We start from the raw sequence: 165607 nt of genomic DNA, 5'->3' as shown, positions 1-165607 counted from the left end.
TGAACTCCTGCGGCATGTTGCCGTGAGCAAGCTCTAAGAGCGGGCGAGACACTTTTTCGGACTGGTCAGAAGATGAATTTCGTTGTCCCGGACTTCTACCCCGCAACGGCCGAGATATTCGTCGCCGTGATGGCGCTCGTGGTCATGCTGAGCGCGACGTTTGCGCGTCGGATCGCGAGCGATCTTGCTTACGGCCTGACGCAACTCACGCTGTTGTTTGCCGCCGCCTTGACGATTTTGGTGAGCCCGAATCTGCTCGCGGCCGTCGCGGCCGTGATTGCAGAAGTGCCGCTGTTCGGCAATCAGCTTGCCGAAGGCGTGATGGGACTCGCTCAAGGTTATGCGGCCAACGAGGTCGTTGCGACGTTCAACGGCATGTTTATCGGTGACATGCTCGGCGGGCTGTTGAAGGTGTTCTCGCTGCTGGCCGTTGCGGTTTCGCTGTTGTATGGCCGCGGATATATGGCTGACCGCAAGATCGAACGCGCGGAGTATTACCTGTTGTCGCTGCTCATGAGCCTCGGCATGATGGTCATGATCAGCGCCAACCATCTGCTGTCGCTCTACATGGGCCTCGAAATGATGTCCCTGTCGCTCTACGGCATGGTGGCGTTCGATCGGGATTCGGCCCGCTCGACCGAAGCAGCGATGAAGTACTTCGCCCTGGGCGCGCTGGCGTCCGGTCTGCTGCTGTACGGCATTTCGATGATCTACGGCGCGACGGGAAGCCTGGAACTGTCGGCGATCGCACAGTCGATCTACCAGCAGGCGGCCAACAAGACCGTTCTAGTGTTTGGTCTGGTGTTCGTCCTCGCCGGTCTGGCATTCAAGCTCGGTGTCGTTCCATTCCATATGTGGGTGCCGGACGTCTATCAGGGCGCGCCGACCGCAGTGACGCTGATGATCTCGACCGCGCCGAAGCTGGCTGCCTTCGCGATGACGATGCGTGTCCTGGTGTATGGCCTGTTCGAACTCGCCGACCAGTGGCAGTCGATGCTGATGTTCCTGGCGGTGCTGTCGATCATCCTGGGCAACTTCGCGGCGATCGCACAGACCAACATCAAGCGAATGCTGGCCTATTCGGGCATCTCGCACATGGGTTTCGTGCTGCTTGGCATGCTGGCGGGCGTGGTCGATGGCGATCGGAACTTCGCGCTGAATGCATATAGCTCAGCGATGTTTTACGCTGTTTCCTACGTCATCATGAGTCTGGCGTCGTTCGGCATGGTGATCCTGCTGTCGCGTGCCGGTTTTGAAGCCGAAACCATCGATGACTTCAAGGGACTGAACAAGCGCAGCTCCTGGTTCGCCGCCGTAATGATGATGGTGATGTTCTCGATGGCGGGAATCCCGTTCTTCATCGGCTTCTTCGCCAAGCTGTCGGTCCTCCAGGCCGTCGTCGCGGCCGGCTATGTGTGGCTCGCAGTCCTGGCGGTCGTGATGTCAGTGATCGGGGCATACTACTACCTGCGCGTCGTGAAGGTGATGTACTTCGACGAGCCACAGGATCCGGCGCCTATCAGTGCACCGGGCGAACTGCGTGTGCTGCTGACGGCCAATGGTCTTGCGATCGCGGTTCTGGGGCTGCTGCCGCAAGGGCTCATGTCGCTTTGCGCCTATGCGCTCCTCGCCTCACTCTGAGCGTGACCCGCTCGAGGAAGTCGAGCTCGAATCCCGCTCGGTCTACGATGGCGTACTGCTGAAGGTACGTCAGGACCGGGTGGTCCTTCCCGACGGCGCGGAGAGCGTCCGTGAGTATGTTTGCCATCCCGGGGCGGTCGTTGTGATCGCCGTCCTGCCGGATGGCTCCCTGCTTTTCGAGCGGCAGTTCCGATATCCGCTCCGGCGTGCGTTTCTCGAGCTACCCGCAGGCAAGATCGACGCGGGGGAGGAGTTGCTCGGGTGTGCGCAGCGTGAGTTGCGGGAGGAGACCGGGTACGAAGCGGGTGCCTGGCTGTACGTCGGCGTAATGCACCCGTGTATCGGTTACTCCGACGAGCGAATCGAGGTCTTTTTCGCGCGCGATCTCATCCATGTCGGCGATGCGCTCGACGATGGAGAATTCCTCGAGGTCCTGAGCCTGCAGCCTCAGGACGCGATAGCGGCGATATTCGACGGGCGGATTACCGACGCGAAGACGATCACCGCGCTGTTCCGGGCCATGCCCTTGCTGGGCTGGAATATCGTGCCGGCCGAAACGGTCCCCGGGGTTTGATCGTTCCAGCTGGCGTCTGCAATGCACTGACGCCTTGGCCTAGGCCTGCAGTCCGTACTTGCGGATCTTGTCGTGCAGCGTCGTTTTCGGAATTCGCAAGGCTTCGCTGCTTCGTGCGAGATTCCCGTTCTGACGGCGCAATTCTGCGGCGATCAGGGACCGCTCAAAGTCTTCTACTGCTTCAGCAAGCGATAGCTCGCGTGGTTCGGCCGTCGATCCCTTGCCGAAATCCCGTCTGAGACCCAGAACGAGGCATTCCGCCGCATTCCGGAGTTCCCGCACGTTACCGGGCCAGTCATGGGCCATGAGCTGCTGCAATTGTTCGCGGCTGACTTCCGGGAGCGGGCGCCCATGCTGTTGCGCCGCGTGGAGCATGAAGTGTTCGAGCAGCAGCGGGATGTCTTCCCTGCGATCGCGTAGTGCCGGCAGGTCGATCGTGACGACGTTGAGCCGGTAGTAAAGATCCGCGCGAAATCTTTGCTTGTCGGAAAGATCCTTCAGGTTTTCCTTCGTGGCGGCGACGACCCGGCAAGCGACCGGAATGAGCTGATTGGAGCCGAGGCGCTCGATGACTCTCTCTTGCAGCACGCGCAGCAGCTTGATCTGAACTGCCATCGGCATGCTCTCGACCTCGTCGAGGAAGAGCGTGCCCCCGTTCGCGTGTTCGATCTTGCCGATACGACGCTTCTGCGCGCCGGTGAAGGCTCCCGCTTCGTGGCCGAACAACTCGCTGTCGATCAGGTTGTCGGGGAGTCCGCCGCAATTGAGTGCAACGTAGTTCGCTGCGTGGCGACTGCTCAGGTCGTGGAGGCAGCGGGCGACCATTTCCTTGCCGGAGCCGGTTTCTCCAAGGATAAGGACGTCGACGGCAGTATTTGCGACGTCGAGCAGGAGTCTGCGGACCTTTTCAATCTGGGGCGAGCGGCCGATGAGGCGAGCTTCGATGGCGTCGCGGTGGGCCAGCCGGCGGCGAAGGCTTTCGACCTCAAGCGTCAGGCTGCGCTTTTCGAGTGCCCTGCGGACGACTTCGACGAGATGTTCAGGCGAGAACGGTTTTGGGATGAAATCGTACGCGCCGGCACGCATCGCCTCGACGGCAAGCGATACATCGCCGTGGCCGGTGATCATGATGACCGGTAGGGCGGGGTCGTTGAGCACGACCTTCTTGAGCAGTTCGAGTCCGTTCATGCCCGGAAGACGCATGTCGGTGATTAGGATGCCAGGGAAATCCTGGCCGATCACAGGGATGGCCGCTTCCGCCGAAGCAACGCCGTCCACCGGGATTCCGGCGAGCTGAATGGCTTGTTCGCAGCCCAGTCGGACGTTCGGATCGTCTTCGACGATCAGGACTTTGAGGTCTGGAGTCTGGGAGGAAATGGGCGTCATGTGTTCGGGAGTACTGGCGTTGGCAGGTCGAGTGTGAAGACAGCACCCCCGGCAGGATGATTGGCCGCGGTGAGGTCGCCGCCGAAATCGCGAACAATGTCTTGCGAAATCGCGAGGCCCAGGCCGAGGCCGACGCCTGCTGGCTTGGTCGTGAAGAACGGTTCGAAGATGTGCGACAGGGCATCATCCGAAATTCCGGCGCCGCTGTCGATCACCCTTACGAGGAGGCGTCCGAGGTCGCCCAGCCCTGCCTCCAGGCGCAGTTGCCTTCGTGGAGCATCTGCCATGGCATCGACGGCGTTGCCGATCAGATTGACCAGCACTTGCTCGAGACGGTTCTGATCGCACCAGGCGAGCGCTGAACCCTTCGTGCAGCGGTTATCGACGACGACGCCGGCACGTCGCAATTTCTGGTCGAGGAGAAAGAGTGCATTGCCGAGGGCGTGGGCGACGTCGACGGTCTGGGGGTGGGGAGGGGATTTGCGCGCGTAGGTCTTGAGCGGCCCGATGATTTCGCCCATGCGGTCGACAAGTTCGCCGATGATCTGCAGGTTCTTCTGGGCGGTTCTGTCGTCGCCGCGGCGCATGAATTCGATCGCGTTGCCTGAAAGGGTGCGAAGGGCGCCCAGCGGCTGAGTGAGCTCGTGGGTGATGCCGGTGGCGAGTTGTCCGAGCACCGCGAGCTTCGCTGCCTGCACGAGTTCGTCCTGAGCAGATCGTAGGGTTTGCTCGGCGCGTTGGCGCTCGCTGACTTCGGCACGGAGGCGGTCGTTGGCCGCGACGAGGTCCGCGGTCCGGGCGGCGACGTTTTGTTCCAGTTCGGCGTTCGCCCGTTCGAGGAGGAATTGTGCTTCGGCCCTGCTTCTGAGCGTCCGACGCCGCTGGATGAGAAACAGCGCGAGCAGGATGACACAACCTGTCGCGGCCGCGGCCAAGGCCCCGTGCGTGGCGGCATCGGCACGTGCGGGTCGTAGGTCGGCGAATGTCAGCAACTGCCAGCCCGTGCCGGGGAGGCGCCGCGATTCGAGCAGGAAATCGCGGACTTTCAGATGACGTCCGCCGCTCAAGGTCGGCGCATCGGGGAAGGAGGCAAGCCGCGGCCGATCGTCGTCGTCGAGGATGTTGATCGGGAATGGATGTATCGCGTGGCCCGCGAACTGTTTGGTGTCTTGGATTTCTGCTGCGACTTCGCCGCTCAAGGGCTTGATCGTGGTGTATTTCCAGTCGGGCACCGACGACAGGATCACGACGCCGTTGGCGTCGGCGAGCAGCACAGGTTCCTCTTTCTGCATCCACCCGCGTTCGAGCTCCGCGAGGCCGACCTTGACGACAGCGACGCCGACGATCTTCCAGTCGCGCGTTTCGTCGCGAATCGGCTGGGCGAAGAAGTAGCCGGCTTCGTCGCGCGGTTCATCGACTGCGTAGTAGCGATCCGGGGCGCCGCGGGACGCGGCCAAGTAATAGGAACGTTTGCGCTGGTCTTGCCCGAGGAGGTTGTCAGAGTAGATCCAGTCACTGGAAGCGACGACCTGTCCCCGCATGTCGACAACGAAGATTGCGAGTCCGCCGAGAAAGGCGTTGAGTTGCTCCAGGTAACGGTTGGCCGATTCCTGGTGCGGCGTGTGTTGCTTGTCGTCGGTTCGGAGGAGGGCAAGGACCTCGGTATTGAGGCCGACGGCGCTGGGTACGTGCGAATAGCGGGTGACGGTGGCGTCGACGGAGGAGGCGAGGAGTTCCAGATCGTGCAGGGTGTCGGAGCGAAGGGTTGCCAGTCCCGCCCGGGAGCTGAAGTGATAGCCGGCGGCAGCTGCCGTCAGGAGGCAGCCCAGGAAAAGCGCGAGACGGAGAACGAGCAGCAGGCGTGATCGCACAGGGGAGAGCGGCTGGGGTGTCGGAATGCGGTGGGGTATGGAGTCCCGGAATGATTTTAGGGGCAGAGTGCTGCGGTTTCCAATGGGGATTTGAGCGGTGCCACTTGCGATTGCCGAACCGGATGCGGGACGGCCGGGGGTAACCGCGGAACACGCAGGGTCGGTGTGCGCTCCGCGGCTTTCGATGCTCAGTGCTGAAGAATCTTGGCGAGGAATTGCTGAGCGCGTTCGGAACGCGGGTTGGCGAAGAAGGCTTCCTTGCGGTCGTCTTCGACGATCTTGCCATGGTCCATGAAGATCACGCGGTGTGCGACGCGCTTGGCGAAGCCCATTTCGTGCGTGACGCACATCATAGTCATGCCTTCTTGCGCAAGCTCGGTCATGACGTCCAGGACTTCGTTGATCATCTCGGGGTCCAGTGCCGAGGTGGGTTCGTCGAACAGCATGCAGATCGGATCCATCGCGAGCGCACGTGCAATTGCAACCCGTTGCTGCTGGCCGCCGGAGAGTTGGCCGGGGAACTTGTGGGCATGCGCTTTGAGGCCGACGCGGTCGAGGAAGTAGAGACCTTTCTCCATCGCTTCGTCGCGGCTGCGCTTGAGGACCTTGACCTGCGCGAGGGCGAGGTTCTCGGTGATGCTCATGTGCGGGAAGAGCTCGAAGTGCTGGAAGACCATGCCGACGTGCGAGCGCAGCTTCGAGAGGTTGGTTTTCGGGTCACCGACGGAGGTGCCGTTGACGCTGATGTCGCCTTGCTGGAAGGGCTCGAGGCCGTTGACGCACTTGATGAGGGTCGATTTGCCCGAGCCCGAGGGGCCGCAGACCACGACCACTTCGCCCTTGTTGACGTGGGTGGAGCAGTCGGTAAGGACCTGGAAGTTGCCGTAATGCTTGCTGACCTTGTCGATGGTGATCATGAAGATGCCTTTGTCGATGAGGTGTTGTCTGGGAGTCCGTCGCTCAGGCGCTCTGCAGGCGCTTCTGGAAGTGGCGCACGGCTTGGGAGGCGGTGAAGCAGACGACGAAGTAGACGGCGCCGGCGAAGAGCACGAGCTCGACGAGACGGCCGTCGCGGTCGCCGACCTTGTAGGCGGCGCCGAAGAAGTCGGCGAGGGCCGAGACGTAGACCAGCGAGGTGTCCTGGAACAGGATGATCGCCTGCGTGAGCAGCAGCGGCACCATGTTGCGGAAGGCCTGCGGCAGGATCACGTAGCGCATCGCCTGCGAGTAGGTCATGCCCAATGCGCTGGCGGCGCCGAGCTGTCCCTTCGGCACGGACTGGATGCCGGCACGGATGATTTCGGCGTAGTAGGCCGATTCGAACAGCGCGAAGCCGACCATTGCGGAGGCGAGGCGCACGTCCGAGCCGGAGGGCAGGCCGAGGAAACTTTCGAGCAGCTTCGGCACGATCAGGAAGAACCACAGCAGGACCATGACCAGCGGCACGGCGCGGAAGAGGTTCACGTAGCCCGCGGCGGCCCAGGAGAGGGCCCGCACCGACGACAGTCGCGCCATCGCAAGCAGGGTGCCCCAAACGATGCCGGAGACGATTGCGAGGCCGGTGATCTGCAGCGAGGTCGTCATCCCTTGCCAAAGGAAGGGGACGGCGCCGGGGATCGAGGTCCAGTCGAATTCGTAGGAACCGAACATTTATTTGCCTCCGAGGTAGCCGGGGACGCGCACGAGGACTTCGACCTTGCGCATTGCCAGCATGACGACGACGTTGATCATGAGGTAGGCGACCGTCACCGCGACGAAGGACTCATAGGGCTGAGCCGTGTAGTCGACGAGTTGCCGTCCCTGTGCGGCCAACTCGAGCAGGCCGATGGTCGAGCACACTGCGGAGTTCTTGAAGATGTTCAGGAACTCGGAAGTCAGCGGGGGGACGACCAGGCGGAAGGCCATCGGCAGCATGACGTGACGATAGGTCTGGGCAAGCGTCAGACCGAGCGCGAGACCGGCGTTCTTCTGGCCGCGCGGCAGCGCGTTGATGCCGGAACGGACCTGTTCGGCAACACGAGCGCTGGTGAAGAAGCCGAGGCAGATCATCGCTGCGATGAACTGCTGGACGATGGGGTTCATGGCCTTGAACGCGTCACCGATGCTCAGCGGCAGCAGTTCGGGAAGCACGAAATACCAGAAGAACAGCTGCACGAGCAGCGGCACGTTCCGGAACATTTCGACGTAGGTGGTCGCGGCGAACGATAGTCCGCGGTGAGGCACCGTGCGGAGCACACCGACGACGGCGCCAAACAGCAGGGCGATCAGCCAGGCTGTCAGGGACAGGGCCAGGGTCGTCTTCAGGCCCGCGAACATCCAGTCGAGGTAAGTCCCGTCGCCGGTGGTCGTGGGCAGCAGAAAGACGCCCCAATTCCATTGGTATTCCATGCGTGAGCTCCGAGGTTATCGAGGCTGCGGCCGCTCCGGCAGGGCGATGGTGCCGCCCTGCCGGTGCCGCAGTGGTACCGACGTGTGGTCAGTATTCCCAGAAGATGCGCTGCAGTTCCTTGCTGTCCTGCGTCTTGGTCAGGGCGACGGCGGCGAGGATGCGGGCTTTTTGCGGGTTCAGGTCGTGGGAGACGACCCAGTCGTACTTGTCGTCCGGCTGCTCGGCATTGCGAATCACGAAACCTCCGCCGGTGACGCGGGCCGAACGGATGATCTGGACGCCCTGGCCGCGCAGTTCCTGCAACACCGGAACGATCTGCTTGCCGACCGAGCCGTTACCGGTGCCGGCGTGGATGATCGCCTTGACGCCGTCCTTGGCGAACGCGCGATAGGCCGAATCGTTCATGTTGCCGTAGCCGTACACGACTTCGACCGGAGCGAGCTTCTCGATGCCGTCGATATCGAACTCGGAGTCGGCAGTGTGGCGCTTGACCGGCGCACGGAACCAGTAGGTCTTGCCTTCAACGACCATGCCCAAGGAGCCCCACGGGCTCTTGAAGGCTTCGGTACGGATGTTGATGGCTTTCGTCACGTCACGCCCGCTCTGGATCTCGTCGTTCATTGCAACCAGCACGCCTTTGCCGCGGGCGTCCTTTGCGGCAGCCACCGCGACGGCGTCGTACAGGTTCAGCGTACCGTCGGCCGAAAGCGCCGTGCCGGGACGCATCGAGCCGACGACAACGATCGGCTTGTCGGTGTGCACGACGAGGTTCAGGAAGAAGGCGGTCTCCTCGAGCGTGTCGGTGCCGTGGGTGACGACGATGCCATCGACGTCGTTTTGCTTCGCGAGCGCCGAGACGCGTTTGCCGAGGGCCAGCAGGTGCTCGTTGGTGAAGCTCTCGGAGGCAATCTGGAACACTTGTTCGCCGCGCACGTTCGCGACGTCCTTGAGTTCGGGGATGCCTGCGATGAGCTTGTCGACCGGCACCTTCGCGGCTTGGTAGGTGGCGCTGTTGGCCGCGGACGCGCCCGCGCCGGCGATGGTGCCGCCAGTGGCGAGGATCACGACGTTGCTGTGGGCGTCGGCCAAGGCGCCGCCGCTGAAGGCCAGCGCGGCCAGCAGGGGCAGGGTGCGGCAGGCGAGCCAGCTCGTGAGGGAACGGGATTGCATTGGGAGGTCTCCTGGTTTGTCTTGCGGGTTGTTCCCGCTTGTTGATCTGATCGAATTGGGGCGAAGCCAGGCGGTGCTTGGGCCCGACTTCGCTCTACTGCCTGTTTATTCGAACGGGCGGTCGTTCGGCTCTTTGACAAGCTTCTTCATCGCGTCCGACATTGGGAAGTTCAGGTTGATGCTCTTCGGCGGGATCGCGGCGAGGAACCACTTGTTGTAGATGGCCTCCGCCTGACCTGAGCTCATGGTCTTGGCGATCGCGCTATCGACGATCTTCTTGAACGCCGGGTCGTCCTTGGCCATCATGCAACCGTAGGCTTCATAGGATTGAGCCGTGCCGGTGACGACCCAATCCGCCGGCCGCTTGGCCTTGGCGAGTTCGCCATAGAGCAGCGCGTCGTCCATCATGAAGGCGACCGCGCGACCGGTTTCCAGCGTCAGGAAGGATTCGCCGTGATCCTTGGCGCTGATGATGTTCATGCCGAGCTGCTTTTCTTCGTTCATCTTGCGCAGCAAGCGCTCGGAGGTCGTACCGGCAGTGGTTACGACGTTCTTGCCGGCGAGCTGGGCGAAGTCCTGGACACCCGACTCCTTCTTGGTCATCAGGCGGGTGCCGACAACGAAGATGGAGTTCGAGAAGGCGACTTGCTTGGCGCGCTCGCTGTTGTTGGTGGTCGAGCCGCATTCGATGGCGACGGTGCCGTTCTGGACGAGCGGAATGCGGTTCTGCGAGGTCACCGGCATCAGCTTGACTTGCAGGTTCGGCATCTTCAGTTCAGCTTTGATCGCGTCGACGACCTTCAGCATCATCTCCTGTGAATAGCCGACGACCTGCTGGTTCTGGTCATAGTAGGAGAAGGGGATCGACGATTCGCGGTGACCCAGCGTGATGCTGCCGGATTCCTTGATCTTGTCGAGGGTGCCGGCTTGTGCAGCAGCGGGCACGACGGAAATGGCACCGGCGATCGCGAGGGCAGCGACGGAGGCCTTCAGGGTCTTTTGCAGCTTCATCTTCTCTCCTTTGGTACGCGGAAAACGGTGTTCCGACACCGTTCTATTGCACTACGCGTGCCAGCAGGGGTAAGACGATTGCGGTAAATTAAGTAATTGATTGACTGAAGAAAATAAATTGATGTTTCGCCGAAGTGTTCGGAAAATCGAACAAATGGCGATTTTTTTGTTCGGAAAGCCGAACGGGCGGTGTCGTGATGCTCGGGCGCTTCGTAGGTTTGAGACTAAAGAAAAAAGCCCACGACGCCAAAGCGTGTGGGCTTTCATTACCGCTCCGAACGAAGCGGCTTCGATCGGGCTTCCCTGTGGAGGCCCGGAGCGGGTATCAGCCGCAGGTACCGACGGCGCCGCAGGCGGTGCAGAAGTCGCAGCCGTCCTTGCGGATCACCGAGTGGTTGCCGCACTCGGTGCACAGGCCGCCCTGCATCACCTTGGGATCGCTGTTCTCGCGCGGGGCTTCGAGCATGCCCATCTCACGCACCGGATAGCCTTCCTCGTCGAGCACCCCCAGCATCGCGTAGCGATGGATGATCAGGCGCGCGATGTAGGCAACCGTGCTTGGGTAGTTCTGCTGGCGCTTGGTGCCGGGCACGAAGGCCATGAAATCGCCCAGCGGTTCCGGGTAGTTCAGCAGCTTGCGCAACTTCATGCCGATCCAGGCCGGATCCATGACGCGCATGTCAAGCGACAGGATGCGGGTCAGGCCATCCAGGGCGCGCGGGTAGTTGCCCGACAGCCACACCGAGTAGGGGCGGGTGACGCCGATGGCGTGGCCGTCCTGCGCAGGCAGCGTGATTTCCTTCAGGCCGAGAACGAAATCTTCACCGGTGGCCGGGTTCTGGATATCGACGGTCCAGGACAGCGTGCCGTCGGTGCCAGTCTTCGGCTCCTGCAGGCTGAACAGGGAGTCGAGCACCGGCGTCGCGCCTTCGACTTCGAGTGCGCCGAGCTTCTCGCAACGGTAGCGGACCACTTGGGAGAACGCGGAGACAACACCCGGGAAGAGCTTCTTCTCGCCGTGCGGCGGGAAGGGCATTTCGAAGGACTTCTCACCGATCGTCTTGGCCAGGGTCTCAAGCTTGAGCTTGAGCCAGCCGTGGTCGTTAGCGCGCATGTCCATCGACAGCGTCTTGGCGACGGCACCGAGGCCGCGCGGCTGGTCGGCGCCGTTAACCCACACTTCGAAGGGGAAGCCCTTCAGGCCGTTGGTCTCGATGTGGCCGACGAAGAGCGCGAACTCACCCTGCGGCGTGGCCAGCATGTAGGTCCAAGCCGGGTTGCCGTCCGGCAGGTCCGGGCGACCGGGCCAACGCAGGCTGGACAGCACCGGGGCCGGCAGGCTGTGGATCGACAGCCGCTTGTTCGGGCCCGACAGTTCGACGTCCTGCGGTTGCTTCTGCTCGTTGGTCGGGGTGACCGACAGCACGGCACCCAGCACGGAATTGGGACGGTAGGTGGCGAGGCCCTTCAGGCCGGCCTTCCACGCGGACAGGTACAGGTCTTCGAACTCGGTGTAGGGGTAGTCCTCGGGGACGTTCACCGTCTTCGAGATCGAGGTGTCGACGTAGGGGGCGACGGCCGCGACCATGTCCTTGTGCGCCTGGGCGGAGATCTCCAGCGCGGTCACGAAGTAGGGCGGAAGCTGCTCGACGTTACCGCCGAGGTGCTTGTACAGGCGCCACGCGTAGTCTTCGACCGAGTACTCCTTGTACGTGCCGTCGGCCATGCGCTTGCGGCGCGTGTAAGTGTAGGAGAACGGGGGTTCGATACCGTTCGACGCGTTGTCGGCGAAGGCGAGCGAGATCGTGCCGGTCGGGGCGATCGACAGCAAGTGTGAGTTGCGCAGGCCGTGCTTGCGGATCTTTTCCTTAATGTCGGCCGGCAGGCGCGACGCGAAGTTGCCGCCCGAAAGGTACATGTCGGCGTTGAACAGCGGGAAAGCGCCGCGTTCCTTGGCGAGCTCGACCGAGGCGAGGTAGGCGCGGTTGCGCTGGTATTCGGAGATCTTCGCGGCGACTTCACGCGCTTCGGCGCTGTCGTAGCGCTTGCCGAGCATGATCAGGGCGTCGCCGAGGCCGGTGAAGCCGAGTCCGACGCGGCGCTTGGACTGCGCTTCGTTGGCTTGCTGCTCGAGCGGCCAGTGGGTCACGTCGAGCACGTTGTCGAGCATGCGGATGGCGGTGTCGACGATCTTGCCGAAGGCCGGGTAGTCGAACTCGGCCTTGTCCGTGAAGGGATTCTTGACGAAGGGCGTCAGGTTGATCGAGCCCAGGTCGCAGCAGCCATAGGGCGGCAGCGGCTGCTCGGCGCAGGGGTTCGTCGCCTCGATGGTTTCGCAGTAATACAGGTTGTTGTCCTGATTCATGCGGTCGAGGAAGAGGATGCCCGGCTCGGCGTGATCGTACGTCGAGCGCATGATCTGGTCCCACAGCTCGCGCGCGCGGACCTTCTGGTAGACCCACATGCCGTCGTCGCGCTGGTAGGCGCCGGCGACTTTCAGCTCTTCGATCGGCTCGGCCTTGTGCGCGAGCTCGACGTCGGTGTCGGTGTCGACGGCCTTCATGAAGGCGTCGGTCACGCCGACAGAGATGTTGAAGTTGGTGAGGTCGCCTTCGTCCTTGGCGTGGATGAATTCCTCGATGTCCGGATGGTCGCAGCGCAGCACGCCCATCTGGGCGCCGCGGCGGGCGCCGGCGGATTCAACGGTTTCGCACGAGCGGTCGAACACGCGCATGTAGGAGACGGGGCCGGAGGCGTTCGACAGGGTGCCACGCACCAGCGCGCCCTTCGGACGGATGCTCGAGAAATCGTAGCCGACACCGCCGCCGCGACGCATCGTTTCGGCGGCCTGCGCGAGCGCGGTGTAGATGCCGGGACGGCCGTCGACGGCTTCCGATACGGAGTCACCGACCGGCTGCACGAAGCAGTTGATCAGCGTTGCCTGAAGATTGGTGCCGGCAGCGCTATTGATGCGGCCGGCCGGGACGAAGCCCTTTTCCTGCGCTTCGAGGAACTTGGCTTCCCAGTGCGCGCGCTTGTCTTCGGCTTCAACGGCGGCGAGTGCGCGCGCGACGCGTGCGCGAACCTCGTGGACCGACTGTTCGTCGCCCTTGGCATATTTCTCGATGAGAACTTCGCCGGAAATCTCCTGCGGCGCGAGCGTCGAAGCGTCGGCCTTGCCCTTTGGCTGGTGCTGGATTGTCGTGCTCATGGTCTTCTTGTTGGCCCTTTGGTGGTCATTCGGTTCGGTGTGAAGAATAGCTCGCGAAGCGTGTTTTTGCAAAAAAATAAATTCCATATAAAACATCTAGTTAACGTTTTTTACGGTATGTCAACGCCGTTTCTATGACTAGATATAGTAGGCTTGAAAGTGACGCGATTTTCCCGAAAGGCGCGTCGCGCAAGGCTCTTCCTGCGGGTGGCAAAGACGCGCGACTAAGAAGCGAAGCGCAGCGGTGCGAAAATAAATTCGTGTCGCGCGAAAACGGTGCACAGACCTTTGTTGATAGAATTACGGCATATGATTTTTGCTTGAGCGCAGCCATGGATGATGCGGAACGAATCGCCCTGCAGATCGTGGATCGCCACCGTCGCGAGCCATCGCAACTGCTTCAGATTCTCATCGAGACACAGGAGGCACTCGGCCATCTTTCGCCGCGGAGCCTGACTCATATTGCTGCACTGCTGGATCTTCCGCGCGCGCGTGTCGAAGGCGTGGCAGGCTTCTACAGCTTCTTGTATGACCACCCGGTCGGGCGCTACCGCATTCTGTTCTCCGACAACATCACGGACCGGATGCTCGGCAGCCAGGACCTGTTGGCGGGTTTGTGTGCTTCCCTCTGCGTCGCGCCGGGGGCCATGTCCCCGGATGGCTTGGTGAGTGTCGATACGACATCCTGCACCGGCATGTGCGATCAGGGGCCGGCCGCGCTGGTGAATGGGATCGCCGTTACCCGGCTCGATAGGCCGCGCGTTGCAGAGATCGCCGAACTGGTCCGGCAGCAGGTGCCGGTTCCGGAATGGCCGTCGGAGTATTTCCGCGTCGACGACAACATCCGTCGGCGCGACGCCTTGCTCGGCGGACGATTCCTGCCGGGGGAGGCCTTGACCGCGGCGATGCGTCGCGGGCGCGATGGCTGGTTGCAGGAGATGCGCATCTCCAATCTCCGAGGTCGGGGCGGCGCGGGCTTCACGACGGCCGTGAAATGGATGTCGTGCCGCGACGCGCAGGGCGCCGACAAGGTGGTTGTGTGCAATGCGGACGAGGGGGAGCCCGGTACCTTTAAGGACCGGGTGCTGCTGACGAGCTACGCCGACCAAGTGTTCGAAGGGATGACCCTCGCCGCGTGGGCGACCGGGGCGCGACAGGGGCTGATGTACCTGCGGGGCGAATACCGTTATCTGCTGCGGCATCTGAAGGACGTGTTGGCTGTACGGCGTGCGGCCGGCCTGCTTGGCGGGACGATCCTGGGCGAGCCGGGGTTCGATTTCGACATCGAGATTCACCTTGGGGCCGGTGCTTACGTCTGCGGCGAGGAAACGGCGTTGCTCGAATCGCTGGAGGGAAAACGCGGCACGCCGCGCATTCGTCCTCCGTTCCCTGCCACGCGCGGCTACCTGGGGCGCCCGACCGTCGTGAATAACGTCGAGACGCTCGCCAAGGCGACGCTCATCGCCCTTCAGGGGGGACAAGCATTCGCGGCGACAGGGACTGCCCAGTCTACCGGCACCAAGTTGTTGTCCGTGTCGGGCGACTGTGCCGCAGCGGGCGTCTATGAATACCCCTTCGGCGTCACGGTCGCGCAGGTGCTCGAGGATTGCGGTGCTCCCGACGCCGAGATGGTTCAGGTGGGTGGGGCGTCGGGCGTGACGCTGGCGAGCTATGAATTTCACCGCAGGATCGCGTTCGAGGACGTGCCGAGCGCCGGGGCCTTCATGGTCTTCAATTCGCGTCGGGATCCGTTTGAGGTGGCGCGCAACTTCGTCCATTTCTTCGCCCACGAGAGCTGCGGATTTTGCACGCCATGCCGTGTCGGCACCTCTTTGCTGAAGGGCTACATGGACAAGCTTGCGAGCGGGCAGGGGGCGAAGATGGATCTTGCCGACATCGAGTGGATCGACCGGTTGTTGAAGAATGCGAGCCACTGCGGTCTCGGGTCGAGTGCGCCGAACGCGGTGATCGACACGCTGGTGAAGTTTCGGCCAGCGTATGAGCGGCGTCTGCAGTCGTTGGAGTTCCAGCCGGCCTTCGATCTCGACGCGTCGCTCGCGACCGCCCGGCGTCTGACCGGGCGGGACGACGCGAATGCGCATTTCGATGGCAGCGGAGAGGTGGGGCGATGAGTGGAAAATTTCTGTTCGATGGCCAGTCGATTCCGTTCGAGGATGGACAGACGATCCTGCAAGCCGCCCGGGCCGCGGGGCATTACATTCCTCACCTGTGCTGGCATCCGGATTTTCCGGCGCACGGATCATGCAAGCTGTGCATCGTCAAGGTCGGAGGCCGGCACGTATCATCCTGTGCCCTGCCGGCACGCGACGGTATGGAGGTCGAGAGCAATACGCCCGAGATCAACGGCGAACGGCGCGCGCTGCTGCAGATGCTCTTTGTCGAAGGCAATCATTTCTGCCCGTCCTGCGAGAAGAGCGGCAACTGCCAGTTGCAGGCGCTGGCCTACGAACTCGAGATGAACAGCGCGCGCTTCGCCCATTTCTATCCTGATCGTCCCGTCGATGCGTCTCATCCCGACGTCTTGCTCGATTTCAACCGCTGCATCTTCTGCGAGCTATGTGTCCGGGCGTCCCGCGACGTTGACCACAAGGCGGTGTTCGCCCTCACCGGACGGGGAATCCACAAACATCTGGTCGTCAACGCGGAGTCGGGGCGGCTCGGTGATACCGACTTCTCGCTGGACGACCGTGCGGCGAACATCTGTCCGGTCGGTGTGATCCTCAAGAAGCGAGTCGGTTTCGCCGCTCCGATCGGGCAACGCAAGTACGACCTCGCGCCGATCAGCAAGGTGGCGATGGAGCGTGACGAATGACTGACAAGAGCCCTTTGCCGAAACTGCGTGTCGCGACGACGTCGCTCGCCGGTTGCTTCGGATGTCACATGTCCTTCCTGGACATCGACGAGCACCTGTTGGAGCTGGTCGAGATCATCCAATTCGACCGCTCGCCGCTGACGGATATCAAGCATTGTGGCCCCTGTGACATCGGGCTGATCGAAGGCGGCGTCTGCAATGCCGAGAACGTCCATGTGCTGCGGGAATTCCGCGCGAACTGCAGGACGCTGATCGCCGTGGGAGCGTGCGCGATCAATGGTGGTTTGCCTGCGCAGCGCAATCATCTCGATCTGGGCGAGTGCCTGCAGCAAGTCTATGTTGGGCGCGAGGGTCTCGAAGACGGGCGAGTGCCGGACGATCCGGAGCTGCCGCTGTTGCTCGACAAGGTGCATCCCATCCACGAAATTGTACGAGTGGATTACTTCATTCCGGGCTGCCCGCCGTCTGGCCAGGCGATCTGGAAATTTCTGACCGATCTAATCGGGGGGCGCACGCCACGGCTGGTGCACCCCTTGCTGCGTTTTGACTGAGGTGGATATGTCTTCGTCGCTTGAAACCGCAGAAAACCGAGGCGACTTGCGCCGGGTAGTGATCGACCCGGTGTCGCGAGTCGAGGGACATGGCAAGGTCACCCTGCTGCTCGACGAGTCGGGGCATATTCGCGAGGCGCGCCTGCATATCGTCGAGTTTCGGGGTTTTGAGGTCTTCATCCAGGGACGTCCCTACTGGGAGGTGCCGGTCATGGTGCAGCGGCTGTGTGGCATCTGCCCGGTGAGTCACCATTTGGCGGCATCGAAGGCGCTCGATCATGTCGTGGGGGCCGCGGCCATCACGCCGACTGCCGAAAAGCTGCGTCGCCTGATGCATTACGGGCAGATCCTGCAGTCGCATGCCTTGCATTTCTTCCATCTCTCGTCGCCGGACCTGCTTTTCGGTTTCGAATCGGAGGTGGGGCGGCGTAATGTGGTCGGGGTGGCCGAAGCCTACCCGGAGGTGGCGCGCCAAGGCGTGCTGTTGCGACGTTTCGGTCAGGAGGTAATCCGGGCGACCGCGGGCAAGCGAATTCACGGCACCGGGTCCGTGCCGGGCGGCATGAACAGGCACTTGGCGGCCGAGGATCGGGACGCGCTGCGAGGCGAGATCGGGCAGGTTATCGAATGGAGCCGCACCGCCGTCGAGCTCGTGAAGCGCTTGCATCGATCGAACCCCGGTCTCTATGACCAGTTCGGCGCGTTTCACGCGAACATGATGAGCCTCGTTCGCGATGATGGTGCGATGGATCTGTATGACGGCACGCTGCGTTTCCGGGACGGCGACGGCGACATCCTGCTCGACGGCGTCCCGGATGCCATGTATCGCAGCGTGATCCGCGAACAGGTCAAGCCCTGGAGCTACATGAAGTTTCCCTACCTGCAGCAGCTCGGCCCGGACGATGGCTGGTATCGGGTCGGACCGCTTGCACGGGTGCAGAACTGCGACTTCATTCCGAGTCCGCTGGCGGAGGCCGAACGACGCGAGTTCATCGATCATGGCAAAGGGGGGCCAGTTCACGCGACGCTCGCCTATCACTGGGCGCGCATGATCGAGATGCTGCATGCGGCCGAAGTCATACGGGATCTGCTCGACGACGGCGAACTCCTTGCCGGGCCGCTGCTGGCGGGCGGGGAGCGGCGGCGCGAAGGGATCGGGATCATCGAGGCCCCGCGCGGCACGCTGATCCATCACTACGAGGTCGGCGACGATGACCTGGTGACGATGTGCAACCTGATCGTGTCGACGACGCACAACAACCAGGCAATGAACACCGCAGTGCGCGAAGTGGCGCGTCGCTACCTCGATGGCCGCGAGCTGACCGAAGGCTTGCTCAATCACATCGAAGTCGCGATCCGGGCCTATGACCCCTGCCTGTCGTGCGCAACGCACGCCTTGGGAAAGATGCCGCTCGCGCTCGAACTGATCGAATCCGACGGCAGCGTTGCCGACAGGCTTGTGCGTGACTGATCGGCCCCTGGTCGTGTTCGCGATCGGCAACGAGTCGCGTGGAGACGATGCGCTTGGGCCGATGCTCGCATCGCGGATTGAATCCTTTCTTCCGCAGGAAACGAGACTGATCGTCGATTTTCAGCTGCAGGTCGAGCACGCGCTCGAACTTGAAGGGGCGCGGCTCGCCTTGTTCATCGACGCAAGCTGCATCACCGAGTCCCCATTCACGTTCCGCGAGGAGAGCCCGAGCGGATCGAGTCCGACTTTCTCGCATGCGCTGGAGCCAGATGCGGTTCTTGCTGTCTCGCAGCGGCTGGCCGGCAGGTCGCCGCCTGCGTTCGTGCTCGGCATCCGGGCTCAATCCTTCGAGCTCGGAGAGGGGTTGTCCAAGCAGGCGCGCAGCGACATCGAAGAGGCTGTGATCTTTGTTTGCGACCTGCTGTGTGAACCTGAGGTGGATCGTTGGCGCGCTATCGCCCGTGGGCGAACCGGTCAGTGACCGTGCCGCGTTCTGCCGGCGTCCGGAATGAGCAGCGTTACATAATTGGCAAGGTCGAGTTCGGCGCACTCGCGGATGTCACGGAAGCTGGGGGGCTGCATGTCGAGGGTCGTCCAGATTACCGGCGAGACACGTTCGGCGGCGGCGGTGCTGGATTCGTTGTTCTGATCGGCCTCCGCGATACGCGTTGCGAGGTGTACGATCGCCGCCTCGTAGGCGCTCTCTGCAGCGAGACGGGGAAGGAGCTGCGCGCCGATGATCTTTGCGAAGCAGGCAGGCAGTTTCCAATGCGACATGAGCGTCGCGCCGACCTCCACGTAGTCGCAGCCCACGACTCGCCGTTCGGCCTCGTTGAGCGGTTCACTGTTGCGCTTCGAAGCGTCGGCTGCGTCGCGGGCGAGTTCCGGGACGGACTGGTGCATGACCAGATGGCCGATGTCGGCCAGCAGCGCGATCACGAACAGGCGTTCGGCCCCGAGAATCCCGTGGCTGCGACCGATTTCGCGCGCCGCGAGACCGCGCATGACGCTGCTGCGCCAGAAGGCAGGCATGTCGAAATGCTGCGGCTTGAGGGCTGAGAAAGCGGCGCTGACGGAGAGCGCCAGTACGAGGTCGTGGACTTGCTGCATCCCAAGAATGGTGACGGCACGGGTGATTGTTTCAATCTTTCCGCCGTAGCCGTAGAACGCACTATTGACGAGGCGAAGCAGACTCGCCGTCAGGGCGGGATCCGCGCTGATCGCGTGGGCGATCTCGGTACACGATCCCGTCGGTTTGTCCATCTCGTCCCTGACCTCTGTGTAAACGGTGGGCAGGGGCGCGAGGGATGCGACAGTCGTGACAAGTTCGGCGGCGGAGTGCATGGTGGTTTCAGAGGGAGGCGGACGCGGGCGGCGAGTCCGCCGGGGCGACCAGGTCGCGGTAGGCATGCCATGTGGCATGGCCGACGATCGGCATCAGGATCACCAGTCCGAGGTGGAAGCTCGCAAAGCCGAGCAGGGTGAGCGTGACGATCAACGCAGCCCAGACCGCCATCGCCCCAGGATTGCGCGCGAGTGCACCGACGCTGGCGAGCATCGACGAGATGGCGTCCTGGTCGCGGTCGAGCATCAAAGGGACGGAGATCACGCTGGCAGCGAACACGATCGTCGCGAACAGCAGGCCGACGCCGAAGTAGACGAGCAGGAACTCGATGTTTTCCATTGCCAGCACCTCCGTGAGGAAGCCGGACAGGTTGGGCATCTCGTTAGTATAGAAAAGCGCGAAGACGACGAGCGAGGCTCGTGCCCAGACGAGAAACACGATGCCGAGCACGACCGCGAAGATGCCGATATTGCCCGCGTTGCGGGTCCACACGGTGAGCGTCGGACTCAGCGCGCATTGCCGGCCCTGCTCGCGGCGCCGGCTGATTTCATAAAGCCCCATTGCGAGGAAGGGGCCGAGCAGCAGGAAGCCGGAGGTCAGTGCCGCAGTGTACTCATAGGCGTGTTCGAATACGGCGGTCACGAGCAGGCCCATCGCCGCAAAGCAGAAACCGTAGAACAGGCTTGGTAGAGGGCAGGCCTTGAAGTCGCCGATCCCCTGGCGCATCCATCGAAGGGGCGCCATGGCGTCCACTTCGCGAATGGTTGGAAAGACCTGTTCATCCGTCGCCGCCTCGCTGTCGAGTTGTTCCGACATGGCTCTCTCCTGTTGTGGTGACTGCCATCGGTCGAGCGACGGGGTAGGCCCCGTTTAATTATGTCACGCGCGTTCGAGGAAGCTGCGCATCGCGTCGCTCACCGCATCCGGCGCTTCGGCCATCATTGCGTGGCCGGCGCTTTTGATATTAATCATATGCACGCCGGAGGGCGTGTCAATTAATGCCTCTCGCAAAGGTGTTACTGCCTTGCGCGGGGTCATCTGATCGCGCTCCGCGCAGATCAGCGCGGTCGGAACGCGAATGCTGCGTGCGGCTTCCAGTCCGTTCCGGTAGGCATTGCAGGCGGCGAGATCGGTCGCCAGCACCCCTTCGCGCTGACGCTCCATCAGGCGTGTATTCAGTCCCGTCAGCGACATGCCGGGAATCGGGCTTTCGCCGAGCTGCGACGCTGGAGTGTAGGACCACTGGTTGATCATCAGGTGCGCAGTCTTCCGATCGTGGCGTGCCGCTTCGAGGAGCGGTGCGGCGACCGGCATCGGCGCGACGCTGCCGATCAGGAGTAGTCTCGTCACGCGGGACTGCAATTGCGTGGCGGCTTGCAGCGCCACGAGGGAGCCCATGCTGTGGCCGGCGAGGGCGGCCTGGGGGACACCGACTGCGTCGAGCAGGGTTTCGATCCAGCTCGCGAGCGCTTCGATGCTGCTCAACGGTTCGCCGCCGGAACGTCCATGTCCCGGCAGGTCCGGGGCGAGCACGGCATAGCCGTGATGGGCGAGCTTGCGAGCTTGATAGTTCCACACGCTGTGGTCGTGGCCGGCGCCGTGGATCAGGACGACGACGGGCAGGCAGCGATCGAAGGACTTGCCGCCGGTGTAGGCGAAGATCGGGATGTTGTCGAGCGTCAGTTCCATCTCATCACCCCTGAACGGCACGGCCGGCGGCATAAAGGCCCCGGTTGAGGTCTTCGATCAGGTCGGCGTCGTTTTCAAGGCCGACCGACAGCCGAACGGTGCCTTCGCCGATGCCCGCCGCACGCAGATCTTCCGCAGACATGCGGAAGTGGGTGGTGCTGGCGGGGTGGATCACGAGCGACTTCGCGTCGCCGACGTTCGCAAGGTGGGAGAACACGCGCAGCGCTTCGATGAAGGCACGTCCTGCGGCGCGGCCCCCCTTCAGCTCGAAGGACAGCACGGAGCCTGCCCCGTGCGGAAGCAGGCGGGTGGCGAGTTCGTGGTCGGCGTGGTTGGGCAGCCCCGGGTAGGCGACGCGCTCGACGAGCGGGTGTTGCGCGAGGTGTTCCGCGACCGCTCGCGCGTTGGCGACATGTGCGCGCATCCGCAGCGGCAGGGTTTCGATGCCCTGCAGGATCTGAAAGGCATTCATCGGCGACAGGCAGGCGCCGAAGTCGCGCAGGCCTTCGCGGCGGGCGCGCAGCAGGAAGGCGGCGATCGGCGATTCTTCGGCGAAGTCCATGCCGTGGAAGCCGGCGTAGGGCTCGGTCAGCGTCGGGAAGAGGCCCGACGCCTCCCAGTCGAAACGGCCGCCGTCGACGAGCAGGCCACCGACGGCGACGCCGTGTCCGCCGAGGAATTTCGTCGCGGAATGGATGACGAGATCGGCGCCGAGGTCGAAGGGGCGCTGCAGGCAGGGTGTGACGAGGGTGGCGTCGACGAGCAGCGGCACGCGGTGCTCATGCGCGATGTCGGCGACCGCGGGGATGTCGAGCACGTCGAGGCCGGGGTTGCCGAGCGATTCGCCGAAGAAGAGGCGCGTTTCGGGTCGGATGGCGGCACGCCAGGCGTCGATGTCATGCGGATCGACGAAGGTCGTGTGGATATCGAACCGCGGCAGTGTGTAGGCGAGGAGATTGTGCGAGCCGCCGTACAGGGCGCGCGACGCGACAATGTGACCGCCGGCGCCCATCAATGTCGTGATCGCAAGGTGCAGCGCCGCCTGTCCGCTCGCGACTGCAATCGCACCGACGCCGCCCTCTAGCGCGGCGATGCGCTCTTCGAGCATCGCGTTGGTCGGGTTCGAGATGCGCGTGTAGACGTGACCGGGCCGCTCCTGGTTGAAGAGCGCTGCGGCCTGGTCGGCGTCGGGGAAGACGTAGCTCGTCGTGAAGTAGATCGGGGCCGCGCGGGCGCCGAATTGAGGGTCGGGGGATTGTCCTGCGTGCAGGGCGAGCGTCTCGGGGCCGGCGGTCCTGGGCTGGGTCATCGGATCGTTGTCGGGTGGTCGGTTTCAGGCGAATTCGTCGGGTTCGAGCATGTGCTCGATGACCGTGATGCGGTCCTTGAGCGCGAGCTTGCGCTTCTTCAGGCGGCGCAGGAGGAGTTCGTCTTCCTGCGGGGAGCCTTGGAGCCGGGAAATGGCATCGTCAAGATCGCGATGCTCGGTCCGCAGCTCGGTGAGCCGGATCTGCAGGCTGGTGACGTCGTCGAAGGAGTCCTCGCTCATCGCTTACCTAAGGGAGTTTGAGGTGGGCACCGATTCGGTGCTGAACGGCAGTATGTTATGCGCGGGCGCCGCGAAATGACAACTTGTTGCAGCTCGGGACGCGGGAAGCGCGCGGATAGCGACGTCGTTTCAATTGCTGATCGCGCTCAGGATCACCTGGTGAGCGCTGCGCGCGGTATCGAGCAGGGCGCTCAGCTCCTCCTTGGCGATGCCGTCGGGCGCGGTGTCGGTGACGGCGAAGCGACGGTCGGTGCCGAGCAGCTTGTCGAAGGGGTTGGGAATTTCCGCCGACAGGGAGGCGACGAAGAGCACGTCCGACAGATCCTTTGGTGGCCACGAACCGCCGTAGGGGTCATCGTAGTTGAAGGCGTCGATGATCGATTCGGGAAGTTCGAAGGTCTCGAGGATCGCGCGGCCGACCGGTTCGTTCCAGGCCGATACGAATTCGGCGAATCGCGTTGTGTCGTGTTCGAGTGCCGGGTAGTCCGCAGCCCGCGCCACGAGGAGGAATTCGCCGATGTCGACCATCATGCCGGCGAACATTGCGGTATCCGGGCTGCCGACTTTGAGTTCGCGCGAGAAGGCATAGGCCCACGAGGCGACGTCCACGGAATGCATCCACAGTCCGGAGGCGATCGCACGCATCTTTGAAGAGCGGTGGTCCTGGGCAAGTTGCTCGGCGGCGACCGCGAAGGCGAGGCAGCGCAGGGACGCGAGCCCGATGCGTTGAACTGCATCGGCGACGTTGGTGATCGGCGTGCCGTAGGGGTTGAGTGCGACTGCGTTGGCCAGGCGGACCACTTTAGCGCTCAGGACGGGCTCGGTCCTGACGACGGCGGCAATCTGGTCGAGCGACGAGTCTGGGTTATCGGCGAGTCGCTTGATGCGCAGGGAGATGTCGAGCGAGGTCGGAAAGCTGAGTTGCCCGTCGTTGAGTTCAGCTTCGATCCGGTCAGCGAATGCCTGGGCCTGGGATTCGAATTCCTGCATGTCGATCTCCGCTGGATGTCACTGTCGCAGTTTAGCGCGCATCCGCCCAGGCGGGGGGCCGACTAGCTTGGCGCGGTGCCGTCGAGGGCGCCAATGAGCGAGGAAAGGTGCGGCAGGCAGTTCTTGTCGTCGTGGGCTTCGGCTCGCAGGTGCAGGTTGCGCGCGAGGTTGCGCATCCGCCAGTCGACCTCGCGGACCACGAGGTTGATCTCGGCGACGACTTCGGCATCGAGGACGTCGGCGCCGAGCGTGGCGGCTTCGACGACGCCGGTGGAGCGCAGCGACTTGTCGAGGTTGTAGAGAAGCTGCAGCGCGGTTTCCGCGGTCTGGCGCAGGAAGGGGGTGGCAGCTGCGCCGCGAAGCGATTCGGCGCGGCGGATCGTGGTGACGACGCGTTCCATGCTGGCCTTGACGCCGGTCGCGAAGCTGCCGTCGGCCGGCGTGCCGAAGCTGTCGTCACCGTGGCGCAGCGCCTGGGTGACGACGGCAACGGCGTCGTGGTCGAATTCCTCGGGCACGATGCGCATCGCGAGCGCCGCACGCAGGGGCGCACCCGCGTCTCCGCGAGACAGGATCGCTGCGACGGAGTCAGCGACGGCAAGCCAGCTGCCGAGGCGCTGGTGCTTGCTGCGCTCGAGCTGGTTGGGGTAGCCGCTGCCGTCGAGTCGTTCGTGATGCTGGGCGACGCACTGGCCGACGATCGCGGGCAGGGTGGTGAGTTCCGCGATCAGCAGCTGCCCGATGCGCGGGTGGCTGGCGACATGCTTCCATTCTGCCGGCGGCAGGCGGTAGCTGTCGCGCAGGTAATCGGGGTTGATGTACATCTCGCCGAGGTCATGTAGCAGCGCGGCCATCAGCAGATGCTGGGCATCGTGTTCGCTCACCGAGAGGCGTGCTGCGATGCCCGCGCTCACCAGGATCGTCCCGACGGCGTGCTTGAAGGCGTTGCTGCCTTTGGCGTGCGCCGAGGTGAGCAGCAGGCGCAGCGGCTGCGGCAGCGCCGTGTTGCGCATGCCGTTGATGAGCGAGATGGCATCGCGATTCACGATGCGGCGGAACAGCGGGTTTTCGTCCAGTCGAGTCCGGCACGCACCGACGACGTCGCCGAACGCGACGGCGCCGTCGACCGCGAGGGTCGCCTCGAGCGGTTTCGCCAGCTTGCGGCGCAGCAGCTTTTCCTGGAGCTCGGCCGAAACGGGCTTGCCCTTCGCCCAGAGCTTCATGCCGCGCTCGTCGTAGATGTCTTCCGAGGCCTCGACGGTGTGGGTCTCGGAGAGCTCTACGATGCTGTTGAGGCAGTGCTCGTTGACGGAATTGAAGAGCATGTTTTCGGTGTGTCGGGGCGGGGCAAGTGCGGAAGGTTGATGTGCAATATGGCGCAGCGGGAATACTAGCACCTCGGGAACCGCACATGGGGCGCTGGGGTCGTGGACCGGGTCCCCTCAGCGGTTTCTTGATTTATCTCATGGGAATAAGTTTCAAAAGCCTTTGTACTATTCTAGGTATAGGGTGCTATGGAGCGGCTGACGCCGGAGATTGTTTCGGCCATCATTCCTCCCCCCAAAAAAACACAGAGAGAGGCGGCCCATGGAGGCTCTTATGAAAGGATTGTTTCTGCCGGCGGTGGCGATAATGAATCGCCTGTCCTACCGGGCAAAATTTGCACTGATCGGCTCGTTCGTCTTTGCTGCCTTCGCAGTCTTGCTGGTGGCGCTGGCGAACCAGCTCAACGCCACCATCGAGCATTCGCGCAGCGAGTTGGTCGCATCGGGCCTCGCGCGCCCGTTGCTCAAGACGGTGGAACTCGTGCAGCAGCACCGCGGGATGTCCGCCGCCCTGCTGGGTGGGCTCACGGCAATGTCCGACCGGCGCAAGGAGACCGAAAAGGCGGCCGATGAGGCGTTCGCGGCGCTCGACCGGGCCTTGCCCGAGGCGGACCGTGCGGATCCCGCCTGGAAGGATCTGCGGGGGCAGTGGGCAGCGCTACAGCGCGACGGACTGGGGTGGAGTCAGCCTGAGAATACGAGCGCTCACACACGCTTGGTCGATGCGCTCCTGAGCTACCAGATCGTCCTGTCGGACAGGTATGGCCTGACTTTCGATCCCGAAGCGGAGAGCTATTACCTGATGGCGACGGCGGTGGTGCGTACGCCCTTCGTCCTGGAGCGGCTCGGGCGCTTGCGCGCAAAGGGGGCAGCGGCGCTCGCGCGCGGCAGCATGGACGACGCGGCGCGTACCGAACTGTCCGTGCTGACGAACGAGGTGCGGGCGGCTTTGCGTGACCTGAAGGTCAATGTAGCCAAGATCTCGGCCCAGCGCCCGGATCTGAAGGATCGGCTGGAGACGTCGCTGAACGGCTTCGAAACGCGGCTTGAGGAAGTGCTGCGTGTGGTGCAGGAAATCCTTGGCGGGGACTTCTTCGTCACCTTATCGAGCTCGTATTTCGACCTTGCGACCGGCGCGATGACCGTGGGCTACGAACAGGCTTACGAGATCATGCTGCCGACGCTGGATGAAGTGTTGAAGGATCGTATCGATCACGCGTCGCGCATCCTGTATTTCAACATCGGGATGTTGCTCGTCATGCTGGGGGTGATCGGCTACTTGTCGGTCGGAAGCTACGTCTCGATCATCGGTGGAGTTAGCAGGCTCTCCAGTGAGAGCGCGCGGCTCGCGGCCGGGGATCTGACCGCCCGTATCGACGTTCAGGCGCGTGACGAGTTGGGCATGGTGAGCAAGAGTTTCAACGAGATGGCGGCGACGATGGGACGGCTCATCGCTTCGATTCAGCGGGAATCCGGCGAACTGGCCGAGGCTGCGCGGGGCATGCTGGATTCGGCACGGCAAGTCGATACGGCCTCGCAAAGGCAGAGCGAAGCGGCGTCCAGCATGGCGGCGGCGGTGGAAGAGATGACGGTCGGCATCGATCACATTGCGACCAATGCCGGCAACGCGAACGAACTGGCGCGCAAGTCGGGCCGCTTGTCGGGCGAAGGCGGGGAGATCGTGGAATCGGTGATTCGCGAGATCGGCGAGATCGCGGAGTCGGTTTCCGGGTCGGCCCGTACGATCGAGCAGCTTGGGCAGAGCTCGGAGCAGATATCCGCAATTGTCGGCGTGATCAAGGAAATTGCGGATCAGACCAATCTGCTTGCGCTCAATGCGGCCATCGAGGCGGCGCGCGCAGGCGAACAGGGGCGGGGATTTGCGGTGGTGGCCGATGAGGTGCGGAAGCTCGCCGAGCGGACCACGCATTCGACGCAGGAGATCGCGGGGATGGTCGGGGCTATTCAACAGGGCGCCCGCGCTGCCGTGGAAAGCATGAACCATGGCGTCGTGCGCGTGAGCGAGGGGGTCGAGAGGGCGCAGCAGGCGGGTAAGGCGATGGCGCTGATCCGGGAGGAGGCAGGGCGGGTGGTGGATACCGTGGCGGAGATCTCGGAGGCTTTGCGTGAGCAGAGTTCCGCGTCGACCGAGATCGCGCGGAACGTGGAAACAATCGCCAGGATGGCCGAGGAGAATTCTTCGTCGGCCGCAGGCAGTCTTCATACGGCAAATCGCCTGGAAGAGCTGGCCGAGAGTCTGCAGGGCGACGTGGCGCGATTCAGGGTTTCCTGAACCGCAAGCCGGCGTGCCCGTCAGACGGTGACCGGGAAGCCCGACGCCGGATGAATGCGGGTGGACTGCCGCAGGGTGTCCGATGGGAGCTCGCCGAACATCGCCTTGTAGTCGGCCGCGAAGTGCGACAGGTGCCAGAAACCCCAGCGCGCTGCGATGTCCGCGACGTGGCTCGTCGTCGGATCGGCACGCTTGAGTTCGCGCCGCACGCCATTGAGGCGCATGGCGCGCAGGAAGCTGACGGGGTTGAGGTTGAGGATGTCCTGGAAGCTGTACTGCAGCGTGCGGCGCGACACCTGCAGTTCGGTGCACAGGTCGGCGACGGTGATCGGTTCGTCGATATGCGCGCTCATGTATTCGCGCGCGCGTTCGACAATGAGCTGTCGCGCCGGGGAATGCTGCATGCCGCGCGCGGCATCGTCGGTCGATGTGAAGGCGCCGATCAGGCTGCCGAAAATGGCTTGTTCGAGGCCCTTGCGGATCTGATGGTGGCGCAGCAGTTCGGGGGTCGCTTCGAGGCTCGTGAGGACCGTAAGGAGGAAGCCGCGCAGGCTCGCGGCCTGTTCCGAAGTCGCGTCGATGACCCGCTGCTTGCCGATTTCGGCTGAGAGATCGCGGTGTTCGACACGCATCGCGTAATCCAGGAAGACCTGGCAGTCGGTCGTGACCGCGACGATGTCGTGCAGGCGCGGCGTGCGATAGTCGAGTTCGTCGTCCGAGGTCAGGGTGACGATCGAATCCTGGCCGCAGGGGGTGCCGCAGAACGAGCCGGTTCCATCGACTTCGACCGGCACGCCTACAGTGAGCGAGCCTTGCCACGATGAGCCGACTTCGTGGATGACCTGGTTTGTCCGTTCGCGGAACACCTGGATGTCGCCGAACCAGTATTCGTCGAAGCGGCCGTTGAAACTGCCGGCCGACAGCTGATCGTAGCGCTGTTTCCAGTGCTGCAGGCAGGACGCGTGATCGTCCGCGTCGCGCGTGTCGAGGCGCACGACCGAATAGGCATCATCGCCAGCAGGCGGCACAAGGGTTTCGTGCGCGGGGCCGGATGAGATGTTCATTTCCGATGGTGTCTCCTGACCGGAATGAGCGACAAATTATTGTGGTTTTGGGCCTTTTTCTTTTTTAACACTAATACAAAAGTCAGTTCGGTGACAGGGGGGGGTGTGTATCGGGTCCGCGTTGCCGATTTCGGATAACGGTCAGCAGCGGAGCGTTCCTAGAATCCGACTCATGCGATGAAAGGACACACAGAGGTCCGCACGCATCACTACACAGGAGTGTGTGGCAGCGGCTGCAGCGGCATTGGCAGCTACTACGTGAGTTAGGAGACTGGGAATATGAGCGTAAGGACAAGGAATTTGCCGCGCGTCGGGCTGATCTGTCTGGCGGTGGCGGCGGTACTCGCCAGCGCGACGGCGAGGGCGGCAGTATCCGAGGGCGAAGCGGCAGCGCTGGGCAAGGCCCTGACGCCGATCGGGGCCGAGGCCGAAGGAAGCAAGGATGGTGCGATTCCCGCGTGGAAGGGCGGGATGACGCAGACGCCGGCGGGCTGGAAACCGGGCCGGCTCGACCCATTCAAGGACGACAAGCCGCTCTTCTCGATCGACGCGTCAAACGTCGATAAGTACGCGGACAAGCTTTCCGCGGGGCAGCTCGCGCTGATCAAGGCCTACAAGGGCTATCGGATGGACGTGTATCCGACGCATCGCAGCTGTCCGGTGCCGGATTTCGTCGCGACGCAGACGAAGAAGAACGCCACGGCCGCGAAGCTCGGCGGGGATGGCTGGCAGCTCGAGCAGGTGTTCGGCGCGGGTATTCCGTTCCCGATCCCGAAGAGTGGCGCCGAGGTGATGTGGAACTACAAGCTGCGCTACACGGGCCTCGGCCGCCGGGCGCAGATCTCGGCGCTGATGCCGGAGAAGGACGGTTCCTACGTCGAGAACAAGCAGTGGTCGTACGAGCTGTATCCGTTCAACGATCCGAAGGTGACGGGGCCGGCCGACGTCGGCGGCGTGGAGTCGAAGCTGCTTTATGACGTGCTGACGCCGCCGTCGCGCGCAGGCGAGGGCTACCTGATCCACGCCTACATCGACAAGCCGCAGGATGCGTGGATCTACTTCCCGGGCCAGCGCCGCGTGCGCCGTTCGCCGACTTTCGCGTACGACAACCCGATCGCCGGTTTCGACAATCTGTACTTCGTCGACCAGATCAACATGTTTACCGGCGCGCTCGACCGCTACGACTACAAGCTGATCGGCAAGAAGGAGATGTACGTGTCGTACAACTCCTACAAGCTGATCGACAAAAAGAACAAGTTCAAGGACATGCTCGGGCCCGAGTATGTCAATCGCGACCTGATGCGTTATGAGCCGCATCGCGTGTGGGTCGTCGAGGCAACCGTGAAGGCGGACAAGCGTCATTCGTTCGCGAAGCGGGTGTTCCACTTCGATGAGGATTCCTGGGCACTGCTGCAGGTGGACATGTACGACGCCAAGGGCAACCTGTGGCGCGTGCAGGAGGGCAGCCTGTGGGCGGCACCTGACGTTGGGGCGTGCATGGCGTACGAGACGCAGATGTACGACCTGGTGGCGCGCCGCTATGTGGTCGACAACTGGACGGCCGAGGGTGAGGTGCTGGATCTGACGGCGGGCAAGGAAGGCCGTGTGACGGCAGCCAACTTCACGCCGGATGAGATGCGTCGCCGCGGCGAGCGCTGACCCTACCACCTCCAGGAGACTTCCCCATGAAGACCAGGACGATTTCGCATCGTCGGGGCGCGCTCGCCCTTGCTCCGACCACGCTGTCGCTGGCGATTGCCGCGGCGCTGTGGTCCCCGGCCAGCCAGGCCGTGCGTTTCGGCTCGGAGGACGGGCTGTCGGGCAGCTTCGACAGCACGATTTCCTACGGTGTGGTGAGCCGCTTGCAGTCGCGTGATTGCAAGATCATCAGCAACGACAGCGGCGGCTGCAACAACGGCACCAACAATGAGCTGTCGAAGACCTACAATCTCGCCAACGGGACGGGCTACGCTAACGCCGATTTCAACTTCACGAACTTCGACGACGGCGACCTGAACTACAAGAAGGGCGACATCGTGTCGGCGGTGCTCAAGGGCACGCACGACCTCTCGCTGAAGTATCCGGGCGGCTGGAGCGCGCTGGCGCGCTTCAACTGGTTCGCCGACTCGAAGGCCAACGACACGCGGCGTACCGATGTCGCCAACGAGGCCTCGGGCGACGTCACGATGCTGGACCTGTGGGTCGCGAAGGAGGTGTCGGTCGGCGATCATCGCGGCAAGGTGAAGCTCGGCAACCAGGTGATCTCCTGGGGCGAGGATATCTTCATCATCGGCGGCGTGAACCAGATCAACGCGATCGATCTGCAGAAATTCCACGTGCCGGGCACGCAGCTGAAGGAGATCTTCGTGCCGGCGCCGATGCTCTCGGGGTCGATGGAGCTCGCCGAGAACCTGGGCATGGAGGCCTATTACCAGTTCGCGTGGAACGGCTTCAAGTTCGATCCGTCGGGGACCTTCTTCTCGTCGGCGGACGTGCTCGGCAAGGGGCGGCGCGTGGCTTATGTGCCGACGAGCATCGTGGAGGATTTCTTCGGGCCGGGGGCGTGCGCAGGCCTGCCGAACGGCCGCTGCGGCGACAACTCGGGTCTTTCGGATTCGGATGCGGTTGCTGCGGGAGTTGCCGTTCCGTTCCTCGGCATCAACAAGCCGAGGCATAACGCCCAATATGGGGTGAACTTCCGCTACACCGCCGAGCCGATCGACACCGAGTTCGCTTTCACCTATCAGCGTTACCACGACAAGCTGCCCTTCCTCGGCTTTACGGGCAACACCTCGGGTGCGGTTACGGGCTACTTCCTCGCGTACGGCGAGGAGAAGGACCTGTACGCGGTTTCGGCGAACACCAAGATCGCCAACATCGCGGTGGGTGCCGAGCTGTCTTACCGCCCGAGGGACAGCGTCGGCATCGACCCGACTGTGCCTTTCGGCAACATTTTCGGCGGGCCGTCGAACAAGTACAGCGTGTATGAGCACGGCAGCAATCCGGGCTTCGTCGAGGAAGAGAAGTATCAGTTGCATCTGACGGGCTTCTACACCTTCTCGCACAACGATCCGCTGGGCGGGATCGCGAAGGCAGCGGGGGCGAGCGATGGCTTCATCCTCGCGGAGGCAGCGGTTGCGCATTATCCGAGCCTCGACCGGAGCGGGCGCACCCCGTACTTCCTGCCGGACTACTCGCTGCCGGACAAGACCTCGTGGGGCTACGTCGTCGAGGCCGCGCTGAACTACCCGAACGTGTGGGGCTCGGGGGTGACGCTGACGCCGCAGATCGACTGGTATCACGACGTCCACGGCACGACGCCGAACGCGCTGCCCTTCGTCGAGGGGCGCAAGGCGCTGACGCTGTCGCTGTTCGCGAACTACCGCGACGCGTGGAAAGGCGCGATCCAGTGGGTGACTTTCGAGGGCGGCGGTCGCAACAACCTGATGCGCGACCGCGACTTCCTGTCAGCCAGCGTCTCCTATTCGTTCTGATTCGTCCAGAGAGAAGAACGCCGGCCGCGGCGGGAGTGCGTTCGCGCGGCGGCCGGCCAACCGGATACCCAACATGATCGAGAAACTGGTGCTGACCCTGCAGCGGGTGTGCTTCCGGCATCGCCTGCTGATCCTGCTCGCGTTGCTGAGCTTCACTGCCGTGATGGCGGTGTTCGCCTCGCGCCTGCACATGAGTGCGGGCTTCGATAAACAATTGCCGCAGAACCACGAGTACGTCCAGACCTTCAACCAGTACCGCGAGGTGCTGTTCGGCGCGAACCGCATCATCGTGACGGTCGAGGCGAAGAACGGCGACATCTGGAACGAGAAGGCGCTGACGAAGCTGTACGACGTGACGCAGGCGCTGTTCTTCATGAAGGGCGTCGATCGGCGCACGGTGACGTCGCTGTGGACGCCGAACACGCGCGCCGTGCAGATCACCGAAGAAGGCATGAAGGCCGAGGACGTGATCGGCGGTGACGTGACGGTGAAGGCGCTGACGCCGGAGAACATCACGGCGATCCGCGAGCGCACGATCGTCGGCGGCTTCATCGGCAGCCTGGTCGCGAACGATTCGTCGTCGGCGATGGTGGTCGCGGAACTGGCCGACCCGGACCCGCAGACGGGCGAACGGCTGGATTACTCGGAGTTCAGCCAGCGGCTCGAGCGTGAGATCCGCGGTGCGTTCAGCGATGCCGACACGCGGGTGCGCATCATCGGCTTCGCGAAGCAGATGGGCGACATCTCGGAAGGTGCGACGAGCGTGATCGAGTTCTTCGCGCTGGCCTTCGTGCTGACGGCCGGGGCGGTGTACTGGTACACGCGTTCGATCGTGCTGACGCTGCTGCCGTTGTCGTGCTCGCTGGTGTCGGTGGTGTGGCAGTTCGGCACGATCACGCTGCTGGGCTTCGGTCTCGACCCGCTGGCGATCCTGGTGCCCTTCCTGGTGTTCGCGATCGGGGTGTCGCACGGCATCCAGCAGGTCAATTACATCGCGAAGGAAGTCATCAACGGCGCGGACGGCTATACGGCGGCGAGCCGTAGCTTCACCGGCCTGCTGGTACCGGGCACGCTCGCGCTGATCACGGCCTTCGTCGGCTTTGCGACGCTGGTGCTGGTGCCGATCCCGATGATCCGCGAGTTGGCGATCACGGCTTCGGTGGGTGTCGCGTACAAGATCGTGACGAACCTGATCATGCTGCCGGTGATGGCGAGCTACTTCCGCTTCGATGACCGCTTTGTCGAGCGGGCGAGCAAGGTCGAGGCGCTGAGGAATCGCATGATGGCGTCGCTCGGCGTGCATGTGGCAAGCCCGCGGAATGCGGCGATCGGGACGATCCTGTGCTTCGTGCTGCTGGCGCTGGCGGTATGGCAGAGCCAGGGGCGCCACGTCGGGCACGTGCTGCCGGGGGCACCTGAGCTGCACAACGATTCGCGCTACAACCAGGACGTCGAGGCGGTGGTTGCGCGCTACGCGCTGGGGCTGGACATGCTGACGGTGGTGGTCGAGTCGCCGGCGGATGGCTGCTATCGCCACGACATCATGACGCACGTCGATCGGCTGACCTGGTATCTCGCGAACGTACCGGGTGTGCTGTCGGCGCAGTCGCTGCCGAGCATGACGAAGCTCGCGGCCTCCGGCGTCAATGAAGGCAATCCGAAGTGGGCTGCGCTGCCTGCGGAGGAGCTGACGCTGGGTGAAGCCGTACGCCAGGTGCCGGAAGGGATGCGGCTCTTCAATGCGGACTGCACGGTGCTGCCGGTGAATCTGTATCTCGCCGACCACAAGGCTTCGACGATCAAGGAGGTCGTCGCCGCGGTGAAGCACTTCCGCGAGACTCAGCCCTTCGAGGGCGTGACGGTTCGACTCGCGAGCGGCAACGCGGGCGTACAGGCGGCGACGAACGAGGTGGTCGAGCATTCGGAGCTGCCGATGATGCTCTACGTGTATGCAACGATCCTCGTGCTGGTGTTCGCGGTGTATCGCGACTGGCGCGCGATGGTCGCGTGCTGCCTGCCGCTGACGCTGGCGACCTTCCTGGGCTACTGGTTCATGAAGGCGCTGGATATCGGCCTGACGGTCGCGACGCTGCCGGTGATGGTGCTGGCGGTCGGGATCGGCGTCGATTACGCCTTCTACATCTACAACCGGCTGCAAATGCACCTCGCGCACGGCGAGGACATCGTGACCGCCTTCAAGCAGGCGCTGCGCGAGATCGGTGTGGCGACCGTCTTCACTGCGGTGACGCTGTCGGTGGGGGTGGCGACCTGGTCGTTCTCGGCGCTGAAGTTCCAGGCCGACATGGGGATGCTGCTGACCTTCATGTTCATGGTGAACATGATCATGGCGATCACGCTGCTGCCGGCGCTCGCGATCACGATCGACATGCTGATCCCGCGCCGCGGCCCGGTCCGCGTGCCGCTGATGGCGCATTGAGAGGAGAGGGCGATGAAAGGGAAAACTTGTATCCGCCCGCTGATACTCGGCGCAGTGATGTGCGGCGCGGTGCTCGCGATGGCGGCGACGAGCGAGGCCTCGCGCCAGCCCCTCCCGGCCATGACGGCACGACTCGCGGCGAAGGTGCCGGTGACGGGGGTGGCGCGCGCCGGCAATGCGCTGGTGGCGGTGGGCGACTACGGCACGATCGTGCGCTCGACTGACGACGGCAAGACCTGGAAGCAGGCGGCGGTGCCCGTGAGCACGCTGCTGACGGCCGTGCATTTCGTCGATGACACGCACGGCTGGGCGGTCGGCCATGGCGGTGTGGTGCTGGCGAGCAGTGATGGCGGTGCCAACTGGCAGCAGCAGGGGACGGTCGACGGCAACCCGGTGCTGCTGTCGGTGTTCTTCAGCGACGTCCAGCGGGGCTACGTCACCGGCGCCTACGGGGCCGCGATGGTGACCACCGACGGTGGCCAGAGCTGGCGGCCGATGAAGGTCGGCAGCGGCCATGACGGCGACCTGCACCTCAACCAGATCTTCGGCACGCGCGACGGGAAGCTCTTCGTCGCGGCCGAATCCGGGGGTGCCTTCCGCTCCACCGACCGCGGCGCGACCTGGACGAAGCTCGAGACGGGCGTGTCGGGTTCGCTGTGGAGTGGTCTCGAAGGCAAGGATGGCGAGGTGCTGCTGTTGGGAATGAGCGGCAGGGTGATTGTGAGCCGAGACGGCGGGCAGAGCTGGCATCCGCTCGCGACCGGGACAGAGCAGTCGCTGACCTCGGCGGTGGCGCAACCCGATGGCGGTTTGGTCATCGTCGGTGCGGGTGGGGTGGTGTTGCGAGGCAAGAGCGGATCGCCGCTCGCGCTGGAGATCCGGCAGGACCGGCAGAACCTGGCGGCGGTCGCGACGAGCGCCGCGGGGGCGACCGTAGTGGCCGGGCAACTGGGTGTCGAGCGCCTGGACGGCGCGCATTGAGCGGGGAGACCGACGCATGCTGAAGAAACTCGTGGCGCTGCTGGCAGGGGAGATGCACGCCGAGGCGATGGAGACGGGCCCGTTCGAACGGCGCCAGATCGCAGTCGCGGCCTTGTTGCTGGAGGCGATGTACGTCGATCACCGCGCGACCGACGCGGAACACGCGGCGGTGATCCGGCTGTTGCGCGAGCACTTCCGTCTGCCCGAGCAGATGGCGCAGGAACTCGTCGCCGTGGCCGAGGAACGCTTCGCGGAGGTGCTCGACGACTGGGAATTCGCCGAAGCCGTGCGCGCGGGCTTCGATGCAGAAGAACGCCAGGAGGTGCTGGCGATGCTGTGGGAAGTGGCCTACGTCGATGGCGACCTCGCCCGGCTCGAGGACAGGCTGATAAACCGCCTCACGGAACAGCTGGAGCTGACGGCCGACGCCGCCGATGCGGCGCGGGCCGAGGCGGTCGCGCGCGTGGATCTGTTGCGCGACAGCGCGCGGGTCGGCGAATGAGCGGCCGATTCAACAAACAAGACCAACCAACAACGGAGACAGATTGATGGAACGTTACAACGGACGACTGCTGAGCGAAGGAACGCGTCGCTTCCTCGCGCGGCAGCAGCGCATGCTGATCGGCGGCGAGTGGGTCGAGGCGGCGAGCGGCGAGACACTTGCCGTGATCGATCCGGCCTGTGGCGAGAAATTCGCTTCGGTGCCGGCGGGCGGAGCGGCGGATATTGACCGCGCCGTTGCTGCCGCGCGCCGCGCCTTCGAGTCCGGCGACTGGGCGAAGATGCGCCCGGTGGATCGCGAGCGCCTGCTGCTGAAGTTCGCCGACCTTGTCGAGGCGAACGCGCAGGAGCTGGCCGAGATCGAGTCGCTCGACAACGGCAAGCCGGTGACGATGGCGCGTCACGTCGATGTCGCGCTGGTGATCGACTTCCTGCGCTACATGGCGGGCTGGGCGACCAAGATCGAAGGCTCGACGATGGACGTGTCGGTGCCGATCATCCGCGACCGCGAGTTCTTCGGCTTCACGCGGCGTGAGCCGGTCGGCGTGGTCGGCGCAATCATCCCGTGGAACTTCCCGCTGCTGATGGCCGCGTGGAAGGTTGCGCCAGCGCTCGCGACGGGCTGCACGATGGTGCTGAAGCCGGCCGAGGAGACGCCACTCTCGGCGCTGCGTTTTGCGGAACTCGCGTTGGAAGCGGGTTATCCGGCGGGCGTGCTGAACGTCGTGACCGGCCTCGGCCATACGGCGGGCGCAGCGCTCGCGTCCCACAAGGGCATCGAGAAGGTCGCCTTCACGGGCTCGACCGAGATCGGGAAGCTCGTCGGCAAGGCGGCGCTCGACAACATGACGCGCGTGTCGCTGGAGCTTGGCGGCAAGAGTCCGGTGATCGTGCTCGACGACGCGGATGTCACTGCTGCCGCGGCCGGCGCCGCCCAGGCGATCTTCTTCAACCAGGGCCAGGTGTGCACCGCCGGTTCGCGCCTCTTCGTGCATAAGAGCCGCTTCGACGAGGTGGTCGAGGGGCTGGCGGGGATCGCTGCGAGCATGAAACTCGGTGCAGGCATCGACCCCACGACGCAGATCGGGCCGCTGGTGTCGGCGACGCAGCAGAAGCGCGTGCTCGGCTATATCGAGAGCGGCTTCGCCGAAGGTGCGCGCGCGGCGACCGGGGGCGCAGCGGGCGTGGGCGCCGGTTACTTCGTGAAGCCGACCGTGCTCGTCGATACGACCGACGACATGAAGGTCGTGCGCGAGGAGATCTTCGGCCCGGTCGTCGTCGCGATGCCCTACGACGATCTCGACGAGGTTGCTCGCCGCGCGAACGACACGCCTTACGGTCTGGCCGCGAGCATCTGGTCGAACGACCTGTCGCGCGTGCATCGTCTGATCCCAAAGATCCAGGCCGGAACGGTGTGGGTGAACTGCCACAACATCCTCGACAACGCGATGCCTTTCGGCGGCTTCAAACAGTCCGGCATCGGTCGCGAGATGGGACGCGCGGTGCTCGATCTGTACACCGAATCCAAGTCCGTAATCATGGCTCTGTGAGGCTCCTGCGCCGCCCAGTGGCAATCGACGAGGCGGCGCAACTGGAAAGTGGAGACAGAAGTGAAGGCTGAGACCAAGAACAAGCATTTGCCCATCGTCCGTGCCGTGGCAATGGCCGTCGGGATGGCCGGTGGAATGGCTGCGCACGCGGCCGCTGATCCGGGGCGCGAGGTTATCGACAAGAAGTGCGCGAGCTGTCACCTCGAAGCGGGCAAGCTGACGCGCATCCCCGAGATTCGCAAGTCGCCCGAGGGCTGGGACATGACGGTCGCGCGGATGGGCATCTGGCACAAGGTGGACCTGACTCCCGACGAGCGGCGCGCGGTTGTGAAGTACCTTGCGGATCGCCAAGGGCTGGCACCGTCGGAGAGTGCCGCATTCCGTTTCCTGATGGAGCGCCGGCCGAACATGCAGGACACGCCTCCGAGCGAGGAATTCGCGCAGATGTGCGGGCGCTGCCACAGCTTCGGCCGTGTCGCCCTGCAGCGGCGCGATGAAGGCGAATGGCTCAAGCTCATGCACACCCATCTTGGCCAGTTCCCGAGCGCTGAATATTCTGCGCTGGGACGCGACCGTAACTGGTGGGAGATTGCGCGCGACCAGCTCCCGTCCAAGCTCGCGGCCCTTTATCCGAAGAACACCGATGCATGGCGGACGTGGAGCGGGGCGAAGCATCGCCCGGCCGATGGACGCTGGGTCGTCGCGGGCGAGCGTCCCGGCTGGGGCGCCTACACCGGCACGATGACCGCGGTGCCGAAGGGCAATGACAAGTACGAAGTCAGCTACGAGCTGCACTTCGGGCCGGGCAACACGGTGCGCGGCCATGGCGATGCGGTGATCTACACCGGCTACGAATGGCGCGGTTCGGCCAAGCTTGGCAACGAAGACACGCGCTCGGTGTTCGCGATGAGCGAGGATGGTTCCCGCATCTCCGGCCGCTGGTTCCTGAAGAATGCCGAGGAGATGGGTGCGACCTTCGACGCGGTCCGGTCCGAGAAGGCGGCGAAGAACGCCGTCGTCGCGGTGAGCCCGAAGATGCTGCGGGCGGGCGAGACGGCAACCGTGACGGTCGCCGGCGCGGGGCTAGATCCCAAGGTCGATCTCGGGCCGGGCGTCGAAGTCGTCGAGTGGCTCGGCAAATCGGCCGACGCGCTGAAGCTGCGCGTGAAGGTCGCGGCCGACGCGCCGCAGGGCCTGCACAAGGTCGTGGTCGGGGGGCGCGAGTCGGGGCAAACGCTGGCGGTGTATCGCCAGATCGACTCGGTACGCGTCGAACCCGCCTTCGGCATCGCTCGTCTCGGCGGCGGCACGAATCCGCCGGTGTCCGCGCAGTTCGATGCCGTCGCCTTCCTCAACGGAGCGGACGGCAAGCCCGGCACCGATGACGACGTGCGCCTCGGCAGCGTGCCCGCCGCGTGGTCGGCCGAACCGTTCGATGAGCGCGCGAAGCACGACGAGGACCTCAGGCACGCCGGCCACCTTGAGCCGCACGGCCAGTTCGTCCCGGCCTTCGCGGGCCCGAACCCGAATCGCCGTGGCCTCAATAACGTCGGCAACCTGTCGATCATGGCGAGCGTTGCGGACGGCGATCGCACGCTCGATGCGAAAGGCCAACTGGTCGTGACTGTCCAGCGCTGGAACCCGACGCCGCTGCGCTGAGGAGAGACAAAATGGCAACGCTGCAAATCCAACCCCACAACTACCGCGCGATCCGCCGCGGCGATCGGCAGGTGCTGTTGCACGTGCCGACGACCTCGATCTTCGAGCTCGACCCGGCAGCGGCCGACCTGCTCGGGCTGTTCGAGACGAGCCCGGCGGTCAGCCCGGACGACATCCAGAGCCGCTTCGACGGCCGCTACACCCCCGCCGAGCTGTGCGACAGCCTCAGCGACTTCATCGACCTCGGCATCGTCGCGCCGCAACCGAAGCACTACGAGATCCCGGCGCGCGTCGTCGAGCGCTCGCCGCTGAAGACGCTGGTGCTGACGCTGACGACCGGCTGCAATCTCGGCTGCAGCTACTGCTACCGCGAGGACCTCACGTCGCCGAAGAACTCCTCGGTGATGGACTTCCAGACCGGCTCGCGCTCGATCGACCTCTTGATGGAAGAGGCGAGCGAGAACGAGCGCGTCGGCATCGTCTTCTTCGGCGGTGAGCCGCTGACGCGCATCGCCGTGATCCGAGACCTCGTCGAGTACGCCGAGGAGAAGGCCGCCGCGGTCGGCAAGGACGTCGAGTTCTCGCTGACCACGAACGCGACGCTGCTCACCGACGAGGTCATCGACTTCCTCGATGCGCATCGCTTTGGCATCACAGTCAGCATCGACGGCGACCAGGCGCAGCACGACCGCCATCGCCGCACGATCGCCGGCGGCGGCACCTACAAGACGGTGGCGATGCGTGTGAAGCGGCTGCTGGAAAAGTACAAGTCGAAGCCCGTCGGTGCGCGCGTCACGCTGGCGAGCGGCAACCTCGACGTCGCCGGCATCTACAAGCACCTGCACGACGAGCTGGGCTTCTTCGAAGTCGGTTTCGCGCCCGCGACGGCCGGCCCGGATTCGCCGGTCGGCTTGAGCCGCGAGGAACTCGACATCGTCTTCGAGGCCTTCAAGGCGCTCGGCCGCGAGTACATCAGCGAAGCCAAGCGCGGCCGCCGCCACGGCTTCGGCAACATGCAGCAGCTGATGACGGACCTGTGGATGGGTACGCGCAAGGTCCTGCCCTGTGGCGCGGGCGTCGGCCTGCTGGCGGTCGGCACGAGCGGCAAGATTTCGCTGTGCCACCGCTTCACGGGTTCCGAGCTGGAAACCTTCGGCGATGTCGAAAACGGCATCGCGCGCGAGTCGCTATCGCAGTTCATGACTCGCGCCCAGGCGCCGCATGGTGCCTGCCAAGTCTGCCCCGCACGCAGCCTGTGCGCTGGCGGGTGCTACCACGAATCCTATTCGCGGAGCGGCGATCCCTTCCAGCCGACCTTCGAATACTGCGACCAGATCCGCGAATGGACGGCCTTCGGCCTCGAAGCCTTCGGCGAGATCGCGCTGGCCAATCCGGCGTTCTTCAACGCCGCCCTCGAACAAAGGAGTGCCCTGCAATGAAACGACTGCGAGCCCTGAACCACAAGGCGCACCTGATCGAACAGGCGGCCACCGACGGCCACCGCGAGGAAGTGCAACTGATGAGCAGCGTCGTCGGCTGCACGACCACTTTCGACCCCGGCTGGGAAGTCGACGCCTTCGGCGGCCTGGCGAGCCTGTGCCAGCCGATGGAGGCGGATCTCTACGGTTGCACCGACCCGTGCTGGTGGCCCGCGCAACTCGCCGACAGCCTCAACTCGGCGCGCGATTGGACCGACGGCAAGAACTCGGCCCTGCGCGACTGGCGCGAGCTGCAGACGCTTTTCCCGGGAGACTGAGCGATGAGGAAGCTGCCCATCAAGAAGACGCTCGTTGCCCTGTGCTGCGTGGCTGCGTCGCTGCCTGCGTTCGCCAAGGAATACCTCCTGACGGTCACGCGCCCGAACAACCTGCACGTCATCGATCCCGAAAAACGCGAAGTGATCCGCACGATCGTGCTGCCCGGCGACGGCATTCCCGGTGCGATCAACGTGCCGAAGGACGGCAAGATCGCCTACGTGCTCACGAACCGCATGGAAAGCGTCGTCGGCGTCGACCTCGACACCGGCAAGCCGGTGTTCCGGGCCGATTTCTCGACGCCGCAACGGCGCGTGAAAGGTTTCTTTGCCGTGGCGGTCAGCGAGGACGGCAAGGAGCTCTACGTGCATCAGGCGCCGGTCCAGCTCGGGCGCTCCGAGTACAAGGTCGAGGACACGTACATCGCGGTGTTCGACACCGCCGATGGCATGCATGCGAAGCCTCACCGCACTTTCCCGGCGCCGCGCCGCATCAGCCTGCTGGCGCCGACGGGGAATCCGGACCATCTGATTGCCCTCGGTTGGGACATGTACCTCTTTAACACGAAGACCGGCAAGATCGAGAAGACTTTCCCTATCCGCCATTGGGAACGTCCCGGCATCGGCGAACCGGACGTGCTCGCGATGTGGGGGACCTACGAGCAGGCGCGGATGTTGTCGACGCCGTACTTCGTGGCGAAGACCGACGTCGCGCCCGATTCACCCGAAGCCTTCAAGGCGGGTATCGCAGTCTTCGATCTCGACGCCGAGACGCTGAAGGTCAAGGAGTTCGAGAACGCACAGACGGTGATGTTCTCGTCGGTGATCAATCCGGCGGCGCGCAACGAGGCCTTCCTCGTGATGAACCAGCTGAGCAAGGTCGACACCGACTCGGGCAAGCTGCTGAAGCGCGTCGATCTCGAGCAGACCTTCTATGCGGTCAATATCTCCGGGGACGGCAAGGACGTGTACATCGGCGGTGCGCTCGATAAGGTCGCGATCCACGATGCGGCGACGCTGGAGAAGAAGGGCGAGATTCGCCTGCCTGGCGGTGCAGACCAGTCGATAGGCTGGATGCGGGTCGTCAACCGTTGAGGCGCTTGCGGGATCGACATGCACCGTTTGTGCCTTGAACCCGCCCCCGTCGGGAGGTGTTCCGCGCCTCGTCGGCGTGGGGCGGACTCCTCGGCGCGAAACACCTCCCGCCGGGGGCTGTGGCGTTCAGGGCTGACAGCGCGTGCCGAGGGCGACGGATGTAGGGCGGAAAAGCGAGGCGTCTTCCGTTCATCCTTCCCACGGGCCTTACACTAGGGAGACACGGACAATGATCAGGCTGGACGAGAAGCGTTCGCTGCCTTGGCAGGCTCTCGCCTGGGCTTTGCCGATCGTGCGCGAACGCGCGGCAACGGTCATTGGCGTCGTCTTCCTGTCCTGCATCGGCTCCGCGGCGGCGCTGCTGCCGCCCTACCTGACGCAGCGTCTCGTCGACGAGGGCATTGTTGGCGGCAAGGTCGATCTGGTCCTGCAACTCTGTGTGGCCTTCCTCGCCCTGATGCTCGCAGGCGTCGTTGTCGAGACGGTATCGCGTCTTGCGTATCTGAAGCTCTCCGCCCACGTGCTCTTCGGCCTGCGCGAGGAGGTCTATCGCCACCTGCAGACCTTGGCGCCGACTTACTACGCCCGCACGCGCGGTGGCGAGATCCTGTCGCGGCTCGACGGCGATGTCGCCGAGGTACAGCGCTTCGCGATCGATGCTCCGATGGCGCTGCTCAACGGGGCGTTCTCGCTCGTCGTCGCGATGGCGCTGATGCTGTCCCTCAGTCCGATGCTGACGGCAGTCGTGTTTGCGCTCGTGCCGCTTCAGGTTGCGGCGCTGATGTTCACGCGGCCTTGGCTGGAAAGGAGTACGCAGGACCTGCGCCGGCAGAGCGCCGCGATGTCGAGCTTCTTTGTCGAATCGCTGCGCGCGATGAAGTTCATCCAGGCCACCAATGCCGCGAAGCGTCAGGAAGCGGGCCTGCGCGCCCATCATGGCGACTACTTTGCAGCGCTGCGCCGTTCGCAACTCGCGTCGCTCGGCGCCGGCGGCATGCAGCGCATCCTATCAGGGTTCGGCGTACTGCTCGTGTTCGCGGTTGGCGGCTCGATGGCGGCCGAAGGCGGAATGTCGGTCGGCGTCGTCGTCGCCTTCATTGCCTACACGACGCGCGCCGCCGGTCCCCTGCAGACGCTCGCCGGGGTTTTCATGGGATGGCAGCGCGCGAAGGTCAGCCTGAAGCGGATCCAGGAGCTCGCGGCCGAACGGCCCACGGTCACGTCTCCGTCGCACCCCGTCGCGCTGGCCGAGCCAATGCGCGGCGAGCTTCGGCTCGATGCCGTGCGCTTCGGATACGGCGACCAGATCGTGCTCGACGGCGCGTCGCTCGAAGTGGCGGCAGGCAGCAAGATTGCGCTCGTCGGCGCGTCCGGCGCGGGCAAATCGACCCTGATCGACCTGCTGCAACGCCATTACGACCCGGTAGCCGGTCGGCTGCTGTTCGACGGCGTGCAGCTCGATCTCCTCGATCTCGTCGAACTGCGCCGTCGCGTCGTCGTCGTCGATCAGGATCCGGTGCTGATGCCGGGCAGCATCCGCGACAACCTACGCTTCGTCGCGCCCGACGCGGACGAGGCTGCACTGCAGCGGGCGCTGATGCTCGCCGGTCTCGCGAAGTACGCGCACGGCGACGGCCTCGCGAAGCCCGTTGGCGCGTCAGCTTCCGCCTTGTCCCGCGGCGAGCGTCTGCGCATTGCACTTGCCCGCGCGATCCTGCAGGACCCGGCGGTGCTGATTCTCGACGAGACGACCTCCGGGCTCGATCTACCGGTCGCGCAGGAGATCATCGCAGCCGTCGACCGCGTCTTCGCGGGCCGTACCCGTATCGTCATCACGCACAACCTCGCGTCCGTCGGCCAACTCGACCGCATTGTCGAGCTGCGCGGCGGAAGTCTCGTCGAGCACGTTCCAGTGCGTGCGGCTGCGCCATTGCTGAGGGCGGTATGAGCGTGATGGTCGGCATCGTCGATGGCGGTTTCGAAAGCGTCCCGGCCACGGCGCTCCACGACGTGGCGCGCTTTGTCGCGGACGGGGAGGGCAGCATGCGGCGCGAGTCCCCGTCCGGTCGCACGCTACCGCACGGCGAAGCGGTCGCAGCGCTCGTACTCGCCGCAGAACCCGGCGCGCGGCTCATCGACGCCCGCATCGCATCTCCCGGCCACCCACCGACGCCGCGCATCGTCGCGGCTGCGATCGACTGGTGCGTCAGCGAGGGCGCACGGGTCATCAACCTGAGCCTCGGCCTTCTGGAAGACCGTGCGGTACTGCGCGACGCGTGCGAGCACGCGATCTCGCGCGGCGTCGTGCTCGTCGCCGCAGCCCCCGCGCGAGGCTCTCCGGTCTTCCCTGCCGCTTACCCCGGGGTGCAGTCGGTGAGCGGCGACGCGCGCTGTGCGAGCGGGCAGTGGTCGCTCCTGAAGGGCGAAACCGCCGGTGGGGCGCTATACGGCTGCTGCCCCGCCGGCCCAGACGAGGCGCGTGGGGGCGCAAGCATGGCAAGCGCGCGCTTTACCGGCATCGTCGCCCGGCTGCTCGCGCAATTTCCCTGCGCCGGTGGGAACGGGCTCGCGGAATATCTCGCCGCTTGCGCCAACTGGCGCGGACGGGAATACAAAGGCATCGCGGAGACCGCTTCATGAATCACGCACACACCGTCCAAGACAAGACGGCGGGCCCGATCGAGCTCGGCTTCGCACTCGTCGATGAACGCGAACTCGCAAGCTTCGCCCGCCACGATCGCCTCACTCGGGACGACTACCTCGACCGCCTCGGCGATGCGCGCGACTGCGTCCAGCTGCCCGATGACGCCGAACCCACGCACTTCTTCCTCGGCAGCGAGTTCTGCGAGCATCTGCTGCCAAGCGTCGAAGCCATCGACCGCGCCGTCGCCCTGTGCGAGCGCTGGGACCTCAGCTTCGGCCTCGTCACGCCGATCGCCTGCGACGGCCTCTTTGACCCGCTGCGCGCCGCACTCGCCCGGCTGCCCGCCGGCAGCGAAGTCACCGTCAACGACTGGGGTGTTGCGCGCCTCGTGCAGCGCGAATTCCCCGATCTGCGCCCGGTCGCCGGGCGGCTGCTCGGCAAGATGCTGAAAGACCCGCGCCTGCCGTCCGCGACCTGGGCGCGCCTGTACCCGAACGGCCTGCGCGCCGGCCCCTTCCGCGCCATCCTCGACGGCCTCGGCATCGGTCGCCTCGAACTCGACTTCCCACCCTTCGGTGCGGCCGACATGTACGCCGGCATCGACTTCCCGGTCGGCGTGCGTGCACCCCACGGCTACGTCGCGAAGGGCCGTATCTGCAAGCTGGGTTCGCTGGCCGTCGACACGCCGGAAAAATTCTCGCCCGGACACCAATGTCGTCGCGAATGCCTCGGCTTCTCCGAAGTCGGCGCGCGGCCCGGCACGAACGAACTCCACACCTCGCAGCGCGGCAACACGATGTACTACCGCCACGCGACGGGGATGGCCGCCGCGGTCGCCGAGGCGGTAAGGAATGGCTGGGTCAATCGCATCGTCCTTTCGGGAGTCTGAGATGAAGATCACCGCCCCCATCAGCACCCCGGCAGAAGTCGAACCGCTCGTCCGCGCCGGCGCGCGCGAACTCTACTGCGGCGTCGTGCCGCCCGACTGGATCCAGCGCTTCAACACCTCGGGCGTCAATCGCCGTCTGTTCGGTAACCTCAACGGGTACGCCGATCTCGAAAGCGTCGTCGAAAAGGCCAGCGCGCTCGACGCCGACGTCTTTCTCGTCCTTAACGCGCAGCAATACGGCGAACAGCATCTCGATGCGCTGACCGGGATCGCCGCCCGCTTTCGTAGCATCGGCGGCAAGGCCGCAATCGTCGCAGACATCTCCCTGATCGCGTCGCTCGCCGCCCACGTGCCCGATCTCGATATCCACGTTAGTTCCGTTGCAACCTGCCGCAACGTCGAGTCGGCACGTTTCTTCGCCTCCCTCGGCGCGAAGCGCATCGTCCTGCCACGCGACGTCACGGTCGCCGAGATCGCGACGATCGCAAAGGCGCTTCCGGATCTCGACATCGAAGCCTTCGTCCTCAACGACGGCTGCGTGTTCGAAGAGGGCACTTGCCACACCGTCCATCTGCCGATGAACAAGGGCGGCCCGATCTGCATCGACAATTACCAGTTCGAATATCGAGCGACCGGCGGCGGCAAGCCCGCGGAGCGCGCGCTGCGGCGTCTCGAACAGAACGACCTCGATTACAAGCGCTGGCTCTGGTACCGCTTCGGCAACGGCTTCTCGCTCTCGCCGAACGGTTATCCCTGGGGGCCTTGCGGCGTCTGCGCCATGCCGGCGATGCATACGGCAGGCGTGCATTCGGTGAAGATCGCGGGCCGCGAGGGCGCGAGCGAACGTAAGATCAAGAGCGTCGAACTCGTCGCGCAGGTCCTGCAGCGGATCGAGGCGGGTGAGGCCGAGCAGGAGATCCGGGAGTTTGCGACAGGCCTGCGCGGCGCGCCCGGCCACTGCGCGAGCGGCTACATGTGCTACTACCCCGAGATGCGGAGCCGCGCCGCGGTCTCGGAGATTACGCCGGCGGCAGCGTAGCGGGCGACAGGGAGATCGCTTCTGCCGCCTTCAGCGGGCAGCGCTCACGCGCAGCATTGCGCTTCCGACGGCCCGCTGGCGCTGCGATGTGCTGTTCATCAGCCGATTCTTCGAGATCCACAGAAACTGACTGGTCCCTTCCCCGTCGGCGAGCTCGGTCGTGGTGAGAACGCCGTTCGCGAGCGTCCAGCCGATCAGTTGAGGGGCATCCGAACCGTCCCTTTCGATGGGCCGCGGCGAACCGTACTTTTCCTTCGCGAACGCGAGAAGCTCCGCATAGCCCTTCCTGGTGGTATCGATCTTGATCTGGGCGAGATGACCATTTTGGAAGAAGAACACGACGAACCATGCGTCCGCCCCATTCACGGTCCGCATGTCTGCATAGCAGGACCGGTCGCCCAATCGCGAAGACTCCGAGCCGCAGTTCCAGCGGATGTCGCCGTACTTGGCCTGCAGGCCGAGCTCAGTCAGATTGCCGGGCACCTGATCGAACTCGATCCGCATCTCGTTCCAGACCTTGACGCTTGCGATCAGCCGGTTTGCCGGCGTGTAGTCATGCCCGGTCTTGATCAGGAAGACGAGGCCGGCGAGCAGGACGAGCAGAAGCAGTACTTTCTTCATAAGGAGAGGGGCGAGCAACAGCGGGGATCAGCGACCCGGTTCGTGTCCGGTATGCTCCGATAATTTTAATGGTATATCAATACGGCATCAGCAGTAATTGCCGAACCAGAAGTTCGATGCTGTTCAAATGGCATGGCGATGCGCCGGAAGCGTGCGGAATCCCGTGGGGAACGGGATGCGGGCGGCAAAAAGAAGAGGCCCGAGTGCGTATGACGCGACCCGGGCCAAACCCACGCTGAAAGAGGAGACGATTCAATCTTAGACCCTCAATCGGCCGCTGTGGGCGATCCTCACCCGAGTTTGTGCTATTTAACAAATGGATGCATTTGCGCCGATCTGCGGCGCACCCGACGGGGCCAGGCACGAGAAGACGACGTCTTTCGTCGTCACAAAAGAAAGAGCCCGAGCGTTTGACGGCTCGGGCTAAATCCACACCAAAGGAGGAGGGTGGAGGAGACGGTTCAAATCATATCGGACGACCTTGTGCGACGCAATAAAGTTGTTCTACAAATTTTTCTATTCGACGATCAGATTTACGAATAACCCCGTATTCCAGGCGATACTAAGAGGGTCTTCTAAAAGACTTTCGCGTTTGCAGTGCACCATTTTGCCTGTATGCGACCGTTTCATGCTCAATTGCGACCACTCAGCGCGACGCATCTCTTCGCGAGAATCTCCGTCGGGTCGAGGACCGCGACCGTTCTTCCTTGCACGGCATAAGTCTGGTCTGCCGCAAGCAGCAGCGGCAGTTCGGTGCAACCCAGGATGATGACCTCCGCCCCGCGCTCCGCCAGCGATGCGAGTGCCCGCTGCAACTCATCGACGCACTCGCCCTCGGTGAAACCGGCCTTCGCGCCTTTCGGGCCATAGACAGCGTTCATCACCAGAGCCTGATGCTCGTCATCCGGCACGAGCAGTCGCAGGCCGGCCTTCTCGGCGGCATCACGATAGACGCCGCTCTCAAGTGTTCCGCTCGTTGCGAGCAAGCCCACAAGCGCGTCCTCGCCAAAATTCCGCAGGATGTGCCCGACTGTCTCGTCGAGCATGTTCACGACCGGGATCGACAGGTAAGGCTGGATGCGTTCGACGAAGGCGTGGGCCGTGTTGCAGGGGATCGCGATGAGGTCGGCGTCCGCCGCTTCAAGCTTCTTGCACGTCGAGTAGAGCGCGACGGTCGGGTCCGGCCCGTCGCCGACAAGATGTTCGGTGCGGTCGGGGATCTGCGGATTCTGTTCGACGACGAGCTTCACGTGTTCCTGGTCTCGCCGCGCCGCCGTGTTACGGACGATCTTGGAGACGAAGTCGACCGTCGCTGCCGGCCCGACGCCGCCGACGATGCCGATCTTGAACGGCCTCGCCTCCGGCAGGGCGTGATCGGCGACGGCGTGGTGCGCATAGATCTGGTTGGTGTCGAGGATCGGGATGCCGCGCTCGCACAGCGTATCGATGACGATCGGGATTTCGGCGAAGCCCGGCACGATGAGCTCCGCGCCCTGAGCGAGGAGGTCACGGCAGGCCTCGGCGAGTCGCTCGACCGCGGAACCCTGCAATTGGCCTGCCTTGATGCCGTCCGCGCCGTAGATCGCACCCATCACGCAATGGCGCTGTAGCGCGGGATGCGGGTAGCGCAGGTCCCACTCAGGAGCCGGAAAGGGGCGCTCGAAGAGGCCTTCTTCGCGAACCAGATCCGACGTCAGGATGCCGAGCCGCCGCGCACCGGGATGGCGGCGTTGCAGGTGATTGCGCAGCGCGTCGAGGATATTGACGATCGGCAGCCGGACTTCGGCTTGCAGTTCGTCGATGAAGGTGTGGCTCAGGAAGCAGGGCAGGATCACCGCATCGACGCCGCGCGCCTCGAACTGCCGGATCATATCGAAGACGTAGAGCTTGCGGCCGTTGTGGGACGCCGACCGGTCGCCGGGGCGGGCGTCCTCGCGGAACGGATGCTGCTCGAAGATCAGGTCGGCCTGCTCCTGGCCGCTGCCCCCCGGCATCGCCTTCACGAGCTTGAAGAAGACGTCGGCCGCGCCCAGCGCGCCCAGACCGCCGACGATGCCAAAACGGCGGATGCTGCGCTTATCCTGCATCGGGATTCTCCGGTTCTCCGAACGAAAAACGCCGCCGGGCGAGCCCTGCGAGGCCCGACGCGGCGGCGTCCGTGGGGAAAGATCGTCGCGATCAGGCCTTGATGCCTTCGGCGGCCGTCGCCTGCGAAGCGAAGACGGGTTCGACGCTGGCCTCGGCTTCATCCGCCTCGTCCGCATCGAGCACGGTCGGCCCGAGCTTGCCTTCCCACTTCGCGATCGCCGCGGTCGCGAGGCTGTTGCCGATCACGTTGGTCGCGGTGCGCCCCATGTCGAGGAAGACATCAATGCCCATGATCAACAGAAGGCCCGCTTCCGGCAGCTTGAACATCGGCAGCGTCGCGGCAACCACCACCAGCGAAGCGCGCGACACGCCCGCCATGCCCTTGCTGCTCACCATCAGCACCAGCAGCATCGACAGCTGGGTCATGAAGGACATCTCGATGCCATACACCTGGGCGATGAAGAGGATCGCGAAAGCCTGGTAGATCATCGAGCCGTCGAGGTTGAAGGCATAGCCCATCGGCAGCACGAAGCCGGTGACCTCGTCCTTGACGCCGAACTTCTCGAGCTGCTCCATCGTCTTCGGGTAGGCCGCTTCGCTGCTCGCGGTCGAGAAGGCAATGATCGTCGGTTCCTTCACGAGGCCGAGCAGCGTGAACACGCGCTTCTTCAGCACCACGTAGCCCGCGGCGATCAACACCAGCCACAGCGAAGCGAGGCCGAGATAGAAGCTGCCGATCAGCGCTGCGTAGGTCGACAACACGCCAAGGCCCTGCACCGTGATCGCCGCGGCGACGGCCGCGAAGACGCCGACCGGCGCGAACTTCATCACGTAGTCGGTGATCCGGATCATCACGTGCACCAGTTCTTCGATCGTCGTCACCATCGCCTTGCCGGTCGCGTCCTTCAGCGAACTCAGCGCGAAGCCGAAGAAGAGCGAGAACACGACGATCTGCAGCACCGAGTTGCCCGACATCGCCTCGAAGATGCTCTTCGGGAAGACGTTGACGATGAAGTCCTTGAAGTTGAGCGCCGAGGTCTTCAAGTTGGTCGCGGCGCCCGCCTCGGGTAGCGGCAGGTTCATGCTTTGCCCGGGATGCAGGACGTTCGCCCAGAAGAGGCCGAGCAGCAGCGACACGAAGGACGCCGTGACGAACCACGCCATCGCCTTCAGGCCGATGCGGCCGACCGCTTTCGTATCGCCGAGGCTCGCGATGCCCGACACGAGGGTCGCGAACACGAGCGGCGCAATGATCATCTTCACCATGCGCAGGAAGATGTCCGCGAGCGCCGAGAAGTAGCTCGCGGTTTCCTTCGCCGCCGCGGCGTCCGGCGCCGTCGTGTTGCAGATGTAGCCGACAACGATCCCGAGCACGAGGCTGATGAAGATCCAGGTGGTGAGTTTATTGAATTTCAATTTGAGTCTCCTCGACACGACCCCTTTGGGGGTGATTGGCGTTTTCTTAGGTCGATGGGCGATCAGGCAAGGCCGACCAGCGGGCGCGGCTGCGTCAGCACTTCGGGCTTGAGGATTTCGTCGAGCTGCTCCTTCGTCAGCAGGCCCTTGGCGAGCACGAGCTCATACACGCTGTGACCGCCGACGAGCGCCTGCTGCGCGATCTCGGTCGCGTTGGCGTAGCCGATGTAGGGGTTCAGCGCGGTGACGAGGCCAATCGAGTTCTCGACGCTCTTGCGCAGGAATTCGCGATTGACGGTGATGCCCTTCACGCAACGCTCGGCGAGCGTCAGGCAGCCGGCACGCAGGTGGGTCGCGCTCTTGAACAGGCTGTGCGCGATGATCGGCTCGAAGGCGTTCAACTGCAGCTGGCCGGCTTCAGCGGCGAAGCTGATCGTCATGTCGTTGCCGATCACTTCGAACGCGATCTGGTTCACGACTTCCGGGATCACCGGATTGACCTTGCCCGGCATGATCGACGAGCCGGCCTGCATCGCCGGCAGGTTGATCTCGGCCAGGCCCGCACGGGGGCCGGAAGACAGCAGGCGCAGGTCGTTGCAGACCTTGGAGAGCTTGACCGCCACGCGCTTCAGCACACCCGACAGTTGCACGAAGCTGCCGCAATCCTGCGTCGCCTCGACGAGATTGGGCGCGGTCAGCACCGGGATGCCGGTGATCTCGGCGAGGTTGCGGCAGACCATACCCGCGTAATCCGGGTGGGCGTTGATGCCGGTGCCGATCGCGGTCGCGCCGAGGTTGATCTCGCGGATCAGCAGCACGGCTTCCTTCAGGCGCTCGATGTCCTCGCCGAGCATCACGACGTAGGTCGAGAACTCCTGGCCGACCGTCATCGGCACCGCGTCCTGCAGCTGGGTGCGGCCCATCTTCAGCACGTCGGCGAACTCGACCGCCTTCTCGTGGAAGGCATTGCGTAGCACTTCCATCGCCTCGATCAGCTGGAAGATGCCCTCGTAGCCCGCGAGCTTCAACGCGGTCGGATACACGTCGTTGGTGCTCTGGCTCATGTTGACGTGCTCGTTCGGGTGCAGGCGGGCGTAGTCGCCCTTTTCAAAGCCGAGTAGTTCCAGCGCCCGGTTCGCGATCACCTCGTTGGCGTTCATGTTGGTCGAGGTGCCGGCGCCGCCCTGGATCACGTCGACGACGAACTGCTCGTGCAGCGCGCCGGCGCGGACTTCCTCGCAGGCGCGGACGATCGCTTCGGTGCGTTCGGCGTCGAGCATGCCGAGCTGCTGGTTCGTTAGCGCGGCGGCCTGCTTGATCGCGGCGAGCGCGCGGACGAGCTCGCGGTAGATCGAAATCGGCGTCCCGGTGATCGGGAAGTTCTCGACAGCGCGCAGCGTGTGGACGCCGTAATAGACATTGGCGGGCACGGCGCGATCGCCGAGGAGGTCGTGTTCGATGCGCTCGGCGGCGGGGGTGGCGGTGAAGGTCATTTTTGTTCCTGTCTCGTGGTGTGGGGTGGGGGTGAATGAATGCTACGGAGCCTCTTGCGATTCCGTGCTATGCCATGCAAAAAACGCATAAGATCCCCAAGAAAGCCGAATAGAGGCCAGACAGGAGTCGACCTGATATGCAAATCAAATGGATCGAGGATTTCCTCACATTGACCGACGCACGCGCCTTTTCGCGGGCCGCCGAGCGCCGCAACGTGTCGCAGCCGACCTTCAGTCGCCACATCCAGGCGCTCGAGGACTGGCTTGGCGTCGAGCTGATCGACCGCCGTTCGCAGGGCGTGCACCTCACCGCCGCCGGGCGGATCTTCCGAGGCTTCGCGGCCGACATCCTGCGTCGCACTTACGACATGCGTACGGTGCTGCGGGGGCAGTCGCCGGGCAACGTCGACACCGTGCGCTTTTCGGTCGCCCACACGCTGTCGCTGACCTTCTTCCCGCGCTGGCTCGGGCAGCTGAAGGAGGCGCTCGGCAACGTCGTCGCACGCGTCGGCGCCGTGAACGTGCCAGAAGGGGCGAGCGCGTTGATCGAGGGCGCGACCGACCTCGTGATCGCCTACCACCATCCGCAGCTGCCGATGCTGCTCGACCCGGTGCGCTTTCCCTATATCGCGCTCGCAACCGACCGCATGCTGCCGCTGTCTGCGCCCCGCGAGGACGGCCGCCCGCGCTACAAACTCCCGGGGCGGGCGGAGGCGGCTGTGCCTTTCCTCGCCTATTCCTCAGGCACCTATCTCGGTCACGTCGTCGAGATGATCCTGCTGGGTGCGAACGAGCGCTGTCATTTCGACCGCTCCTTCGACACGCACATGTCGGAGGCGCTGAAGGCGATGGTGCTCGAAGGACACGGCCTCGGCTGGCTGCCGGAGAGCTGCGTCGGGCGGGAGATCGCTGAGGGGCGCTTGGTCGCGGCCGGTCCCGCTCAGTGGACCTGTCCGCTCGAAGTGCGCCTGCATCGCGCCGCCGACAATAGCAACCCGATGGTCGAGCGGATCTGGACCCTGCTGAGTGCGCGAAGCGGCAGCTGAAAAGAAAAAGCCCGAGCGTTTGACGGCTCGGGCTAAATCCACACCAAAGGAGGAGGGTGGAGGAGACGGTTCAAATCATAACGAGCTCGCTTGTGCGACGCAATAAACTTGTACGACAAATTTTTTTATGGCCGAATTATTCGGGCGAATGGCCGCGATGGCGTCGAGGAGGGGGCAGAACGACGGGCAAAAAAGAAAAAGCCCGAGCGTTTGACGGCCCGGGCTAAATCCACACCAAAGGAGGAGGGTGGAGGAGACGTTTCAAATGATAGTGGTCAGACTTGTGCGACGCAACATGATCTACAGAAAAATGTTTTTATCAATCAATTAATCGATTAAATATTCAAGCGCCGCAAAGCATCTGGAGCCGAAAGAGTCCAGGTATCCGGATGTTGCGATGCGACGTCGCTCGCGCGTTCCATCTCTTTCGCATAGAGGATGGGCGCCGCCGCGCAGGCGTCACCCAAGTAATGACGAAACCAGCGTGAATTGGTTCATCGCCGACAACAACTGCGCCTGCGAACTCGTTGTGCCGTCACTCAGCGAAGCCAGCGCGAGCAGATTCGACGCGCCCGGCAGACCGGTTTGCGAGCCGTTGAAACCGAGCAGGCCGAGCGACTGCTGGGCAAGGTTGAAGCTCAGCAGGCTACCCAGCCGGGAACCACTGCTCGTGTCGCCTGTGAAGTCGGACGCCAGCGTGCCGAAGGATTGGACAGCGTTCGACAGCAGCGAAAAGCTGCCCGCCGGGTCGCTGTCGAAGGCCGATTTGAGCTTCGCGAGGTCGATGCTCGCGCGCCCGCCGAGACCGGGTAATGGAGAGGCTTGAAGTTGGATGCCGATATCGGCGAGGTGGGTGAGTGCGGAGTCGCCGTTGTCGAAGGCGCTCGCGAAGCGTTCGCTCAGTGCATTGCTGACCTGGGTGGTCTGAGACGAACCGGACAGGATGCCGAAAAGTCCCGATCCGGCATCGGTGCCGCCGAACGGGCTGATATCGGACTGGAGCCCATTGAAGGCGTCAACGAAACTCTGCGCTTCCGCGGCCAGACTGCCGAAATCCGTCCCAAAATTGCGGCCCAGACCGCTGTTGGTTGAACCCGGGTGCAGCGCCGACAGGCTGTCCTGGAAGGCAACGATCGATGACAGCAGGTGGCCGAGATCCGAGATCTGCACGAACGTGGAGCTGGATGTGAGCGACGTGAGCGCGGAGGCATTGTTCTGGGCCTGCGTCGCGCTGACGGGATTGATGCCGCCGAGCCCGAAGAGGTTGAGCGGCGAAATCAGAGGAGAGATGTTCATTGCGTCTACCGGGGAGCATGGTGCATCCATCGATGCAGCTTAGAACCCTGCCGCCGTCGGGAGGTTTCATCGTCGGCAGTGCACGTCCCCGGAGCGCAATATTGTGCGCCGCCACGCCGTATTGCCTCCGCCAGCGCTTACACTCTCAACCGCGCCGGCTCCACCCGGTCTCAAGTCTTTATTTTTTCGCGAGTTTCAAAGGGATTCGATGCACCCGGTTCACGATATTGACGCACTTCTTCTGCTCGCCATGGCGCTCGCTTCCAAGCGCAGGGCCGCGGAGCTTTTTGAAATCATGGCAGCGCTGGATCTGATCCACGGCGCCATTCCTTCCGAAGGCAAACTCGGTGAAGCGTTTCGGCGCCTCTCCGTGAATGGCCTGATCGACGAGGTGGACGGCCGCTTCACGCTCGGCCCGGGCGCACAGAAGATCGTCGCGGGACTGCCGAGGAAGGCCGATACCGCGGAGCGCATCTTCGGCGTCAAGGCGGAACTGTCGGCGCACGTCGCTCAGGGCGAAAAGGCCCCTTGCGTGCCGACAGTGGAGCAACTGAGTGCAGCCATCGCTGCGCACCGGGCTGCCGGGCAGGGCGCGGGGCAGAACCTGCTGATGCCCAAACCCAAGGTGGTAGAAACCGAACACAAGCGTCCCGGCCACTGGCGCAAACCCACCGGCGCCCGTCGGCGCGGATGAGGCGAAGCGTGAGCACGACTGAATCGACTCTGCCCCAATCGGCGACCGCCCCGCAGGCGGTGACCGACGTCGCCGCGCCGCCCTTCAGCGAACTGCCGCTGTCGCCGGCGCTGCAGGCCACGCTGCAGCAACTCGAATACCGCACGATGACGCCGATCCAGGCCGCGAGCCTGCCCTTGGCGCTTGCCGGCCACGACCTGATCGCGCAAGCCAAGACCGGCAGCGGCAAGACCGCGGCGTTTGCGCTGGCGCTGCTGACGAACCTCAACCCACGCCGCTTTGCCGTGCAAGCCATGGTGCTGTGCCCGACGCGCGAGCTCGCGGATCAGGTCACGCAGGAGATCCGCCGTCTTGCGCGGTCGGCCGACAACATCAAGATTCTCTCGCTGTGCGGCGGCACGACGATGCGGCCGCAGCGGGCGAGCCTGGAGCACGGCGCTCACATCGTCGTCGGCACGCCCGGCCGCATCATGGATCACCTCGATCGCGGCAGCCTCAGGCTCGACGCGCTCAACACCCTCGTGCTCGACGAAGCCGACCGGATGCTCGACATGGGCTTCTACGACGACATCGCCTTCGTCGCGCAGCAATGCCCCACCCGCCGCCAGACCCTGCTGTTCTCCGCGACCTACCCCGAGGGGATCGACAAGCTGGCGCAGCATTTCCTGCGTAATCCGAGGGAAGTGAAGCTGCTGGAGCAGCACGAAGGCAGCAAGATCCGCCAGCGCTTCTACGGGATCAAGCACGACGAGCGCCTGCAGGCCGTCGGCACGCTCCTCAAGCACTACCGCCCGGTCAGCACGCTCGCCTTCTGCAATACCAAGCAGCAGTGCCGCAGTCTCGTCGAGGTGCTGCGCGCCCAGGGCTTCCATGCGCTGACGCTCAATGGTGACCTGGAGCAGCGTGAACGCGATCAGGTGCTGATCCAGTTCGCCAACCGCAGCTGTTCGGTGCTGGTCGCGACCGACGTCGCAGCGCGCGGACTCGATATCGCGCAGCTCGAAGCCGTCATCAACGTCGACGTCACGCCGGACCCCGAAGTCCACGTCCACCGCATCGGCCGCACCGGCCGCGCGGACGAGGACGGCTGGGCGCTGACCCTATGCAGCCCCGCGGACAAGCGCCGCGTCGCGACGATCGCGCAGGCAACCGGCATCGATCCGGAGTGGCACGGACTCGGCTCGCTGCAGAGCGGAGACGATTCGCCGCTCGTGCCGCCGATGGTGACGCTGCAGATTCTGGGCGGGCGCAAGGACAAGATCCGCCCCGGCGACGTGCTCGGCGCGCTGACGGGCGAGGCCGGTTTTACGCGTGAGCAGGTCGGTAAGATCACGGTGACCGATCAGACCACCTACGTTGCAGTCGTGCGCGAGATCGCACGCGACGCGGTGCGCAAGCTCGGCGCCGGCAAGCTCAAAGGCAGGCCCGTGAAGGTGCGCGCGCTGGCGGACTGATACCGCCGGTCAGGACTTCGCGCCGTCGGTCGCCGCGGACCACAGCGGTCGACCGGTGGCATCCAGATGGCACAGGTAGGCGCGCAGATCGAACTCCAATTGGTGGTAATCCGGCTCCATATGGCGGCATAGCTGGTAGAAGGCCTTGTCGTGCTCGCGCTCGCGGATGTGGGCGAGCTCATGCACGACGATCATCCGCAGGAATTCGGGCGGCATCTCGCGAAACACGGCGGCGACGCGAATCTCGCATTTCGCCTTGAGCTTGCCCCCTTGCACGCGCGAGATGCGGGTGTGCGTGCCGAGCGCATGCTGGATCACGTGGATCTTGCTGTCGAAGGCGACCTTGTTGAGTTGCCCGGCATTGCGCAGATACGACCCCTTGATCTCCTGCACGTAGTCGTAGAGCGCGCGGTCGGTGCGGACCATGTGCGCCTGCGGGTACTTCCGCAGAAGCAGCTCGCCGAGCTTGTTCTGCTCGATCAGCTGCCGAACCTGTGCGGCGAGGGCGGGAGGATAGCCGGCAAGATAATCCGGCGGCGGTTTCGGGCGCATGGGCGGGCAGAATGTTCCAGATCACGGCATTTTACCGGCGATTCGGAGCGTGACTCGCAATCCTCGCCGCTCGCATTGCATCGGCATATACTGACCCCGCAGCGTGACGCGGGGAACGACATGCTTCGATATTTGACACTCGCCATTCGTGGCAGTGGAGTGCAGCAGGAGAAGCCTGCATGACGCTAGACTCGTCGTCGCAGCCATGGTGGCTCGAGGCACCGCCGGACGATGTCGGCAAGGCGCCTGGCGGTGCGCGAGGACTGTCGAGCGACGAGGCCGCGGCGCGGCGGGTGCGCTTCGGACCCAACCTGTTCCGCGAACGTCCACAGCGAGCGCTACTGCTGCAGTATCTGAGCCGTTTCAAGAATCCACTGGTGCTGATCCTGCTCGTTGCAAGCGCTGTTTCGGCATTCACCGGTGAGCTGACCAACTTCTTCATCATCGGCTGCATCGTTCTGCTGAGCGTGACGCTCGACTTCGTGCAGGAATACCGCGCCGGCGCCGCCGCCGAAAAGCTGCGCCAGTCGGTCGCGCTGCAGGCAAAGGTGGTCCGCGATGGCAGCGCCCGCGAGATCCCCGCGACCGAACTGGTGCCGGGCGACGTTGTCACCCTCTCGGCCGGCGATTTGGTTCCGGCCGACGCCCGGGTGCTCGAAGCGAACGACTTCTTCGTCAAGCAGGCCTTGCTGACCGGCGAAACCTACCCGGTCGAAAAGCGGCCGGATACGCCGCCCGCAAATGCGACCGCGCTCGACGAGGCCGCCAATGCGGTCTTCATGGGGACCTCGGTGATCAGCGGCAGCGCCCGCGTGCTGGTCGAGCGGATTGGCACTGCGACCGCCGTTGGCAAGATCGCCGACAGCGTGTCGCGGCCGCCGCCGCCCAGCTCGTTCGAGCTGGGCACGCGCCGCTTCGGCATGCTGATCATGCGGCTCACGATGCTGATGGTGATGTTCGTGCTGCTCGTGAATACGCTGTTTCACAGGCCCTTGCTGGAATCCTTCCTGTTCGCCGTCGCGCTCGCCGTCGGGCTGACGCCGGAACTGCTGCCGATGGTCGTGTCGGTGACGCTGTCGCGCGGGGCGCTACGCATGGCGAAGCAAAGCGTGATCGTGAAGCGTCAGTCCGCGATCCAGGACCTCGGCTCGATGGACGTGCTGTGCACCGACAAGACCGGCACGCTCACCGAGGCGAAGATCCGCATGGAGCGCCATGTCGACCCCGAAGGGCGCTCGAGCGAGCGGGTGCTGCAGCTCGCGTATCTCAACAGCTACTTCGAGAGCGGCCTGAAGAACCCGCTCGACGAGGCGATTCTCGAACACGCGCACATCGATGTCTGCGGCTGGACGAAGATCGACGAAGTCCCGTTCGACTTCGAGCGGCGCCGCGTGTCCGTGCTGGTCGAAAAGGACACGGCGCGATGGCTGGTCGTGAAGGGCGCGCCCGACGAGATCGTCGGCCTGTGCGCGCATTTCGAGGCCGACGGTGCCGCCCTGCAGCGGCCAATGGACGAGGCCGCGCTCGCCGCGATCCACGCCCAGTATCACGCATTGGAGCAGGACGGTTTTCGCGTGCTCGGCATCGCATGGCGCGAGGTGCCGGTGGACCACCCGCATGCGGTCGTCGATGATGAAACGGGCCTCGTGCTCGCGGGCTTCGCGGCCTTCCTCGACCCGCCGAAGGAGAGCGCCGCTTCAGCGCTGGAGGACCTGCACAAACTCGGTGTCGCGATCCGGATCGTCACCGGAGACAGCGACCTCGTGACGCGGCATGTGTGCGCACAGTTGGGGATTCCCGTCACCGGACTGCTGACCGGGAAGGACATGGCACAGATGGACGATCACGCGCTGCGTGCGCGGGTCGAGAGCGCGAACCTGTTCTGTCGCGTCAATCCGGCGCAAAAGGAAAGGATCATCCGCGCACTGAAGGCGCGCGGCCACGCGGTCGGCTATCTCGGCGACGGCATCAACGACGCTCCTCCGCTGCATTCCGCCGACGTGGGGCTTTCCGTCGATTCGGCCGTCGACGTGGCGAAAGAGGCGGCCGACATGATCCTGCTGAAGCACGACCTGCACGTGCTGCATGGCGCAGTGCTCGAAGGCCGGCGCACCTTCGGCAACATCATGAAGTACATCATGATGGGCACGAGCTCCAACTTCGGCAACATGTTCAGCATGGCGGGCGCAGCCCTCTTCCTGCCCTTCCTGCCGATGCTGCCGACGCAGATCCTGCTCAACAACATTCTTTACGACGTCTCCGAAGTGCCGATCCCGCTGGACAAGGTCGACACCGAGGAGATTCGCTATCCGCGCGTGCTGGACCTCGATTTCATCCGCAGTTTCATGCTGGTGATCGGCCCGATCAGTTCGTTGTTCGATCTCCTGACCTTCTACGTGATGCTGGTGCTGCTGCAGGCCGACGAGAAGTTGTTCCAGACCGGCTGGTTCGTCGAATCGCTGTGCACGCAGGTGCTCGTGATCTTCATCATCCGCACGCGCGGAAACCCGCTGAAAAGCCGCCCGCACCCGCTGCTGACGGCGACCTCGCTGGCGGTCGTCGCCAGCGCCGTCCTGTTGCCCTTTACGTCGCTGGGGGCGGGCTTCGGCTTCACGCCTCCGCCGGCGAACTTCTATTTCATCCTGGGCGCACTGGTGCTCGCGTATCTCGCTGCCGTGGAAGCGGCCAAGCGCGGTTTCTACCGATGGTGGAGGACGCGGCGGAGAGGGCCGTTTCGAGCTGGCGATCGCCGCAGAGAGGCGATCCGCTAGCGGACCAGTCCCGGATAGAGCTTCGTTGCAACAGCGAGAAGCAGCAGGAAGGCTGCCGCCATCACCTCGAAGCTCGTGGCCAGCGTGTACATCCCGTGCCCGCCGACGATCATCGAGTGGCGCAAGGCATCCACGAGGTAGGTCAGGGGGTTGGCCACTGCGATCGTCCTGAGCCAGCCAGGCATCAACTCGATCGGGTAGATGGCATTTGATGCAAAGAACAGGGGCATGGTCAGAACCTGGCCGATTCCCATGAAGCGCTCGCGCGTCTTGACGATGCACGCGATGACCAGAGAGAAGGTCGCGAAGATACAGGAGCCGAGGAAGACGGCGCAGGCGACGCCGACCATCGCCGGAAGGTCCCACCGGATGCCGATGTGCAGCGCGAAGGCGATCAGATACACGACGACCGCCTGGATCAGGCCGCGCAGGCCCGCTGCGATTCCCTTGCCGAGCACCAGCGCCACCCGTGAGGCCGGTGTCACGAGGAGCTTGTGGATGATGCCGAGGTCACGCTCCCAGATGATCGCAATGCCGTAGAAGATTGCCGAGAACAGGATGCTCTGCGCGAGGATCCCCGGCGCCATGAAGTCGAGGTAGCCGATGTCGCCGGTGGGGATACCGCGGACCTTGCTGAACACCTGGCCGAATACCGCCAGCCAGAGGACGGGTTGCACGGCGCGCGACACCAGCTCTGTCGGGTCGCGCATCAGCTTGCGGATTTCGGCGTTCGCGACGGCCGCCGTTGCATAGGCAAAATCGCTCATCGTCTAGCCCAGCCTCTGCGCAGTCCCGCGGGTTTCCCGGATTTCCCGGTAGTGGCCGCCTTCTTCGATGCATACGCCGCTGTGCGCGACGAAAACGTCGCTCAGGGTCGCCTCGGGACCGATCAAGCGTTTGAGTTCCGCAGGCCGACCGACTGTCGCCAAGCGGCCCCGGTGAAGGATCGCGAGTTGGTCGCAAAGGTAATCGGCTTCCTCCATGTCGTGCGTCGTCAGCAAGATCGTCATGCCGATGTCGGCCTTGAGTTCCAGCAGGCGTCCCCACACGGTCCGCCGCGCGACGGGATCGAGTCCGATGGTCGGTTCGTCGAGGAACAGCACCTCGGGGCGGTGCAGGGTGGCCTGAGCAATTTCGAGGCGGCGGATCATGCCTCCCGAGAATGTCTTTACCAGCTTGTGGGCGACCGGCTCCAGGTCCGCGAAGGCAAGCGCTTCGTCGATGCGCTCGTCGCGGAGTCTGCCGCGCAAGCCATAGAGGCTGGCCGACAGCACCAGATTTTCCCTGGCGGTCAGCCCTCCGTCGGCAGATAACAGTTGCGGCACATAGCCGATGCGGCGCCGCACTTCGAGCGGCTTGTGTGCGACATCGAAGCCGGCAACGGTGGCGGATCCCGATGTCGCATCGAGCAGTGTCGTCAGGATCTTGATGGTCGTGCTCTTGCCGGCGCCGTTCGGACCCAGAAGTCCGAAGATGCACTGATGCGGGATCATCAGGTCGAGGTGATCCAGTGCGCAGAAGGTCCCGAAGTTGCGGGTCAAGGCGCGGGCTTCGATTGCGCATCCGGTTGCAGCGGCGAGCGTTCTCATAGCGCGATCATTAGACAATCATTCCGATCCGACGACATAGGCATTATTGATCGGGGCGGCGCAAGTTGCGATCCTTGGCGGCGGCGAAGTCCTGCCGGAGAGTCAGGCCCCCTCGTTGGCGACGATCGCCGTGACCTCCCTGGCGATTGCCAGCGAAGACGTCAGGCCCGGTGATTCGATCCCGAACAGATGGATCAGGCCGGGCGTGCCGTGCTGCGCTGGTCCGTCGATGCGGAAGTCCGCGTCCGGCATGCCGGGGCCGGCAATCTTCGGACGCACCCCGGCATAGCCCGGAGAGAGACGGCCATCCTCCAGCCGCGGCCACCAGCCTCGGATCGCTGCATAGAAACATTCGGCGCGATCGGGATCGACCGTGTAATCCGGCGAGTCGATCCATTCGACGTCCGGACCGAATTTCGCTTGGCCGCCGAGATCGAGCGTCAGATGCACACCGAGCCCGCCGGGTTCAGGGATCGGATAGATCAGCCGCGAGAACGGCGCCGTGCCGTGGAGCGTGAAATACACGCCGCGCGCGAACCAGGCCTTTGGGAGCGTTTCCGGTGCCGGGCCGCCGATCGCATGGCCGAGCGCGACCGCATCGAGGCCCGCCGCGTTGATCACCCAGCGTGCGCGGAGCTCCATCTCGTCCTCGCCGCCGACCCGCAGCACGATGGCGTCGCCGTCGCGGCGGCCGTCGAGCACGGGGCTCGCGAGCGCCAGCATCGCGCCGCGGCGCTCCGCACCGCCGAGCAGGGCGAGCATCAGCCCATGGCTGTCGACGATCCCGGTCGAGGGCGACAGCAGCGCCGCATGGGCGTCGAGCGCCGGTTCGAGCTCGCGGATCTGCGCGCGGTCCAGTTCGACCAGATCCTCGACGCCGTTCGCCGCGGCGCGCAGCCCAATCTGCCGCAACGCATCCGTCTGATCCGGCTTGGTCGCAACGACGAGCTTGCCGCAGCGTGCATGGGCGACGCCATGTTTGGCGCAGTATTGATACAAGGCCCGCCGCCCCTCGACGCACAGGCGGGCTTTCAGCGAGCCGGGCGGGTAATACAGGCCCGCGTGGATCACCTCGCTGTTGCGAGCGCTGATGCCGGTGCCGATCGCGGTCTCACGTTCCAGCACGACAACTTCGCGGCCGACCTGCGCGAGCGCGCGTGCGCATGCGAGGCCCACGACGCCCGCTCCGATCACCACGCATTCCACCGTCTGCATTCCGACTCCCGGATCCATGCCGGCCGCTACCGGCAATACCGCACCCGGTTTTACCAGATTTACGGCGTCGCGTTGCCAGAGTCGTTATCATTGGCGCCTTAATTGAGAAGCGTGGCGGTCGGCGCAGCGGCAAAAGGAGAACAAAAGCATGGCTTCATCCCACGACAGCGTCAGCATGGCGGTGTTCTGCGACTTCGAGAACGTTGCGCTCGGCGTGCGTGATGCGAAGTACGAGAAGTTCGACATCAAGCCCGTGCTCGAACGCTTGCTGCTCAAGGGCAGCATCGTCGTCAAGAAGGCCTACTGCGACTGGGAGCGCTACAAGGGCTTCAAGGCCGTGATGCACGAAGCGAACTTCGAGCTGATCGAGATCCCGCACGTGCGCCAGTCGGGCAAGAATTCGGCCGACATCCGGCTCGTCGTCGACGCGCTCGACCTCTGCTACACCAAGTCCCACGTCAATACTTTCGTCATCATCAGCGGCGACTCCGATTTCTCGCCGCTCGTGTCCAAGCTGCGCGAGAACGCCAAGCAGGTGATCGGCGTCGGCGTCAAGCAATCGACCTCCGACCTGCTGATCGCGAACTGCGACGAATTCATCTTCTACGACGACCTCGTACGCGAGAGCCAGCGCACCGCGGCGAAACGCGAAACGCGCGAGACGCAGCCCACCGCGAAACGCACGCCGGAAGAGGAAAAGCGCCGCAAGGAGGAACACGAGGCACGCAAGATGCGTGCGATCGAGATCGCGGTCGAGACCTTCGAGGCGCTGGTCTCCGAGCGCGGCGACAGCGGCGGGCGGATCTGGGCGTCGATGCTGAAGGAGGCCATCAAGCGCCGCAATCCCGGCTTCAACGAGTCGTACTACGGCTTCCGCGCCTTCGGCAACCTGCTGGAAGAGGCTCAGTCACATGGCCTGCTCGAATTCGGGCGCGATGACAAATCGGGGGCCTATGTGTACCGAAGCAACGCGGCGGCGCCTCTACCCTCGTCAGTTGCCGAACCCGTGAATGGCTCCGCAACGACGGTCGAGATGCACGCGGCGGGCGAGGCCGCAGCCGAAGCGACCGAACACGCAGCCGCTGAAACACCGGCGGAGGCCGCGCAGCCCGCCGAGAATGCGCGCCACGAGCCCCGTCGCAAGGGCCGCGGTGGCCGTAAGCCTACGGGCAAGAAGCCCGAAGCGCAGACCGGCGTTCCGGCAGCGCAGGCCGAGCCCGAGGTGGCGGCGCCTCTGCCCGTCGAGGTCGCGCAAGCGGTCGAGTCGCGTCCCTTCGACGCTCAGCCAGTGGAGGCGCACCCGCTGGAAGCCGGCGTCGGCGAGGGCGCGCGCCAGGAGCCGCGTCGCAAGAGTCGTGGCGGACGCAAACCAACCGCGCGCAAGGCCGAGGCGGCAGTCGAATCGACGCCGGCGTCGGCCGCCGCCGAGCCGGTCGCCGCGCCCCCGATGGCCGAAGTGCGCTCGGGCACGCAGGAGGTGGCGGCGACGAACGAAGCCATTCCCGCTGCTGCCGACGCCGCGCCGGCGAAGCCGGAAAAAGCCGCGAAATCGCCGAAGAAGCCCGGCACCCGCAGCCGCCGTCCGCGCAAGGTCGAACTGCCGCCCGACGCGTCCTGACGAACTCGTAGCGGCGCTTCCTGCTTGTCGCGGCCGAGTCCGCCCTCAGCAGGCGCGCCGGCTGCGCGCGTGTGCGCGCAAGGTGTCGATCTCTTCGAGCAGGTCGGCCACGAGGGCGGCGAGTTCCGGCACGGCGTCGAAGTTGCGTTCGAGCTCGCGCATTCGCCGGGCCCGCTGCAGATTCGCCGTCGAAAAGCGCCACACGCCCGAGACGGAGCTCACCTCCGGGAACAGACCTTCGTCGATGTGCCGGAGAAGCCAATCCGGCTCGACGGCGCAGGCCGCCGCGAGCTGTTCGAGCGTCATCCAGCTGTCCTCGAGCAAACTGGCGATCAGGATCTCATCGTTGCGCATCGCTCAACTCCTCCCCTGTGACCCGTTGTTCTGGGCGCGCGGATCGAAGTCCATTTCCCGGGCCATCGTTTCGTAGAACTCCTTGGCGCGCGGCGTGTCGGCCGGCGGCAGCACGATCGTCAGGTCGAGCAGCAGGTCGCCCGGCGGCTGCCCCGGGATTCCCTTGCCCCGCACACGCAACTGTTGTCCGGCGCGCGCTCCCGGCGGGATGCGGACCTTGATCGACGAGTCCGGCAGCTCGACGGGAACGATTGCGCCGAGCGCCGCTTCCCACGGCGCCACGGGCAGCGTCAGATGCAGGTCGCGCGCCTCCGCGCGCAGCCGGCCGTGGGGAAGGAAATGCACTTCCAGCAGCAGGTCCCCCGGGGGCGCGCCGCCGACGCCGGGCGATCCTTGTCCGGCGAGGCGGATGATCTGGCCTTCATACACGCCGCGGGGGATCTTCACGTTCAGGCTGCGGTTGTCGACGGCGATATGGCCCGTCCCATCCATGCGAGGAATGCGCAGCGTGATCTGGCGCGTCGCGCCGTTGAAGCTGTCCTCGATGTCGAGCTGGATCTTCGCGTGATGGTCCTCGCCGCGCGCCTGGAAGCCATGCCGCGCGCGATGGGGCCCGCCATGGGGGCTGCCACGGGGATCACCCCCCATGCCGCCGAAGATCTGCGAGAAGAAATCGCTGAACTCGCCCGCCTCGTGGGGCGAAAAGCCGTGGCTCGTGAATTCGAAACCGCTGTCCCAGCCGGGCGGAGGACGGAAGTCCTGCCCGGCTTGGTAGCTGCGGCCGAGCTGATCGTAGGCGGCGCGCCGTTCGGGGTCGGAGAGCACCGCGTAGGCCTCGTTGATTTCCTTCATCCGAGCCTCGGCGTCGCTTTCGCGCGAGATGTCCGGATGGTACTTGCGCGCGAGCTTGCGAAAGGCCTTCTTGATCTCGTCGGCCGCCGCGCCGCGCTCGACGCCGAGCACCTTGTAATAGTCCAGAAATTCCACGACGTGCCCTCCTGCAGAAAGGAAAGTCACTACCTCAGTTGCATCTTGCTTCCATCCCGGAAAATTTCAAGCCCTTGAAATCGTTTGTCTCACCCCTATTTTCGAGCTAGGCCGCAAACGCGGCGATTCCGAGCAACATGGAGGATTGCATGATGTACAGGACTTTGTTTCCGCGCGACATCTTTTCCGAACTGGATCGGCTGCAGCGCGAATTGCAGGAGTCGTTCGACTTTTCGCCGAGCATTCGCGGAACCGGGCGCGGCGGCTTTCCGGCGCTGAACGTGGGCGGTACCCGCCAGTCCGTCGAGATCTTCGCGTTCGCGCCGGGGGTCGATCCGAAGAGTATCGAACTGAACCTCGATCGCGGCGTGCTCAGCATCAGTGGCGAACGGCCGTCCGACATCCCTCAAGCCGAGGACAAGAAGCAGAGCGTGCATATCCGCGAGCGCTTCGCCGGGCGTTTCCGTCGTGTGGTGAGCCTGCCCGACGACATCGATCCGAACGGCGTGACGGCGAATTACCGGGACGGCGTGCTGCGCATCAGCGTGAAGCGCCGCGAATCGGCTCAGCCCCGCCGCATCATTGTCGAATAATGCAAGGAGGTAGGACCATGAACGAAGTCAAGGCTCCCGAAACCAAGGCCCAGGCGCCGAGGGCCGAACGTGGCGCCGATGAGGCGACGCTGTTGCCTCCGGTCAATGTCGTCGAGGACAGCCGCGGCATCACGCTCACCGCGGATCTGCCGGGCGTGCCGAAGGACGCGCTGCTGCTGCAGATCGAAGCGGATACCCTGACGATCGAAGGCGAGGTCAGGCTCAACGTTCCCGAGGGGATGGAGGCGACGCATGCCGAAGTGAGCCTGCCGCGCTACCGCCGCGTGTTCACCTTGTCGAAGGAACTCGACACCGAGAAAGTGGGCGCGGAATTCGTCAACGGTGTGCTGACGCTGCGCATTCCGAAGGCCGAGTTCGCCCAGCCGCGGCGGATCGAGATCAGCGTCCATTGACGCATTGGGCTGCGGGGAGGGCGAGGCCGGTGCTCCCCGCAGTCGCTCAGCGTTTCGTCGCCCGGTCTTCCTCATATTGGCGACGCAATCGCGCGAGACCCTGACGGTAGGCTTCCGCATCGCCGTGATCGAAGAATTCCGGATAGCGCTCATGCGCACCGCGAACCCGGCGCGCGTGCTTGATCGGACACCAATACTGTTCGGTGCGCGCCGCGACTTCCCGGGTGTAGGCGGCAACGCCGTTGCCGTATGAACAATAGAAGCAGTTGAACTTCTCGATGATGTTCAGATAGGGCAGATCGCCGCGATCGAACACCATGTAGTCGGTGCGTCTGACTTTCGGGATGCGATACACCGGAAAGCAGATCGCCTGGTAGACGGTGACGAAGAGATCCATCAGCAGGAAGGGAATCCAGCCCGCGTAGATCACCGGTGAGGTCAGCGCAACGAGCAGGCGCGTGCGGCGCAGGAAGCCGAACAGCCCGATCTTGTAGCGCCGCTGCTGATACAGGAACTCGTCGGCGAGGCGGACCTTCTGCTGATCCCACTCTTCGCGTGCCTTGAGGTACTCGTTCTCGAGTTCCTCCTGCAGCAGCCGGATGCGCGCCAGCAGTTCGTCGATCTGCTCTTTCATGGGGAACCTGTGCCGAGGCGATGGAAGCCACGATCCCCAGATTGTATCCGTATGTTTGCCGCAGGACCGGGGAGCCGTTTAGGCGGCTCCCCACGAGGTGCCGGTCAGCGCATCGAAATCCGCTTCACCCCCGCAACGAAGCGAGCCAACGTGTCCGACAGCACGCCACGCGGAATCGCAATCTCGATCAGCTGGAAGCGTCCGCGCGTCGCCACCGCCTTTTCCAGCGCGAGCTGCAGTTCGGCACGCGTCTTTACTCGCACGCCGTCTCCCCCCAGCGGCCCGGCCATTTCCGCGAATCCCCAGTGCCCGAGATCGTTGAAACCGGATTCCGGCTGGAAGGTGCGCAGCATTTCCCAGCTCGCGTTGTTGAACAGCAGCACGATCGGATCCCAACCATAGCGCCGGCAGTTGCCGAGCTCCCAGCCGGTCATCTGAAAGGCGCCATCGCCAACGAGGATCAGCGGCCGCTGCCCGCTCGTCGCCTGGATGCCCAGTCCGCCCGGCACGCCGTAGCCCATCGTCGCGTAGTAGCCCGGCGCGACCAGTGCCGTTTGTTCGATCTCCATCGCGGTGAAGAGACAGTCGCCCATGTCCGATGCGATCGGCAGGCGGCCGTGGCGAGCGAAGAGGTCGTTCACCGCCTTGGCGATGTCGGTCGGCGTGATGTGTTGGTCGTCTGCAACGAGGCCCGTCGGATAAACCTGCTTCTCGACTGTGAAGCTCGTCCGTGCCTTGCCGACTCGCCGCAGCATGCCATCTACCAGTGCGGCTAGAGGAATGTCGGCGTAGGTGTGATAGCCGAGCGTCACGTGTCCGTTGTGCGCCTGGATCGTCTTGCGCAGGTCGATCCGCGTCTCCGACACTGCGAAGTTGGTATCCGAGATGATCTCGCCGAGCAGGAAGAGCCCATCTGAATTTTCAACGAGATGCGTCACCTCGGGCAGACCGGCGACGCCCATGTAGGTGCCGACGAGCGGTGCGTCGCAGTCCGTGAGCAATCCCCGTCCCATGAAGCCCGTCACCACCGGCACGCCCAGATGGCGCGACAGTTCCGCGACCTTTCCCTCCAGCCCGTAGCGGCGCACTTCGACCCCGGCCATCAGCACGGGACTCTTCGCCATTTCCAGTCGCGCGAGGATCTCGTCGACGCAGGCCTCGAGCGCGTCGGTGTCGACCGGTCGCGGCGTCTCACGCACGACCGGCTCACACGGCTCGCGCACCATGTCGCGCGGAATCTCGATGTAGACCGGCTCGGAATTGCGCAGGCAGCTCGCCAGCACGCGTGCGATGTCGGCCGGGGCGCGCGCCGCATCATCGAGCCGCACCTGATCGCAGGTGATCTCGCGGTAGATCTCGAGCTGAGAGTCCAGTGTCTTGGCCTGATGGTGCAGCAGCAGCCCGCAGTTCGATTCGCGTTTGCCGGGCCCGCCCGAGAGCACCACCACCGGCGACTTCTCGGCATAGGCCGCGGCAACCGCATTGACCATATTGAGCGCGCCCGCGCCGTAAGTCACCGCCGCTACGCCAAGACCGCAGCTCATGCGCGCCGCCGCATCCGCCGCAAAACCGATCCCGGGTTCGTGCGACAGTGTGTACAGGGGGAGGATGCCGGACTCTTCGATGATGCGGAAATAGGGTAGGGCGAAGTCGCCGGGCAGACCGAAGATCTGCTGGGCGCCGTGCTCCTTCAGTGCATGCAGCAGGGATTCGACCAGGTTCATGGAGTGCTCCTCTCGGTATGGTTATGCATATAATTGTCTTGCGAAGATCGCGCACGTTGCGTTCGTTATGCGACTTCACAAGGCCAGTCAATGCACAAAATGTGCGTGAAGGAGCAGTTCGATGCAGCACATTGTTGTCGATAAATTCGATATCCAGATCCTGGAGGCCCTGCAGCGTCGTGGTAACGCGACCAACAGCGCGCTCGGCGAGGAGGTGCATCTTTCCGCATCACAGGTCAGCCGGCGCATCACGCGCCTGGAGCAGAGCGGCATCATCGCGGCTTACGGGGCGCTGTTGGACCCGGGGGCGGTGGGCCTCGGCGTGTCAGCCTTCGCGAATGTAATCCTCGAGCGCCACAGCGAAGGTTCGAGTGAAGCCTTCGAGCGCGCCGTCGCGACGCTGCCGGAAGTGGTGGAGTGCTTCTCGGTGAGCGGCGACGCCGACTACGTGTTACGCATCGTCGCGTCCGACCTCGCGGCGTTTTCGGAGCTGATGATGAAGCGCATCATGCGCTTGCCGGGGCTCGCGCATATCAAGACCAACATCGCGCTCAAGCGGGTCAAGCAGACCAACGTACTGCCGCTGGACCACATCATGCACGCACCGCGCACGAGCCAGCGCGTGCAGTACGCGGAAAGCCTGCGTGCCACCGATTGAGCTGAGGAATCAGCTCAGCGTCGCGTTCGCAAGCTTTGCGCCGAAGCCGATGAACAGTCCGCCAACACCGCCCGTCGCAGCCGCAGCAAGGCGACGACGACGGCGGAACTGATCGGCGAGATGGGCGCCGCTGAAGATCAGCGCCGACAGGTAGATCGCGCTGCAGATCTGCACGATCGTGCCAAGGATCGCGAACGACAGTGCCGGATGCTCATAGGCCGGATCGACGAACTGGATGAAGAAGGATACGAAGAACAGGATCGCCTTCGGGTTCATGAGGCTGATGACCAGCGCGGTACGGAAGGGGCGCTTCGCGTCGACGACCTTCGGCGCGGGGGCCTCGGCGGCCGGAGTCCTCCAGCTGCGCACGGCCGAGCGCATCAACCCGAGTCCAATCCACGCGAGATACGCCGCGCCGGCATACTTCAGCAGCAGGAAGAGCGCAGGTGTCGTCTGCAGTAGCGACGCCACGCCGGTCGCGGAGAGAATCATCAGCACCGTGTCGCCGACGAAGATGCCGCAGGCGCCGCGATAGCCCGCCCCGATGCCCCAGCGCGACGCCACGGACATCACATAGATCGAGTTCGGTCCGGGCAGCAGCACAATAAAGATCGTGCCGAGGATGAAAGTCGTCAGGTCGGTTACGCCGTAGAACATGGGACCTCCGCCGCGCGGACAAAGACTGATTTTACAACCACCGGCGGTCCTCAGTTACGCGCGCGACAGTTCTCGTAGAGATGCTGGTCCTGCATATCGACGCGCGCCAACTCGGCCCGCCGCCACAACGTCAGCACGTCGCAAGCGAAGCGCTGCTCCGTGCCGTCGTCGGTCTCTGCCCGCAGCGCAAAGCGGTTGCCCTCGATGTCGATGAGCGCTCCCTCCTGCCCGGGAAGATAAGTGACGGCAAAGCCTTTCCCGCCTTCGCAGACGTAGTCGACGATCTGCAGCGGCTCGCGTTGCGGGACCGTCGAGCAAGCGGCAAGGACACTCGCCGCGAGGATGACCAGGAGCTTCTTCATCGGAAATCCTTTCATTTGGCGTTCAACGTTTGGAGCCTACTCGCGCCGTGACCCTTGCGGCAATAGTACACATGTCGTCACGCACGAAGGCTTTAGAATCATTGGGCGGCTTTGCCGATGGCATCTTTGACGGTCAAAGAATGAAATCCTCACTCCTTCGCCAACAGCTCGTTGACACCTTTGGTTCTGCGGGCGAAACGGCGCTCGCGGAATGCCTTGAATCGCTACAGGCTGTCGGCCTGTCCGAGATCGCGGCAAAGTTCGCGAGCCTCCTGGCGACCGTCGACGACTCCTACAACGAATTCGAGCCGATCCAGCGGCGCGCCAATAAGGCACGGCGCCTCGTCGATTGCCTCGATCTGACCGAAGACATCCTCTGCGAGTGGAATCTCGCCGGCGGGACTATCCGTGCTTCGGTTGCATGGAACCGCCGCTTCGGCGCGACGAGTGCCGAAGCGAACCGGATCAAGGACTGGAAGAGCAGGATCCATCCCGATGACCGCAAGCTCGTCGACGAACGGATCAGCACGCTGCTGCAGGGGCGGGCACCGCTGATCGAGGTCGAACACCGCTTCCGCGAGCGCGACAATCGCTGGACCTACTGGCTTTTGCGCGCCCGCGTGACCGGGCACGACGCGGACGGGAAGCCCGTCCGGCTGCTGGTCCTGCACCGCGACATCGCCGACCAGAAGTTCGCCGAAGCCGCTTTGGTGCGAGCGAAGGAACAGGCCGAGAGCGTCAATCGTGCACGCGGCTTCTTCCTGGCGAACATGAGCCACGAGATCCGCACGCCGATGAACGCAATCCTCGGCATGACCGAACTCGCGCTCGATGCAACCGTCGAGCCCGAACCGCGGAGCTACCTCACGACTGTCAAATCCTCGGCCGAATCGCTGCTCAACATCATCAACGACGTGCTCGACCTGTCGAAGATCGAGGCCGGCAAGGTCGAACTCGAAAGCGTCCCGATGTCGGTGCGCGCGATCCTGAACGACGTCGTGCGCGCCTTCGCCGTCTCGGCCCACGGCAAGGGGCTCGAGATCATGCTCGACGTCGCCCCCGAAATGCCGGACCGCGTGTTCGGCGACCCCACGCGGCTGCGCCAGATCCTCGCCAACCTCATCGGTAACGCGATCAAGTTCACCGAACGCGGTGAGGTGGTGGTAAAGGCTTGGGTGTTACGTCGGGCCGGGATGTCCCTTTACCTGCAAATCGCCGTCTGCGACACCGGTATCGGCATCGCAGCCGACCAGCACGAGCAGATATTCGACGCCTTCACGCAGGCCGACGTTTCGACGGCCCGGCGTTTCGGCGGCACCGGTCTAGGGCTGGCGATCAGCAATCAGCTCGTGAAGTTGCTCGACGGGCAGATCTGGCTTGAAAGCGAGCCCGGCAAGGGCACCTCCTTCTACTTCACGGCGCGCTTCGCGGCGGACCAGACTTCCGCCGCCGTCCCCGCCGCGCCACTCCCGTTGCTGCAAGGCCGCCGGGTTCTCGTGATCGACGACTGCGTGCACGCCGCCGACCTGTTGAGCCACATGCTGCAGCGCTTCGGTGCCCACGTCGAAGCGGCCTGCGATGCGATTCAGGCCGAAGTGATGCGTTCGGCCGGCGATCCCTTCGATGTCTTGGTCGTCGATGCAGGCATGCCTCCGCCGGCCGGCTTCATGTTGGTGAATGGGCCGGGTCGTGGCGAAGCCATCATCGTATTGCTGGCCCATCACGGGCAGCAGCACGCATTGCAGCAATCCAGGAACCCCTCGGTCAAGGCTCGCCTCGTCAAGCCCGTGTTCGAGGCTGAACTCCTCGACGCCGTCCGCACCGCGCTCGGGGTGCAGAGCGTGGTGCGGGATGAACTGGATGCATTCCGGCTCGATGACGCACGCCTCGACGATGTCTGCTTCCAGGACGATAGCGAGCCGCTCAACGTCCTGTTGGTCGAAGACACGCCGGTCAACCAGACCTTGGCAGTGAAGCTGCTCACAAAGGCGGGGCATCGCGTGGCCGTCGCCGCCAACGGCCGCGAAGCGCTCGAACGCTTCGATCGACAACGCTTCGACCTGATCCTGATGGACGTCCAGATGCCGGTTCTCGACGGCATGGAAGCGACTGCCGCGATTCGTGCGCGGGAAATGAACCGCAGTTGGGTCATGGGTCAGCATCAGCGCGTTTCCTACATTGCGGCAATGACTGCCCACGCGATGGAGGGCGATCGCGAACGTTGCCTGGCCGCGGGAATGGACGATTACCTGTCGAAGCCCATCCGGCGTCAGGCGCTGGATCAAGTGCTGAAGCGTGCGATCGAATACCGGCGCGCCCCGAAGGCGCGGCTGGACGATCTGGTCGGGCAGCAGTGGGACGCCTGACAGGGCTCAGCGCGCGGTGAATTCGCGGCGCAGTTCCACTGCCAGCGTCACAATGAGCCGTTCCGCGTCCTTCGCCGCCGCGCTTGCCTTCGCGAGTTCACCGCACCGGCACGCCTGTTCCATCGCTACGACCTGCTCGACCAGGCGCGCAGCACCGAAATTTGCGGCCGACCCCTTGATATTGTGGCTCGCGCGGGCCGCTTCCGGGGCATCCCCGGCGCGCAGAGCGGCGCGCAGTTCGGTAAGCAGGCGCGGAACGTCGTCGACGAAGGTCTTGGCCATCAGGCGCAACAGCTCGAGATCATGATCCAGGTTCTCGAGCAGGGCTGAGCGGTCGAACAGCGGTTCATCCGGCATGACTGGCTCTCCTCGGATTGTGGCTGTCACACGGAAACACTTTCCTCTTCGTCGCGGAATCGGCGGCTGATGGCCAGCACCCGTTCCCACACGTCAAGGAAGGCATCGACACATAGCGGGTCGAAGTGCCTACCGCGGTTTTCGCGAAGATAAACCTGGGCCGCCTCGAAGGTCCACGCCTTCTTGTAGGGTCTTTCCGAGGTCAGCGCATCGAACACGTCGGCCACGGCCACGATGCGCCCCTCTATTGGGATCGTGGCGCCGGCAAGGCCGCGCGGATAGCCGGTGCCGTCAAACTTCTCATGGTGGCGGAGGGCAATCGATGCCGCGAGTTGTACTACCGGCGAACTGCTTTCCCTGAGGATCTCATAACCGATAAGCGTGTGCTGTTTCATCACCTCGAACTCTTCGGGTGTATGCCGGCCCGGTTTGAGGAGAATGAGGTCCGGCGTGCCCAGTTTGCCGACGTCATGCATAGGTGCTGCACGCACCAGCATTTCCTGGAATTCCGGCGCAAGTCCCAGGCGGGCTGCGATCAATTGAGCGTAGTGCGCCATGCGAAGGATGTGTGCCCCGGTTTCGGGGTCGCGGCATTCTGCCGCACGCGCGAGCCGCACGATCGTCTCGTGTTCTCGGTCATGAATCTCTTCGACCGCGCGCTTCACCGCCTCCGCGAGCGAACTCGCCCGCTCTGCGAGTGCCTGCTGGGTTCGGCGCAACGCGAGCATGTTCTTCGCGCGGGCGAGGAACTCCATGCGGTCGACGGGCTTGTTCAGAAAGTCCGTCGCGCCCTCGTTCAATGCCGCGTAGCGGACGTTCTTCTCGTGGTCCGCAGTCACCATCAGGATCGGCAGGCTGTCATGCCTCGGTTCTCGGCGGATCTGGCGGATGAATTCGAGACCGTCGATATTCGGCATCATGTAGTCGACGATGATCAGGTCCGGATCGTTTTCCAGACACCACGCCAGTCCCGAGCCCGGGTCGGTGAACGTCACCGGCTCCCGGCCTTCAAGGCGGAAAACGAACGCACGCATCAGTTCAAGCGTCGTGGGTGTGTCGTCGACGATGACGACGCTCATGGGAAGAATCCTCCGGGCAAGCTCCTCATGCGTTTCACCTTAATGCAGCAGCTGGCGTTTTCCGCGCGGAATGGCTCACGCTCAGCCTGAAATGCCGCGTGCAGGCATCATCCGCAGCGGGATCGTCACCGGGCCATCATTGACGAGATGCACCTGCATGACGGCCGCAAACTCCCCCGTCTGCACTTGCGGATGTGTCTTGCGTGCATGCTCGACAAAATATTCGTAAAGCGCGCGCCCGTCTTCCGGTGCGGCCGCCCCGGTGAAACTCGGCCGGTTCCCGCCCGAGGTGTCCGCCGCAAGCGTGAATTGGCTCACCACCAGCAAGCCGCCGCCCACATCCTGCACCGAGCGGTTCATTTTTCCGGCTTCGTCGGAAAAGATTCGTAGTTTCAGGATCTTCGCGAGCAGCCGGTCGGCTTCGGCAACGCTGTCGCCGCGCTCCGCGCACACCAGAACCAGCAGACCGGCGCCGATCTCGCCGACGACCTTCCCCTCGATCTCGACACGCGCCTCCGCGACGCGCTGCAATACTGCCAACATTGCCTTCGGTTCTCCCGCATGACCAAGGCGTGATGCCCGGCGCGCAACCTTACGCGCCTGACCTGGCGTCGGCAATAGCGGGTCGTCTTTCCGGCTTCAGGGAGACTGCTCAGGCGTGGGCCCGAGCCCACTGCACGATCGCCGCGGGCGTTCCCATCGCGCCCGATTGCCGCGCGACCTCCTGGCCGCCTCGGAACAGGATCAAGGTCGGAATGCTGCGGATACCGAAACGCGCCGCCAGGCCTTGCTGCTCGTCGGTATTCACTTTTCCGAGGCGGATCTTCGGCTCAAGATGCGCGGCCGCCGCTTCGAAGGCCGGTGCCATCGTCTGGCACGGGCCGCACCAGGGGGCCCAGAAGTCGACAAGCAAGGGCAAGTCGCTCCGGCCCGCATGGATATCGAAGAGCCGGTCGTCGAGCGGGAGCGGATGGGCAGCAAACAGCGATTCATGGCACTTGCCGCAGGTCGGGCCTTCGGATAGCCGATCCGAAGGGACGCGATTCAGGGTGTGGCAGTGGGGGCAGGGGAGGGTCAGCTTATCGGCACTCATTGATTTCTCCGTCGTCGGCCGTACCACACCGCATGTCGGGGCGGTCGGGGCAAATGTCAAGGCAGGGCGCTGTGCCCCGCTTTCTCACGCGCCGGATTTTGCGGAGAGGCCCCACAGGATCAGGAAGGACCCACCGACCAAGCCCGCAACGCCTGCCTGCAGCAGCGTCACGAGCTGAAAGCCGCCAAGGTGGTAATGGCCCGCCAGACGGTACAGACCTGCCGCCAGGCATATGAGCAGGCCGATGATTCCCAGCGCGCGACCTGCGACGACCAGCAAGCGATCCATTTGCGGCTCCTCCCGTTCTTTAGGTATCCGAGATTAAGAACTCGCTCGCGCCAGCCGGCAAGGAAATAAGGCATGACTTCAGTCTTTTCCGAAGACATATGCATCCATTCCGAGCATGCCGTAACGAACGTCCTCGGCGGCGATCCTGACTACCGTCGCCCCGTCGCCAGCGGCAGCACGTGCGAACATCAGCGGCAGCAGATGTTCGTCGGTCGGATGTGCACGCTCCGCGAACGGCGCACGGGCACGATAATCGAGCAGCGCGGCCGTGTCGTCCGAGGCGAGGGTATCGGCGATCCAGTCGCGGAACGCGTCGACGTAAGCTTCGGTCGGGCGCCCGTCGCCTGCGAATTCGTACAGGTTGTGCGTGATGCTGCCGGATCCGACGATCAACACGCCTTCGTTTCGCAAGGGGGCGAGGGCACGGCCGAGCTCATGGAAGAAGGCCGGCGGCTGGCGGAAGGGCATCGACAACTGCATCACCGGAATGTCCGCTTCCGGGTACAGGTGCATCAGCGGCACCCACGCTCCGTGGTCCAGGCCGCGTCGCGGTTCGGGCGCCGCATGCAGGCTCACTCGTTCCAGCAGACCGATCGTCCGTTCGGCGAGCGCCGGTGCGCCGGGAGCGGGATACTTGAGCTCATAGAGCGGCGCCGGAAATCCTCCGAAGTCGTGAATCGTCGCCGGCCGGTCGTTCGTCGTCGCAAGCAAGTCGGGACTCATCCAGTGCGGCGACAGCACAAGGATCGCTTCGGGCCGCGGCAGTTCGCGAGCGAGTTCGGCGAGCGCCTCGCCGGCGCGACCAGGCGCGAGGGCGAAAGTGGGGGCGCCGTGCGAAATGAAGAGAGTAGGTAGTGTGCTCATGGCAAGAATCCCTGTGCATCGACAGTATGCTCAGCCATCAGTCTAGGCGTTCAAATTGCGTCGAAAAATCGCCGAATCATGCATACACTGTTTCGGAGACAGCAACAAAGTGCGTTCTCGCGCCGCTACCTCATTCCCAGTATTCGGTAACGGCTTATTCCGCAATGCACAAAGTTACCAAGCTTTTATGGTATCTTGGCCGGAAAACACTGGGCCTTACGCCATTTCACCCCACACGCAATTCGCATGACGCTTTTCTCGCTGATCGTTGCACTGCTGCTCGAGCAGGTCCGTCCGCTGCCCGTGCGGCAGATCGTCCTGGATCCCCTTTCGCGGCTTTCCACCTCACTCGTCCAGCGGTTCAACGATGGCCAGGCGCGCAATGGCCTGATCGCGTGGGCGCTGGTCGTGATTCCGCTCGTCGTGCTCAGCGCGCTCGCATATTTTCTGCTGTGGCTCGTCCATCCGCTGGTCGCCTTCGCATTCAATATCGCCGTCTTGTACCTCACCATGGGTTTTCGGCAGGAAAGCCACTTCTTCACCGATATTCATCTCGCGCTGCGCATGGGTGAGCTCGACCGCGCCCGTGCGCTGCTCGCCGAGTGGCGAGGCGGTCAGTACTACGGGGCGAGCTCCAGCGAAGTCGCGCGCCTTGCGATCGAGCAGGCTCTGGTCGCGGCACATCGCAACGTCTTCGGCGTCGTCTTCTGGTTCATCCTGATGCCCGGCCCCAGCGGCGCGGTGCTGTATCGCGCGGCACGCTTTCTTGGCGAGGCCTGGGGGGAACGCCGCGATGCCGAGTTCGGCGAATTCGGGCGGTTCGCGCGCAATGCCTTCGAATTCATCGACTGGCTCCCGGCGCGACTGACGGCGGCGTCCTTCTCGGTGGTCGGCGACTTCGAGGACGCGGTCTTCTGCTGGCGGACCCAGTCGATGCTGTGGGCGGACCGGGCGTCCGGGATATTGATTGCTGCTGGCGGGGGAGCCTTGGGCGTGCGTCTCGGGATGCCTGTCCACGAGTCCGGTGAGATCGTTGAGCGACCAGAAATGGGTGTGGGCGAGGAAGCCGACGCCGATTACATGCAAAGCACGGTGGGCCTCGTCTGGCGCGCACTGCTGCTTTGCCTGATGATGCTGGCCCTGCTGGTGATCGCCAGCTGGGTCGGTGCTTAATTTCCAGGAGGGAGCACAGATGGCGAATCGTGAAGTAGTGGTACTGAGTGCAGTCCGTTCGGCAGTTGGTGGTTTTGGCGGCTCGCTGAAGGATCTCGAACCCGCTGAACTGGGCGGCATGGTCGTCAAGGAAGCCATCGCCCGTGCCGGCGTCGATGGGAAGCAGATCAGCTTCGCCGCGGTCGGCAACTGCATCCCGACCGAATCGCGCTACCCCTACGTTGCCCGCGTGGCGACGATCCAGGGCGGCATGTCGATGGATTCGGTGGCCTTCGCCGTCAACCGTCTGTGCGGCTCTGCCCAGCAGGCGATCATCAACTCGGCCCAGGCCATCATGCTCGGCGACGCCGATTTCGCGATCGGCGGCGGCGTCGAAGTGATGTCGCGCGGCGCCTACCTGTTGCCCGCGCTGCGCAACGGCGCCCGCATGGGTGACGCCAAGGCGATCGACGCGATGGTCGCGGTGCTGACCGACCCGTTCGGTGTCGGCCACATGGGTGTGACCGCTGAGAACCTCGCCACCAAGTGGGGCATCAGCCGCGAAGAACAGGACGCCTTCGCGCTCGAATCGCAGAACCGTGCCGCGGCCGCGATTGCTGCTGGCGTTTTCAAGGACCAGATCGCCCCGATCACCCTCGAAACCCGCAAGGGTCCGGTCGTGTTCGATACCGATGAGCATCCGCGTGCGACCACCATGGAAGCGCTGGCGAAGATGAAGCCGGCGTTCAAGAAGGACGGTTCGGTCACCGCGGGTAACGCCTCGGGCATCAACGACGCAGCCGCCTTCCTGGTGCTGGCCGACGCTGCCAAGGCCGCGGCCGGCGGTCACAAGCCGATCGCCCGCCTGGTGTCGTACGCGATCGCCGGTGTGCCCAACGACCTCATGGGCGAAGGCCCGATCCCGGCCTCCAAGCTCGCGCTGCAGCGCGCTGGCCTGTCGCTCGACAAGATCGACGTGATCGAGTCGAACGAAGCCTTCGCCTCGCAGTCGATCGCGGTCTGCAAGGGCCTGGAACTCGACCCGAAGAAGACCAACCCGAACGGCGGCGCGATCGCCCTGGGTCACCCGGTCGGTGCGACGGGCGGCGTGATCATCACCAAGCTGCTGCATGAGCTGATCCGCACCAACGGCCGTTATGGTATGGCCACGATGTGTATCGGCGGCGGCCAGGGCATCACGACGATCTGGGAACGCGTCTGATCGGTCGGCGTCTGCCAAATGAAAAACCCGCCTCGGCGGGTTTTTTTTCGTCCGTACTCAGCGCTCTCTACCAGCCTTGTTGCGCGCGTTTCGCGGCGCGGATTTCCTCACGGATCAACCGGAAATGCTCGAACCGGCGCGTGTCGATCGCGCCGCTCTCGACGGCGGCGCGCAGCGCGCAGTCCGGCTCCGATTCGTGCAGACAGTCTCGGAAGCGGCATTTTCCGAGATGATCGTTGAATTCGATGAAGCCCGCGAGCAGCTCGTCGGACGTCAGATGCGCCAGGCCGAAGGCTTGCAGGCCGGGGCTGTCGATCAGCCAGCCGCCATCGAGCGGATAGAGGCGGGCAAAGGTCGTCGTGTGCTTGCCGCTGTTGAGCGCCTCGGATATCTCGCGCGTTGCGGCCTGAGCTTCGGGGATCAGTGCATTGGTGAGCGTCGACTTGCCCATGCCAGACTGTCCGACGAAGATGCTCCGCTCCCCGGCCAGGAGGGGGCGCAGTTCGCCTGCGCCTCCGCGTGCGCTGAGTTCGACCACACGATAGCCGAGTCGCGAAAAGGTTTCGAGCCGTCGGCGGGCGGCCGGTAGCAGGTCGGTGAGGTCCGCCTTGTTCAGCGCGATCAGCACCTTGATATGCTGGCTCTCCGCTGCCGCAATGCAGCGCGAAATGAGCAGATCTGAAAAGTCCGGCTCGGTGGCCGTGACGACCACGATCTGGGTCAGGTTCGCCGCGATCAACTTCTCGCGGAAGGCGTCCGAGCGCCAGAGCAGGTTCTGGCGCTCGCAGAGTCGCGTGATGACCCCCTGGTCTTTGCCGTTGGCGATGATTTCCACTTCGTCGCCACAGGCAAACACGCTCTTCTTGCCGCGCGGGTAGCACTGCAGTTTTGCGGGCTGGTCCGCCTCGATGCTGTCGCGGACGGCGACTTCGACTTCGTATTGGCGACCGAATGCGGCGGTGATGACCCCATTCAAGGGTTGGTCACTAGGTTTCATTGAGTCTGCAATAGGCGTGCGAGGCGCAGCGCGGCGGGTGGGTGGGAGTCGAAGAACTGCGAATACAACGGGTCCGGGGTCAGGGTCGATGCATTGTCGCGGTAGAGCTTGACGAGCGCGTGGGCGAGGTCGTCGGCACGCGTCTGCCGCGCCGCATAGGCGTCGGCCTGGAATTCGTGCACGCGGGACCAGTGGCTCATCAGCGGTCCGACCGGGAAGGTGAAGAAGGGCAGCGCGATGGCGAAGAGTGCCAGCGCCGTCGCGGTATCGGCGGCGTCCGGAGCGACGCCGAGGCCGGCGAAGAACCACGGCTGCGTCATGAGCCAACCAAGCAGCCAGAGCATCGTGAGAGTCATCGCGGCAAGCACGGCGAGCCGTTTCCAGATGTGCCGGTGATGGAAATGCCCGAGCTCGTGGGCCAGTACGGCTTCCACTTCCTCGACGCTGAGCTTGTCGAGGAGGGTGTCGAAAAACACGATCCGCTTCGCTGCGCCGAAGCCCGTGAAATAGGCGTTGCCGTGCGCGGAGCGGCGCGAGCCATCCATCACGAAGAGTCCGCGGGAGCGGAAGCCGCAGCGCGTGAGCAGGTTCTCGACACGGGTCTTCAGGGTCTCGTCGGCGAGCGGCGTGAACTTGTTGAAGAGCGGGGCGATGAAGGTCGGCCAGATGAACAGTGCGAGCAGATTGAAGGCCAGCCAGAAGAGCCACACCCAGAGCCACCAGTTCGCCCCCATTGCGCGCATCAGCCATAGCACGGCGGCCAGCACCGGCAGCCCGATGATTGCGGCGAGGGCCGCTTCGCGGGCAGCGTCCGCGGCATACAGCGCGGCGGTCATGCGATTGAACCCGAAGCGCTTTTCGATGACGAAAGTGCGGTAGAGCGAGAACGGTAGTTCGACCAGCCAGCTGAGTATCCCCAGGGCTGCCAACAGCGCGACGCCATGGGCGAGGCTGCCGGCTTCAAGCAGTTTGCCCAGGCCGTGATGGATCGCGAGGAGCAGGCCGCCACACGTGAGTGCGACGGCGAAGATCGCTCCGGCCAGAACGTCGGTCATCGCGAGCCGCATGCGCGCGCAGGTGTAATCCGCCGCCTTGCGGTGCGCGTCGGCGCTGATCGTCTCGGCAAACGGGGAGGGGACGCGGTCGCGATGGGCGCGCACATGACGGAACTGGCGGACCATCAGGGTCAGCTTGACCAGGAGCGTCACGGCGACGGCGAAGAGGAAGAGAGTCGAGAAGGCTTGGGGGGACATCGGCGGGATCAGGGGGTGCGCGACGGGGTGGCCATCTGTGCCACAATCGCGCCTTTGCTTGGGCGGGTCGACGGATTATGGCACAGGATCAGAATCACCTCATCTGGCTGGACATGGAGATGACCGGGCTCGAGCCGGATCGCGACCGCATCATCGAAGTTGCGATCGTCATTACCGATTCGCAGCTCAACACGGTCGCCGAAGCGCCGGTGCTCGCTGTGCACCAATCCGACGCGGTGCTCGACGGCATGGACGACTGGAACAAGAGCACGCACGGCAAGTCGGGGCTGATCGAGCGCGTGCGGACCTCGACCCTCGGCGACGCGGAAGTCGAGGCGCGGATGCTGGCGTTCCTGCAGGAATACGTGCCTTCCCGTACGTCGCCGATGTGCGGCAATTCGGTCTGCCAGGATCGGCGCTTCATGGCCCGCTACATGCCGCGGCTGGAGGCGTGGTTCCATTATCGCAACCTCGACGTCTCGACGCTGAAGGAGCTGGCGCGCCGCTGGCGTCCCGAGGTCTACCAGGGCGTCAAGAAGGCGGGCAAGCACGAAGCGCTGTCCGATATCTACGAATCGATCAACGAACTGCGCCACTACCGGGACAATTTCCTGCGCCTGCAGGGCTGATCGAAGTACTCACGGGCCGGCGACGGCGGCCCGCGCGTCATTCCAGACGTGAAATGCCGGTGTCTCTTTCGCGCCGGTAGAGGCGGAAAGTCTCCTGTTGCTTCCCGCCGCCGCGCTTGAATTCCCAGATCTGCTGCCATTCGGCCGTTGGTCGGATGCCGCTGGTGCTGTGATCGTCGACGACGAGCAGGAAGCCGCAAGGCGTCGTGTTGCCTGACACTCTTTCGATCTCGATATTCGCGAAGTAGTGCAGCGAGGCTCGCTGGCTCGGCGTCACGTTCAGACCGGCGACGCAGCTGGTGTGCTCGCCGGCGAGGGCGATCGCGAAGGAGTTGGCGAGCGGGCGGTAGCTGCGGTCGTGCTCGAACCAGGGCTTGAGCAGGGCGATCGTCAGGCACCACAGCATTGTCATGCCGATCGCCCAGTTTGCGGGGGCGCGATCGCTGGAGCGGGGCAGTCGCCAGACGATGAGGATCCACAGCAGGGTGATCGCGCCGCCTGCGAGCGCCGTCATCGACGGGTCGCGGAGCGTGAAATCGGGGGCAACCCGTGTCAGGTGACGCGCGAGACCGGGCGGCCACGCGAACACTTGCGCGCTCCAGGCAATCCACGCGAGGACCGCGAAGACGCCGAAGGTCATCACCGCGAACCAGTCGAACGCGTTCGCGGCACCTCTACGCAGACTGGGAACGCCGCCCGCCGCAAGCAGCGCCAGCGGCGGAATCACGGGGAGTAATGCCGTGGGACTGACGTTGCCGTTCAGGGTGATCCATAGCACGACGAGTGCGAGTTCGCAGATCGGCAGGAGGGCGGGAATACTCAGTAGCCGTCGGCGCATGCGCCACAGCGACCACAGGGCAAGCGGCCACAGCGGCCAGGCAAACCAGCTGAAAGCCTGGGTGAAGCGACCGATGTCGGCGGCGCCCAGCGGATCGGACAATAGATCCAGCCATTCGTTACGCCACCAGAGTTCGAGGAGTTCCGGCGCCTGATAGTGCAGCACCAGCGGCCACAGCGCGGAGGTAACGATGGCGATGCTGAGGCCGAGGATGAGACCGCCGCTGGCGCGAGGGTTGCGGCACTCCGGGCTGGCGGTCACGACGATGAGGAACAGCGGGATCGTCAGGATGACACCCGGTGCACCGCCGGCGAGGAAGGCGAGCGTCGCGCCCGCGCCGGCCTGAAGGCTGCCGAGCGCCGGTCGGGTGGGGACGAGCGACAGGCCTGCCAGCGTCATCGCCTGCATCGACATCAGCGCGATCATCGGCTGGGTTTCATGCGCGTGAAGCACGAGTCCCAGGGTGCCGAGCGTCAGCAGCGCGGCGGGGGTGCGGGTCTGGCGTCCGTACAGGCGTCCCGCGGTGCGGGCGATCCAGAAGATCGCCAAGGCTGTGTAGAGCGTGCTGGCGAGGCGTGCGCCGTCATGAAGCGGAAGGAAAGGGGAGCCCAGGCGTGCGAGAAGAGCGCCGGTCCAGTAGTAGAGCGGGGGAAAGTCTGTCGACGGCTGTCCGCCGATCGACGGGAACAGCAGGTGCTCGCCCCGCAGCATTTCGAAGATGGGCCCGAAATAGCGTACGTCGTCGCCGCGCCAGGGATCGTGTCCGATCAGGCCGGTGAGCAGATACAGGCCGATCAGCAGTGCGAGCCCGGCTGGACCGAAAATGTGGCGCTGCAGCGGCGAAGGGGTTCGGATTTCACCAGTCATGTCATTTGCCCCCGTGCGAGGGCAAGCAGGAGCGATCGTGAGGAGCGAATTCTAGCCGGCAATACACCCGCCAGGCGTCGTTGTTGCGCCGCGCAAACAGCCGCGGGAGCGGGGAACAAAAAAGGCAGCCGAAGCTGCCTTTTTGCGATAGCAGTGCGCTGTCTTAGCTGGCGCGCTGGACGTTGCCGTACTTCTGGCGGAAGCGCTCGACACGCCCGGCGGTGTCAACGATCTTCTGCTTGCCGGTCCAGAACGGATGGCACGAAGCGCACACTTCGACGTGCAGGGCGGGTTTGCCGAGCGTCGAGCGGGTGGTGAAGGTGTTGCCGCAGGAGCAGGTCACTGCCACTTCTTTGTAATTGGGATGGATATCCGCTTTCATGGTCATTCCTTTTACAAGCGGGCGGTGAATGTGGCCGCCCAGGGGGTGAGAACATGCAATTATCGACGATGACCACCCGGAAGGCAAGTGCGAGCGTTGTCGATTACCCTTACAATCGACGCCTTTTGCCGGGGGTGGCTGTTGCGTCTGATTCTCGCGCCGATGGAGGGCTTGCTCGACGATGTCCTGCGGGACGTCCTGACGCGGGCGGCCGTCTACGATTGGACGGTCAGCGAATTCATGCGCGTTTCCGGCACGCTCTTGCCGCATCGGTTCTACGCGCGCCTGTGTCCCGAGTTGCTCACCGGGGGGCGGACGGCGGCTGGCACTGCGGTGCGGCTCCAGCTTCTCGGCTCAGATCCGCCCTGCATCGCCGAAAACGCGGAGCATCTGCTAGCGCTCGCGCCGCCGGGCATCGATCTGAATTTCGGTTGTCCGGCGCCCACCGTGAATCGCCATCGCGGCGGCGCCGCACTTCTGGACGAACCCGATCTGCTGTACGACATCGCCGCGGCAGTGCGCAGCGTCGTTCCGCGCTCGCTGCCCTTCACCGCAAAGATGCGGCTTGGCATCGCGGACAAGGGCAGGGCCATCGAGTGCGCGCGGGCGCTTGCCGCCGGCGGCGTCGATGAGCTCGTCGTCCATGCCAGGACCAAGTCCGAAGGTTATCGGCCTCCGGCTCATTGGGAATGGGTCGGGCTGGTCGCCGATGCGGTTGCGATCCCTATCGTGGCGAACGGCGAGGTGTGGAGCGAGGCCGACTGGATGCGCTGCCGGGAGGTGAGCGGAGTCGCGGACGTGATGCTCGGACGCGGGGCGGTTGCCGACCCATTCCTCGCGACGCGGATTCGTCACAGGGCCGGGAGCAGCACGCCTGTCGGAGAGCCCGATCGCGATGCCGAGTGGGAAGCGCTCAAGCCCTTGCTGGCCTTGTTCTGGTGGCGCGTGCGGCGCAAGCTTGCGCCGCGGTTCGCGCCGGGCCGGCTGAAACAGTGGCTCAACCTCTTGCGGCGGAACCATCCAGGCGCAGAAGCCCTCTTTCAGGAGATCCGCGCGCTGCCCCGGGTCGGAGAAATCAATGCCGCCCTTGGGCGGTACGGCATCCAGGCGGAGACGGTTGCACTGGCGGCATAGACTTGCCGCGAAGGCGCCAAACTGAAGATTCCACAATGAGTTACGCCAATTCACGTATTCCCGAAAGCGCCCAGACTGGCGTCCACAAGCAGCTCGAGCGGCGCTTGCTGCGGCATCTCGAGGAGCCATTTCTCAAGCCCTACGCGGACTACAACCGCGACGCCTTCGCGGCGAGCCTCGCCGAATGGGACCGCGCCGCGCCGCTGATCCTCGACGCGGGCTGCGGCGTCGGACACAGCACGATCCAGCTCGCACGGGCGTATCCGGACCACTGGGTGATCGGCGTCGATCAGTCGGAGGACCGCCTGACCCGCCGCAAGCCCTATCCCGAGGCGCTGATGCCGCGCAATCTGGTATTCGTACGCGCCGATCTCGTTGATTACTGGCGCCTCATGCACGAAGCCGGGTTGCGCCTCGCGCGGCACTACGTGCTGTATCCGAACCCATGGCCGAAAATCGGCCATCTGGCGCGCCGCTGGCATGCGCACCCGGTCTTCCCGTTCATTCCGAAGCTGGGCGGGGTGTTGGAGTGCCGCAGCAACTGGTCGGTGTATGCCGAAGAGTTTGCGTGCGCGCTGACGCTGGTCACCGGCCGCGAGATCGCCGTCGAAACCTTCGAGGCGCCCGTCCCGCTGACGCCGTTCGAGCGCAAGTACCGGGATTCCGGCCAGACGCTCTATCGAGTGGTATGCGACCTCGAAGACGGTGCTTGCACGGGCGCGCCGGTTGGCGCACGCTGATATCGACATGATGAAGAAGACGAGAAGACTATGACGACCGAAGATTCCGGGATGAACGACGAGACCAATCCTCATATCCTCGATGACGAGGACTTCGAGGCGCTGGAGGAGTTGCTGACTTCGGACGTGGTGCCCGAGGACTGCATGAACCTGGAAATGCTCGACGGCTTCCTTGCCGCCGTGCTCAGTTCGCCTCTGCACATCGAGCCGGAGGATTGGCTGCCGTGCGTATGGTCGGCTCACGGGGATGAGGTGTCCTTCGGTTCCGGCAGCCAGATGCAGCGTGCGATCCGCCTCGTGCGACGCTACTACAACGAACTGGCGACGACGATCGGCGAACCCGAAGGCTGGGAGCCGTTCTGCTACGCGTCCAGCGAAGGGGATTCGCCGGCGATCGGTGAGGAGTGGGTGGACGGCTTCGCGCAGGGGCTGGAACTATGGCCGACGGACTGGGAAGCCGACCTGTCCGAAGCGGTCGTGCAGAAGGTGCGCGCCGATCTGGACGCGCTGATCGCCCCCTGGATGGACGAGGCGGCGGCGCAAGCCGACGAGGAGCAGCGGCTTTCGTGGTTGCAGTCTGCGGTCGATGGAATCGGCGGCATCATCGCGCAGTGGCGTGAACTCGGCCGGGGCGAGGCCGAACTCCTGTCGATCGACGACCCCGGCCGCCCCGCGACTGCCGCCGTCGGCCGTAACGACCCCTGCCCGTGCGGAAGCGGCAAGAAGTACAAGAAGTGTTGCGGAGCGGCGCTGTGAATCTGTGCTTGTCGGCAGGTTGCACGGTGCGGTCGCGGGGACGCCGGTGAGCGGCGACAACTGCGTCCGTTGCGGCGCCTGCTGTGCAGCGTTTCGCGTGGATTTCCACTGTTCGGAACTCGCGAGCGCGATGCCGGGAGGCGTGCCGGATGCGATGACGGTTCCGGTGATAGGTCGTCTCGTGCGCATGCGCGGCACCGACACCGCATCGCCGCGCTGCATCGCGCTCGAGGGCGAGATCGGCGTGGAAGTCCGGTGCACGATTTACGACGGCAGGCCGTCGCCGTGCCGCGATTTTGCCCCCTACGCGCCGATCGGCATCGGCGAGGATGCCTGCGATCGCGCGCGGGCGCGGCATGGGATGAAGCCCTTGTGATCTGCTGAAAGATGAGTGACCTGAATCCCTGCATGGGATGCGGCATGTGCTGCGTCCACTTCCGGATCTCATTCTATTGGGCGGAAGCGGACGACGCGCCCGGCGGATTCGTGCCTGCCCATCTGACCGAGAAGCTCAATCACCACCTGCGCTGCATGAAGGGCTCGAACGAGGTGCCGCGACGTTGCACCGCCTTGGCGGGCGAGCCGGGTGAGCACGTGCACTGCACGATCTACGAGAATCGCCCCACGCCGTGCCGCGAATTCCCGGCCTTTCTCGAAGACGGTGTGCCGAATCCCAAGTGTGACGAGTTGCGCGCGCAGATCGGCTTGCCGCCGCTCGAACCGCTGCCGGCAGCCGGGTGACTCGTTAGGCAGGCTGGGCGACGGCCGTCAGCAGGCGGAGCGGGCCGATGTCGCGCACGGTATCGATCTGTTCAGGGTGGCGCACGAACAGCGAACCGGCAAAGCCGAGCGCATTGACCGAAATATCGTGGTGTCGTTCGCAGCTGCGCGGGATCACGACCATCCAGTCAAGCGTCGCGAGAAAGTTGTAAGGAGGCATGGGATCGGTCGCGCTGTCGACGCCGAGCGCGCGGCAGCCGGCCTCGAACGCGGACAGCAGCGCGCCACCGCCGAAGTGTGGCTGGATGCGCACGAAGCAGTGACGCCAGGGCAGGGCTGGATGGACGATCGGCCAGGGACCGCTCGCTAGTCCACGAGTAAAGGGGGCCAGCTTCGTCGCTGCGCCATTGCCCGGTATCCATTGCAGGTGCTTGTGACGCTGGCTTGCACCGGCGTCCGGTCCACCGTTGTAGAAGCCGAGGCCGCCGTGGTCGCGCATCACCATCGCCAGGGCGTCGAAATCGGCGAGGGTCAGCGGGGCGCATTGTTCTTCGAAGGTGCGCGTGACGATCAGCAGGTGCCGCTCGATCACCGGAAATTTGTTGAGTACCGCCAAGTGGCGCTCCCCGAGCGGCCCGACGGTGAGCTGCGGATCGGGCGGCAGGAAGGGGTTGAAGTTCGGGTCGCGCCGCACCGCTTCATTCACGCGGGCGGCGTCCTTCAGCGCGAGCGAGGAGACCCAGCGCACTGTGAAGTCGAAACCACGGTCGTGGACGTGCGTCTGCTCCGTGCGAATCGGCTGCAGCGCTCCGGAGTCGGTCGCGCGGCGAAGCGTATCGTCGATGCGATGCAGCAGATCGTCAGTCATGTCCGGGGCGGGCGATAATGAAAAAAGGGATGGCGGCCAGTGTAGGCCGACATCATTTGATCGATCAAATGCCGTTGCGCGGTGTCGCGGCGGCTGCGGGAGCAATTAATGGCCGTTTCCTTTGCCGTGCGCGGCGAATACATCCAGCTGGATCAACTGCTGAAGGCCGCCGGTCTCGTCGGAACGGGCGGCCAGGCCCATGCGGCGGTGGAGGCCGGCGAAGTGCGCGTCGATGGAAAGGTGGAGTCGCGCAAGCGGGCGAAGCTGCGGCCGGGGGCGCGGGTCAGCTTTGGGGGGGAGGAGGTCGTGCTCGTCGCCGAGGCGTGACGGCCGGCCCCGTCGGCGACGACGCCGACCGGCGGGCCGCCAACCGCTCCCAGATCCATCCTCCGGGCAAGTCTTCTCCCGTCAGGACGTAGGCGAGGGCGTTCTCGTTCGAAACGAGGAGGCGGAATTCCTCGCGGGCGCCTGTGCTGCCGACGAGCAGGAGTTCGTCGCCCGGGCGGATTTCGACGTCCTCGTCCGGGGTCACGATATGGTCGTCGTCGTCACGATCGACGAGCAGCACTTCGCACGCGAGCGCGTCGTCGCGGCCGGAGGGGCTGCGCAGGAGCGCCTCGAGCGTGATCGTCCGGCCTTTCATGAGGAGGCGGTACAGCGCGGGAGCGCGCGACAGGTTGATGCGTTCGCTCCACACGGCGGGAACTTCCCAACCGAGGCGGGCGGTAAGGCGCTCGATCAGGTCCCGGCACCAGCTTTCGTCGCGCTGCCGCACCTCGTTGAGGAAAGGCACCAGCAGCGGCGTCGTGAGGATGGCCAGGCATTCGTGGGCGATGATCTGGCTCGGCACGACGTTGATGTCGTGGTTGAACGCCTCGAAAAGCCCCCGGTTGGCATACTGGTTCTGACGCAGGATCACGAACAGAGAGGGATTGAGTTCGCGCGCCGTGACTGCGATCGAAAGGTTGTCCACATCGTTGGAGGTGGCCGCCACGATCCCGGCCGCCTGCATGACGCCGGCCGCCTGCAGCGCCGCCGCGCCGGTTCCATCGCCCTGGATCCAGCGCGGCGTGGTCACCGGCGGTCCCTGTCTGTCGATGATGGTGACCGGGATGCATTCGCGTTCCATCACCTCGATCAGCATCTGGCCGAACCGCCCGCGTCCGCAGACGATCCATTCGCCGTGCGGCGGGTTGCGGTGCCGTTCGACCGTCGTGCCCGGCAGTCCCGTGAGCCAGGTGAGCAGCTGCCATGCCGCCGGAGCGTGCAGCGCAAGCGCGAGGTATCCGGAAAATTTCTCGAACGGATTGATGATGTGCCGGGTGCCGAAGGAAGCCATGTTCGCCGCCGTGTCCGGGGATTCCGCGCGGCATAGTGCGGGAACCTTGCGCGCGAGCAGCCGCGCCGCGATGGCGATCGCCAGGTTGGTGGCATCGCTGTTGGTGAGGGCCATGATCCCGGTGCAGTTCGGGTGGGTCAGTCCGGCATACTTCAGAATCTCGGGATTGCTGGCGTCCGCGCATAGGGCGGGGACGTCGGCACGATAGGACTCGAGGTCCAGTTCGCCGATCTTGTTCTCGTCGATTTCCACGACCACCGCGCGATAGCCCAGACTGTCAAGCGCGTCGCAGATCAGGCGGCCCGTTTCGCCGTAGCCGCAGACGAGGTAGAAGGGTTCCCGCAGGTCGTTGACGGCGCGGAGGAAGGATTGGGTGCGGATCGCCTGCTGAAGGTTCCGGTCGGCCAGGAGCGAGAACACGGTACCGAGCGTATAAGCCCATCCGATCACGGACAGGTAGATGCAGAAGGTGATCCAGAGTCTCTGCTGATCGGAAAAGGTGTAGGGAATCTCGCCGAACCCGATCGTCGTCGCTGTATAGCTCATGAAGTACAGCGCGTGGAAGAAGCTCAGGTGCGACGGTCTTCCATCGGTAGGGACGCCGGGCACCAGTGTCAGGCCGAGCACCGAGATCGCCATGATCGCGATGATCAGGATAAGCGGCGCGCGCAGGCGCCGCATGATCAGGAAGAAGACGCTGTGATGGCGCAGCAAGGTCAGCGCCGCTGCATGATCGTCTCGGCGATGAGGATGACGACCGAGACCACGTTTGCGAACAGGGCGCCCCCGGACATCGAAACGATGCGAGCCATCATCTCTGGGGTCATGCCGTCTGCGGACACGTGAGCCGCGTAGCCCCACACCATCGCCGCTGCAAGCAGCTGGAGGTCCGCGACGAGGCTGGTCGAGAGATGGACGGCACCGATCTGGGTCCGGTCGCCGAGCTTGAGCACGGTGGCGACCAGGCTCACGACGATCGCCGCGAACAGTTCGTAGACGTCATGATGGGTCGGGTTGTCGATCTCGCCGATGAAGAAGCCGAAGTTCAGTGTGGCGGCGAGGACGATGAAGAAGCCGAAAACGACTTTTTCGAGGTTCATCTCGGAAGTTCTCCAGGCGAATTCGGACGGAAAGCCTATTCGGCGATGTCGCCATCGACATAGAACCACCGCCCGCCCTCGCGGACGAAGCGGCTCGTCTCGTGCAACCGATGTGCGCGTCCTCCGACCCGGTAACGCGCAACGAATTCGACGATCGCCGAGTCCTCCCCAGTCTGGACATGCTGTCGAACCTGCAGCCCGATCCATTTCGGAGCGGGCTCCGCAGCAAGGTCCAGTAGACCCGGGCGGGTGCTCGGGTGCCAGCTCCTCAGGAGATATTCGCTGTCGCCGAGCGTAAAGGCGGTGTAGCGGCTGCGCATCAGGATCTCCGCGCTGTTCGCCGGCAGTTCACCATCGAGCAGCGGAGCGCAGCAGTCGGAAAATCGCCTGCCGGACTGGCATGGGCAAAGCGGAGTCGCCATGGTCTTTCCTCGATGAGATTCGTCCGCATCGCGGCGCAAGTGTCGACATGGTGCCGTGGAATGCGCCCGTGAATCAAATCGCATGCGTCGGAGGGGGCGTGACGGGCGTCGCGCGTCGGCGAACGCCGCTCCGGTCGGGAAGTTTCCCATCCGGGCAGGCGCGCTGCAGGGCGTTTGGGGGAGTAGAATTCACGCTCGCAAGAACCCCCGCTGCTGCATTGCACCGCAAGTCTTATAAAAGACATATAATTCGAACGCGCGCCCGGTCGTCGCCGACCGGGTGCCCCGCCCACCGTCACGATATAGGAAGGAATTCGCCGTGCTTGAAGCCTACCGTGCCCATGTCGCCGAGCGCGCCGCCCTCGGCATCCCGCCGCTGCCGCTGTCGAAGCAGCAGACCCAGGACCTGGTTGCCCTGCTGAAGAATCCCCCCGCGGGCGAGGAAGCTGCCCTCGTCGAACTGATCACCTACCGCGTTCCGGCCGGCGTGGATGACGCCGCCAAGGTCAAGGCCGAGTTCCTGGCGAAGGTCGCCAAGGGTGAAGAAGCCTGTGCGCTGATCTCGCGCGCCAAGGCCACCGAACTGCTCGGCACGATGCTGGGCGGCTACAACGTCAAGCCGCTGATCGACCTGCTGGCCGACGCCGAAGTCGGCGCCGTCGCCGCCGAAGGCTTGAAGAAGACCCTGCTGGTGTTCGACTACTTCCACGACGTCGCTGAGCTCGCGAAGGCCGGCAACGCCAATGCCAAGGCCGTCATGCAGAGCTGGGCCGACGCCGAGTGGTTCACCTCGCGCCCGGAAGTCCCGGCTTCGCAGAAGCTGACCGTGTTCAAGGTCACCGGCGAAACCAACACCGACGACCTGTCGCCCGCTCCGGACGCCTGGTCGCGTCCCGACATCCCGCTGCATGCGCTGGCGATGCTGAAGAACCCGCGCCCCGGGATTGAAGCCGACAAGGCCGGCGAGCGTGGTCCGATCAAGCAACTCGAAGCGCTGGCCAAGAAGGGCAACCTGATCGCCTACGTCGGCGACGTCGTCGGCACGGGCTCCTCGCGCAAGTCCGCGACCAACTCGGTGCTGTGGTTCACCGGCGAAGACATCCCCTTCGTGCCGAACAAGCGTTTCGGCGGCGTGTGCATCGGCTCCAAGATCGCCCCGATCTTCTTCAACACCATGGAAGATGCTGGCGCGCTGCCGATCGAAATCGACGCCGGCCAGATGGACATGGGCGACGAGATCGAACTGAAGGTCGATGGCGCCACCGGCAAGGTCACCGCGCTCAAGAACGGCGCGACCATTGCCGAATCGCAGCTGAAGACCCTGGTCATCCTCGACGAAGTGCGCGCCGGCGGCCGCATTCCGCTGATCATCGGTCGTGGCCTGACCACCAAGGCGCGTGAATTCCTCGGCCTGCCGACCAGCACGCTGTTCCGCCTGCCGCAGAACCCCACCGACTCCGGCAAGGGCTATTCGCTCGCCCAGAAGATGGTCGGCCGCGCCTGCGGTCTGCCGGAAGGCAAGGGCATCCTGCCGGGCACCTACTGCGAACCGAAGATGACCACCGTCGGCTCGCAGGACACCACCGGCCCGATGACCCGCGACGAGCTTAAGGATTTGGCCTGCCTCGGCTTCTCGGCCGACATGGTGATGCAGTCCTTCTGCCACACCGCTGCCTACCCGAAGCTGGTCGACGTGCGTATGCACCGCGAGCTGCCGTCCTTCATCTCGACCCGCGGCGGCGTTGCGCTGCGCCCCGGTGACGGCGTGATCCACTCGTGGCTCAACCGCCTGCTGCTGCCTGATACGGTCGGCACCGGCGGCGACTCGCACACCCGCTTCCCGATCGGCATCTCCTTCCCGGCCGGCTCGGGTCTCGTGGCCTTCGCCGCCGCGACCGGCGTGATGCCGCTCGATATGCCGGAATCGGTGCTGGTCCGCTTCAAGGGCAAGCTGCAGAACGGCGTCACGCTGCGTGACCTGGTCAACGCGATCCCCTACTACGCGATCAAGCAGGGCCTGCTGACCGTCGAGAAGAAGGGCAAGAAGAACATCTTCTCGGGCCGCATCCTCGAGATCGAAGGTCTGCCGGATCTGAAGGTCGAACAGGCCTTCGAGCTGTCCGACGCCGCTGCCGAACGTTCCGCTGCCGCTTGCGCGGTCCAGCTGAACAAGGAGCCGATCATCGAGTACATGCGTTCGAACATCACGCTGATGAAGTGGATGATCGCGAACGGCTACTCGGACGCCCGCACGCTGGGCCGCCGGATCAAGGCGATGGAAGCCTGGATCGCCAAGCCCGAACTGCTTAAGGCCGACGCCGACGCCCAGTACGCTGCCGTGATCGAGATCGATCTGGCCGACGTCAAGGAGCCGATCGTTGCCTGCCCGAACGACCCGGACGACGTGAAGCTGCTGTCCGAAGTCGCCGGCGACAAGATCGACGAAGTCTTCATCGGCTCGTGCATGACCAACATCGGCCACTTCCGTGCGGCCGGCAAGGTGCTCGATGGCAAGTCGGACATCCCGACGCGCCTGTGGATCGCTCCGCCGACCAAGATGGACGCGATGATCCTGAACGAGGAAGGCTACTACTCGGTGCTCGGCAAGTCCGGCGCGCGCATGGAAATGCCGGGCTGCTCGCTGTGCATGGGTAACCAGGCGCAGATCCGCAAGGGCTCGACCGCGATGTCGACCTCGACGCGTAACTTCCCGAACCGCCTCGGCATCGACACCCGCGTGTATCTCGGCTCGGCAGAACTCGCCGCCGTGTGCGCGCTGACGGGCAAGATCCCGACGGTCGCCGAGTACATGGAGCAGGTCCAGGTCGTCAATGCGAAGGCTGCTGACGTCTATCGCTACATGAACTTCGATCAGATCGCCGAGTTCAGCGAAGTCGCCGCGACCGTGACGGTCTAAGTCTCAAGCAGCAGTTGGCACCTCGAAAGCCCGCACCGTTACTGGTGCGGGCTTTCTTTTTTCGCTCACCGCGTTCCGCCCGCTTCCAGCCACAGCTCTTCGAGCCGTCGGGCGAAGCGCGTTCCCAGCGCCCCGTCTTCGTGCTTGAAGTAGACGTAGGCGTGCTTGAGCGGTTGTGCCGCAATACGTTCGACCCAGGTACGTAGGTCGCTATCTTCGTAGTGTGTTCCCCTCAGGCGCATGTATGCGCACTCGGCTGTCGCCACGAAGGGCGTTTCCCCTTCGTCGGGGTCGGTGACGCAATACATGGCGCTGTGAGAGCGGAGGGCTTCGAAGACCTCGTCGTCCTGCCAGGAGGCGTGGCGAAACTCGAAGGCGTAGCGTTTGTCTGACGGCAATCCCGCCAGGAAATCTTGCAGCCGATGAAGATCCTTTCTGAGAAACGGCGGCAGCTGGAACAGGAGCACGCCGAGCTTATCCCCCAGGACGGCGGCGCGGCGCAGGAATTCGGCCACGCTCGCTTCGGAGTCGTGCAGGCGCTCCTCGTGCGTGATCCGGCGCGGCGCCTTGAGCGTGAAGGAGAAGCCGGGCGGCACTTCTTCCACCCAATGCGCGAGCATCGACTCGGCGGGCATGCGGTAGAAGGTGTTGTTGATCTCTACCGTGGTGAAGCGCTCGGCGTAGTAGTGCAGCATCGCGTTCGCGGGGAACTTCTCGGGGTAGAAGGAGCCGAGCCACTCCTTGTACGAAAAACCGCTCGTTCCGGTCGACAATCGCATCGCATTTCTCCCGGGAGATTGCCTCATGCCGCGCGGGGTTGAGGCGGTTCCGCCCTCGCGTGGGGTGCGCCGAGCGAAAGAACCGGCGAAGGGACCGCCTGCGGCCGGGACGGACCCGCTCGGCGAGTACTCCGCCAAGCGGACTTTCACTGCCACACCAGAACCCGCAGCTTCAGCGCTACGGGCAGGCGGCGGGCCGTTGCTCTTCGTCATCCAGCAGCACTCGGCCAGGCGGCTGCACTTCGACTTCCGGCTCGAGTGTGATGGAGTGCTGAAATCCTGGGCAGTTCCCAAGGGGCCCTCTCTCGATCCCGCCGACAAGCGGCTCGCGGTGGAGACCGAAGATCATCCCTATGACTACGCCTCCTTCGAGGGCGTCATCCCGCCGGGACAATATGGCGCCGGGGAAGTGATCGTCTGGGACTGCGGCGTCTATTCGCCCGACGAGGGGCAGGCGTACGCGTTCCAGGATCGCGACGAGGCCGAGCGGCGGATCCGTGAGGGCCTCGCGAAGGGCAAGCTCAGCTTTACCCTGTGCGGGGAGAAGGTGAAGGGCTCCTTCGCGCTGGTGCGCAGCGGGGAGCCGCGCAATTGGTTCCTGATCAAGCACAAGGACCGATTCGCGGGAGCGACCGACCTCGCGGCGAGGAACCGTTCGGTGCTGAGCGGACTGGCGGTCGAGGAACTCAAGCAGCTGCCGGCGCACAGGGTAGCCGCAGCGACGCTGGCGCCCACCGGCCACCCCGGGTCGATGCCCGCCAAGCTGTCGCCCATGCTGGCGGAGACCGGCGAGGCGCCGTTTAGCAATCCGGACTGGCTGTGGGAGCCCAAGCTCGACGGTTATCGCGTGCTGGCCTTCGTTTCCGGGGAGGGGGCGGAAATGCGCGTGAAACTGCTTTCGCGTCGTGGCCTCGATCTGACTGCGACCTTTCCGCGACTCGCCGCGGAATTGCACGGGCAGGCGGCGGACATGATCCTGGATGGGGAATTGGTGGCCTTCGATGCGGCGGGCCGGCCTTCCTTCAATGCGCTGCAGAATCGCGTTCAGCTGAAAACCGAGCGTGACATCGCCGCGGCGGACCGGACGACCCCGGTGGTCTTTTGCTGCTTCGATCTGCTGCACTTCGCGGGCGTCGATCTGCGCGGGGCACCCTATCGCGACCGTCGCCGCTACCTCTCTCAATGCCTGCTGCCTTCACCCCTGCTGCAGCTCGTCCATGTCGCGGAGGACGGAGAGGCGCTGCAGAGCGCCGCTCTCGCCAGCGGCTTCGAGGGGGTCATCGGCAAGCGCAAGGACAGTCGCTACGAGGCCGGCCGGCGCTCGAGGTCGTGGCTCAAGATCAAGGCCACTCAGAGCGGGGAGTTCGTGGTCGGAGGCTACACGCGCGGCAAGGGCTCACGCGCGCCGCTTGGCTCGCTGCTGATCGGATACTGGGACGGGAAGGCATTGCGTTACGCCTCGCACGTCGGGTCCGGTTTCGACGCCACGACGCTGGAGCAGGTCAGGGCGCGGCTGGAGAGCTTGCGCACGGATGTCTGCCCCTTCGCGGAAAAGCCGGAGCTGAATGGCCCGACGACCTGGGTGGGGCCGGAAATGGTGGTCGAAGTGCAGTTCCAGGAGTGGACCGAGGACGGCAGCCTGCGCGTGCCGATTTTCCTGCGCGTGCGCGAAGACATCGATCCCAAGGCGGTGCGGCGTCCCGACTCGCGCTCGGTTCCCCATCAAGTGCCGCATGGCGGCGCGGCGCCGAGCGTCGAGGGAGGGACAGGCGAGATCGACGAGATCCTGCAGCAGCTGGAGAATGGCAAGACGAGTTTCTCGCTCGCGGTCGGCGCGCATCAGATCCGCCTGACGCATCTCGATCGCGTCTATTGGCCAGAGGATGTTGCCCTCAAGCAGCCGGCGGTGACCAAGCGCGACCTGCTGCGCTATTTTATCCAGGTGTCACCCTACCTCCTGCCGCACCTCGCGGATCGTCCGCTGACCCTGATCCGCATGCCTGACGGTATCTTCGGTCAGCGGTTCTTCCAGAAGCGCTGGGAGCAGGAGCGGCCCGAGTTCGTCGAAACGCTCGATGTGTATTCGGAGCACAAGGACGAGCGCCACGAAGTCCTTATCTGCAACAACCTGGCAACGCTGCTGTGGCTGGCGCAGTTCGGGACCATCGAGCTCCATGTCTGGCATTCACGGGCAAGCCCCGGCGCGGATGCGGCGGTGCAGGGGACGGACTACGGCAGCTCGGCCGCGACGCTGGAGGCTTCGGTGCTGAACTACCCCGACTATGTCGTGTTCGACCTCGATCCCTACATCTATTCGGGCAAGGAGGCAGCGGGGGCGGAGCCGGAGCTCAACACCATTGCCTTCGAGAAGGGCAAGGAGGTGGCCTTCTGGTTGCGCGAGTTGCTGCAGAGCATGGCGCTGGACGCGATCGTGAAGACCTCGGGCAAGACCGGGCTGCACATCTTCGTCCCGATCCGCCGCACGCTCGATTTCGACGCCGCGCGCAAAGTGTGCGAGCTCGTCGGGCGGCATCTGCTACGTCAGCATCCGCGCGACATCACGATGGAGTGGAGCGTGCGGCTGCGGACCGGGAAGATCTTCCTTGACTACAATATGAACGTCCGCGGCAAGACGCTGAACGTCGCCTACTCGCCCCGAGGGGTGCCGGGTGCGCCGGTGTCGATGCCGCTTACGTGGGACGAGCTGGCCAGCGCGCACCCGCTCGACTTCAGGATCACCAATGTCGCGCAGCGCCTTGGGCAAACGGGCGATCGCTGGCACGACGCCCTGGAGCGCAAGCAGAGCCTGGAAGGGGCTTTGTCGGGCGCCAAAACCTGACCCCCGGAGACAAGCATGGCGGCACGATCGATCGCATCGCTCACGATCTCATTCGGAATGGTGGCCATCCCCGTGAAGCTCTATTCGGCCACCGAGACGAGCAAGACTATCTCGTTCAACATGCTGCACAAGGGCTGCGGATCGCGGCTCAAGCAGCAGTACGTGTGCTTGAAGGAAGAGGTCGTGGTGCCGCGCGACGACATCGTCAAGGGCTACGAGTTTGCCAAGGACCAGTACGTCACCTTCAGCCCCGACGAGCTGAAGGCGCTCGAGGAGACGGGTTCGCACAGCGCTGAGATCAGCGAATTCGTGCCCATCGAAACCGTCGACCCGGTGTATTTCGACAAGGCCTATTACCTCGCCCCCGACAAGGGCGGGGCCAAGCCCTATGCGCTGCTTGCCCAGGCGCTGCGTGCATCAGGGCGTTGTGCGCTCGGCCGTTGGGCGTCGCACGGCAAGCAGCATGTGGTGATGATCCGGCCGGTCGAGGACGGACTCGTCATGCAGCAGTTGCTCTACGGTACGGACGTGCGCTCCATCAAGGACCTCGACATTCCGCGCACCGAAGTCAAGGACGCCGAGCTCAAGCTTGCCGAGCAGCTCATCGATCAGCAGGCGGTCGACCGCTTCGATCCCGACGCCTATACCGACGAGGTTCGCGTGCGCATCGAAGCGGCTGTGCAGAAGAAGGTCGAGGGACAGGAGATCACGCTGACCGAGGAGCGCGAAGGCGGCGGGCAGGTGATCGACCTGATGGAAGCGCTGCGCGCGAGCCTGGAGAAGAAGGCTCCGGCGGCGCCCGCCCCGCAGGCCGAGGCGCGCAAGCCACCGAAGCGGGCGCGATCCGCCGCGGAGCCGAGCGTGCGCAAGACGGCCAAGAAATAGCGAGGTTTCTCCGATGCACCGCTACGGCGTGCGCGAGGTCGAAAAGTTCCTGGGCCTGCGGCGCAGCACGATACGGGCGCTGATCGTGGCGGGCTTCGTCTCGCCGGAGCGCGGCCCGCGCAACGCCTGGCGGTTCTCCTTCCAGGATCTCCTCATCCTGCGGATCGCCCGGGCGCTCGCGCAGGCGCAGGTGCCGCCCAAGCGAGTCCTGCGGTCTATGAAGGCGCTGCGCGGCCGGCTTCCCGAGGAGATGCCCTTATCGGGCCTATCCGTCCGCGTGGTCGCCGATCGCGTCGTAGTGAGGGAAGGCGGGGGGCATTGGCAGGCCGAATCCGGTCAGTACCTCCTCGCGTTCGAAGGCGATCCGGCCGATGGCTCGCTGAAGGTGGTCGAGTACAAGCCGGTCGCAGAACCTCCCGCCCACGCGCCTGCGCATGCTGCGCACTGGTTCGAGCAGGCGCTCGCCTTGGAGCGCGACGAACCCGAGTCCGCGCGCCTCGCGTACGAGCGAGCCATCGCCGAGGCGCCGAACCTGCTCGATGCCCGTATCAATCTCGGGTCGTTGCTGCACGAGACCGGATCGCTGACGGAGGCAGAACGCGTCTACCGTGACGCGATCGCGGCTTGCGGCAGCGATCCGACGCTGATGTACAACCTCGGCGTGCTGCTCGACGACATGGATCGCAAGCATGAAGCAATGGAGGCCTACCAGACGGCCTTGCGCGGCGATCCGCGGCTCGCCGATTGCCACTACAACCTGGCCTTGTTGTGCGAACAGTTCAGAAAGCCGAGAGAAGCCATCCGCCACATGGCGCAGTATCGTAGACTGCTGGAGGCGAAGCCGGATTAGGTGCCTCTTACGACTCGTGATCGCCCGGGTCCGGATACTGACGCCACAAATCGATCAGGCGGTCGGCGTGTCCAAGGAAGATATCGGTGTAGTCCGGATCGAACTGGCGGGCACGATTCGTGCGAATGTACTCGATGATCCGATCCAGTTCCCACGCGCCCTTGTAGCAGCGCGGATGCGAGAGCGCGTCGAAGACGTCGATGACGGCGACGATGCGGCCGAAGGGGTGGATCTCCTTGCCCTTGCGTCCGTTCGGGTAACCGCCTCCGTCCCACCATTCGTGGTGCTGCTCCGCGATGATTGCGGCGGTCTGCAGCGTCCGTCGTTTCGAGCCATGCAGCAGGTTGTAGCCGAGCGAAGTGTGGGTCTTCATGATTTCCCACTCGTCCGGTGCGAGTGGACCCGGCTTGTGCAGGATCGAGTCGGGGATGCCGACCTTCCCGAGGTCGTGCATCGGCGCAGCCTGCATCAGCATCAAGCAGTCCGTCTCGTCATGGCCTGCAAGATGGGCGAGCAGTGCCGACAGCGCGCCGACCCTGACTACATGCATGCCCGTCTCGTTCGAGCGCGTCTCGACGACCTCGCTCAGGGTGTGCACGAGCTCGGATTGTGTCGAGGCGAGCTCTTCCTGCAGATGCACGTTGTCGAATGCGAGGCCGATGTTGGAGGCGAATAGACGGATCAGGTTGACGTCCATCGCCTCGCTGGAATGCGCCGTTTGGACGAAGATGATGTTTTCCGAGCCGGTATGGGCCTTGAATCGGCCGATGAATTCCCCGCCCGAGAACACGATCTCGCCCTGGCCGATCTTCAGCATCCGCTGCATCTCTTCGGGCGCGAGTTCGGTGCTGAGCTTGTGCCCTTCGGTGCCCGCAAAGCGACCTGTGCCGGCGAGGATTTCGTAGTTCGCCTGGGATTCGTCGCCGCGGATCGCCGCCACGCCCGAGTCCTGCAACAGCAAACCGTTTTCCCCGAGGTGGAGCAGGGCTGTGAGCTGAGTGAGGACGCCAGACGACAGGCGTGCGAGTGACTGGGGTGCGAAGAGGTCGCGCGACGCGTCGATGATTTGCGCCAGCCCGCGCCGGCTGCGCTCGATGGTGACGAGATCGCGATAGGAACGCAGCCCTGCGATCACCGTTGTCACGAGCTTCTGTGCGGTGAGCTCGGTCTTTTCCTTGTAGTCGTTGATGTCGTAGTCGATTACCACGCTGCGTTCCGGCGCCTGGCCCGGCTGCCCCGTCCGCAAAATGATCCGCACCATGTGATTGTGGAGTAGGTCGCGGATGCGATGCGCGACGTCCAGCCCCGAGTGATCGGTTTCCATGACCACGTCGAGCAGGAGTACGGCGACGTCGGGATGTGCGGCGAGCTGTTCGAGGGTTTCTCGTCCGGAGTGCGCCGAAATGAGTTTGATGGGGCGTCGCTCGAACTCAAGGTCGCGCAGCACCATCTGCGTGACCGCATGCACTTCCTCGTCGTCGTCGGCGACGAGGATCTTCCAGGGGGAGGCATGGCTGAGGGGCGTTTCCGTCTGGGGCGAGGTGTCCTCGTCGGCGAACAAGAGCGCGTCGTCGTCCGGGACAGCCTTGGCGGGAACGCCGGGATCAGCCATTTGGAGGCTCCGTCGTCAGAGGGAGGGTTATCGTGAAGCTTATGCCTTTTCCGGGAGCAGTGAAACAGGTGATCCGTCCCTGCAATTGCTGGGTGACGAGGTTGTACACGATGTGCATCCCAAGGCCGCTGCCGCCTTCGCTGCGACGAGTCGTGAAGAAAGGATCGAAGATGAGCCGCGCGAGATCGGCCGACATTCCCCGTCCATCATCGCGATAGGTGAGCCACAACGTTGCAGCGTCTTCGCGCACGACGATCTCGATGTGACCGGGTACGTCGTCGGTGAAGCCGTGCTGCAGGGAATTGACGATCAGGTTGGTCAGGATCTGTGACCAGGCCCCCGGGAAACTTTCGATCTCGAGATCGTCGCGACACTCGACGTAGACCGAGTGGGGCGTCCTTTTGAGCTGCGGCCGAAGGCTGTCGAGAATCTCGCCGAGGTATTCCCTGACATTGAAACGGCGCGGTGCGTCGCTCGACTGGTCGACCGCCACTTGCTTGAAGCTGCGCACCAGCCCCGCGGCGCGATGCAGGTTGTTTTCCAGGGATCCGAGCGATTCGTCGAGTGTCGAGAGGAATGTCTCGAGATCGGACCGTTTCATCTGCCCGCTTGTGTAGCGTTCGGAAAACTCGCTCGCCCGTTCGCGCAGGAAGCTCGTCGCGGTGATGCCGAGCCCGACAGGCGTATTGATCTCGTGCGCCACACCGGCAACGAGTCCCCCCAAGGCTGCCATCTTTTCCTGGCGGATCAGCTCAAGTTGCGCGCGCGCGAGCTCGGTCACGTCGGTCGCTGTACCGCGATAGCCGAGGAACATGCCACTCGCGTCAAACACCGGCTTGCCGCTCAGCCGCACATGCGTAATCTCACGGTCGCCGGTCTCGATCGGATATTCGATGCCGCTGAATGGCCGGTAGGCGTCGAGATCCTCCAGATGCTTCTTCCACGTTTCCGGAGAGATTTCGTGGGCCGCCGCGAGGCTCGTGAGGCTTTGACCGATCGCAGTGACTGCCGGATGGCCAAGCGTCTCCGCCGCCCGCTCGGAGAGATAGGTCAAGCGCAGCCGGTCGTCGCATTCCCACAACCAGTCCGACGCCGATTCCGCGAAATCCCGAAAGCGATGTTCGCTTTCCCTGACCTCGGCGGTTCGCGCTTCGACCTGTTGTTCGAGATTCGCTTTCGCGTCCCACAGGGCCTTTTCGGCGAGTTTGCGGTCAGTGATGTCCGTGAAGGTCGCGAGGAGGCCGCCGTCGGGCAATCGCTTCTGGTAAACGTCGATGATGTGGCCGTCCGGCCGCCGATGCTCGTAGGTCTGGGGTTCGGAGAGCCTCGCCCGTTCGACGGCTTTGCCTACGAGTGAATCCGTTTCGGCTTCATTCGCGTCGCGTGTTGTTTCCCGAATCAGCGCTGCAAAGGGAGTGCCGACCGTCGCAAGGGCCGGGCCGATCGCGAACATCTCGAAGAAGCGGTCATTCCACACGACGAGGCGCAGATCCGCGTCGAACATCGCGAGACCCTGATCGATGTTCTGGACGGCTTCGCGCAGCCGCTCCCATTGCATTTCGATCTGCTCCGAGGCCTCCGAAAGCAGCGTCAGGACACCGGCGATGTTGTCCTGCCGTTCACGTGTGACGGACGCAATGACGACGCGGGCGAGGCTGCTGCCGACGGCTCCCGCGACCAGCTTCTCCACGTCGCCGACCAGTTCGGTGTCGGCGGCGCGTTCGAGTTCGAGCGGAATGCCGCGCGTGGCAGCGAGCCTTTCCGTCTCGCGCCGCGCCGCGTCGTTGCCGAGGAATCGCGCCAGCACCTGGGCAAGGTCGCCCCAGTGCAGCGAGGCGGAAAACTCGCGTTCGGGCGCCGTCTGGACGCTGTCGACGAAAGCCCCCGCGAGGGCGCGATCGTCCTGGGTCGGGCTCGACAGCAGCGACACCCCGACATAGGTCCCCAGGCTGATGCCGAAGCTCCATATCAAGCCGTGCGTGATGCGGTCGAGGCCGGCGAGGCCGAACAGCGCGTAGGGTTTGAGCGCTGCGATGCCGAAGGGGCCGCGTTCCAGCAAGCCGCTCCCAAGCCAACCCGATTCGGCAAGGGACGGGATCAACAGCGTGTAGCACCAGACCGCAAAGCCCGCGACGAGCGCCCAGAAGGCGCCGCGCCAGTGCGCCCGGCGCCAGTAAAGTCCGCCGACGATGACGGGCGCAAAGAGCGCTACGGCGACGAAGGACACGAGTCCGATGCCGGTCAGCGCGAAGGAGTTGCCGACGAGGCGGACGTAGGAGTAGGCCAGCAGGAGGATACCGAGGATGGAGCCGCGGCGGACCCACTTGACGAGGCCCACGAGGCTGCGCTGGCTGGCGTCGCGCAGCCGGCGCCCGCGAATCAGCGACGGCAGGATCAAGGCGTTGCTGACCATCGTCGCGAGGGCGACGGTCTCGACGATGATCATGCTGGTCGCCGCCGAAAAACCGCCCAGGAACGCAAAGAGGGCCAGCCAGGTGGCACCGCTCGCAAGCGGCACCGTCAGGACGTAGCTGTCCGGACTGACGCCTGTGAGCGCCGGGATCAAGCGGCCGGCCAGCGCGATCGGCAGGATGAAGACGTTGAGGGCGACGAGATAAAGCGGAAAGAGCCAGGCGGCGGTGCGCAGGTGGGCCGTCTGCGTGTTTTCGACGACCAGTACCTGGAATTGGCGGGGCAGACAGATGACCACCATGGCCGACAGGACGGCGATCGACCAGAACTCCGGCACCCGCATTTGCGCGGCGAGATCGACTAGGTGAGCCGTATCGCTGCGGCTCAGAGCGTCTCCGACCACATCGCCGAATCCATCAAACAGCCCGTATGTCACAAACACTCCGACCGCCAGCATTGCCGCGAGCTTGACCAGCGACTCGAACGCGATCGTCGTGACCATGCCGCGATGCTGCTCCGTGGGGTCGATGCGACGCGTGCCGAAGAGCATCACGAAGCCGGCCATCAGCAGTGCGACGTATAACGCGGTGTCCTGGTGCATCGGCACGGCTCCTGCAGCACGCTCCGCCAGCGGGCCAAGAGGCGTCGCCGTCAGGAGGTCGAAGGTGGTCGATACCGCCTTCAACTGTAGGGAGATGTACGGGATGATGCCGATGACGACGATGAGCGTCGTTAGCGCGGCGAGCGAGCGCTTCTTGCCGTACCGGGCCGCGACGAGATCCGCGAGCGAGGTGATGTGCTGGCTCTTGCATACGCGCAGCAGCTTGCGCAGCAGCGGCTGAGCGAATACGAAGACGAGGATCGGGCCCAGATCAAGCGGGATGAATCCCTGCGTGGACGTCGCCGCCTGACCGACGTTGCCGTAGAACGTCCACGAGGTGCTGTAGACGGCGAGCGATAACGAAAAGATCCAGCGTTCCGGCAGCGCGCGCGACGGCAACAACGAACCTCCGCGATCGACGGTGAAGGCGATCGCGAAGAGTAGACAAAGGTAAGCCGCGGAGGCCAGAACCACCCAGCTCGCACTCATGCCCCATCTCCTCGGCTCCGGATCCGGGAATCTCAGCCGTGCGCGGCGGCCGAGGCGGGATTGCTATTCACCCTAGCGAAAGAGTTTCTGCAACTCAAGCGATCCGGGCCGCAGGGCAGGCCGGCATTGTGCCAGCGTGTGTCGCGCGGAAGAGCGCCTCCCGCGCGATCAAAGGCTTATTCGGTCCCCGTTCCGTCCTGCAGCAGGCGACGGCCACCGTTGAAGCGTTTCAGCCAGTAGGTCTTGTCCATGTCCTCGATGCGCACCTCGGCGCCGCGATGGGGCGCATGGAGGAAGCGACCGTCGCCGAGATAGATTCCGACGTGCGAAAACGCTCGGCGCATCGTATTGAAGAAGACCAGATCGCCCGGCTTCAAATCCTGCATGCCCACCTTCTCGCCGAGGCGCGCCATATCGTGCGCTGCGCGAGGAAGATCGAGGCCGAGTGCGTTGCGGAAGACGTTCTGGACTAGGCCGCTGCAGTCGAGGCCTGTTTCTGGCGAATTACCGCCGAAGCGGTAGCGGATCCCGAGATAGTCCATGCCCTCGTTGACGAGATTCTGGACCGCGCTACTGTAGCCCTCGATGGACTGGAGAGCGCTTTGGGTGACGGTTTGCTGCGATGTTTCAGCTGCGTCTGCAGCGGGCGAAATTGCGAGTGAAAGTGACAGGGCCAGGGAGGCCAGGGTGAGGGTTAGATTGGAAAAGCGGGTCAATATCAACTCCCGTCTGGTCATGGCTGGCGGCTCAATTGCCGCCGGTTGCGTTCAAGGTCGGCCAGGCTGCGTGCGGAAGATGTGCCTGCCTGGAGGGCACGGGATTGTGCGGCGAGCATGAGCTGGGCGATCACCCACGCGTCGCCGAGCGCGTGGTGACGCTGAAAGGTTTCGATGCCGAAGACTTTCATCCAGTCGCCAAGCCGGGCAGGCCTGTCGATGTGCTCTTCGAAAAGGCTGGGGAGCAGCCAGTACAGATCGAGCCAGCACCATTCGGGCTCGACGCCCAGATGTTCTGCCAGCGCCCGCTCGATCAACGTGCGGTTAAACCCAGCATTATAAACGACGGCCGGCCCGTTCCCGGTAAACGTCAGCAGTTCGGCAAGCGCCTTGGCCGGATCCGGGTTCAGTGTTGCGTAATAGCTGTCGCGAGGAGACAGCAAGGCGCCGTCGATCGCGATTGCGCCGACCGCGAGCAGCCGGTCGTGGTCGACATCGAGGCCGGTCGCTTCGGTGTTCAACACGACATAGCGGGTTTCGAACTGCGGCTTCCCGAGGTCCGGCTGCGGAAGCGCCTGCCAGCGCAGGATGGCGTCACGCGACAGCGCGTCGAGCGATTCGAGGTCGGGGCGGTTGCCGAGCAGGCGAGTGAGCCAGTTCATAGCTGGTAATCGAGCTTCAGCCGCAGCTGCAGCTTGCGGGCCTGTCGGAACGCTTCCTTCAGGATGCGGCGGTCCAGTTCGTTCAGGTTGTCCGGGTTAATGCGGTTGTCGCCCGGCGCGTCGTGCTCGGTATCGAGATGCTGCGAGCGCAGGCGCAGCAACTGTATGAAGTGGAAGCCGTCGATCAGCGCTGCGAGCTCTTCGGCCGCCACGCCGATCTTCGCGCCTGCCTGGCGCAGGCGCTGGACCGTGCTGCTGGAGCCGACCTCGGCGCGTAGCGCGAGGATGCGTGCGGCGTCCACGAAAAGCCGCGTGCCGAATTTCTTCAGGTCGATCGTGCCGTCATCCTCGACGACGAAATCGCGGATGCGGCCGAGCGGGGGCGCAACCTGCAGCGCGTTCGCAGCCATCATGCGCAGGAAGGCCGTGTTCGAACGCGCGGAGCGATTGAGCCAGCTGCGCAACTGATCCCCGAGCCGCTCGTTGCCGCACAGGACGCGGAAATCGAAGAAGATCGATGCGTTGAGCAGCGCCTGCGGATCCGGTTCGCGGATCCAGTCGCCGAAGCGGCCTTTCCATTCGTCCAGCGTCAGACAGAGGTCGGCGTTGCGGGCCATGATGCCGCCCTTGCACAGCGGGAAACCGCAGGCAGCAAGGTCGTCGTTCACATCGCCCGCGAACACCATCAGCCGCCGCTTCAACGTCGCGCCGTCGCCGCCTTCGGGGACCTCGAAGATGATGCCGTTATCCTGGTCCGACGACAGCGTCTGCTCGTGCCGGCCCTCGGAGCCGAAGGCGAGCCAAGCGTAATCGACGCCGTAGAGTGCGTGCTTGGCGACGGCGAGGTCGATGATGCGGCGGGTCAGCACATCGTTGAGTGCCGAGATGAATTGCGTGAGCTGCTCCGCGCCGATCCCCTGGGCGATCAGGTTCAGCGCGAGCTGGCGGATGTCGCGGCTCGCCCCCTTCAGCGCTTCGATGTCCGCGGCGCCCTCGATGCTCGCGCGGATCTGGCGCAGGCTGATGCGCTGTAGCGTGAAGAGGTCGCGTTCGGACACGACGCCTTTGAGGCGCTCTTCGCTATCGATGACGAGCAGGTGCCGCACGCCATGCGTCGCCATGTCGAGTGCGGCGTCATAGGCCGACGCGGTCGCCGACATCACGTGCGGCGCTTGGGTCATCACGTCGCGGATGGAGCGGGTGAGGTCGATGCCGGGAAGCACCACGCGCGGCAGCAGGTCGCTCTGCGTGAGGATGCCGACCGGACGCCGCTCGCCGTCGACGATGACGATGCAGCCGATGTGTCGTTCGGCCATCTTCTCGAGCGCAGAGCGGATCGTCGCGTCGGGCGTGACGAAGACGGGATCGCTCTTGACGAGCTGCCCCAGCAGCGTCGTCATCGTCTGCTGCTCGGCCGCGCGCTGCGAGAACGTGGTCTGCAGCTGTTGGCGCGACTGGCTGAGCAGGCTCGCGATGTACTGCGTGCAGAAGAGGTGGAAGACCGAACTCATCTGCATGAGCGCCAGGAAATCTTCCGCGGGAATCTGGAAGACGAAGCTGTCCTCGGCCGCGACGTAGGCATTCGTCGATGGACGCTGCGCCGAGATTGCGCCGATCGGGAAGCATTCGCCGGGGCCCAGCGTCATCATCGTGTAGTCGGTGACGCTCGTCGGACCGGACTGTCTTGCCTGGACCTGGCCGCGCTGCACGATGTGGAAGTGTGTCGGCTGCCCCATTTCGGGCGTCAGGATTTCCCGGCCCTTGGGGTGGAAGGCGAGGACCGCGCGCTCCGCGAGAAACTCGAGCGCGTCCGCTTCCATCCGGTTGAACGGTGAAAAGCGCTTGAGAAACTCGGCGCTGGCTCCGACCAGCATCTCGGGGGCAGTGGCGGTCATTAAAAGGTTTTCTGGCAAAAAACCTTTTTATTATAGGACGCTTACCCCCGGTACAGTATGACCTGTAACAATGTTTCGCTACGGGGCGTGGATATCCCGGACGCCCCGTTGAACTCGCGTGCGGCTACAGGACTTCGGCTGCGTGGTCCGCCAAGCGCGAGCGTTCGCCCCGTTGCAAGGTGATGTGGCCGGAGTGCGGCCAGCTCTTGAAGCGATCGACGACGAAGGTGAGGCCCGAGCTGCCCTCCGTGAGGTAGGGCGTATCGATTTGCGCGATGTTGCCCAGACATACGACTTTGGTGCCGGGCCCGGCGCGCGTGATCAAGGTCTTCATCTGCTTCGGCGTCAGGTTCTGCGCTTCGTCGATGATCAGGAACTTGTTGATGAAGGTGCGTCCGCGCATGAAGTTGAGGCTCTTCACCTTGATGCGCGAGCGGATCAGGTCGCGCGTCGCCGCACGGCCCCAGTCACCGCCTTCACCGGTGGTCCCGTTGAGGACGTCGAGGTTGTCCTCAAGCGCCCCCATCCACGGTGCCATCTTCTCTTCCTCGGTGCCCGGCAGGAAGCCGATATCCTCGCCGACCGGCACCGTGACGCGCGTCATGATGATTTCGGAGTAGCGCTTGGTCTCGAGGACTTGGGTCAGGCCCGCGGCGAGCGTCAACAGCGTCTTGCCGGTGCCGGCCTGGCCGAGCAGGGTGACGAAGTCGATCTCGGGGTTCATCAGCAGGTTCAACGCGAAGTTCTGCTCACGGTTGCGCGCCGTGATCCCCCAAACGTTGTTCTTGTTGTGCGCGTAGTCGGTGACAGTCTCGATCAGCACGCTGCGGCCGTTGCGTTCCTTCACCCAGGCGTTGAGCGGATTCTCGCCGTCCTGGTAGATGAACTCGTTGACCATCAGGTCGGTGCTCATCGGACCTTCGACCTGGTAGTAGGTGTGCCCGTTCTCCTTCCAGGACTTCATGTCCTTGGCGTGCTTGTCCCAGAAGTCGATGGGCAGCTCCGTCCAGCCGGTGTAGAGGAGGTCGGTGTCCTCGAGAACCTTGTCGTTGAAGTAGTCCTGCGCGTCGAGGCCCAGCGCGCGGGCCTTGATGCGCATGTTGATGTCCTTGGAGACGAGGATCACCGGACGCTTGGGAGCGCGTTCGGCCAGATGCATCATCACGCCGAGAATCTGGTTGTCGCCCTTGGCGGTGGGGAGTGCAGCCGGCAACTGCACGTTGATCGCCTCCGTCTGCAGGAAGAGCTTGCCGGTCGCGAGATCGTGCGAGGGCGCCGCCAGATCGATCCCGGTCGCGATGTCGTGCTCGCCGGAGGTGACGACTTCATCAAGCGTTCGGCTGGCCTGGCGCGCGTTGCGCGCGACTTCCGACATGCCCTTCTTGTTGTTGTCGAGTTCCTCCAGCGTCATGATCGGCACGTAGACGTCGTGCTCCTCGAAGCGGAACAGGCTGGTCGGATCGTGCATCAGCACGTTGGTGTCGAGGACAAAGAGTTTGGTCTTCGTTGAGCTGGGCGCGCGCTTGACCATGAGGTGAACCTCCGTATTGACCTCGGTGACGGCCGTTTCGGCCGGGTTTCTTAGAGACTCTGTACGAACTGCAGCACGTCCTTGGCGTGGTTCGGAACCTTCACGCCACGCCATTCGCGCAGGATGCGGCCGTCGACACCGATCACGAAGGTGCTGCGTTCGATGCCGCGGACCTGCTTGCCGTACATGTTCTTCATCTTGATCACGCCGAAGGCGTTGCAGGCGAGTTCCTCCGTATCCGAAGTCAGTTCGAAGGGCAGGCCGAGCTTGGCCTTGAAGTTTTCATGCGATTTGAGGCTGTCGCGCGAGATGCCGAACACGGCGCAGTCGGCCGCGTGGAGGGCCTCGTAGTGGTCGCGGAAATCGATCGTTTCGTTCGTGCAGCCGGGCGTGTTGTCCTTGGGGTAGAAGTACAACACCACTTTCCGGCCGCGCAAGCCGGCAAGCGACACGGATTGGCCGCCTGTTGCAGGGAGTTCGAAGTCGGGACTGGGCGTGCTGTCGGCTGTCATCGCATCTCCGGCATAAGGACATATGCGCAGCGTAGCGGAGGACGCGGCCGGCTGACAATCGGCCGGCGTGCGATTGACGCGCGAATGCGACGTTTTGCCGGATTCAGGCGGGATCGAAGAGCAGGGCGGCGGCGACCGATCGTCCTTCCGATGCCAGTATGTTGTAGGTGCGGCAGGCCGCGGCGAAGTCCATGACCTCGAACCCGACACGCGCGTCGATCAGCGGGCGCATGATCTGGGGACGCGGGAAGCGCTGGCGGGCGCCGGTGCCGATGATCACGATTTCGACCTGCAGCGCGCGAACGGCTTCGAAGTCCTCGGGCCGAAGTGCGTCGAATCCGCCTTGCGCCCATCCGGTGACGATGCGATCGGTCGTCACCACCAGGTTTCCGTCATGGCGGACCTTGTTGATCATGAGGTGGTCAGCCCCATACCCCGTCACGAGGTTGAGGTTCGGATTGACGTCGAGATTCAGTTTCATGGCGTGCGGCTTGGGCGGCGAAATTGCCGGGGGGTACAGGGTTGGATAAGATACCTTCTTTTGGATTCCCGGCCCACCCGATGCTTTCTCCGGGTCCGGTGCTGTGGACAAGTATCCCGGCGCGTCGATGGCGCGGTGCGGAGTGTCGATAATGCGAAAGAAAGGACGTACTGCGATGAGCGTCGAGCCCAAGCTGAGGGTGGCTTCCCCTTTACCCGAAACGCATTCTGCGCCGGAAGCGGCGCGTGCCGGCGCCGTGGTCCGCAAGTCCGCCAAGCTCGCAAACGTCTGCTACGACATCCGCGGCCCGGTTCTGACCCGCGCCAAGCAGATGGAAGACGAGGGGCACAAGATCATGAAGCTGAACATCGGCAACCTCGCCGCGTTCGGTTTCGACGCTCCCGAAGAAATTCAGATGGACATGATCCGGAATCTGCCGAATTCGGCGGGCTACTCCGATTCCAAGGGCATCTTCGCCGCGCGCAAGGCGATCATGCACTACACGCAGCAGAAGCAGATCAAGGGTGTGGATATCGAGGATATCTACATCGGCAACGGTGTGTCCGAGCTGATCGTGATGGCGATGAACGCGCTGCTCAACGTCGGCGACGAAGTGCTGGTGCCGGCACCGGACTATCCGCTATGGACGGCCGCGGTGAGCCTTTCCGGCGGCACGCCCGTGCATTACCTGTGCAACGAGGCCGAGGGCTGGCTCCCCGACCTCGAGGACATGCGCGCACGCATCACGCCCAACACGCGCGCGATCGTCGTCATCAACCCGAACAACCCGACCGGCGCACTGTACCCGGACCATATCCTGCGCGGCATCGTCGAGATTGCGCGCGAGCATGGGCTGATCCTGTATGCGGACGAGGTCTACGACAAGGTGCTGTACGACGGCGAGAGGCACACGTCGCTCGCCTCGCTGTCGGAAGACGTGCTGACGATGGTCTTCAACGGCCTGTCGAAGAACTACCGTTCCTGCGGCTACCGCGCCGGCTGGATGGTCGTATGCGGCGACAAGCGTAACGCACAGGACTACATCGAAGGGCTCAACATGCTTGCCTCGATGCGGCTGTGCGCGAACGTCCCCGGCCAGTACGCAATCCAGACCGCGCTGGGCGGCTACCAGAGCATCGATGACCTGGTGAATGAGGGCGGCCGGATGCGCCGCCAGCGCGATCTCGCGCACGAGCTGATCACCGCGATTCCGGGCGTCAGCTGCGTGAAACCGAAGGCGACGCTGTACATGTTCCCGCGGCTCGATCCGAAGATCTATCCGATCGAGGACGACCAGGCCTTCATCACGGAGCTGCTGGAGGCCGAGCGCGTGTTGCTCGTGCAGGGCACCGGCTTCAACTGGCCGCATCCCGACCACTTCCGGCTGGTGTTCCTGCCGCACGAGGACGACCTGCGCGACGCGATCGGCCGTATAGCACGCTTCCTCGAGCATTACCGCAAGCGTCACGGCACCTGAATGCTGCACCGTTTCAACCACGTTTCACTACTCAACGAGCTCTTATGAAAGCGATCAATGTTGGCCTGCTGGGCATTGGTACCGTCGGCGGCGGTACGTTCACCGTTCTGAAGCGCAACGAGGAAGAAATTACTCGTCGCGCCGGTCGCCCGATTCGGATTACCACCGTGGCCGACAAGAATCTGGAGCTCGCCCGCAAGGTTGCCGGTGAAGGCGTCAAGCTGACCGACGACGCGTTCTCGGTCGTTGCGGATCCGGAAATCGACATCGTCGTCGAACTGATCGGCGGCTACGGCGTCGCGCGTGAGCTGGTGCTGAAGGCGATCGAGAACGGCAAGCACGTCGTCACCGCCAACAAGGCACTGCTCGCGGTACACGGCAATGAGATCTTCGCCGCCGCGCAGAAGAAGGGCGTGATGGTCGCGTTCGAGGCCGCCGTTGCCGGTGGCATCCCCATCATCAAGGCGCTGCGCGAAGGCCTATCCGCGAACCGCATCCAGTGGCTCGCCGGCATCATCAACGGCACGACGAACTTCATCCTGTCGGAAATGCGCGACAAGGGTCTGCCCTTCGCCGACGTGCTCAAGGAAGCGCAGGCGCTGGGTTATGCCGAAGCCGACCCGACCTTCGACATCGAAGGCGTCGATGCAGCGCACAAGGCGACGATCATGAGCGCGATCGCGTTCGGGGTGCCGATGCAGTTCGAGGCGGCCTACGTCGAAGGCATCACCAAGCTCGAAGCCGAGGACATCACCTACGCCGAACAACTCGGCTACCGCATCAAGCTGCTGGGCATCGCGAAGATGCGCGAAACCGGCGTCGAGCTTCGCGTGCATCCGACCCTGATCCCGGCCAAGCGCCTGATCGCCAACGTCGAAGGCGCGATGAACGCAGTGATGGTCTATGGCGACGCCGTCGGCACGACCCTGTACTATGGCAAGGGTGCCGGCGCCGAGCCGACCGCTTCGGCCGTGATCGCCGACCTCGTCGACGTCACCCGCCTGCATACCGCCGATCCCGAGCACCGTGTGCCGCACCTCGCGTTCCAGCCGGACCAAGTGCGCGACATGAAGGTCCTGCCGATCGAAGAGGTCGAGACTTCCTACTACCTGCGCATGCGCGTCGACGACAAGCCGGGCGTGCTTGCGGACATCACGGGCATCCTCGCCGACAGCGACATCTCGATCGAGGCATTGCTGCAGAAGGAAGCGGCCGAAGGCGCCTCGCAGACCGATATCATCATGCTGACGCACTCCACGCTGGAGAAGAACGCCAACGCCGCGATCGCGAGCATCGAGGCGCTTCCGGTGGTCTCCGGCAAGATCGTCCGCCTGCGCATGGAAAGCCTGCAGTAATCGTCATGCCTGACCGGACGGTGCGCCGGGCTTCGGCCGGACGCCGCCCGGCTTCCCCACGGGGAACGTCCCCGCACAGTTGAAGGAAGATTCAGTGAAGTACCTGTCGACCCGCGGCCATGCCGCTCGCCCCGAATTTTGCGACATCCTGCTCGGCGGTCTCGCGCCCGACGGCGGCCTCTATCTGCCGGAAAGCTATCCGCAGGTCTCGCGCGCCGAGCTCGATGCCTGGCGCGGCCTGTCCTATGCCGAGCTGGCGTTCGAAATCCTGTCGAAGTTCATCACCGACATTCCGGCCGCCGACCTGAAGGCGATCTGCGACAAGACCTACACTGCCGACGTCTACTGCTTCGCGCGTCCGGGCGACAACGCGGCCGACATCACGCCCGTGCACTGGCTGGAGAAGGGGCGCTTCGGGTTGCTTGAGCTGTCGAACGGCCCCACGCTGGCATTCAAGGACATGGCGATGCAGCTGCTCGGCAACCTGTTCGAGTACGTCCTCGACAAGCGAAGCGAGCAGATCAACATCCTCGGCGCGACCTCCGGCGACACCGGCTCCGCTGCGGAATATGCGATGCGCGGCAAGCACGGCGTGCGCGTGTTCATGCTGTCGCCGCACGGCAAGATGAGCGCGTTCCAGCGCGCGCAGATGTACTCGCTGCAGGACGAGAACATCTACAACATCGCTGTCACGGGCATGTTCGATGACGCCCAGGACATCGTGAAGGCGGTGTCCAACGACGCCGAGTTCAAGGCCAAGTACAAGATCGGCGCGGTCAATTCGATCAATTGGGCGCGCGTCGCGGCGCAGATCGTCTATTACTTCAAGGGCTATTTCGCCGGTACCACGTCGAACGACCAGCAAGTTGCCTTCTGCGTGCCCTCGGGCAATTTCGGCAACATCTGCGCGGGCCACATCGCGCGCCAGATGGGCCTGCCGATCTCGCGTCTGATCCTCGCGACGAACGAGAACGACGTGCTCGACGAGTTCTTCCGCACTGGGGTGTATCGTCCGCGCAGGGCGGCGGAGACGCACGTCACGTCGAGTCCCTCGATGGACATTTCCAAGGCATCGAACTTCGAACGCTTCATCTTCGACCTCGTCGGCCGCGATCCGGCGAAAGTCGCCGAGCTGTGGAAGTCCGTCGACGCGGGTGGCAGCTTCGACCTGTCGCAGTCCGCCGAGTTTTCGCGCCTCGGCAACTTCGGTTTCACGTCCGGGCGCAGCTCGCACGCCGACCGTCTGGCGACGATCCGCCAAGTGTTCGAGCAGTACGGTGCGATGATCGATACGCACACTGCGGACGGCGTGAAGGTGGCGTGGGATTGCGCCGGAAGCGTGCCTGCCGGAGTGCCGCTGCTGGTGCTGGAAACGGCGCTGCCGGTGAAATTCGCCGAGACGATCCGCGAGGCCCTGGGACGCGAACCGGAGCGGCCCGCACAGCTGGAAGGCATCGAGGCCTTGCCGCAGCGCGTCGAAGTGATGGCGCCGGACGTTGCCGCAGTGAAGCAGTTCGTCGTCCGGCACGTCGCTGGGTAAACGGCAGGCGCCCCACCGGACGCATTCAGGTTCCGATCCGACGCCCCCGTGGAGAAATTCCGGGGGCGTCGAATTTTCGGGGGGCCTATTCCTCGACGTGGCGCAGAGACAGATCCAGCGCGCGTACATCCTTAGTGAGGCTGCCGATCGAGATACGGTTCACGCCGGTCTCGGCGATCGCGCGAACCTTTTCCAGGTTCACGCCGCCCGACGCTTCAAGTTCGGCGCGGCCCGCCGTGATTTCGACGGCCTTGCGCATCTGCTCGAGACTCATGTTGTCGAGGAGGACCATCTTGGCGTCGGCGGCGAGGGCCTCTTCCAATTCGTCGAGCGTTTCGACTTCGACTTCGATGAAGACATTCGACGGTGCGATCGTGCGGGCCTGTTCCATCACCTTGGCGATGCTGCCGGCCGCGATGATGTGATTTTCCTTGATCAGGATGCCGTCGTAGAGGCCGATGCGGTGGTTCGCACCGCCGCCGACCGCGACTGCATATTTCTGCGCCAGCCGAAGTCCGGGAAGTGTCTTGCGTGTGTCGACGATCTTCGCGCCGGTGCCGGCCACCGCGTCGACGAAACGCCGTGTCACGGTCGCGGTCGCTGAGAGCAACTGCAGGAAATTCAGGGCGGTGCGTTCGGCAGTCAGCAGCACGCGGGCGCCGGCGACGACATCGCACAGCACCTGCCCGGCGCTCACGCGCTCGCCGTCACGCACGTGCCAAATGATCGTCGCGGACGGACTGAGCGCTGCGAAAGTGGCGTCGAACCAGGCCGTTCCGCAGATCACCGCTTCTTCGCGAGTAATGACGCGACCGCGCGCGTCGGTTTCGGTTGGGATGAGACGGGCCGTCAGGTCGCCCGTGCCGACGTCCTCGGCGAGTGAGCTCGCGACATTGCGCTGGATCTCGATGCGAAGTTGCTGGGAGAGTTTCATGAGGACGTGTCTGTATCTGGCAAAGGTGGAATTTTAGCCGTTCGGCCCCATCGCTGGGGTGAATCTGGCACGATTGCGCTGTCATCGAGTTTCCACACGGACGGCCCCCGTTGAAGACCCGCGATTTTTCGGAAATGTTGATCCTCGCCGCGCTGTGGGGTGGCTCTTTCCTGTTCATGCGTATCGCCGCGCCGCAGTTCGGGCCGGTTCCCTTGATCGAACTGCGGGTCGGCCTTGCCGCGCTGGTGTTGCTGCCGGTGCTTGCGTGGCGCGGGCACACTCGATTGTTAAGAGAACGGGCCGGCTCGCTCTTGTTCGTCGGTCTCACGAATTCGGCGCTTCCGTTCGTGCTGTACGCGTGGGCGTCCTTGTCGGTGACGGCGGGCTTTGCTTCGATCGTGAACGCCACTTCGCCGCTTTTTGCGGCGCTCGTGGCGTGGTTGTGGCTGAAGGACAGGCTGTCTCCGACGTCGATGGCCGGGCTGCTGCTGGGTCTCCTGGGCGTGGTGCTGCTGGTGTGGGGCAAGGCCTCGTTTCGTGCCGGAGGCTCTGGCTGGGCCGTGCTCGCCTGCCTCGGCGCAACGCTCAACTATGGGATTGCGGCGAATTTCACCAAGCGCTATCTGACCGGTGTCGATCCGATGGCCATCGCGACGGGAAGTCAGCTCTACGCAGCGCTGTTGCTCGCGCCCTTCGCCGTGTGGTTGTGGCCGGCGGGCGATCCGGGCCGCGAGGCGTGGCTGGCAGTGATCCTATTGGCCGTGGGCTGCACCGGTGTCGCCTACGTGCTGTATTTCCGACTCATCGCCCAGATCGGTCCGGCCCGCGCGATTGCCGTGACCTTTCTTATCCCGGTATTCGGAATGTTGTGGGGCGCCCTGCTTCTGGGGGAAGCGGTCACGTCGAACATGATCGCGGGCTGCGCTGTGATCCTTGGCGGGACCGGGCTCGCGACCGGTTTCCTGAAACTGCGACCGCGTGGCCTCGGTATTCGCTAGCCGGAAGCGGTTAATTTTCCTGTGGCAGCAGGGCAGATACGTGTATCCGTCGCTGGTCGGTTGTATCCTGTTACAAAGCAGCTCCGGTCAAGGCGGAGGCAGGCGGATTCGACCATCGGGCGCGCAATCTCGGGCGCTTCGGAGACTTGGACGCAAGCAGCGGTGACGATATTGGATTTTCTCGGCAGGGTCCGGGCGCTAGTTGTCGGTGTCGCCACGCGACGCGGAAGCTTGGCGCGCGTCGTCGCCCACCAGATGATCGTCTTCGTCGCCTTGCTGCTGATCGCGATCCAGCTCGTCATCTTCGTCGTCATCGACAAATCCATCCACGCCAATGCGCTGCGGAAGATCTACGAGGAGATCCAGGTCGGCGACCGGATCTTCCTCCGCCTGCTGGAAGATCGCTCGCGGCGCCTTGTCGATTCGGCAAGCATCCTGACCTCGGATTTCGCCTTCCGTCAGGCCTTGATGACCGGCGACAGTCCCACGGTCGCATCGGCGCTCGCCAACCACGGCGCACGCATCAGTGCCGAAAAGATGATCCTGGTGGCCCCCGATCAGAAAGTGCTAGCCGACGCTTCGGCCGGCGCCGAGGCACACATCGGCAGACCGTTCGCGTTCCCGGAGCTGATTGCCGAGGCGGCCGAAAAGGGCAGCGCGTCTGCGATCAAGGTGCTGGACGGCGGCGTGTTCCAGCTGGTCATTGTCCCGGTGCTCGCGCCGGTGCCCGTGGCCTGGGCCGTGCTCGGGTTTCGCATCGATGCCGCTCTTGCCGGTGAACTCGGCCTGCTGACATCACTTGACGTGTCCTTCGCAGCTTGGCGTCCGACTAGCGGCTGGGAGATCGTTGGCAGCACGATGCCGTTTGCGCCCCGAGGGCGCTTGCTGTCCGCATTGGCCCAATATCGGCCCGACAGCCTTGCCGCTGGCCTGAGCGATCTCTCGGGTGAAGACTACGTCGTATCGGTGTCTTCCCTCGCCACGGGGCAGGAGGGCAGCGTGGTGGCCATACTGCAGCGCTCGCTCGCGGATTCCGTCGCGCACTTCGCCTCGCTGCGCGTGACCTTGCTGGTCCTCGCCGGCCTTAGTTTGGCCGGAACGATTGTCGGAAGCCTGATGATCGCTCGCAGCATTTCGCGCCCGGTCACCTCGCTCGTCGCCTTTGCGCGCCGGCTCGAACGCGGCGAGTACGACCAGGGGCCGCCCGAGACCGGAGCCGACGAACTGGGCGAACTAGCCTCCGCATTCGACAACATGCGGCTCGCGATCTTTTCGCGCGAGCAGCAGATCAAGGCGATGGCCTATCACGACGCGCTGACGGGCCTTCCCAATCGCGCGCTGTTCAACGATCGCCTGAACCAGGCAATCGGTGTTGCACGACGCCTGGGCCATCCGGTGAGCGTCATGCTGATCGACTTGAACCGCTTCAAGGAGGTCAACGATACGCTCGGGCATCACGTAGGCGATCTGCTCCTGCGCGAGGTTGCGACGCGCCTTCGGGGCGCGCTGCTGCGCGCGTCGGACACCGTGGCGCGACTCGGCGGCGACGAATTCGCGGTGCTGCTGCCCGCGGCGACGAAGGAAATGGCGGAGGACGTTGCGCGCCGCATCCTCCTGTCGCTGGAGGATCCCGTGTCTTTCGAAGGCCGCATGCTCGACGTCGAGGGCAGCATTGGTCTGGCCTGTTTCCCGGAACATGCCGACGAAATGAACGTGCTCATGAGCCGGGCCGACGCGGCGATGTACTACGCCAAGCGGCGGCACCTCGGCTCCGCGGCGTTCGACCCCCGGCTCAAGATGGAGCCGGAAATCGACTCGCGGCTGTCCTTGTCCAGCGAACTGCGCCAAGCGATCGAGCGGGACGAGTTCGTGCTGCATTACCAGCCGCGGCTCGATCTGCAAGACCGTACGGTACGACAGGTCGAGGCCTTGCTGCGCTGGCAGCATCCCGTCCACGGCTTCGTGCTTCCTGCCGAATTCATTCCCTTCGGCGAGCAGACAGGTTTCATCCGGGAAATCACCTGCTGGGTGATGAACCGGGTCTTTGCAGACGTCGTCCGCTGGCGGCAGCAGGGACTCGAGGTCACTGCCTCGATCAATTTTTCGGTGCGCGATCTGTTGAATGCCGAAATCGGCGAACACGTCCGCGAGCTATTGGCGCGTCACGGTGCCCAGCCCTCGTGGTTCGTGATCGAGATCACCGAGAGCGCGATCATGGACGACCCCGTCCGTGCGCTCGAGACGGCCGCCGAGTTGAGGGCGACGGGATTTCAGCTTTCCATCGACGATTTCGGGAGCGGTTATTCCTCGCTCGCGCTGATCAAGAAGCTTCCAATCTCCGAACTCAAGATCGATCGATCCTTTATCGCGAACATGGCGACCGACAAGGACGACCTGATGATCGTGCGCTCGGTCATCGATCTCGCCCACAACATGGGCTTGCGCGTGGTTGGGGAGGGGGTCGAGTCCGCCGACAGTCTAGCGCTGCTAGAGGGACTGGGCTGCGATGTCGTGCAGGGCTACCATATCTCCAAACCGGTGCCCTTCGCCGAAGTCCACGAGTGGTTCGCGCTCCGTGGGGCGGAAGGACAAGTGGCGGCGCGACAACCGGGGGCTGGGGAGGGCGTCACATGACAGGAATCCGCTGGACCTTCGTCCCGTTGCTGACGTGCGCAGCGTGCGTTGCACAGGCAGGTTGGTTGGACGAAACCGAGCTCGAGCTGCGCTTCGACGACAACCTGCCACGGGGGCAGTTGAAGCGCGACATCAAGTCCGATATGGCCGTAGCCGTAACGGCCGAAGGCGGGCACGGTTATCAGGTGACGGATAACGGCCGCCTCACGCTGACCATGACGCTTTCCGCTACCGGCTACCGTCAGTATTCGGGACTCGACCATGTCGATGCCGGCGTAGGAGTCGCCTATCGCCACAAGTTCGGACTCGGGCCGCTGGCGCCGGAAGCGCGGGCGTCGATCTCGGCGACACGTCTGGAATACCGCCACGACGGGCGCGATGGCTGGTTGTACTCGGCTCAGCTCGGGGTCGGCAAGCGGCTCACCGAACGGCTGGGACTGACCGCCACCTATGAGTTCGAGCGGCGCAAGTCCGACTACGTCCTCGATCGGCTGCTTCCGACCGTCCCCGCCGATGTCTTCGATCTGACCAGCCGCAACTTCACGCTCGGCGGTGACTACACGCTCAGTTCGGACTACGTATTGTCCGCCGCCTATACGATCCGAAACGGCGACGTCGTCTCGACCACGATGCGCAACCTGCCCATCTTTCTCGTTTCGAGCGCAATCGCCGAAGACCCGGTATTCGGAGGAGATCGGTATGCGTATAAGATGAAGGCGATCACGCGCGGCGCGAGTCTTGGCGTCAGCAGGCTGATCAATGACCGCTCGTCGTTTACCGTGGGGTATGAATACATCGACAGCCGTGCCGAAGGCGGTGTCGACTATCAGGCGAACATCGTTCGCGCCATTTACCTCCATCAGTTCTGAAGGCCATGAAGAGCAAATCTCGGATGGGTCGAATGCGGGCAAGCTGTGCTTGGGTAGCCTTGCTGTCGAGCCTCGGCGCTGGCGAGCTCCTTGCTGGCGATATCCAGGCCAAGGTGCGGGACAAGACTGGAAAGGGCGTCGCCGACGCGGTGATCGTCGCGCTGCCGGCGACGCCCATGCCAGCAGCGACAGGCGGTCCGGTTTCGTCGATGGTCGTCGATCAGATCAACAAGGAATTCGTGCCCTACGTGTTGCCGATCCAGGTCGGCAGCTCCGTCAATTTCCCGAACCGCGACAACATCCGCCACCACGTCTACTCGTTTTCGCCCGCCAAGACCTTCGAGTTACCCCTCTATACGGGCACGCCGGCGACGCCGGTCCTATTCGAAAAGCCCGGTGTCGTCATCCTCGGCTGCAATATTCACGACTGGATGATCGGTTATATCTACGTCTCCGAAAGTCCTTACTTCGCGAAGACGGGGGCTGACGGCAAGGCCGTGCTCGCCGACCTTCCCCAGGGAGAATACGTGGTCCGCGCGTGGCATCCACGCTTGGAGGGACGGGAGGAGGCGACTGAAAGGAAGCTGACGGTGACTCGGTCGGGCGCGACTGAATCGGTCTGGGAGATCGGCCTGCTGGCGGATCTGCGCATCCGGCGTGCCCCGATCCCCGGACAAAGCGGCTACCACTAGCCTCGGGCTATTTCTTGTTTCCTTCGACGAAATAGTCGAGCCGGCCGCGCGGGGAGAGGTATTCGACGGTCTCGATCGGGAGCTTCGCCGGACTGAGTGCGGTTTCGACTTTGAGATCGGCATCTCGCAGATCCACAAGCAGTGCCTCGGAGCGGGGGATTCCCACGTCGTAAAGCATCACCAGTGGATGGAGAAGATCAGACGGGTTGGTCTCCACCACCATGCCGATGCTGCCGTTCGAAAGCGAGACGAAGGTCCCGGGCGGATAGACCCCCAGCGTCTTGATGAACAACTGCACCATCCCGGCGTCGTAGCGGCCACTTTCGGTGCGGAACATCTGTCGCAAGGCTTCGGCCGGGGCCTTCGCTTCCTTGAGCTCGAAGGGATTGCACAGGTTGTCGTATCGATCGGCAATTGCGGCGATACGAGCGAGTTTCGGGATCTTCTCGCCAGCGATGCGGTTCGGAAATCCCGAGCCGTCGAAGTACTCATGATGGCAGGCGATCACGTTGCGTACGGAGACCGGCAACTCGCGCATGCCGCTCAAGGTCTTGATGCCGTAGCCGACGTGGGCGCGATAGAACTCCTCTTCGGGCCCGGTCCGCTTCGTTGTGCGCAGGATTCGGGGAGGGATGTCCTGCTTGCCGATGTCATGGAGCAGGGCGCCCAGGCCGAGGTGCTGCATCTCCTCCTCGGAAAGCTTCAGCGTCTTGCCCAGCATCAACGAAAGCGCCATCACATTCAGCGCATGGAAGGCGAGTCCCCCTTCGCGGCTCTTCTGGCTCACCAGGTGGATGACCATGCTGTCGGCGCCCATCAGGTTCTGCACCAGTCCCCCGACCAGCGCCGTTGCGTGCCGATGGGCGTCCTGAGGGCGCGCGAGCACCGAGCGGAAGATGTCGCCCGCCGCGACCGCCTGCTGCTCGAACAGTCGTTCGCGCCGCGCCAGACCTTCGCGCTGCTGACGCACGCGTTCGAGGCGCACCCGTTTCTGATCCTGCATGTCCGCGAGCGCGGCGTTGCCGAAATCCTCTTCCGGCAGCGCGGCGGCGCCCGTCGGCTGTTCGGGCAGCGGCTCAGCGGTGCTGCGCGCCGGATCCCATTCCACTTCCGCAATACCCATCTCCCGCAAGGCGTGCACCTGTTGCAGGCTGGAGAGGCAGAAACGGTTCAGCAGGAACGGGTGTCCCATCCATCCGAGGTCGGACAGCGACACAAAGACGCCCGGCTGTAAGCGATCGACGCTGATTCGCGGCATGACTCTGTTACATATTCTGTTGCGGCAAGTCTAGCAGAGAGCGGGGGCGCGGATCGCATTGCATTCGCATGCGAAATTCAACGAATCTTTGCCGCCTGCGCGATCCAACCATTGAAGACGCCGCGCGAGGCCTCGACGACCTCGCCTGCGGTGAGCCCGATCGGGCCGATGCCCTCGCGCGCGAGCCGGTCGGCCGCGGCGCCGTGCAGATGAACGCCCGCGATCAATGCCGACTCCGGATTCCAGCCCTGGGCGACGAGACTCGCGATCAAGCCGGTCAGTACGTCACCCATGCCTGCGCTTGCCATGCCCGGATGTCCCGTGCTGTTGATCAGCCAGCGGCCGTCGGGATTCGTCAGCACGCTGCCGCTTCCCTTCAGCACGACGAGCGCGCGATAAGTACTGGCCAGCGTCAGAGCGGCGGCGACGCGGTCCGCCTGGACACTGGCGGTGTCCGCGCCGAGCAGCCGTCCAGCCTCGCCCGGGTGGGGCGTCATCAGTGTCGGCGCCGTGCGGATTGCCACCTGCGAGCGGAGCTGTGGGGATGCGGCGACGAGGTTGAGCGCATCGGCGTCGAGGATCAGCGGCTTGTTGCTGCGGATCGCACGGTTGAGGATCGAAATCGCCTCCTCGCTGCTTCCAAGGCCGGGGCCCACCGCGAGCACCGACGCGTACGCCAGAACGTCATCCGGCTTCTGCAGCATCAGTTCGGGCTGACTGAAATCGACGCTCGGTGCACACTCGTCGACCATCCCGATGAGCACGCGACCGCAGCCGAGCTTGAGCGCAGCACGGCCTGCCAGCAGCGCGGCGCCGATCATGCCGCTCGCGCCCCCGATGATCCCCACATCGCCGTATGTGCCCTTGTGCGTATTCTGCAGACGCGGCCGCATGAACGGACGGACAAGCGCCGGCTGAGTCTGCAGGCCCATCGGCGGAAGCCAGGCGGGCGGATCGATGTCGAGGCGGTGGACATGAACGACGCCCGAAATGTCGGGGCCGTCGAGTGTGAGAAGTCCGGGCTTGAGTGCGAGGAAGGTCAGCGTCGCAGTGGCACGAAACACGCTGCCAAGAATCCGGCCGGTATCGGCGTCGAGTCCGCTCGGAATGTCGATCGCGAGCCGTGGCGCCGGCTGCGCATTCAGATTGGCGATCCACTGGGCGTAGCGCCCCTCGACGGGGCGCCGCAGTCCGATGCCGAACAGCGCGTCCACGACGAGCGCCCACCCATTCGCAGGAGCCGCGGGGAAATCGGACACTGTCTCTCCGCCGGCAGCGCGCCAGGCAGTAAGCGCTGCCGCGGCGTCGGGAGGGAGCTTGGCCGGGTCGCCCGCAAACGCGACGGTGACGGGGCGCCCCGCCTGCAGCAGCCGCCGCGCCATGACGAAGCCGTCGCCGCCGTTGTTTCCCGGACCGCAAGCGATCAGCGTGTGGCCTGCCCGGTCCTGGGTCAGGCGGACCGCCTCCTCGGCCGATGCCCGGCCCGCGCGTTCCATCAGCGTAGGTTGGGCGTGGGGTGCCACGAGGGCTTCGATGGTGCGAATTCCCGCCACCGGGTAGATCGGTTGGGCTTGAGGAAACATCATTTCTCCGGATCGCATGATGTCCGGATTTTACGCGTCAGACCGCAACTTTTTGGCGACTTCTGCAGCAGATGACGGAGCAGGCTGGGCATCCTGCTCCTGCGGCGGTATTCAGTTGTCGGAATTGCCACGACGCTTTTCGATGCGCGTCTCTTGCACCAGCTCGATCGTGCCGTCTTCGCGTTGCGTGTCGAGCCTCACGGTGAAACCCCAAAGCCGCGCAAGGTGCTTCATCACTTCGTCGATCGGCCCACCGAGAGGGCGCTTGCGATACTGCTGATGGCGCAAGGTCAGTGACCGGTCGCCGCGCAGATCGACGTTCCACACCTGGATATTGGGCTCACGCGTTCCGAGGTTGTATTGGTCGGAGAGAATTTCGCGGACACGGCGGTAACCCGACTCGTTGTGGATCGCCGACACCTTCAGCTTGGGCTCCTGTTCGTCGTCGAGGATCGAGAACATCCGGAAATCGCGCATGATCTTCGGCGACAGGTACTGCGCGATGAAACTCTCGTCCTTGAAGTTCTTCATCGCAAAATCGAAGGTCTCGCGCCAGTCGCTGCCGGCGATGTCCGGGAACCAGGCGCGATCTTCCTCCGTCGGGTTTTCGCAGATGCGCTTGATGTCCTGCCACATCGCGAAGCCGAGTGCGTAGGGATTGATGCCGTTGTACCAGCGTTCGTTGTACGCCGGCTGATAGACCACGTTGGTGTGCGACTGCAGGAATTCCAGCATGAAGCTGTCGGCGACCAGGCCTTCGTCGTAGAGGCGATTGATCAGCGTGTAGTGCCAGAAACAGGCCCAGCCCTCGTTCATCACCTGCGTCTGGCGTTGCGGGAAGAAATACTGCGCGACCTTCCGAACGATGCGGACGACCTCGCGCTGCCACGGTTCGAGCAAGGGCGCGTGCTTCTCGATGAAGTAGAGGAGGTTCTCTTCGGGTTCAGGCGGAAAGCGCACTGCCGGCGCCCGGTCGGGCTTGCTTTCGTGGATGGGAAGCGTGCGCCACAGTTCATTCACCTGGCTCTGGAGGTATTCCGCACGCTCGGACTGGCGCTGCTTTTCCTTCGCCAGCGAAAGCTTGGGGGGGCGCTTGTAGCGGTCGACGCCGAGATTCATCAGCGCGTGGCAGGAGTCGAGCAGCAGTTCGACTTCCTCCTCGCCATACCGCTGCTCGCATTCGGCGATGTAGTTCCGCGCGAAGATCAGGTAGTCGACGATCGCATCGGCATTGGTCCATGTCCGGAAGAGATAATTGCCCTTGAAGAAGCTGTTGTGGCCGTATGCCGCATGCGCAATCACCAGCGCCTGCATCATCAGCGTGTTCTCTTCCATCAGATAGGCGATGCACGGATTCGAGTTGATGACGATCTCGTACGCCAACCCCATCTGCCCGCGCTTGTAGCTCTTTTCCGTGGACAGGAAATGCTTGCCGAAAGACCAATGGTGGTAATTGACCGGCATGCCCACCGACGCGTAAGCGTCCATCATCTGCTCGGCAGTGATGATCTCGATTTGCGGCGGATAGGCGTCCAGGCCGAACTCTTCGGCGACCCGCGCGATCTCCCTGTGGTAGGCGGTGATCCCATCGAAAGTCCATTCCGACGTGGCCGGCAGATCCCGTTCCTTCTTCTTGACCGATGTGCGCTTCATACGAGGTTCTTCTTGAAGAGTTCACGAAATACCGGATAGATGTCCGCCGGCTCCTCGATTCTCTGCATGGCGAAGTTCTTGTGCTGGCCTTGCAGTTTCTCGTATTCGCGCCAGAGGTTTTGCGGTTCGCCCGGCGTGATCTCGATGTAAGCGAAATACTGGCAGAAGGGGAGGATCCCGGATCCGAGCAGATCGCGGCATACGGGCGAGTCGTTGTCCCAGTTGTCGCCGTCCGAAGCCTGCGCCCCATAGACGTTCCAGCTGCTGCCGGCGTAACGCTCGGCGATGATGTCGTGCATCATCTTCAGCGCACTGGAGACAACCGTCCCGCCCGACTCGCGCGAGTGGAAGAACTCGTCCTCATCGACTTCCTTCGCGACGGTGTGGTGACGGATGAAGACCACCTCGATGTGCTCGTAGGTCCGGTTGAGGAAGAGGTAGAGGAGCATGAAGAAGCGTTTTGCGGTCGCCTTCTTTTCCTCGTCCATCGACCCCGAAACGTCCATCACGCAGAACATTACCGCCTGCGTGCTCGGCTTCGGCACCCGGATACGGTTGTTGTAGCGCAGGTCGAAACTGTCGATGAAGGGAATCGCCTCGATCTTTGCGCGGACCTTGGCCACTTCCTCTCGCAAGGCCTTCGCTTCGTCACTGTCTTCGCCAAAGCGTTCGACCGCCTCGTCGAGCTCCCGCTGCAATTCACGCAAGCGCGCAGAAAATGGCGACCCGAGCGCCAGGCGCCGGCCCAGTGCGCCGCGCATCGAACGCACGATGTTGATGTTCATCGGCGACCCGTCGGACGTGAAGCCGGCGCGTTGCGTCTTGTAGTCCGAGATCCGAGCGAGCTGCGTGCGGACGAGGTTCGGCAGCGCGAGATCGTCGAAGAAGATGTCGAGGAATTCCTCGCGCGACAGGTGAAAGACGAAATCGTCCTCGCCTTCGCCCTCGTTGCTCGCCTTGCCCTGTCCGCGGCCGCCGCTGCCCCCCATCGGGCGGTTGATCAGGTCCCCGCTCGCGAACTGGTCGTTGCCGGAATACACCTGTTCCCAGACGCCGCCGCGTCCCTGCTGGAACTGCGGTTCGTTCAGATCCTTCGACGGGATCGAGATCTGTTCGCCATTGTCGAGGTCGCGGATCGAACGCTCGTGAATCGCGTCATTCACTGCACGACGGATTTGCTGCTTGAACCGGCGCATGAAGCGCTGACGGTTTACTGCGCTTTTCTTCTTGCTATCGAAACGCCGATCGATGATGCGCGTCATGACACCCTCCGGATTCGCGAGCAGGGGTGGGCAGGGCCTCCCGCCCCGCTCACCTTACACGTCAAACTCAGGACGACTTGCGGACGCGCAGATACCATTCGCACAGCAGTCGAACCTGCTTCTCTGTGTACCCCTTCTCGATCATGCGGTTGACGAAGTCCTGGTGCTTCTTCTGCTCGTCAACGCTGGCCTTGGCGTTGAAGCTGATCACAGGCAGCAGTTCTTCGGTGTTCGAGAACATCTTCTTCTCGATCACGCCGCGCAGCTTTTCGTAACTCGTCCAGCTCGGATTCTTGCCGTCGTGCTTGGCCCGCGCGCGCAGGACGAAGTTCACCACCTCGTTGCGGAAGTCCTTCGGGTTGCTGATCCCGGCCGGCTTCTCGATCTTCTCCAACTCGTCGTTCAGCGCCGAGCGGTCGAGGATCTCACCGGTGTTTGGATCGCGGAACTCCTGATCCTGAATCCAGAAGTCGGCGTACGTCACGTAGCGGTCGAAGATGTTCTGGCCGTACTCGGAATAGCTTTCGAGATACGCCGTCTGGATTTCCTTGCCGATGAATTCGGCGTAACGCGGCGCGAGGAACTCCTTGATGAAGCCGAGGTAGCGCGCCTCGGTCTCAGGTTGATACTGCTCCTGCTCGATCTGCTGTTCGAGCACGTACATCAGATGGACCGGATTGGCGGCCACCTCGCGGTGGTCGAAGTTGAACACCTTCGACAGCGCCTTGAAGGCGAAGCGCGTCGACAACCCGGTCATCCCCTCGTCGACCCCTGCGTAGTCCCGATACTCCTGATAGCTCTTCGCCTTCGGGTCGGTATCCTTGAGATTCTCGCCGTCGTAGATCCGCATCTTCGAGTAGATGCTTGAATTCTCGGGCTCTTTCAGTCGCGACAGGACGGCAAACTGCGCCATCATCTTCAGCGTATCCGGTGCGCACGGCGCTGCGGACAGCGAGCTGTGGAAGAGCAGCTTCTCGTAGATATGCACCTCGTCCGACAGGCGCAGGCAATAGGGCACCTTCACCGTGTAGATGCGGTCGAGGAAGGCCTCGTTGTTGCGGTTGTTCTTGAAGGCCATCCACTCGGACTCGTTCGAGTGCGCCATCACGATGCCGTCGAAGGGGATCGCGCCGAAGCCCTCGGTGCCCTTGTAGTTGCCTTCCTGGGTCGCGGTCAGCAAGGGGTGCAAGACTTTGATCGGAGCCTTGAACATCTCGACGAATTCGAGCAGACCGCGGTTGGCCAGGCACAGACCGCCCGAATAGCTGTAGGCGTCCGGATCGTCCTGCGAATACTGCTCGAGCTTGCGGATATCGATCTTGCCGACCAGCGACGAAATGTCCTGGTTGTTCTCGTCGCCCGGCTCGGTCTTCGCCACTGCGATCTGCCGCAGCACCGAGGGGCGCAGCTTGACCACCCGGAAGCGGGTGATGTCGCCGTTGAACTCATGGAGCCGCTTGACGGCCCAAGGACTCATGATCGTGTTCAGGTAGCGGCGCGGGATGCCGAAATCGTCTTCGAGCAGCTTGCCGTCCTCCCGCACGTCGAAGAGTCCGAGCGGCGACTCGTGCACCGGTGACCCCTTGATCGCATAGAAGGGCACATGCTCGATCAAGGACTTCAGCTTTTCGGCCAGCGAGGACTTGCCGCCGCCCACCGGCCCCAGCAGGTAGAGAATTTGCTTCTTCTCTTCCAGACCCTGAGCAGCGTGGCGGAAATACGACACGATGTGCTCGATCACCTCTTCCATGCCATAAAAGTCACGGAAGGCCGGATAAAGCTTCAGCACCTTATTGGAGAAAATTCGAGACAGGCGCGGATCCAGACGAGTATCTACAAGTTCCGGCTCGCCGATCGCCATCAGCATCCGTTCGGCTGAGGTGGCGTAGGCCGAGGGGTCGGACTTGCACAATTCGAGGTACTCCTGAATCGACATCTCTTCTTCACGGGCCGCCTCGAAGCGGGCCTGGTAGGCATTGAAGATGGTCATCTGGATCTCTCCTGTGAGGTCGAGCCCTTTGCCGACACCCGTCAGAGGCTGGCTAAGGCTGCAAGTTCCTTGTCAACTCATTCCATGGTCAAGCGCTCCAGGACCTATTTTGCGACCGGAAGCACGCTGGAAGGAAGGGTGTTTCGCTGTGTTAGAATGAAATTTTTTCCGGATGCGCCCGCGCGCGCTCATTCTCTGTCGACGATCGTCGTCGCGCGGGAGGCGAGCGGGCTACTTTTCACTAGTCAGGGGTTGTTAAGGTAATGCAGACCAACCAGGAAACTCTGGGCGCGCTGGAGCGCCGCATCGATATGTCCGTGCTGACCGCCGACATCGACAAGGATGTCGACGCGCGTCTTTCGCGCATGGCCCGCACCGTCAAGATGCCGGGCTTCCGCCCGGGCAAGGTGCCGATGAAGATCGTCGCCCAGACCTACGGTGCCCAGGCTCGTTCCGAAGCGATCGGTGCTGCCGTCGAAAAGGCCTTTGGCGACAAGGTGCGCGAGCAGAATCTGCGCGTCGCTGGCTATCCGCGCATCGAACCGAAGGAAGCGGGCGGTGATGGCCTGCTGGAATTCAGCGCCGTTTTCGAAGTCTATCCGCAAGTGCCGCTGGGCGAGTTGTCGGGCCAGAAGGTCGAGCGTCCGGTGCTGACGGTGGGCGATGCGGAAGTCGACAAGACGATCGAAGTGCTTCGCAAGCAGCGTACGACCTTCTCGCGTGTTGAGCGGGCTGCTGCCGAGGGCGATCGCGTGACGATCGACTTCGCCGGGCGCAAGGACGGTGAACTGTTCGAAGGTGGTCAAGCCACGGACTTCCCCTTCGTGATCGGCGCGGGTTCGATGCTGAAGGACTTCGAAGAAGCTGTGAAGGGGCTCACGGCTGGCGAAAGCAAGACTTTCGACATGACCTTCCCCGAGGACTACCATGCACGTAATCTGGCTGGGCAGACCGTCCAGTTCGAGATCACGGTGAAGGGCGTCGAAGAGGCCGTGCTGCCGGCGATCGATAGCGATCTCGCCCGTTCGCTCGGCGTTGCCGATGGCGACGTCGCGAAGCTGCGCGACGAAGTCCGCGCGAATCTGGAGCGCGAGGTGAAGCGTCGCATCCAGGCCCGCATCAAGGAGCAGGTCATGGAAGCGCTGCTGGCGGCCAACCCGATCGAAGTGCCGAAGGCGCTCGTCGAAGCCGAAGCCAATCAGCTTGCAGAAAACGCCAAGCGTGATCTTGAAATGCGCGGCATGAAGACCAAAGATATTCCTGTGGAGGCCGCCTGGTTCTCGGAGCAGGCCGTACGCCGCGTGAAGCTTGGCCTGATCATGGCGGAACTCGTGAAGGCCAAGGAACTCTTCGCGAAGCCCGAGCAGGTCCGTGCCCTGGTTGAAGACATGGCCCAGAGCTACGAAGATCCCGCCGAGCTGGTGCGCTGGTACTATGGTCAGCCGGACCGCCTTGCACAGGCCGAAGCCGTTGTAATCGAGGACAACGTCGTGGAGTGGGTGGTGTCGCAGGCCGAGACCACCGACAACACGGTGTCTTTTGACGAACTGATGGGTAATAACGCGGCCTAATTGCCGCAAAGGTCGAAGAAATGAGCAACGTAGCGCCACAATCGGGCAGCAACTGGGATCCGGTCGGACTCGGCATGGTGCCGATGGTGATCGAACAGAGCGGTCGCGGCGAGCGAGCCTATGATATCTATTCGCGCCTCCTGAAGGAGCGGGTGGTGTTCCTCGTCGGACCCGTGAATGACGTCACGGCCAACCTGATCGTGGCGCAGTTGCTGTTTCTCGAGTCCGAAAACCCGGACAAAGACATCTTCTTCTACATCAACTCCCCGGGTGGCTCGGTGTCCGCCGGGATGGCTATCTACGATACGATGCAGTTCGTCAAACCTGACGTCAGCACGCTCTGCATCGGCCAGGCCGCGAGCATGGGCTCCTTCCTGCTTGCTGCCGGGGCAAAGGGCAAGCGCTTCTGCCTGCCGAACTCGCGAGTGATGATCCATCAACCGCTCGGCGGGTTCCAGGGCCAGGCGTCCGACATCGAGATCCATGCCCGCGAGATCCTGAACATCCGCGCCCGGCTCAACGACATGCTGGCCAAGCACACCGGCCAGCCGGTCGAAAGGATCGAAAAGGACACGGATCGGGACAATTTCATGTCGGCCAAGGATGCGCTGGAATATGGCATCGTCGACAAGGTCCTGACGACGCGGGCCGAGGCCTGATTCTTACGAGAGGAAGACCATGACGGAAAAAAAGGCAGGCGGCGAAAAGCTGCTGTACTGCTCGTTTTGCGGAAAGAGCCAGCATGAGGTGCGTAAACTCATCGCTGGTCCGTCGGTCTTTATCTGCGACGAGTGCATCGAACTCTGCAACGACATCATCCGCGACGAGCTGGCTCAGGTCGGCGACTCCGAGGGGGCTGGCAACAAGCTGCCGACCCCGCAGGAAATCTGCGAGATCCTGAACCAGTACGTGATCGGCCAACCCCAGGCCAAGCGTATTCTTTCGGTCGCAGTGTATAACCATTACAAGCGTCTGCGTCACATCTCGGGCAAGAAGGAAGACGTCGAGCTGTCGAAGAGCAACATCCTGCTGATCGGCCCGACCGGTTCCGGCAAGACGCTGCTCGCGCAGACGCTCGCGCGGCTGCTCAACGTGCCGTTCGTGATGGCCGATGCGACGACGCTGACCGAAGCCGGCTACGTCGGCGAGGACGTCGAGAACATCATCCAGAAACTGCTGCAGAAGTGCGACTACGATGTCGAGAAGGCGCAGCAAGGGATCGTCTATATTGACGAAATCGACAAGATTTCGCGTAAGTCGGACAATCCGTCGATCACGCGCGACGTGTCCGGCGAGGGGGTGCAGCAGGCGCTGCTGAAGCTGATCGAAGGCACGATCGCCTCGATTCCGCCGCAAGGCGGCCGCAAGCATCCCAACCAGGATTTCATCCAGGTCGATACCACCAACATCCTGTTCATCTGTGGTGGGGCCTTCGACGGTCTGGAAAAGGTCATCCGCAACCGTACCGAGAAGATCGGCATCGGTTTCGGTGCCGAAGTAAAGAGTCGGCAGGGGAAGGACGTCTCCGAGTCCTTCCGCCAGGTCGAGCCCGAGGATCTGGTCAAGTTCGGCCTGATCCCCGAATTCGTCGGCCGCCTCCCGGTTGTTGCAACATTGCAGGAACTTGACGAGACCGCGCTGATCCAGATCCTCGTTGAACCGAAGAACGCGCTCGTGAAGCAGTACCAGAAGCTGTTCAGCATGGAAGGCGTAGAGCTGGAAATTCGGTCCCCAGCCCTGCACGCGATTGCCCGCAAGGCAATCCGGCGCAAGACCGGGGCACGTGGTTTGCGGTCGATCCTCGAAGCTGCGTTGCTCGACACCATGTACGACCTGCCGACCATGAAAGGGGTCGAAAAAGTCGTGATTGACGAAGGTACCATCGAAGAGGGTGCCCGACCGCTGCTTATCTACGCAGATCAGCAGAAGGTTTCCGGTTCCAACTGAAACCGGTTACGCGCGCCGCTTGATTTTCTGTCGTCGAGCCCCCATGTGGGCTCGACCAGTCCTTTCGAGGTAACAATAATCATGTCAAGCCCGCTTGACCTCCCCGACGAGCCGATGGAGCTCCCCCTGCTGCCACTGCGCGATGTGGTGGTGTTCCCTCACATGGTGATACCGCTGTTCGTGGGGCGGCCCAAATCCATCAAGGCGCTTGAAAACGCGATGGAGGCGGGCAAGGGCATCCTGCTGGTGGCGCAGAAGTCTGCGGCCAAGGATGAACCGTCCGAAACCGATCTGTACCAGGTCGGCTGCATCGCGAACATCCTGCAAATGCTGAAGCTGCCCGACGGCACCATCAAGGTGCTGGTGGAGGGCGTGCGCCGCGCGGTGGTCGATTCTGTCGAAGACCTGCGCACCGTCTTCGTCGCCAAGGTCACACCGTTGCCGCCGGAAGAAGGCGCCAACAACGAGCTCGAAGCGATGCGCCGCGCGATCATCGCGCAGTTCGACCAGTACGTGAAACTGAACAAGAAGATTCCGCCGGAGATCCTCGCGTCCCTCGGCGGTATCGAGGAACCCGGTCGCCTGGCCGATACCATCGCCGCGCACCTGCCGCTCAAGCTCGAGCAGAAGCAGGAAGTGCTGGAGATGTCCGACATCGGCCAGCGCCTTGAGCGCCTGCTGTCGCAGCTCGAGACGGAGCTCGACATCCTGCAGGTCGAAAAGCGCATCCGCGGGCGCGTGAAGCGCCAGATGGAGAAGAGCCAGCGCGAGTACTACCTGAACGAACAGGTCAAGGCGATCCAGAAGGAACTCGGAGAAGGCGAGGAAGGTGCCGACTTCGAGGAGATGGAAAAGAAGGTCAAGGCCGCCGGCATGACCAAGGAGGCGCTCGCGAAGGCCCAGGCCGAGCTGAAGAAGCTGCGCCTGATGTCGCCGATGTCGGCCGAAGCCACGGTCGTGCGCAACTACATCGACACGCTGGTCGGCTTGCCGTGGAAGAAGAAGTCGCGCGTGAGCAAGGATCTCGCAGAAGCCGAGAAGGTCCTGGACAAGGATCACTACGGCCTCGAGCGCGTCAAGGAACGGATCCTCGAATATCTTGCCGTGCAGCAGCGCGTCGAGAAGGTCAAGGCGCCGATCCTGTGCCTGGTCGGCCCTCCTGGCGTCGGCAAGACCTCGCTCGGGCAGTCCATCGCGAAATCGACGAACCGCAAGTTCGTGCGTATGGCGCTCGGCGGCGTCCGTGACGAGGCCGAGATTCGCGGTCACCGTCGTACCTACATCGGTTCGATGCCGGGCAAGATCCTGCAGAACATGAGCAAGGTCGGCGTGAAGAACCCGTTGTTCCTCCTCGACGAGGTGGACAAGCTCGGGATGGACTTCCGCGGCGACCCGAGTTCGGCGCTGCTGGAAGTGCTCGACCCCGAGCAGAACCACACCTTCCAGGATCATTACATCGAGGTCGACTTCGACCTGTCCGACGTGATGTTCGTGGCGACGGCCAATACCCTCAACATCCCGGCCGCACTGCTCGACCGGATGGAGGTGATTCGCCTGTCCGGCTACACGGAAGACGAGAAGGTCAATATCGCGCTGCGCTATCTGCTGCCCAAGCAGATGAAGAACAACGGCCTGAAGCGCGACGAGCTCTCGGTGACCGACGAAGCGCTGCGCGACGTGTGCCGCTACTACACGCGGGAAGCGGGTGTGCGTAGCCTCGAGCGCGAGATCTCGAAGATCTGCCGCAAGGTGGTGAAGTCGCTCGTGCTGAAGAAGCGCAGCTCGAAGATCGTCGTCAACGCAAAGAATCTCGACAAATACCTCGGGGTGCGCAAGTACTCCTTCGGTATGGCCGAGAAGGAAAACCAGATCGGCCAGGTGACGGGCCTCGCCTGGACCGAGGTTGGCGGCGAGCTGCTGACCGTCGAAGCGGTGGCGCTGCCCGGCAAGGGCAAGGTCATGACGACGGGCAAGCTCGGCGAAGTGATGCAGGAGTCGATCCAGGCAGCCCTGTCGGTGGTGCGCAAGCGCTCGCGTTCCTTGGGCATTCACGAGGACTTCCACCAGAAGAGCGACATCCACATTCACTTGCCCGAAGGCGCGATTCCCAAGGATGGGCCGTCTGCGGGTATCGCGATCAGCACGGCCCTGGTATCCGTCCTGACGGGTATCCCGGTGCGCTGCGATGTCGCGATGACCGGTGAAATCACCTTGCGCGGTGAAGTGCTGCCGATCGGCGGGCTGAAGGAGAAGCTGCTGGCGGCAGTTCGGGGTGGTATCCGTATCGCCTTGATTCCTGAGGAAAACGTCAAGGATCTGGTGGAAATTCCGGAGAACATCAAGAACGCGCTGGAGATTCTTCCGGTACGCTGGATCGACCAAGTGCTCGAGCATGCGCTCGAACGCCGTCCTCAGCCGCTGCCCGAGCCGTTGCCGAGCGAAACCCCCGCGGGGGATACTGGCGACGAGAGCGGGACCGGCAAGACGGTCACCGCGCACTGAGTCGCTTCGAAACCCGCATGGAGACGCGCTGTGGCGATAGTCATATCGCTGCAGCGCGTCTTGACACCTGGGAATTGGGCGGGCTATAAAGCCCCTGCAACTCGCAACGCATTTGGTATTGGCCCGAATGCCGCGCCAGCAGGGGCTTTCGCAGCTTCGGGCTACCACTAATATCCAAGAGGGGACTTAAGTGAATAAATCCGAACTGATCGACCAGATTGCCGCGAGAGCCGATCTCTCGAAGACGGCTGCCGGCAAGGCGCTGGATGCAGCTATCGCGGCGGTCAAAGAGGCTCTTCAGCAAGACGACTCCGTGACCCTCGTCGGATTTGGTACCTTCCTGGTAGGCGAAAGGCAGGCCCGAACCGGCCGTAACCCCCGCACCGGCACGAGCATCAACATCCAGGGCGCCAAGGTCCCGAAGTTCAGGCCTGGCAAAGCTCTGAAAGATGCGGTAAACTAGCCGACTTTGCTGGATTGCAGTGATTGATCCAGCCGGTGCGGGTGCTTAGCTCAGTTGGTAGAGCGTCGCCCTTACAAGGCGAATGTCAGCGGTTCGAGCCCGTTAGCACCCACCAAATAGCCTGAAAAAGCCTGGACATGCTCCGGGCTTTTTCTTTTCCCGCCCTGGAATAGCCTGGTCTTCCGTAAAGCGATGCGTCCAGATATCTCCATCTTGCCCGACGAAGTCGAGATCACTGCGATCCGTGCGCAGGGTGCGGGCGGGCAGAACGTCAACAAGGTGTCGAACGCGGTGCATCTGCGTTTCGATATCGCCGCGTCTTCGCTGCCTGAGGAGATCAGGGAGCGCCTGCTCGAGCTTCGTGACCATCGCATCAGTAGCGACGGCGTGGTCATCATCAAGGCGCAGAAATTCCGCAGTCTCAAGAAGAACCGCGCCGAAGCGCTGCGGCGATTGCAGGACTTGGTTGCGGGTGTCGCGACCGTGCCGAAGGAGCGCCGGGCCACGAGGCCGACCCGTGCTTCCGTCGCAAGACGCCTGGAGGGCAAGGCGAGGCGGGGAGCGGTGAAGGCGGGACGGGGGAAGGTCGAGGATTAGCCTCGGGGCAGGACGACTCAGGCTGCGCCGTCCGTTGCGCCGCGTTTGCGCACGGTTTTCGGATCGCAGGTGATCGGGCGGTAGATTTCGACGCGGTCGCCGTCCTCGAGCACGGTGTCGAGGCGGACGAGCTTGCCGAAGATCCCGATCTTTTGTGTCGCCAAGTCGACTTCGGGGAACTGCTCGGCGATGCCGGAACGGGTGATGGCGTCGCCGACGGTCGTGCCGCCCGGCAGGTCGATCGTGAGCCACGCTTGGCGGCGTGGGAGGGCGTAGGCGATGCCGATCTTCATGTCCGTCTCCTCATGCGACGCTGTGGGCGCCCGCCATCTGGATTCCCTTTCCGGCACGGACGTCGAGGATGCGTTTGGCGACGACCATCAGGCCGGCGGTCAGGAAGCCGCCGGGGGGTAGGATCATCATCAGCACTGCGCTGTCGGCAGGCAATATCCTGAGTTCGAGGAAACGGAATGCCGGGCCGAGGAGCAGCGAGGCGTCGGCGAAAAGCGTGCCGGCGCCGAGGATTTCGCGCACGGCACCGATGGCGGTCAGCGCTAGCGTGAAACCGAGGCCCATGAAGATGCCGTCGAGCAGCGAGGGCAGGACGGGTTCCTTCGCTGCGAAGGCTTCGAGCCGCGCGAGGGGCAGGCAGTTCGAGACGATCAGCGGGATGAAGAGGCCGAGGACCTTGTAGAGTTCGTGCAGCCAGGCGTTCATCGTCAGGTCGACGAGCGTGACCATCGCGGCGACGATCAGGATGTAGACCGGGATGCGGACTTCCTGCGTGATGCGCTCGCGGAAGAGGGCGACGAGCAGGTTGGAGGCCGCCATCACGGCGGCGGTGGCGAGGCCCATGCCGAAGCCGTTGGTGGCGCTGGTGGTCATGGCCATCGTCGGGCACATGCCGAGGAGCATGCACAGGACGCCGTTGTTGTCCCAGAGGCCGTCGCGTGCGATCCGGCCGTAGTCGCTTGCCATCAGTTCGCTCCGATGATTTCGTTTCTGTGGGCGGCGAAGAAGTCGAGGCCGCCGCGGATCGCGCCGACGACGCCGCGTGGGGTGATGGTGGCGCCAGCGAACTGGTCGAAGTCGCCCCCGTCCTTTTTGACCTTCCATTTCTCGACGGGCGGCGTGCCGAGCGTGAGGCCGGTGAAGCGCAGGATCCAGTCGCCCTTCCTGGTGTCGATCTTGTCGCCGAGCCCCGGTGTTTCCTTGTGGGCGAGGGCGCGTACGCCGAGAATGCGGCCGCCGGCATCGATGCCCAGCATCAGGCGAATCTCCCCCGCGTAACCCGAAGCGCGGATCTCATATGCGACGCCGGTGACCCGCCCGTTCTTGCGGGCGAGGTAGGCGGTGAGATCCTTGCCGTCCTGGGCTTGCAGCGTCAGGGCGTCGCTGACCGGGTTGTTGTCGCGGAGGTTTTCGGGAAGGACCTGGGCGAGCGAATTGAGTTTGTCTTCGAGCGCGCGCTCGGCGACGGCATCTTCAGTCACGCGGTCGGTGACGGCGAGAACGGCTCCGAAACCGAGGCAGAAGGTGCCGAGGATCGTGGCATGGATCAGCGCAGACGGCTTCATGCTTTCTCCTCCAGCGGCAGGGCTTGCCCGTCGCGACGGCGTCCGAAGATCCGCGGCCGGGTGTATTGGTCGATGATCGGGGCGAGCGCGTTCATCAGCAGGATCGCGAAGGCCATCCCTTCGGGGTAGCCGGCGAAGGTCCGGATGATCCAGGTGAGGAGGCCGCAACCGACGCCGAAGACGAGCTGGCCGCTCTTCGAGACCGGTGAGGTGACGTAGTCGGTCGCGATGAAGAAGGCGCCGAGGAAGCTTGCGCCGGAGAGGAGGTGGAAGCCGCCGTCGGCGAAGCGGGCCGGATCGATGGCGTGGAAGAGCGTGCCCGTCAGGAACAGGCTGCCGAGGACGGCGGCCGGGATGTGCCACGAGATGATGCGCCGGGCCATCAGATAGAGTCCGCCGACGAGAATCAGGAGGGCCGAGGTTTCGCCGAGACTACCTGCGCGCAGGCCGAGGGCCATGTCGCGAAGCGGTGGGAGGCTGGTCACGGACTCGGTCGCCGGGATACCGCGCGTCAGTTCGGTCTTGACGTGGCCCAACGCGGTCGCTGAGGTGATCGCGTCCAGATGCTCGCCGGCAAAAGTGATCGCCAGGGATCTCGAAAGATCCGGCGAGTCAGGAGAGGAGAGCGGTTGGGGGGCGACCCATGCGGTCATCACGACGGGGAAGGACACGAGCAGAGCGACGCGGGCGACCATTGCGGGGTTGAACACGTTCTGACCGAGGCCGCCGAAGGCGTGCTTGGCCAGCGCGATCGCGAAGACTGCACCGACTACGCCGATCCACCACGGCGCCCAGGGCGGCAGGCTCATTGCGAGGAGCCAGCCGGTGAGCGCGGCGGAGCCGTCGGCAAGCCCGGCCATGACGGGGCGGCCGGCGACGGCGAGGCAGGCTGCTTCGACGGCCAGGCAGGCGCCAACGGTGACCGCGAAGAGCAGGATCGCCGGCCAGCCGAAAAGCCAGGTGTCCAAAGCGGTGGCCGGAACCAGTGCCAGCAGCACGGCGATCATCGTTTGGCTGACGCTGTTCGGCGCGTGGCCGAACGGGCCGCTCCGTTCGGGAGAGATTGGACTCATGGGGTGACCTTTTCTTCGTTTGCACTCACGGCTGCAGCCTCGCGGGCCGCGGCGGCCGCGCGTTTGGCCGCTGCGGCTTTTTCCAGGCGCAGGTTGCGCGCTTCGGCGAGCGTCCGCGTTTGTTCGAGCTTGCGTTGGGCGAGCGCGTCGGCGTTGAGCCGTCCCTTGGCGTAATTGAAGTACTGGACCAGCGGGATGTGGGAGGGGCAGGCCCAGGCGCAACTGCCGCAGGACAGGCAGTCCTGCACTCCCAGCGCGGCGGCGCGGTCGAGGTGGTCCTTGCGGATCAGGGCGGCGAGCTCGACCGGCACGAGGCCGCAGGGGCAGGCGCTGACGCAATTGCCGCAGCGAATGCAGGGGCCCGCGGCGTGTTCGGCCGTTTCCTGGGTCGTCAGGGCGAGGATGCCCGAGGTCCCCTTGACCAGCGGGACGTCGAGGCTCGCGAGCGGCTGGCCCATCATCGGCCCGCCGCTGACGAGTCGATGAGGCTCGATGGTGAGGCCGCCGCAGAAGGCGACGAGCTCGGCGAGAGGTGTGCCGATGGGCGCCTCGATGTTCTTCGGTTCGCGCACGGCGCCGCCGCTGACCGTGACGACCCGGTGAGTGAGCGGGAGGCCAGACCGGACAGCAAGGTGGACGGCCCGCGCGGTGGCGACGTTATGGACGACGACGCCGATGTCGGCGGTGAGTCTTCTCGCGGGCGTTTCGCGACCGGTGACAGCCTGCACGAGATGGCGTTCGGACCCCATCGGGTATTGCACGGGCAGGGCAGTGACCCGGACGTTGGGGAACGGTGCCGCGGTGCAGTTCAGGATATGGATCGCCTCGGGCTTGTTGGCCTCGACGGCGATGACGACATTCGGAGCGCCGAGGGCGTGAGCCATCAGACGCGCCCCATCGACGATGGCATCGGCGTGTTCGCGCATCACGCGGTCGTCACAGGTCAGATAGGGTTCGCACTCGGCGCCGTTGATCAGCAGGATGTCGAGCGGGCGTTGCTCCCCGAGCCCGAGTTTGACCGCTGACGGAAACGCCGCGCCGCCGAGGCCGACGATGCCCGACTGGGCGACGCGTTCGCGGATCGCTTGCGGCGGTGCGTCGAACGGGTTGGCGATGGGCTCGGGAAGCGGTGCAGCTTCGTCCTTGCCGTCCGGGACGAGGACGATCATCGGCTGCGGAAGGCCGGACGGGTGTGTACCGGGGAGCTCGGTGATCGCCTCGATGGTCCCCGAGGCCGGAGCGTGTTGGGGTGCGGACACGGGACCCTGGCCGCGGGCGAGGAGCTGGCCCTTTCTGACATAGGCGCCGGGGGCGACCAATGCTTCGGCCGGCGCACCGATATGCTGCTGCAGCGGGATGAAGAGCTTTGCGGGCAGTGGCAGGGGGACGATCGGACGTTCGCTCGAAAGCTCCTTGCGGTAGTCGGGATGGATGCCGCCGCGGATCGGGAAGAGTTTCATGGCTTCAATGTGCGGACGCGGATTGAGGTTTGGGCCAGTGCCACGTCGCGAGCGTCGGAGACACCGGGAGCATCACGATCGCGTCGGTCGGGCAGACTTGTGCGCACTTGCCGCAGCCGTGGCAGGCGTCGGTGATGATGGTGTGCATCAATTTCGTCGCACCGAGGATCGCGTCGACCGAGCACTCCTTGAGGCAGCGCGTGCAGCCGATGCAGAGGTCTTCGTCGATGAAGGCGTATTCCGGGCCTTTCTCGACGTGTTCCGAGAGATCGGCACTGACGCCGAGCTTCTTTGCGAGCGCTTCGGCGACGGCTTTGCCGCCCGGGGGACACAGCGTTACCGGCGCTTCGCCGCGAGCGAGTGCCGCCGCAGCCTGCGCGCAGCCGACGAAACCGCACTGGCCGCACTGCGAGCCGGGCAGCATCGACTTCAGCTCTTCTTCGAGCGGGTCTTCCTTGACGGCGAGGAAGTGTGCAGCGGTACCGAGCAGGCCGCCGAGTGCCGCGCCCATGATCGTGAGACTGCCGATATCGATCAGCATGATGGGTTCCTAGTTGGTGCTCATTCCGGAGAAGCCCATGAAGGCCAGCGCGAGCAGTCCTGCCGTGAGGAAGCCGACCGGCGGGCCGGCGAAGAGGCGCGGCACGTCCGCCAGTGCGAGGCGTTCGCGCAGGCCGGCGAAGATCACCATCACGAGGCTGTAGCCGATCGACGAGGCGAAGGCGAAGAGGGCGCTGGCGAAGAAGTTCATCTTTGCTTCGACGAGCAGCAGGGCGACGCCCAGGACGGCGCAGTTGGTCGTGATGAGCGGCAGGTAGATGCCCAGCATCTGGAAGAGCGAGGGCGAGATCTTGCGCACGGTCAGCTCGGTGAATTGCACGGCCGCGGCGATGACGAGGATGAAGGTCACCGTGCGGAGGTAGCCGAGCCCTTGCGGCTCCAGCAGCCAGGTTTCGACTGCCCAGTCGATCATCGACGAGATCGTGATGACGAAGGTGGTCGCCATGCCCATGCCGACGGCAGTGTCGACCCGGGTCGTGACGCCCATGAAGGAGCACAGGCCGAGGAAGCGCGCGAGGATGACGTTGTTGACCAGCGCGGCGCTGATGAAGAGAAGGACGTATTCCCGCATGTCAGCGGTGCTCCTGATGACAATCGAGGGGGACGGGGACGCGGCGCAGCAACTGGGGCGTGACTTCGCCGCGGGCGGTGAGAAGGCGCGCCAAGATACGGGAGAGGCCGAGGCCGATCGCGAGGCCGGCGAGACATGCCACGACTGTGATCGCGTCGCGCCCGTCCATCGCCTGCGCGAGTGCGCCGAGTGCAAACATCATGACTAGCGGAATGGCGTAGGCGGTGAGGCTTGCCCTGACCAGCGCATCCTCCCGCACTCCGACGACGACGCGCTCGCCGATGGCGAGATCGGCGGCGTCCGCCAGCGGGAAACGTCGCGCCTCGAGTCGGGTTGCGAGGGTGCCGATGCCTTTGCTGCCGCACATCGCCGCCGAGGCACATCCTCCGCAACTGCCTCCCTGTTCTGGCTCGAGCCACGCGATGCCCTCGCGGATCGCGACGACGCGTGCCGTGCCTTCTATCAGCGCGGACATGTCGCTGGCGTCGCAGGAGATTGAAGCTGTCATCGTTTTCATGCCTTGGGAGGGTCCATGCGTCCGAAGTCTGCACGAGACCGCCCAGGTAGCCGCCCCCATACAGGGGGGGCTATCAGGGATATCCGGATCGGGTTTGGTTGAGACTGTGCGGCAAGCGTGCCGCTCAGCCGCCGGCGATGATGGGCACGAAGCTCACCTGATCGCCGTCGTGCAGCGCCGCGTCGCGTTCGCCTGAGAGCACCATGCGTCCGTTGATTGCGACGTTCCACGAATGGTCGTTCAGGGACTCGCGTGCTTCGGGCAGGCGGCGGTGCAGGGCGTCGCGAAGGGCGATGACGTTCGACACCGGTTCGTCGACGACGAGGTGCTTCTCCGGGGCGCCCGGCAAGGGCTGCGGCAGTTCGACGTGGAGCGCGAAGCCGGTCGTGGCGCGCGCAAGTCGTTCGTGCCAGTCGGCCTTCGGCACGCCTTCGGCATTCAGGCCGGTGACCTCGTAAAAGCGCGCCTTGGTCGCCTCGAACTCCTTGCGGTCGACCTTCTCGCCCTTGAACGGTCCGACCTCGATCTCTTCCTCGAACCAGCGTCGCGGCAGCGTGTCGTCCTTCGCGCGCAGGCCGAGGCGGAAGTTGATCAGGCGTTCGAGGCCGGTGATGTTGCGTCCGATCTCGTTCAGCTCCTCGCCACTGAAGCCGAGCTCGGTCGCGGCCGAGAGCTGGGTCGCGAAGTCGCCGCAGTCGGGTGTCGTCGGCGAGTTGAAGAGCTTGGTGTTGAAGCGGCACATGCCGACCGAGTCGCCGACCGCGTAGGTGTTCTCGCAGCGGCGAACCGCGATTTCCTTGCCCTCATACCGGTTCGGCTCGGGGGCGACGGTGCCGCCATAGAGCTGGGTCTTGAACGGCGCGTCGTCGTTGATGCGGGCGTTGATTTCGAGCGTCACGCGATTCCTGAGGTGGTCCATGCCGCGGGTCGCGACGGACAGGCCCAGGGCGAAGGCTTTGAGGATGCGCGAGTCGTGCGGGTCGGACTGGAAAAGGCCCTTGACCGCCATGCGGTAGTCGAGCGCCTCGGCAGGATACTTGCCGCGTTCGACGGCGCGGGCGGAGTCGGCGATGGTGTCGCCGAAGCCTTCGCGCTTCGCGGTCATGAAGAGCAGCTTCTCGACGGTCTCGTAGTTGCCCCAGGAAAGATCCAGTCCGCCAGTGTGGCGCGCGTCGATGATGCCGCGCTGCCACAGTTCCATCGCCCAGGAGATTGCGCTGCCGGTCGAGGCGGAATCGAGGCCGAGGTCATTGAGGATGTTGTTGAGGCGCAGGATCTGTTCGGGTTCCTTCAGCCCGATCATCGGGCCGAACTTGCCGACCGTGACGTACTCGGGGCCGTCGCCCTTGTCGTACTGGTCGAACTGGCCGTCGTTGCGGATGCCGTTGTAGGTGCGTTGCTTGCCGTGTTCGATGTCGGCCTGCGCCTTGTCGTAGCTGGCGTTGCCCTTCAGGCCTTTCAGCGCGGCGGAGCCCCAGCCGCCCTTGCCCTCAGGGGTCATGTCGTTCTGGTTGCGGCAGTGGACGGGGCACTTGAAGCAGCCGTCCATGCCGGGGCGGTAGGGGTCGAAGTTGTCGGCGTCGAGGGTCTCGTGCCAGGCGGTCTTCTGGTTGTTCAGGGTGCCGAGTGCACCGAGCACGCGCGAGGGTTTGTAGAGGAAGGGGGTGCCGACCTGCTTGAGTGCGTTCTTGATGACCGAGGTCGAGGTGATCTTCTTGCCGATCACGCGGTTGTGTTCCTTGAGTTCCTTCGCCTTCGGCGCCTCGTCGGGCTTGCCATGGACCATGATGGCCTTCAGGCGCAGCGCGCCCATCTTCGCGCCGCCGCCGCCGCGCGCCCAGATCGCCTTGATGCCGCCCATGATGCCGCTGCATAGCGCGAGGTTCTCGCCGGCGCTGGTGATGCGTGCCAGCGCCATGTCCTTGCGCTCGGTGCAGTCGAAGTCGCGTTCGATCACGCCGGGGAGGTCGAGGTTGTCGAGGCCGAGGTAGGGCGTCGCGTCGACGAACTGGACTTCGTCGTGCGCGATGCGCAGCAGCGTCCATTGCGGCGCGAGACCGTACAACACGACGTGGTCGTAGCCGTGGCGCTTGACGAAGGAGGGGAAGTAGTCGCCCCCGTTGGTGTCGAGGATGGCTTGGCTATCGGGCGAGCGGCTCGTGAAGTTGCCGCGCGTCGCGGCCGGCATGTCGCCCGTGAGCGTGCCCGCGCCGAAGATCAGCGGGATTTCCGGATCGAGCGCGTCGCGGTCTTCCTGCAGCAGGTTGTAGAGCAGGTACATGTTGGCGCCGCGTCCGCCGAGGTAGGTGCGCAGCACATCGAGCGGCAGATATTTGCGGCGTGTTTCGCGCCGTTCGAGGTCGACGAACAAGACGGCGCCCTGGGTTGCATATTGCGGAGCATCGTGCAAGCGCACACACAATTGTTCGACCTTGTCCCTGATCCCCATTGCCATCTCCGATGATTCGTCGTCTGCGAACAAGTGTGTCAATAAAACAGTTTGAAGTCAAACAAAAAATAGCGTGACCCTGAGATGCTGCAGGGGAGTGGCGTCGGATCGACCCCCTTTGACGCGTCGTTTCGCGAGAAGGCCAGGGGCGCTCTGGGATTCAAGGAAGCGGCTCGCGAGGGGAGGCCGACAGAACGGGTATAGTGCACTGCGAGATAATTTGATATCCATCAAGTTAACCCGAGAAAATCGATTTTCATGTTGTGACTGCGGCTTCGTGCGACCTATTGTTTCAGGGATATCTCGCGATGCAGGGGTGTGCGTTCCCCATGCGTTTCCCGGTCCGATTCACTGAATGAGGCCCGCCGGACGCTGTCCGGCGTCCGCTGCAATGGAGAATTCCGAATGAATGCTGCTGAAATCCTCTTGTCCGTCGGGGCAGACGCCGCGATTGCCATCGAGTGCGGCGAGCGGCGCGTGAGCTATGCCGAACTGCGCGAGCGTGTGCGGCGTGCGGCCGGTGCATGGCGGGCGTTGGGTCTGAAGACCGGCGATCGTGTGATCGTGTTCGCGCCGGACAGCGATGAGTGGGTGGAGGCGTATCTGGGGGTGATCTGGGCGGGAGGCGTCGCGATCGGCGTCAACTCTCGATTGTCGGTCGAGGACGCGGCACCGATCCTGAAGGAATGTGAGGCGCGCTTCATCTGGTGCGAAGCCGAGGATGCGCAGGCGCTCGTGACGGCGGTGGAAACTTCCGTGAAGGTCGTCGCGAGCGGTCCGGGCACCTTGAATTGGGGGAGCTACCTTGCAGGCGCTGAAGGGATCGAACCGGTGGCGCGCGACAACGAAGATGCGGCCTTGTGGATCGGCACGTCGGGGACCACCGGCACGCCGAAGGGCGTGATCCATGTGCAGCGCGTCGTGGTCAATGCGCACTCCTTCGCGTGCGGCATCCTCGGGCTGAGCGCGGCGGATCGCTTGTACGCGACATCCAAGCTGTTCTTCGCGTATGCGCTGGGCAACAGCCTGTTCGCCGGCCTTCGCGCGGGCGCGACGGTGATCCTCGATCGCGAATGGCCGACTGCGGAGCGGGTCGAGCAGATGGTCGAAAAGCACCGCCCGACGCTCTTGTTCAGCGTGCCGACGCTCTACAACAAGATGCTGCAGACGGGAGTCGCGGCGCGCATCGCCGACCGGGGTATCCGCCATTTCGTATCGGCGGGCGAGGCGCTGCCGCCCTCGATCCGCCAGGGCTGGCGCGAACAGACCGGATGCGGCCTGATCAGCGGTTATGGCACGTCCGAGACGCTGTGTCTGATGCTGTATAGCGATGACGATTCGGGGCTGATGAAGCCCACGCCGTTGACCGAGGTGCGTTTCAATCCGAACGCGGGCGCGGATCTTCCGCAGCGCATCTGGGTGCGGCACACGACGGTCGCGCAGGGGTACTGGAAGCGGCCCGACGCGCAGGCGGACGGATTCCACGAGGGATGGTTCTCGCCTGGTGACATGTTTCTTCGCCACCCCGATGGGCGCCTGGAATACGCCGGGCGCAACGACGACATGCTGAAGATTGCCGGACAGTGGGTTAGCACGCTGTGGGTCGAGCAGTCGCTCGCGTCGCAGTGCGGCGAGGCCGTGCACCAGATCGCGTCAGTCGGGGTGGAGTCGGGGGACGGGCTGACGGCGCTGGCGGTGCTGGCGGTGGCAGCGCCGGGGTATGCGGCCGAGGCGCGCCGGCGGCTGGAGGACGCGATCGAGGCCTTGCCGGGTCATCGCCGACCTCGCTGGGTGCATTGGCTCGACGCTCTGCCCTTGACGCCGACGGGCAAGCTGCAGCGCGGCAGGCTGCGGGCCTTGCATGAGCGCCAGGTGGAGGCCATGGCCTGACTTCCTGAAAGACCCATCGGATCGCAACGCTTCATTCGTTCGTCGTCACGCAGCCAGGAGACAGCATGTCGAAAGCAGAAGATGTAGACGTTCAGTCGTTCATCAACCAGCACCCGTTTTCCGGTTTTCAGTGGTTCATCTTCGCACTCTGCTTCCTGATCGTGATGCTGGACGGGTTTGATACCGCCGCGATCGGCTATATCGCGCCGTCGCTCATCCAGGAGTGGGGCGTGACCAAGCCGGCCTTGGCACCGGTGTTGAGCGCGGCGCTCTTCGGGCTGGCCGCGGGAGCGCTGGCGTCCGGACCACTGGCGGACCGCTTCGGGCGCCGGCTCGTGCTGAACGCGTCGGTGCTCGTGTTTGCGGTCGCGTGCTTCGCCTCGTCGTTCGCGTCCGATCTGCAGGCGCTGACGGTATTGCGCTTCATGACCGGCCTGGGGTTGGGGGCCGCGATGCCCAACGCGGTGACGCTGATCAGCGAATACTGTCCCGCCAAGCGTCGTGCGCTGATCACCAACGCGATGTTCTCCGGTTTCCCGCTCGGCGCGGCGTTCGGCGGCTTTCTTGCGGCGTGGATGATTCCGCAGTTCGGCTGGCGCAGCGTGCTGCAGCTTGGGGGCGTCGCGCCGGCCGTGCTGCTCGTGCTGATGCTGGTGTGGTTGCCGGAATCGGTACGCTACATGGCGACGAAGGGACTATCGCCGGAGCGGATTCGCGCTGTCCTTGTTCGCATCTCTGCGACGGCGGCGAGCGCGCGGTCGTTTCACCTTGCAGAACTGAAATCGGCCAACGTACAGGGGAGTGGCCTGGGACTGGTGCTGTCCCGGCCGTACATCGCCGGATCGCTGATGCTGTGGCTCGCTTACTTCATGGGCTTGGTGATCTTCTATGCGCTGATCAACTGGATGCCGATCCTGTTCAAGGACGCCGGGCTTGAACCGAAGACTGCAACGCTGGTCGCGGCGCTGTTTCCGCTCGGCGGCTGCGGGGCGATCTTCTTCGGCTGGCTGATGGACCGTTTCAACGGCAACCGCATCATCGCTGTCGGCTATGCGCTGACGGCCGTGTCGATCTGGGCGATCGGGCAGGTGGCGGGCAACGTCGGTGCGCTGATGGTGGTCGTGTTCGTCGCCGGCACGGCCATGAACACCGCCCAGGTGTCGATGCCTGCGCTCGCGGCCGGCTTCTACCCGACCCAGGGGCGGGCGACCGGTGTTGCGTGGATGCTGGGGATCGGCCGCTTCGGCGGGATCGCCGGATCTTTTCTGGTGGCCGAACTGGCTCGCCAGAAGCTGGGATTCAGCGAGGTGTTCACGGTGGTCGCGATTCCAGCCGTGATCGCGACACTCGCACTGATCCTCAAGCAGCGCGCCCACCCGGAAACCGCCCGCGAGCATCGCGTGACGACTGCCGAAGCGCATCTGCACTACCAGGAAGAGCAAGCCGCCGCGCACTGAGCGCGGGACGGGCGACGGGCGGGGGCGACGATGCGCGCGGACGAACTGGATTTCCATTCGTTGGTGAAGTTCGTCCCCGATCGGGGCGCGATCCAGTTCAGCGGCCGGCGTGCGATCCTGCTGCACACGGATGCGATGGGGGCGTTGCGCAAGGAGCTGGTCGAGACGCTCGGCGCCGATATCGCCAAGGTCATCCTGACGCGCTATGGATTCAGCTGCGGGCACGAGGACGCCGGACTGCTGCCGGGTTTCATGAACCCGGACACGGTCGAGGAGTTCGTGCGGGGCGGGCCACGTGTCCACATGTTCTCGGGCATCGCGGAGGTCGAGACGCACAACGTCGAGGTCGACCACGAACATGGCCGCTACCGCATGAGCGGCTATTGGCGGCGTTCCTACGAGGCGGAGCAGCATCTGCGGCTGTTCGGCCGCTCCGAGGAGGCCGTCTGCTGGACGCTCGCGGGCTACGCCTCCGGCTTCGCGTCGTATGTGTTCCAGACGGATATGATCTGCGTCGAGCACGAGTGCGAAGGGCGCGGTGACGACCATTGCGCGTGGACCTTGATGAACGCGGCCGACTGCGCACCGGAGTTCGCCGACCTGCGGCGCTATTTCCAGCCGCTCAACATCAAGGACCGCATCAACGTTCTCGAGGGCAAGGTGTATGAGCGCACGCGCGAACTCGAGGCGTCCGAGCAGCGTTACCGCAACCTGATCGAGGATCTGCCCGAGATGGTGTTCGCGCTGCATGTGTCCGGGCGCATGCTGCAGCTCAACAAGGCAGGGCGGACGCGGCTGGGCATCGCGGAGGACGAGTTGCCGGGCATGCGCCTGAAGGATCTCGTGCTGCCGGAATATCGCGCCCGGGCGGCGAGCTTCCTGAAGGGCATCGCCAGCGTGCGTGCTGCGACGCGGCTCGATGTCGTGATGCGCGATAGCGAAGGGCGCCACATCCCGATGCGGCTGCAGGTCGAGCCGGTGTTCAAGGACGACAAGATCGTCGGCTACAGCGGGTTGGCAATCGACATAACGGCGCAGCAGGAGCGGGAACGCAAGCTCACCGAATACGCGGCGCGGCTCGAGAACCGCGAGCAGCAGATCCAGGACATCATCAACGACGCAGTCTACATCCTCGATCTCGACGCCCGCCTGAGCTTCGTCAATGCCCGCATGGCCGAGCTGCTGGGCGTGCCGGCGGATCGTGCGATCGGCCGGCGTTGCGGCGAGTTGATGCTGCATTCGTCTGCGCTGCGTGTGGAGCGCGACTTCCGGCGGCGGCTTGATGGCGACGGTGCGGCCCCGTTCGAAATCATGCTGGCCTTGGGCGATGGCTCGAAGCGGCTGCTGGAGGTGAGCTCGGCGCTGTTGTCGAGCGGCGGCGAGGTCGAAGGTGTCATCGGGGTCGTTCGCGACATCACTGCGCGTCGGGAAATGGAGCGCCAGCTCGCGCAGGCCAACCGCCTCAGCGCGCTGGGGCAGTTCGCGTCCGGCATCGCGCACGAAATCAACAACCCGCTCGGCCTCGTGTCCGGCTTCGCCGAGGAGCTGCAGGCGCTGATGGAGGCCATTCCGGGCGTCGAGGCGAATCCGGAACTCGATGTGTTGCGCCGAGGGCTCACGACGATCCAGGAGCAGGCGCAGCGCTGCAAGGCGATCACCGACAACTTGCTGCTCTTTTCGCGCAAGCAGGCGGTGCCGGTGGAGCCGGTCGACGCCGGAATGTTCGTGCGCGAGCGCCTCGCCTCGTACCGGGAGATCGGGCTGACGCGCGGGCTCGATATCGCGCTGCAGATCGAGATCGACCTGCCGGTGATCGCGACCAACCCGTCGCTGCTCGATCAGGTGCTGCGCAATCTGCTGAAGAACGCGGGGGACGCGATGCACGGGAGCGGACGTGTGGAGCTGAGCCTGAAGCCGTCCGCGGGCGGCGTGGATCTCGAAGTGCTCGACGAAGGGCCGGGTCTGCCGGCCGGCGTGATCGACCATGTCTTCGATCCCTTCTTCACGACGAAGGCGCCGGGGCGCGGCACGGGGCTGGGGCTGTCGATCTGCTACGGCATTCTGTCCGAACTCGGTGGGCGGATCGATTGCGGCAACCGGCCTCAGGGCGGCGCGTGGTTTCGCATCCACCTGCCCGCGGACGACGCAAGTTTGGAGGCAGGGCTCGCATGAAAGGACATATCCTGATCGTCGACGACGAGGCCTTGTACCGCCAGCTGCTGACGAGCCGTCTCGGGCGGAGCGGCTACGCGCTCAGCGAAGCGGGCGACGGAGAGGCGGCGCTGGCCCGGGCGCAGGACGGGGGAGTCGATCTCGCGCTGGTCGATATCAAGATGCCGGGGATGGACGGCATCGAGGTCCTCAAGCGATTGAAGCAGTTCGACCCGCTGATGGAAGTCGTGATCCTGACCGGTCACGGAAACGTCGATACCGCGATTGCCGCGATGAAGCTCGGCGCCTTCGACTATCTCTCCAAGCCCTACAAGCTGACGGAGCTCGACATCGTCGTCGAGCGTGCGCTGGAAAAGCGCTCGCTCGCGCGGCGCTGCGCGGCCTTGAGCGCGGAAGTGGCGCATCGGCGCGTGTGCGACGAGGTGGCGGTGGTCGGACGTAGCCCCGTATGGCAGAAGACGCTGGAACTCGTACGTCGCGCGGCGCCCCTCGACATGCCGGTGCTCGTCACTGGCGAGAGCGGAGCCGGCAAGGAGGTCGTCGCGGGTCTGCTGCATCGCTGGAGCGGACGTGGCGCGGAAGCCTACGTGCCGCTCAACTGCGGACTGCTCGACGACGAGCTCGTCGAAAGCGAACTCTTCGGACACAAGCGCGGGGCCTTTTCGGGCGCGACCGCCGACAAGGAAGGGCTCTTCGAGGTCGCGAGCGGCGGGACGCTGTTTCTCGACGAGATCGGCGAGCTGCCCGCGGCCTGCCAGGCGAAGCTGCTGCGCGTGCTCGATTCGGGCGAATTCCGTCAGCTCGGGGCGACGGCCTTGCGGAGGACGAACGCCCGGGTGATCGCCGCCACGCATCGCGATCTCGATGCCCTGGTTGGGCTGGGGAAGTTTCGCCACGATCTGCTGTACCGGCTCAACGTCGTGCATATCCCGGTACCGCCCTTGCGCGAACGGCGCGAGGATGTCCCCTTGCTGGTCGAGCATCTGATGCGGCGCAAGGGCAGAGCGGGCGGCGAGCTGCCGCGCTTCTCCGAGGCCGCGATGGGGCGGCTCGCGGCGTACCCATGGCCGGGGAACGTGCGCGAGCTGCGTAACATCGTCGAGCGTCTGGTCGCCTTCAGCGACGGCGCGTGCATCGACGAAGGCGCGGTTTGCTCTGTGCTCAACCTTCCCGTGGTGGCACCCGCGACCGCAGTGCCGCGGGCTTTCCCCGGGATCGTGCCGCTCGACGATTTCGAGCGCGACTACGTCGTGTGGGTGCTCGACGAAGTCGGCGGCAACGTCAGCGCGGCGGCGCAGGCCCTGGGCGTCTCGCGTTCGACCGTGTATCGCTTCCTGCGCGGCGAACTCGCCACGGGCTGAGCGGGTTGTCGGGCCGTGGTCGCGTTAGGGCTTGTCGTACCTTGTCGGCTTGGTGCCGCCAACGGGGCTGGCGCCGCTAGTGCCGCCGGGACCGCTATTGCCAGCCGCCACGATGGGCGACTGCGCCTGGGCCTCCTTCAGCTGGGGCGCGGTGAGTCCCCGCGCAACGTCGTCTCGCGCACGCGCCGCTTCGACGTGCAGCGCCGCGGCGGCGCGATTGAACCAGACGTAGGCGAGTATGGGATCGCGTGGGAGGCCGACGCCGTCCCGATAGAGCCGCCCCAGTTCGAGCATTCCTTCCGGATCTCCCTGGGCGGCCGCGGTGCGGATCCACTTGGTCGCCTGATCGTAGTCCTGCAGCACGCCGAAGCCGCTGCGGTAGAGCTTTCCGAGCTCGACCATTGCACCGGAGCTGTTGTTCTCGGCTGCGGATCGCAGCCAGTGCACCGCTTCGGCGGATCTCGTGCCCTCGCGGCCGCGGTCCGACAACAGTGCTCTCGCAAGCCGCAACTGCGCCGCCGCGTCGCCCTCCTGCGCGGCCCTGAGGGTGTAAGGATCAATTTGCATCGGCGCCGCAGCCGGGATCGGTTCGGGAAGCTCCTCGACCTTCGACCAGTCGACCAGCATCACGACGCCGACGGCGATGATCAGGCATGCCATCGCGAAGGAAACGACAAGATTCCGCCCTGGGTGTCTGCCGTCCGGTGCGAAGAAGCGATGCTTGCAGACGTGGCACCGGTAGGGTCGGCGCCCCGTTATGAGGGTCCTTTCGTCCTGTCGCCATCGGGATTTCCGGCAATCGGGACTCTGGCAAATCGGGCATATCACAACCGTCGGCTGCGTCATCTCGATTCCGAATGGCGTATTTCAACAGGCCCTGGCGACCGACCGTCGATCCGGCGGGTCGTCTCCATCTGTCATTTATTCTATTAAATTATTTGCCGGCTTTACGCCTGGTGGGGAGAAATTGCCGACTGTTACGAATCGGCGACGAAGCGGCGGTTCGTCCGGACTTACTCGGCCATGAAAGTCTCGTCGGCAGCAGGGGGGCGCGCCTGCGAGGGTTTCAGCAGGGCAAGCAGCGGTATCGCAGCGAGCGTGACCCAGGTCATCAGTCGGAAGTCCTGCAGGTAGGCGAGGAAGGCGGCCTGGCGTGTCACCTCGCCATTCAGGGCAGCGATGCCTGCCGGAGTGCTGAGGTCGAAGGCGCCCGCGTCCGCCGCTTCGCGGACGGCGAGACTGAAGGGTGTGATGAAGTCAGCCAGCGCGGCGTGGTTCGCCTGCATGTTCCGGGACAGGTAGGTCACGACGATCGAGATGCCGATGCTGCTGCCGATGTTGCGCATCAGGCTGAAGAGGGCCGTGCCTTCGTTGCGGTAACGCGGGGTGAGCGTTGCGAAGGTGATTGTCGATAGCGGCACGAAGATGAAGCCGAGTCCGAGCCCTTGCACGAGGCCGGTGCGGACGATGTCCCACGATGTGATATCCATCGAAAAATGCGTCATCTCCCACTGCGACAGGCTGGTGAGCAGCAGGCCAAGCAGGATCAGCCAGCGCGGATCGACGCGTTGCGCAAGGCGGCCGACGGCCATCATCGCGAACATCGTGCCGACGCCGCGCGGTCCCAGCAGGTAGCCGACCTTGATCACCGGGTAGCCCATCAGGTTCTGCAGCAGCGGCGGCAGCAGCGCCATCGTCGCGAGCAGGATGATGCCGACGACGAAGATCAGCAGCAGGCCGACGCTGAAGTTGCGGTCGCGGAAGAGGCCGGGCTCGAGGAAGGGATGGTCGTGCGTGAACATGTGCGCGACGAAGAGGTACAGGAACAGTCCGGCCGCGATGGCTTCGGCGACGACTTCGGGATGCGAGAACCAGTCGAGCGTCTCGCCGCGGTCGAGCATCATCTGCAATGCGCCGATTCCGAGCGTCAGCAGCGCGAAGCCGAGCAGGTCGAAGCGGCGCGAGCGGTCGATCGGCGTCTCATGTACGAAGGCCGCGAGCCCGAGCCAGGCGAGGATGCCAAAGGGCAGGTTGATGTAGAACACCCAGCGCCAGTTGTAATACTCGGTCAGCCAGCCGCCCAGCGTCGGACCCAGAATTGGCCCGACCATCACGCCCACGCCCCACATCGCCATCGCCTGGCCGTGCTGCTCGCGCGGATAGGTATCGAGCAGCACCGATTGCGACAGCGGCACGAGGCTCGCGCCGAACACGCCTTGCAGCAAGCGGAAGAGCACGATCTGCGTCAGGTTCTGCGCCGCGCCACAGAGCATCGACGCGATCGTGAAACCGACCACCGCGGTGAGAAAGACGCGTTTGCGGCCGAAGCGTGCGCTGAGAAAGCCCGTGAGCGGCATGAAGATCGCGGCCGCGACGATGTAGGACGTTAGCACCCACGAGATCTGGTCTTGCGTTGCGCTCATCGAGCCCTGCATGTGGGGCAGCGCGACGTTGGCGATCGTCATGTCCAGCGCCTGCATGATCGTAGCCAGCATCACCGAAACGGTGACGAGGCCGCGATGCGGGGTGCCGGGCGCGTGTGTCATGGAGGTCAGAGCGCGAAGCCGAAGAGGCGCCGGCGGTGTCCGGTGTCGATCTCGACGACGGCACTCAGGCCGGCACGGAGCGCGGGCAGGTCGGCACGCGCGTCGAGCGCGATGCGGACCGGCACGCGCTGCGTGATCTTGACCCAGTTGCCGGTCGCGTTCTGCGCCGGGATCAGCGAGAACTCCGCGCCGGTGGCGGGGCTCAGGCTCTCGACCTGGCCGTGCCAAACGGCGTCGGGGTAGGTGTCGATGCGGATCGATACGGCCTGTTCCGGGCGGACCCACGTTAGGTCGGTTTCGGGGAAGTTCGCCTCGATCCACAGCTTGTCGCTCGCGACCAGCGCCATCGCGGTGCTGCCGGCGCTGACGTATTGCCCGGGCTGGGGCACCTTGCTGGCTGTGCCTGCGGTCGCCGAGCGGATCTCCGTATGCTTCAAGTCCAGGCGGGCGCGGTCGAGCTCGGCCTGCGCCGCGAGGAAGTCCGGGTGGCTTTGCAGAGGAACATCGACGCCGCCCCCGAGCGATTCGGCAATCTGGCGCAGGTTTTCTTCATTCACGACGATCTGCTGGCGGGCGAGGTCGGCGTCCTGTTTCGCCGCGTCGAGTCGCGAGCCCGAGATGAAGTTTCGCGCGGCGAGGTCCGCCTGGCGCTGCTCTTCGCGGTTCGCGAATGTCAGCCGCGTCCGCGCGAGCGTGATCTCGGCCTGCTTCTCGCGGTAGCTCGCGCGCATCGCGGCGTGCTGGGTGCGCACTTGGGCGAGCTTGGCCTCGGCCTTCGCGACGGCAACGCGGAAGGGTTCGGGGTCGAGCCGGAACAGGATCTGGCCGGCCTTGACCGGCTCGTTCTCCTCGACCAGCACTTCCTTCACCGTGCCGGACACTTCGGCGCTGACCGGCGTCTTGTCGGCCTTCACGTAGGCGTTGTCGGTCTCGATGTAGCGTCCGCCGCCGAGATAGACGATGAGGCCGACGATGCCGGCGAGCAGCGGGACGACAACCAGCAGGATCAAGCGTTTCGTGCCCCGCCCGCGCGGAGCGGATGTGTCGGCGGACGGAGCGGCGGCGGGGGCTTGCGGGGTACTCATGTCGATTACCGCGGTGCGAGGTTTTGGCGGATGCGCCTGAGCACGACCATGACCTGCTCGCGGTCCTCATCCGAGATGCCGTCGAGCGCCCGGTCGCGCAGACCGTCGGCGACTTTGGCGATGACGTCGAGGTGTGCGGCGGCCTTGTCCGTGAGGTAGAGCCGGTAGGCGCGACGGTCGGCAGGGTCCTGGCGACGTTCAACGAGGCTTTCGGCTGCGAGCTGGTCAATGAGCCGCGCGAGGGTCATCGGCTGGATTTCGAGCAACTCTGCGAGATCGACCTGTCGCATGCCTTCGTTGCGGGCGAGATACACCAATGCGCGCGCCTGCGCCAGCGTGATCGGAGTGTTCTGCACCGACTGCTCGAACGCGCGACGCAGCAGACGAGCGGTATCGCTGAGCAGGAATCCGAAAGTGTCTTCACCGAATCTCATGGGGGTCGGATGTGATAGTAAGCGTTGCTTATTATCACACATTTTACTAACGGCAGGCCAGTTCCACCCTGTCCAGATTTGCGCCAGTGGCTGGATTTGCGACACCGCCCCGCGAGCCCTTGCATGACATTGACTCGCTCCGCAGACGAGGTTGCGATGTCCAGAATCCAGACATTTCCCGCGATGATCGAGCTTGATCTCATTAGCATTTTATATTGGGTAAGTTGATGATAACAAAAGTACAAAAAATGTAGCCAAAGTGCCGGCACGTGCCTTGCTCTACTTCCTCTGCCAAGGAGTCGGAAAGACCAACCAGAGGAGGTTCGGAGACATGTGGACAAGAAGAGTGGCCGGCATTGCGGTAGCGGCACTGTGCGTCGGCGGCAGCGCAGAGGCGTCGGCCTGGCGCGACGGGGCGCAGGTATACGAAAAGGTGTGCAGCCACTGCCATGAGGCAGGTGTCGGGCCCGTCATCCGTGGACGCAGCCTGCCGGCGGAGTATGTGCAGCGCGTCGTGCGCTACGGCAATCGCGCCATGCCGGCGTTCCGGCCGACCGAGATCGACGATGCGTCGCTCGCGGACATCGCCCGCTTGATCAACTCCGGTGCGGCACTCGCGAAGGAGTGAGGGGCCATGGATCGACGAATCTTCCTGAAGGGTTTGATGGGGAGTGGTGCGCTGGGCTTGCTGCCGGTGGCCGCCTTTGCGCGCCAGGCGGGGGCGGGTGAGGGGGCTGTGACGGTTGTCGTTCAGGCCGACCTGCCGCGCGCCCAAGCGCTTGCGGTCGGCATGGCGGACGCCCGCGGCGTGACCCCGCTCTTTGTCGGACCCGATGAACTGGGCAGCTACGGCGCCGTATCCGCGCTGCTCGACCGCGCCGGCCGCACCTCGCTGATCGGCGTCATGGACGACGCCGCCGCGGTGATCTTCCAGCAGATCGCCGCCAGCCGCGGCGCGGGTCTCGTCGCCCACACGCAGCACCGTATCGGCACCGAGAGCCTGGTGTCCTTCGCGATCAATACCTGAAGCCGAATCAACGGCTTTTCCACGGAGACAAGGGAATGAAAGAACAGCGCAAGGTATTGCCCAAGGGCATCAGCGCAGCGGATTTCGACAAGGCGGTGCGCGAGCTGCGTGCGATCGTCGGCGACGAACACGTGATCGTGGAGGAGGACAAGCTCGCGCCCTACCGCAAGATCATGATGCCGGTGCCGGACGAGCAGCACGAGCTGTCGGCCTCGGTGATGCCGGACGGCGTCGAAGAGATCCAGCGCGTCATGAAGGTCGCGAATAAGTACCGGATCCCCGTGTATCCGGTGTCGACCGGCAAGAACCTCGGCTACGGCTCCGCGGCGCCTGTGCAGCGCGGCCAGATCGTGATGGACCTGCGGCGCATGAACCGCATCATCGAAGTGGATGCGGAGCTGTGCACGGCGCTCGTCGAGCCCGGGGTGACCTACCAGCAGCTCTACGACTACCTGCAGGAGCACAAGCTGCCGCTGTGGTTCTCGTGTCCGGCGCCGTCGGCGATCGCCGGGCCGGTCGGGAACATGGTGGATCGCGGCGTCGGCTACACGCCCTACGGCGAGCACTTCCTGTTCTCGTGCGGCATGGAAGTAGTGCTGGCGGACGGGCAGGTGCTGCGCACGGGCATGGGCGCGATGGAGAACTCGAACACCTGGCAGGTGTTCAAGTGGGGCTACGGGCCGACGCTGGACGGGATCTTCACGCAGTCGAACTTCGGCGTCGTGACCAAGATGGGGATGTGGCTGATGCCGGCGCCGCCCGACTTCCGCCCCTTCTGCATCCAGTATCCGAACGAGACGGACATCACGAAGATCGTCGAGGCCTTACGCCCCCTGCGCATCGCGATGGTGATCCCGAACGCCGTCGTGATCGCGCACACGCTGTGGGAAGCGCCATGCAAGCCGGTCAAGCGGGCCGACTATCACACCGGGCCGGGCGCGATCAGCGACGAGGCGGTGAAGAAGATCCAGAAGGATCACGACATCGGCGCGTGGAACGTGTATGCCGGCCTCTACGGCACGAAGGAAACCAACGACGCGAACTGGAAGATCATCGAGGCCGTCGCGGCGGGAACGGGCGGCAAGATCATCACGCAGGAGGCGTCGAAGGGCAGCAAGGCGCTTGAATATCGCTTCGACCTGATGAAGGGCAAGCCCAACCTCGGCGAGTTCGGGCTCTACAACTGGCGCGGGGGCGGCGGCTCGATCTGGTTTGCTCCGGTGTCGCAGGCGAAGGGCGCCGAGACGCTCAAGCAGATGCAGATGGCGAAGACCATCCTTGCGAAGTACGGCTTCGACTACGTCGGCGAGTTCATCGTCGGCTGGCGCGACATGCACCACGTCATCGACCTGCTGTACGACCGCTCGAATCCCGAGCAGATGCAGAAGGCGTACGCGTGCTACGACGAGCTGCTGCACACCTTCGCGAAGGAAGGCTACGGCATGTACCGCGCCAACACGGCCTTCGCCGAGAAGGTTGCGGCGACTTACGGGCCGGTGAAGCGCGACGTCGAAAAGCGCCTGAAGCGCGCGCTCGATCCGAACAACATCATCGCGCCGGGCCGGTGCGGCATCAGCCTGTAGGAGCTTCCATGAAAGAGTACAAGCTGTTCATCGACGGCGAGTGGGCGCCGTCCTCGACCGGGACGATCCTCGACGACATCAACCCGGCGACAGGCGAGGTGTGGGGGCGGGTGCATCAGGCCTCCGCCACGGACCTGGAGCGGGCAATTGCCGCGGCCTACCGCGCGCGTGAAAGCTGGGGCAACACGCTCGCGAACGAGCGCGAGGCGATCCTGCTGCGCGCGGCCGACGAGCTGCAGAAGCGCATCCCGGAAGTCGCGGAGGTGCTGATCGACGAGGCCGGTTCGACCTTCGGCAAGGCGATGTTCGAGGCGTCCTTCGTCGTGAATCTGCTGAGGAGCGCCGCGGGCGAGGCGAGACGCATCACCGGCGAGACGATGCCCTCCGACAGCCCCGGCGTGTTCTCGATGAGCGTCCGGCGTCCGCTGGGTGTGATCGCCGGCATCGCGCCCTTCAACTTTCCCTTCCTGCTGGCCACGAAGAAAGTGGCGCTCGCGCTGGCCGCGGGCAACACCTTCATCCTCAAGCCCGCGACCTACACGCCCGTGACGGGGCTCAAGATCGCCGAGATCTTCGAGGCGGCAGGCCTGCCGAAGGGCGTGCTGAACGTGGTGCCGGTTCAGGGGGCGGTGCTCGGCAACACCTTCGTCGAGGATCCGCGTGTGCGCATGATCACTTTCACCGGCTCGACGGAGGTCGGACGCGAGCTGTCGGCTGCGGCCGGCAGGCATTTCAAGCGCATCACGCTGGAGTTGGGCGGCAAGAGCCCGCTGATCGTACTGAAGGATGCCGATGTCGATTACGCGGTGAATGCGGCAGCCTTCGGCATCTTCCTGCATCAGGGGCAGGTGTGCATGGCGAACTCGCGGCTGATCGTCGAGGCGCCGATCTTCGACGCGTTCTGCGAAAAGCTGGCGGCGAAGATCAAGGGCTTCAAGGTCGGTGATCCGCGCGACCCGCACACGGTGATCGGCCCGCTGATCGACCGCAAGCAGTGCGCCGTGCTCGATCGGCACGTCGCCGATGCGGTCGGGAAGGGGGCGAGGCTGCTCCATGGCGGCAAGAGCGACGGCGCCTTCTACCAGCCGACGATCCTCGCCGGCGTGACGCCCGACATGGTCGTCTTCCGCGAGGAAAGCTTCGGTCCGGCCGTGTCGGTGATCCGCGCCGCGGACAGCGAGGAGGCGCTGCGGCTCGCCAACGACTCGTGCTACGGCCTCTCGTCGGGCCTGATCACGAACGACCTGCAGAAGGCCTTCGACCTGTCGCTGCGGCTGGAGGCGGGAATGGTGCATATCAACGACGCGTCGATTATGGACGAGCCGCATGTGCCCTTCGGCGGCGTCAAGGACAGCGGCGTCGGGCGCGAGGGCGGACATCACTCGATGGACGAGATGACCGAGCTCAAGTGGATCACCGTGCAGATGGGCAAGCGGGCTTTCCCGTTCTGACCGGCACAAAAATTGGGGAGGAGACATGAAGATCAAAACGATCTCGATGGCGGTGATGCTGGCAGCAGGGCTCTTGAGCAATGCATCGGCAAAGGAAGGCGGCGACCAGTATCCGAACGGCGCTGAAAGCTGGCTCGCGGGCGCGGTGCCCCCGCCGGGCAACTATTTCCTCAACTACTTCGGCCACTACGAAGGCAAGCTCCGCGACGGCGACGGGGACAAGGTGCCGGGCGCCTCGGTCGACGCGTGGTTCGACGCACTGCGCTTCATCAAAATGACCGACACGAAGATCCTCGGCGGCGATTGGGGAATGCACCTGATCGTGCCGGTCGTGCATCAGGAGGTTAAGCTCGGCGGTGACGGCAAGTCCGTGACCGGGCTGGGCGACATCACCTTCAACCCGATCATCATCGCGTGGCACACCAAGAATTTGCACTGGACGGTCGCGCTCGACCTCAATATGCCGACCGGCAAGTACAAGTCGGGCGATCCGCGCGAGAGCATCGGCACGAATTACTGGAGCCTGGAGCCGATCTTCGCGGCGACCTGGCTGTCGGACGACGGCTGGGAGCTGTCCGGCAAGTTCATGTACAACATCAAGAGCAAGAACAAGGACTTCCGACCGGCGCCGGGCGCGCCGAAGATGGATTACGAGTCAGGCGACGACTTCCACATGGACTACGTCGTCGGCAAGCACTTCGGCCCGTGGGCGGTGGGGTTGTCCGGCTACTACCTGAAGCAGACGACGAACGACAAGCTCGACGGCGACACGCTGTCGTCGGCGCTGGGGCCATGGTCGAACGGGCGCAAGGGGGAAGTCTTCGCGATCGGGCCAAGCGTGAGCTACACGAACAAGAGCGGCGTGATGTTCATCGGGCAGTGGCACCACGAGACGGAGGCCGAGAATCGCTTCCGCGGCGACAAGGCGTGGTTCAAGCTCGTGATGCCGTTCTAGCTGCCGCCCCGCACCGGCCTCATTGCCAGCGATACACGGTGATGTGGTCGGTGCCCGATTCTGGTGCCCACGTTTCTCCGGGGCGACCGAGAATCTGGCGGATTGCGGCGTTCGGCTGCGGCGACGGAAACGACTCGAAGCGTTCCGTCGCCGGATCGAAGCGCAGCACGGCGTTCGCGCCGAAATCGCTGATCCACACGCGGTCCTGCTGGTCAGCATAGACGGCGTAGGGGTGCGGGTCACTGCCGGGTAGCCGCCACGCGCGCCATTCGCGGGTCTTCGGGTCGTAGCGAGAAAGCTGGCCCGACTGCCACTCGCTGACCCAGATGCGCCCGGTCGAATCCGACCACACGCGGCGCGCGCCTTGCTGCGGCGTCGGCGGATCGATCGGGTGGGCTTCGCCGGTCGTCGTGTCGATGCGGGCGATGTGGCTGCCGGCGAGCGATGCGTAGTAGATGTCGCCCGCGGGCGTCGCCGTGATGCCGTAAGGCCCGCGGCCGCGCGGGGCGTCGAACACGCGCATCGAGCCGGTCGCGGGATCGAGGCGGCCGTAGATGCCGGACTGTCCGGTGAACCAGAGGATCCCTTTGCCGTCGAAGGCGGCGGTGTTCAGGTTTGCGTTGCGGTCTTCGGGAAGCGGGTAGCAGGTGATGTCGAAGGTCTTGGGATCGACTCGGACGATGGCGTTGAGCCCGCTGTCGGTGATCCACAGCGCGCGGTCAGGACCGACGATCACCCCATGCGGTGATGAACCCTTGCCAAGAGGGATCTGCCGAGTTTTGCCGCTCGCAGGTTCCAGCACGCCGAGCGCGCCCTGGCCCTGCGCCGTGTACCACACCGGGCCGCCGGGCTCGGGCGAAGGCGCGACGTCATGCGGATGCGCGCCCTCGGGCACGCGGAAGCGCTCGATCGTGACGTCGGCGGCAATACCGGCGGTCGATGCGATGCATGCCAGGGTTGCGAACCACAATTTCAAGCCCATCGCGCGTCCTCCTCCGATGATCCTCATCGCATGGACGTCGATCCGGCCCCAATGTTCCGGGGCCAGGAGGGCAGGACCGTCGTCAGGCGGTGCCGAGGTCCAGCGTGACTTCGGCCGTCAGCGAGTTCGCGATGAAGCAGCGCTTGTGTGCGCCTTCGTGGATCTGCTGCAGCGTCGTCGGGTCCGGCTGCTTGTTGGAGAAGCTCACACGCGGTGACAGGACGATGTGGGTCAGCGCCATCCCCTTGTCGGTCTTGCCGAGATGGCCCACAGGGTTGTCGGTGTAGCGTTCGACGAGGAAGCCCTTCAGGTCGGCGATCGCGAGGAAAAACAGCATGTGGCAGCTTGCCAGCGCACTGACCACCATCTGCTCGGGGTCGGCGCACTGCGGGTCGCCCTTGTATTCGACCCCTGCCGACATGTTGACGTGCTGGCCGCCGGCGAGCGTGGCGACGTGGTTGCGGGAGTAGGTTTTCGGGTCGGACGCGTTAACCGCGCGCGTCCATTCGATGCTTGCCGTGTGTTGTGACATCGTCAGCCCTCTTGGGATATTCCGGTTACCGATATTTCTTGTAAACGGCCCGTGCGTCTTCGTGCGCGCGTTCCAAGGTGCAGATCGACGGATCGTCGTCGTGCAGCGTGAAGAAATCGTCGGCCTGGGCGCGCATCACCATGTCGATCGCGACCTGGTCTTCGACGTCGTACTTTTCGGTGATCAGGGTCGTGACTTCGTCGAGGTGTTCTTCGTAGGTCATCGGGATTGCCTTGCGTTCTGGCGAACCATGTAGAGGTAGAGGGATTCGACCTTTTCCCGCGCCCACGGCGTGCGCCTGAGGAACTTCAGGCTCGAGGCGATGCTCGGGTCGTCCGTGAAGCAGCGGATGTTGATCCGCTCGCCGAGATCCTGCCAGCCGTAATGTGTTACGAGCTGGTTCAGCATCATCTCGAGGGTTACGCCGTGCAGCGGGTTTGCGGGTTGTGAGTGAGTCATTGCTGCGAGGGGGCCGGGGCCTCAGCGGTGCTCGGGGAAGATCTTCTGCAGCAGGCTCACGAGGGTCATGCGCTCGTCCTCGCTGAGGTGCTCGACGAGGCGCTTTTCGTGGTCCGCGACGCGGCGCTTGAGCTTCTTGAGGAGCGCCGAGCCTTCGACGGTCAGCACCAGCGAGTTGGAGCGGCGGTCGTTCTCCGCGGCGCGGCGTTCGACTAGGCCGCGGCGCTCGAGGTTGTCGATTACCGAGACGACCGTCGAGCGGTCGAGATGGGCAGCGCGGGCGAGTTCGGTCTGCTTGAGGCCGGAGTTGGCTTCGATGATCACGAGGATGCCGAACAGGCCCGGCGTGACGTCGAATTCACCGAGGGATTCGGAGAAGTCGCGGAAGATCGCGATCTGCGCGAGACGCAGCTGATAGCCGGCGAGCCCCGGCAGCATGCCGAAGTCGATGCCGTTCCGATCGGAAGATTTTTTTTGTGTCATGGTTTCTGTGGGGTTTGGTAAAACGTTTGGCCTCCCAAGTATGCCGTCCAATCATTCATAAAAATAGTGGAATACAAACAATTTGACAGGAAGCAAATGCGCTGCTAATTTTCAGCCATGCGGTGCGCGGCGATGCGTGCCGGCCAATCGACCACGGCGGAGGGGCGGATGAGCGGGCAGACTGTTTCATTTGTGATGGCAGGCAGCGGCGGCGCCGGGGTGGTGACCGCGGGCAGCCTGCTGCTGGAGGCTGCGGCGCGGGCAGGTTGGTATGCGTACATGACCCGTTCGTCGGGGCCGCAAATCCGCGGCGGCGAGGCGGCGGTGATGATCCGCCTGGGCACGACGCCGATCTCCTCGCATGACGACTGCTTCCATATGCTGGTGGCCGTCGATTGGCAGAACGTGGGGCGCTTCGCGGCCGAGATCCCGCTCGGCGCGAACAGTCTGGTCATCGGCGATCCGGGCGAAGGCGAGGCGCCCGAAGTCTTCGTGCGCAGCGGTGCGCAGGTGCTGGACCTGCCGATGAAGGCGCTGGCGAAAGGCGTGCCGGGCGGTCGCCCGAACATGGTCGCCTTCGGCGCGATCGCCGCGATGATCGGCCTGCCCGAGGACATCGTGATCGGCGTGCTGCAGGACAGCCTCAAGCGCAAGGGCGAGGACGCGATCGCGGCGAGCATCGCGGCCTTCCGCGCAGGCGTCGAGGCGGCGGTCGCCTTTCCTGCTGTGCCGCGGCTGGCCGTCGGCAATTCCGATACGAGCGAGCGCTGGAGCATCACCGGCAACGAGGCGACCGGCATGGGCGCGTTGCGGGGCGGCGTGCGCTTTGTCGCGGCCTATCCGATCACGCCGGCGACCGAGGTGCTGGAGTGGCTGGCCCCGGCGCTGCCGAAGGTCGGCGGCGTGCTGGTGCAAGCCGAGGACGAACTTGCGTCGATCAACCAGATCATCGGCGGGTCCTACGGCGGCGTGCCTTCGCTAACGGCGACCTCAGGCCCGGGGCTTGCGCTGATGACCGAATCGCTCGGCCTCGCGGTCGCGGCAGAGGTCCCGATCGTCGTCGTTGATGTGATGCGCGTCGGGCCTTCGACGGGGATCGCGACGAAGTCCGAGCAGAGCGACCTGAACATCGCGGTCTATGGCCTGCATGGCGACGCGCCGCACTTGGTGCTGGCGCCGACTTCGGTCGCAGATTGCCTCTTCACGACGCAGTGGGCCGTCCATCTGGCCGAAAGCCTGCAGACGGCGGCGATCGTGCTGACCGACCAGGCGATGGGGCAGGCGCGTGCCGTCATGCCGCGTTCGGCGGCGATCGCCTTCATGGGGCAGCGCGAAAAGCCCGAGGCGCTGGCCGAGGGCGTGCAGTACAAGCGCTACGCGAACACGGCCTCGGGCGTGTCCCCGATGGCGGTGCCGGGCATGGCAGGCTTCATGTATACGGCCGACGGCCTCGAACATAACGAGACCGGCACGCCGTCGTCCCAGGCGTCGGACCACCAGGCCCAACTCGACAAGCGGCTGCGCAAGCTGACCGGTTACAACTACGGCGACCACTGGGCGGAGATCACCGGTGACGAGGACGCGGACACCGCGATTGTGACCTGGGGTTCGAGCGCCGGGCCGGCGCGCGAGGCGCTGGAGCGGCTGCGGGCGGCCGGGCAGGCGGTGAAGCTCGTCGCGGTGCGCCTGATCTCGCCGGTGCAACCGGAGAAATTCGAGCGTGTGATGAAAGGGGTTGAGCGCGTGCTCGTCGTCGAGCAGTCGCACAGCGGGCAGTTCCACCGCTATCTGCGCGCGCAGTACGACCTTCCGCGGCAGGTGCGTGCGCTGCACCACCCCGGGCCGCTGGCGGTCAGCCCCGGCGCCATCGTCGAACAAATTGCCCAGTGGAGCTGAACATGGATGCGTGTGCAAAGCAGCGGGAATACAGCGCGAAGGACTACAAGTCGGACGTGAAGCCGATCTGGTGCCCGGGGTGCGGCGACTTTTCGGTGCTGGCGGCGATCACCCGTGCGCTGGCGTCGATGCAGCTGGCGCCGGAGAACGTCGCGGTGGTGTCGGGCATCGGCTGCTCGTCGCGGATTCCGGCTTATACGAGCGTGTACGGTTTCCACGGTGTGCATGGACGCGCCTTGCCCGTCGCGACGGGACTCAAGATCGCGCGTCCGGACCTGACGGTGCTCGTCACCGGCGGCGACGGCGACGGGTTCTCGATCGGCGGCAACCACTTCCTGCACGCCTGCCGGCGCAACGTCGATCTGACGTACATCGTGATGGACAATCAGGTCTATGGCATGACCAAGGGCCAAGCCTCGCCGACCACGGCGCCGGACTGGGAAGGCAGCAAGCTGACGCCCGAGGGCTCGGGGGTCAATCCCTTTCATCCGCTGGTCGTTGCACTCGCGGCCGGGGCGAACTTCATCGCGCGCTGTTCGAGTTCGGACCCGAACAACGTCGCAGATATCATCACGCAGGCGATCCGCCATCCGGGCTTCTCGCTGGTACAGGTGCTGAGTCCGTGCGTGACCTTCCGCCCCGAGCAGCAGGAGTGGAAGCACATCGTGCGGACCGCAGTGGTCGACGTCACCGACGACGCCGCCCGGGCCGCACGACGTTTGATGACCGACGATGGTTTCAACGTCGGCAAGGTGTTGTATAAAGGCAGCCGTCCGGCCTACCAGCCGGAGCCGAAGGGTGGTGTGGCGGTTGCCGAACTGGAAGCCGATTTTGCGCTGTGACGGCGATCAGCGCTCGGGTGCGATGAACATCCAGCCCCTCCAACCCCTCCGTTTTTAGAAAATCGACAGGAGTGAGCCGAAATGGCCCTGCAAATCAACGAAGACTGTATCAGCTGCGACGTGTGCGTCGCCGAGTGCCCGAACGAGGCGATTGCCGAAGGCGATCCGGCTTTCGTGATCGATCCCGCCAAGTGCACCGAGTGCAAGGGGCACTACGACACGCCGCAGTGCCAGGACGTCTGTCCGGTGGACGCGATCGTCCCGCTCGCGGCCTGAGCGTCAGCTTTCGGCTACCTCCGGCGTGGCGGCCTCCGTATCCAGGCCGCCGAAGCGCTGGTAGAAGTAGGGCGCTGCGCCGGGGAGGGCCCCGGCCGGCGTCTCACAGACCGCCATCAGGTGCTGTTGCGACAGGCGCCAGGTGATGCGGTAGATGTCCTGGCAGAGCGCCCGCGCCGCGGCGCCGCTCCAGTCGGGCGGCATCAGTTGCGGCGGCAGTTGCGGGTCGTGCAGCAGCGCGCGGCGGAATTCGTGCATCATCAGCGTCTGCACGAGAAAACATTGCTCCGGATCGAGATTGCGGGTGCTGCGCAGCGAGCGCAGGACCGGCCGCAGATGATCCGAAAATTCCTGGT

Annotated in this window: 149 protein-coding genes and 1 tRNA gene; 71 read left to right on the top strand and 79 right to left on the bottom strand. The window is 64.3% G+C overall.

The genetic code is table 11. The annotated features are described in order from the left end of the window. Positions 1–72: 72 nt before the first annotated feature. Both nuoN and VJ673_RS21510 read left to right on the top strand, forming a co-directional pair. The gene (gene nuoN / locus VJ673_RS21515) at positions 73–1641 is read left to right on the top strand and encodes an NADH-quinone oxidoreductase subunit NuoN (protein ID WP_324128218.1); all 1569 of its coding nucleotides are present in this window, start codon (positions 73–75) and stop codon (positions 1639–1641) included. After that, complete coding sequence (locus VJ673_RS21510) at positions 1619–2215, top strand: NUDIX hydrolase (protein ID WP_324128216.1); 597 nt, start codon at positions 1619–1621, stop codon at positions 2213–2215. The genes nuoN and VJ673_RS21510 overlap by 23 nt, the downstream gene beginning before the upstream one ends. A gap of 39 nt (positions 2216–2254) precedes the next feature. Here VJ673_RS21510 and VJ673_RS21505 read toward each other — a convergent pair whose 3' ends face one another. The 8 genes from VJ673_RS21505 to VJ673_RS21470 form a co-directional block, all read right to left on the bottom strand. Next, positions 2255–3601: a sigma-54-dependent transcriptional regulator gene (locus VJ673_RS21505; protein WP_324128215.1), complete on the bottom strand. Its 1347-nt coding sequence runs from the start codon at positions 3599–3601 to the stop codon at positions 2255–2257. After that, entirely contained in the window at positions 3598–5472 is a 1875-nt protein-coding gene (locus VJ673_RS21500) for a sensor histidine kinase (RefSeq protein ID WP_324128214.1), read from the bottom strand. The genes VJ673_RS21505 and VJ673_RS21500 overlap by 4 nt, the downstream gene beginning before the upstream one ends. Positions 5473–5660: 188 nt before the next feature. Further along, entirely contained in the window at positions 5661–6389 is a 729-nt protein-coding gene (locus VJ673_RS21495) for an amino acid ABC transporter ATP-binding protein (protein WP_324128213.1), read from the bottom strand. A gap of 43 nt (positions 6390–6432) precedes the next feature. Beyond that, positions 6433–7122 carry a glutamate/aspartate ABC transporter permease GltK gene (gltK, locus tag VJ673_RS21490; protein WP_324128212.1) on the bottom strand — a complete coding sequence of 230 codons (690 nt, stop codon included), beginning with the start codon at positions 7120–7122 and terminating at the stop codon, positions 6433–6435. After that, positions 7123–7860, bottom strand: coding sequence for an amino acid ABC transporter permease (locus tag VJ673_RS21485; RefSeq protein ID WP_324128211.1), 738 nt, complete (start codon positions 7858–7860; stop codon positions 7123–7125). Between the two features lie 88 nt (positions 7861–7948). After that, positions 7949–9031 (bottom strand): type II asparaginase, encoded by a 1083-nt coding sequence (locus tag VJ673_RS21480; RefSeq protein WP_324128210.1) that lies wholly within the window; start codon positions 9029–9031, stop codon positions 7949–7951. A gap of 105 nt (positions 9032–9136) precedes the next feature. Further along, positions 9137–10042, bottom strand: a complete 906-nt coding sequence (locus VJ673_RS21475; RefSeq protein WP_324128209.1) for a glutamate/aspartate ABC transporter substrate-binding protein — start codon at positions 10040–10042, stop codon at positions 9137–9139. Between the two features lie 325 nt (positions 10043–10367). Beyond that, positions 10368–13253 (bottom strand): adenosylcobalamin-dependent ribonucleoside-diphosphate reductase, encoded by a 2886-nt coding sequence (locus VJ673_RS21470; RefSeq protein WP_324128208.1) that lies wholly within the window; start codon positions 13251–13253, stop codon positions 10368–10370. A gap of 332 nt (positions 13254–13585) precedes the next feature. On the opposite strand from VJ673_RS21470, the gene VJ673_RS21465 reads away from it, so the two are divergent. The 5 genes from VJ673_RS21465 to VJ673_RS21445 are packed head-to-tail and all read left to right on the top strand — an operon-like array spanning position 13586 to position 18589. Then, positions 13586–15385, top strand: coding sequence for an NAD(P)H-dependent oxidoreductase subunit E (locus tag VJ673_RS21465; RefSeq protein WP_324128222.1), 1800 nt, complete (start codon positions 13586–13588; stop codon positions 15383–15385). Beyond that, positions 15382–16086, top strand: coding sequence for a 2Fe-2S iron-sulfur cluster-binding protein (locus tag VJ673_RS21460; RefSeq protein ID WP_324128207.1), 705 nt, complete (start codon positions 15382–15384; stop codon positions 16084–16086). Before VJ673_RS21465 ends, VJ673_RS21460 begins: the two co-directional genes overlap by 4 nt. Further along, positions 16083–16637, top strand: a complete 555-nt coding sequence (locus VJ673_RS21455; protein WP_324128206.1) for an NADH-quinone oxidoreductase subunit B family protein — start codon at positions 16083–16085, stop codon at positions 16635–16637. The genes VJ673_RS21460 and VJ673_RS21455 overlap by 4 nt, the downstream gene beginning before the upstream one ends. A gap of 7 nt (positions 16638–16644) precedes the next feature. After that, positions 16645–18108 carry a Ni/Fe hydrogenase subunit alpha gene (locus VJ673_RS21450; protein WP_324128205.1) on the top strand — a complete coding sequence of 488 codons (1464 nt, stop codon included), beginning with the start codon at positions 16645–16647 and terminating at the stop codon, positions 18106–18108. A gap of 13 nt (positions 18109–18121) precedes the next feature. Then, positions 18122–18589, top strand: coding sequence for a hydrogenase maturation protease (locus VJ673_RS21445; RefSeq protein ID WP_324128204.1), 468 nt, complete (start codon positions 18122–18124; stop codon positions 18587–18589). Here the strand turns inward: VJ673_RS21445 and VJ673_RS21440 are convergent. The 7 genes from VJ673_RS21440 to VJ673_RS21410 all read right to left on the bottom strand — a co-directional run bounded on the left by VJ673_RS21440 (position 18583) and on the right by VJ673_RS21410 (position 25006). Continuing rightward, complete coding sequence (locus tag VJ673_RS21440) at positions 18583–19452, bottom strand: HDOD domain-containing protein (protein WP_324128203.1); 870 nt, start codon at positions 19450–19452, stop codon at positions 18583–18585. The two genes, VJ673_RS21445 and VJ673_RS21440, sit on opposite strands and share 7 nt — an antisense overlap. Positions 19453–19459: 7 nt before the next feature. After that, the gene (locus VJ673_RS21435; RefSeq protein ID WP_324128202.1) at positions 19460–20269 is read right to left on the bottom strand and encodes a DUF2189 domain-containing protein; all 810 of its coding nucleotides are present in this window, start codon (positions 20267–20269) and stop codon (positions 19460–19462) included. 63 nt (positions 20270–20332) lie between these two features. Continuing rightward, complete coding sequence (locus VJ673_RS21430; RefSeq protein ID WP_324128201.1) at positions 20333–21142, bottom strand: alpha/beta fold hydrolase; 810 nt, start codon at positions 21140–21142, stop codon at positions 20333–20335. Between the two features lie 4 nt (positions 21143–21146). Further along, the gene (locus tag VJ673_RS21425; protein ID WP_324128200.1) at positions 21147–22451 is read right to left on the bottom strand and encodes an O-acetylhomoserine aminocarboxypropyltransferase; all 1305 of its coding nucleotides are present in this window, start codon (positions 22449–22451) and stop codon (positions 21147–21149) included. 24 nt (positions 22452–22475) lie between these two features. Beyond that, on the bottom strand, positions 22476–22691 hold the full coding sequence (locus VJ673_RS21420) for a YdcH family protein (protein ID WP_015436638.1): 216 nt from the start codon (positions 22689–22691) through the stop codon (positions 22476–22478). 129 nt (positions 22692–22820) lie between these two features. Beyond that, positions 22821–23681, bottom strand: coding sequence for an HDOD domain-containing protein (locus VJ673_RS21415; RefSeq protein ID WP_324128199.1), 861 nt, complete (start codon positions 23679–23681; stop codon positions 22821–22823). A 62-nt stretch (positions 23682–23743) separates the two neighbouring features. Then, on the bottom strand, positions 23744–25006 hold the full coding sequence (locus VJ673_RS21410; protein ID WP_324128198.1) for an HD-GYP domain-containing protein: 1263 nt from the start codon (positions 25004–25006) through the stop codon (positions 23744–23746). 274 nt (positions 25007–25280) lie between these two features. Here VJ673_RS21410 and VJ673_RS21405 point away from each other — a divergent pair, with 274 nt between their 5' ends. Beyond that, the gene (locus tag VJ673_RS21405) at positions 25281–27299 is read left to right on the top strand and encodes a methyl-accepting chemotaxis protein (RefSeq protein WP_324128197.1); all 2019 of its coding nucleotides are present in this window, start codon (positions 25281–25283) and stop codon (positions 27297–27299) included. A gap of 20 nt (positions 27300–27319) precedes the next feature. Here VJ673_RS21405 and VJ673_RS21400 read toward each other — a convergent pair whose 3' ends face one another. Continuing rightward, positions 27320–28363: a helix-turn-helix domain-containing protein gene (locus VJ673_RS21400; RefSeq protein ID WP_324128196.1), complete on the bottom strand. Its 1044-nt coding sequence runs from the start codon at positions 28361–28363 to the stop codon at positions 27320–27322. A 279-nt stretch (positions 28364–28642) separates the two neighbouring features. Here VJ673_RS21400 and VJ673_RS21395 point away from each other — a divergent pair, with 279 nt between their 5' ends. The 14 genes from VJ673_RS21395 to VJ673_RS21330 all read left to right on the top strand — a co-directional run bounded on the left by VJ673_RS21395 (position 28643) and on the right by VJ673_RS21330 (position 46405). Further along, complete coding sequence (locus VJ673_RS21395; RefSeq protein WP_324128195.1) at positions 28643–30022, top strand: DUF1329 domain-containing protein; 1380 nt, start codon at positions 28643–28645, stop codon at positions 30020–30022. A 26-nt stretch (positions 30023–30048) separates the two neighbouring features. Next, on the top strand, positions 30049–31857 hold the full coding sequence (locus VJ673_RS21390) for a DUF1302 domain-containing protein (protein ID WP_324128194.1): 1809 nt from the start codon (positions 30049–30051) through the stop codon (positions 31855–31857). A 73-nt stretch (positions 31858–31930) separates the two neighbouring features. Then, positions 31931–34294: an efflux RND transporter permease subunit gene (locus VJ673_RS21385; RefSeq protein WP_324128193.1), complete on the top strand. Its 2364-nt coding sequence runs from the start codon at positions 31931–31933 to the stop codon at positions 34292–34294. A 12-nt stretch (positions 34295–34306) separates the two neighbouring features. Then, positions 34307–35275 (top strand): WD40/YVTN/BNR-like repeat-containing protein, encoded by a 969-nt coding sequence (locus VJ673_RS21380; RefSeq protein ID WP_324128192.1) that lies wholly within the window; start codon positions 34307–34309, stop codon positions 35273–35275. 16 nt (positions 35276–35291) lie between these two features. Then, positions 35292–35777: a tellurite resistance TerB family protein gene (locus VJ673_RS21375; RefSeq protein WP_324128191.1), complete on the top strand. Its 486-nt coding sequence runs from the start codon at positions 35292–35294 to the stop codon at positions 35775–35777. 46 nt (positions 35778–35823) lie between these two features. Further along, a complete protein-coding gene (locus VJ673_RS21370) occupies positions 35824–37326 on the top strand; it encodes an aldehyde dehydrogenase family protein (RefSeq protein ID WP_324128190.1) in 1503 nt (500 codons plus the stop codon). 60 nt (positions 37327–37386) lie between these two features. Beyond that, the gene (peaA, locus tag VJ673_RS21365; protein WP_324128189.1) at positions 37387–38985 is read left to right on the top strand and encodes a quinohemoprotein amine dehydrogenase subunit alpha; all 1599 of its coding nucleotides are present in this window, start codon (positions 37387–37389) and stop codon (positions 38983–38985) included. 11 nt (positions 38986–38996) lie between these two features. Continuing rightward, positions 38997–40424 (top strand): quinohemoprotein amine dehydrogenase maturation protein, encoded by a 1428-nt coding sequence (gene peaB, locus VJ673_RS21360; protein WP_324128188.1) that lies wholly within the window; start codon positions 38997–38999, stop codon positions 40422–40424. Further along, a complete protein-coding gene (gene qhpC / locus VJ673_RS21355; RefSeq protein WP_324128187.1) occupies positions 40421–40741 on the top strand; it encodes a quinohemoprotein amine dehydrogenase subunit gamma in 321 nt (106 codons plus the stop codon). Before peaB ends, qhpC begins: the two co-directional genes overlap by 4 nt. 3 nt (positions 40742–40744) lie before the next feature. After that, positions 40745–41833: a quinohemoprotein amine dehydrogenase subunit beta gene (gene peaD / locus VJ673_RS21350; protein ID WP_324128186.1), complete on the top strand. Its 1089-nt coding sequence runs from the start codon at positions 40745–40747 to the stop codon at positions 41831–41833. Positions 41834–42062: 229 nt separating this feature from the next. Continuing rightward, positions 42063–43781, top strand: a complete 1719-nt coding sequence (locus tag VJ673_RS21345; RefSeq protein ID WP_324128185.1) for an ABC transporter ATP-binding protein — start codon at positions 42063–42065, stop codon at positions 43779–43781. Next, on the top strand, positions 43778–44473 hold the full coding sequence (gene qhpE / locus VJ673_RS21340) for a subtilisin-like serine protease QhpE (RefSeq protein ID WP_324128184.1): 696 nt from the start codon (positions 43778–43780) through the stop codon (positions 44471–44473). Before VJ673_RS21345 ends, qhpE begins: the two co-directional genes overlap by 4 nt. Beyond that, entirely contained in the window at positions 44470–45366 is an 897-nt protein-coding gene (locus tag VJ673_RS21335; RefSeq protein ID WP_324128183.1) for a hypothetical protein, read from the top strand. Before qhpE ends, VJ673_RS21335 begins: the two co-directional genes overlap by 4 nt. A 1-nt stretch (position 45367) precedes the next feature. After that, positions 45368–46405 (top strand): U32 family peptidase, encoded by a 1038-nt coding sequence (locus VJ673_RS21330; RefSeq protein ID WP_324128182.1) that lies wholly within the window; start codon positions 45368–45370, stop codon positions 46403–46405. A gap of 30 nt (positions 46406–46435) precedes the next feature. Here VJ673_RS21330 and VJ673_RS21325 read toward each other — a convergent pair whose 3' ends face one another. The 4 genes from VJ673_RS21325 to aspA form a co-directional block, all read right to left on the bottom strand. After that, positions 46436–47026 (bottom strand): hypothetical protein, encoded by a 591-nt coding sequence (locus VJ673_RS21325; protein ID WP_324128181.1) that lies wholly within the window; start codon positions 47024–47026, stop codon positions 46436–46438. Between the two features lie 632 nt (positions 47027–47658). Then, positions 47659–49113 carry a cysteate racemase gene (gene cuyB / locus VJ673_RS21320; RefSeq protein ID WP_324128180.1) on the bottom strand — a complete coding sequence of 485 codons (1455 nt, stop codon included), beginning with the start codon at positions 49111–49113 and terminating at the stop codon, positions 47659–47661. 91 nt (positions 49114–49204) lie between these two features. Next, complete coding sequence (locus tag VJ673_RS21315; protein ID WP_324128179.1) at positions 49205–50530, bottom strand: dicarboxylate/amino acid:cation symporter; 1326 nt, start codon at positions 50528–50530, stop codon at positions 49205–49207. Between the two features lie 62 nt (positions 50531–50592). Beyond that, the gene (aspA, locus tag VJ673_RS21310; RefSeq protein WP_324128178.1) at positions 50593–52023 is read right to left on the bottom strand and encodes an aspartate ammonia-lyase; all 1431 of its coding nucleotides are present in this window, start codon (positions 52021–52023) and stop codon (positions 50593–50595) included. 137 nt (positions 52024–52160) lie between these two features. On the opposite strand from aspA, the gene VJ673_RS21305 reads away from it, so the two are divergent. Both VJ673_RS21305 and VJ673_RS21300 read left to right on the top strand, forming a co-directional pair. Continuing rightward, positions 52161–53069 carry a LysR substrate-binding domain-containing protein gene (locus VJ673_RS21305; protein ID WP_324128177.1) on the top strand — a complete coding sequence of 303 codons (909 nt, stop codon included), beginning with the start codon at positions 52161–52163 and terminating at the stop codon, positions 53067–53069. 108 nt (positions 53070–53177) lie between these two features. After that, complete coding sequence (locus tag VJ673_RS21300) at positions 53178–53408, top strand: hypothetical protein (protein WP_324128176.1); 231 nt, start codon at positions 53178–53180, stop codon at positions 53406–53408. Between the two features lie 120 nt (positions 53409–53528). Here the strand turns inward: VJ673_RS21300 and fliD are convergent, their stop codons facing one another. Next, a complete protein-coding gene (fliD, locus tag VJ673_RS21295; protein WP_324128175.1) occupies positions 53529–54365 on the bottom strand; it encodes a flagellar filament capping protein FliD in 837 nt (278 codons plus the stop codon). Between the two features lie 208 nt (positions 54366–54573). On the opposite strand from fliD, the gene VJ673_RS21290 reads away from it, so the two are divergent. Beyond that, positions 54574–55059 carry a hypothetical protein gene (locus VJ673_RS21290; RefSeq protein ID WP_324128174.1) on the top strand — a complete coding sequence of 162 codons (486 nt, stop codon included), beginning with the start codon at positions 54574–54576 and terminating at the stop codon, positions 55057–55059. Continuing rightward, positions 55056–56513 (top strand): ATP-dependent RNA helicase DbpA, encoded by a 1458-nt coding sequence (gene dbpA / locus VJ673_RS21285; RefSeq protein WP_324128173.1) that lies wholly within the window; start codon positions 55056–55058, stop codon positions 56511–56513. Before VJ673_RS21290 ends, dbpA begins: the two co-directional genes overlap by 4 nt. 9 nt (positions 56514–56522) lie before the next feature. Here dbpA and VJ673_RS21280 read toward each other — a convergent pair whose 3' ends face one another. Next, complete coding sequence (locus tag VJ673_RS21280) at positions 56523–57065, bottom strand: M48 metallopeptidase family protein (RefSeq protein WP_324128172.1); 543 nt, start codon at positions 57063–57065, stop codon at positions 56523–56525. Positions 57066–57244: 179 nt separating this feature from the next. Here VJ673_RS21280 and mgtA point away from each other — a divergent pair, with 179 nt between their 5' ends. Then, positions 57245–59836: a magnesium-translocating P-type ATPase gene (gene mgtA / locus VJ673_RS21275; protein ID WP_324128171.1), complete on the top strand. Its 2592-nt coding sequence runs from the start codon at positions 57245–57247 to the stop codon at positions 59834–59836. Here mgtA and VJ673_RS21270 read toward each other — a convergent pair. From VJ673_RS21270 to VJ673_RS21260, 3 genes are all read right to left on the bottom strand, one after another. Next, positions 59833–60603: an ABC transporter permease gene (locus VJ673_RS21270; protein ID WP_324128170.1), complete on the bottom strand. Its 771-nt coding sequence runs from the start codon at positions 60601–60603 to the stop codon at positions 59833–59835. The two genes, mgtA and VJ673_RS21270, sit on opposite strands and share 4 nt — an antisense overlap. Positions 60604–60606: 3 nt before the next feature. Further along, entirely contained in the window at positions 60607–61425 is an 819-nt protein-coding gene (locus VJ673_RS21265) for an ATP-binding cassette domain-containing protein (RefSeq protein WP_324128169.1), read from the bottom strand. Positions 61426–61527: 102 nt separating this feature from the next. Continuing rightward, a complete protein-coding gene (locus VJ673_RS21260; RefSeq protein ID WP_324128168.1) occupies positions 61528–62640 on the bottom strand; it encodes an NAD(P)/FAD-dependent oxidoreductase in 1113 nt (370 codons plus the stop codon). A 148-nt stretch (positions 62641–62788) separates the two neighbouring features. Here VJ673_RS21260 and VJ673_RS21255 point away from each other — a divergent pair, with 148 nt between their 5' ends. Then, positions 62789–64258: an NYN domain-containing protein gene (locus tag VJ673_RS21255; protein ID WP_324128167.1), complete on the top strand. Its 1470-nt coding sequence runs from the start codon at positions 62789–62791 to the stop codon at positions 64256–64258. 45 nt (positions 64259–64303) lie between these two features. On the opposite strand, the gene VJ673_RS21250 is transcribed toward VJ673_RS21255, so the two are convergent. Both VJ673_RS21250 and VJ673_RS21245 read right to left on the bottom strand, forming a co-directional pair. Continuing rightward, the gene (locus VJ673_RS21250; RefSeq protein WP_324128166.1) at positions 64304–64612 is read right to left on the bottom strand and encodes a chaperone modulator CbpM; all 309 of its coding nucleotides are present in this window, start codon (positions 64610–64612) and stop codon (positions 64304–64306) included. Positions 64613–64615: 3 nt separating this feature from the next. After that, a complete protein-coding gene (locus VJ673_RS21245) occupies positions 64616–65599 on the bottom strand; it encodes a DnaJ C-terminal domain-containing protein (protein WP_324128165.1) in 984 nt (327 codons plus the stop codon). 149 nt (positions 65600–65748) lie between these two features. Here VJ673_RS21245 and VJ673_RS21240 point away from each other — a divergent pair, with 149 nt between their 5' ends. Together VJ673_RS21240 and VJ673_RS21235 are read left to right on the top strand one after the other, a co-directional pair. After that, positions 65749–66192, top strand: coding sequence for an Hsp20/alpha crystallin family protein (locus VJ673_RS21240; RefSeq protein WP_324128164.1), 444 nt, complete (start codon positions 65749–65751; stop codon positions 66190–66192). Positions 66193–66209: 17 nt separating this feature from the next. Continuing rightward, entirely contained in the window at positions 66210–66605 is a 396-nt protein-coding gene (locus tag VJ673_RS21235; protein ID WP_324128163.1) for an Hsp20/alpha crystallin family protein, read from the top strand. Between the two features lie 46 nt (positions 66606–66651). On the opposite strand, the gene VJ673_RS21230 is transcribed toward VJ673_RS21235, so the two are convergent. Both VJ673_RS21230 and ipdC read right to left on the bottom strand, forming a co-directional pair. Continuing rightward, positions 66652–67239, bottom strand: coding sequence for a hypothetical protein (locus VJ673_RS21230; protein WP_324128162.1), 588 nt, complete (start codon positions 67237–67239; stop codon positions 66652–66654). A gap of 104 nt (positions 67240–67343) precedes the next feature. Then, positions 67344–68963 (bottom strand): indolepyruvate/phenylpyruvate decarboxylase, encoded by a 1620-nt coding sequence (gene ipdC / locus VJ673_RS21225; RefSeq protein WP_324128161.1) that lies wholly within the window; start codon positions 68961–68963, stop codon positions 67344–67346. A gap of 121 nt (positions 68964–69084) precedes the next feature. Between ipdC and VJ673_RS21220 the strand changes: the two genes are divergently transcribed. Then, the gene (locus VJ673_RS21220; protein WP_324128160.1) at positions 69085–69621 is read left to right on the top strand and encodes an Lrp/AsnC family transcriptional regulator; all 537 of its coding nucleotides are present in this window, start codon (positions 69085–69087) and stop codon (positions 69619–69621) included. A gap of 9 nt (positions 69622–69630) precedes the next feature. On the opposite strand, the gene leuE is transcribed toward VJ673_RS21220, so the two are convergent. Both leuE and VJ673_RS21210 read right to left on the bottom strand, forming a co-directional pair. Next, positions 69631–70278 carry a leucine efflux protein LeuE gene (gene leuE, locus VJ673_RS21215; RefSeq protein WP_324128159.1) on the bottom strand — a complete coding sequence of 216 codons (648 nt, stop codon included), beginning with the start codon at positions 70276–70278 and terminating at the stop codon, positions 69631–69633. A gap of 50 nt (positions 70279–70328) precedes the next feature. Beyond that, positions 70329–70640, bottom strand: a complete 312-nt coding sequence (locus VJ673_RS21210) for a hypothetical protein (protein WP_324128158.1) — start codon at positions 70638–70640, stop codon at positions 70329–70331. A gap of 140 nt (positions 70641–70780) precedes the next feature. On the opposite strand from VJ673_RS21210, the gene VJ673_RS21205 reads away from it, so the two are divergent. Continuing rightward, complete coding sequence (locus VJ673_RS21205; protein ID WP_324128157.1) at positions 70781–73006, top strand: PAS domain-containing hybrid sensor histidine kinase/response regulator; 2226 nt, start codon at positions 70781–70783, stop codon at positions 73004–73006. Between the two features lie 6 nt (positions 73007–73012). Here the strand turns inward: VJ673_RS21205 and VJ673_RS21200 are convergent, their stop codons facing one another. From VJ673_RS21200 to VJ673_RS21175, 6 genes are all read right to left on the bottom strand, one after another. Further along, on the bottom strand, positions 73013–73363 hold the full coding sequence (locus tag VJ673_RS21200; RefSeq protein WP_324128156.1) for an Hpt domain-containing protein: 351 nt from the start codon (positions 73361–73363) through the stop codon (positions 73013–73015). Between the two features lie 26 nt (positions 73364–73389). Beyond that, positions 73390–74442 (bottom strand): HD domain-containing phosphohydrolase, encoded by a 1053-nt coding sequence (locus tag VJ673_RS21195; protein WP_324128155.1) that lies wholly within the window; start codon positions 74440–74442, stop codon positions 73390–73392. A gap of 81 nt (positions 74443–74523) precedes the next feature. Then, positions 74524–74985, bottom strand: coding sequence for a D-aminoacyl-tRNA deacylase (dtd, locus tag VJ673_RS21190; protein WP_324128154.1), 462 nt, complete (start codon positions 74983–74985; stop codon positions 74524–74526). 109 nt (positions 74986–75094) lie between these two features. Then, complete coding sequence (gene trxC / locus VJ673_RS21185; RefSeq protein ID WP_324128153.1) at positions 75095–75535, bottom strand: thioredoxin TrxC; 441 nt, start codon at positions 75533–75535, stop codon at positions 75095–75097. Between the two features lie 84 nt (positions 75536–75619). Continuing rightward, positions 75620–75823, bottom strand: coding sequence for a hypothetical protein (locus tag VJ673_RS21180; protein ID WP_324128152.1), 204 nt, complete (start codon positions 75821–75823; stop codon positions 75620–75622). Between the two features lie 78 nt (positions 75824–75901). Further along, on the bottom strand, positions 75902–76687 hold the full coding sequence (locus tag VJ673_RS21175) for a DODA-type extradiol aromatic ring-opening family dioxygenase (protein WP_324128151.1): 786 nt from the start codon (positions 76685–76687) through the stop codon (positions 75902–75904). Positions 76688–76933: 246 nt separating this feature from the next. Between VJ673_RS21175 and VJ673_RS21170 the strand changes: the two genes are divergently transcribed. Next, positions 76934–77860 (top strand): CobD/CbiB family protein, encoded by a 927-nt coding sequence (locus VJ673_RS21170; RefSeq protein WP_324128150.1) that lies wholly within the window; start codon positions 76934–76936, stop codon positions 77858–77860. 19 nt (positions 77861–77879) lie between these two features. Then, the gene (locus VJ673_RS21165) at positions 77880–79061 is read left to right on the top strand and encodes an acetyl-CoA C-acyltransferase family protein (RefSeq protein WP_324128149.1); all 1182 of its coding nucleotides are present in this window, start codon (positions 77880–77882) and stop codon (positions 79059–79061) included. A gap of 67 nt (positions 79062–79128) precedes the next feature. On the opposite strand, the gene rsgA is transcribed toward VJ673_RS21165, so the two are convergent. Beyond that, positions 79129–80058 (bottom strand): ribosome small subunit-dependent GTPase A, encoded by a 930-nt coding sequence (rsgA, locus tag VJ673_RS21160; RefSeq protein ID WP_324128148.1) that lies wholly within the window; start codon positions 80056–80058, stop codon positions 79129–79131. Continuing rightward, entirely contained in the window at positions 80055–81311 is a 1257-nt protein-coding gene (locus VJ673_RS21155; protein ID WP_324128147.1) for a M48 family metallopeptidase, read from the bottom strand. Before VJ673_RS21155 ends, rsgA begins: the two co-directional genes overlap by 4 nt. A 77-nt stretch (positions 81312–81388) precedes the next feature. On the opposite strand from VJ673_RS21155, the gene orn reads away from it, so the two are divergent. Beyond that, positions 81389–81940, top strand: a complete 552-nt coding sequence (gene orn / locus VJ673_RS21150) for an oligoribonuclease (protein ID WP_324128146.1) — start codon at positions 81389–81391, stop codon at positions 81938–81940. Between the two features lie 37 nt (positions 81941–81977). On the opposite strand, the gene VJ673_RS21145 is transcribed toward orn, so the two are convergent. Both VJ673_RS21145 and rpmE read right to left on the bottom strand, forming a co-directional pair. Further along, complete coding sequence (locus tag VJ673_RS21145) at positions 81978–83645, bottom strand: ArnT family glycosyltransferase (protein WP_324128145.1); 1668 nt, start codon at positions 83643–83645, stop codon at positions 81978–81980. A gap of 163 nt (positions 83646–83808) precedes the next feature. Further along, positions 83809–84027, bottom strand: a complete 219-nt coding sequence (gene rpmE / locus VJ673_RS21140; RefSeq protein ID WP_324128144.1) for a 50S ribosomal protein L31 — start codon at positions 84025–84027, stop codon at positions 83809–83811. 141 nt (positions 84028–84168) lie between these two features. Between rpmE and VJ673_RS21135 the strand changes: the two genes are divergently transcribed. From VJ673_RS21135 to VJ673_RS21115, 5 genes are read left to right on the top strand one after another with little or no spacing between them, the layout of a single operon-like run. Further along, a complete protein-coding gene (locus tag VJ673_RS21135; protein WP_324128143.1) occupies positions 84169–85161 on the top strand; it encodes a tRNA dihydrouridine synthase in 993 nt (330 codons plus the stop codon). Between the two features lie 35 nt (positions 85162–85196). Then, positions 85197–85901 carry a tRNA (guanine(46)-N(7))-methyltransferase TrmB gene (gene trmB / locus VJ673_RS21130; protein ID WP_324128142.1) on the top strand — a complete coding sequence of 235 codons (705 nt, stop codon included), beginning with the start codon at positions 85197–85199 and terminating at the stop codon, positions 85899–85901. A 30-nt stretch (positions 85902–85931) separates the two neighbouring features. Beyond that, entirely contained in the window at positions 85932–86657 is a 726-nt protein-coding gene (locus tag VJ673_RS21125) for a UPF0149 family protein (protein ID WP_324128141.1), read from the top strand. Between the two features lie 4 nt (positions 86658–86661). Further along, a complete protein-coding gene (locus tag VJ673_RS21120) occupies positions 86662–87033 on the top strand; it encodes a YkgJ family cysteine cluster protein (RefSeq protein WP_324128140.1) in 372 nt (123 codons plus the stop codon). Between the two features lie 11 nt (positions 87034–87044). Then, on the top strand, positions 87045–87398 hold the full coding sequence (locus VJ673_RS21115; RefSeq protein ID WP_324128139.1) for a YkgJ family cysteine cluster protein: 354 nt from the start codon (positions 87045–87047) through the stop codon (positions 87396–87398). Between the two features lie 4 nt (positions 87399–87402). Here the strand turns inward: VJ673_RS21115 and VJ673_RS21110 are convergent, their stop codons facing one another. Then, positions 87403–88245 carry an ATP adenylyltransferase family protein gene (locus VJ673_RS21110; protein WP_324128138.1) on the bottom strand — a complete coding sequence of 281 codons (843 nt, stop codon included), beginning with the start codon at positions 88243–88245 and terminating at the stop codon, positions 87403–87405. Positions 88246–88353: 108 nt separating this feature from the next. On the opposite strand from VJ673_RS21110, the gene VJ673_RS21105 reads away from it, so the two are divergent. Further along, entirely contained in the window at positions 88354–88572 is a 219-nt protein-coding gene (locus tag VJ673_RS21105; RefSeq protein WP_324128137.1) for an RNA-binding S4 domain-containing protein, read from the top strand. On the opposite strand, the gene VJ673_RS21100 is transcribed toward VJ673_RS21105, so the two are convergent. Genes VJ673_RS21100 through VJ673_RS21090 form a run of 3 tightly spaced genes read right to left on the bottom strand, consistent with a single transcriptional unit; the run spans position 88529 to position 91106 of the window. Next, positions 88529–90265: an NAD-binding protein gene (locus tag VJ673_RS21100; protein ID WP_324128221.1), complete on the bottom strand. Its 1737-nt coding sequence runs from the start codon at positions 90263–90265 to the stop codon at positions 88529–88531. The genes VJ673_RS21105 and VJ673_RS21100 overlap by 44 nt on opposite strands. Positions 90266–90300: 35 nt before the next feature. Continuing rightward, entirely contained in the window at positions 90301–90684 is a 384-nt protein-coding gene (locus tag VJ673_RS21095) for a DUF6394 family protein (protein WP_324128136.1), read from the bottom strand. Between the two features lie 35 nt (positions 90685–90719). Then, the gene (locus VJ673_RS21090) at positions 90720–91106 is read right to left on the bottom strand and encodes a YchJ family protein (protein ID WP_324128135.1); all 387 of its coding nucleotides are present in this window, start codon (positions 91104–91106) and stop codon (positions 90720–90722) included. A gap of 319 nt (positions 91107–91425) precedes the next feature. Between VJ673_RS21090 and VJ673_RS21085 the strand changes: the two genes are divergently transcribed. Beyond that, positions 91426–94023, top strand: a complete 2598-nt coding sequence (locus VJ673_RS21085) for a bifunctional aconitate hydratase 2/2-methylisocitrate dehydratase (RefSeq protein ID WP_324128134.1) — start codon at positions 91426–91428, stop codon at positions 94021–94023. Between the two features lie 65 nt (positions 94024–94088). On the opposite strand, the gene VJ673_RS21080 is transcribed toward VJ673_RS21085, so the two are convergent. Further along, the gene (locus tag VJ673_RS21080) at positions 94089–94802 is read right to left on the bottom strand and encodes a DUF72 domain-containing protein (RefSeq protein ID WP_324128133.1); all 714 of its coding nucleotides are present in this window, start codon (positions 94800–94802) and stop codon (positions 94089–94091) included. Between the two features lie 25 nt (positions 94803–94827). Here VJ673_RS21080 and ligD point away from each other — a divergent pair, with 25 nt between their 5' ends. From ligD to VJ673_RS21065, 3 genes are read left to right on the top strand one after another with little or no spacing between them, the layout of a single operon-like run. Then, the gene (gene ligD, locus VJ673_RS21075) at positions 94828–97641 is read left to right on the top strand and encodes a non-homologous end-joining DNA ligase (protein ID WP_324128132.1); all 2814 of its coding nucleotides are present in this window, start codon (positions 94828–94830) and stop codon (positions 97639–97641) included. 15 nt (positions 97642–97656) lie between these two features. Continuing rightward, positions 97657–98526: a non-homologous end joining protein Ku gene (gene ku, locus VJ673_RS21070; protein ID WP_324128131.1), complete on the top strand. Its 870-nt coding sequence runs from the start codon at positions 97657–97659 to the stop codon at positions 98524–98526. 13 nt (positions 98527–98539) lie between these two features. Continuing rightward, positions 98540–99376: a tetratricopeptide repeat protein gene (locus tag VJ673_RS21065; protein ID WP_324128130.1), complete on the top strand. Its 837-nt coding sequence runs from the start codon at positions 98540–98542 to the stop codon at positions 99374–99376. A gap of 7 nt (positions 99377–99383) precedes the next feature. Here VJ673_RS21065 and VJ673_RS21060 read toward each other — a convergent pair whose 3' ends face one another. The 8 genes from VJ673_RS21060 to VJ673_RS21025 all read right to left on the bottom strand — a co-directional run bounded on the left by VJ673_RS21060 (position 99384) and on the right by VJ673_RS21025 (position 110287). Then, positions 99384–100988: a DUF3369 domain-containing protein gene (locus VJ673_RS21060; protein WP_324128129.1), complete on the bottom strand. Its 1605-nt coding sequence runs from the start codon at positions 100986–100988 to the stop codon at positions 99384–99386. Continuing rightward, positions 100981–104490, bottom strand: coding sequence for a PAS-domain containing protein (locus tag VJ673_RS21055; protein WP_324128128.1), 3510 nt, complete (start codon positions 104488–104490; stop codon positions 100981–100983). The genes VJ673_RS21060 and VJ673_RS21055 overlap by 8 nt, the downstream gene beginning before the upstream one ends. 176 nt (positions 104491–104666) lie before the next feature. Beyond that, positions 104667–105227, bottom strand: coding sequence for a C40 family peptidase (locus VJ673_RS21050; protein ID WP_414635679.1), 561 nt, complete (start codon positions 105225–105227; stop codon positions 104667–104669). Continuing rightward, the gene (locus tag VJ673_RS21045) at positions 105224–105868 is read right to left on the bottom strand and encodes a 3'-5' exonuclease (RefSeq protein WP_324128126.1); all 645 of its coding nucleotides are present in this window, start codon (positions 105866–105868) and stop codon (positions 105224–105226) included. The genes VJ673_RS21050 and VJ673_RS21045 overlap by 4 nt, the downstream gene beginning before the upstream one ends. Then, positions 105865–107763 carry a DUF294 nucleotidyltransferase-like domain-containing protein gene (locus tag VJ673_RS21040; protein ID WP_324128125.1) on the bottom strand — a complete coding sequence of 633 codons (1899 nt, stop codon included), beginning with the start codon at positions 107761–107763 and terminating at the stop codon, positions 105865–105867. Before VJ673_RS21040 ends, VJ673_RS21045 begins: the two co-directional genes overlap by 4 nt. Before the next feature lie 124 nt (positions 107764–107887). Further along, entirely contained in the window at positions 107888–109294 is a 1407-nt protein-coding gene (locus tag VJ673_RS21035; RefSeq protein WP_324128124.1) for a PhoH family protein, read from the bottom strand. A 50-nt stretch (positions 109295–109344) separates the two neighbouring features. Continuing rightward, positions 109345–109806: a peroxiredoxin gene (locus VJ673_RS21030; protein WP_324128123.1), complete on the bottom strand. Its 462-nt coding sequence runs from the start codon at positions 109804–109806 to the stop codon at positions 109345–109347. A 103-nt stretch (positions 109807–109909) separates the two neighbouring features. After that, positions 109910–110287 carry an Mth938-like domain-containing protein gene (locus VJ673_RS21025; protein WP_324128122.1) on the bottom strand — a complete coding sequence of 126 codons (378 nt, stop codon included), beginning with the start codon at positions 110285–110287 and terminating at the stop codon, positions 109910–109912. A gap of 175 nt (positions 110288–110462) precedes the next feature. Here VJ673_RS21025 and VJ673_RS21020 point away from each other — a divergent pair, with 175 nt between their 5' ends. From VJ673_RS21020 to thrC, 3 genes are all read left to right on the top strand, one after another. Continuing rightward, positions 110463–111764 (top strand): pyridoxal phosphate-dependent aminotransferase, encoded by a 1302-nt coding sequence (locus VJ673_RS21020; RefSeq protein ID WP_324128220.1) that lies wholly within the window; start codon positions 110463–110465, stop codon positions 111762–111764. A gap of 44 nt (positions 111765–111808) precedes the next feature. Continuing rightward, a complete protein-coding gene (locus VJ673_RS21015; RefSeq protein WP_324128121.1) occupies positions 111809–113119 on the top strand; it encodes a homoserine dehydrogenase in 1311 nt (436 codons plus the stop codon). Between the two features lie 94 nt (positions 113120–113213). Further along, positions 113214–114659 (top strand): threonine synthase, encoded by a 1446-nt coding sequence (thrC, locus tag VJ673_RS21010; protein WP_324128120.1) that lies wholly within the window; start codon positions 113214–113216, stop codon positions 114657–114659. A gap of 85 nt (positions 114660–114744) precedes the next feature. On the opposite strand, the gene nadC is transcribed toward thrC, so the two are convergent. Beyond that, positions 114745–115593, bottom strand: coding sequence for a carboxylating nicotinate-nucleotide diphosphorylase (nadC, locus tag VJ673_RS21005; RefSeq protein ID WP_324128119.1), 849 nt, complete (start codon positions 115591–115593; stop codon positions 114745–114747). Positions 115594–115703: 110 nt separating this feature from the next. Here nadC and VJ673_RS21000 point away from each other — a divergent pair, with 110 nt between their 5' ends. The 4 genes from VJ673_RS21000 (at position 115704) to VJ673_RS20985 (ending at position 120786) form a co-directional block, all read left to right on the top strand. After that, entirely contained in the window at positions 115704–116591 is an 888-nt protein-coding gene (locus VJ673_RS21000; RefSeq protein WP_324128118.1) for a DMT family transporter, read from the top strand. 231 nt (positions 116592–116822) lie between these two features. Further along, positions 116823–119225: a putative bifunctional diguanylate cyclase/phosphodiesterase gene (locus VJ673_RS20995; protein ID WP_324128117.1), complete on the top strand. Its 2403-nt coding sequence runs from the start codon at positions 116823–116825 to the stop codon at positions 119223–119225. After that, positions 119222–120094: a hypothetical protein gene (locus VJ673_RS20990; protein ID WP_324128116.1), complete on the top strand. Its 873-nt coding sequence runs from the start codon at positions 119222–119224 to the stop codon at positions 120092–120094. Before VJ673_RS20995 ends, VJ673_RS20990 begins: the two co-directional genes overlap by 4 nt. 32 nt (positions 120095–120126) lie before the next feature. Beyond that, a complete protein-coding gene (locus VJ673_RS20985) occupies positions 120127–120786 on the top strand; it encodes a methylamine utilization protein (RefSeq protein WP_324128115.1) in 660 nt (219 codons plus the stop codon). A gap of 7 nt (positions 120787–120793) precedes the next feature. Here the strand turns inward: VJ673_RS20985 and VJ673_RS20980 are convergent, their stop codons facing one another. The 5 genes from VJ673_RS20980 to VJ673_RS20960 all read right to left on the bottom strand — a co-directional run bounded on the left by VJ673_RS20980 (position 120794) and on the right by VJ673_RS20960 (position 128532). Next, the gene (locus VJ673_RS20980; RefSeq protein ID WP_324128114.1) at positions 120794–122044 is read right to left on the bottom strand and encodes an HD-GYP domain-containing protein; all 1251 of its coding nucleotides are present in this window, start codon (positions 122042–122044) and stop codon (positions 120794–120796) included. Between the two features lie 77 nt (positions 122045–122121). Then, positions 122122–123627 carry an NAD(P)H-hydrate dehydratase gene (locus tag VJ673_RS20975; protein WP_324128219.1) on the bottom strand — a complete coding sequence of 502 codons (1506 nt, stop codon included), beginning with the start codon at positions 123625–123627 and terminating at the stop codon, positions 122122–122124. A gap of 111 nt (positions 123628–123738) precedes the next feature. Then, complete coding sequence (locus VJ673_RS20970; protein ID WP_324128113.1) at positions 123739–125280, bottom strand: SpoVR family protein; 1542 nt, start codon at positions 125278–125280, stop codon at positions 123739–123741. After that, a complete protein-coding gene (locus tag VJ673_RS20965; protein WP_324128112.1) occupies positions 125277–126542 on the bottom strand; it encodes a YeaH/YhbH family protein in 1266 nt (421 codons plus the stop codon). Before VJ673_RS20965 ends, VJ673_RS20970 begins: the two co-directional genes overlap by 4 nt. A 67-nt stretch (positions 126543–126609) precedes the next feature. Then, on the bottom strand, positions 126610–128532 hold the full coding sequence (locus tag VJ673_RS20960) for a PrkA family serine protein kinase (protein ID WP_324128111.1): 1923 nt from the start codon (positions 128530–128532) through the stop codon (positions 126610–126612). A gap of 263 nt (positions 128533–128795) precedes the next feature. Between VJ673_RS20960 and tig the strand changes: the two genes are divergently transcribed. The 7 genes from tig to arfB all read left to right on the top strand — a co-directional run bounded on the left by tig (position 128796) and on the right by arfB (position 135612). Then, on the top strand, positions 128796–130103 hold the full coding sequence (gene tig, locus VJ673_RS20955; protein WP_324128110.1) for a trigger factor: 1308 nt from the start codon (positions 128796–128798) through the stop codon (positions 130101–130103). A gap of 20 nt (positions 130104–130123) precedes the next feature. Continuing rightward, entirely contained in the window at positions 130124–130762 is a 639-nt protein-coding gene (gene clpP, locus VJ673_RS20950; protein ID WP_324128109.1) for an ATP-dependent Clp endopeptidase proteolytic subunit ClpP, read from the top strand. A 19-nt stretch (positions 130763–130781) separates the two neighbouring features. Next, a complete protein-coding gene (gene clpX / locus VJ673_RS20945) occupies positions 130782–132050 on the top strand; it encodes an ATP-dependent Clp protease ATP-binding subunit ClpX (RefSeq protein WP_324128108.1) in 1269 nt (422 codons plus the stop codon). Between the two features lie 81 nt (positions 132051–132131). Next, entirely contained in the window at positions 132132–134552 is a 2421-nt protein-coding gene (lon, locus tag VJ673_RS20940; RefSeq protein ID WP_324128107.1) for an endopeptidase La, read from the top strand. Between the two features lie 190 nt (positions 134553–134742). Further along, positions 134743–135015 carry an HU family DNA-binding protein gene (locus VJ673_RS20935; RefSeq protein WP_324128106.1) on the top strand — a complete coding sequence of 91 codons (273 nt, stop codon included), beginning with the start codon at positions 134743–134745 and terminating at the stop codon, positions 135013–135015. 39 nt (positions 135016–135054) lie between these two features. Further along, positions 135055–135130 (top strand) — tRNA-Val (locus VJ673_RS20930). Between the two features lie 77 nt (positions 135131–135207). Next, complete coding sequence (gene arfB / locus VJ673_RS20925; protein WP_324128105.1) at positions 135208–135612, top strand: alternative ribosome rescue aminoacyl-tRNA hydrolase ArfB; 405 nt, start codon at positions 135208–135210, stop codon at positions 135610–135612. Positions 135613–135629: 17 nt separating this feature from the next. Here arfB and VJ673_RS20920 read toward each other — a convergent pair whose 3' ends face one another. The 9 genes from VJ673_RS20920 to VJ673_RS20880 all read right to left on the bottom strand — a co-directional run bounded on the left by VJ673_RS20920 (position 135630) and on the right by VJ673_RS20880 (position 143820). Beyond that, positions 135630–135905 (bottom strand): RnfH family protein, encoded by a 276-nt coding sequence (locus VJ673_RS20920; protein WP_324128104.1) that lies wholly within the window; start codon positions 135903–135905, stop codon positions 135630–135632. Between the two features lie 10 nt (positions 135906–135915). Next, positions 135916–136590, bottom strand: a complete 675-nt coding sequence (locus tag VJ673_RS20915) for an electron transport complex subunit E (protein WP_324128103.1) — start codon at positions 136588–136590, stop codon at positions 135916–135918. Next, a complete protein-coding gene (gene rsxG / locus VJ673_RS20910) occupies positions 136590–137189 on the bottom strand; it encodes an electron transport complex subunit RsxG (protein WP_324128102.1) in 600 nt (199 codons plus the stop codon). Before rsxG ends, VJ673_RS20915 begins: the two co-directional genes overlap by 1 nt. Next, positions 137186–138262 (bottom strand): RnfABCDGE type electron transport complex subunit D, encoded by a 1077-nt coding sequence (locus tag VJ673_RS20905; RefSeq protein WP_324128101.1) that lies wholly within the window; start codon positions 138260–138262, stop codon positions 137186–137188. The genes rsxG and VJ673_RS20905 overlap by 4 nt, the downstream gene beginning before the upstream one ends. Further along, positions 138259–139722, bottom strand: a complete 1464-nt coding sequence (gene rsxC / locus VJ673_RS20900; RefSeq protein WP_324128100.1) for an electron transport complex subunit RsxC — start codon at positions 139720–139722, stop codon at positions 138259–138261. Before rsxC ends, VJ673_RS20905 begins: the two co-directional genes overlap by 4 nt. Before the next feature lie 4 nt (positions 139723–139726). Next, complete coding sequence (locus tag VJ673_RS20895) at positions 139727–140263, bottom strand: RnfABCDGE type electron transport complex subunit B (RefSeq protein ID WP_324128099.1); 537 nt, start codon at positions 140261–140263, stop codon at positions 139727–139729. Positions 140264–140272: 9 nt separating this feature from the next. Beyond that, on the bottom strand, positions 140273–140854 hold the full coding sequence (gene rsxA / locus VJ673_RS20890; RefSeq protein ID WP_324128098.1) for an electron transport complex subunit RsxA: 582 nt from the start codon (positions 140852–140854) through the stop codon (positions 140273–140275). A 1-nt stretch (position 140855) separates the two neighbouring features. Beyond that, the gene (locus tag VJ673_RS20885) at positions 140856–141362 is read right to left on the bottom strand and encodes a SoxR reducing system RseC family protein (protein WP_324128097.1); all 507 of its coding nucleotides are present in this window, start codon (positions 141360–141362) and stop codon (positions 140856–140858) included. 133 nt (positions 141363–141495) lie between these two features. Beyond that, positions 141496–143820: an aldehyde ferredoxin oxidoreductase C-terminal domain-containing protein gene (locus VJ673_RS20880; protein WP_324128096.1), complete on the bottom strand. Its 2325-nt coding sequence runs from the start codon at positions 143818–143820 to the stop codon at positions 141496–141498. Positions 143821–144225: 405 nt separating this feature from the next. On the opposite strand from VJ673_RS20880, the gene VJ673_RS20875 reads away from it, so the two are divergent. From VJ673_RS20875 to VJ673_RS20860, 4 genes are all read left to right on the top strand, one after another. Further along, entirely contained in the window at positions 144226–145710 is a 1485-nt protein-coding gene (locus VJ673_RS20875; protein WP_324128095.1) for an AMP-binding protein, read from the top strand. A 65-nt stretch (positions 145711–145775) separates the two neighbouring features. Next, positions 145776–147167 (top strand): MFS transporter, encoded by a 1392-nt coding sequence (locus VJ673_RS20870; RefSeq protein WP_324128094.1) that lies wholly within the window; start codon positions 145776–145778, stop codon positions 147165–147167. Positions 147168–147197: 30 nt separating this feature from the next. Beyond that, complete coding sequence (locus VJ673_RS20865; protein ID WP_324128093.1) at positions 147198–149339, top strand: PAS domain S-box protein; 2142 nt, start codon at positions 147198–147200, stop codon at positions 149337–149339. Further along, positions 149336–150700, top strand: a complete 1365-nt coding sequence (locus VJ673_RS20860) for a sigma-54-dependent transcriptional regulator (protein ID WP_324128092.1) — start codon at positions 149336–149338, stop codon at positions 150698–150700. The genes VJ673_RS20865 and VJ673_RS20860 overlap by 4 nt, the downstream gene beginning before the upstream one ends. A 24-nt stretch (positions 150701–150724) precedes the next feature. Here the strand turns inward: VJ673_RS20860 and VJ673_RS20855 are convergent, their stop codons facing one another. The 4 genes from VJ673_RS20855 to VJ673_RS20840 form a co-directional block, all read right to left on the bottom strand. Then, the gene (locus VJ673_RS20855; RefSeq protein WP_324128091.1) at positions 150725–151360 is read right to left on the bottom strand and encodes a tetratricopeptide repeat protein; all 636 of its coding nucleotides are present in this window, start codon (positions 151358–151360) and stop codon (positions 150725–150727) included. A 353-nt stretch (positions 151361–151713) separates the two neighbouring features. Beyond that, positions 151714–153246 (bottom strand): DHA2 family efflux MFS transporter permease subunit, encoded by a 1533-nt coding sequence (locus tag VJ673_RS20850; protein WP_324128090.1) that lies wholly within the window; start codon positions 153244–153246, stop codon positions 151714–151716. Positions 153247–153251: 5 nt separating this feature from the next. Continuing rightward, the gene (locus VJ673_RS20845; protein ID WP_324128089.1) at positions 153252–154331 is read right to left on the bottom strand and encodes an HlyD family secretion protein; all 1080 of its coding nucleotides are present in this window, start codon (positions 154329–154331) and stop codon (positions 153252–153254) included. 5 nt (positions 154332–154336) lie between these two features. Continuing rightward, positions 154337–154765: a MarR family winged helix-turn-helix transcriptional regulator gene (locus tag VJ673_RS20840; protein WP_324128088.1), complete on the bottom strand. Its 429-nt coding sequence runs from the start codon at positions 154763–154765 to the stop codon at positions 154337–154339. 331 nt (positions 154766–155096) lie between these two features. Between VJ673_RS20840 and VJ673_RS20835 the strand changes: the two genes are divergently transcribed. The 5 genes from VJ673_RS20835 to VJ673_RS20815 are packed head-to-tail and all read left to right on the top strand — an operon-like array spanning position 155097 to position 159781. Then, positions 155097–155393 carry a c-type cytochrome gene (locus VJ673_RS20835; RefSeq protein ID WP_324128087.1) on the top strand — a complete coding sequence of 99 codons (297 nt, stop codon included), beginning with the start codon at positions 155097–155099 and terminating at the stop codon, positions 155391–155393. A gap of 6 nt (positions 155394–155399) precedes the next feature. Next, positions 155400–155792 carry a hypothetical protein gene (locus tag VJ673_RS20830; protein ID WP_324128086.1) on the top strand — a complete coding sequence of 131 codons (393 nt, stop codon included), beginning with the start codon at positions 155400–155402 and terminating at the stop codon, positions 155790–155792. A 35-nt stretch (positions 155793–155827) separates the two neighbouring features. Next, a complete protein-coding gene (locus tag VJ673_RS20825) occupies positions 155828–157375 on the top strand; it encodes an FAD-binding oxidoreductase (protein ID WP_324128085.1) in 1548 nt (515 codons plus the stop codon). Between the two features lie 8 nt (positions 157376–157383). Then, complete coding sequence (locus VJ673_RS20820; RefSeq protein WP_324128084.1) at positions 157384–158826, top strand: aldehyde dehydrogenase family protein; 1443 nt, start codon at positions 157384–157386, stop codon at positions 158824–158826. 25 nt (positions 158827–158851) lie between these two features. Further along, complete coding sequence (locus tag VJ673_RS20815; protein WP_324128083.1) at positions 158852–159781, top strand: SphA family protein; 930 nt, start codon at positions 158852–158854, stop codon at positions 159779–159781. Between the two features lie 19 nt (positions 159782–159800). On the opposite strand, the gene VJ673_RS20810 is transcribed toward VJ673_RS20815, so the two are convergent. The 5 genes from VJ673_RS20810 to VJ673_RS20790 all read right to left on the bottom strand — a co-directional run bounded on the left by VJ673_RS20810 (position 159801) and on the right by VJ673_RS20790 (position 162237). After that, complete coding sequence (locus VJ673_RS20810) at positions 159801–160763, bottom strand: Vgb family protein (protein WP_324128082.1); 963 nt, start codon at positions 160761–160763, stop codon at positions 159801–159803. Between the two features lie 82 nt (positions 160764–160845). Further along, complete coding sequence (locus VJ673_RS20805; RefSeq protein WP_324128081.1) at positions 160846–161295, bottom strand: OsmC family protein; 450 nt, start codon at positions 161293–161295, stop codon at positions 160846–160848. A 25-nt stretch (positions 161296–161320) separates the two neighbouring features. Beyond that, positions 161321–161518 (bottom strand): hypothetical protein, encoded by a 198-nt coding sequence (locus VJ673_RS20800; protein ID WP_324128080.1) that lies wholly within the window; start codon positions 161516–161518, stop codon positions 161321–161323. Then, positions 161515–161754, bottom strand: a complete 240-nt coding sequence (locus VJ673_RS20795; protein WP_324128079.1) for a VF530 family protein — start codon at positions 161752–161754, stop codon at positions 161515–161517. The genes VJ673_RS20800 and VJ673_RS20795 overlap by 4 nt, the downstream gene beginning before the upstream one ends. A 21-nt stretch (positions 161755–161775) precedes the next feature. Further along, entirely contained in the window at positions 161776–162237 is a 462-nt protein-coding gene (locus tag VJ673_RS20790; RefSeq protein ID WP_324128078.1) for a MarR family winged helix-turn-helix transcriptional regulator, read from the bottom strand. A gap of 168 nt (positions 162238–162405) precedes the next feature. Here VJ673_RS20790 and VJ673_RS20785 point away from each other — a divergent pair, with 168 nt between their 5' ends. The 3 genes from VJ673_RS20785 to VJ673_RS20775 all read left to right on the top strand — a co-directional run bounded on the left by VJ673_RS20785 (position 162406) and on the right by VJ673_RS20775 (position 165251). After that, positions 162406–164133: a 2-oxoacid:acceptor oxidoreductase subunit alpha gene (locus VJ673_RS20785; RefSeq protein ID WP_324128077.1), complete on the top strand. Its 1728-nt coding sequence runs from the start codon at positions 162406–162408 to the stop codon at positions 164131–164133. A 2-nt stretch (positions 164134–164135) separates the two neighbouring features. After that, entirely contained in the window at positions 164136–164975 is an 840-nt protein-coding gene (locus tag VJ673_RS20780; RefSeq protein ID WP_324128076.1) for a 2-oxoacid:ferredoxin oxidoreductase subunit beta, read from the top strand. A gap of 81 nt (positions 164976–165056) precedes the next feature. Then, positions 165057–165251 (top strand): YfhL family 4Fe-4S dicluster ferredoxin, encoded by a 195-nt coding sequence (locus VJ673_RS20775; protein WP_015436512.1) that lies wholly within the window; start codon positions 165057–165059, stop codon positions 165249–165251. Between the two features lie 3 nt (positions 165252–165254). On the opposite strand, the gene VJ673_RS20770 is transcribed toward VJ673_RS20775, so the two are convergent. Beyond that, positions 165255–165607: PaaX family transcriptional regulator C-terminal domain-containing protein (locus VJ673_RS20770; protein WP_324128075.1), on the bottom strand; the 353-nt coding region annotated here is incomplete at its 5' end.

This window comes from Aromatoleum sp., from assembly GCF_035254505.1.
Lineage (GTDB): Bacteria > Pseudomonadota > Gammaproteobacteria > Burkholderiales > Rhodocyclaceae > Aromatoleum.
Note: the sequence above shows the minus strand (reverse complement) of the source record. Positions and strands in the feature narration are given on the sequence as shown.

Coding starts and splice junctions, on each gene's coding strand:
- VJ673_RS21485 (WP_324128211.1), bottom strand. CDS start 7,860: ATGGAATACCAATGGAATTGGGGCGTCTTTCTGCTGCCCACGACCACC.
- VJ673_RS20985 (WP_324128115.1), top strand. CDS start 120,127: ATGCGGGCAAGCTGTGCTTGGGTAGCCTTGCTGTCGAGCCTCGGCGCT.
- VJ673_RS21465 (WP_324128222.1), top strand. CDS start 13,586: ATGGATGATGCGGAACGAATCGCCCTGCAGATCGTGGATCGCCACCGT.
- ligD (WP_324128132.1), top strand. CDS start 94,828: ATGCCGCGCGGGGTTGAGGCGGTTCCGCCCTCGCGTGGGGTGCGCCGA.
- aspA (WP_324128178.1), bottom strand. CDS start 52,023: ATGACCTTCACCGCCACCCCCGCCGCCGAGCGCATCGAACACGACCTC.
- VJ673_RS20790 (WP_324128078.1), bottom strand. CDS start 162,237: ATGACACAAAAAAAATCTTCCGATCGGAACGGCATCGACTTCGGCATG.
- VJ673_RS21210 (WP_324128158.1), bottom strand. CDS start 70,640: ATGAAGAAGCTCCTGGTCATCCTCGCGGCGAGTGTCCTTGCCGCTTGC.
- VJ673_RS21250 (WP_324128166.1), bottom strand. CDS start 64,612: ATGCGCAACGATGAGATCCTGATCGCCAGTTTGCTCGAGGACAGCTGG.
- VJ673_RS21040 (WP_324128125.1), bottom strand. CDS start 107,763: ATGACCGCCACTGCCCCCGAGATGCTGGTCGGAGCCAGCGCCGAGTTT.
- mgtA (WP_324128171.1), top strand. CDS start 57,245: ATGACGCTAGACTCGTCGTCGCAGCCATGGTGGCTCGAGGCACCGCCG.
- VJ673_RS20780 (WP_324128076.1), top strand. CDS start 164,136: ATGGATGCGTGTGCAAAGCAGCGGGAATACAGCGCGAAGGACTACAAG.
- fliD (WP_324128175.1), bottom strand. CDS start 54,365: ATGAACATCTCTCCTCTGATTTCGCCGCTCAACCTCTTCGGGCTCGGC.
- VJ673_RS21180 (WP_324128152.1), bottom strand. CDS start 75,823: ATGGATCGCTTGCTGGTCGTCGCAGGTCGCGCGCTGGGAATCATCGGC.
- VJ673_RS21105 (WP_324128137.1), top strand. CDS start 88,354: ATGGCCGTTTCCTTTGCCGTGCGCGGCGAATACATCCAGCTGGATCAA.
- VJ673_RS21065 (WP_324128130.1), top strand. CDS start 98,540: ATGCACCGCTACGGCGTGCGCGAGGTCGAAAAGTTCCTGGGCCTGCGG.
- VJ673_RS21290 (WP_324128174.1), top strand. CDS start 54,574: ATGCACCCGGTTCACGATATTGACGCACTTCTTCTGCTCGCCATGGCG.
- VJ673_RS20980 (WP_324128114.1), bottom strand. CDS start 122,044: ATGCCGCGAATCAGCGTCGATCGCTTACAGCCGGGCGTCTTTGTGTCG.
- VJ673_RS21460 (WP_324128207.1), top strand. CDS start 15,382: ATGAGTGGAAAATTTCTGTTCGATGGCCAGTCGATTCCGTTCGAGGAT.
- VJ673_RS20880 (WP_324128096.1), bottom strand. CDS start 143,820: ATGGGGATCAGGGACAAGGTCGAACAATTGTGTGTGCGCTTGCACGAT.
- VJ673_RS20920 (WP_324128104.1), bottom strand. CDS start 135,905: ATGAAGATCGGCATCGCCTACGCCCTCCCACGCCGCCAAGCGTGGCTC.
- rsxG (WP_324128102.1), bottom strand. CDS start 137,189: ATGAAGCCGTCTGCGCTGATCCATGCCACGATCCTCGGCACCTTCTGC.
- VJ673_RS21495 (WP_324128213.1), bottom strand. CDS start 6,389: ATGATCACCATCGACAAGGTCAGCAAGCATTACGGCAACTTCCAGGTC.
- peaD (WP_324128186.1), top strand. CDS start 40,745: ATGAGGAAGCTGCCCATCAAGAAGACGCTCGTTGCCCTGTGCTGCGTG.
- VJ673_RS20865 (WP_324128093.1), top strand. CDS start 147,198: ATGCGCGCGGACGAACTGGATTTCCATTCGTTGGTGAAGTTCGTCCCC.
- VJ673_RS21505 (WP_324128215.1), bottom strand. CDS start 3,601: ATGACGCCCATTTCCTCCCAGACTCCAGACCTCAAAGTCCTGATCGTC.
- ku (WP_324128131.1), top strand. CDS start 97,657: ATGGCGGCACGATCGATCGCATCGCTCACGATCTCATTCGGAATGGTG.
- VJ673_RS21090 (WP_324128135.1), bottom strand. CDS start 91,106: ATGGCGACTCCGCTTTGCCCATGCCAGTCCGGCAGGCGATTTTCCGAC.
- VJ673_RS21415 (WP_324128199.1), bottom strand. CDS start 23,681: ATGCAGGAATTCGAATCCCAGGCCCAGGCATTCGCTGACCGGATCGAA.
- VJ673_RS21110 (WP_324128138.1), bottom strand. CDS start 88,245: ATGACTGACGATCTGCTGCATCGCATCGACGATACGCTTCGCCGCGCG.
- VJ673_RS20800 (WP_324128080.1), bottom strand. CDS start 161,518: ATGACCTACGAAGAACACCTCGACGAAGTCACGACCCTGATCACCGAA.
- VJ673_RS21125 (WP_324128141.1), top strand. CDS start 85,932: ATGACGACCGAAGATTCCGGGATGAACGACGAGACCAATCCTCATATC.
- VJ673_RS21440 (WP_324128203.1), bottom strand. CDS start 19,452: ATGCACTCCGCCGCCGAACTTGTCACGACTGTCGCATCCCTCGCGCCC.
- VJ673_RS21175 (WP_324128151.1), bottom strand. CDS start 76,687: ATGAGCACACTACCTACTCTCTTCATTTCGCACGGCGCCCCCACTTTC.
- VJ673_RS21345 (WP_324128185.1), top strand. CDS start 42,063: ATGATCAGGCTGGACGAGAAGCGTTCGCTGCCTTGGCAGGCTCTCGCC.
- VJ673_RS21155 (WP_324128147.1), bottom strand. CDS start 81,311: ATGTCCCCCCAAGCCTTCTCGACTCTCTTCCTCTTCGCCGTCGCCGTG.
- peaB (WP_324128188.1), top strand. CDS start 38,997: ATGGCAACGCTGCAAATCCAACCCCACAACTACCGCGCGATCCGCCGC.
- VJ673_RS21510 (WP_324128216.1), top strand. CDS start 1,619: ATGCGCTCCTCGCCTCACTCTGAGCGTGACCCGCTCGAGGAAGTCGAG.
- VJ673_RS20775 (WP_015436512.1), top strand. CDS start 165,057: ATGGCCCTGCAAATCAACGAAGACTGTATCAGCTGCGACGTGTGCGTC.
- VJ673_RS21205 (WP_324128157.1), top strand. CDS start 70,781: ATGAAATCCTCACTCCTTCGCCAACAGCTCGTTGACACCTTTGGTTCT.
- orn (WP_324128146.1), top strand. CDS start 81,389: ATGGCACAGGATCAGAATCACCTCATCTGGCTGGACATGGAGATGACC.
- VJ673_RS20965 (WP_324128112.1), bottom strand. CDS start 126,542: ATGACGCGCATCATCGATCGGCGTTTCGATAGCAAGAAGAAAAGCGCA.
- VJ673_RS21015 (WP_324128121.1), top strand. CDS start 111,809: ATGAAAGCGATCAATGTTGGCCTGCTGGGCATTGGTACCGTCGGCGGC.
- VJ673_RS20810 (WP_324128082.1), bottom strand. CDS start 160,763: ATGGGCTTGAAATTGTGGTTCGCAACCCTGGCATGCATCGCATCGACC.
- VJ673_RS21050 (WP_414635679.1), bottom strand. CDS start 105,227: ATGACCAGACGGGAGTTGATATTGACCCGCTTTTCCAATCTAACCCTC.
- qhpE (WP_324128184.1), top strand. CDS start 43,778: ATGAGCGTGATGGTCGGCATCGTCGATGGCGGTTTCGAAAGCGTCCCG.
- VJ673_RS21255 (WP_324128167.1), top strand. CDS start 62,789: ATGGCTTCATCCCACGACAGCGTCAGCATGGCGGTGTTCTGCGACTTC.
- VJ673_RS21260 (WP_324128168.1), bottom strand. CDS start 62,640: ATGCAGACGGTGGAATGCGTGGTGATCGGAGCGGGCGTCGTGGGCCTC.
- VJ673_RS21400 (WP_324128196.1), bottom strand. CDS start 28,363: ATGAACATCTCATCCGGCCCCGCGCACGAAACCCTTGTGCCGCCTGCT.
- rsxA (WP_324128098.1), bottom strand. CDS start 140,854: ATGCGGGAATACGTCCTTCTCTTCATCAGCGCCGCGCTGGTCAACAAC.
- VJ673_RS21395 (WP_324128195.1), top strand. CDS start 28,643: ATGAGCGTAAGGACAAGGAATTTGCCGCGCGTCGGGCTGATCTGTCTG.
- VJ673_RS21375 (WP_324128191.1), top strand. CDS start 35,292: ATGCTGAAGAAACTCGTGGCGCTGCTGGCAGGGGAGATGCACGCCGAG.
- VJ673_RS21235 (WP_324128163.1), top strand. CDS start 66,210: ATGAACGAAGTCAAGGCTCCCGAAACCAAGGCCCAGGCGCCGAGGGCC.
- VJ673_RS21055 (WP_324128128.1), bottom strand. CDS start 104,490: ATGAGTGCGAGCTGGGTGGTTCTGGCCTCCGCGGCTTACCTTTGTCTA.
- VJ673_RS21270 (WP_324128170.1), bottom strand. CDS start 60,603: ATGAGCGATTTTGCCTATGCAACGGCGGCCGTCGCGAACGCCGAAATC.
- VJ673_RS20885 (WP_324128097.1), bottom strand. CDS start 141,362: ATGACAGCTTCAATCTCCTGCGACGCCAGCGACATGTCCGCGCTGATA.
- VJ673_RS20870 (WP_324128094.1), top strand. CDS start 145,776: ATGTCGAAAGCAGAAGATGTAGACGTTCAGTCGTTCATCAACCAGCAC.
- VJ673_RS20875 (WP_324128095.1), top strand. CDS start 144,226: ATGAATGCTGCTGAAATCCTCTTGTCCGTCGGGGCAGACGCCGCGATT.
- VJ673_RS20905 (WP_324128101.1), bottom strand. CDS start 138,262: ATGAGTCCAATCTCTCCCGAACGGAGCGGCCCGTTCGGCCACGCGCCG.
- VJ673_RS21240 (WP_324128164.1), top strand. CDS start 65,749: ATGATGTACAGGACTTTGTTTCCGCGCGACATCTTTTCCGAACTGGAT.
- VJ673_RS20795 (WP_324128079.1), bottom strand. CDS start 161,754: ATGACTCACTCACAACCCGCAAACCCGCTGCACGGCGTAACCCTCGAG.
- VJ673_RS21430 (WP_324128201.1), bottom strand. CDS start 21,142: ATGGAACTGACGCTCGACAACATCCCGATCTTCGCCTACACCGGCGGC.
- VJ673_RS21115 (WP_324128139.1), top strand. CDS start 87,045: ATGAGTGACCTGAATCCCTGCATGGGATGCGGCATGTGCTGCGTCCAC.
- VJ673_RS21335 (WP_324128183.1), top strand. CDS start 44,470: ATGAATCACGCACACACCGTCCAAGACAAGACGGCGGGCCCGATCGAG.
- gltK (WP_324128212.1), bottom strand. CDS start 7,122: ATGTTCGGTTCCTACGAATTCGACTGGACCTCGATCCCCGGCGCCGTC.
- VJ673_RS21330 (WP_324128182.1), top strand. CDS start 45,368: ATGAAGATCACCGCCCCCATCAGCACCCCGGCAGAAGTCGAACCGCTC.
- VJ673_RS21030 (WP_324128123.1), bottom strand. CDS start 109,806: ATGACAGCCGACAGCACGCCCAGTCCCGACTTCGAACTCCCTGCAACA.
- VJ673_RS21305 (WP_324128177.1), top strand. CDS start 52,161: ATGCAAATCAAATGGATCGAGGATTTCCTCACATTGACCGACGCACGC.
- VJ673_RS21475 (WP_324128209.1), bottom strand. CDS start 10,042: ATGAAGCTGCAAAAGACCCTGAAGGCCTCCGTCGCTGCCCTCGCGATC.
- VJ673_RS21230 (WP_324128162.1), bottom strand. CDS start 67,239: ATGAAAGAGCAGATCGACGAACTGCTGGCGCGCATCCGGCTGCTGCAG.
- VJ673_RS21280 (WP_324128172.1), bottom strand. CDS start 57,065: ATGCGCCCGAAACCGCCGCCGGATTATCTTGCCGGCTATCCTCCCGCC.
- clpX (WP_324128108.1), top strand. CDS start 130,782: ATGACGGAAAAAAAGGCAGGCGGCGAAAAGCTGCTGTACTGCTCGTTT.
- ipdC (WP_324128161.1), bottom strand. CDS start 68,963: ATGAACCTGGTCGAATCCCTGCTGCATGCACTGAAGGAGCACGGCGCC.
- VJ673_RS21145 (WP_324128145.1), bottom strand. CDS start 83,645: ATGACTGGTGAAATCCGAACCCCTTCGCCGCTGCAGCGCCACATTTTC.
- VJ673_RS21420 (WP_015436638.1), bottom strand. CDS start 22,691: ATGAGCGAGGACTCCTTCGACGACGTCACCAGCCTGCAGATCCGGCTC.
- VJ673_RS20915 (WP_324128103.1), bottom strand. CDS start 136,590: ATGGCAAGCGACTACGGCCGGATCGCACGCGACGGCCTCTGGGACAAC.
- qhpC (WP_324128187.1), top strand. CDS start 40,421: ATGAAACGACTGCGAGCCCTGAACCACAAGGCGCACCTGATCGAACAG.
- VJ673_RS21450 (WP_324128205.1), top strand. CDS start 16,645: ATGTCTTCGTCGCTTGAAACCGCAGAAAACCGAGGCGACTTGCGCCGG.
- trmB (WP_324128142.1), top strand. CDS start 85,197: ATGAGTTACGCCAATTCACGTATTCCCGAAAGCGCCCAGACTGGCGTC.
- VJ673_RS21170 (WP_324128150.1), top strand. CDS start 76,934: ATGACGCTTTTCTCGCTGATCGTTGCACTGCTGCTCGAGCAGGTCCGT.
- nuoN (WP_324128218.1), top strand. CDS start 73: ATGAATTTCGTTGTCCCGGACTTCTACCCCGCAACGGCCGAGATATTC.
- lon (WP_324128107.1), top strand. CDS start 132,132: ATGTCAAGCCCGCTTGACCTCCCCGACGAGCCGATGGAGCTCCCCCTG.
- VJ673_RS21020 (WP_324128220.1), top strand. CDS start 110,463: ATGAGCGTCGAGCCCAAGCTGAGGGTGGCTTCCCCTTTACCCGAAACG.
- VJ673_RS20990 (WP_324128116.1), top strand. CDS start 119,222: ATGACAGGAATCCGCTGGACCTTCGTCCCGTTGCTGACGTGCGCAGCG.
- VJ673_RS21390 (WP_324128194.1), top strand. CDS start 30,049: ATGAAGACCAGGACGATTTCGCATCGTCGGGGCGCGCTCGCCCTTGCT.
- VJ673_RS20850 (WP_324128090.1), bottom strand. CDS start 153,246: ATGACACACGCGCCCGGCACCCCGCATCGCGGCCTCGTCACCGTTTCG.
- VJ673_RS21195 (WP_324128155.1), bottom strand. CDS start 74,442: ATGAGCGTCGTCATCGTCGACGACACACCCACGACGCTTGAACTGATG.
- VJ673_RS21470 (WP_324128208.1), bottom strand. CDS start 13,253: ATGAGCACGACAATCCAGCACCAGCCAAAGGGCAAGGCCGACGCTTCG.
- VJ673_RS20830 (WP_324128086.1), top strand. CDS start 155,400: ATGGATCGACGAATCTTCCTGAAGGGTTTGATGGGGAGTGGTGCGCTG.
- rsgA (WP_324128148.1), bottom strand. CDS start 80,058: ATGAAACCTAGTGACCAACCCTTGAATGGGGTCATCACCGCCGCATTC.
- VJ673_RS21060 (WP_324128129.1), bottom strand. CDS start 100,988: ATGGCTGATCCCGGCGTTCCCGCCAAGGCTGTCCCGGACGACGACGCG.
- VJ673_RS20785 (WP_324128077.1), top strand. CDS start 162,406: ATGAGCGGGCAGACTGTTTCATTTGTGATGGCAGGCAGCGGCGGCGCC.
- VJ673_RS21480 (WP_324128210.1), bottom strand. CDS start 9,031: ATGCAATCCCGTTCCCTCACGAGCTGGCTCGCCTGCCGCACCCTGCCC.
- VJ673_RS21265 (WP_324128169.1), bottom strand. CDS start 61,425: ATGAGAACGCTCGCCGCTGCAACCGGATGCGCAATCGAAGCCCGCGCC.
- VJ673_RS21380 (WP_324128192.1), top strand. CDS start 34,307: ATGAAAGGGAAAACTTGTATCCGCCCGCTGATACTCGGCGCAGTGATG.
- VJ673_RS21035 (WP_324128124.1), bottom strand. CDS start 109,294: ATGGTCAAGCGCGCGCCCAGCTCAACGAAGACCAAACTCTTTGTCCTC.
- VJ673_RS21455 (WP_324128206.1), top strand. CDS start 16,083: ATGACTGACAAGAGCCCTTTGCCGAAACTGCGTGTCGCGACGACGTCG.
- dtd (WP_324128154.1), bottom strand. CDS start 74,985: ATGTTGGCAGTATTGCAGCGCGTCGCGGAGGCGCGTGTCGAGATCGAG.
- VJ673_RS20840 (WP_324128088.1), bottom strand. CDS start 154,765: ATGAGATTCGGTGAAGACACTTTCGGATTCCTGCTCAGCGATACCGCT.
- VJ673_RS20960 (WP_324128111.1), bottom strand. CDS start 128,532: ATGACCATCTTCAATGCCTACCAGGCCCGCTTCGAGGCGGCCCGTGAA.
- VJ673_RS21385 (WP_324128193.1), top strand. CDS start 31,931: ATGATCGAGAAACTGGTGCTGACCCTGCAGCGGGTGTGCTTCCGGCAT.
- VJ673_RS21405 (WP_324128197.1), top strand. CDS start 25,281: ATGAAAGGATTGTTTCTGCCGGCGGTGGCGATAATGAATCGCCTGTCC.
- VJ673_RS21370 (WP_324128190.1), top strand. CDS start 35,824: ATGGAACGTTACAACGGACGACTGCTGAGCGAAGGAACGCGTCGCTTC.
- VJ673_RS21165 (WP_324128149.1), top strand. CDS start 77,880: ATGGCGAATCGTGAAGTAGTGGTACTGAGTGCAGTCCGTTCGGCAGTT.
- rpmE (WP_324128144.1), bottom strand. CDS start 84,027: ATGAAAGCGGATATCCATCCCAATTACAAAGAAGTGGCAGTGACCTGC.
- VJ673_RS21425 (WP_324128200.1), bottom strand. CDS start 22,451: ATGACCCAGCCCAGGACCGCCGGCCCCGAGACGCTCGCCCTGCACGCA.
- VJ673_RS21435 (WP_324128202.1), bottom strand. CDS start 20,269: ATGTCGGAACAACTCGACAGCGAGGCGGCGACGGATGAACAGGTCTTT.
- cuyB (WP_324128180.1), bottom strand. CDS start 49,113: ATGCAGGATAAGCGCAGCATCCGCCGTTTTGGCATCGTCGGCGGTCTG.
- VJ673_RS20805 (WP_324128081.1), bottom strand. CDS start 161,295: ATGTCACAACACACGGCAAGCATCGAATGGACGCGCGCGGTTAACGCG.
- arfB (WP_324128105.1), top strand. CDS start 135,208: ATGCGTCCAGATATCTCCATCTTGCCCGACGAAGTCGAGATCACTGCG.
- VJ673_RS21080 (WP_324128133.1), bottom strand. CDS start 94,802: ATGCGATTGTCGACCGGAACGAGCGGTTTTTCGTACAAGGAGTGGCTC.
- leuE (WP_324128159.1), bottom strand. CDS start 70,278: ATGTTCTACGGCGTAACCGACCTGACGACTTTCATCCTCGGCACGATC.
- VJ673_RS20895 (WP_324128099.1), bottom strand. CDS start 140,263: ATGCTGATCGATATCGGCAGTCTCACGATCATGGGCGCGGCACTCGGC.
- VJ673_RS21410 (WP_324128198.1), bottom strand. CDS start 25,006: ATGCTCTTCAATTCCGTCAACGAGCACTGCCTCAACAGCATCGTAGAG.
- VJ673_RS20835 (WP_324128087.1), top strand. CDS start 155,097: ATGTGGACAAGAAGAGTGGCCGGCATTGCGGTAGCGGCACTGTGCGTC.
- rsxC (WP_324128100.1), bottom strand. CDS start 139,722: ATGAAACTCTTCCCGATCCGCGGCGGCATCCATCCCGACTACCGCAAG.
- VJ673_RS20815 (WP_324128083.1), top strand. CDS start 158,852: ATGAAGATCAAAACGATCTCGATGGCGGTGATGCTGGCAGCAGGGCTC.
- VJ673_RS21220 (WP_324128160.1), top strand. CDS start 69,085: ATGCAGCACATTGTTGTCGATAAATTCGATATCCAGATCCTGGAGGCC.
- VJ673_RS20975 (WP_324128219.1), bottom strand. CDS start 123,627: ATGTTTCCTCAAGCCCAACCGATCTACCCGGTGGCGGGAATTCGCACC.
- clpP (WP_324128109.1), top strand. CDS start 130,124: ATGAGCAACGTAGCGCCACAATCGGGCAGCAACTGGGATCCGGTCGGA.
- VJ673_RS21025 (WP_324128122.1), bottom strand. CDS start 110,287: ATGAAACTGAATCTCGACGTCAATCCGAACCTCAACCTCGTGACGGGG.
- VJ673_RS20820 (WP_324128084.1), top strand. CDS start 157,384: ATGAAAGAGTACAAGCTGTTCATCGACGGCGAGTGGGCGCCGTCCTCG.
- VJ673_RS21045 (WP_324128126.1), bottom strand. CDS start 105,868: ATGAACTGGCTCACTCGCCTGCTCGGCAACCGCCCCGACCTCGAATCG.
- VJ673_RS21095 (WP_324128136.1), bottom strand. CDS start 90,684: ATGAACCTCGAAAAAGTCGTTTTCGGCTTCTTCATCGTCCTCGCCGCC.
- VJ673_RS20825 (WP_324128085.1), top strand. CDS start 155,828: ATGAAAGAACAGCGCAAGGTATTGCCCAAGGGCATCAGCGCAGCGGAT.
- nadC (WP_324128119.1), bottom strand. CDS start 115,593: ATGAAACTCTCCCAGCAACTTCGCATCGAGATCCAGCGCAATGTCGCG.
- VJ673_RS20855 (WP_324128091.1), bottom strand. CDS start 151,360: ATGGCATGCCTGATCATCGCCGTCGGCGTCGTGATGCTGGTCGACTGG.
- VJ673_RS20845 (WP_324128089.1), bottom strand. CDS start 154,331: ATGAGTACCCCGCAAGCCCCCGCCGCCGCTCCGTCCGCCGACACATCC.
- VJ673_RS20970 (WP_324128113.1), bottom strand. CDS start 125,280: ATGAAGCGCACATCGGTCAAGAAGAAGGAACGGGATCTGCCGGCCACG.
- VJ673_RS20860 (WP_324128092.1), top strand. CDS start 149,336: ATGAAAGGACATATCCTGATCGTCGACGACGAGGCCTTGTACCGCCAG.
- tig (WP_324128110.1), top strand. CDS start 128,796: ATGCAGACCAACCAGGAAACTCTGGGCGCGCTGGAGCGCCGCATCGAT.
- VJ673_RS21100 (WP_324128221.1), bottom strand. CDS start 90,265: ATGCGGCGCCTGCGCGCGCCGCTTATCCTGATCATCGCGATCATGGCG.
- dbpA (WP_324128173.1), top strand. CDS start 55,056: ATGAGGCGAAGCGTGAGCACGACTGAATCGACTCTGCCCCAATCGGCG.
- trxC (WP_324128153.1), bottom strand. CDS start 75,535: ATGAGTGCCGATAAGCTGACCCTCCCCTGCCCCCACTGCCACACCCTG.
- VJ673_RS21325 (WP_324128181.1), bottom strand. CDS start 47,026: ATGAAGAAAGTACTGCTTCTGCTCGTCCTGCTCGCCGGCCTCGTCTTC.
- VJ673_RS21200 (WP_324128156.1), bottom strand. CDS start 73,363: ATGCCGGATGAACCGCTGTTCGACCGCTCAGCCCTGCTCGAGAACCTG.